Genomic DNA, 230,686 nt, shown 5'->3' with positions numbered 1-230,686 from the left:
GCGCGAGTCCGACGCGGTGATCTACACGCACGCCGGACCCGAGGTCGCGGTCGCGTCGACGAAGGCGTTCCTGGCGCAGGGCGTCGCGCTCTACCTGCTCGGGCTGCACCTCGCCACCCTCCGGGGCACGCTGACGGCCGAGCAGATCGCCGCACAGGTCGCCGAGCTCGAGGGACTGCCGGAGAAACTGCAGCAGACCATCGAGGACGCCTCGGGGGTCGCCGAGCTCGCCAAGTGGATGGCGGACACGCGCAGCGTGCTGTTCCTCGGCCGCCACGTCGGGTACCCGATCGCGCTCGAGGGCGCCCTCAAGCTCAAGGAGCTGGCGTACATCCACGCCGAGGGCTTCGCCGCCGGTGAGCTGAAGCACGGTCCGATCGCGCTCATCGAGCCCGGGCAGATCGTCTTCGTGATCGTCCCGTCGCCGCGGGACGCCCGGTCGCTGCACCCGAAGGTCGTCTCGAACATCCAGGAGATCCGCGCCCGCGGTGCCCGGGTGATCGCGATCGCGGAAGAGGGCGACGCCGCCGTGCTGCCGTTCGCCGACGAGGTCCTGCGGATCCCGCTCGCGACGCCGCTGTTCGAGCCGCTGCTCGCCGTGGCCCCGCTGCACATGTTCGGCATGGAGCTCGCCGCGGCCAAGGGCCTCGACGTGGACCAGCCGCGCAACCTCGCGAAGTCGGTCACCGTCGAGTAGTCGCGACGTGATCATCGGCATCGGCGTCGACGTGGTCGACCTGGAACGGTTCGAGCGGGTCCTGACACGGACCCCCGCGATGCGGTCGCGGCTGTTCACCGACGCCGAGCAACTGCGGGACGGCGAGCCGCGCCCGATCGCGTCGCTCGCCGCCCGGTTCGCAGCGAAGGAGGCCCTGATCAAGGCCTTCGGGTCGAGCGCCGGCCTGAGCTGGCGGGAGCTCGAGGTCGTCGCGGACGACCAGCGGAACCCGTCGCTCACCCTGCACGAGGGGGCGCAGCGGGTCGCGGACGACCGCGGGGTCACGCACGTGCACCTCTCGCTGTCGCACGACGGCGGGATCGCGACGGCGTTCGTCGTCATCGAGGGCCGGGACCGGCCCACTACGGAAGGACCGATCGCGTGAGCGCGTTCACGGGGGTGACCGTCGACCGGGAGGCGTTGATCGCCAACTACGCCACGGTCGCGGAACAGGTGGCTCCGTCCGGCGTCATCGCGGTGGTGAAGGCCGACGGGTACGGGCACGGCGCCGTCGAGGTGGCCCGGGCACTGGTGGACGCCGGTGCGGACTGGCTCGGGGTCGCGGACCTCGACGAGGCCGTGGCGCTCCGCGAGGCCGGCATCGACGAGGGTGTCCGGATCCTGGCGTGGTTGCACGCGCCGGACGAGGACTTCCGTCGCGCGGCCCGGTACGGCGTCACGCCGGCGGTGTCGAGCGTCGAACAGCTCTCCACCGCGGCCGACGCGGACGTCCCCGAGGTGCACCTCGTCGTCGACACGGGGCTGAGCCGCAACGGTGCGGTCGAGTCCGAGTGGCCCGAGCTGTTCGCGACGGCAGCGGCACTCGCCCGTGGTGGTGACCGCACGCGCATCGAGGGGCTGATGTCGCACCTGTCGAACGCCTCGCCCTCGGACGACCTCGACCAGGACGCCGCACTGCAGCGGGCGATCGACGGCCTGGCGGCGGTCGGCATCCGCCCGGACGTCGTGCACCTGGCGGCGAGCGCGGGCAGCCTGGCACTGCCGGAGACCCGACGCGACCTGGCCCGGGTCGGCCTGGCGCTGTACGGACTCAGCCCGTTCGCGGACCGGACGTCGGCGGACCTCGGGTTGCGGCCGGCGATGCGCGTGACGGCCGCGGTGCTGCGCACGGTCGCGGTGCCGGCCGGGGACGGTGTCTCGTACGGGTACACCTGGCGTGCCGAGCAGGACACCCGGCTCGCGGTGATCGGGCTCGGCTACGCCGACGGGTTCGACCGCGCGTTCGGCAACCACGTCTCGGTCCGGATCGGGGACCGGCGGTTCCCGGTCGTCGGGCGGGTGGCCATGAACGCGATGCACATCGACATCGGGGACGCGGACGTCGTGATCGGCGACGAGGTCGTGCTCTGGGGCGACCCGGCGAACGGGGACCCCGCGGTCGAGGAATGGGCCGACGCGATCGGCACCATCAACTACGAGGTGGTCGCACGCGTCGGCCGCAGCGTGGAACGGAGGACGACGTGAGCACCGGACTCCGCCGGGCGGTCATCGACCTGGACGCCTACCGTGCCAACCTCGAGCTGGTCCGGTCGTGGATGGACCCCGTCGAGGTGATGGCGATCATGAAGGCCGACGCCTACGGGCACGGCCTCGAACCGATCGCCCTGACCGCCGTCGACGCGGGGATCCGCTGGATCGGCGTGCTGACGGTGCCGGCGGCGTTGCGACTGCGCGCCATCGGTGTCGGCGAGGAAGTCCACCTGTTCACCTGGCAGCACGACCCGGGCCTGGACTTCCGCGACGCGATCGACTCCGCCGTGGACCTCGGCGTCTCGAACGTCGCCGAGCTGCACCGCATCGTCGACGCGGTGGACCAGCGTGCGGCACGGGTGCACCTGGGCGTCGACAGCGGGCTGCACCGCGACGGCGCGACGGCCGAGGACTGGACCGCGCTCGTCGAACTGGCGCGGGACGCCCAGCGCGACGGCCGCATCGAGGTCGTCGCCGCGTACACGCACCTGGCCGAGACCTCGGACGCCGACGACTCCGCTGCCGTGGCCCACTTCGACGCCATGGTCGAGCGGGCCGAGGACCTGGGCCTCGACATCCGGTGGGAGCACGTCGCCGCATCGCTCGCCGGCCTGGAGCGCAAGGAGTTCCGCAAGGACATGGTCCGGATGGGCGCGAACCTGTTCGGCATCCCCGGCGCCGACGGAGTGTCCGCCGCCGACCTCGGCCTGACGCCCGTGATGACCCTGACGGCGTCCGTGGCGAAGACGAAGCGTGTCCCGGTCGGGACCGGCGTCTCCTACGACTACACGTACCGGACCGACGCCGAGACGACCCTGGCGCTCGTGCCCGTCGGCTACGCAGACGGTGTGCCGCGGGCAGCGCAGGGACGCATCGAGGTCGCGATCAACGACCGGCGCTACCCGATCGCCGGCCGCGTCGCGATGGACCAGTTCCTGGTCGACGTCGGTGACGACGACGTCCGGGTCGGGGACACCGTGACGTTGTTCGGCACCGGGGAGGACGGCGAGTCCACGGTCCTCGAGTGGGGCCGTGCGCTCGACACCATCGGCGAGGAGATCGTCTGCCGGATCGGCAGCCGGGTCCAGCGGGTGCACGAAGGGCACTCCGGTGAGGGCCGCGTGGGGGAGTACCTGCGGGGCGAACGGTCGTGACCGTCCTGCTCGACACCACCGTCGCCACGACCGACGAGATGGGTGCGCTCGGTGCCCGGATCGCCGCGGTGCTCCGGGCCGGGGACCTCGTCGTCCTCACCGGACCGCTCGGCGCCGGCAAGACCACGATGACGCGCGGCCTCGGCACGGCGCTCGGTGCCCGCGGGCAGGTGTCGAGCCCCACCTTCGTGCTCGCACGCACGCACCCGACCACGGCCGGCCCGGACCTCGTGCACGTCGACGCCTACCGCCTGTCCGACCCGGTCGAGCTCGACGACCTGGACCTCGACTGGGACGGATCGATCGTCGTCGTCGAGTGGGGCCGGGGCATGGTCGACGGGGTCAGCGACAGTGTCCTGGACGTCGAGATCACCCGCCCGACCGGTGGCAGCGACGTCGACGACGACCTCGATCCGGACGACGTCCCGGACGAGCCGCGCCGGGTCGTCGTCACCGGGACCGGCCCGCGATGGCAGCACGCGACGCTCTGACCGACGTCGACCTCGCGGGGACGGGCGCGCCTGGCGTCCGGTTCCCGCGGAGATCGGACGATGATCTCGGAACGCTTGGGTATCGAGACCGGAACGCGTAGCGTCGCCCGCGCTACACCGCGGTCCCTAGCCGCGGGCGCCCGTCCCCCTTCACCGGGCCGGACCTCGTCGTGCACCACCGTCGTACCCGACGGCGTCGTAGCGTGAGGGCGTCTGTCGCGTGACCCGAACTCGAGACAGGCGCCCTCGACCTCCAGAGGCCAGCGCGGGACCGCAGCCGAGGGCAGGACGGCTCCGGAGCCGGCGCGGACGTCAGCGGCGGGAGCGTCCGAGCAGGAGCACGCCGAACAGCACGATGGCCGCCACGACGAGCACGACGGTGACGAACAGTCCGGTCGCGTCCATGCTGCTGCCGCCGCCGTCGTCGCAGGGCACGTTCTCGAGCGCACACGATGCTGCGGCCCACACCGTCCTCATGCGGTCGCTCCCCGGATCGCGTAGCGGGTGAGCGTGACCCCGTTGTGGAACGCGCGTTGTTCGAGCAGGTCGAGCAACAGGGGAACCGCGACCGGCTGGTCGAAGAGCGGGCGTCCGGTGCCGAGCACGGCCGGGTGTGTGTAGAGCAGCAGTTCGTCGAGCAGCCCGGCCGTGAGCAACTGCGTGGCGAGGGTCGCACCGCCGACCGCGATGTCCCCCTCGGCCTGCTGACGGAGGGTGGCGAGCTGTTCGATCGCGTCGTCGCCGCCGATCACGCGCGTGTGGTGATCGGCGCTGGTGCGCGTCCGGGACACCAGGACCTTCGGGATGTCGGTCCACACCTCGCCGAACTCGCGGAGCCACGCCGGCAGGGACTCGTCGTGCCGGGCGTCGGGCCAGAACGGGTCCATCATGTCGCGGACCACACGACCCTCGACGAACATCGACATGGCTCGTGCGCGGTCGTTGAACTCACGGTGCAGCGTCTCGTCGATGTGCAGCCAGTCCGGGCCGTCGAGACCGCTGTGGTCGTCGCTGGCGTGCTCGATGAGCAGGTCGAGCGACACGTTCATCCAGTACACGAACCGTGCGGGCACCAGGGACTCCTTCGTCGGGTGCTCGACGGTACCGCCGGGGGAGTGGGGCCGACAAGGACCCGGCGGTGACGGTTCGGCCACGAGCGGCCGAGTCGTGTGCTGCGCGCCCAGCCGCAGGTGCAGCCGCGCACTCAGTCGCGGCCCGCCCGGGTCCGGAGGCCGCAGCTGCGCCGTTCGAGGTCGGCCAGCGCCGCCACCGTCTGCGGGTCGCGCCCACGCCACCGGTCCACGACGCCGGGGCCGAGGGCGACGACGGCGTCCCGGCGGACGAGCGCCCGGAGAGCGAGCAGTTCCGCGCCGTCCGGCGACCGGTCGACGCGGCTGGTGGCGCTCGCGACCCGGACGAAGCGGCCACGGGTGCGGACCCACACCAGCAGCAGGAGGGCGATGACGACGACGGTCAGGCCACCGCCGACCAGGTGCGCCAGGTGCAGGGCGGTGTCGTGCTGCTGGGCGCCGGCGGCCGCGACGGCGCCGGCGTGCTCGCTGGCCTTCCGGAGCGGGCTGCTGACGGCGTCCCCGGCGAGCGGGATCTGCGACAGCGCCCGCGCGGTGGCGGACAACTGCTGCTGGAACGCCGTCCCCTCGGACTGCACGCGGGTGCCGATGGTGGCGAGCCGGGCGATCGAGCCGGCGGCGTCACGGCCGACGACCACCGCCAGGACGATGCCGACCAGGACGATCACGTCGGCGACGACCTGCCGGGCACGTCGGGTCGGGCGGCTGTCGTAGACGACCATCACGGGCCTCCTGTCCGGGACCCGTGTCGGGTCTCCTGTGGCGGGGACCGGTGCCGGGGTCGGCGGGACGGTCGACGTCCCAGTCTGCTGACGTTCCCTGTGCGCCATGCCGTCGTACTAGGCTCGCTCTCCGGCCTCGGACCAGCCGGCCGGCAGCGGTGCCGGACGACGACGATCGGAGGCCACGCGCATGCTCGTGACCATCACCACCCGCGGCGACGCTGCCCCGGACCTCTCCCACCTGCTGCACAAGCACCCCGGACGCGCGCAGTCGTTCGACCTGAGCGTCGGCACGGCGCACGTCTTCTACCCCGCGGACACCCCGGACACGTGCACCGCCGCGCTGCTGCTCGAGGTCGACGCGATCGCCCTCGCCCGCAGCAAGCGGTACGGCGCCGACGCGCAGGCGCTGTCCCGGTACGTCAACGACCGGCCGTACGCGTCGACCTCGATGCTCGCGCTCGCGATCGGACAGGTGTTCCGCAGTGCGATGGGCGGGCGCAGTGCCTCACGGCCGGAGCGTGCGGCGGAGGCACTCGACCTCGAGCTCGCCCTGACCAGTGTGCCGAGCGAGGTCGACGAGCACGGCATCGGTCTGGCCACCCGGCTCTTCGCGCCGCTCGGCTGGGACGTCGAGGAGACCCGTCGACCGCTCGACGACACCCGACCGGAGTGGGGCGACGCCGCCACCGTCGGGCTGCGGCTGCGCGGACGGGTCCGGCTCGCCGACGCGCTCCGCCAGCTGACCGTGCTGCTGCCGGTGCTCGACGACGCCAAGCACTACTGGGTCGGTGACGACGAGGTCGGCATGCTGCTCCGCCGCGGCGAGGGCTGGCTGGCCGCGCACCCGCTCCGGGAGCTCATCACGACCCGGTCGCTCGCGCACCAGCGGTCCCTCGTGGACGACGCGACCTCTCGGCTGCTCGGGCTCGACGGCGCCGCCGGGGACGGCGGTGCCGTGGACACGGCGGTCGACGAGGCACCGGCGGACGACGACGGCACGACGGCTCCGTCCGAGACGCCCTTGTACCGCCGCCGCGCCGAGGCCGTCCTGACGGCGCTCGCCGACGTGCAGGCGCACACCGTCGCCGACGTCGGTTGCGGTGAGGGCGCCCTCCTGCGACACCTGTTCGCGGACCGCTCGTTCACCACGATCATCGGCACGGACGTCGCACCCCGCGAACTCGCACGGGCCGAGCGGCGGCTCCGGCTCGACGACGTCAGCGACGAGCAGCGGGCCCGCGTGCGGCTCCTGCAGTCCTCGGTGACGTACTCCGACGACCGGATCGCCGGCCTCGACGCGGCGGTCCTCATGGAGGTCGTCGAGCACGTCGACCCCGAGCGGCTGCCGGCACTCGAGGCCTCGGTGTTCCAGGCCGCTCGGCCCGCGGCCGTCGTCGTGACCACCCCGAACGCCGAGCACAACGTCCGCTTCGCCTCGTTGGCGGCCGGGAGGTTCCGGCACCCGGACCACCGGTTCGAGTGGACCCGCGACGAGTTCCGCACGTGGGCGCAGGCCGTCGGGGACCGGCACGGCTACACGGTCGAGCACCGGCCCGTCGGTGACGACGACCCCGAGGTCGGCCCACCGACCCAGCTCGCCCTGTTCCGCCGCCACACGACCGCCAGCCCGACGACCGGAGGCACCGCCGCATGACCGCCCTGACCGTCCCCACCATGTCCCTGGTGCTGCTCGTCGGTACGAGCGGTTCCGGCAAGTCCACGTTCGCCGCGCAGCACTTCGGCCGCTTCGAGACCCTGTCGAGCGACTTCTTCCGGGGCCTCGTCTCGAACGACGAGGACGACCAGGCCGCGACGCCCGCCGCCTTCGAGGCCCTGAAGCACGTCGCCGCCCAGCGTCTGCGCGCCGGACTGCTCACCGTCGTCGACGCGACGAACGTGCAGGCCGAGGCCCGTCGCGACTTCGTGCAGCTGGCCCGCGAGCACGACGTCCTGCCGGTCGCGATCGTCCTCGACGTGCCCGAGTCGGTCTGCGTCGCCCGGAACGCCGGCCGCACCGGCCGCGACTTCGGGCCCGAGGTCATCCGACGCCAGCAGGGGCAACTCCGCCGCGGGCTCAAGGCCCTGGGCAAGGAGGGCTTCCGCCGCGTCCACGTGCTGCACGGCGTGGACGAGATCGCCGCCGCCACGATCGTCCGCGAACCCCTGCTCAACGACCGGACCGGCGAGCACGGGCCCTTCGACGTCATCGGGGACGTGCACGGCTGCCGATCCGAGCTCGAGACGCTCCTCGGCCGACTCGGCTGGGCGCTGGTCCGCGACGACCTCGGCCGTCCGGTCGACGCCGTGCACCCCGAGGACCGTCAGGCGCTGTTCCTCGGCGACCTGGTCGACCGTGGCCCGGACTCGCCGGGTGTCCTGCGGCTCGTGATGGGGATGGTGCGGAACGGCCACGCCCTCGCCGTCCCGGGCAACCACGAGGACAAGCTCGTCCGCGCGCTCGACGGCCGCAAGGTGCAGACGTCGCACGGGCTCGCCGAGACCCTCGCCCAGCTCGCCGCCGAGCCGGACGCCTTCCGCGACGAGGTCCGCGAGTTCTGCCGCGCCCTGGTCGGCCACCTGGTCCTCGACGACGGCCGGCTCGTCGTCGCGCACGCGGGGCTCAAGGAGCAGTACCAGGGCCGGGCCTCCGGTCGGGTGCGGTCCTTCGCGCTCTACGGTGACACCACGGGCGAGAGCGACGAGTACGGCCTGCCCGTCCGGCTGCCGTGGGCGGACGCGTACCGCGGGAAGGCGACGGTCCTCTACGGCCACACGCCGACGGTCGACACCGAGTGGATCAACGGCACGATGTGCCTCGACACCGGGTGCGTGTTCGGCGGCAAGCTCTCCGCGCTCCGCTACCCGGAGCGCGAGGTCGTCCAGGTCCCCGCCGAGCGGGTCCACTACGCAGCCGCCAAGCCACTCGAGCCGCTGCGCGGACCGGGCACGTCGACGACGGACGGCGACACTGCGGACGTCGGGCGTGCCTCCAGTCCGGCCGGGAGGCCCGTGGCCGGCCCCGCCGCACCACGTCGCGTCCCCGGGCTGCTCCCGATCGAGGACGTCACCGGCAAGCAGATCGTCGAGACCCGGCACCACGGCCGCATCGGCATCCGTGCCGAGAACGCCGCAGGTGCCCTCGAGGTGATGAGCCGCTTCGCCGTCGATCCGCGCTGGCTGCCGTACCTGCCGCCGACGATGAGCCCGGTCGCGACCTCGGCGCACCCCGACCACCTGGAGCACCCGGACGAGGCGTTCGCGTACTACCGGGGCCAGGGCGTCGAGCACGTGCGGATGGAGGAGAAGCACATGGGGTCCCGCGGCACGGTGCTGCTCGCCCGCGACCCGGACCGCTTCGGTGCGCCGGCCGACTGGAACGGCGTCGTGACGACCCGCACCGGCCGGGCGTTCTTCGGCGCCGTCGACACCCGGACCGTCCTCGGCCGCCTCGACGCCGCGGTGGACGCTGCCGGGCTCTGGGACGAGCTCGACACCGACTGGCTGCTGCTCGACGGCGAGGTGTTGCCGTGGGCGGTCAAGGCCGAGGGCATGATCCGCGACTGGTACGCCGAGGTCGGTGCCGCTGCCGGCGGGGCGTTCCCGGACGCCCTGGCCGCGCTCGCCGCAGCCCGTGACGCCGGCGTCGACGTCACCGACCTGCTGGCCCGGACCGAGCAGCGGGCAGCCGACGCGGCCGCGTACACCGAGTCCTACCGCAGGTACGCCGACCGCGCCACCGGCCTCGACGACGTGCGGTTCGCGCCGTTCCAGGTCCTGGCCGCCCGGGGGCGGACGTTCGCCGACCGGCCGCACGGCTGGCACATGGCGGTCGCCGACCGGCTGGCTGCCGCCGAACCCGACGTGGTGCGGCCGACCCGGTCACTGCTCGTCGACGTGCGGGACGAGGCGAGCCGTGCTGCCGGGGTCGAGTGGTGGCAGGACCTGACCGGCGCCGGGGGCGAGGGGGCCGTCGTCAAGCCCGAGTCGAACCTGACCCGGGGACCGAAGGGACTCGTGCAGCCGGGCGTGAAGGTCCGCGGCCGGGAGTACCTGCGGATCATCTACGGGCCGGAGTACACCGAGCCCGGCAACCTGGCGCGCCTGAAGGACCGGGACCTCGGCCACAAGCGGTCGATGGCACTCCGCGAGTACGCCCTCGGGCTGGAGTCGCTCGAGCGCTTCGTCGAGGGCGAACCGCTGTGGCGCGTGCACCAGGCCGTGTTCGGGGTGCTGGCGATGGAGTCCGAGGCGGTCGACCCGCGGTTGTGAGCGGTGCGCGGACTGAGGTTCGCGCTGAGCGACAGCCCTCGTGGCCGGCGGCCCGAGCACTGTCGCTCAGCGCGAACCACGCTGGCCGTCCGACCGCCGTGTCAGGGCCGGTCGTCCACCGGGGTGACCCGCACGGCCACCGAGTCGATCAGCGCCCCGGCCGGGATGCTGCCGTTCCGCTGCGTCTGCACGGTCCGCTCGCCGAGGTAGGCGCCGGACGTCCGGTCGATGATGACGTCCTGGCGTTCCCCGCCGGTGCGTGCCGGCAGCCCGATCGCCGTCCCGACCCGGCCGTCGAGGGACGCCTGCTCCTCGGTGACGACGATGCCCGGCAGGGTCGCCAGCGCCTGGTACATCGTGGCGCGGAGGTCCGCGGGCACCAGGCCGGTCCGGAGCAGCTGCTGCACCGTGTCGAACACGTGCTCGGCGTCCGTCGTGTCGACGGCCCGGGGTGCGTCCTCGATCCGTCGGACCAGGGCTGCCGGCTCGCGCGGCAGGTCCGGGAGGTCGGCCACCGTGAGCGTCCCCGGCTGCACCCCGCCGAGTTCGCCGACCGTGAAGTCCCCGCCCGCCGCGCGTTCCCACCGTGGGTCGTCGCGGTGCGCCTCGGTCGCGTAGTCGTCCGCCGCCGCCTTCCGCGCGGCCGCTCCGCCGTAGAAGGTGGTCGCCGGACCCGACCACGTCTCGCGGACCCAGGTACCGGACACGTCGGCGGGCACCCACGTGGTGCTCGTCGTCGGCGCCAGGTAGCCCTCGTCGTAGTGCTGCCCGTCCGAGGACGCGTACCCGAGCGCCCGCTCGGTCTCGACCACCTTCGTGAAGGCGCCGACGGGGGCCCGGTCGTCCGCGGCGGCACGGGCCGCCTCGCGCAACGTGGCCGCCGCAGCCGGCGCGGGTGACGACCAGTGCGTGATCCCGATGCCGGACGCGACGAGCCCGCCGGCCACCACGACCGCGGCGCCGGCGATCACGACGGGACGGAACCGACGGACGGGAGGGACGGTGCGGGCCGGACCCGCGCCTGACGTCCGTGGGGCGGTCGCGGCGTGCGCTGCGGCGTCGAACCGGACGCGCGCACGGTCGAGCGCCGCGTCGAGCACCTCGGGCGGCACGTCGTCCCGCCGCAGCAGACGGAGGGTGGAGAGGTCGTCGTCAGACATGGAGGGGTCCGTTCAGTGGGTCGGTGGCGCCCGGCACGGCGCGGAGGGCCGAGCGGGCGCGGTTCAGTCGGGAGCGGACGGTCCCGACGGGAACGCCGGTCGCCGCCGCGATCTGCTCGTAGGTGAGCTCGGCCCAGGCGTAGAGCAGCACGGTGTCCCGGACGGCGGGGCGCATCCGGTCGAGCTCCCGGACCACCACCTGCACGGCACGCTGCACGTCGAGCCGGTCGCCGGTCTCGTCCTCGACGTACTCGGGTGTCGCGGAACGGGACATCGCCCGGAGCGTCCGCCGCTGCGAGCGCCAGTGTCGGCTGAGCAGGTTCGTCGCGATGCCGAACAGCCACGGCAACGGCTCCTGCCGCTCGGGGTCGAACGAGTGCCACCGCACCAGGGCGGTGACGAACGTCTCACTGAGGATGTCCTCGGCGCTCTGCAGGTCGGTGCGGCGAACGAGGTAGCGCAGGATGCGGCGGCCGTGCAGGTCGAACTGGCGACCGAGCTCGGCGGCGGCGTCTGGTGGGGGATGGTTGCTGGGCACGATTGGTGTTGCCCGATCGGGGTGGGGGAGTTCCATCTTCGTCCCCGGACGGCCCGAGTGTGCCGGTCAGCGTTCGAGCGTCACGTGCCGATCCGTCGCGATGTGGTCGAGTGCAGCCTGCGCGCGCTCGTCCTCGAGGAGCGTGTCCACAGCATCCCAGCGGCGCACCCACCGACCGAGCTCAGGACTGACGGCGGTGGTGAGCGTTCTGGCATCCTCGAGGATCAGGGCCGGTGACCGCCGCAGCTGACGTCCCTCCGATCCGACGCCCGGTTGGGGGAACCCGAAGACGATCGGCTCGCAGTGGTTGATGCGGTTCCGCGCCCAATTGAGACGGAGCGCGAGGCGGTGGACTTCGCGGCGGGTCCGGCCCGGGAACGCAACGCCGAGAGCTGGTTCCCAGAAGGACTCGGAGTAGGACGCTTTCGTTCCGTCGGATTTCCGGCCACCGCGACCCGACACCGCCACCCAGGTCCCCAGCATGAGTTGCGCGACGACCTGACCTGGTTGCGCACCGACGCCGACGCGTGCGATCGCCGTCTCTACCTGCCCGAGGAGGTCTTCATCGAACGCATCCCGCTGGTTCTCGAACCAGCGAGGTCCGAACTTCGCTGCGAGAGACCGGTGCAGGTGCTCGCGCAGCGCGACCTCCACGAGTCGGAGGACTGCATGGAAGTGCGAGGCCAGCGACGCGTCGACGAGGGCCAGCTCGACGGCTGCGCGGTCTGCACCACCGACTGCGGCACGGAAGCGTCGCAGGCGAGCGGGTGCGAGACTCGCGATCAGAGCTCGCTGTTCGTCGTACGTCGGAGGCGGGATCACCCAGGCACGCTACTATTGATGCATAGTCCCGCAGTCGAAAGGCTGCTCGGGTTCTGGAAGCCGTCGTAGTCCCTCGGGACACGGCGGCTTCACCCGTCTCCGGGCGTGCGGACGTCCGGCCGTCGAACCCGCGAGCGGTACCGGATGTCTGCGGACTCCCGTGGGGCGAAACGCTCGGCGAAGTCGCGGTCGTTCGGGATCCAGACGTCGCGCCACAGGTCCTCGTGCGACCGTCCGAGTTCGCGGTCACGAGCGATCCCACGCCGAGCCGCCTCGTCGAGGTCGACGTCGCACCAGACCGCCACGTCCAGGAGCCCCCGGACCTCCGGATGGAAGAGCCCGATCAGGTCGACGACGAGCAGGTCGGTGGTCGGCAACGGCTCCGGCGCCCCGAGCGCGCGGGCAGACCAGTCGAACCGGCGGAACGTGCTCGCACGACCGGCGCGGTGGGGTTCGAGGACCTCGGCAGCGAGCCGCAGGCGTTCGACCCCGTCCCAGTCCGTCGACCGCCGGTGCGAACGGGTCGGGTCGAGGAAGTCGTCACCCCGGATCCGGACCGCCCCGGGCAGCGCGTCGACGAGCGCACGGGCAAGGGTCGACTTGCCTGACCCGCAGTGGCCGGACACCCCGACGACGAGCGGCGACCGTGCTGATCTGCGGAGCGTCCGGACGTGCTCGAGCAGGGCATCGCGGTCCATCCCGTCAGCGTAGGGCGGGCGCTGGTCCGCGCCTACGATGGACGGGTGCTGCTCGCGATCGACACCTCCGCCGGGACCTCGGTCGCCGTCGTCGACCCGTCGACCCGCCGGGTCCTCGCCGAGCGCGAGACCGAGGACACCCGCCGTCACGCCGAGGTGATCGGCCCGTTCCTCGCCGAGGTCCTGCGCGCGACCGGCATCACGCCCGCCGACGTCACGGGCGTCGTCGCCGGCATGGGCCCCGGACCCTTCACCGGCCTCCGTGTCGGCATCGCCGCCGCCCGCACCTTCGCCGCCGCCCGCGGTGTCCCGTTCCTCCCGCTCGTCAGCCACGACGCCGTGGCCACCGGCGAGCAGGGCCCCCTCGTCGTCCTCACCGACGCCCGGCGGCGGGAGGTCGCCTGGAGCGCCTACGACGCCGACGGCGTCCGCGTCGCCGGCCCGGGTCTCGCCCGGCCGGCGGACCTGGACGACGTGCTGCGCGCCTCCCGTCCCGACATCGTCGACTGGCCCCGGCTGACGGCGGTCACCATCCCGGCCGGGAGGCTCGGGGTGCTCGCCGCGGACCGGCTCGCCTCCGGCACGCCCCTGGCCGCGGACACGCCGGTGTACCTGCGGGAGCCCGACGTGACGGTGCCCGGCGCACCGAAGCGGGTGGACCGGTGACGCTCGCCCTGCCGGACGGCCTGCGCCTGCGTCGGGCGCACCCGGCGGACCTCGACGACGTCATGTGGCTGGAGCGCGCCTCGTTCCCCACCGACGCGTGGTCGGCGTCGCAGATGTCGGAGGAACTGCACTCGCCCTACGGCTACTACGTCGTCATCGAGACCACCGGCGAGGACGCCGCGCCCACGGTCGTCGGGTACGCGGGACTCTCGTCGCTGCCGGGCAACCCGGTCGCCGACGTGCAGACGATCGCCGTCGCCGCCGAGCAGCGGGGGAGCGGCCTCGGCCGGGTGCTCTTCACCGAGCTCCTCGACGAAGCCCGCCGCCGTGGCGCGCACGAGGTCTTCCTCGAGGTCCGCGCCGACAACCCCGTCGCCCAGACCATGTACGCCGGGTTCGGGTTCGCGCACATCGCCACCCGGCCGCGCTACTACCAGCCCGACGGGGTCGACGCGTGGGTGATGCGGGCAGCGCTCGACCCGGCAGACCGGACCGCCCCGGGCGCAGGTCGGGGCGTCGGTCCCGGCCCGATCGGACAGGAGGCCCTCGATGAGCGCGACTGAACCCCTGGTGCTCGGCATCGAGACGAGCTGCGACGAGACCGGCGTCGGCATCGTCCGCGGCACCACCCTGTTGGCGAACGTCATCGCCTCGAGCATGGACGAGCACGCCCGCTACGGCGGCGTCGTCCCCGAGGTCGCCGCGCGTGCGCACCTCGAAGCGATGACCCCGACCCTGCAGCAGGCACTCGAGCAGGCCGGCGTCACGCTCGACGAACTCGACGCCGTCGCCGTCACCGCCGGCCCCGGGCTCGCCGGCGCGCTCATGGTCGGCGTCGGCGCGGCGAAGGCGCTCGCCGTGGCGGCCGGCAAGCCGCTGTACGGCGTCAACCACCTGGTCGGCCACGTCGGCGCGGACGTCCTGCGGCCGGACGGGTCCGAGATCGACCTGCCGACCGTCGCCCTGCTGGTCTCGGGTGGTCACACGTCACTGCTCCTCGTGCGGGACCTGGTCGGGGACGTCGAGCTGCTCGGCGAGACCATCGACGACGCTGCGGGCGAGGCGTTCGACAAGGTCGCGCGGCTCCTCGGCCTGCCGTACCCCGGCGGGCCCCAGATCGATCGGGCCGCGGCTGACGGCGACCCCACCGCGATCCGGTTCCCGCGCGGGCTGACGCTGCCGAAGGACATGGCGGCGCACCGGTACGACTTCTCGTTCTCCGGGCTGAAGACCGCCGTCGCCCGCTGGGTCGAACGCTGCCGCAACGAGGGCCGCGAGGTCCCGGTCGCCGACGTCGCCGCGAGCTTCCGAGAGGCCGTGGTCGACGTCCTCCTCACCAAGGCACTCAACGCCTGCCGGGACACCGGTGTCGACCGGCTGCTCCTGGGCGGTGGGGTGGTCGCGAACGCCCGACTGCGACAGGTCGCCGAGGAACGCTGCGCCGCCGCCGGGGTCGCCCTGCGGATCCCGCCGTTCGACCTGTGCACGGACAACGGGGCGATGATCGCGGCAGTCGGGGCGCGACTCGTCGCCGAGGGGCACGCGCCGAGCGACCTCGGCATCGCGGCGGACTCCACCCTGCCGGTGACGACCGTCCAGGTCTGAGCCAGCCGTCGAGACCGCGCCGGTCTCCTGGTCCGCACGGCCTCCTGGACTGCTCGGGTCTCCTGGCCCGCTCGGGTCTCCTGAACCGCTCAGGTGTCCGTGTGGGAGGATCGGCGACGGCGGTCGAACGGCCGTCGGGAAGGGTGCGACGTGTCCGATCTGAACGACCGATCGAAGCCGGACGAGACGGCAGGCCAGGCGCCGGCGGGCGGCCAGGGCCCCGTCGCGCGAGACCCCTTCGCGAGCTCCGGCCAGGGCTCGGCGGCGCAGGGCGTGACCGACCCCGCGGGTGACCGCAGTGGGTCCGGCGCGGCCTCCGGGTACGGGGCCGGTTCCGGGCAGGCGGGTCGGGCGCAGCAGACCCCGTACGGCCAGCAGGCCCCGTACGGTCAGCAGACCCCGTACCCGCAGCAGAACGGCACCTGGCAGCAGCCGGCGCAGTCCGGGAAGCCGGGCCAGTACGGTGCCGGCCAGCCGGGCCAGTACGGCCAACAGAACCCGTACGCGCAGAACCCCTCCGCGCAGAACCCGTACGCGCAGACCCCGTACGGGCAGGCGCCGTCCGCGCAGCAGAACCCGTACGGCGCCCCGCAGTACGGCCAGCCCTCCGCGTACGACCCCTACGGCGCGAGCCCTCGGAACCCCTCCGGCGCCCAGAAGACGAGCACGCTCGCGATCCTGTCGATCGTCTTCGCTCTCGGCGGCGTCTTCATCTGGCCGATCATCATCCTCACCAGCCCGGCCGGTGCGGTCATGGGTCACCTCGCGCTCGGACGCATCAAGCAGACCGGGGAGCAGGGCCGCGGGCTGGCGCTCGCCGGGATCATCGGCGGCTGGGTCCTGACCGGGCTCTACATCCTGATCGCCATCGCGGTCATCGCGCTCCTCGCGGCCGCTCCCGGCTCGGGCAGCTCCGGATGGGACGGCTCGGGCGGCGGCACCGGCGCCCTCGTCGCCTGACCTGGAGATCGAGACCCGTCGGTCGAGACCCGTCGTTCGTAGCCCGTGGGAGCGGACCTGCGCGCCGGCCCGCCCCGCTCAGCCGACCACGTCGGTGAGCCGCTCGCACAGGACCGCGGTGTGCCGTCCCTCCAGTCGGGTGAGCACGAGCGTCACGCGACCACGACCCCGCAGACGCAACCGCTTGCGGAACTCGGCGGGGTCGACGTCGACGCCGCGCTTCTTGATCTCCACGGTGCCGATGTCGTCCGCGGCCAGGCGTGCAGCCAGGCGCTTGACGTCGAGCGGCATCGTGTCGAGCACCCGGAACCCCTGTGCGAACGGGGTGACGACGGCCTGGTCCGAGCTGATGTAGGCGATGCCCTCGGAGAGCATCCGGCCGTCGATCGAGCGGGCGAGGTCGCCGATCAGCCGCGCGCGGATCACGGCGCCGTCGGGCTCGTAGAGGTAGGCGCCCAGCGGGCCGACCGCGACGTCCTCGGCGTCGGCTGGGCCCGTCAACTCGGCGATGCCGTGCGGGCCGATGACGGTCGCGGCCCGGCGGATCCCGGGGCGGGCGAGGGGGCCGAACCACAGGGCGAGCTCGACGACCTCCCGGTCGACCGAGGTCCACTGCGCCTCGGCCGTGTCGGGGATCAGGTCGCGGTCGATGCCCGGGCCGAGCTTCACCCCGGTCGGGGTCGTCGTGGCGGCGGCGAACACGGTGTCGAGCGAGGGGGACCAGTCGTCGGGGTCTGCCAAGCGACGGGTGTCCGAGTGCCCGCTCGTCCGCCGGGCAGGGTCCATCCAGACCCCGTCGACGGTGGACAGGTCGAACGAGGCAGCGTCCCCGAGGGCGACCCGCGCGTTCGGCCAGGGCGCCAGGTTGTGCGTCGCGACGGCCGCCGTCACCTCGTCCCGGTCCACCGCGGTGACGTCGAGGTCGAGCGCCGCCATCGCGAGCGCGTCCCCGCCGATGCCGCAGCCGAGGTCCGCGACCCGCTGCAGTCCGGCGGCGGCGAAACGCCCGGCGTGCTGCGCGGCGACCTGCAGGCGCGTGGCCTGCTCCAGGCCCGCCTCGGTGAAGAGCATCCGCGCCGCGAAGTCGCCGAACTTGCCGCGGGCCTTCTGCCGTAGCTTCGCCTGGGTCAGGACGGCCGCCACGAGCGCCGGGTCATGGCCCTCGGCCCGGAGTCGCGAGACGACCCGGACGATCTCGCCGCCGTCCGAGACCGAGGGCGTACGGTCGAGCAGGTCCGTCCCGGCCGGGGTCAGCAGCTGGGTGAGTTCGGCGGCGTCCATGCCCCGATCCTCCCAGGCGGCGGACTCGGCCGCGGCGCACTGGCACTCGGATTGACCGAGTGCCAGTGACGTCCTACAGTTGGGGTTGGCACTCTCCCGAGGGAAGTGCCAACCCGGTTTTCGTCAGTACCGAACACGTACCGAGAAAGAAGAGGTCACCGTGGCCGTCAGCATCAAGCCGCTCGAAGATCGCATCGTCATCCGTCAGGTGGAGGCGGAGCAGACCACCGCGTCCGGTCTGGTCATCCCGGACACCGCGAAGGAGAAGCCCCAGGAGGGCGAGGTCGTCGCCGTGGGTCCGGGTCGCATCGACGACAACGGCAACCGCGTGCCGCTCGACGTCGCCGTCGGCGACAAGGTCATCTACTCGAAGTACGGCGGCACCGAGGTCAAGTACTCGGGCGAGGACCTGCTGGTCCTCTCCGCCCGCGACGTCCTCGCGGTCATCGAGCACTGACACCCGCTCCACGAACGCCCCGTCGGCCTGGCCGGCGGGGCGTTCGTCGTGCGCCGGGAGGCCCGCCACCCGCGCCGACGTCGGCCCGCCTTCCTAGGATGGTTCCGTGAGTGAACCGAGTCCCACGCGCCCGGCGCGCAGCGAGGCGTCCGTCGGCGTGGTGCAGGCGCTCGTCGCCTACGGACTCTGGGGTCTGATGCCCCTGCTCTTCGCGGCGATGGCCCCCGCGGGCGCGTTCGAGATCGTGTCGTGGCGGATCGTCTTCGGCCTGGTGTTCTGCGCCGTCGCGATCCTCGCCACCCGCTCCTGGCTCCGGACACGCGCCCTGCTCGTGCAGCCCCGTGTGATGGGCGTCATGGGCATCGCCGCCGGACTCATCCTGGTGAACTGGACCGTGTACGTCGCCGCGACGACCACCGGCCACACCGTCGAGGCCGCTCTCGGGTACTTCATCAACCCGCTCGTGACCATCGCCCTGGGCATCGTCGTGCTCCGCGAACGTCTGCGGCCGCTGCAGTGGATCGCGGTCGGCGTCAGCGTCGTCGCGGTCGTCGTCATCGCGGTCGGGTACGGCCGGATGCCGTGGATCTCCCTGGCGCTCGCGTTCTCCTTCGGCCTCTACGGCCTGGTGAAGAAGCGCGTCGGCGGCACGGTGGACGCCCTGAGCGGACTGACGATCGAGACCGTGTGGCTGCTGCCGATCGCCGTCGGGGCACTCGTGGTGCTCGGGGTGACCGGGCTCGCGGGCGGTCTGACGTTCGCGAGCGAGGGCGGCGTGCACGTCCTGGTCACGGTGCTGACCGGGCCGGCGACCGCGGTGCCGCTGCTGCTGTTCGCGTCCTCGGCCCGTCGGGTCAGCCTGTCGACGCTCGGGTTGACGCAGTACCTCGCACCGGTGATGCAGCTGCTCGTCGGGGTGCTCGTGCAGCACGAGGCGATGTCGCCCTCGCGGTGGGTCGGCTTCGGAGTGGTCTGGTTCGCGCTGGTGCTGCTCACCATCGACTCGTTCACCGCGGCGCGGCGGAGTGCCCGGCGCGTCCCCGTGCCGGAGCCGGCCTGACCTGACGGGGTGGGGCGGGCCTCCCGTCCGTCGCCTGCTCGCCCGGCCGACACCGCTCCGCGCGCACGCGAACGGCCCCCGGGAGCTTGGTGCTCCCGGGGGCCGTCGTGGTGCTGGTGCGGTTACTTCGAGACCGAGCCCTGGATGGCGCTCTGGTAGACCGGCTTGTTGTCCTTGTCGAACTTGTAGATGCCGATGTAGGCGCTCGACGGGTCGTTCTTCTTGTCGAACGGGCCGATGCCGGACGGGCCGGTGTAGTGGATGTCCTTGCCGTCGTCCAGCAGGGCCTTGCAGGCCTTGAACGTCGAGCACTCGGTCCCACCGTCGGCGCCGGACACCGCAGCCATGTTGGCCTGGATGGTGCCGGAGTCGGTGCCCTTGCCCTTCACCGCGGCGAGGGCGGCGAGGGTCGTGGCGTCGTAGGACTCAGCCGCGTACGAGAAGTCGGCGAGGGCCTTGCCGGAGGACTGCTTGTAGAAGTCGACCAGACGCTGCTTCAGCTCGTCCTTCGGGCTGGCACCGGGGATGGTGCCCTGGGCGCCGTCGAGGGTGCCCTTGTCGAAGTCCTTCGAGTAGTCCGCGGTGTTGCCGTCGGACATGTAGATCTTCGCCTTGTTCCCCTGCGAGACGAGCTCGGGGATGATCGACTTCGTCTCGTCGAAGGCCAGGACGACGATCGCGTCGGGCTTCGTGGCGAGTGCCGCGGTCACCTCGGACGAGAACGTGGTCTGTCCGGGCGGGAACTCCTGGCCCTTGCCCTTGCCGCCGTAGACGACCTGGCCGCCGGCCGACTCGACCGACTCCTGGACGGAGTTGCGGAGGCCGGTGCCGTACGTGTCGTTGAAGACCAGGAACGCGACCTTGGCGTTGCCGTCACCCGTGACGAGCTGGCCGAGCGCGGAGCCCTGCACCGAGTCCGGCGGAGCGGTGCGGTAGTAGTGCGAGGAGTAGCCGGACAGGTCGGTCGCGGTGTTGGCCGGCGAGATCTGCACCATGCAGTTGCTGGTGAGCTGGTCGATCACGTTGAGCGTGACGGACGAGGACTCGGCACCGATGACGACCGGGACCTTGGCGTTGACGAGCTTCGTCGCGGCCGAGCTCGACACGGTCATGTCGTTGCTGTCACCGGAGTCGGTGGCGGGGTCGATGGTGACGTCCTTGTCGAGCACGCCGCCGCCGGAGTTGATGTCCTCGACCGCGAGGCCGACGCCGGACTCGGCGGGCGGGTTCAGGTAGGCGAGCGATCCGGTCAGCGGCAGGATCGTGCCGATCTTCAGGGCGTCGGTGCTGGGCGACGAGGGGGCCTGGCAGCTCGCGGCCGGGTCCTTCTTCGCGCCGCCGGCCGAGGCCGACTCGGAGGAGCCGCCACCGGCGTTGCTCGAGGTGGAACAGGCGGCGAGGAGCACCGCTGCAGCTCCCGCCAGTGCCAGCGCCGTGGTGGCGCGGGTGGTTCTGATCATCCGTGGAACCCTTTCTCTGCGCGGAGGCCCTACCGCATCGGGTCGAGCGCGGCGTCTCCGCGTGGGATGTGGAGAAAACTAGGGTCGATGTGTTTCGCCCGTGTGACGGAAGTACACACCTGGGTGTTTCGTTACATACCCGTGACTCTTCTGAACAGGCTCACCGGAACCCCTGATGAGCAGTCCGTCTGGACGGTCTCCGCCGTTCCGGACGGCCGTCCTGGAGGCCCGGCGTACGGTCCCGAGGCATGAGCGAGACATCCACGACCACCGAGTTCCGGCCCTCCCGGGCCATCGTCACCGGTGCCGAGTCCGGCATCGGACGTGCCACCGCCGTCGCCCTCGCGGCGGCCGGGATGGACGTCGGCATCACCTACCTGTCCGAGCCCGACCGTGCCCAGGCCACCGCCGACGAGATCCGGGCGTCCGGCCGGCAGGCGTTCGTCGAGCAGATCGACGTCACCGACCTCGCCAGCGCCGGCGCGGTGATCGAGCGTCTCGCCGAGCAGCTCGGCGGGGTCGACGTCATCGTCGCCGACGCCGGCACGGGTGACAACGCGCCGTTCCTCGACCTGACGCTCGACCAGTGGCGGCACACCGTGTCCACGGACCTCGACGGTGCCTTCGTCACGATCCAGGCCGCCGCCCGACGCATGGTCGCGCAGGGCACCGGTGGGCGGATCATCGGCATCACGAGTGTCCACGAACACCAGCCCCGCTACGGCTCGAGCGCGTACGACGCCGCGAAGCACGGGCTCGGCGGGCTGCTCAAGACCATCGCGATCGAGCTGGCGGAGCACGGCATCACCGCGAACGCCGTCGCCCCGGGCGAGATCGCCACGCGCATGACCGGTGCCGAGGACGAGGACCCGCACACCATCGCGCGTCCGGGCGTCCCGCTCGGCCGTCCGGGCAACGCGTGGGAGATCGCGGCCGCGGTGGCGTTCCTGGCCTCGCCCGCGTCGTCGTACATCACCGGGGTCTCCCTGCCCGTCGACGGCGGCATGCTGCAGATGGGCCCCCACGGCGGCAGCCACATCACCTCGAACGACTGGCGGAGCGCTTAGCCCCTCGCGGAACGCAACCCCGGCGCCGCCACGCAACGGAGTTCCGCTGCGCACTGGCGCCGAGGTTGCGTTTCGCGGGTCGGGCTCGGGCTCAGGGACCGGTCGGGAGGCCCGCACCCCGCAGCAACGCCTGCAAGCGACCCGGGGTGCGGACCTCCACCCACCCCCACCGGACGACCGTCCGGACGTCGTGCCGGAGGAGCAGCGCCGACTGCCGGGCCTTCTCGTCCCGCACGACCCCGGGCTCGTCGTACTTCGTCATCCCGTCGAACTCCCCGACGACGCCGTACCGCGGCCACCAGAAGTCGACCCGGAACCGCCCGAAGGACTGCTGCAGGACCGGCGGTGCGAAGCCGTCCTCGTCGAGGCGGACGCGGCTCACGGACTCACCCGGGGACTCGGCCAGCGGATCGGCGAACCGGAGTGCTCGACGTGCCCGCGTGATGCCCCGAGGCGTGGGCCAGTCCGCGAAGGCGCGTCGCAGGGTGTCGACGTCGAGCAGGCCTTCGTGCAGGACGTGGTCGAGCACCGCGACGCCGTTCTCGTACGACGTGCTGCGTGCCAGGTCGACGACGGTACGGAGCAATGACGTGACACGGTGTCCGTCGACGGTCGACACGGCAGCGGAGTCCAGGGGCGCTGCGTGCCGGACGACTCGGCGCCCGGAGTGGGTCGTGCCGATGAATGGATCGGTCACGTGCACCCGCGGGTCGGGACGGTCGACGTCCGGCAGACCCCAGAGCAGGCCGGCGGAGCGGTGGGACAGCACACGCCACTCGCCCACGGTGGTGACCACGGCCTCCAGGACGAGCCGCTGGCGTCCCCGGAGGGACGCGCGCTCCCACGCGGTGGCGTCGACGGCGACACCGTGCGTGACGCGGACGAGTTCGCCGCGGCGGATGCGGTGTTGCGACTGCCGGTCGTCGGAGCGGAGCAGGAGCAGTTGTGGGGGTTCGTCCATCCCCCCACTGTGCGAGCGGGCCCGGCGGGGCGGAGCCCGTCGGCGAGATCTGTGGAGAGTGCTCTCGCGAAACGCAACGTGGGCGGCACCTCGCAGCGGGATACCGCTGCGGAGCACCGCCCACGTTGCGTTCCGCGGAACGGCTAGCCGCGGTAGTTCGGGGCCTCGACGACCATCTGGATGTCGTGCGGGTGGGACTCCTTCAGCCCGGCCGCGGTGATGCGGACGAACTTGCCGCGCGCCTTGAGCTCCGGGATCGTCCGACCGCCGACGTAGAACATCGACTGCCGCAGCCCGCCGACGAGCTGGTACACGACGTTGCCGACCGAGCCGCGGTACGGCACCTGACCCTCGATGCCCTCGGGGATGAGCTTCTCGTCCGAGGGGACGTCGGCCTGGAAGTAGCGGTCCTTCGAGTACGAGGTCTTCTTGCCACGGGTCTGCAGGGCACCGAGGGACCCCATGCCGCGGTACGCCTTGTACTGCTTGCCGCCGACGAACACGAGCTCGCCCGGTGACTCGTCGGTCCCGGCGAGGAGCGAGCCGAGCATCACGGTGTCCGCACCGGCGACCAGGGCCTTGGCGATGTCGCCCGAGTACTGCAGGCCACCGTCGGCGATGATCGGGACGCCGGCCTCACGCGCGGCGAGCGACGCCTCGTACACCGCGGTCACCTGCGGCACGCCGACGCCGGCGACGACGCGGGTGGTGCAGATCGAGCCCGGACCGACCCCGACCTTGACGGCGTCCACACCCGCGTCGATGAGCGCCTGCGCACCGGAACGAGTTGCGACGTTGCCGCCGATGACGTCGATGGCGTCGAAGGACCGGTCGGCCTTGAGGCGACGGACCATGTCGAGCACGCCTTCGCTCTCGCCGTTGGCGGTGTCGACGACGAGCACGTCGACCCCGGCGTCACGCAGTGCCTCGGCGCGCTGCCAGGCGTCGCCGAAGAACCCGATCGCGGCACCGACACGCAGGCGACCCTCGTCGTCCTTCGTGGCGTCCGGGTACTTCTCGCTCTTGTCGAAGTCCTTGACCGTGATGAGTCCGCGGAGCTTGCCCTCCGGGTCGACCAGGGGCAGCTTCTCGATCTTGTGCTGCGCGAAGATCGCGATCGCCTCTTCGGGGTCGATGCCCTCCGGAGCGGTGATGAGCGGCGCCTTGGTCATGACGTCGCGCACCGAGGTGCTGGCCATCTCGAACGGGGCGACGAAGCGCATGTCCCGGTTCGTGATGATGCCGACGAGCGTGCCGTCGGCCTCGACGACCGGCAGCCCGGAGACGCGGAACTGCCCGCAGAGCGCGTCGACCTCGGCCACGGTCGCGTCCGGGGTGGTGGTCACCGGGTTGGTGATCATGCCCGACTCGGAGCGCTTGACCTTGTCGACGTAGGCCGCCTGGTCCGCGATCGAGAGGTTGCGGTGCAGGATCCCGATGCCACCCTGTCGTGCCATGGCGATGGCCATGCGGGACTCGGTGACGGTGTCCATCGCAGCGGAGAGCAGCGGCACGTTGACCGAGATCCGCTTGGTGAGCCGGGACGCGGTGGACGCCTCGCTCGGGATGACGTCGGTGTGCCCCGGCAGGAGCATGACGTCGTCGTACGTGAGTCCGATGAATCCGAACGGATCCGGCTGGTCCATGGGTCCCCTTCGTGGGCGTGCGTGTGAAGTGGTCGAGACACCGGGAACGCTGCGGTGGGCTCCGGATAGGACATGGTAACGCGCGGGCTGCGCGCGCCATTCCGGCGGCCTCCGGCGCCCCCGGAAGGCGGTCCCATCACCTCTCGGGGGCAGTCCCGCCACCTCCCGGAGGGGGTTCCGACGCCGTCGGAAGTCGCTGTACCGGCCGGACGGGAGGCTCCGCTCCAGAACGCAAATCGACGCGCCTGTGGAACATCACGGTTCCGGCACGATTTGTGCAGGGAACGTGCCGGAAACACGGGGGACACAAAAAATCCCTATGGTCCTCGACTATCCGAACGAGAGGCTCATCCGTGGGTTCCATCACTCCGCCGGGGTCAGTGCTCGCGCACCGATTCCGCCGCGGGGCACCAGGCCGCCGTCGCCTGGTCCTCGCCGCCGTGCTCTTCCTCGCCTTCCTCGCCACCTTCGCGGTCGACTGGGCGCTCTCGCCCGTGGCCGACGCAGCGACCAGCAGCCCGACCTCCAGCAGCGCACCCGCGAGCACCGGGCCCTGTGTCGTCAGCACCTCGAACGGCTGCATCCAGGGCACCATCCTCGACTCCGAGCGGAAGCCCACCGAGGGTGTCGACGTGGCCGTCACCGGACCCGGCTCGTTCACCGGCTCCTCGACCACGAACGCCGACGGGCGCTGGTCCGTCAGCATCCCCGCCGCCGGGGCCTACACGGTGAAGGTCGACCAGGACTCCCTGCCGAAGGGGCAGTACCTGACCGACGCGAAGGACGCCGCACGCACCGTCCAGGGCAACCTGAACGCCAACGCCGGCACGATCTTCCAGCTCTCCGACCAGGAGGGTGCGACGACCGACACCGGCACGACCAGCGTCACGGCCGCCCGGTTCTGGCAGCAGTTCGCCTCCGGCATCCGCCTGGGCCTGCTCATCGCCCTCGCCTCGATCGGGCTCTCGCTGATCTACGGCACGACCGGCCTGTCGAGCTTCTCGCACGGCGAGCAGGTCACCCTCGGCGGGCTCCTGGCCTACGTCTTCGCGAACCAGCTCGGATGGAACATCTGGCTCGCCGGGATCGTGACCGTGCTGCTCTGCGCCGCCTCCGGGTACCTGCAGGACGCCGGCATCTGGAAGCCGCTCCGGAAGCGCCGGATCAGCCTCACCCAGCTGATGATCGTGACGATCGGCCTCTCGATCGCCGCCCAGTACGCCTTCCAGTACTTCTTCGGCGCCGCGACCGTCCGCATCCAGCAGGGCAACCCCGAGACGGTGACCTTCGTCGGCATCACGCTCACCGTGCAGTCCTACGTCGCGATGGGCATCGCGCTCGTGGTCCTCATCGGCACCGGGCTCTTCCTCGCGAAGACCCGGTTCGGCCGGGCCACCCGTGCGGTGTCGGACAACCCGGCGCTCGCCGCCGCCTCGGGCATCGACGTCGACCGCGTGATCCGGTTCGTGTGGACGCTGGCCGCGGGCCTGGCGGGTCTGTCCGGTGTGATGCTCGGCCTCGTGCTCAACGGCGTGAACTGGCAGACCGGCCTGCAGCTGCTGCTCCTGATGTTCGCCTCGGTGACCCTCGGTGGTCTCGGCACGGCGTACGGCGCCCTGGTCGGCTCGATGATCATCGGCATCGTCGTGGAGCTCACGAACCTGGTGCTGCCCGGTGACTTCAAGTACGCCACCGCACTCGTCATCCTCATCCTCATCCTGCTGTTCCGTCCGCAGGGCATCTTCGGCCGTGCCGAGCGGATCGGTTAAGGGAGCACCCGCATGGACTACATCCTCCAACTCCTCAGCTCCCTGACGCAGGAAGCACTCGCCCCGACGACCGCGGCGTTCGCCCTCGCCGCGATCGGCCTCAACGTCCACTTCGGCCTCACCGGCCTGGTCAACATGGGCCAGGCGGCGTTCCTGCTGCTCGGCGCCTACGGCTTCGCGATCTCGATCACGAACGGGCTGCCCTTCGGCATCGCGGTGCTCGTCGCCCTGGCCATCGCGATCGTCTTCGCGATCATCCTCGGCATCCCGACCCTCCGGCTCCGGGGGGACTACCTGGCGATCGTCACGATCTCCGGCGCCGAGATCATCCGCATGGTCGGCCGGTCCAGTCTGTTGACGGACACCACGGGCGGCTCGAACGGCATCACCGGCTCCAGCTACCGCGACCCGTTCAACGCGCTGAGCTTCCTGCCCGACGGCACCACGACGATCCTCTGGTTCACCTACTCGAACAACGGCGTCAACGGCTGGTGGATCCGCATCGTCGGCTGGGGTCTCGTCGCCCTGTTCACCCTCGTGCTGTTCCTGCTCATGCGCAGCCCCTGGGGCCGTGTCGTGAAGGCCATCCGCGAGGACGAGGACGCCGTCCGCTCCCTCGGCAAGAACGTCTACTCGTACAAGATGCAGTCGCTCGTCTTCGGTGGTGCCCTCGGTGCCCTCGGCGGCATCATCTACGTCCTGCCGAGTTCGGTGCAGCCGGACGCGATGGGCCGCTCGATGACGTTCTTCATCTGGACGGCGCTCATCCTCGGTGGAGCCGCGACCGTCTTCGGCCCGGTGGTCGGGTCGATCCTGTTCTTCGTCCTCCGGCTGTTCATCCGCACCATCGCGGGTGACTTCATCCCGAACTCGATCATGAACGCCCAGCAGGCCGAGCAGTTCTCCTACGTGCTCGTCGGCGTCGCGCTCATGCTCCTCATCGTCTTCCGCCCGCAGGGACTCCTCGGGAACAAGAAGGAGCTGACGTTCAGTGTCTGAACCGACCACCACCCCCGGCGTCCCCACCGCCCTCACCGCGGTGCAGCACGCCCCGGGCTCCCCGAAGCCCGACGCGATCCTGACGGTCGACAACATCACCCGGCGATTCGGCGGCATGACCGCTGTGGACGTCGGTCACCTCGAGGTGCAGCGCGGCGCCATCACGGCCCTCATCGGCCCGAACGGTGCCGGCAAGACCACGTTCTTCAACCTGCTCACCGGCTTCGACAAGCCGTCGAGCGGGAAGGAGGCGCGGTGGCAGTTCAACGGGAAGACGCTCGGCAACACCGGGGCCGCGAAGGTCGCCCGGGCCGGCATGGTCCGCACCTTCCAGCTGACCAAGGCGCTGTCCCGCCTGACCGTGATGCAGAACATGCTGCTCGGCGCGAAGGACCAGCCGGGGGAGAACTTCTTCGCCGCGCTGATCTCGCCCGTGTGGAAGAAGCGCGAGCAGGAGATCACGGCGAAGGCCGAGGACCTGCTCGACCGCTTCAAGCTCCTCGAGAAGAAGGACGACTACGCCGGGTCGCTCTCCGGCGGCCAGCGGAAGCTCCTCGAGATGGCCCGCGCGCTGATGTCCGACCCGACGATGATCATGCTCGACGAGCCGATGGCCGGCGTGAACCCGGCGCTGACCCAGTCGCTGCTCGGGCACATCCAGTCCCTCCGCGACGACGGCATGACCGTGCTGTTCGTCGAGCACGACATGCACATGGTCCGGCACATCTCGGACTGGGTGGTCGTGATGGCCGAGGGCAAGGTCGTCGCCGAGGGCCCGGCCGCCACCGTGATGGACGACCAGGCCGTCATCGACGCGTACCTGGGCGCCCACCACGACACCGACCTCGGTGACGACTCGCTCCTCAACGAGGAGACCTACGAGGAACTCGCCGACGAGGTCGCAGAAGAGGACGCGGCGGACACCGCCGACGAAGGGAAGGCGACCCGATGACGGACGCGACGAACGGCACCGGCGCGGACCGGGCCTCCAGTCCGGAGCCGGCGGCAGTGGCCGTCACCCCCGGCAGCACGACCCCCGGCAGCAGCACCCCGGCGACCGCGACCCCGCGTGGCGCGACCGCCGTGCAGGACCGCGAGCCGGTCATGCGCGCCGACAACGTCGTCGCCGGGTACCTGCCGGGCGTCAACATCCTCAACGGCTGCGACCTGGTCTGCTACCCGGGCGAGCTCATCGGCATCATCGGCCCGAACGGTGCCGGCAAGTCGACGCTCCTCAAGGCGCTGTTCGGGCTGGTCAACGTCCGCGAGGGCGCGGTGACCCTGCAGGGTGAGGACATCACGAACCTCAAGGCGAACAAGCTCGTGCAGGCCGGCGTCGGCTTCGTCCCCCAGACGAACAACGTCTTCCCCTCGCTCTCCATCGAGGAGAACCTGCAGATGGGGCTGTACCTGCGGCCGAAGAAGTTCAGCGAGCGGCTCGAGGTCATCTACGACCTGTTCCCCGTCCTCGGACAGCGCAAGGGCCAGCGTGCCGGGTCGCTCTCCGGTGGTGAGCGGCAGTCGGTCGCGATGGCCCGCGCGCTGATGATGGACCCGAAGGTGCTGCTGCTCGACGAGCCGAGCGCCGGTCTGTCGCCGGTGCGGCAGGACGAGACGTTCATCCGCACCCGCCGCATCAACAAGGCCGGCGTCTCCGTGATCATGGTCGAGCAGAACGCCCGCCGCTGCCTGCAGATCTGCGACCGCGGCTACGTCCTCGACCAGGGGCGGAACGCGTACTCGGGCACCGGGAAGGAGCTCGCCGACGACCCCAAGGTCATCGAGCTCTACCTCGGCACGCTCGCCAAGGACGTCGACGACGCTCGCTGAGCACGTCGACACCCGCGGGTGCCGCTGTGGGGGCAGCACCCGCGACGGACGGGGCCGTGCTGGCTGCGCTTGCGCGCCGCACGGCCCCGCTCTCGTCCCGCCATGCGCCGGCGGGGGCGTCCTGCGTGACGCGCAGGCGTGCCTCCCGTCCGGCCGGGAGGCCCGCCCCACCCCCGCCGGTCGGGTACCGTTCCACCGTGCAACGCTTCGCGGACCGCGCGATGGACGCCCTGGTGTGGGTGGTGTTCGTCGTCCTCTTCATCGGTGCGGCCCTGCTCGTGAAGGTCGCCGCCGCCCTGCTCGTCGTGCTGATCGTCCTGGCGCTGCTGCTCGGGCTGACGCTCCGGGTGCTCCGCCGCACCCGGACGACCCGTGGTGCGCGGCCGCCCCGCGCCGCTCGAGGTCCCCGCACCGCCCGCACGCCTCGGCGCCGCGATCCGCGCTGAGCCGCGCCGCCGCGCGCACGGACCGTCCGGCCGTGCCACCCGAACAGCCCGCCCGGTAGGGTTGCCGGGTGAGCGAAGTCGAGATCGGTGCAGGCAAGCGCGGACGTCGGGCGTACGCGTTCGACGACATCGCGGTGGTCCCCTCCAGGCGGACGCGTGACCCGCGCGACGTCAGCGTCCAGTGGTCGATCGACGCGTTCACCTTCGAGTCGCCGATCCTGTCGGCACCGATGGACTCCGTCGCCTCGCCGGCGACCGTCATCGAGATGGGCCGTCTCGGCGTCCTCGGGGTCCTCGACCTCGAAGGCCTCTGGACCCGCTACGAGGACCCGGAGCCCTACCTGGCCGAGATCCGCTCGCTCACCGACGGCAACGTCACGAAGCGGATGCAGGAGATCTACGCCGAGCCGGTCAAGGCCGAGCTGATCACCCGTCGCCTGGCCGAGATCCGTGCCGCCGGGGTCCCGGTCGCCGGCTCGCTCAGCCCGCAGCGCACGGCCGAGTTCTCGCAGACCGTCGTCGACGCCGGCGTCGACCTCTTCGTCATCCGCGGCACCACGGTCAGCGCCGAGCACGTCTCGCAGAACCAGGCGCCCCTCAACCTCAAGAAGTTCATCTACGAGCTCGACGTCCCCGTGATCGTCGGCGGTGCCTCCACGTACACGGCGGCGCTGCACCTCATGCGCACCGGTGCCGCGGGCGTGCTCGTCGGCTTCGGCGGTGGCGCGGCGTCGACGACCCGCGCGGCGCTCGGCATCCACGCCCCGATGGCGACCGCCGTCGCGGACGTCGCCGGTGCCCGCCGCGACTACATGGACGAGTCCGGTGGCCGCTACGTGCACGTCATCGCGGACGGCGGTCTCGACACCGCCGGCGACGTCGTCAAGGCCATCGCCATGGGTGCCGACGCGGTCATGCTCGGCACCGCCCTGGCCCGTGCGCAGGAAGCGCCCGGCGGCGGCTTCCACTGGGGCGCCGAGGCACACCACCCGGAGCTGCCCCGCGGCCGTCGGGTCGAGGTCGGCACGATCGGTTCGCTCGAGAGCATCCTGTTCGGTCCGACCCCGTCGTGGGACGGCCGCGCCAACCTGGTCGGTGCCCTCCGCCGCTCGATGGCGACGACCGGATACTCCGACGTCAAGGAGTTCCAGCGAGTAGAAGTGGTCGTGGCGCCGTACCACCGCTGACGGCGGTGCGCCCGCGGAGGTCCTGCGGGCGTCGCTCCGGTGCCGATCGGCGACGGAGGCGAGCATGACAAGCACGGTCACGGGCGAGAAGGCATCCCGCGGAGCATCCACCACGGCGGGGTTCGACCCCGCGACGAAGCTCGGCCCCGACGAACGCGTCGCAGCGATCGAGACCCTGAAGTCCACGGAGCTCGACGTCCTGGTCGTCGGCGGTGGCATCGTCGGCGGTGGCGCAGCACTCGACGCGGTGACGCGTGGTCTGTCGGTCGGGATCGTGGAGGCGCGCGACTGGGGCTCGGGCACGTCCAGCCGGTCGTCGAAGCTCGTCCACGGCGGCATCCGGTACCTCGAGCAGCTCAACTTCACGCTGGTCCGCGAAGCCCTCATCGAACGCGGTCTGCTGCTGCAGCGCATCGCTCCGCACCTGGTGAAGCCGGTTCGGTTCCTCTACCCGCTCAACCACCGGGTGTGGGAGCGGTTCTACATCGGCATCGGGATGGCGATGTACGACGTGTTCAGCTGGTCCGGCGGTCGCCCGCCCGGTGTGCCGCACCACCGCCACCTCACCCGCACGCAGGTGCTCCGCTCGATGCCGTCCCTGAAGAAGGACGCGTTCGTCGGCGGCATGACCTACTACGACGCCCAGGTCGACGACGCGCGCTACGTCGCCTCGCTGGTCCGCACCGCCGCCTCGTACGGGGCGCACGCGGCCTCCCGGATCCGGATCGAGGGCTTCATCAAGGTCGGCGAGCGGGTCGTCGGTGCCCACGCGCACGACATCCAGACCGGTGAGCACTTCGACATCAGGGCGAAGCAGGTCGTCAACGCGACGGGTGTCTGGACCGACGACACCCAGGCGATGGTCGGTACCCGTGGGCAGTTCAAGGTCCGCGCGTCGAAGGGCGTGCACCTCGTCGTCCCCCGCGACCGCTTCCAGTCGAACTCGGGCATGATCCTCCGCACCGAGAAGAGCGTCCTGTTCGTGATCCCGTGGGGCCGCCACTGGCTGATCGGCACGACGGACACCGACTGGTACCTCGACAAGGCACACCCGGCGGCGACCGCAGCGGACATCGACTACATCCTCGAGCACGTCAACAAGGTGCTCGCCGTGCCGCTCACCCGCGAGGACGTCGAGGGCGTCTACGCCGGACTCCGGCCGCTGCTGGCCGGGGAGTCCGAGGCGACCTCGAAGCTGAGCCGCGAGCACGTCGTCGCGCACACCGCTCCGGGCCTGGTCGTCGTCGCCGGCGGCAAGTGGACCACCTACCGGGTCATGGGCAAGGACGCCATCGACGAGGCCGTCGCGGCGATGGACGGCAAGATCCCGGAGTCGACCACGCAGGACATCCCGCTGCTCGGCGCCGAGGGGTACCCCGCCGCCTGGAACAAGCGTGCCCGCACCGCGAAGTCGTCGGGCGTGCACAAGGTCCGCATCGAGCACCTGCTGAACCGCTACGGCACGCTCGCCACCGAGGTCCTGCAGCTCGTCGAGGACGACCCCTCGCTCGCGGACCCGCTGCCCGGCGCCGACGACTACATCGGTGCCGAGGTCGTCTACGCCGCCTCGCACGAGGGCGCCCTGCACCTGGAGGACGTCCTGGCCCGCCGCACACGCATCTCGATCGAGGCGTGGGACCGCGGCGAGTCGGCCGCTCCCGTCGCAGCGCGCCTGATGGGCGGCGTGCTCGGATGGGACCAGGAGGCGACCGAGAACGAGGTCTCGAACTACCTCAAGCGCGTGGCCGCCGAGCGGGAGTCGCAGCTGCAGCCCGACGACGAGTCCGCCGACCGCGTCCGGCTCGAGGCGCCGGACATCGCGTTCGGGTTCGAGGAGGACGACGTGGTCGTCGGTGGCGGCCGGTCGAGCGGCGCCGAGGGTGCCACGGCCGACGACGAGCAGGTCGTTGGCGAGAAGACGACCGAGCCCAGCTGACCCCCCCCCAAAACGCAACCCCGGCGGCAGGACGCAACGCGATCGCGTTGCGTCACGCCGCCGGGGTTGCGTTTTGCGGGCTCGACCCGCCGCGCAGCGTCCGCACCATCTCGCCGAACAGGACCGCCGGGATCGCGACGAGCGCGAGCAGACTCGTCAGCCAGAGCACGTGCATCCACGGCGAGTGGTCCTCCGTCGTCCGGAACGAGTCCAGGACGTCCATGACGAACAGGAACGACGCCGGGAAGGTCGCGAGCGCCCCGAGGACGAGCACGCCGAGGTGCAGCACCGCGACGACGTGCGTCGGCAGGGCGCCCCGCAGCCCGGCGACGGCGACCGCGATGCCGAGTGCGACGCCGACGGCAGCGATGACGAGCACACCGACGAGATCCAGGACCACCGCGTTGCCGTGTGCCGCGACCTCGGCGGCGATCGCCGTCAGCGGCCTGCCCGGTACCAGGGTGAGCGGGTCGAGGACGATCTGGTCGAGGGCGAGGAGCGCTGCGTAGGCCGCCACCACGATCCCTCCGGTGACGGCGACGACGGTACGGGTGGTGCTGGTGCTGGTGGTCGTGCTGGTGGCGGTGGCGCGCATGCCGTCATCCTCGCGACCGCGGTGGAACGGCGCGTCCACCGCCCGGATGACCTGTGGAGAACGGAATGGACCGGCCCTCCCGGTGGTTAGCATGGGAGTCCTGGGAAAGGGAGCCATCATGGTCGACGTCCATCGCGTCAAACTCCCCGGCGTCGGCGTGCTGCACAGCTTCTACACCGACGACGGTGGCAAGTGTGGTGTCATCACGCACCGGTCGGGTCATTCCGACCTCATCTCGTTCGCGGACGTCGCTGACGGCGCGGACAAGTCCGAGAAGGTCTCGCTCCGTCTCAGTGAAGACGAAGCGCACACCCTCGCCGAACTCCTCGGCGGCACCCGGATCACCGAGGGCCTCGACAAGCTCGACGAGATCCCCGGGCTCTCCATCGACTGGTTCAGCGTCGACTACGACGACGCCATCGCGGGCAAGCCCCTCGGCGACCTGCACGACTCCGGCTTCATCGGCCTGACCGTCGTCGCGGTCGTCCGTGGCGACAGCGCCAACCCGGCCCCCTCGTCGGACTTCGTCGTGTTCCCCGGGGACACGATCGTCGTCGCGGGTTCGCCGGAGAAGGTCGCGAAGGCGTTCTCCTTCTACCGCAGCGGTCAGTTGGCAGCGGCCGCTGCCGAGGCACCGCCCCGGAGCTAGGGCATGCACCTGGGTGGTGAGCTGCTGACCATCGGCGGCCTGTTCCTCATCGCCTACGTCCTCGGGCGGCTCGGCAAGACCATCGGTCTGCCGGCGATCCCGGTCTACATGGTGGTCGGGCTCATCGCGAGCCCGCACACCCCGTGGATCGGCCTGAGCGTCGAGTCGCACACGATCGAACTGATCGCGACGTTCGGCCTCATCCTGCTGCTGTTCAACCTCGGGTTGGAGTTCGACCAAGAGGAGTTCTACGGCAACGCCGGCAAACTCCTGGTCTCCGGTGGCACCTACGTCGCGATCAACATGGGCGTCGGCTTCGCCTTCGGGTTCTCGCTCGGCTGGGGCACACGAGAAGCCCTGATCATCGCGGGCATGACGGCGACATCGTCCAGCGCGATCGTGACGAAGCTGCTCATCGAGCTCCGGCGGCTGGCGAACGACGAGACCCCGATGATCCTCGGCGTCACCGTCATCGAGGACGTCTTCATCGCCGTCTACCTGGCGATCGTCTCCGTGGTGCTCTCCGGCGACACGAACCTGTGGGCGGTGATCGGCAAGCTCGGGCTGGCGTTCGGGTTCCTCATCGTCATGTTCAGCCTGGCGCGCTGGGGCGGCAAGCAGGTCTCGAAGATCTTCGCGACGCGCGACGACGAGCTCTTCACGATCCTGTTCTTCGGCCTCGCGGTCATGTTCGGCGGCATCGGCGACCTGCTCGGCGTGACCGACGCGATCGGCGCGTTCGTCATCGGCCTGCTCTGCGGGGCCACCCGCTACCGGGACCGCATCGAGCAGCTGGCGCTCCCGATGCGGGACGTGTTCGCGGCGTTCTTCTTCGTCAACTTCGGACTCGGTCTCGACGTCTCGACGTTCGGCGAGGTCCTCTGGCCGGTCGCCGGCGCGATCGGCATGACGGTCGTGCTCAACGCCGTCGCCGGGCAGCTCGTGGCCCGGATGAACGGGTTCAGCATCCAGCAGGGCATCAACACCGCGGTCATCCTGGTGAACCGGGGCGAGTTCGCGCTCATCCTCGCGACCCTGTCGGCGGCCGCCGGGCTCGAGGCACGGATCACCGCGTTCGCCGGGCTCTACGTCCTGGTGATGGCCGTGCTGGGTCCGCTGCTCGCCGTGAACTCCGACCGCATCGGCCGACTCGTGCTGCGCCCCGGGCGGGTGCGCAAGCTGCGCGGCCGCGAACTCGCCGCTGCCCAGGCGGCCGCCGCGCGCAAGGCCGAACGCGACGCGAAGTTCGCCGAGGAGATCGCCCTCGTGGAGGCTGCGGGCAGGGAAGAGCGCGACAATGGTGCACCGGAGACGACGCCGTCGCGCGACGAACCGGCCACGCCGGAACCCGTGAGTGCGAGCACGTCGTCGATCGAGGTCCCCGCCGAGCGTCCCGAGCGCCCGGCCCGCGTACGTGATCCGGAGTACTGATTCAGATGTGGGCCGTTGCCCGACGACCGAAGTGGATCGCACTGCTGCTGCTGGCGATCGTCCTCGCTGGTGTGTTCGCCGCACTCGGCAAGTGGCAGCTCGAGCGCAGCATCGAGAACGGCAAGCCGCTGCCGGCGTCGACCGAGACGCGGAAGACCCTCGACGACGTCACGACGCCGGAGAAGCCGGTCGGGTCCTCGCTCGCCGGGCAGAAGGTCACGGTGTCCGGGCGCTTCGTCGCCGGTGACACCACGGTCCTCACCGGACGCAGCGGGGGTGGGAAGTACCAGACCGTCGGGCACCTGGTCGACGACGCGACGGGGGCGAGCCTCCCGGTCGTGATCGGCTGGTCCGACCAGCGGTCCGCCGCCGTCGCCGGTGGTGACCGCCTGGTCGACGACGCGTCGATGACGATCCGCGGCCGGTACTACCCGGCGGAGTCGCCGGACCAGGACACCTTCGAACAGCACGAGTACTCGGCCGTCGCCCCGGCCCGGTTCGTGAACACGTGGAAGGCCTTCGACGACCGGATGTACGGCGGCTACGTCGTCGCCGACCGGACCACCGCGGACGCCGCCGACCTCGGTACCATCGCCGACCGGGCCCCCACGCGGGAGGTCCAGTTCGACTGGCTGAACCTCTTCTACGCGGTCGAGTGGGTCGTGTTCGCCGGGTTCGCCGTCTTCCTCTGGTACCGCTTCGTCAAGGACGCGTGGGAGCGCGAACAGGACGAGGCGCGCGAGGCTGCCGAGGCCGCAGCCGCCGATCCTGTGGACGACGACGTCGAGCCTGTGGACGAGCCCGTGGTCCCTGTGGACGACGCCCGGGCCGAGCCGGGTCGCCGGTAGGATCGACCACATGGCTCTGACCGTCCGGACCCGCGACATCCCCAAGATCCCGGGGGCCGTGCGGTTCTACCGCATCTCCGCGTACGTCACCGGCGTGCTCCTGCTCGCCCTGGTCGTCGAGGTCGTCATCAAGTACACCCCGATCCAGCGCGAGATGCAGCTCGGCGGCGGCGCCTTCTTCGTCCCCAACGGCACCGCGGGCGAAGCGCCCGGCACGTTCAACCTGTCGATCGCGATCCTCATCGCGCACGGCTGGCTGTACGTCGTCTACCTGTTCGCGGACTTCCGCCTCTGGAGCATCATGCGCTGGCGGCCGACGCGCTTCCTGCTCATCGCTCTCGGCGGCGTGATCCCGTTCATGTCCTTCGTGGTCGAGCACCGCATGCAGCAGACCGCCATGACCACCTACCACGAGCTGACCGCGCAGCAGTCGCGGGAGAAGGAGAGCGCTCGGTGAGCGAGACCGAACAGCGTCCCGTCCTCGTCGTCGACTTCGGCGCGCAGTACGCGCAGTTGATCGCACGACGCGTCCGCGAGGCAAACGTCTACAGCGAGATCGTCCCCCACTCGGTCACCGCGGCGGAGATCCGCGAGAAGAACCCGGCGGCGATCGTCCTGTCGGGAGGCCCGTCCTCCGTCTACGAGGACGGCGCACCGTCCCTGGACGGCGAGATCCTGGACCTCGGCGTCCCGGTGCTCGGCATCTGCTACGGCTTCCAGGCCATGGCGAAGTCGCTCGGTGGCGAGGTCGCGAACACCGGCCTCCGCGAGTACGGCGCCACCGCCGTCACCGTCAGCGGGACCGACAGCGTCCTGCTCGGCGGTCAGCCCGCCGCGCAGACCACGTGGATGTCGCACGGCGACGCGGTGTCGAAGGCTCCCGCGGGCTTCGAGGTCCTGGCGTCGAGCGAGTCGACGCCGGTCGCCGCGTTCGCGTCCGACGAGCGCAAGCTGTACGGAGTCCAGTGGCACCCCGAGGTCAAGCACTCCGCGTTCGGCCAGGCCGTGCTCGAGAACTTCCTGCACCGAGCCGCTGGGCTGCCCGGTGACTGGAACTCCGCGAACGTGATCGAGGAGCAGGTCGAGCGCATCCGCACCCAGATCGGGTCGTCCCGCGTCATCGCCGGGCTCTCCGGTGGTGTCGACTCCGCCGTCGCCGCAGCCCTCGTGCACAAGGCCGTCGGAGACCAGCTCACCTGCGTCTTCGTCGACCACGGGCTCCTCCGCGCCGACGAGCGCAAGCAGGTCGAAGAGGACTACGTCGCCTCGACCGGTGTGCGCCTCGTCACGGTGGACGCCCGCGAGCAGTTCCTGGACGCCCTCGCCGGCGTCAGCGACCCCGAGCAGAAGCGCAAGATCATCGGGCGCGAGTTCATCCGCACGTTCGAGGCGGCAGCAGAGGCCCTCGTGCTCGAGGCCCGTGCGTCGGACGGTGACGCCGAGGTCAAGTTCCTCGTGCAGGGCACCCTGTACCCGGACGTCGTCGAGTCCGGCGGCGGATCAGGCACCGCGAACATCAAGTCGCATCACAACGTCGGCGGGTTGCCCGACGACATGACGTTCGAACTCGTCGAGCCGCTGCGCACCCTGTTCAAGGACGAGGTCCGAGCGGTCGGCCGCGAGCTCGGGCTGCCCGAGGTCATCGTCGGACGCCAGCCGTTCCCCGGCCCGGGTCTCGGCATCCGCATCGTCGGCGAAGTGACCGCCGAGCGCCTCGAGATCCTGCGTGCCGCCGACGCCATCGCCCGCGCCGAGCTCACCGCAGCCGGCCTCGACGACGAGATCTGGCAGTGCCCGGTCGTCCTGCTCGCCGACGTCCGGTCGGTCGGGGTCCAGGGCGACGGCCGCACCTACGGGCACCCGATCGTGCTCCGTCCGGTCTCGTCCGAGGACGCCATGACCGCCGACTGGACGCGCCTGCCGTACGACGTGCTCGCGAAGATCTCGAACCGCATCACGAACGAGGTGCGGGACGTCAACCGGGTCGTACTCGACGTGACGTCGAAGCCGCCGGGGACGATCGAGTGGGAGTGACGCTCCCCTGACGCCCGAGGGCCCGGTACGCGACTGCGTACCGGGCCCTCGCTCGTCCTGCCGGGCCAGCCCGGGCCTCCCGGCCGCTGCGTGCCTGCCGGCCTGCCGCCCGCGGTCGCCGCGGTTGCGAAACAGCGGCATCTCGGGGCCCGAGGTCGCGCGATCGCGGCATCTCGGCGAACGCGAGCGGCGAGTACCGCGACCACGAAGTCGCGACGTCGCCGCGTCGCCGCGTCGCCGCTCCGCAGCCCGCGCACGACGACGGGCCCCGGCCGAAGCCGGGGCCCGTCGTGTCGAACAGGAACGCTAGTTGCGGGAGCTGCTCGCGACGATCGCCAGGATGCGCAGGATCTCGAGGTAGAGCCAGACCAGCGTGACGATGAGGCCGAAGGCCGCCGTCCATGCGTAGACGCGGGGAGCACCACGCTCGACGCCGGTCTTGATCTGGTCGAAGTCGAGGATCAGCGAGTACGCCGCCATCAGCACCACGAAGATGCCGATCAGGACGCCCAGCGGGATGCCGAACAGCGTGACGCCGAGCAGGCCGAACGCGCTCTGGGTCACACCGGTGAGCATCAGCACGATGTTGACGAGCGAGAAGGCCATGTAGCCGACCATCGCGACCAGGAAGAACCGGGTCAGCTTCGGGGTGGCGCGGACCTTGCCGGACGAGAACAGTAGCAGCGTGACGGCGAAGACACCGAGCGTGCCGAACACCGCCTGTGTGACGATGCCGTCCCACATCGTGTTGTACATGCCCGAGATGCCACCGACGAACAGGCCCTCGAAGAAGGCGTACGCCAGCACGAGTGCCGGCGACGGCTTCTTCTTGAACGTGTTCACCAGGGCGAGGACGAACCCGACGATCGCACCGACGATCCAGACGACCGGCGGCAGGTTCCAGCCGGCGACCGAACCGACGATGAGCACGCCGAACGCCAGGAGCGTCTTGACGATGGTGTCCTCGTACGACATGCGACCGGTGTCGACCTTGTCGGCCGAAGGGCGGTCGTACATGTCGCGGAGCTGGTCCGGCGACATGCCGGGCTGCTGCGGCGCCTGACCCCAGCCGGTCTGGCCGTACGGGGCCTGCGGGTAGCCGCCCTGCTGCGGGTACCCCTGCTGCGGGTAGGCGCCCTGCGGTGCGTTCGAGCCGGCGCCCCATGCGTTCCGGCCCGCGTCGTTGAAGGCGGGGGACTGGTCGAAACCGGGCTTGAAGGCCATGGTGTCCTCTGATTTCCTCTGGTGTGGAGTCGTGGATCCGGTACCCGGATGGCATCGGGTCGTGGGCTCGTGACGGAGTGCGGCGGTGCCGTTCCTTCGTGTCCTCACAGCCTACGGGCCGTCAGGGTCGGATGGCTGTGGATCCGCGGGAAGCGGAACCGGCGACCGTGCTCCTGCGCGGGAGCCTATTGACGCTCGCTGTCGGTCCACCGAGGGAACTCCGCACGCTCGCTGAACGTCCGTGACGATGCCGAGCGCTCGACGGGCGTCGGGCCCCGGCGACCCCGCGTTCACCCGCGCTCCGTATCGTCGCCTGCATGCAGCCGCTCGTCATCGCCCACCGCGGAGCCTCCGGGTACCGTCCCGAGCACTCCCGGAGCGCCTACGACCTCGCGATCGAGCTCGGCGCGGACGCCATCGAGCCGGACCTGGTACCGACGAAGGACGGGGTCCTGGTCCTCCGGCACGAGAACGAGGTGTCCGGCACGACCGACGTCGCCGACCGCCCGGAGTTCCGCGACCGCCGCACCACGAAGACGATCGACGGGCACCGGCTCACGGGGTGGTTCACCGAGGACTTCACCTGGGACGAGGTGCGCACCCTGCGGACCCGCGAGCGTCTGCCGGAGCTGCGCCCGGCCTCCCGCCAGCACGACGGCGAGGACACGGTGCTGCGCCTGGAGGACCTGCTCGCGATCCTGGACGCCGCCCCGCGGCGGGTGGGGCTCGTCGCCGAGGTGAAGCACGCCAGTGCGTTCGCGGCGGCCGGGTTCTCGATGGCCTCGCTCCTCGACGGTGTCCTCGGCGACGCCGGGTGGCGGGGCGACGACCGGTTGACGGTCGAGTCGTTCGAGAAGGGTGTCCTGCGGCAGGTCGCGGAGCACGGCACGGGTGGCCGGTTGGTGTACCTCCAGGAGGCACGTGGTGCGGCCGCGGACGAGGTCGCCGCCGCCGGTTCCGCCGCCCCGACCTACGCCGCCGAGCGGACCGACGCCGCGCTCACACGCCTCGCGTCCGAGTTCGACGGCATCAGCGTCGACCTGCCGACACTCATGGCCGGCGTCGACACCCGCGCCGTCGACGATCCCCGCCCCGTCCGGAGCGACGTGGTCGACCGGGCGCACGCGGCCGGGCTCGCGGTCTACACGTGGACCCTGCGGCCGGAGAACCGGTTCCTGCCCGCGGCGCTTCGACGCGGGGGTGACCTGGCGGCGACGGGCGACTGGGAACGGTGGTTCACGTCGGTCCTCCGCACGGGTGTCGACGGGGTCTTCGCGGACCACGCGGACCTGGCTGTCCGGGCCCGGTCGCTCGTCGCGGGACAGCCCGGACCGGCCTGATCGGGGGTCCGGGCCGGCCTGATCGGACGTCGGGGGTCGCGCCTAGACTGTCTCGGACATGACGATCGTGCTCGACCCCTCCGACCCGACGCCCAGCCGCTCCGGTGGCCCGGGTGCGGGTGACCGTGCCTACGACGACCCGTTCACCGCGGGCCTGAACCCCCAGCAGAAGGAAGCCGTCGAGTACCGCGGCGAGTCCCTGCTCATCGTGGCCGGTGCCGGCTCGGGCAAGACGAGCGTGCTCACCCGCCGCATCGCGCTGCTCCTGGCGAACCGTGAAGCCTGGCCGTCGCAGGTCCTCGCGATCACGTTCACGAACAAGGCCGCGGCCGAGATGCGCGAGCGGGTCCAGGCGCTGGTCGGGCAGGCGGCCGAGGGCATGTGGATCTCGACGTTCCACTCGGCGTGCGTGCGCATCCTCCGTCGCGAAGCCGAACGGTTCGGGTTCCCGCAGTCGTTCACGATCTACGACTCCGCGGACTCCCGGGCGCTGCTCAAGCGGATCATCAAGGACCTCGAGGCGGACACCCTCGGGCTGACCGTCGGCGCTGCGGCCTCGAAGATCTCCAAGCTCAAGAACGAGCTGCAGGACATCGACACCTACGCCCGCAACATCAACGCGAGCGACCCGCAAGAGGTCATGTTCACCGAGGTGTTCCGTCGGTACACGAACGACCTGCGCCGGGCCAACGCCTTCGACTTCGACGACCTGATCGGCCAGACGGTCTTCCTGTTCCGTGCCTTCCCGGAGGTCGCGGCGCTGTACCAGCGTCGGTTCCGGTACGTGCTGGTCGACGAGTACCAGGACACCAACCACGCGCAGTACGCCCTGATCCGCGAGCTCACCCGTCCGGTGCCGGTCGAGCAGGTCGACAAGCTCGAGGACTCCGGGCAGCACGTCGAGCGGATGCGCGAGTCCGACGGCACCATCGCGCCGGCGTCCCTGACGGTCGTGGGTGACTCCGACCAGTCGATCTACGCGTTCCGCGGCGCGGACATCCGCAACATCGTCGAGTTCGAGCGGGACTTCCCGAACTCGAAGGTGATCCTGCTCGAGCAGAACTACCGCTCGACGCAGAACATCCTCGACGCTGCGAACGCCGTCATCGCGAACAACTTCGACCGGCAGGCGAAGAGCCTGTTCACGGACGTCGGCGCGGGCGAGAAGATCGTCGGCTTCACCGGGTACACCGGGCACGACGAAGCCCAGTTCGTCGCCGACGAGATCCAGCGTCTGCACGAGGACGGCATGGACTACCGCGACATGGCGGTCTTCTACCGGACGAACTCGCAGACCCGTGCGCTCGAGGAGATCTTCATCCGCGCGGCGATCCCGTACCGGGTGCTCGGCGGCACGAAGTTCTACGAGCGCGCCGAGATCAAGGACGCGATGGCGTACCTCATCACGGTCGCGAACCCCGCCGATCCCCTGTCGCTCCGCCGCATCCTCAACGTGCCGAAGCGCGGCATCGGTGCCGTCACCGAGACCTCGCTGCAGCGGTACGCCGACGACCACGAGGTCTCGATGCGTGAAGCCCTGCGGCACGCTGACGAGCTCGGCTTCGGCCCGAAGGTCCGGACGGCGATCACCTCGTTCGCGGCGCTGCTCGACGACGTCTCCGCCAAGGCAGCGGACCAGCCCGTCGTGGACACCCTGACGCAGCTGCTCGACGGGTCGGGGCTGCTCGAACAGCTCCGGAAGTCGCCGGACGCGCAGGACGCCGCCCGTGCGGACAACATCGACGAGCTCGTGGCCGTGACGCGGGAGTTCCAGAAGAACAACCCCGAGGGCACGCTGTCCGACTTCCTCACCGAGGTCTCGCTCGTGGCCGCGGCCGACGAGCTCGACGACTCCTCGGGCACGGTGTCCCTGATGACGCTGCACACCGCGAAGGGCCTGGAGTACGACGCGGTGTTCCTGACCGGTGTCGAAGAGGACCTGCTGCCGCACCGGATGTCCGCGAACGAGCCGGGTGGCCCGTCGGAAGAGCGTCGACTGTTCTACGTCGGCATCACCCGCGCGAAGAAGGTCCTGTTCCTGTCGCTCGCGATGACCCGGGCGCAGTTCGGGGACGTCAACGTGGCGATGCCCTCCCGCTTCCTGCAGGAGATCCCCGAGGGGCTCATCGAGTGGAAGCAGTCACCCGGCATGGCGAACAGCCGCGGTGGCACGCAGCCTCGCGCGATCAACGCCCGACGTGACGGCGGCAGCGCCGGCGGGTTCGGCGGCGCAGGCGGTGGCGCCGGCGGCGGCGGGTACCGCGGTGGTGGCGGCTGGGGCGGTGGTTCCTACGACCGTGCGGCCGCGGCGGCGAAGACGCGTCCGAAGACCGAGTGGGCGAACCGTGTGTCCGGGCAGGTCCGCGACAACGGCGACATGGAACTCGCGGCCGGCGACCGGATCTCGCACGTCGACTTCGGGCAGGGGACCGTAGCGGCGGTGACCGGTCAGGGTGCGAAGCGGATCGCCGAGATCGCCTTCGACACCGCGGGCCGGAAGAAGCTCCTCATCAAGATCGCGCCGATCGAGAAGCTCTAGGCGGACGGCTGTCCGCTACGGCTGCAGCCGCGTCGCCGTCCAGGTGCCGTCGGCGTGCACGTACTGCAGGCGGCGGTGCATCCGGTCGCGGCTGCCGTGCCAGAACTCGACGGTGTCCGGCTCCAGGCGCCACGCGTCCCACAGCGCCGGTCGGGGCACGTCGTCGTCGGAATCGGCGAGCAGTTCGTTGGCGTCGTCGATGAGGTCCTGCAGCGTCCGCGGCTCGAGCACGGCGGACTGGTCGGCGATCGCGGTGGCGGCGCGTGACTTCGGCGAGCGGTCGGCGAACAGGGCGTCGGACTCCTCGTCGGACAGCTGCACGACCCGGCCCTCGAACCGGAGCTGCTGCATCGTCTCGCGCCAGTAGACCTGCAGGGCGGCGTGCGGGTTCTCGGCGAGCTGTCGACCCTTCGGGCTCTCGGCGGAGGTGCCGAACACCAGGCCGCGGTCCTCGATCCGCTTGACGTCGACGGTCCGGGCGCTGACCCGGCCGTCGGCGCCGGCGGTGGCGAGCGTCATCGACATCGGTTCGGACACCTCGTGGTCACCGGCCTGGTCGAGCCAGAGTCGCGCGAGGTCCAGCGGCGATGCCGGAGGCGCGTCGAACTCGGGCAGGTGCAGGGACTCGTCCCCGGACAGCGAAGCAGACATGTCCCCACTCAACCGCGCTCAGTCCGTCCACGTCCAGGCTGCCGGGGGACGACCGGCCCGCCCGGCACCGGCACGCCCGGCACCGGCCCGCGCCGCCGGTGCCGTCGCGGGGTCCAGCCGGGTCAGCGCCGGGTTCGTCCGGAGCGCCCGGTTGAGGTTGCCGGCGTCGGGCGTCACCCCGGTCAGGGCGACGACGAGCCGTGCGGCGTCCGGGGTGGTGAACCGCTCGCCGAGCAGCGCCCGGGTCAGCGGGGCGTCGGACCAGAGCCGGGTCCGGGCATGGTCGAGCGCCGCCTGGATGATCCGGTCGTGGTCGAACGGCAGCCCGAGCGGCAGGTCCGCCGCGTCGTGCCACCGCACGGCGTCGCCCACCCGGGTCGCCCCGGCGGTGACGGCGAGGAACGCGATGCTGATCGCGGCGCTCCGCGGGTCACGCTCCGGCCCGTCGAACGCGCCGATCTGGGCGAGGTGTCGGACCGCCGCCGCGTCCACCCCGGTCTTGGTCCGCAGGGCGCGTCGCGCACCGTCGGCGAGGAGTTCCGGACCGTCGAGGAGCACGCCGGGCAGCGCCTCCCGTCCGACGAACGGTTCGTACCGGCGCCGGGCGGTGGCGACCCGGAGGCCGTCCGGACCGGTTCCCTCACCTGCGTCGTCGAACGCGCCGTCGAACGCGACGAGGACGACGTCCACGGCGATGAGCGGCTGGTCGCGGACGGCCGCCGGGGCGGCCCCGCTCACGCGATCGCCGCCACCGTGGTGTCGGCAGCCGACCGACGGGCGGCACGGTCGGCCCGTTCGCGACGGAGGGTCGCGCGGACGTCGGCGAAGGACTGGAGGACCGTGAACCGTCCGTCGACCCACACCGGCTGGAGCAGGCTGGTCGCCTCGTCCTCCGGCGTGGCCTGGTCGGTCTGCCGGATCTCGCCGGTCGCGTCGCGGTGCAGGGCGATGCGGCCCTTCGCGCTCTTCTTGCCGCTGCCGGTCTTCGGGTCCTTCTGGATGTCGACCGGTTCGCCGTCCACCAGCGCCCAGGTCGCCTTGACGGCGCTGCCGAGGTTGTCGCGGGTCATGAACTGGTACGTGTACGACCCGATGCCGAGCACCACGTTGTCGCTGGCGTAGCCCTTCGCGGCGAGGCGCTCGTAGATGCGACGGGCACGGTCGAGGGTGATGCTGTCGCCGTAGATGACGCCGATGTGCTGGTCGAGGACCTTGTAGCCGCGCTCGTTGACGGTGTGGCCGAACAGCTCGTCGAGGAGTTCCACGACGCCCTTCTGCTCGTGGCTGCGGTCGGCGGCGAAGAGCTCGGCCTCGTCGACGCCGTGCACGGTGCCGGTGACGATGTCGACCGGGTCGCCGGAGTCGGGGCGGATGACGAGCTTGCCGTCCCGGGCGGTGATGCGGTCCTCGAGCTGCGGGAGCACCTCGGTGATGACCTTGAACAGGTCGAAGCCGTCGCTGACCGCCGAGACGATGCCGGTCGGGTACACGTCGAGGATCTGCCGGAAGGTCTCGAGTTCGCCGTCGGCGCCACGGACGCACATCACGCTGTGCTCGGTCGCCGGCACGCTCGCTGCCACCCAGCCGTTGTCGCCGGGGTAGTAGCGGGCGATGTGGTCGAGCGTCGGCATCGAGTCGGTGCCGAGGAACGACAGCAGGTGTCCGGCGCCGGACGCTGCCGCGGACTCGATGCTGGTCTGCCCGCGGAACGAGAAGTCGTGGGCGGCGAAGTCGATGCTCGCCGGGTCCGCGCCGGTGCGCTCGGCCCAGTCCTCCATGAGGTCGCGGTACTCCAGCGCCTTCGTGGCGACGGTGGACGGGTGCCAGATCGAGGCCGACAGCGCCGTCTCGATGTAGTTCGGCAGCCAGGAGAACGCGTCGACGGTGTTCTCGACGGTCAGGGTCGCGACGCCGATCGGAGCGAGGGTGCCCTCGGGCAGGGCGCGGATCTCGAGCGGCAGGTACCCGAGCCGGTGCAGGGCGCGGACGTGGTCGACGCCGATGGAGTTCGGGCCGAAGTAGCCCTCGAGCGCCTGCTCGAAGAGGTCGCAGACCAGGTCCTCGTCGGCGGCGAAGAACGGCGCCCACGCTTCGACGAGGTACCGCTGCACGAACGCCTGCAGCCCGAAGACGACGGCGTGCGTCGAGTCCGGCATGTGTGCGTTCGAGCGGTTCGTCCAGTTGATGAGGATCCGCGTGGTGCCCTCGGGGTAGAGCTGTCGGTGCGAGTGCTTGTAGCCGTCGACGGCCAGGAGCGGGGCGATCGGGCTGGCGGTGGTGATGCGCGGCTCGAGCCCGACGGTCGTGGCTGCGGGAGTTGTCGTGCTCGTCGTGTTCGTCATCGGATCTCCTCGGTGAGGTACGGGGTCAGGGGGACGGTGCGCAGGCCCTCGATGGCGTTCTGCGCGGGGTACGAGTCGGTGGTGACGATCTCGCCGAAGTGGTCGCCGAGCTGTGCGGCCCGGCCCGAGAACACGCCGTGCGAGACCCAGAGGCCCAGGCGCTCCTTCGGCAGTCCGGTGCTGCCCGCGAGGCCCATGAACGTGCCGCCGCCGTCGCAGATGTCGTCGACGACGAGGAACCGACCGGTCTCCGGCAGCGGTTCGCAGCTGAACCCGTCGAGCTTGCCGGTGTCCGGGTCGCGGTGCTTCTCGGCGCGGTACACCGGCAGGCCGCACGCGTCGGCGGCCGCGGTGGCCCGGGCGACCGCGCCGGCGTCCGGGGCGATGATGCCCTGGTAGCGCTGCTCGGTGCCGGGGGCGCCGACGACCTCGTCGCGGACGACGCGGGCGCTCGCCACGACGGTCAGGTGGTCGACGAGGCCGACGATGACCGGCGAGTGCGGGTCGAACGCGATGACCTGGTCGATGTGGAACCCGTTGAGGACGTCCGCGTAGACCTTCGCGCCGAACGGCAGGCCGCGGTCCTGACGGGCTCCGGGCAGGTAGGGGACGAGGGCGACGGAGTGCGATCCGCGCTGGCGGACGGCGTCCGCCCACATGCCGAGCATGACGAGGTCGTCACCGCTCGTCCCGCGCAGGGTCGCGATCTCGACGAGGTCCGTCGCCGGGGTGTCCGTCGCCGGGGTGTCCGCCGACTCGTCGGGACCGGCTGCGACCTTGACGTGTGCTTCACCGGCGGGGAACCGCATGGTGGTGAACGTCGTGGTCGTCGGCTGGCCGGAGCGGGTCCGGGTGCTGAGTTCGACTGCCATGACCCGACCGTAGCACGGTTCTTGTCGCTATGACAAGAAATGCACGCCGTCGGTTCAGGCGGCCGGGTACCGGCGCGCGGTCCGGTGCATCGCGCGGAGGAGCAGCGGCCCGGGCAGCCGCAGCAGCGCGCTCGGCACCACCGCACGGAACAGCCGGAGGCCCGCCACCGTCCGGCGGAAGCGCCGTACCTCGCGGGGGCCCCAGGCGAAGCCGTACTGTGCCCGGACGGTCGCCGGCAGCATCCCGACCGTCACGATCCGGACGACCGGCATCGCGGCACGCACCCACCCGGGCGCGTGTCGCGGGTGCAGCAGGTCGCGGACGACACCGCGGGCCTCGTCGGTGACGCGGAGCTGCGCGAGCGTCGACACCCAGTACCGCTCGAACGCGGCCATCGAGTCCGGCCAGCGCTCGGCGGGGACCCGCAGGGCGGTCGCGATCGGCCGGTACGCACGGAGCAGGTCCTCGGCCCGCTCGTCGTCGACCGGGCTCCCGAGCAGACGGTGCGTCCGGATCGCGGAGTCGACGAGCGTCGCCGCCACCCAGAGCTGCCGGTCCGGGTCGTCGGCCCCGGCCACGGGACGGTGCGCGTGTGACACGAACGACGCCGCGACGGCAGCGTCCTCCGGGGTGCCGACCACCACGGCGACGACGTACATCAGGGTGTGCGCCAGGCGCTGCTGCGGTCGGCGCGCGAAGTCCGAGTGGCGCCGGACACCGGCCGCCACCACGGGGTCGGCGATCTGCAGCAGGATCGCGCGGCCGCCCGCCACGACGGGCGTGCTGTCGGCGAGGAACCGGCGGAACGCCGGGTTGCGGCCGCCCTGGTCGTGACCAGGGGACGGACGGGAGGCCCGGCGCACGTCGCGCACCGGGCCTCCCGTCCGTCGTCCTGTCACGGTCAGAGCGGCTTCGTGCCCAGGTCGCCACCGAGGTCGGGACGCTCGTCGCCGTGCTCCCACATGTCCGGGGAACCCTCGTTCGGGGCGCCGCCGGTCGGCCCGTCGTCGGTGCCGTCGCCGAGCTGCGGCTCGACGGTCTCGCCGGCGACGGCGTCGTTCGTCACGGTCTCGAGCGCCTCTTCGGCGTCGTCCGTCTCGAAGCCGCCGACGTACTCGCGGTCGACGTCGTCGGATCGGCCCTCGTCGTCGGAGTCGCTGACGCCGTCGCTGAACTCGTCGCCTGGGGTGATGCCGGGGTCGGACATGGGTCGCTCCTGTCGGTCGTCGTGGTGGTGCGTGGTGGGACCCGGCGGTGCGTCCGCCGCACCGCGCGTCGGGTACCCACCGGTCCTTGGTACCCGGGTGCCGGTGGGAGTGTCCGCGGTGCCCGGGGGACGTGCCGGCCCGGTGCGTGCACCGCCGGTCCTGCAGCGCGGCGGATGGTGGCCGGTTCGCGCGCCGTTCACCCGGTGGTCACCGGCGGGTCACACTCCCGGTGTCTACTGCACGTGCTCGGGGGAGTGGAGCGCGGTCGCCGACGGGTGGTCGAGCGACCGCGCCTTCCCCCGGCGGACCCGAGTCGGCCCGGTCAGACCCGTTCCAGCAGGTGCCGTTCGGTGACGTCCTGCAGGGCGAGCGTGCGGTACCCCGCGGACTCGAAGAACACCGTGAGTCGGTCGTCCTCGGTGCTCATCACGGTGCCGCGGCCCCACTCGGGGTGCTCGACCGGTGCGTCCGGCGGCCACTCCGCGTCGTGCGAACCGTCGGCGCCGTGCGCATCGGCGTCGGTCGCGGTGCCGGCGGAGCAGGTGTCGCAGTTGCCGCACGGCTCGGGCAGTTCGTCGCCGAAGTAGCCGAGCAGGAACTGCCGACGGCAGCCGTTCGTCTCGGCGAAGCGCCGCATCATCTCGATGCGGGACTCCTCGACGCGCTCACGCTCCCGCGCATGCCGCTTGGCGAGCTCGGCCGCTGCTTCGGCGTCGTCGGGTCCGTGCGGTGCGCGGCGGAGCCCGTCCCGGTCGTCGACGAGGGCGCCGGAGTCCACCAGGGCGTTCACCACCCGGCCCGCGGTGCGAGCGGCGAGTCCGGCCCGTTCGGCGACCTCGGACCGTGGGACGGCCCGGTCGGCCGGGACGGCGTCGAACACCGCGCGGAGCGAGGCCGGACGGGGCGAGCCCGACGCGAAGAACCGTCGGAGCCCGAGGTCCTCGGACCGGTAGTGCAGGGTGGCCAGTCCGACGTCGCCGTCCCGTCCGGCCCGACCGACCTCCTGGTAGTAGGCGTCGACGGACTCGGGGACGTCGGCGTGCACGACGAAGCGGACGTCGGGCTTGTCGATGCCCATGCCGAACGCACTCGTGGCGACGACGACGTCGAGCTCGCCGTCGAGGAACTCGTGGTGCACGTGCTCGCGGTCCCGCACCCGGAGACCCGCGTGGTACGCCTTCGCGCGGCGGCCGCTCTCGACGAGTTCGTCGGCGTAGACCAGGGTCTCGGCGCGGGTGGCGACGTAGACGATGCCGGCACCCTCGAGCCCGGCGACCTGTGCGATGACCGCCTCGCGCTTCCCGTCCTCGTCCGTGTGCCGCTGCACCTCGAACCGCAGGTTCGGGCGGTCGAACCCGGTGGCGAGGACGAGCGGGTCACGCATGCCCAGTCGTTCGACGATCTCCTTCCGGACCGGGGTCGATCCGGTGGCGGTCATCGCGAGCACCGGCGGGCGGCCGAGGCGCTCGATGACCTCGCCGAGGACCAGGTAGTCCGGGCGGAAGTCGTGGCCCCAGCTCGAGACGCAGTGTGCCTCGTCGACCGTGACGAGCGCGACCCCGGCCTCGCGCAGCCGGTCGACGACCTCGTCCTTGGCGAGCTGCTCCGGGGCGAGGAACACGTAGCGTGCCGCTCCGGAGGCGACGGCCTCCCAGGCCTCGTCGAGTTCGCGGTGCGCGCGGGTGGCGTTGATGGTGACGGCACGGGGTGCGTCCGGGTGGTCCTCGATGCCGACGACCTGGTCCTCCTGCAGGGCGACCAGTGGCGAGACCACGACGACGGGTCCGTCGAGGGCCAGGGCGGCGACCTGGTAGATCGCGGACTTGCCCGATCCGGTCGGCATCAGGGCCAGCGCGTCGCGCCCGGCGAGGACCGCGTCGACCACGGTCTCCTGGGCGTCGCGGAGTTCCCAACCGAAGACGTCGGCGGCACGGGTACGGAGTTCGTTCTGCACTCGATCGACCGTGCACGAGCAGCGCTGGCGGACCGTTCGGGGACTGCGCACGGTGGACGAGCGGGGTCCCGAGCCCCGTCGCCGCGCGGGTTCTCCACGGGTTCCCGACGGCGGAACCGTCCGTCCACCTGCCGGCGCTAGGCTCGGTCTCGGCCGTTGTCTCGACATCGAGCGACCCTCGATGAGGAGGACGCGACCGGATGACCGATGCCGATCGCACGAACCGTGCGGGAAGAAGAACAGCGTGGATCTTTTCGAGTACCAGGCCAGGGACCTCTTCGAGTCCTACGGCGTCCCTGTGCTGCAGGGCATCATCGCCGACACCCCGGAACAGGCGAAGGCGGCGGCCGAGCAGATCGGCGGCGTCGTGGTCGTCAAGGCGCAGGTGAAGGTCGGCGGGCGTGGCAAGGCCGGCGGCGTGAAGGTGGCGAAGACCCCGGACGAGGCCTTCGAGCACGCGCAGGCGATCCTCGGCCTCGACATCAAGGGCCACACCGTGCAGCGCGTCATGGTCGCCCAGGGTGCCGACATCGCCGAGGAGTTCTACTTCTCGGTGCTGCTCGACCGCGCGAACCGCTCGTACCTGTCGCTCGTCAGCGTCGAGGGCGGCATGGAGATCGAGCAGCTCGCGGTGGAGAAGCCCGAGGCGCTCGCCCGCGTCGAGGTCAACCCGCTGACCGGCATCAACCAGGAAGCGGGTGAGGCCATCGCGCGCCAGGCCGGCTTCCCCGACGAACTCGTCACGCAGGTCGCGAGCGTCTTCGTGAAGCTCTACGACGTCTTCGCCGGCGAGGACGCCACCCTGGTCGAGGTCAACCCCCTCGTCCGCACGGGTGACGGTCAGATCGTCGCACTCGACGGCAAGGTCACCCTCGACGAGAACGCCGACTTCCGGCACGCGAACCACGAGGCACTCGAGGACACCGCCAGCGAGGACCCGCTCGAGGCCAAGGCGAAGGCCCACGGCCTCAACTACGTCAAGCTCGACGGCCAGGTCGGCGTCATCGGCAACGGCGCGGGGCTCGTCATGTCGACGCTCGACGTCGTCGCCTACGCCGGTGAGCGCCACGGCGGCGTGAAGCCCGCGAACTTCCTCGACATCGGTGGCGGCGCCTCGGCAGAGGTGATGGCCAACGGTCTCGACGTCATCCTGGGCGACCCGCAGGTGAAGAGCGTCTTCGTGAACGTCTTCGGCGGCATCACCGCCTGCGACGCCGTCGCGAACGGCATCGTCGCCGCGCTCGGCATCCTCGGCGACGCGGCCACCAAGCCGCTCGTCGTCCGCCTGGACGGCAACAACGTGGAAGAAGGCCGACGGATCCTGGCGGAGGCAGCGCACCCGCTCGTCACCGTCGCCGCGACCATGGACGACGCGGCCGAGAAGGCCGCCGAACTCGCCGCCGCTGCGGCCTGAAGGGACTGACCATGTCGATCTTCCTCAACAAGGACTCCAAGGTCATCGTCCAGGGCATCACGGGCGGCGAGGGCACGAAGCACACCGCCCTGATGCTCAAGGCGGGGACGGACATCGTCGGCGGCGTCAACGCGCGCAAGGCCGGCACGACCGTCACCCACGGCGACGTCGAGCTGCCCGTCTTCGGGTCGGTGCGCGAAGCCATCGACACCACCGGTGCCGACGTCTCCATCGTCTTCGTGCCGCCGGCGTTCGCGAAGGACGCCGTGATGGAGGCCATCGACGCCGAGATCCCCCTGGTCGTCGTCATCACCGAGGGCATCCCCGTGCAGGACTCCGCGGAGTTCTGGGCGCACGCCAAGGCCCTCGGCGCGAAGACCCGGATCATCGGACCGAACTGCCCCGGCATCATCACCCCGGGGGAGTCGCTCGTCGGCATCACCCCGGCGACGATCACCGGCAAGGGCCCGATCGGCCTCGTCTCGAAGTCGGGCACCCTGACCTACCAGATGATGTACGAACTGCGTGACCTGGGCTTCTCGACCGCGATCGGCATCGGCGGCGACCCGGTCATCGGGACGACGCACATCGACGCGCTCGCCGCGTTCGAGGCCGACCCCGAGACCGAAGCGATCGTCATGATCGGCGAGATCGGTGGCGACGCCGAGGAGCGCGCCGCCGACTACATCAAGGCGCACGTCACCAAGCCGGTCGTCGGGTACGTCGCCGGCTTCACCGCGCCGGAGGGCAAGACGATGGGCCACGCCGGTGCGATCGTGTCCGGCTCCGCCGGCACGGCCGAGGCGAAGAAGCAGGCGCTCGAGGCCGCCGGCGTCAAGGTCGGCAAGACGCCGTCCGAGACCGCTGCGCTGCTGCGCGAGGTCATCGCGGCGAAGTAGTCGCAGGTGCAAGACACCGGTGTTCGTCGATCGCGCCGCGTCCGGACGCGATGTGATCGACGAACACCGGTGTTCCGCCGGAGCCGCGCGGCACCGCCGGCTCGCGCGGGTCGGCACGTATCCTCGCTGCGATGAACCGCCTGGGAACCGCTCTGCTCGCCGTGATCGAAGCGATCGTGACGGTCGGCGTCGGCGTGGGCATCGCGCTCGTCCCGCTCACCCTGCTGTGGGCGTTCGAGTACGGGCTGCAGGTCGACTGGGACGTGTTCTGGACCGCGGCCGGCAACGTCTGGCTGATCGGGCACGGCGTCGACGTGACGTTCGCCCTCGGGTCCGCCGCGGCGAAGGCCACCGGGCTCTCCGGTGCCTCCGCGCCCATCGGCGTGACGCTCGCCGCCCTCGGGTTCGCCGTCGTCACCGCGTGGCTCGGCGGCCGCGCCGGACGACGCTTCGCGGAGACCGAGCACCGGGTGACCGGCATCCTCGTCGGCACCGCGGCGGTCGCCGTCCTCGGGCTCCTGGTCGCGCTGAGCTCCACCACGGCCGCCACCCACCCCACCACGTGGCAGGCCGTCGTCTCGCCGGCGCTCTGGTTCGGGATCCCCGCGGTCGTCTCCGCCGAGGTCTGCCGCCGACGCCGGGGCATGGCCGCCGACCCGCTCACCCGGCGCATCGTCGGCCTGGTCGGACGGATCCCCACCGTGTGGCGGGCCGTCGTCGGGTTCGGGCTCCGCGCCGGGACGGTCGCGACCGCGTGCGTCGTGGCGGTGGCCGCGGTGCTCGTCGGTCTCGTGCTCCTGGTGTCCTTCGCCGAGGTCATCACCCTCTACGAACGCTCGCACGCCGGACTCGTCGGCGGCATCGCACTCACCGTCGGACAGCTCGCGTTCATCCCCGACTTCGTCGCCTGGGCCACCGCCTGGCTCGTCGGACCCGGCTTCGCCATCGGCACCGGTTCGGCCGTGTCGCCGATCGGGACGACGCTCGGCCCCGTCCCGGCGATCCCCGTCCTCGGGGCGCTCCCGACCTCGGGGCACACGTTCGGCCTGGTCTGGATCCTGGTCCCCGTCGTCGCCGGCTTCGCGGTCGGTGGGCTGATGCGTCCCCGCCTGGTCCGGATGCTCGGCGCGGCCGACGCGGCGCTGTACCGGGCCCTCGGCGGCGTCGCGACCGGACTGGTCGCCGGCATCGTCATCGGCGGTCTCGCCTGGCTGTCCTCGGGTGCGCTCGGCCCCGGTCGACTCGGTGACGTCGGCCCGCACGCACTGGCCGTCGGGGGCTTCGCCGCGCTCGAGATCGGCCTGCCTGCCGTCGTCGCTCTCGCCATCGGCAGCGACCTGGTGCGCCTGCCCGAACGCTCGTGGATCGGGGAGCGCTGGCACGAGACCGAGGACGACCTCGCGGCGGCGGACGCGACCGAGGAGGGTGGCTCGCTCATCGCCGCACTCGAGTCGGCCGGAGCCGGGCGGACCACCGGCGTGCACCGGTTCTCGGTCGACGAGAAGCACGACGCCGGGACGACGGCGCACGCGAGCACGGCGGGGCCCGCCGCCACGACGGCACCCGCCGGGACGGCCCGCGATCACCGCGACCCCGAGCCGGTCATCCGAGACGCTGACCACCGCGCAGCAGAGTCGGTCGCCGAAGACCGCACCGACCCCGGCGCACCCGCCGCACCCGCCGCACGCACTGCAGCCACTGCACCTGCCGCCACCGATGTCGACCTGCCCGACTGGGCACGGACCGACGCGGTCGCGGCCGAGCGCCTCGACGACCGGACGGCAGCAGCGCCGGCCGCCGGCAGCGTCCGGGCACGCCTCCGAGCTGCCGCGTCCGGCGCCCGCGACCGCGCCGGCGACCTCCGTGACCGTGCCAGTGGCCTCCGCGACCGCGCGGACGACCTCCGGCACCGTGCGGGCGGTGCCGCTCGTCTGACGGACCGGTCGTCCACGGATGCCGCGGCCGGTCCCGCGGAGCGGCGGGAGGCGCCTCCCGTCCCGCGGACCGACGAGCAGCCGGCGTTCCCGTGGAGCACCGAGGAGTTCGTCGCCGGACGCGATGACGTCGACCCGGAACCGGCGGCACGACCCGCGCCCCGGGCGACGACCTGGGACACGACGGACCAGATCCCCGAGGACGAGCTGCCCTGGTGGCGGAAGCCGAAGGGCGACGACGCCTGACGCAGCGCGGCACGCAGGCCGGGGCCCGTCCCCGCTAGGGTTGTCCCCGTGCTCGAACTGGTCGTCCTGATCTCCGGTACCGGGTCGAACCTCCGAGCCCTGCTCGAGGCGACCCGCGATGCCGAGTACCCCGCCCGCGTCGTCGCGATCGGGGCGGACCGTGACGCCGAGGGCCTGCAGCTCGGCGAGGAGTACTCGATCCCGACCTTCACGGTGCCGTTCACGCGGTACGCCACCCGTGCCGAGTGGGGTGCCGCGCTCGCCGAGCAGATCCGCCCGTGGACGCCGGACCTCCTGGTCCTCTCCGGGCTCATGCGTCTCCTGCCGCCCGCGGTGGTCGCCGAGTTCGGCCCCTCGGTCATCAACACGCATCCCGCGTACCTGCCGGAGTTCCCCGGGGCGCACGGCGTCCGGGATGCCCTGGCCGCCGGCGTCACCGAGACCGGTGCGAGCGTCATCGCGGTGGACGACGGCGTCGACAGCGGACCGATCCTGGCGCAGGAGCGCATCCCGGTCCTGCCCGGCGACACCGAGTCGACGCTGCACGACCGCATCAAGCCCGTCGAACGTCGGCTGCTCATCCAGACCGTCCTCGACATCGCCAACGGACACATCGACCTGAAGGGCACCACCCCCGCATGAGCGTGCACGCCGCCGACCCCAGCCTGTACCGCGACCGGGACGTCGTGCCCGTGCGTCGAGCCCTCGTCTCGGTGAGCGACAAGTCGGGGCTGCTCGAGCTCGCCGGCGCGCTCGCCGACGCCGGTGTCGAACTCGTCTCGACGGGCTCCACCGCGCAGACCATCCGCGACGCCGGGTACGCCGTCACGGACGTCGCGAGCGTCACGGGCTTCCCGGAGTCGCTCGACGGGCGGGTGAAGACGCTGCACCCGGCGGTGCACGCGGGCCTCCTCGCGGACCTGCGCCTGGAGTCGCACGAGCAGCAGCTCGCGGACCTCGGCATCGCGGCGTTCGAACTCGTCGTCGTGAACCTGTACCCGTTCGTCGAGACGGTCGCGTCCGGAGCGGACACCGCGACGGTGGTCGAGAACGTCGACATCGGTGGCCCGGCGATGGTCCGCGCGTCGGCGAAGAACCACCCGAACGTCGCGATCGTGGTGTCGCCGTCGTCCTACGCCGAGGTCGTCGAAGCCGTCCGCGCGGGCGGCACGACCCTCGAGCTCCGCAAGCGTCTCGCGGCGCAGGCCTTCGGCCACACCGCGGCCTACGACACCGCGGTCGCCAGCTACTTCGCGTCCGAGGTCGTCGCCCCGTCCGGAACGTCCGACACGTCCGGTCCGTCCGCTGCCGCCGGCCAGGAGGCCCCGAGCGCGTTCCCGGAGCACCTCTCGTTCTCCGCCGACCACGCCACGACGCTCCGCTACGGCGAGAACGCCCACCAGTCCGCCGCGCTCTACACGAGCACGGACGGCACCGGGATCGCCCAGGCGACGCAGCTGCACGGCAAGGAGATGTCGTACAACAACTACGTCGACGCCGACGCCGCCGTCCGTGCCGCGTACGACTTCACGGAGCCGGCCGTCGCGATCATCAAGCACGCCAACCCCTGCGGCATCGCGGTCGCAGCACCCGACGCCGGCGACCCGATCGCCTCGGCGCACGCGGCCGCCCACGCGTGCGACCCGCTGTCGGCCTTCGGCGGGGTCATCGCGGCGAACCGGACGGTGACCCGCGGGATGGCCGAGACGATCGCCGACATCTTCACCGAGGTCGTCGTCGCCCCCGCCTTCGACCCGGAGGCGCTCGAGGTCCTGTCCCGCAAGAAGAACATCCGTCTGCTCACGCTGCCGGCGGACTTCGCGCTCGCCGAGCAGGAGGTCAAGCAGATCTCCGGTGGGTTCCTCGTGCAGGACGCCGACCGCTTCACGACGTTCGACCAGTCGAGCTGGACCCTGGTCTCCGGCGAGCCCGCCGACGAGCAGACCCTGGCGGACCTGGCGTTCGCGTGGAAGGCCAGCCGTGCGGTGAAGTCGAACGCGATCCTCCTGGCGAACCAGGGTGCGAGCGTCGGCGTCGGCATGGGGCAGGTCAACCGGGTGGACTCGTGCCACCTCGCGGTGAACCGGGCCGGGGACCGCGCCGCCGGTTCGGTCGCGGCATCGGACGCGTTCTTCCCGTTCGCCGACGGCCTGCAGGTGCTGCTCGACGCCGGGGTCCGAGCCGTCGCCCAGCCCGGCGGCAGCGTCCGCGACGACGAGGTCATCCAGGCCGCGACGGCCGCCGGCGTGACGATGTACTTCACCGGGGAACGCCACTTCTTCCACTGAGTCCAGTCCGGCCTCGTGTCGCCCGGGGTGCAACCAGCACGCGATCCTGGTTGCGTCCTGGGAGTGCGTGCCGATAGTCTGCAAGGCTCCGCGACCTCATCGCTGACGACTTCTCAGGTCGGCAGCACCGCGGGCACGACGGTGACGACGACGAGACTGGAGTGACGATGGACACGACGACCGGCACCACCGCAACGGCTGCCCGGACGCGATCGACGTCCATCGGCACGGCCGCTCCCGGCGTCCCGACACCGCCGTCCGCCTAGGCGGCACGACCGGCCCCACCCGCCCCACGGGCGACGCCGTACCAGCGGCGTCGACGCAACCCGAGGACCCCGTGACACCGTCGCGGTGGACCCGAGCGGGCGCTCGGCCGACCAGACCACGCAACGCACCCCGGGCCTCCCGTCCGGTCAGACGCAACCTGACCGCACCGGTGCCCGTACGAAGCACGAGGACGCACACGCATGTCCCAGGTACCCCACCGGGAACCGGCGCCGACACCGGCGCGCCCATCCACCGCTCGCGCCATCGCGCGCATCTGGCCCTACGTCAAGCCGTACCGATGGCGGCTGCTCGGCGGGATGTTGGCGGCGCTCGGCGCCTCCGTCGTCGCGCTCGTCATCCCGTACGTGCTGCAGGCACTCGTCGACGGACCGCTCGCGTCCGGTGACGGCAGCCGCATCTGGCCCGCCGGCCTCGGCGTGCTGGCGCTCGGCGTCCTCGAGGCGTTCTTCATCGCCTCCCGCCGGAAGATGGTCATGCGACCGTCGACCCGGATCGAGGCGAGCATGCGCAACGCGCTGTACGCCAAGCTGCAGGACCTGCCCGTCGCGTTCCACGACCGGTGGGAGTCCGGGCAGCTGCTGTCCCGCTCGGTGTCCGACCTGTCCCTGATCCGTCGCTGGCTCGCCTTCGGGATCGTGCTGCTCGTCGTCAACGTCGTCACGATCGTCATCGGGTTCGGGGTCCTGTTCACCTTCGGGTGGCAGCTCGGCCTGATCTTCCTGGTGGCGTCGATCCCGGTCTGGGTGAACAGCGTCCTGTTCGAGCGGAAGTACTCGGTCGTCGCCCGACGCAGCCAGGACCAGGTCGGCGACCTCGCCACGAGCGTCGAGCAGTCGGTGCACGGGATCCGCGTGCTCAAGGCGTTCGGTCGGGGCCGGTACAAGCTCGACGAGTTCGCCGAGCAGGCCGAACAGCTGCGCGGCACCGAGATCGAGAAGGCCAAGGCGATCGCCGCGATCTGGTTCTGGCTGCTGCTCGTGCCGGACGTCGCGTTCGCGCTCTGCCTGCTCGCCGGCATCTGGCTCGCCAGCCAGGGGGAGCTGAGCGTCGGCCAGCTGTTCGCGTTCTTCGCGACGGCGACCGTGCTGCGCTTCCCGATCGAGTCGATCGGCTTCTTCCTGTCGATGACGTTCGACACCCGCACCGCCGTCGACCGGTTCTTCGAGGTCATGGACTCCGAGAACACGATCACCGACCCGGCAGCGCCGAAGACCATCGCCGAGCCGCACGGAGCGCTGTCGTTCAACGCGACGCACTTCCGCTACCAGGACTCCCCGCCGCAGTTCCCCGACCTGGTGAACGGCGTCGAGCTGCAGCTGCGACCGGGCGAGACGATGGCGCTCGTCGGGCTCACCGGGTCCGGCAAGACGACGCTGCTCTCGCTCGTCCCGCGGCTGTACGACGTGACCGGGGGATCGGTCACGATCGACGGCGTCGACGTCCGCGACCTCACCCGCGCCGAACTCCGCCGCCACGTCGGGGTCGCGTTCGAGGACGCCACGCTCTTCTCGTCCAGCGTCCGCGACAACGTCCTGCTCGGTCGGCCCGACCTGTCCGGTGCCGAGGCCGACCGGGTGATGCGTGAGGCGCTCGACATCGCGCAGGCGTCCTTCGTCGACGACCTGCCCGAAGGCGTCGACACCCGTGTCGGCGAAGAGGGACTGTCCCTCTCCGGCGGCCAGCGGCAGCGTCTGGCACTCGCCCGGGCGATCGCGGCACGGCCGAGCGTGCTCGTCCTCGACGACCCGCTGTCCGCGCTCGACGTCGACACCGAGGCACGCGTCGAGGCCGGGCTCCGCCGGGTCCTCGCCGAGACGACCTCGCTCATCGTCGCCCACCGTCCGTCCACCGTGACCCTCGCCGACCGCGTGGCCCTCATGGAGAACGGGCGCGTCACCGCTGTCGGCACCCACTCGGAGCTGATGGCCACCAACGAGCACTACCGCTTCGTCATCTCGTCGCTCGACGACGACGACGCCGAGGACCGAGAGGAGGCGATGGCATGAGCAACGAGACCGACCAGGACCGGCCCGTGACCGTCGATCAGGAGCCGGGAGGGGCGGTGCCGATCGCGCAGGTCGGCACCGGCACGCAGGCGGCCGAGGCGGCAGCGCCCGTCACCGCGTCGATCACCGTGCACGGCACGCGCGGCGAGGAGCGCGAGGACTTCACGAAGGCCGAGAGCCGTCGGCTACGCCGCCGGTCGCTGACGCTGCTCAGCTCCCTCGCGTCGCCGCTCAAGGCCCGACTCTGGGGCATCGCGGTCGTCGTGGTGCTCTCCACCGGTGGACAGGTCGCCGGCCCGACGCTCATCGCGTGGGGCATCGACAACGCCCTGCCCGCCGTGCTCGACCGGGACGACTGGATGCCGGCGTTCCTCGTCGTCGGGCTGTACATCACGATCGCGATCGTCGGTGCGGTCCTCACCGCCTGGTACACGGTGCTCGCGGCGCGGATCAGTCAGGCGATCCTGTTCGACCTCCGCAAGCGCGTGTTCCTGCACACGCAGCGGCTGTCGCTCGAGTTCCACGAGACCTACACGTCCGGGCGCATCATCTCGCGGCAGACGAGTGACCTGGACTCCATCCGCGAGCTGCTCGACTCCGGGCTGAACCAGCTCATCCAGGGCGTGCTGTACATGGTGTTCACCGCGGTGGCGCTCGTGTTCCTCGACCCGACCTCGGGCCTGGTGCTCGCGATCGCCCTGGTGCCGCTGTGGTTCCTGACCCGGTGGTTCCAGCAGCGCTCGCAGCAGCTGTTCCGCTCCACCCGGACGACCAGCGCCCGCGTGATCGTGCACTTCGTCGAGACGATGACGGGCATCCGGGCGGTGCAGGCCTTCCGCAAGGAGTCCCGCAACGAGACCGAGTACGGCACCCAGGTCGAGCTGAACCGGCAGGCGAACGCCCGCGTGTTCAACCTGTTCGGGATCTTCGACCCGGGCCTGGTGCTCATCGGCAACGCCACCCTGGCCGCCGTCGTCATCGTCGGCGGCTTCCGGGTCGTCGGCGGATCGCTGGAGATCGGCGCGCTGCTCGCGGTCGCGCTGTACGCCAAGCGGTTCTTCGACCCGGCGCAGGAACTCGCGATGTTCTACAACAGCTACCAGTCGGCCTCCGCGGCGATGGAGAAGATCTCCGGCGTCCTCGAGGAGCGGCCGAGCGTGCCGGACCCCGCGAAGCCGACGAAGCTGCCGGACGCCCGGGGTCGGATCGACTTCGACCACGTGGAGTTCGCGTACACGGCCGACCGGGTGGTCCTGCCCGAGTTCGATCTGCACATCCCGTCCGGGCAGACGATCGCCCTGGTCGGGTCGACCGGTGCCGGCAAGTCGACGCTGGCTAAGCTGATGGCCCGGTTCTACGACCCGACCTCCGGCACCGTGACGCTCGACGGCGTCGACCTGCGGGACCTCGACCCGAAGGACATGCGCCGCGCCATCGTCATGGTGACGCAGGAGGCGTACCTGTTCTCCGGTTCGGTCGCCGACAACATCGAGCTCGGCCGACCGGGGGCATCGCGTGCGGACATCGAGTCGGCGGCGAAGGCCGTCGGCGCGCACGAGTTCATCATGGCGCTGCCGGACGGGTACGACACCGACGTGAACAAGCGGGGCGGCCGCGTGTCGGCCGGGCAGCGTCAGCTGCTGTCGTTCGCCCGGGCGTTCCTCGCCGACCCGAAGGTGCTCATCCTCGACGAGGCCACGGCGTCGCTCGACATCCCGTCGGAGCGCCTGGTGCAGGAGGGCCTCGAGACCCTGCTCGCCGACCGCACCGCCGTGATCATCGCGCACCGCCTGTCGACCGTCGCGATCGCCCACCGGGTGCTCGTGATGGAGTACGGCCGGATCGTGGAGGACGGCACGCCCGCCGACCTCATCGCGGGTACCGGCCGGTTCGCCCAGCTACACGCCGCCTGGCGGGACTCGCTGGTCTAGTCCGTCCTCGCCGCCGCACACACATCGCGCCCCGTCCGGACGGGGCGCGATGTGCGTTCCGGGATGGGATGCTTGGGGGATGAGCCACAACGACGGACAGTCGGACGACGTGCAGCCGGGCGGTGTCGCCCTGCGCGATCCGTTCGTCGGGGCACCCTTCACGGAGGCCGTCCGACGGTTCTGGCGGAAGTACACCGTGTTCACCGGCCGGGCGTCGCGCTCCGAGTTCTGGTGGTGGTGGCTGACCTCCTTCGCGATCGGCCTGGTGCTGCAGCTCGTGCCGCAGGCGTTCACCCCGGACGCCCCGCTGCTCGAGAACCCGGTCGGCTCGTACCTGTTCGTGCTGTGGGCGGTCGTCACCCTGGTCGGCGGGCTCGCCCTCGGCGCACGACGACTGCACGACGCGAACCGGTCCGGCTTCTGGCAGTTCCTGCACGTGCTGCCGGGCATCGGGTCACTCGTGCTGTTCGTGCTGTTCCTGCTGCCGTCGAACCCGAAGGGCACCCGGTTCGACCTGCTGCCCGGCGCGGCGGCGACCACGCGGAAGCGCTAGCCCTCCGGCAGTCCGTCGTCCTCGCGCCAGTCGTCCTCGGGCCAGCCGTCCTCGGGCGGTGACCAGCGCGCCCGGGGCATGTCGAGCCTCCAGGACGCACCGTCCCGCGACCACCGCAGCGGCGTCCCCTCGACGCGGTACTGCTCGAGGGCGCGCGCCTCGTGGCGCGCCGGCGGCAGCCCGCCGGCGCGGACGACGCGCCACCACGGCAGGTCGGAGCCCTCGTGCGCCATCACCTTGCCGACCGCGCGGGACGCACGCGAGCCGAGCACCGCGGCGACGTCGCCGTAGGTCATGACGTGCGCGGGCGGGATCGAGCGGACGACCGCGGCGACCTCGGCCCCGAAGTCGACCGGGTCCGGCACTACAGCGTCAGGGCTGCGAAGTGGTCGCCGTACTGCGTCTCGCCGACGACCGTGAAGCCGATGGCCTCGAAGAACGCCTCAGGGCTGCCGGTGCCCGGTTCGTAGACGACGGTGAGGCGCTCGAACCCGCGCTTGCGGGCTTCCTCCGCCAGTCCGTGGACGGCGAAGCGACCGACGCCGCGGCCCTGCGCGGTCGCCGAGACGTTGACGCGCCAGATGCAGCTGCGGAGCTCTTCCTGCGCGTTCTCGGCGTCGAAGCTGCCGATGATGAGGCCCACGACCTCGTCCCCGTCGAGGACGACGCGGGGCCAAGAGGCGCTCGGCTTGACGTCCGACTCGGCCTGCGCGTACGAGGTCGGCTGGACGAACTGCTCCTGCCCCGGCTTCAGCGTCAGCGAGTTGGCCGCGGCGGCGGTCGCTGCGGAGAGTTCTTCGAGGCGGAGGTCCGTCATGTCGGTCAGGCTAACGGTGCAGGCGGGTGAGAAGCCAGCGCGGACCGGGTGGAGGTCACACGGACGCCGTCGCACCGCGCATGTCACCGGCGGTATGGTCGCCAGATGGCGGAGCATCGGCGGGGGGCGAACCTGCCGTCGTTGGGCGGGTTCAACCGCACGGTCGTGCTCGACGCCGTCCGCCGGTCGCGCGACGGCCTGAGTCGCGTCGAGCTCGCCGCCCGGACCGGCCTCAGCCCGCAGACCGTCTCCAACGTCACCCGCTTCCTCATCGACGCCGGCATGATCGTCGAGTCCGGCACGGTCGTGTCGGGTCGTGGCAAGCCGCGGACGATCCTCCGACTGGAGGCACGCAGCCGCTTCGCCGTCGGGGTGCACGTCGACCCCGCGGTCGTCACCTACGTGCTGCTCGACCTGGCGGGCGCGGTCGTCGCCGAGGCCACCACCTCCACCCCGAACGCCGAGGACCCGGACCAGGTGGTCCGGACGATGGCCGCCGCCGTGGACGGGCTGGTCCGCCGCTCCGGGGTCGCCCCGGACAGCGTGCTCGGGGTCGGCATCGCCTCGCCGGGGCCGATCGACGCGGCGGCCGGCATCGTGCTCGACCCGCCGTTCCTGCCCCGGTGGCGGGACGTCGCGCTCCGGGACGCCCTGGGCGACGCCACCGGCTACCCGGTGCTCCTCGAGAAGGACGTCACCGCGGCGGCCGTCGGCGAGATGTTCCTCGAACGGGGAGCGGCGGCCCGGGACTTCGCGTTCGTCTACTTCGGCACCGGGTTCGGCGTCGGGCTCGTCATCGACCACGAGCCCGTCCGCGGCTCCGGAGCGAACGCGGGCGACGCCGGGCACATCATGGTCGACCAGGGGCCCCTCGCCGGGACCGCGGACGGCGACGGCACGCGTGGCGAAGTCGGGGCGACGGTGATGCCCGACCGGCTGGTGCGGATCGCCCTCGAGCGCGGGATCGCCCTGGGCGACGGACTCCCCGCGGGTGGTCCGGCCGTCGCGGCGGACGGCGACGGCATCGCGGTGGACCTGGCGGCCGTCGACCGGGCCTGGGACACCCTCGGTACCGCCATCGCCGCGGGGGACCCGGCCGCGACGACCCTCGCGGCGGAGATCGGCACCGTGATGGGCCGGGCCGTCGTCGTCATCGTGAACCTGCTCGACCTCGACCGGGTGGTGTTCGGCGGACCGTTCTGGTCGCGGATCAGCACCGCGGCCCTCCCGGCTGCGACGGCGGCGATCACCGGCTCGCCGATCCTCGTGCCGAAGCACCCGGTGACCGTGGTCGAGAGCCGGCGGGGGACCGACGTCGCCGCGGTCGGGGCGGCGTGCCTGGTGCTCGACGCGGCCCTGTCGCCCCGGGCGAGCACGATGCTCATCGCGCACTGAGCCGTCGTCGTCGCGTCGTCGCGTCGTCGCGTCGTCGCGTCGCCGAGGCTCGCGCTGGCGGACATCCTGCGGCGCTTCGAGCGCGAAAGGTGTCCGCGGGGCCGAGGCTCGGCCAGCGCCGCCCCCGCTGACCCCGTCCGTTCACCCGGGCGTCACCGGGCGGTTCCGTGGATGCTGAACAGTCGTGCAGGTTCCCCGACACCGAAGGACCTCCATGCGCTCTCCCGCCCTGCGTCTCGGCGCCACGATCGCGACCGGCCTGGCCGTCGCGGCCGGCGTCCTCGCGGTCGCACCGGCTTCCGCCGCCCCGGCACCGACCGCCACCCCGGTCGCACCCGCAGTGCCGGTCGCACCCGTTGCCGCGAACGGCATCGTCATCAACGAGGTCGAGTCGAACGGCGACGACACCGACTGGGTCGAGCTCCGCAACACCGCGACCGTCGCCGCCGACGTCAGCGGCTGGTCGATGCTCGACGACAGCGACAAGCACACCCGGTACGTCCTGCCGGCCGGCAGCGTCGTCGCACCCGGCGGGTACCTCGTGGTCGACCAGGAGTCGGCCACCGCGGACGGCTTCGACTTCGGCCTGGGCAACCCCGACGAGGTCCGCTTCTTCGACACCACCGGCGCCCCTGTCCTGTCGTACGCGTACACGACCCACGCCGACGTGACGTACGGCCGCTGCCCGGACGGCACCGGCCCACTCGTCGACACGACCAGCTCGACGAAGGGTGCGGCGAACGACTGCTCCTCGCCGATCCGCATCAACGAGGTCGAGTCGAAGGACGGCACCCCGGGTGACTGGGTCGAGCTGACCAACACCGGTACGACGGCGGTCGACCTCGGCGGGTACGTGTTCCAGGACGACGACGACACCCACGCGTACACGATCCCGGCCGGCACGACCATCGCCCCGGGCGGGTTCACGGTCCTCGACGAGGCCGACTTCGGTTTCGGGCTCGGCGGCGCGGACTCCGCACGCCTCTCGACCCCGGCCGGTGTCCTCGTCGACTCGACGAGCTGGACGAAGCACGCCGACGTGACGTACGGCCGCAACCCGGACGGCATCGGCGACTTCGCCCAGACGTCCACGGCGACGAAGGGCACCGCGAACGCCTTCGCCGGCGTCGTCACCGCCGAGCCCTGGCCCGGCGGCCCCGACGAGCGGGTGCTCGACGACGCGGACACCTTCTCGGGTGACCTCAGCGGCCTCGACTGGCAGTCGTCCCGCACAGCCGTCGGCGGCGGCGTGCTGTGGGGCGTGCAGAACGGCGACGGGCTGCTCTACCGCATGGTCTCCGACGGCTCGGGCGGCTGGGCACCGTCGAACGCGGCGGGCACGACGCTGCGCTACGCCGACGGTTCCGGCACCCCCGACGCCGAGGGCGTGACCGTCACCGCGGACGACCCCGGCGCGGTCTACGTGTCGACCGAGCGGGACAACGACCGGTCCTCGACCAGCCGTCCCGCGGTCCTGCGCTTCGCCACCGACGACGGCTCGGAGCGCACGCTGAACGCCACGGACGAGTGGAACCTCGCCGGCGACTTCCCGGGGCTCGGTGCGAACGCCGGACTCGAGGGCGTCACCTGGGTGCCGGACTCCTGGCTCACCGAGCAGGGCTTCGTCGACGAGAGCACCGGCGCGGCCTACGCGCCGACGCGGTACTCCGGGCACGGCGACGGGCTGTTCTTCGTCGGCGTCGAGGGCACCGCGAGCGTGTACGCCTACGCCCTGATGGACGACGGGTCGTCGAAGCGGATCGCGACGATCGCCACCCCGTTCGCCGTCGTCGCCGAGGTCCAGTTCGACCCGACGCTCGACGCGCTCTGGGTGGTCTGCGACGACGCCTGCGCCGGCCGCAGCGCCCTGTTCGACCTGCAGGACGGTGCGTTCACCGCGGCGACCGTGTACGACGCACCCTCCGGCGCGGCGCGTGACCTGGCCAACGAGGGCTTCGCGATCTCGGACGTCTGCACCGACGGCGAGCGGGCCACGTTCTACGCCGACGACAACGACACCGACGGCTCCTCCCTCCGCACCGGCACGTTCCCGTGCACCGAGGAGACCGCTCCGACCCCGACCCCCGGTGACGGCGGTGTGACTCCGGCTCCGGTCCCCGGCGGCGGTGAGCCCACCCCGGCACCGACCACGCCGGCTCCGTCGCCGAGCCCGTCGGCCCCGAGCCCGTCGACGCCGGCCACGCCCGGTGCGCCGGACGAGTCGTCCCTGACGGGCGCGAACCGCGGTGGCATCAGCGCCCCGGCCTCGGCCCGGGCCGGCCAGACGATCACGGTCACGATGGGCCGCGAGCACGCCGGTGAACGCGTCGCCGTGTACCTGTACTCGGCCCCGGTCCTGCTCGGCACCCCGGTCGTCGCCGCGGACGGCTCGGTCCAGGTCACCATCCCCGCCGGCACCACGGTCGGCGCGCACCGGATCGCCGTCGTCGGAGCGGACGGTGCCCTGATCGGATGGGCGCCGATCACGATCACGGCCGCGGGGGCCGGGCAGCTGGCGTTCACGGGTGCCGAGCTCGCCTCGGGCACCGCGGCGGCGCTCCTGCTCCTCGCGCTCGGCGCCGGCCTGCTGGTCGCCCGCCGCCGTCGGCGGACCGCCGAGTAGCCGCACCACCGGGAGCCGCACCACCCACTGACGGGAGGCGCCCCACCAGCCGGTGGGGCGCCTCCCGTCCGTCGCCCGCGCACCGAGCCTCGCCCTGGCGGACGCACCGCGGCCTCCGCGCCGCGAGTCCTGTCCGCACAGGCGAGCCTCGGCGCGCGCCCCCGCCCGCCGCGCAGCAGGTCACGAACCGGACGCACTTTCCGCCCATGTCTTGACAACGTTCAAATCCATACGATGGACTAAACCAGCAACGCGGGCAACGGAGTCCGCGACCTTCACCCGTGCAAAGGAGCACCGATGAAACGCACCCGCATCATCGCCGGACTCGCAGCCGTGGCCGTCGCCGCGGTCGGCCTCGCCGGCTGCTCGAGCTCGGGGTCCGCCTCGAGTGACACCATCAAGATCGCGTACCAGAAGTACGGTGCCTTCCAGCAGCTCGACGCCCAGATGAAGGTCGTCAAGAAGGAGTACGAGAAGGACAACCCGGGCAAGACGGTCACGCTCGTCCCGATCCAGGCCCAGGGCAACGACTACTACACGAAGCTCGCGCTCATGAACAAGGCGCCCGCCACCGCGCCGGACGTCATGTACGAGGACACGTTCCTCGTCAAGGCGGACGCCGAGGCCGGGTACCTGTTGCCGCTCGACGAGTACACGGCGAAGTGGAAGGACTGGGACCAGTTCTTCGACAACGCGAAGCAGGCCGGGCAGGGTGACGACGGCAAGGTCTACGGCGTCCCGATGGGCACCGACACCCGGGCCCTCTGGTACAACAAGGACATCTTCAAGGAGGTCGGCCTGCCCGTTCCGTGGCAGCCCAAGACCTGGGACGACGTGCTCGCCGCCGCGAAGACCATCAAGGACAAGTCGCCGGACACCATCCCGTTCAACATGTACTCGGGCAAGGCGCAGGGCGAAGCGTCCACCATGCAGGGCTTCGAGATGCTCCTGTACGGCGCGGACGGCTCCGGCAACACGCTCTACAAGGACAAGAAGTGGGTCACGGGCTCGAAGCAGTTCCAGGACTCGCTGCAGTTCGTGAAGGACGTCTACCAGGGCGGACTCGGCCCGACACCGCAGCAGGCACTCGACACCAACGTCGGCACGACCATCGCCCAGACGTGGCTGCCGAAGGGCAAGCTCGCGATCGACCTCGACGGCTCGTGGCAGTCCGGCACCTGGCTGAAGTCCGGCACCGCGCCGTGGGCTGAGTGGAACGACGTGATGGGCCAGGCCGCGATGCCGACCCAGAACGGTCAGGAGCCCGGCTACAACAGCATGTCCGGCGGCTGGACCCTGGCGGTGGGCGCCAAGTCGAAGAACCCGCAGGCGGCGTTCGACTTCATCACCACCTTCCTCAGCAAGGACGGCTCGCTGAAGTACGACACCGAGAACAGCCAGATCGCGGTCCGCAAGGACGTCGCCGACGACACCGCGTACACGGATGCCAACCCGACGTTCAAGTTCTTCTCGGGCCTGGTGGAGCACACCAACTTCCGCCCCGCCACGAGTGACTACTCGCAGATCTCGAACGCCATCCAGGTCGCCATGGAGTCGGTGATGACCGGACAGCAGTCGCCGAAGGAAGCCGCTGCCGCCTACGACGACGCCGTGGTCGGTGTGGTCGGCAAGGAGAACACGGTCGCCGCGCGCTGACGCGACCGGCCCTGATCCGACCACCGTCGGACGGGAGGCGCGGTGCCAGCCCGCACCGCGCCTCCCGTCCGTCCCCTCATCACCGTGAGCTGTTCTGGAAGGCACCCAGCATGACCAGCACTCCCCTCGCGCCGGTGGTCCCGGCGCCCGGTGCGCCGAGACGCACCGACCCACCCGTCCCGCGGAAGCGCAAGCCGCTCCGCAACGTCGGCCGGGCCGTCCCGCTCCTGCCGGCGCTCGTCCTGCTCGTCGTCTTCCTGCTCGGCCCCGTCATCTCCTCGTTCTACGGGTCGTTCACGAACTCCGCCCTGACCGGCGCCGGCGCTGCCGACCAGCAGTTCGTCGGCATGAAGAACTACATCGAGCTCTTCCAGGACAAGGACTTCCCGAAGTCCGTCATCCTGACCGTGGTGTTCCTGCTCGCCTCGGCGGTCGTGGGGCAGAACGTGCTCGGACTCGGTCTGGCGCTCCTCATGCGCTCGGCCAACAGGGTCGTCCGCTCGGTCGTCGGCACCTTCGTCGTCGCGGCGTGGGTCCTGCCCGAGATCGTGGCGTCGTTCGCGGCGTACGCGTTCTTCAACGACGAGGGGACGCTCAACTCGTTCCTGTCGGTGTTCGGCATCACCGGTGCGAACTGGCTCTACACGTACCCGATGGTGGCGATCATCCTGGCGAACATCTGGCGCGGGACCGCGTTCTCGATGCTCGTGTACTCGGCCGCCGTGCAGGAGGTCCCCGAGGAGATCACCGAGTCCGCCGAGGTCGACGGCGCCACCGGCTGGCAGCGACTCGTCTTCATCACGCTGCCGGTGATCCGCCGGAGCATCTCCACGAACCTCATGCTGACGACGCTGCAGACGCTGTCCGTCTTCACCCTCATCTTCGTGATGACCGGTGGCGGCCCGGGCACCAACTCGTCGACCCTGCCGATCCTGGCGTACCAGGAGGCGTTCAAGTTCTCGCAGCTCGGCTTCGGGACGGCGATCGCGACCATCCTGCTCGTGGTGGGGGCGGTCTTCTCGATCATCTACATCCGCGCGCTCAAGCCGGAGGTGGACTGATGGCCATCACAGCCCCGACCCTCGACCAGACCACGACCCGCTCGGTGACCGCACCGGGGTCCCTCCACATGACCTCCCCGCGCGGCCGCACCATGCGCTGGGTGGCGAACACCGTCCTGCTCGTCATCGCGGTGTGCTTCGCGGTGCCGCTGCTCTGGCTCGTGTTCGCCTCCTTCGACGCCCAGGCCTCGCTGTCGGTGAAGCTGCCGTCGCAGTTCACCCTCGACAACTTCACGAAGGTGCTCACCCCGGAGCTGTCGTTCATCCCGCTCGCCAACAGCCTGCTGCTCTCCGGCGGGACGGCGGTCGTCACGGTGGTCGTCGCGATCCTCGCCGCGTACCCGCTGTCCCGGTACAAGATGCGCGTCAACAAGCCGTTCCTGTACAGCATCCTGTTCGGCACCGGCCTGCCGATCACCGCGATGATGGTGCCCGTCTACGCGCTGTTCGTGTCGCTCAACCTCATCGACAACATCTACGGCTGCATCTTCTTCCTCGCCGCGACCAGCCTGCCGATGGCGATCTGGATGGCGAAGAACTTCATGGACGCGGTCCCGATCTCCCTCGAGGAAGCGGCCTGGACCGACGGGGCGTCGATGTTCACGACGCTGTGGCGGATCGTCATCCCGCTGATGCGCCCGGGCATCGCCGTCGTCTTCATCTTCGTGTTCATCCAGGCGTGGGGGAACTTCTTCGTCCCCTTCGTCCTGCTGCTCTCGCCCGACAAGGTGCCCGCCGCGGTGAGCATCTTCAACTTCTTCGGGCAGAACGGGGCGGTGGCCTACGGGCAGCTCGCCGCGTTCTCGATCGTCTACTCGGTGCCCGTCATCGCGCTCTACGTGCTCGTGTCCCGGGGCCTCGGCGGCGGCAACGCCCTCGCCGGCGGCATCAAGGGCTGACGGTCCGCACCACCCACCTCCGCACGCCACGCGCGCGGGCGCACCGCAGCGCCCGCGCTCTGAAAGGAACCGCTCCATGCACCAGGACGAACCCCTCGTCGAGGCCCGGATCGCACGACTCGTGCGGGACCGCGTCGACCCGAACGTCCACCGCCGCGCCTCGCCGGTCACGATCGAGGCCTGGCAGGTCCCCGACGAACCCGTGCCGTTCGCCGAGGCGGTCACCCAGCAGTACGAACCCTTCTCCGTCGGCTCCCCGTGGGGCGGCCGGCCGTGGGGCACCACCTGGTTCAAGGTGACCGGCACCGTCCCCGCCGACTTCGGCACCACCGAGGGCACCACCGCCGAACTCCACGTCGACCTGGGGTTCACGAAGCGGCAGGCCGGGTTCCAGGCCGAGGGGCTCGCCTGGCGTCCGGACGGCTCCACGATCAAGGCCATCGAGCCGCTCAACGACAGCGTGCCGCTGCAGGTCGGCCCGGGGGAGTCGTTCACGCTGTACATCGAGGCCGGCGCGAACCCGGACATCGGCGGTGACTCGTTCCAGGGCGCCACCCCGCTCGGCTCGAAGCACACCGCGGGCGACGTCCCGATCTACCGGCTCCGCGCACTCGAGGTCGTCGAACGCGACGACACCGTCTGGGAGCTGCAGCAGGACCTCTGGGTGCTCCGCGGCCTGATGGCGGAGCTGCCGACCGACGGCACCCGCGGCGCCGACGTCCTCCGGGTGCTCGAACGGGCCGCGGACGCACTCGACCCCGACGACGTGGCCGGCACCGCCGCCGACGCCCGGGCCGTCCTGGCCGACGCGCTCGCCGTCCCCGCCAGCGGTTCGGCCCACCGGGCGATCGCCGTGGGGCACGCCCACATCGACTCCGCCTGGCTGTGGCCGGTGCGGGAGACGAAGCGAAAGTGCGCCCGCACCTTCTCGAACGTGCTCGACCTGATGGACCGGGACCCCGACTTCACGTTCGCCTGCTCCTCCGCGCAGCAGTACGCCTGGATCCGCGACGAGTACCCCGAGGTGTTCGCCCGCATCAAGCAGCGCGTCGCCGAGGGCCGGTGGATCCCGGTCGGCGGCATGTGGGTCGAGTCCGACACGAACCTGCCCGGTGGCGAGGCCCTGGCGCGTCAGTTCGTCGCCGGCAAGCGGTTCTTCCTCGAGGAGTTCGGCATCTACACCCCCGAGGCGTGGCTCCCCGACTCGTTCGGCTACACCGGCGCCCTGCCGCAGATCGTCCGCGCCGCGGGGTCGAAGTGGTTCGTCACGCAGAAGCCGTCGTGGAACGAGACGAACGTCATCCCGCACACCTCGTTCCTCTGGGAGGGCATCGACGGCTCCCGGGTCCTCACCCACCTGCCGCCGGCGGACACCTACAACTCGGACGTCTCGCCCGCCGACCTGCACCGCGGGGAGCGGAACAACAAGGAGCGCGGTGTCGCGAACACCTCGATGCTGCTCTACGGCTTCGGTGACGGCGGTGGCGGCCCCACCCGCGAGATGGTCGCCGCCGCCCGCCGGCAGCACGACCTCGACGGTTCACCCCGCGTCGAGCTCGGGACACCGGCGCAGGTGTTCGGGGAGCTCGAGCGCCAGCTGCCCACCCCCGGCGTGTGGTCCGGCGAGATGTACCTCGAGTTCCACCGCGGCACGTACACGTCCCAGATCCGCACGAAGCAGGGCAACCGCCGCTCCGAGCACCTGCTCCGCGAGGCCGAGCTCTGGGCGTCGACGGCGGCCGTCCGCCTCGGGCAGGAGTACCCGTACGACGCACTCGAGTCCGCCTGGCACACCGTGCTGCTGCAGCAGTTCCACGACATCCTGCCCGGCTCGTCGATCGCCTGGGTCTACGAGAACGCCGAGGCCGAGTACGCCCGCGTCGCCAGGGTCCTCGAGGAACTGATCGGCACCGCGACGACCGCCCTCGCCAGCGGTGGTCCGGACTCCGACACCGCTGACCGGCCTGGAGGCACGCCCGCCGCCGCCACGCAGGTCCGGTTCAACGCGTCCCCGGTCGCGGCCGACGGCGTCCGCGCGCTGGGCGCCGAGCCGGTGGACGCGGCGCGACCCGTGCCTCCCGTCCGGGTCGGCGACCGCTTCGTCTTCGACACCGGCGTCGTCACCGCGACCGTCGACGCCGACGGGCACGTCGTCTCGCTCGTCGACCGTGCCAGCGGCCGCGACGCCGTCGCGCCGGGCGAGGCCGCAGCGGAGTACACCGTGTTCCGGGACACCCCGAACCAGTGGGAGGCGTGGGACATCGACCGCGCCTACCAGCGACACGGGTCGGTGCTGCAGGCGACGAGCGTCACCGTCGAGGGGGACGCCCTCGTGGTGGTCCGCCCGTTCGGCCGCTCCACCGTCACCACCCGGTACACCGCGACCCACGGGCAGCCGGAACTCGGCGTCGAGACCGAGGCCGACTGGCACGAACAGCAGAAGCTCCTCAAGCTGTCGTTCCCGCTCGACCTCAAGGCCGACCAGGCGTCGAGCGAGATCCAGTTCGGGCACATCGACCGGCCGACGCACCAGAACACCTCGTGGGACTTCGCCCGGTTCGAGACCAGTGCCCACCGCTGGGTGCACGTCGCCGAGCCGGGGTTCGGCGTCGCGGTCGCGAACGACTCCACCTACGGGCACGACGTCACGCGACGGACCCGCGCCGACGGCGGCACCACCACCCAGGTGCGGGAGTCGCTGGTGCGCGGGCCGAAGTTCCCCGACCCCGAGGCCGACCAGGGCCACCACGTGTTCCGCACCGTGCTGCGGGTCGGCGCCTCGGTGCTCGACGCGGCGGACTCCGGGTACCGGCTCAACCTGCCGGTGCGCGCCGTGCCGGGCGACAGCGTCGTGGAGCCGCTCGTGACGGTGTCGTCGCCGCAGGTGTTCGTCGAGGCCGTGAAGCTCGCCGAGGACCGCTCGGGCGACGTCGTCGTGCGGCTCTACGAAGCACTCGGCGGCCGGGCGACCGGCGTCGGCGTCGACTTCGGGTTCGACGTCGCCGGGGTGACCCGGGTCGACCTGCTCGAACGCCCGCTCGACGACGGTGCCGGAGCTGCCGTGCGGTGGGACGACGGGGCGCCGGTGGTGCTGACCATGCGGCCCTTCGAGCTCGTCACCCTGCGGGTCCGGCGAGCGTAGGCCGGACGCGAGACCGCGGCGCCGGACGGGGCTCTGGGTGCACCCGTCCGGCGCCGCTCGCGCGTGCCGACCCGCGGAACGACCGTCGGCGTCGGGTGTCCCCACGATTGGGGGCACGCTTGCACCCCGATCGGGCGTGAACGGTCCCACAGCCTGGGAGTGTGTCCGTCGGGCCCCGCGTTTTCCGGCTTCTTCCCTGATCAGGGCGCATCGAGCGCATACTGCCGAGACGGAGATCATGCGGACGTCGTCGACGGTCGCACTGTGCCTCTCCCTCGCAGTCAGGTGCCCTCCATGGCCACGTCCCCGTTCCTCCGCAGAGTCCTGACGGGTGGCGCCGCGCTCGGCATCTCGGCGTCGCTCGTCCTCATGGCGTCGTCCGGTGCCTCCGCCGCCACCGAGATCGACGGGCCTGTCAAGCTCGGGACCGCTGCGACCTACGCCGTGCTGGGGACCAGCGCCATCTCGAACACCGGGACGTCCGTGGTCAACGGTGACGTCGGAGGCCCACCGGCTGCATCCATCACCGGGTTCGACCAAGCGGTCGTCACGGGCACCGTCCGGACCGAGTCAGACGCCGCCCCCGCCGTGCGGGACGCCCGCACGGCGTACAACACCGCTGCGTCCCTGACGCCGAACGGCGTCGATGTGACCGACCTCGACAACCGCGCACCGCTCGTCCCAGGGGTCTACTCCGGTGGCGCGCTGAACCTGTCGGACAACAGCACCCTGACGCTGAACGGCGACGCGAAGTCGACCTGGGTGTTCCAGGCGGCGTCGACGTTGAAGGTCGGGACGAACAGCAAGATCCTCATCACCGGTGGCGCGAGCTCGTGCAACGTCTTCTGGCAGGTCGGCAGTTCCGCGACCATCCAGACCAGTTCGCAGTTCCAGGGCACCGTCCTCGCGAACACCTCCGTGACGGCGGTCACCGGAGCGACGGTCCAGGGACGGCTGCTCGCACTGAACGGCGCCGTGACGCTCGACACGAACACGATCACCCCGGCGCAGAGCTGCCCGCCGCCCACGACGCCCCCGACGCCCGTCGCTCCGACGATCACCTCCGGGACCCCCACCGACGCGACCACCGGCCAGCCGTACAGCTACACGGTGACCGCGACCGGGACGCCGACACCGACCTTCACCGCCACGGGCCTGCCGGACGGGCTGACGATCGACAGCACCACCGGGGTCATCTCCGGTACCCCGACCGCCCCGGGTTCCTCGACCGTGACGATCACCGCCTCGAACGGCACCGGACCGGCCGACACCCAGGTCGTCACGGTCAGTGTCGTGACACCCACGCCGACCCCCACGCCGACACCGACGCCGACGCCGACACCGACGCCGACCGTGCCGGCTCCCTCGCCGACGCCCACCACCCCGGCACCCCGCCCGACGCCGACCACCCCGGCCGGCACGACCCCGACCGACAGCCCGACCGCCGTCGGCATCGGCACGGGCAACGGCCGGACCCCCACCGGGACGCTGGCCTTCACCGGCAGTGACCCGACGGTCCCGCTCGGCATCGCCGGCGTGCTGCTGGCAGCCGGTATCGTCCTGACCGTCGTCGCCCGCCGTCGTCGCGCAGCCCGCGTCTGACACCGGGTCACACCACCCGCACCACACACGGCACCGCTCGTCTCCGGACGGGCGGTGTCGTGTGCTGCGTGCCCTGGCCGTGAGTGGCTGCCCGGCGATGCCTGCCCGGCGGCGCCCGCCCGTGAACCGGTCCAGCGCCTCCCGGCTAGCGTCACGACCATGGCCGTCACCGAGATCTGGCTCGTCCGTCACGGCGAGTCCACCGCGAACGTCGCAGCAGCCGAGGCCGAAGCCGCAGGCGCCGACGTCATCGAGGTCGACCACCGGGACGCCGACGTCCCGCTGAGCCCCCTCGGCGAGGAGCAGTCCCGGGCGCTCGGCGCCGAACTCGCCGAACGCGGAGTCGACGACGTGCCCGTCGCGCTCTGGGTCTCGCCCTACCGCCGAGCACAGCAGACCATCGGCATCGCGCTCGAGGCCGGCGGCCTCACCGAACCCCCGCGCCGCGTCGACGAACGTCTGCGCGACCGGGAACTCGGCGTCCTCGACCGACTCACCCGCACCGGGTCCGCGAACCTGCACCCCGACGAGGAGCAGCGGCGCCAGTGGCTCGGCAAGTACTACCACCGGCCGGCCGGCGGTGAGTCCTGGGTCGACGTCATGCTCCGACTGCGCACGCTCTTCGCCGACGTCGACCGCATCGAGGACACCGACCGTCTGGTGATCGCCGCCCACGACGCCGTCGTCATGCTCGCCATCGCCGTGTGCCTGGACCTCGACGAGCCCGAACTCATGGCCTTCGCCGAGGACCACACGGTCGCGAACGCCTCGCTCACCCGACTCCGCCGCGACGCCCTCGGCGGTCCGTGGACGCTCGAGGAGTTCTCCGGCACCGGACACCTCGACGAGGACCCCGGCGCCACGGTCACCGAACACGAAGGCCGGAAGGACGACGCCCGTGTCTGAACCCACCCCCGTCACCCCGAACCTGCTCCGCGAGTGGCCCCTGCCCGAGGTCGGCGGCAGCAAGTACGGCCGCGGTCAGGTGCTCGTCGTCGGCGGCGCCGCGAAGACGCCGGGCGCCGCGATGCTCTCCGCCACCGCAGCCCTCCGTGTCGGCGGGGGACGTCTGACGCTCGCCGTCGCCGAGAGCGTGGCCCTGCACGTCGCGGTCGCCCTGCCCGAGTCCGGCGTGCAGCCGCTCGCCCAGGACGACGGCGGCCACGTCGCGGTCGGTGCGATCCAGAGCCTGACGGACGACCTCGGGTCCGCGGACGCCGTGCTCGTCGGGCCCGGGCTCGACGAACCCGAGGGCAGCCGCGACCTCGTCGCCGGCCTCGCCGCCGCGGTCGGCGACGAGACGGTCGTCGTCCTCGACGCCTTCGCGCTCGGGGTGGCCGCCGACCTGGTCGACGAACTCGCACCGCTCCGCGGCCGACTGGTGATGACGCCGAACTCCGGCGAGGCCGAACGGCTGCTCGGCCGGGACTGCTCCGACGACCACACCGACGCGGCCGAGATCGCCGGACGCTTCGGGGCGGTCGTCTCCCTCGGCGGGATCATCGCCGCTCCGGACGGTCGCGCCTGGGCGAAGGGCACCGGCGCCGGGGGCCTCGGCACCAGCGGTAGCGGCGACGTCCTCTCCGGCGCCATCACCGGACTGCTCGCCCGCGGCGCGGACGTCGCGCAGGCGAGCGTGTGGGCGACCCAGGTGCATGCCGCCGCAGGGGACCGACTGGCGGTGCAGGTCGGGCCGATGGGCTACCTGGCCAGCGAACTGCTCGGCGAGATCCCGCGCGTCCTGGTCGAGTTCGGCGCCTAGACCCCCGTCCTCAGCGTTGGCAGGTGGCGACGATGCTGGTACCGTTTCGAGCAGGAGATCGGTGCAGGCCGCTTCCGGATCACGACCGGAATCCCCACAGAAACGCGGAGACCCAGGTGCAAGTCCTGGCACGTAGCTCAACGAGTAGAGCCCCGTTTTGCCTTCAGCACTCGCGGCGACGAGCGAGTTCGGATTCGACTTCGGCGCGGGCGAGCCTCAGTGGCCCGTAGTGATGACGAGCGAACCCATGGCACTTCCGCAGCACCGTGGCAGCATGCCCCGCTTGCGGGTGCTCGGTCAATGCGTCGTCGACCGCCTCGCGGATCCAGTGGTCTCGCGGAAGCCCGATCTGCAGCAGACCGTTGCACGCTCGATCGATCGCCTTGGTGACGGCGAGCGCCAGCAGCATCTCACCGTGGCCCAGCCGGAGGACGTCGCCCTTCTCCAGTCGTGTGGGATCGCTCCCCGAGGCCTTCGTCCAGGCCGACACCGCGGCCGGGGACAGGGCGGACACGGCGTCCACGAGACCCTGGTCCATCCGACCGCCGTCGTGGATGACCGCGTTCCGCATCCTGCGCAGGACCGCCAACTGCTCGAGGGGCAAGCCGTCGATACGCGACCCGCACGCCAGCTGCAGCGCCTCGTGCTGCCCGGCTGACGGCGTCTCTCGAGCTCGTCGGCGTGAGATGAGTCCGGCGTCCGCAGCCATGCCCAGACAGGTCTTCAGGGAGTCCTCGTGGAGCGCGAGGACGTAGGCGATGCTCATCGCGCCGAGGTGGACGTCCGCCTCGGCGAGGATGTCGCTCGCTGCCTCGGCCGTGAGGTTGAAGCGGCGGATGTGCGGCACGTTCGGGTACACCTCGGGCAGGAGCCGGTCGGAACCGCGGTTCAGCTGGAGGAGGTGGTTCGAGAGCTGCGCGCCCGCGAGGAGCCCCATGAGGGCGTTGCTGGCTTCGACTCGGAGGGCTTCGTAGCGGCGGTAGGCGCGGAAGCGGACCACCCCGAGCGGTACTGGCATGTGGTACATCATGCCAGTCGACACGGTCACCCGCGGAGCGACTCGACCGCCTTCTCGACCCGCCGCGCGCGGGTCTCCGGCGCCTTCGCCTGCTCCACCGGGTCCACGAGTGCCCGCTGCCGTGAGGCCGACAGCGCGTCGAACGCGGCGCGGACCCCGGCGTCACCGAACGCCTGCGCCAGGTCCGCGGGCACGTCGACCGTGCGGGGGAGCGCGTCCACCTCGAGCGACACCGTCACGGTCTGCCCGGCGACGATGCCGGAGGCGGTCCGGTGCTCGGCGGACAGCGGCACGAGGAACTGTCCACCCATCACGCCGACCGTCGAGCGGTAGGTGTAGCCACCGTCGATGGTGACCACCACGGCCGGGCGCTTGCCGGAGCCCAGCGCCTCGATCACCTCGGGCGGGACGGGCAGCCCGGTGGCGTTGACCCGCGCCTGCAGGACGGTCGTCGTGAACTCCATGCGGGCCTCCCGGCTGCTCGATCACCCGGCTGGTGGCGATCACGCAGAACCGTACAGGCGCACGCGCTGTTCTGCCACCGTTCACCGTTCGAGCACGGACCGGAAACCGGCCGCGTCCACGATCGTCCCGACCGGCGCTCCCAGCCGGACCGGCCCGACGGGCCGGACCCGAAGACGGAAGGCACCCCGTGCACCACAAGCGCATCGTCACCGGACTGGCCCTCGCCGCAGCGGCCGTCGTCACCCTCGCCGGCTGCTCGGCCACGAGCTCCGCCTCGACGAGCAGCGGCGACGCGGACTGGAAGACCGCCACAAGCGCGCAGGGCGCCGGCGGGATGGACGCCCTGGTGAAGGCCGCGAAGGCGGAGGGGCAGCTCAACGTCATCGCGCTGCCGCCGACCTGGGCGAACTACGGCAAGATCATCGACGGCTTCACGAAGAAGTACGGCATCACGATCAACTCCGCCAACCCGAACGGGTCGAGCGCCGAGGAGGTCGCCGCCGCGAAGTCGCAGAAGGGCCAGGACACCGCCCCGGACGTGTTCGACCTCGGCAACGCGGTGCTGCAGCAGAACCTCGGTCTCCTGACGGACTACAAGGTCGCGAACTGGAGCGACATCCCCACGGACCTGAAGGAGAAGGACGGCGCCTGGACCCGTGACTACACGGGACTGATGTCGATCGGCTACGACTCGTCGAAGATCTCGGACGCCCCGAAGGACCTGAGCGACCTGCTCGGCTCCGAGTACAAGGGCAAGGTCTCGATCGCCGGTGACCCCACCCAGGCGAACCAGGCCGCCAGCGCGGTCTACCTCGCGGCGCTCGAGAACGGCGGCTCGGCCGACGACATCACGAAGGGCGTCGACTACTTCGGCAAGCTCAAGCAGGCCGGCAACTTCCAGAACGTGCTGCCGTCGCAGGCCACGGTCGCCTCGGGTGAGACCCCCGTCGTCGTGCAGTGGTCCTACAACAACCTGGCCTGGGGCCCGGCAGCCGGTGCGTCGGGCAACAAGAACTGGAAGACGGTCGTCCCCGAGGGGCAGGCGCTCAGCTCGTACTACTCGCAGGCGATCAACAAGGACGCCCCGCACCCCGCGGCCGCCCGCCTGTGGCAGGAGTACATCGCCAGCCCAGACGCCCAGAACCTGTACCTGCAGGCCGGCGCCTTCCCGTCGACCCTCGCCGCGCTCGAGAAGTCGGGCAAGGTCGACGAGGACGCGCTGCAGGCCGCCGGTGGTGCGCCGAAGGACTCCGTCGAGCTGACCGACGCCCAGGTGACCGCGGCCGCGAAGGTCCTGGCGGCCAAGTGGTCGTCCACGATGGGCTCCTGAGCAGCATGACCACCGCATCGGCGCCCGGCACCGCCGGAGTCCCGGCCGCCGGAGTCCCGGTCGCCGGGGTCCCGACCGCCGGGGTGCCCGCCGCCACGCTCGTCACGAGCGAGCAGGCGACCGCGACCCGCGCGAGCGTGCCAGCCGATGCCACCGCCAGCCGCGGCGCCGGACCCCGCGTCCGGCGCCGCGGCGGCATCGCGTGGCTCGGCCTCACCCCGTTCGCCGCGTACGTCCTGCTCTTCCTCGCCGTCCCGGCGGTCATCGCCGTCGGATCCGGGTTCTTCGACGCGTCGGGCCACCTGACGCTCGCGAACCTGACCGCGTTCCGCGACCCCAGCGTGCTGCGGGCCTTCGGTGGCTCGTTCGGGCTGTCCGCGGCCTCCGCCGTGATCGGTGCCGTGGTCGGTGCGCTCGTGTGCTGGGCGCTCGCCGCGCTCCGGCCGGACGGCATCGTCCGTTCGATGATCGACTCCGCCGCCAGCGTGCTGGCCCAGTTCGGCGGCGTGATGCTCGCGTTCGCGTTCATCGCGACGATCGGTACCCAGGGACTCGTCACGGCCTGGCTCGTGTCCACGTTCCACTGGGACCTCAACGCCGACGGAGCCTTCCTGTACACGGTGCCCGGCCTGGTGATCCCCTACGTCTACTTCCAGGTACCGCTCATGGTCCTGACGTTCATGCCCGCACTCGAGGGCGTCAAGACCCAGTGGGGCGAGGCCGCCGCCACGCTCGGGGCCTCGCGCCTCACCTACTGGCGCCGTGTGGCCCTGCCCGTGCTCGCGCCGGCGTTCTGGGGATCGCTCCTGCTGCTGTTCGCGAACGGGTTCTCGTCGTTCGCGACCGCCGCGGCGCTCATCTCGCAGGGCGGCATCGTCCCGTTGACGATCCGCGCGCAGCTCACCAGCGAGACGATCATCGGCCTGCAGAACGTGGCCGGGGTCCTGGCCCTCGGCATGGTCGTCGTGATGGCGGTCGTGATGGGTGCGTACTCGCTGCTGCAGCGCCGCGCGGCCCGGTGGCAGCGATGAGCGCGGACGCGCCGGCTCGTCCGCCCCGTCCAGCCCGTCCGGCCCGTCCGGCTCGTCCGCCTCGTTCCGTCCGGACGGGAGGCCCGGCCCGCGTCCCGCAGTTCGGTGCGGCCCCGTCACGGGTCACCGCCGCGATCGTCCTGGTCGTCGTCGGACTCCTCTTCGCCGTGCCGCTGGTCGCGCTGGCCCAGTTCACGTTCCGCCAGGGCACCGACGGCAGCCTGACGACGGCGCACTACGCGGCCCTGGCGGACCCGGCGAACGCGGGCGCCTACCAGCCGGTGTTCGACGGCCTCGGGGCGTCGCTCCTCATCGCGGTCATCGCCGTCGCGATCGTCCTGCTCGTGCTCCTGCCCGCACAGGTCATCACCGCCCTGCACCATCCGCGGCTCCGACGCATCCTGGAGTTCGTCTGCCTGGTGCCGATCACCGTGCCGGTCGTCGTGCTCGTCGTCGGGTTCGTCCCGGTGTACCAGGTCGTCGCCCGGGTCTTCGGGTCCGGCGCCTGGACGCTGTCCTTCGCCATCGGCATCATCGCGCTGCCGTTCGCCTTCCGGCCGATCTCCGCCGCGATCACGGCGATGGACCTCATCACGCTGACCGAGGCCGCACGCTCCCTCGGCGCCTCGTGGTGGACGGTGACCTGGCGCGTGCTCCTGCCGAACCTGCGGCGGGGGATCCTCGCCGCGTGCTTCCTCACGATCACGGTCGTCCTGGGCGAGTACACCCTGGCGTCGTTCCTCTCCCGCACCACCTTCCAGACGGCACTGCTCCTCGTGCAGGGGACCGACCCGTACGTCGCAGCGATCTTCTCGCTCGGCGCCCTGGTCTTCGGCTTCGTGCTGCTCGTCGCCATCGGCCGGATCGGGCAGCGCCGCACGCGCGTCCGTCGACCCCACCCGAAGGACCCCGCATGACCACCACCGCACCCGCGGCCCCCGCGTCCCTCTCCGGCACCGGCGCGGTCGTCGAGCTCGACGCCGTCGAGAAGCGCTACGGCACCCACCGGGCACTCGCCGGCTTGTCCCTGCGCGTCGAGCCGGGTGAGTTCCTGTCGCTCCTCGGTCCCTCGGGCTGCGGGAAGACGACCGCGCTCCGGGCGCTCGCGGGGCTCGAGGCGATCGACGCCGGCGCGATCCGCATCGACGGCGAGGACGTGGCGAACACCCCCGCGAACAAGCGTGACATGGGGATGGTCTTCCAGCAGTACTCGCTGTTCCCGCACATGACGGTGCGACAGAACGTGGCGTTCGGCCTCGAGATGCGCAGGGTGCCGTCGACCGAGCGGAAGTCCCGGGTCATCGACGCGCTCGACATGGTGCACCTGGGCGACTTCGCCGACCGCTTCCCGCACCAGCTCTCCGGCGGGCAGCAGCAGCGCGTGGCCCTGGCTCGTGCCCTCGTCACCCGCCCCCGGGTGCTGCTGCTGGACGAGCCGCTCTCCGCCCTCGACGCCAAGGTCCGGGTGTCGCTGCGCGAGGAGATCCGCCGCATCCAGACCGACCTCGGCATCACGACGGTGTTCGTCACGCACGACCAAGAGGAGGCGCTCGCCGTCTCCGACCGGATCGCGGTGATGAACGCGGGCGACATCGAGCAGATCGGCACACCGGAGGAGCTCTACCGCTCGCCGAGGTCGGCGTTCACGGCGGACTTCGTCGGGCAGTCGAACCGACTCGGCGGGGACCTGCGCGGCGAGGACGTGTTCGTGTACGGGTTCCGGGTCCCCGCACTCGACCCCACCGTGGCGGACGGCCCGGTGCTCGCGTACGTCCGACCGGAGGACATCGCCTTCGCTCCCGAGGGCGTCACCGGCACCGTCGTCTCCTCGAGCTTCCTCGGGTCGATCCGGCGCACCACCGTCCGACTCGACGACGACACGATCGTCACCGTCCAGCACGAGGTCGGCGACCGGCGCACGTCGGGCGACCCCGTGGCGGTCCGGTTGCTCGGTGCCCCCGTGGCGGTCGCACCGCTCGTGTAGCCGCGACGGAGTTCCGCGCTGAGCGACGGTCCACGCGCGACCAGACGCGTGGACTGTCGCTGCGCCCGGAACGTCGGGGGACGCGGACGGGAGGCCCGTGGCGGCCTGGCACCGCGCCTCCCGGCCGGTCAGCGCTGGAAGCGCGCCGCGACCTCGTCCGCCAGGACCGCGTCGACCCGCCGGCGCATGTTCTCGGGCATGTCCGGGAGGCTCGTGACCGGCGCCCAGAACGCCTCGGTGTTCTCGCCGTCGGCCGGGTACGGGGCGCCGGAGACCCAGCGACAGGCGAAGACGAGGTCCATGTACTGGGCGCGGTCGCCGTTCGGGTAGGTCATCGGTTCGAGTGTCTGCACCCATGCGAGGCGTTCGGCGACGGCGACGACGTCGGCTTCTTCGAGGACCTCGCGCTCGGCGGCGACGGCCGGTTCCTCGCCCGGGTCGACGATGCCGGTGACCGGGGTCAGCGCACCGTTGTCGGCACGGCGGACCACGAGGAGTTCCCGGTCGTCGCCCTCGCCGCGGGTGACGACCGCGGTGACGCCGGTCAGCCAGAGCAGCTCGGTGCCGACCTTCTCGCGCAGGGACAGGACGAAGTCGGGGGTGGGCATGCCGCCACGCTACCGGGCGCTCCCGCTGCCGACGCCCCTGTCGCGCACTGGTCATGACCAGTAGGCTGACGGCGTGGAGATCATCATCCTGCCCACTCCGGCGGAGGTCGGTCGCGTCGCCGCGGCCAAGATCGCGTCGGTCGTCACGGAGAAGCCGTCCGCGGTCGTCGGACTCGCCACGGGGTCGAGCCCCGAGGGCATCTACGCCGACCTGCGGCGTCGCGTCGAGGCCGGCGAGCTGTCGTTCGCGCAGGCCCGCGGGTTCGCGCTCGACGAGTACGTCGGCATCCCGCTCGAGCACCCGGAGTCGTACGCCAGCGTCATCGCCCGCGACGTCGTCGGCCCGCTCGGCTTCGACCCCAGCCGGGTCCGCGTGCCGGACGGACGCGCCGGGGACCTGGCGTTCGCCGCGAAGGAGTACGACGCCGCGATCCGGGCGGCCGGCGGGGTCGACGTGCAGATCCTCGGCATCGGGGCGAACGGGCACATCGGGTTCAACGAGCCGACGTCGTCGTTCGCGTCCCGCACCCGCATCAAGACCCTCGCGCCGTCCACACGAGAGGCGAACGCCCGCTTCTTCGACTCGCCCGACCAGGTGCCGACGCACTGCATGACGCAGGGGCTCGGCACGATCCTCGAGGCCCGCGAGCTCGTCCTCGTCGCCCAGGGCTCGGCGAAGGCGGACGCGATCGCCGCCGCGGTCGAGGGGCCGCTGTCGTCGTTCGTGCCGGGTTCCGCGCTGCAGCTGCACGAGCACGCCACGGTCGTCGTCGACGAGGAAGCCGCCGCCGGCCTCCGTCTCGCCGACTACTACCGCTACACGTACGCCAACAAGCCTTCGTGGCAGCGCTTCGAGTAGCCCCCCGCAAAACGCAACGTCGGCGGTTCCTCGCAGCGGTACTCCGTTGCGTGTAGCCGCCGACGTTGCGTTTTGCGGGGGTCAGCGGGCGGCAGCCAGGCGCGTGAGCCCCTCGCGGAGGGTGTCCTCGGAGCAGCCGAAGTTGAGCCGGGCGTGCCCGATGCCCTGCCGCCCGAAGTCCCGCCCGTTCGACAGCGCCACCTTCGCCTCGTCCACCAGCCGGAGCGCCGGGTCGTCACCCCACGGCAGGGCACGGAGGTCGAGCCACGCCAGGTACGACGCCTGCGGCTGCCGGTACCCCGCCCCCGGCAACGCCGCCCCGAGCTCCTCGGCCAGGATCCGTCGGTTCGCCGCGAGTTCGGCGAGCAGCGACGCCAGCCACGGCCCGCCCTCGGAGAACGCGGCGACGCTCGCGGTGTACCCGAGGATCCCGGTGCGCTCGACGACCTCGGTCGGCATCCCGTCGAACCACGCCCGAGCCCGGTCCGAGGCACCGACCATCAGGGCGCACTTCGTCCCGGCCGTGTTCCACGCCTTGCTCGCGCTGGTCAGCGCGACCCCGAGTGCGGCGGCCTCCGGGCAGCAGTCGAGGAACGGCGTGAAGGTCGCGTCGGCGTGCACGAGCGGCGCGTGGATCTCGTCCGACACCACGACCGCGTCCCACTCCGCTGCGAGCCGGGCGAGTGCCACCAGCGACTCCCGGTCGTGCACCAGGCCGAGGGGGTTGTGCGGGTTGCAGAGCAGCACCGTCCGGGCGCCCTCGGCGAACGCCTGCCGGACGCCGTCGAGGTCCATCCGCCACCCGGCCGTCGTGTCGTAGGGGTCGGCGGTGCCGGCCGGGGCCAGGAGCGGCACCTCGGTGACGGACCCGCCCGCCTCGGTCACGTAGTCCCAGAACGGCGCGTACACGGGCGGCATGATGACGACCTGGTCGCCGGGCTCGATCACCCGGCGGAGTGTCTCGACCGCCGCGACGGAGACGTCGGTCGTGGTGCGCACCAGGTCCGGGTCGACCGCCCAGCCCCACCGGTCGGCGGCGAAGTCGGCGAACGCCTCGGGCAGCGCCCGGCCGTGCCCGACGTACCCGGTGGCCCCGTCGGTGACCGCTCGGACCAGGGCGTCCCGCACCGGTTCGGCGAGGGCACAGTCCATCTCCGCGACGAACATCGGCAGCACGTCCGCGTCGTACACGGTGTACTTCTCGCTCGTGCGGGTCCGGCGGGCATCGAACACGGAGACCATGACGCTCATGTGGGTCATCCTCGCAGGACGCACCGCAGCCGACCAGGGCCAGGCAACGACCAGCGCCAGCAACCGGCCAGGGCCGGCACCGACCAGGGCGGGCCGCCGACCAAGGCGGGCAGCCGACCAGGGCCGGCCCAGGCGACCACCACGTGAACACGACCCGACCGCTCCGTGACACCGCGTGCGTCCCCCGACCGAGGGGTCTACCGTCGCCCTCGTGAACCGCTCCCGCGTGCACCGTCGCCCGCCCTTCCGTCCGGTCCCGCTCGCCGCAGCGGCCACGATCGCCGCGCTGCTCGGCACCGGGCTGGTGACCGCCCCCGCAGCCCCCGCGACCGCAGCCCCCGCGTCCGCAGCCTCTACGACCGAGGCGAGCACGGCCTCCCGGCTCGTCAGGGACCCCGCCGCCTCGGTCGACCCGTTCATCGGGACCAGCCACGACGGCAACACCTGGCCGGGCGCGACCGCGCCCTTCGGGATGATGCAGTGGAGCCCGACCGGCACGACGGGCGACCAGACCTCGACCCCGGTCGCGAACGGCTACTCGTACGACGTCAACCGCCTGCGCGGGTTCAGCCTCACCCACCTCAACGGGGCCGGCTGCGCTCCCGGAGCCGCGGGCGACGTGCCGATCATGCCGATCACCACGCCGGTGACCGGCTCGCCGTCCGCCGACACGACCGACGCGGTCTACGCCGCCGGCTACTCCCACGACCAGGAGTCCGCGAGCCCCGGCCGCTACGCCGTCCAGCTCGACAACGGCGTCCGCACCGACCTGGCGGTCAGCACCCGCGCCGGCATCGGCGAGTTCCGGTTCCCGGCCGGGCAGGCCGCGAACCTGCTGTTCCGCACCTCGAACTCGATCAACGGCAGCGAGGCCGCCGACACCCGCGTCGACGCCCGCACCCGGACCGTCAGTGGCAGCGTCCTGACCGGCGGTTTCTGCAGCCGCCGCGGCAACGGAGGCGGCGCCACCAACCCCGACCGCCGCAGCTACTACCGCCTGTTCTTCACCGCCACCTTCGACCGCGACTTCACGACGACCGGCACCTGGAAGGACGGGACCGTCCAGCCGGGAGGCACGCACGCCTCCGGTGGGGAGGGCTACCTGACCGGCGCCGACCGTGCCGGACGCGGCTCCGGCGCATGGGTCGGCTTCGACGCGCGTCGCGGCGCCACCGTGCACGCCCGGATCGGCATCTCGTACGTCAGCGCCGCGGGCGCCGTCGCGAACCGCGACGCCGAGGTGCGGAAGCACGCGAGCGTCAGCAGTGTGGCGGCGGCGACCCGGGCCTCCTGGAACCGCGAACTGTCACGCATCCGGGTCGGCGGCGGCACCGCGGACCGGACCGCCCAGCTGTACACGTCCGTGTACCACGCGCTCATGCAGCCGAACACGTTGAACGACCGCGACGGACGGTACCTCGGGCCGGACATGCGGGTGCACCGCCTCGACCGCGGGCACGCGGCCGTCTACGGCACCTACTCCGGCTGGGACCAGTACCGGGCGCAGATCCAGCTGCTCGCGCTGCTGCGGCCGGACGTCGCCGGGGACATGGCGCAGTCGATGCTGCGGTTCGCCCAGCAGAACGGCGGGATCTGGGACCGGTGGTTGCACCTCGGAGCGCCGACGCACGTGATGACCGGCGACCCCTCGGCCGCGACCCTGGCCACCTGGTACGCCATGGGTGTCCGGAACTTCGACGTCCGTGCCGCCTACCAGTCGCTGCGGCACCAGGCCACGGTCCAGAACGCCGACGCGCTCAGCGACATCGGGTGCCCGGGGCAGTGCCTCGCGCAGCGACCCGCGCTCGACCAGTACCTGCAGCGGCAGTACGCGGCGAACGACGACTGCCACTGCTGGGGTGGTGCGGCCGAGACGCTCGAGGACTCGATCTCGGACAGCGCCCTCGGCTCCTGGGCCGCCGCACTCGGACTCCGCTCCGACGCCCGGATGTTCGCCGCGCGAGGTGCGTACTGGAAGAACACGTTCAACCCGGCCGTCGGGTACCAGGCCGCACGCCAGGCCGACGGGTCGTGGACGCCTGGGTGGACGCCGTCGACCGGCACCGGCTTCGCGCAGGGCACCAGCGCGCAGTACACGTGGCTCGTGCCGCAGGACGTCAGCGGCCTGTCCGCCGCCCTCGGCGGTGACGAGGCCGCGGTCGCCCGACTCGACGCCTTCTTCCACGACGCTTCCGGCGCCTTCGCAGTGACCGGCGGCGACGCGACGAAGTTCGACCCGACCAACGAGCCGGACATCCACACGCCGTGGATGTACAACGCGCTCGGCCAGCCGTGGAAGACGCAGGAGACCGTCCGCCGGGTCGTCGACGACGCGTACGGCACCGGGCCCGGTGGGTTGCCCGGCAACGACGACCTCGGCACGATGAGCGCCTGGTACGTCTTCGCTTCGATCGGCCTGTTCCCGCAGGCGCCGGGCCGCGCCGAGATGCTCATCGGCAGTCCGACGTTCAGCACGGTCGACATCCGTCGGGCGAGCGGGCAGCGGATCGTCATCCGGTCCTCGGGCACCGACCAGTACGTGCAGGGTGCCCGACTCGACGGTCGCACGCTGACGAAGTCGTGGGTGCCGGCCTCGTTCGTGAACCGCGGTGGCACGCTGTCGCTCCGGGTCGGATCGACGCCGGACACCGAGTGGGCGACCGCGCCTCGGGATCGGCCGCAGGACCGGTAGGCCGCGGGACCGGTAGGTCGCGGGCGGTCGGCCCGCGGCCCGGTCCGGGTCTCGGTCGTCCGCCGCTGCCGCTGCCGCCGCAGCTGCCGCTACCCGGCGACGCGCGTGATCGCGGCGAGGATCTCCGGCACCTCGGTCCGCGTCGTGTAGTCGACGTGCACGTCGGCGAAGCGCACGACCCGGTCCCCGTCGACCAGGAACACGGAGGGGAACGGGATCCCTGCGGTGTCGTCGGCGTTGCTGTCCGCGACGTCGAAGCCGAGCGCGGTGTGCGCCTCCCGGGCCGGGGAACTGGGCGCGGTGACGATGCCGAGCGCGGCCGCGAGCGCGTTGCCCGGGTCCGAGAGCACCGGGAACGCGAGCTCCCCGTTGGCGATCGCGAGCTCCGAGCCCTCCGGCGTCTGCGGCGAGATCGCGAGCAGTCGCACCCCGCGGGCCTCGAGTTCCGGCAGCAGGTCCTGCTGGTACGTCCGCAGCGTCAGGTTGCAGTACGGGCACCAGGCGCCGCGGTAGAAGACGATGACCGCCGGCTCGCCGCCGACTTCGGTGGCCAACGAGGTCGACGCGCCACTCGGGGTCAGGAGTGCTGCGTCCGGCACCTGGGTCCCGACGTCGGCGGCCCCGGTCGGCACCCCGGCCTCGCGCAGGTCAGCCTGCTCCTGGTCGAAGACGGCGCTGAGCTCGGGGCCGATCTGCGCGGTGAACCCGTCGTTGAACGTGGCGACCTGCTCGGCGAGGGACTGCTGGGGCATGGGGATCCTCCGGAGGGTCCGGCAGCGGGTCCACCGGTGTCCGGAGCCTATGCAGCGCGGTCGGAGTGGGGTCGCGGGGGCGTCATGCAGTGTCACGCAGCGGCCGAGGCGATCCGCTGCTCCGACCCGCGCTACTGTTCGTGCCATGCAGCGTCGTCGCCCCGTCACCCTCGTCGGCATGGTCGTCGTCGCCTGGGGGGTCGTGATGGTCGTGGTCGGCTGGTGCCGCAACGCGACCACCCCGGCGGGGGACATCGGAGCCGGTGCGCTGGTCCTCGGCGGGATGCTCGTCGTCCTGGTCGGACTCGTCGTGTGGGCGGTGCAGGGCGTCATCGCACAGCGCCGCGCCACCCGCAGCCAGGGTCGCTAGCGCCGCGCCACCCGCAGCCAGGGTCGCTAGCGCCGCGCCACCCGCCGCCAGGGCCGCTGGCGCCGGGTCAGGCGATCGGCTCGCGCGGGGCAGTGCTGCCGCTGTGTCGACGCCGGACGACCGCCCGGACCAGTGCCCACACCGTCGCGACGGCGAGCACGGTCGTCGCGACCGCGGCGATCTGTCCGACGAGCCGCGCCGTGGTCAGCGTCTCGTACTGGGACATGGTCAGGACCAGCTCGTCCGGGTACCGACCGGACCACGGGACGACCGGCAAGGGGTTGGCGGCCGCGGCGGCGACCGCGGTCACCACGGCAGCGAGGACGGTGGCGACCAGGGGCACCAGGATCACGAGTCGGGGTCGGGGCACGGCTCGACCATACCGACGTGCGGTCTCCTCGCCGACCCGTCGAGGAGCCGGGACGACCGGCAGGGCAAGGGCTACTGATCGAGCGGCTGTCCGCCGCCCCACACCCGCAGCACCTGGAGCGCCGGTGACAGCGCGACGAGGTCCGCCGCGTACCCCGGTGCGAGCCGACCGAACCGGTCCCCGAGTCCGAGGGCCCGGGCCGGCACGCTCGTCAGGGCCGCCACGGCGTCGGGGAGCGACTGCCCCGCGAGCTGGACCGCGTTCCGCAGGGCGACGTCCTGCGTGAGGGTCGAACCGGCGATCGTGTCCGTCCCGGCGACGCGGGCGACGCCGTCCGTCACGGTGACGTCGAGCGAGCCGAGCCGGTAGGGGCCGTCCGCCGCGCCCGCAGCACCCATCGCGTCCGTGATGAGCGCGACCCGACCCGGGGCGGCGCGCATCAGCATCCGCGCGGCAGCCGGGTGCACGTGCACCCCGTCGAGGATGAGTTCGAGGGTCACCCGCTCGTCCTCCACCGCGGCGCCGATCGGCCCGGGGCGACGGTGGTGCAGCCCCGGCATCGCGTTGAACGCGTGCGTCAGGACGGTCGCGCCGGCGTCGAACGCGGCACGTGCCTGCTCGTACGTCCCGACGGTGTGCCCGACGGCGACGGTCACCCCGGCGGTGACGAACCGGCGGACCGCGTCGAGCGCACCGGGCAGCTCGGGGGCGATCGTCACCTGGCGGAGGACACCCTCGCCGGCGGCGAGCAGCGCGTCGACGGCCGCGGGCGTCGGGGCGACGAGGAAGTCCTCGTTGTGGGCGCCCTTGTTGTCCGGCGACAGGAACGGCCCCTCGAGGTGCGCACCGAGCACGAGGGGGTCGGTCGCCATCACGTCGCGGATCCGACCGAGCGACCGCGCGAGTTCCGGCAGCGGGTTCGCGACGAGGCTCACCACCGACCGGGTGGTGCCGTGCGCGCGGTGTGCCGCCAGGGCTGCGCTGAAGTCGTCGTCCTCGTAGGCCTGGGTCGCGCCGCCGTGGCCGTGCAGGTCGATGGACCCGGGCACCAGGGTCGCGTCGCCGAGGTCCACGACGGCGTCGGCGTCCGGAGCGGCTCCCGTCCCGGCCTGGAGGATCGTGTCGCCGCCCACGAGCAGCCACGCGTCCGTCACGGGGCCGGCCACGTCGACCAGGCGGGCGGCACGGACCAGGGTGGTGCGTGCCTCCTGTGCGGTGTCGCTCATGCGGTCTCCCGGCGGAACGTGACGATCCCGCTCACCGCGGCGACGACGACGAACACGAGCCCGACGGCCGGGTGCCCGAGGGAGATCCAGGTGGCGCCGGCCGCGACGACGAGGGCGACCTCGACGATGGTCTTGCCGACGACGTCGGTCTCGATCGGCGAGTGCGGGGAGCGGAAGAAGTACCAGACCAGGGCGGCGAACAGCGGGGCGCCGACGATGAAGAACAGCGCCGGGAACGGGTACGGCCAGGTCAGGTACCCCCAGTAGGCCAGGGACAGCAGGCCGAAGGCGCAGACCAGGAAGCGGAGGACACCCCACGCGTCGACCCGTCGCTGCGGGGTCGCCGGGGTCGTCGGGACGTGGTCGTCGCCGGGGTCGACCGGGCTGCGGGGTGCGTCGCGCATGACGGGACCTACTTGAAGATGATCGTGCGGGCGCCGTCGAGGAGCACGCGGTCCTCGGCGATCCAGCGCACGGCCTGGGTGAGGGTGCGGGACTCCTCGTCCTGGCCGATGGACACGAGTTCGGCCGGTTCCTTCGTGTGGTCCACGCGGACGACGTTCTGCTCGATGATCGGGCCCTCGTCCAGGTCGCTCGTGACGAAGTGGGCGGTCGCGCCGATGAGCTTGACGCCGCGGGCGTGCGCTTGCCGGTAGGGGTTGGCGCCCTTGAACCCGGGCAGGAACGAGTGGTGGATGTTGACGGCTCGACCACGGAGTGCTGCGCAGAGCTCGGGGGAGAGGATCTGCATGTACCGCGCGAGGACGACGAGCTCGATGTCGTGCTCGTCGACCGCGTCGAGGATCCGCTGCTCCATCGCGGCCTTGCTGTCGGCGTCGGTGACGGGCCGGTGTTCGAACGGCACCGAGTAGAACGATGCGAGTTCGGCGAGGTCGGGGTGGTTGGCCAGCACGAGGGGCACGTCGATCGGCAGCTGACCGCCGCGCTGTCGGTAGAGCAGGTCGTTGAGGCAGTGCCCGGCCTTCGACACCAGCACGAGCGTGCGCATCGGGCGGCCGACGACGTCGAGCTGGACGCGCATGCCGTAGCGCTCGACGACCGGGGCCAGGGCCTCCTGGAAGGTCTGGCGGTCGACGGGCGCCATGACCTGCAGCCGCATGAAGAACGTGTTCGTGTCGGCGCTCGAGAACTGCTGCGACTCGGTGATGTTGCCCTCGGCGGCCACGACGGCCCCGGACACGGCGTGCACGATCCCCGGCTGGTCGTCGCAGACCAGCGTGAGGGTCCAGTGCGTGGGGTTCTCGGGCAGCGGGTCGGTCACCGGTTCAGGGTACCGGGGCGTCGACCGGGTCGCTGGCGTCACCGAGCAGGGGGCGGAGCGTCGTGACCAGGGCGCTGGTGTCCGCGTCGTCGCCGAACCACCGGTTGCTCGCGCGCACGACCGGGTACGCCCGGCCCAGCAGGTCGCGGCCCGCGGCTGTGAGTCGGATCCGGGAGAGCCGGCCGCGCCCGCGTTCGGCGCCGCGGTCGAGCAGCCCGCGGTCGTCGAGCCCGCTGACGAGCGGTGTCATGCTCTGCGGCCGGACGCCGACGGCCCGTGCGAGGTCGGCCTGACTGAGCCCGTCGGCCGCGGCGAGCTGGACGAGGACGCCGAACTCGACCGGGGTGAGGCCGAGCGGGTCCAGCTCCGTCGCCAGACGACGGGCGAGTTCGCGCGCGGCCCGGATCACGGTCCACGCGGCGATGGCGTCGACGTCGTCTCGCGTCGCTGAGAACTCCCGGGGCACCCGTCGATCGTACGGCGTACCGTTCAGTATCAGAAAGCTGATACCGAATGCCACGCGCCCAGACCCCGCGTGCACACCGCACGACCAGGAGGAACCATGAGCGACACCATCGCAGTCACCGGCGCGACCGGCGACGTCGGCGGCAAGTCCATCGAGATGCTGCACGCCGCCGGTGCCGACGTCCGCGCCGTCGTCCGCCGCCCCGACCAGGTCCGGACCTTCCGCGACCGCGGCATCGACGCCCGCCTCGCCGACATGGACGACGGCGAGGCCCTCACCACCGCCCTCGAGGGCGTCGACCAGCTGTTCCTCGTCACCGCGGCCACCGAACGCCAGGCGGAGCACGGCATCACCGCGGTCCACGCAGCCCGGGCCGCCGGGGTCCGCGCGGTCGTGCAGCTCTCCGGCGGGGACGCGGCCGAACACTCGTCGATGCCCTGGGCCAGCGCCATCTGGCGGATCGACCGCGCCGTCCGGGCCAGCGGCCTGGAACGGACGATCCTGCACCCGTCCGGCTTCATGACGAACCTGGTGCCCTCCGGACCCGCGATCCGCCGCGGGGTGTTCCCGCAGACCATGGGCGACGGTGTCATCGGGTGGATCGACACGCTCGACATCGCCCGCGTCGCCAGCACCGTCCTGCTGGCCGGCGTCCACCACGGCGACGAACCCGTCCTGACCGGGCCGGCACTGCTCGACGGTCGCGGCGTCGCCCGGGAACTCGCCACCGGATTGAGGCGTCCCGTGCACTACCTGCACCTGCCGAGCCGGGTCTTCGGCGGCATGCTCCGTCTGACCGGGATGCCCGGGTGGCAGGCCGAGGGACTCCGGCAGCAGTTCGGCGTGGTCGCGCGGCGCGGTCTCGACGGGGTCGACGTGCTCACCCACGAGGTCGAGCGGATCACCGGCACCCCGGCGACGCCGCTGTCCGGGTGGGCGCGGGCGCACCGGCGGGAGCTGCTGGGGCGCTGACGCGCGGGGTGCTGAACCGGGAGGCGACGGACGGGAGGCGCGGGACGGCCGTGTGGCGCGCCTCCCGTCCGTCAGACGCGCCCGTGGGGGACCCCGTCAGCGTGCGGAGATCGTGACGACCAGGTGCTCCTGCACGTAGCCGAGCCAGTCGTAGACGTCCCGCAGCCCGACGCTGCCGTCGTCCCCGTCCAGCCCGTTGTCGGCCGTCGCCCGGTCGACGATGCCGAGCCGGTCCGCGATCGTCAGCCGCAGGTCCGTCAGCGACCGGAGCCACGCCTGCTCGTCCGACCGGGTCAGCGCACCGTCGCGAGCACCCGTCAGCCACTCGTGGACGACGGCGGCGTTCGCGGACTTGGCGCTCCGCAGGTCCTCCTGCGTGTAGCGGCGGAACTCGGCGCTGGCCTCGTCGTCCTCCGGGTACGCGTCCGGGAACATCCGGACCGCCACCGGGTCCGTCGCCAGGTCGTGGTCGAGGACCTGGCGCAGTTGCTCGACCAGTGAGGTGAGGACGGCGCGCTCGCCGGAGGCCAGGCCGAGGTGCACGCCGTCGGCGCGGCGGACGAACGGGATCACGCGGCCGGGGCCCGGTCAACGGTCGCCTGCAGGCCGTACCCGTGCATGGCCTCCACGTGGCGTTCCATCTCCTCGCGGTGCCCGGTCGCGACGATCGCCCGGCCGTCGGAGTCGACCTGGTGCATCAGACGCTCGGCCTTCGCGCGGGGGAAGCCGAAGTAGGACTCGAAGACGTAGGTGACGTACGACATCAGGTTGACCGGGTCGTCCCACACCACGGTCGTCCACGGGACGTCCGCACGCACCGAGGTCCGCTCGTCGACGTCCGGACTCAGCATGGTCATGGAGTCAAGGGTGACACGAACCGGTGGCCTCGGTACGATCGAGGGGTCGCGACTGGCGTTGGATGGGTCACCATCGGGGAGCGACACCTGACACGGTGCGCGGCCGTACGCCTGGGCCGCAACCAATCGTCCACCCCGTCGTGCGTCTGCTCGGCGGTGTCGCGCTCCGGCGCGCCAGACAACGAGGAGTCCCGTGTCCATCACCGACCTGTCGCCCGCAGCGACGCAGTCTTCCTTCAACGCCCCCCTGTCCGAGGTCGACCCGGAGATCGCCGCCGTCCTGCAGCAGGAGCTCGGCCGTCAGCGTGACTTCCTCGAGATGATCGCGTCCGAGAACTTCGTGCCGCGCGCGATCCTCGAGTCCCAGGGCTCCGTCCTGACGAACAAGTACGCCGAGGGCTACCCCGGCAAGCGCTACTACGGCGGCTGCGAGTTCGTCGACGTCGCCGAGCAGCTCGCCATCGACCGTGCCAAGGCCCTGTTCGGTGCCGCGTACGCCAACGTCCAGCCGCACTCCGGCGCGACCGCGAACGCCGCCGTCCTGCACGCCATCGCCTCCGCCGGGGACACCATCCTCGGCCTCGAGCTCGCCCACGGTGGCCACCTCACCCACGGCATGAAGCTCAACTTCTCCGGCCGGATCTACAACGCCGTCTCGTACGGCGTCGACCCGGAGACCTTCGAGGTCGACTACGACGACATCCGCGCCAAGGCCATCGAGCACCAGCCGAAGGTCCTCATCGCCGGGTGGTCGGCGTACCCGCGTCAGCTGGACTTCGCGAAGTTCCGCGAGATCGCGGACGAGGTCGGCGCGAAGCTCTGGGTCGACATGGCCCACTTCGCCGGGCTGGTCGCTGCGGGCCTGCACCCGTCGCCGGTCCCGCACGCGCACGTCGTCTCCTCGACCGTGCACAAGACCCTCGCCGGCCCCCGCTCGGGCATCATCCTGTCCAACGACGAGACGCTGTTCAAGAAGCTGAACTCGGCCGTGTTCCCGGGGCAGCAGGGTGGCCCGCTCATGCACGTCATCGCAGCGAAGGCCACCGCGTTCCTCCTCGCCGGCACCCCGGAGTTCAAGGACCGCCAGGAGCGCACCATCCGCGGTGCCCAGGCCCTCGCAGCACGTCTGACGCAGCCGGACGCGAAGGCCGCGGGCATCGACGTCCTCACCGGCGGCACCGACGTGCACCTGGTGCTCGTCGACCTGCGCACGTCCGAGGTGGACGGCAAGCAGGCCGAGGACCTCCTGCACGAGGTCGGCATCACCGTGAACCGCAACTCCGTGCCGTTCGACCCGCGTCCGCCGATGGTCACCTCGGGTGTCCGCATCGGCACGTCGGCGCTGGCCACCCGCGGGTTCGGCGACGCCGAGTTCGCCGAGGTCGCGGACATCATCGCGCTGACGCTGATGCCGAACCCCGACGTCGCGGCGCTCTCGGCCCGGGTGAAGACCCTGACCGACGCCTTCCCGCTGTACGCGTGAGCACCCCCGCCCCGCTCCCGACCGAGCGCTGGGCGGGTGAGGGCAGTGCCGTCCGCATCGACGGCACCGCCCTCGCCGCTCGCACCCTCGAGGAGCTGCGCCTCCGCGTCGACCGCCTGCACGAGCACGACATCCACCCGGGCCTCGGCACGATCCTGGTCGGCGAGAACGCCGGCTCGCTGTCCTACGTGGCCGGCAAGCACCGGGACTCCGCGCAGATCGGCATCGAGTCGATCCGCCTGGACCTGCCCGCGACCGCATCGGCCGCCGACATCCGCGCCGCGATCCTGCAGATGAACGACGACCCCCGGGTCACGGCGTTCATCGTGCAGCTCCCGCTGCCGGAGGGCATCGACCCCACCCCGATGCTCGAGCTGATGGACCCGTCGAAGGACGCCGACGGTCTGCACCCGACGAACCTCGGGGAGCTCGTGCTCGCCGTTCCGGGAGGCGCGGGCACCATCGACGCGCCTCTCCCGTGCACCCCGCGCGGCATCGTCGAGATGTTGCGTGCGTACGACATCCCGATCCGCGGGAAGCACGTGACGATCATCGGCCAGGGCCTCACGGTCGGACGTCCCCTCGGGCTGCTCCTGACCCGACTCGAGGCGACCGCCACGCTCACGCACTCCCTGACCGCGGACGTCGCGGCCGAGTGCCGCCGTGCCGACATCGTCATCGCGGCCGCCGGGGTCGCCGGACTCGTCAAGCCGGACTGGGTGCAGCCCGGTGCGGCCGTGATCGACGTCGGCATCACCCGGGTCGTCAACGAGGAGACCGGCAAGGCGCGCCTCCGCGGCGACGTCGACCCGGCCGTGGCGGAGGTCGCCGGGTTCCTGTCGCCGGTCCCCGGCGGCGTCGGCCCGATGACGCGCGCCATGCTCATGAAGAACGTGGTCGAGGCGGCCGAGCGCCGCCTGCGCTAGCCGGGGCTGCCGCCGCTGCTGCTGCGCCGAGCCTCGGCCCTGCGGACAGGATGTGGCGCACGCGCGCCGAGTTGTGTCCGCCAGGCCGAGGCTCGGCGTGCGCGGCGCAGCCGCGGGGTGCGGCGCGCGGCCGGGGCAGCCGGGAGGTGCGGGGTGCGCCGCCGACGGCGCCACCGGCCCGGCCCGTGGTGCCGTCCGCACCCGCACAACGGCAACCGCCTCGCACCAGGGACTCCCGTGGTGCGAGGCGGTTGCTGTTGTGCGTAAGCGCCGCAGCTGGGGCCGCGGCCGCGCGCTACGCGTCGCGCCGCGCGCCCTGCGCCGCATGCACGGTGAACACGTTCGGCTCGTGGTACCCGGCCGCAGCGAAGGCGGCGGTGACGGCCGCGGCGATCCGGTCACGGGCCTCCCGGTCGACGAGCGCGATGGCAGCACCACCGAAGCCACCGCCGGTCATGCGTGCGCCGACGGCACCGTTCGCCATGGCCGTCTCCACCGCCAGGTCGAGTTCCGGCACCGAGATCTCGAAGTCGTCGCGCATCGACGCGTGCGACGCCAGCAGCAGCTCGCCGATCGCGCGGGGTCCCTGCTCGCGCAGGGTCCGGACGGTGTCGAGGACGCGCTGGTCCTCGGTCACGATGTGGCGCACCCGGCGGAACGTCTCGTCGTCCAGCAGCTCCTGGGCGCGCGGCAGGTCGTCGACCGCCACGTCGCGGAGGGCCGGCACACCGAGCACCTGCGCACCCTTCTCACACGAGTCGCGTCGGGCCTTGTAGCCGCCGGTCGCGTGGGCGTGCTCGACGCGGGTGTCGACGACCAGGACCTCGAGGCCGTTCGCCTCGAGCGCCAGGTCCACCACGGCGGTGTCCAGCGTGCGGCAGTCGAGGAACACGACGGCGTCCTGCTCGCCGAGGAGCGAGGCGGACTGGTCCATGATCCCGGTCGGAGCGCCGACGGCGTGGTTCTCGGAGTACTGGCCGACGCGGGCCAGGGTCTTCCGGTCGAGACCGAGTTCCCACAGGTCGGTGAAGGCCAGGGCGACGCCGCACTCGATGGCGGCACTCGAGGACAGACCGGCCCCGACCGGCACGTCCGAGTCGATGAAGACGTCGAAGCCGGTGCGCTCGGACAGGTCTGCGCCGGCCTGCTCGCGGAGCGCCCACGCGATGCCGAAGACGTACGCCGACCACCCGTCCATGCGGGCCGGGTCGAGGTCGTCGAGGGACAGCGACACGGGGCCGCCCTCCGGATCGAAGGACGACGCGACGCGGATGACCCGGTCCTCGCGCGGCGCGATGTCCGACGTGGTGCGCCGGTCGATGGCGAAGGGCAGCACATACCCGTCGTTGTAGTCGGTGTGCTCGCCGATCAGGTTGACGCGGCCGGGGGCGGAGTACCGCACCGCCGGCTCGTACCCGAACACCTGCTGGAACGTCATGCTCGTTCGATCCCTCCTCGGATGAACTCGGCTGCCTTCTCCGGGACGAGGTCCCCGATCCAGGCGCCCATCGCGGCCTCACTGCCGGCCAGGAACTTCAACTTGTCCGCCGATCGACGCGGGGACGTGATCTGCAGCATCAGTCGGACGGTGTCGCGGCCCGTGTGCACCGGTGCCTGGTGCCAGGCCGCGATGTACGGGGTCGGGTCGCCGTAGAGCGCGTCGAGCCCGCGGGTGAGTCGCAGGTGCATGTGCGCGAGTTCGTCCTTCTCGGCGTCGGTCAGCCCGGCGAAGTCCGGGACGTGGCGGTGCGGCAGCATGTGGATCTCGATGGGCCAGCGCGCCGCGAACGGCACGAAGGCGGTGAAGTGCTCACCGGCGAGGACGACCCGCTCGGAGCCGCGCTCGTTCGCCAGGTGCTGCTCGAACAGGTCGGGTCCGAAGCGCTCGATCGACGCCAGCAGCCGCTGCGTGCGCGGGGTGACGTAGGGGTAGGCGTAGATCTGCCCGTGCGGGTGGTGCAGCGTGACGCCGATGGCCTCGCCCCGGTTCTCGAACGGGAAGACCTGCTGGATGCCGGGCATCGAGGACAGCGCCGCGGTGCGGTCTGCCCATGCCTCGACGACCGTGCGGGCACGGGACTCCGAGATTGACGCGAACGAACCGCTGGTCTCGGGGGAGAAGCAGACGACCTCGCAGCGACCGACCGACCGGAGCTGGCGGTTGAGGCCGACGTCCGACAGCGAGTCGAGTGACGACGGGGCGTCGTCACCGACCAGGTCCGGCCCGAAGGACGGAGACCGGTTCTCGAACACCGCGACGTCGTAGCGGCTCGGGATCTCGGACGGGTTCGCCGCGGTCTGCGGCGCCAGCGGGTCCTGGTCGGCGGGCGGCAGGAACACCCGGTTCTGGCGTGCACTCGCGATCGACACCCACTCGCCGGTCAGGACGTCCTGGCGCATCCGGGCCGTCGCCGGACGCGGGTCCAGGACACGCTCGTCGATGCTGCGCTCAGCGGGCAGCGTCGAGTCGGCGTCGTCGAAGTAGAAGAGGTCGCGGCCGTCCGCGAGCGTCGTCGCACGTTTCGTGATCACCGGAGCACTCTACCCGCGGACGAAGGGTTGCGAAAGCAAGTGGAAGCAGACGAAACTCGTGGGGTGACGTCCGACGAGCCTCCCGTCCTGCCGGCGCTGCTGCGCCAGGACCGCATCGTCGCGCTCCTCGACGGTGCGCCCGGGATGGTCCGGACCGCAGCGCTCGCCGCCGCCGTCGGAACGAGCGAGGTGACGGTCCGCCAGGACCTGGCCACGCTGGACCGGGAGGCCCGGATCCGCCGGGTGCACGGCGGTGCCGTCCGCCTCGGGGCCGGGTCGCGCGAGCGACCGCTCGAGGAGACCGCCGTCGAGAACAGCACCGCCAAGGCCGCGATCGGCCGGGCGGCGGCCGATCTGGTGCGCTCCGGCCAGTGCATCGTCCTCGACGTCGGCACGACCCCCGCAGCCGTCGCCGAGGCACTCGTCGCCCGCGAGGACCTGGTCGACGTCACCGTCGTCACGAACTCGCTGACGACCGCACTCGCACTCGAACGAGCCGTCCCGCGGTTCACGGTCGTCGTCACCGGCGGGACGCTCCGTCCCCTGCAGCACTCGCTCGTCGCGCCGTTCAACGCGACCGTGCTGCCGATGCTGTCCGCGGACCTGGTCTTCCTGGGCGGGACCGGACTGGACGTCGAGCACGGTCTGACCAACGTGAACCTGCCCGAGACCGAGGCGAAGCGGGTCCTCGCGGCGGCGGGCAGGCGTACCGTCGTGGTCGCGGACGGCTCGAAGTTCGGCCGTGCCGACATCGGCGTGGTGAGCACGCTGCAGGACGTCGACGTCGTCGTCACCGCGGGAGTCAGCGCGGACGCGGTCGACCCGATCCGGGCGGCCGGGGTCCACGTGGTCGTCGCGGACGCACCAGCGGGCACGCCCCGCCCACCGGAGAGGAAGCAGACACCATGAGCACAGTGGCCAGCACAGCGGCACCCACCGGCGGTCAGTACCACCTGCGGCACGCCGGACCCGACGGTGTCGTCGAGGCCGTCGTCACCGAGGTCGCGGCCGGCATCCGGGAACTGCGGGTCGCGGGCTTCGACCTCACCGAGCCGTTCCCGGCCGACCAGGCTCCGGCCGGTGCGAACGGCATCGTGCTCGCGCCCTGGCCGAACCGCGTCGCCGGTGGCGCCTGGCAGCTCGACGGGAAGACCCAGCAGCTGGACATCTCGGAGCCGAAGTACGGCAATGCCTCGCACGGGCTGCTCCGGTTCGCGCCGTACCGCGTCGTCGACCAGACCGAGTCGTCGATCGAGCAGCAGGCCACGATCCACCCGCAGCACGGCTGGCCGTTCACACTCGAGACCCGCGTGCACCACGAGCTCGTCGAGGACGGCATCCGGATCACGCACACCGTCACGAACCGCTCCGGTCGCCCGGCGCCCTTCGCCATCGGCTCGCACCCGTACCTGCGCGCCGGTGACACCCCGGCCGAGGACCTGGTCGTCCGGCTCGACGCCGCGACGGCCTTCACGGTCGACGAGCGGAAGATCCCGAACGGCACCCGGCCCGTCGAGGGCACGGACGTCGACCTGCGACAGGGTCGCCGTGCGGGGGATTCCGACCTGGACACCGCGTACACGGACGTGACGCCCGACGCCGAGGGGATCCGACGAACGACGTTGCACGGTCCGGAGGGTGACGGGGTCGAACTGTGGCAGGACGCCTCGTTCCCCTACGTGCAGGTCTTCACGTCGCGGGAGTTCCCCCGGGGCGACGGCAAGGGGCTGGCGGTCGCCGTCGAGCCGATGACGGCACCCGCCGACGCGCTGAACTCGGGCGAGGGGCTGCGGTGGCTGGAGCCCGACGAGTCCTGGACGGGCTCGTGGGGGATCCGCCGCGTCTGGTCCTGACGTCGGCATGGTCGGTCTCTTCGTCGGAACGGGGCCGTCGCGGCACCCGGGCCGTCAGGCCCGGCGCATCCGCAGTGCCTCGACCGCGAGCGACTCGCTGGGGTAGCGACCGATCTCCTGCGCCCACGCCGGGTCGTCGCCACGCAGCGCGAGGAAGTCCTTGCGCTGGCGGACCACGTACCCGAGCACCGTGGTACCCGTCGCGACCTCGGTGAAGTCCTTGCGGATGTGGCGGACGCTGACCGCGGCTCCGCGGCGGAGCGCGTCGAGCAGGAGCTCGTCGCTCATGGTCGTCCCGGTGGCGGCGGCGAGCTCGACGAGGCGGCGCGCGTCACCGGTGGAGCTGGTCTGCGTGGCGTCGATGGGCTCGATCACGATGTACCCCGTTCGGTGTGGTTCGTTCAGTGCTGGTGTCCCGCGGTGAGCGGAACCAGGAACGACCATACCGAGGGGAATCCAACAGCCCGCTGAGCGGTGCACGCATGTGGACAGAGCACCGGCCATGGATGGGCTGGGGACGACTTGTACCCCGGTGAGGTCAGCTGGCGCGGCTGAGGTCCCACACCGGCGGCACGTACTCGCGGGACCAGCCCTCGCGCAGACGCGTGACCGCGCGGTCGAAGGACTCGAGGAGGTCCATCTCCGGCCGGACCATCGACTGCAGCTGCAGACCCTCGTAGGTGGCGAGGAGCTGCTCGGCGCCGCGGGACGGCTCCATCGTGTGCGGCTCGCGACCGGCGGCGATGTCCTGCATGAGGCTTTGCTGCACGAAGCCGTGGAACCGACGCCAGCGGGCGTGCAGCATCGGCGCGAGCGGGTGCCTCGGGGCTGCGGCGATGTTCAGCGTCGAGGTGAGGAAGCGCATCAGCGACGGGTCCTCGATGTTGGCGGTCACGATCGCGCGGAGGAACCGGATCGTCCCCAGTTCGGCGGCGAGCGGCGTGAGCGGGGTCGTCCGGCGGTCGTTCCACCGGTCGATCGTCGCCAGGAGCAGGCCGTCCCAGCTGGGGAAGGAGGCGTCGAGGGTCGCGGTGGTGGCGTTCGCCTCGTCGGCGACGCGGGCGGGGGTGACTTCGTGCAGAGGCAGTTCGTGGAGCACCCGGATCATCGCGTCGACGATCTGCGTACGGGTGAAGACGTCGTCGTGCGGTGCGGAGTCCATGTCGGGGCTGGGCATGTCAGCACCACACCACATCGGCGCCTCGGCGGGGTACCCCCACAACGAGCATCCTGTCCGGTGTGCGAGACGAGCCGGTACCCCCAGAGGTGGGCCCCGTGGGGCTCGAACCCACGACCCTCGGATTAAAAGTCCGGTGCTCTACCAACTGAGCTAGAGGCCCTCGCCCACAAGGGTATCGGCAGAGCAGCGCCTACACTGTCGCGGTGCCTCGCGAACACCACCGCCCCGTCCAGTTCACCGATGCCGAGTTCGCTGCCATCCAGGGCGGTGAGGACCCGGCCCTGGTGAACCGTGTCGCCCACGACACCGCCAACGCGTTGCTGCACCGGGTGCGCGAGGACCCGGATCCGGCCGTGGTCGAGCGCCTGGTCACCTACACGGACGTGCACGGCATCGACGCGATCGCCGAGCTCTGGGCACGTGTCGGGCCACACACCCTGCCGGGGGCGCTCTGGCGCATCTACCTGGTCCGCACGGTGATCCGGCAGAACCCGGAGGAGATCGCGTACCTGTTCGAGCGCGGGACCCAGCTCATCGGGACGATCGACCAGGCGGTCGCGGGCGCTGAGGAGCCGACGGGTCCGGCGGAGATCCTGACCCTCTCCGACCGGATCCTGCACGGCCTCTACACGGGCGACTTCGCGGTGGCGCTCGAGCGCGGTGCCGCGTTCGCACGGTTGACGGCTGCCGGTGCGACCTCGGTGGCGGACGACTCGGACGTCTCGGCGGAGGAGCGTGCGTCAGCGCTGACGACCCGTGCCTTCCGCCTGGCGGAGCTGGCCGAGGACCTGTCGGCCGCGGCAGCACTCTGGCGCCGCGAGAGCCTCGACTGACGCCGACCAGCTGACGCCGGCAGGCCGCCGCTGCCCATCTGGCGCCGGCAGCCGCCGCTGCCCAGCTGACGCCGGCAGGCCGCCGCCGACCGCCTGACACCGACGCACCCGGCCACGCGCACCGGTGCGCTGACGGCGGGATCGCTGACGCGCCTCCCGGCCGTGGTCCGGAGCGCATCCGGACATGAGAAGACCGGGCCGCAGAAGCGCCTCTCGGCGCGAGGCCGCTCGGAGCGGCGAATATTGGAGCCCGGGGCTTGCTGCGGCCCGGCAACACCAATAGTACGAGACGCCGGCTCCGTCGTACCCAGGTGTTCACTCTCGGTGGACAGATCCGGTACCGGGCGCGCCGCCGGCCACCCGCGATCCGAAGCGATCCTCACGCGTTTCCGCCCCGACCCAATCCGACCGGGCGGCGGCGCCGAATCATCAACGTGAGAGTCGCAAGACGTCTCACACGAGGTCCCCGGACGACCCGGGCCCGCTCGCGGGTCAATTCCCTGTGGGTCGTCCGGGGCCTCGTCACACGTACCGGCACCACCCGCGCAGCGACCGCTGCCGCGACCCGATCCGAACGGGACCCAGCTGATGACCACCGCGACCGCAGTCGCCGAGCGCTCTGTCCAGAGCGCGCGGTGGACGCCGTACACACGGGAAGGAGGAAAACCTGCAATGCTCACTCTCGTGGAAGGCGACATGGATGGTTGGACTCCCGCCGCGCCGGAACCGGTGTCGGCGGACGACCTGCTCAGTCGGGTCGCGACCGGCGACCAGGCTGCCTTCGCTGACCTGTACGACGAACTGTCCGGCCGGGTCCTCGGACTCGTGACGCGGCTCCTCAAGGACCGTGCCCAGTCGGAAGAGGTGGCGCAGGAGGTCTTCCTCGAGGTCTGGCAGCAGGCCACCCGCTTCGACCAGACCCGTGGCAGTGCAGCCAGCTGGGTCCTGACGATGGCCCACCGCCGTGCGGTCGACCGGGTCCGGGCCTCGCAGTCCTCCCGTGACCGCGACACCAAGATCGGCATCCGCGACTTCGAGACGGACTTCGACTCCGTCTCCGAGTCGGTCGAGATCCGACTCGAACACGAACGCGTCAGCCGGGCACTGTCCCGACTCACCGAGTTCCAGCGCCAGGCCGTGCAGCTCGCCTACTACGGCGGGTTCTCGCACAGCGAGATGGCCGAGAAGCTCGGAGTGCCGATCGGCACCGTCAAGACCCGTCTCCGCGACGGGATGATCCGACTCCGCGACGAGATGGGGGTGACGTCATGACCGACCGTCACGACGACCCCGAGCTGATGACCGGCTCGCACGCGTTGAACGCGCTGACCGACGACGAGCGCGCCGCGGTCGAGCGGGCACTGGCCGACTCCCCGGAGCTGCGCCTGGAGTCCGACTCCCTCCGCGAGACCGCCCTGGCCCTCGCCTTCGCGGTGTCCCCGGTCGAACCGTCCGCGTCGCTCAAGACGTCGCTGATGGCGAAGATCCAGACGACCCCCCAGCTCCCCGCCCTGGACGACTCCGGCGCCACGCAGGAGCCCGTCCGGGAGGCACGCCACGCGTCCGCCCCGGACGTCACGCCCGCCGCGACGGTCACCGACCTGCAGTCGGCCCCTGGTCGTGCTGCGTCGACCGCCCGGGCTCGCTGGTTCCAGCGGCCCGCCGCGATGATCAGCGTCGCCGCAGCTGCTGGCGTCGTCCTCCTGAGCGTCGGGCTCGGCGTCGGCGGCTCGCTGCTCCAGGACGACGGTGGGGCGCCGGCGACCACGCAGGCGGCCTCCGGCCTCGACCAGATCTACGCCGCTCCGGACTTCCAGCGGAGCACCGCCAAGGTCAAGGGTGGCGGCACGGCCACGGTCGTCTGGTCCGGGCAGCTCCAGCGGTCCGCGGTCATCCTCGACGGCGTCGACGCGGCGCCGAAGGACAAGACGTACGAGCTCTGGTACATCGGTTCGCAGGAGTCCGGCGGCAGCATCACCGCGGCCGGCCTGATGGACGACGTCGACGGCGGTGTCCGTTCGGCGGTCCTCCGCGGCACGATGGGCAACGGAGACACGATCGGCATCACCGTGGAGCCGGCCGGGGGCTCGAAGCAGCCCACCTCCGCCCCGGTGGTCGCCGTGCCCACGTCCGAGGCGTGACCGGCCCCTGACGGTTCAGGACGACGCCCCCGTGACCGACGGTCGCGGGGGCGTCGTCGTGTGGGCACGGTCGTGGCTGCACCGTCGTGTCGGGACCGTCGTGTCGGCACTGGCGGGCGGGCGGGCCCGGTCGTACGGCGTGACGCGGAGAGGCCCGGTGCCGTCCGTGGCGGACGTGCACCGGGCCTCCCGGCTGGACCGTCAGCAGACGGTCGTGACGCTGATCACCCGAATCGACCCGAGACGTAGTCCTCGGTCGACTTGACGGACGGGTTCGAGAAGATCGTCGCGGTGTCGTCGTACTCGATGAGGTGACCCGGCTGGCCGGTGCCGGCGATGTTGAAGAACGCCGTCTTGTCGCTGACGCGCGAGGCCTGCTGCATGTTGTGGGTCACGATCACGATCGTGAACTCCTTCTTCAGCTCCTCGATGAGGTCCTCGATCGCGAGGGTCGAGATCGGGTCGAGCGCGGAGCACGGCTCGTCCATGAGCAGCACGTCCGGCTGCACCGCGATCGCGCGTGCGATGCAGAGGCGCTGCTGCTGCCCACCGGAGAGGCCCATGCCGGGCTTCTCGAGGCGGTCCTTGACCTCGTTCCAGAGGTTCGCGCCCCGCAGCGACCGCTCGACGACGTCCTCGGCCTCCGAGCGCGAGATGCGCTTGTTGTTGAGCTTCACGCCGGCCAGCACGTTGTCCTTGATCGACATCGTCGGGAACGGGTTCGGACGCTGGAACACCATGCCGACCTGGCGACGGACGATGACCGGGTCGACACCCGGGGCGTACAGGTCGTCGCCGTCGATCTTGACGGAACCCTCGACGTAGGCACCGGGGATGACCTCGTGCATGCGGTTGAGCGTGCGGAGGAACGTCGACTTGCCGCAGCCGGACGGGCCGATGAAGGCGGTGACGGTGCGGGGCTCGATCGTCATGTCGACGCCCTCGACCGCCTTGAACTTCGAGTAGAAGACGTTGAGGCCGTCGACCTCGATGCGCTTGGACACGTGGTTCCTTCTGGGTTGGGTGGTCTGCGGGTCTGCGGGTCTGCAGCGCGTCAGCGGGGGAGGCAGCGCCCTCCCTAGCGGGGGAGCTTGGGCGCGAAGAGGCGGGTGATGAAGCGGGCCAGCAGGTTCAGCAGCATCACGATGAGGATCAGGAGCAGCGCCGCGGTCCAGGCCCGGTCGACGAACGGCACCGGGTTGGCGCCCTGCTGCGAGTACTGCGTGTACGCGAACACCGGCAGCGTCATCATCGGGTCCTTGAACAGGTCGTAGTTCATGCTCGAGGTGAACCCGGCGGTGACCAGCAGCGGAGCGGTCTCGCCGATGACGCGGGCGATCGAGAGCATGACACCCGTCGTGATGCCGGCGAGGCTCGTCGGCAGCACGACCTTGACGATCGTCAGCCACTTCGGGACACCCAGCGCGTACGAGGCCTCGCGGAGCTCCATCGGCACGATCTTCAGGACCTCTTCGGTGGAGCGCACGACGATCGGGATCATCAGCACCGCCAGGGCCACCGAGCCGACCAGGCCGAACCGGGCACCCGGGCCCAGGAACAGGGCGAACAGCGAGTAGGCGAACAGCCCGGCGACGATCGAGGGGATGCCCGTCATCACGTCGACGAAGAAGGTGATGCCGCGGGCGAGCGCGCCCTTGCCGTACTCGACCAGGTAGATCGAGGTGAGCAGCCCGATCGGGACGCTGATGAGCGCCGCGAAGAGCGTGATCTCGAGCGTGCCGATCAGCGCGTGCACCGCGCCGCCGCCCTCGGAGATGACACCGCGCATCGAGTACGAGAAGAACTGTGCGTCGAACCGGGCGAGGCCGTCGGCCAGGACCGTCCAGAGCAGCGACACCAGCGGCAGCACCGCGATGACGAAGGCGGTGATGACCAGCGAGGTGATCAGGCGGTCAACCGCCTTGCGGCCACCCTCGACGATGCGGGAGACGACGACGATGAGCACGTCGAACAGGACGGTGCCGAGGAACACCGCGGCGACGACGTTGAAGTCCTTGGTGGCACCGCCTGCGTTGAGCAGGGCGAAGACCAGGCCGAGTGCGACCCAGCTGCCGACGAGCAGCAGCCACGGGACGGACTTGTGGAGCTTGCCGTTGGCGAAGACGTTGCCGGCGGGCTGACGGAGTGCGAGGGACATCGGGGTGCGACCTTTCCCGTCAGGAGACTCGGTTGCGGACGATGTACCGCGCGAGCATGTTGATGACCAGGGTGATGACGAAGAGGATCAGGCCCGACGCGATGAGCGCGTTCAGTGCCGTTCCCGAAGCCTCGGCGAACTGCAGCGCGATGTTCGCCGCGATGGTCGACGGGTTCAGCGGGGTGAGGAGCTGGAACGTGATGTTCGTCGACACCGACAGCACCAGGGCGATCGCCATCGTCTCACCGAGCGCCCGGCCGAGGCCGAGCATGATCGCGGACACGATGCCGGACTTGGCGAACGGCAGGACCGACATCCGGATCATCTCCCAGCGCGTCGCACCGAGGGCCAGGGCCGCTTCCTCGTTGAGGGTCGGCGCCTGCAGGAAGATCTCGCGCATGACGGCCGTCATGATCGGGATGGCCATCACCGCCAGGACGATCGACGCGGTGAGGATCGTGCGGCCGGTGCCGGACAGCGGGCCGGAGAACAGCGGGATCCAGCCGAAGTGGTCGTGCAGGAACGCATAGAACGGCTTCACCAGGCGGGCCAGGACGACGATGCCCCAGAGGCCGTACACGACCGACGGCACCGCGGCGAGCAGGTCGATGACGTAGCCCAGGACCGGCGCGAGGCGGCGCGGTGCGTAGTGCGAGATGAAGAGCGCGATCCCGATCGCCAGCGGCACCGCCATGATCAGTGCGAGGAACGCCGACCAGACCGTGCCGAAGACCAGCGGTCCGACGTAGCTCCAGAAGTTCGAGGCGTCGTTCGGCAGCGAACCGGCTTCGGCGTTGAAGGCCGGGATGCTCTGCCAGACGAGGAACGCCGCGACGAGGACGAGGGCGAAGAGGATCAGGCTGCCGGCCGTGACCGACGCGGCGGAGAACACCCGGTCGCCGACGCGGACGACGGCCTTGGGCTTCGACGGGGTGGCGGTGTCCTGGTCTCGGACCGGTGCGGTCGTCATGGGGCTCCTGTCGGAGGATCGCGCCGGGGTGAGCGCGAGGGGTTCGGGGGGAGAGGTGGAGCGTCGGGGCCGTGACGGGCGCGGGAGGCAGCTCGCGTCAGGACGGGCGAGAGCCCGGACGCCGGTCAGGTGGGTGGGACCGGCGTCCGGGCGCTTGCGGGTGTTACTTGATGGTCTTGACCGCCGCGGCGGCCTTGTCAGCGAGGTCGGACGACAGGGCGGCCGACTTGGCCTCCGTCGCTGCGGCCTTCTGCGCGTCCGCCGAGACGACGTACCCGAGGAACGCCTTCACGAGGTCGGCCTTGGCGCTGTCCTTGTACTCCTGGCACGCGATGGCGTAGGAGACGAGCACCAGCGGCCAGGCGCCGTCTGCCGTGTCCTTGCGGTCGATCTGGATGGCGAGGTCGTTGTCCTCGCGACCCGACGCGACGTCGGAGTCGGCGACGACCTTGGCCGCACCCTCAGCCGAGATCTCGGTGGCCTTGTCGCCGACCATGAGCTTGGCCTTGTCGAGGTCACCGGCGCCGGAGTCGTCGATGTAGGTGATGGCGTTCGACGCGCCCTGCATGGCCGAGGCCACACCGGAGGTCTTCGCTGCCGCGTCACCGACCTGGAACGGGAAGGTCTGGCTCGGCTCCTTGCCCCAGGCGTCACCGGCGTTCTCCGACAGGTACTCGGAGAAGTTCTGGGTGGTGCCGGAGTCGTCGGAGCGGTGCACGACGGTGATGTCCGCGTCGGGCAGCTTGACGCCGTCGTTGAGCGACGCGATCTCCGAGTCGTTCCACTTCTTGATCTTGCCGGAGAAGATGCCCGCGATCGACTTGGCGTCGAGCGTCAGGTCCGAGACGCCGTCGACCTTGTACGCGATGGCGATCGGGGAGATGTAGACCGGGATGTCGATGGCCTTCGAGTCCGCTGCGCAGCCCTTGAAGGTGCCGCCGAGCTCGTCCTCGGAGAGGGCGGCGTCGGAGCCGGCGAAGTCCGCGGCACCCGAGATGAAGTTCTCGCGGCCAGCACCCGAGCCGTCGGGCGAGTAGTTCACGGTGACGCCGGAGGCCTGACCCTGGAAGCCGGCGGCCCAGGTCGCCTCAGCGGTCTGCTGAGCGGAGGAGCCGGAGCCGGTGAGCGTGCCGGAGAGGCTCGAGTAGTCGACACCCGAGGAGGCGGCGGGCGACGACGAGTTGCCGCCGTTGCCAGCGTCCTCGTTCGCCGCGCAGGAGGAGAGCACGACGGCGCCGGCGATCGCGATTGCCGCGACCGAGCCGATTCGCTTGATGTTCACAGGGGTCCCTTCGGGAATTAAGTGCAGTGGGACCGCTGTGTGGTCCCCGGGCCGGTGCTGACCCGGGAGTGACTGTAGGGACGAGAGGTGACCGGGATGACGCTCCCCGGTGAACGGGAGGTGAACGCGGGGTTCACCCGGTGCGGGTCGCCGGACACCGGGGCGGGCTCGGGAGCAGGATCGGGGCATGCTGCCCACGGGGCGGTGCTGGCCGGGACCCGGCCGTGCCGGCTCAGGCGCTGACGGTGTTCCGGTGCGTCTCGACGGCGACGAGCTTGCGTCCGGCGATGTGCATCACGGCGAACTCGCCGACGGAGAGCATGGCCGCACGGCGGAGGTCGAACCGCGCCGCGTCGTCCGCGGTGTCCGTGGCGATCCGCGCCACGATGTCGGGCAGGACGGGGCCGTGCGAGCAGAGCACCGCCGTCTTCGCCTTGTCGAGGCGCTTCCGCACGACGCCCTTGACGTCGGCCGTCCCGCGCTCGTGGGCGTCCTGGCTGATGTCCGGGGTGTCGGAGACGCCGACCTTCGTGCGCGCCGACAGGGGTTCGACGGTCGCCAGGCAGCGTGCTGCCGTGCTGCTGACGATCTTCTTCGGGCCGAACGCCGCCACCGGTGCGGCGGCCGCCTTCGCCTGTGCGCGGCCGAGGGGGAGGAGCGGCCGGGTCGCATCCGGACCGTCCCAGTCCGAACCCGGGACGGTCTTCGCGTGCCGCAGGGCGATCAGCGCGAACGTGTCGTGCTCGTGCGCGGCGGCCCGGTCGGCGAAGCGGTCGAGGATCGCGACGTCCCGTTCGTAGGTCAGTCGCCCGCGGGCGTCGTCGATGGAGACCCACTCGACCGCGGCGACCTCGTCGTTCGGTCGGAACTTGCCCGCACGCTCGGCTTCCTTCCGGGAGACCCGGGCCGACCAGTAGTGCACGACCTTGTCGCGACCGCCCGGCAGCACGTACTCGGCCTGACCGAGGGGCGCGCCGAGGTGCACGCGGTACCCGGTCTCTTCGTCGATCTCGCGGACGGCTGCCCCGGGGATGCTCTCGCCGGGGTCCACCTTGCCCTTGGGGAAGGAGACGTCCTTGTGGTGCTCCCGGTGGATCAGGAGGACGAGCGGCTCGCCGTCCTGGTCTCGCCAGACAACGGCACCGGCCGCGAGGACCGGGCCCGGTTGCCCACCGCTCACCGAGTGGAACGCTTCCGTGCCGAGATGGTCCGCATGATGACATTCTGCACGTCGTCGAGCGGGCGGCCGTCATCGTCCGTCGAGTGGCGGCTCCACTCGCCGTCGGATTCGAGGTGCCAGGAACTCGTCGTCTCGGCCATCGCCAGGTCGAACATCTCCTGGACCTCGGTGATGTGCGCCGGGGTGGTGAGCCGGACGAGGGCCTCGACGCGGCGGTCGAGGTTGCGGTGCATCATGTCGGCGCTGCCGATGAACACCGCGGGGTCGCCGTCGTTGTGGAACGCGAACGCGCGGGAGTGCTCGAGGTAGCGTCCGACCACGCTCCGGACCCGGATGGTCTCGCTGACGCCCTCGAGGCCTGGCTTCAGCGAGCAGATGCCACGGACCCAGACGTCGACCGGCACGCCGGCCTGGCTCGCCAGGTAGAGCGCGTCGATGATCTGCTCGTCGACCATCGAGTTGACCTTGATGCGGATGCCCGAGGGCTTGCCGGCGCGGGCGTTCTCCGCCTCGGTCTGGATGCGCTTCACCAGGCCCTTGCGGAGGTGGAGCGGTGCGACGAGGAGACGCTTGAACTTCTTCTCGATCGCGTACCCGGACAGCTCGTTGAACAGTCGCGTCAGGTCCTTGCCGACGGTGTCGTCGGCGGTGAACAGGCCCATGTCCTCGTAGATGCGCGAGGTCTTCGGGTTGTAGTTGCCCGTCCCGATGTGGCTGTAGTGCTTGAGCGTCCCGCCCTCCTGCCGGATGACGAGCACCAGCTTCGAGTGCGTCTTCAAGCCCACCAGGCCGTACACGACGTGCACGCCGGCCTTCTCGAGCTTGCGCGCCCAGGTGATGTTGTTCTGCTCGTCGAACCGCGCCTTGATCTCGACGAGCGCGAGCACCTGCTTGCCCGCGGCGGCGGCGTCGATCAGGGCCTCCACGATGGGGGAGTCGCCCGAGGTGCGGTACAGCGTCTGCTTGATCGCCAGGACGTTCGGGTCGGCCGCGGCCTGCTCGAGGAAGGCCTGCACGCTCGTCGCGAAGGACTCGTACGGGTGGTGCACCAGGACGTCCCGGGCGGCGATCGCGCGGAACAGGTCGGGCTTCGTGTTCGGTTCACCCGGCTGGAACTGCACCGGGGTCGTCGGCACGTGGCGCGGGTAGTGCAGGTCCGGGCGGGGGAGCTTCGCCAGTTCGAACAGGCCGCCGAGGTCGAGCGGCGACGGCAGACGGTAGACCTCCTGCTCGGTGATGTCGAGCTCGCGCACCAGCAGGTCGAGGGTCACCGGGTCCATGTCCTCGGTGATCTCGAGACGGATCGGCGGACCGAACCGACGACGGAGGAGCTCCCGTTCCAGCGCCTGGATGAGGTTCTCGGCCTCGTCCTCTTCGATCTCGACGTCCTCGTTGCGGGTGATCCGGAACACGTGGTGCTCGATCACCTCCATCCCCGGGAACAGGTCCGGGAGGTGGTTCGCGATCAGGTCCTCGAGCGGGATGAAGCGCAGCCGCCCGGAGTTGTCGTCCGGCAGCTTGATGAAGCGCGGGTAGTTCTGCGGCACCTTCAGGCGCGCGAACTCCTGGCGCTGGGACTTCGGGTTCCGCACCCGGACGGCCAGGTTGAGCGACAGGCCGGAGATGTAGGGGAACGGGTGTGCCGGGTCGACCGCGAGGGGCATGAGCACCGGGAAGATCTGCTCGGAGAAGTACTCGCGCATCCGGAGCCGGTCGTCCTCACCGAGGTCGGACCAGTGCTCCACGTGGATGCCCGCGGCGTCGAGGTCGGGCTTCAGCGACCCGATGAACGCGTTGGCGTGGCGTTCCTGCAGCTCGTGGGCCTTCATCGCGATGTCGCGCAGGACGTCGCTGGGTGCGCGGCCGACGTTCGTGGGGACCGCGATGCCGGTGTCGATGCGGCGCTTCAGCCCGGCGACCCGCACCATGAAGAACTCGTCGAGGTTCGACGCGAAGATCGCCAGGAAGTTCGCGCGCTCGAGCAGCGGCTGCGTCCGGTCCTCGCCGAGCTCGAGCACGCGCTGGTTGAAGCGGAGCCAGCTGAGCTCGCGGTCGAAGTACCGGTCGGAGGGCAGCGACTCGTGCTCGATCTCCACGACCTCGTCGAAGTCGTCGAGGTCGTTCGCGACGGAGTCGCCGTCGAGCTGCGGTTCGGTGTCCATGGCCACATCCTGCCACCAGCACCCTGCGCCGGGGGCTGCCCGGGTGGCCCCTGTGGAGACAGCCGGTGAACGGGGAGTGGAGCGGGTCGCCCGCCACGTGGCCCGAACGGGGGACTCCCGGCCCTGTGGAGAACGGAACCCGGCTTCCGGCTGCCCGGCTAGGATCGACACGCTTGTCGGTTCTTGAGGGGGACGATCGCCAATGTCGTTGCGCATGCTGCATCCAGGGGTACGAACGAAGAACGGCCGCGCGCTGGCCGTGGTCGCGATGGCGGGTGCTGCCGCGCTCGTGCTCGCGGGGTGCACCACGTCGGACCGGGCGGTCGAGAAGCCCTCGCGCGTCCTGCAGACGGTCGACACGCAGTTGGCGGCGGACGGGTCGATCACCACGATCTCCGACACCGCGATCTCCGTCGGGAAGGACCGCTCGTCGTCGGCCGTCACCGAGCACGACGCAGCGAAGGCCGCCGCCGACCTGCCGCTCCGCGTCACGACGCAGTACACGACCGCGAAGAAGAGCGGTACCGACCTCGCTGACCTGGCGGGCTACTCCGGGCGGGTCGAGATCGACCTCACCGTCGAGAACCTGACCGTCCGGTCGCGCAACCTGACGTACGACGTCGCGGGGGCCTCCCGGACGACCCCGGCGCTCGTCGGTGCGCCGTTCAGCATCGCGGCGTCCACGGTGTTGCCGGGGACCAAACCGAACAGCGTCGTCACCGACACCTCGGACGACGCCACCTCGACCGACGGCGTCGTCAGTGCGAACGGTGACGGCGACGCGGTCGTGCAGTGGGGGCGCCTCCTCGCCCCGCCGACCTCGGGCGCCAGCACGACCCTGCACCTCGTGGCGGACGTCGACGACTTCGCCGCACCCTCCTTCGACCTGGCCGCGCAGCCGGGGATCTCGACCGACCTCTCCTCGACCGGCGTGGTGAACGCGGCCTTCGGGTCCGACACGGACTCCGAGCTGGCGCTGCAGCGGCGGACCATCGACCTCATCTCGCAGGTGAACGAGGTCCTGGCACGTGCCGGCGGCACGATCACCGAGGTCCGGTCGAACCTCGAGACCACCTCCGCGACGCTCGGCGTGCGCACGGCGGAGCGACTGAAGGAGAGCAGCACCGCCCTCGCCAGCACCATGCAGTCCCTCTCGGGGCAGCTCAGCTCGCTGAAGGGCGACCTCGGCTCGACCGTCAGCGCGACCCAGTCCACGGTGCTGCAGCAGCTGCAGGAGACCACGTCGAGTCTCGATGCGCTGCTCGGCGACACCTCCGCCACCGCGCCGGCTCCGGCCATCGACGGGCAGGGCTGCGCAGCCGAGCCGGAGCAGTCCGCCGGCGGTGCGAGCGTCTACGGCAACCTGCTCCGGGTCTCCGCGCAGCTCGAGGGCTACGCCGCCGCGAGCGAGGCGTGCAAGCAGCAGGTCAGCGTGCAGCTGGCGTCGTCCGTCGGGCCGAGCGAGCCCACGGCCGAGAAGTGCGCCGCCGAGGACGCCCGGTTCTCGCTCACCTGCGCGCTGTTCGCCTCGTCGACGACCATCACGGCCGCACTCACCGGCCTGGTGCAGACCGGCGACGACCTCGCCGCCACCCTCCAGCCGGAGCTCGCGCAGTCCGCGATCGACAGCTACGGCACGGTCGACGCGCGGCTCGACGACGTCCAGAAGACGCTCGACGCCCTGCAGGCGCGCTCCGGGGACGGCACCGCGTCGGTCAACCAGCAGTTGGACGCCCTGGAAGAGGCAGTCCGGGTCGCCGGGGTCGGCATCAAGGAGCTCAACGACAAGGTCGCCGCCTTGCACGGGCGGGCGCAAGCTGCACGTGCGGCCATCGGGAACATCGGCGACTCCCGCTTCAGCGGGACGATGCAGGCGCAGAACGCGGCGCTGGCCCAGCGCATCTGCGAGCTGGTCGCGCCGACCAGTGACGGCGGAGTGCTCCCGCCACTGCCCACCGGACCCGGACTGACCGAGCAGCAGGCCGACGAACTCCGCTCCTACCTGACGGCCACGCCCTGCGTGGACGAGGGTGACGGTGCGACGCTCGACACCCCCGTCCCGTTCGACAAGCCGATGGACGCCCGTCTGGCCGACGACTCGGTCGCATGGGACGACCTGATCCAGGCGACGGACGTGCAGGACGAGACCGGCGGGCTCGGCGCGGCGACGCGTTCGTTGCGCGATCGGTTCGCGGGGATCGAGAGCGCCCGGGCTGCGGTGGACCAGAGCATCAACACGAGCGGCGGTGACGTCTCCTCGTCCGTCGAGCAGATGCAGTCCGCGGTCCGTGACGCGAACCAGGCTGGCGATGCGCTCGCGACGGCCCTGAACTCGGTCCGCGACGAGCAGGACGCGCTGGGCCAGAAGGTGAAGGACGCTTTCGCCCAGGCGAACGATGCGACCGCGAAGAAGATCGACGCCCTCATCGACCAGCAGGTGCGCGACGTCTCCAAGCAGGCCGAGAGCAGCAACGCGGCAGTGCTGAAGGCCTTCGACCAGTCGATCGCGGGCCTCCGGTCCACCTCGAAGGACGTCACGGTCGGCGCCAAGGGCACGATCGACGAGCAGCGGGGCAAGCTCGAGCGCGAGAACGGTGCGCTCGCCGGTGCGATCGACAGCCAGACGAAGCAGAGCCTCGCCCGCATCGACGCCAGCACGACGGCCTCGACGCGGGACGTCGAGGGCGCGAGCACGCTGCTGACCGGTGACCTCAACCGCGTGATGCTCGACCTCGGTGACCGCAAGGTGAACGGCTCCGGCATCCTCGGCGCGATGGCCACGAGCGCGGCGAAGTCGGACTCCGCCGACTACCAGCTCGCGCTGGCCTCGCAGAACGCCGCCGGGTACGCCAATGTCCGGGCCGAGGACGTGTCGGGCATCCTGCTGCAGCAGGAGCAGTTCCGCGCCTCCCTCGACGCCGCGACCGCGTTGCCCGCGTTCCGGATGGACGTGCCGAAGGGCGCGACCTCGACGACGCTGTACGCCTTCACGATCGGAGCCGCACGATGACGCACCAGGCCGTCGACGACGCGCGGGGCACACGCGGTCCGCGACAGCCCCTGGCCATCGTCGCCCTCGCGGTGCTCGTCATCGCCGTGGTCCTGGCCGTGGTGGTGTTCGTCGTCGACCGCAACACCCCGGCAGCCGAAGCCGTGCCGGCCACGGTCCCGGTACCGATCCGCGTCGCGCACGTCCCGGACGGCACGAAGATCGGTGTCGTCGTCACGCTCGGCGACGGCGAGGGGTCCGAGTGGGACGAAGCCGCGCAGGGCGCCCTCGTCGCCGCGAAGCGACTCACCCTCGGCGGGACCGACGTCGAACTCGTGACCCGCAACGACGGCGGCAGCACGAGCGGCGCGAAGCGTGCCGTCCAGCAGCTCGCCGACGCCGGCGTGGCCGGCATCGTCGTCGCCTCCTCCGGAGCGCACGTCTCGGCCGCGCTCGACGCCGCGTCCGAGGCAGGCGTCCCCGTGGTGCTGCCGTACGCCAGCGGCGGTGACGGCTCCTGGTCCACGGCTCCGTCCCCGAGCTCGGTCAGTGCGGCGATGCAGCGAGCCATCCGTGGGGCGGACGCTCCCCTCCTCGTCGACCTCGGTGGCGGCGCGCCCTCCGGGATCCGGTTCGCCCACGTGGTGACCGCCGACACGGCAGCCGACGACAGCGCGCTCGCGACGACCGTGGCCGAGCGGACCGGCGCCACGTCGACTTCGACGGACCCGTCGGCCGACGCGACCGCTGCCCCGACCGACGGTGCGCCGGCCGAGCCGGACTCCGACGCCGTCGTGGTCAGCGGGTCTGCTGCACGTCAGGGTGCGTTCGTCGCCGCGTTGCAGTCCGCCGACGTGACCGTCCCGGTCGTGCTGACCCCGCAGGCGACCAGCCCGGCCTTCGGGACCGCCCTGGCCGCAGCCGACGGCAGCCTCTCCGGCACCTTCGTCTCGGCGGGCGTCGCGACCGACGACGCCCGTGCCCTCACCTCCGACGCCCAGGGACGGGCGATGTCCGCCTTCCTCGGCGGTGTCCGGGTGCTCGCCGACGACGCCGACGCGCAGAACCTGACCGCCGACCAGCCGTTCTCCGCGGTCGCGTGGGCCGCCGACTCCCGCAGCCACGATGCCGTCGTCGCGCTCGTCCGGGCCGTCGGCGCCGCGCGCAGCGACGAGCCGTCCGCCGTGGCGGACTCGCTGTCGGCGCTGCGACTCGACGCCGGTGACGGCATCGCCGGACCGGCGCTCGACTTCCGGCAGCAGCAGGCACTCCGCACCGACGCAACCGTGCTCGCAGCGTCGTCGCAGACGCTGGGGCTCCGCCCGACCACCACCGAGCCCACTTCGGCGCTCGTGTGGTTCCAGGACTCGACGGCACGCTGACCGCGTCCACGGCACCCCCACCACCCGACGGACCAGGAGGAGCGCGCGCATGCGGCTGTTGATCGAGCTCGACGACCGGCGTGACGCGGTGGAGGTCGACGGCTGGGCGAGCACCAGCTGCCTCGGCGAACTGGTGGAGTCGGCGACGGGCCTGGCGCTCGAGCCGGGGACGACGCTCGCCGTCGACGGGCACCGGACGAGTGTCGACACCCCGCTGCGGGACCTGGTCCTGCTCGAGGGCTCCCGCATCGCCCGCGCACCGGAGGAACGCCCGCAGCTCGTCGACGGTTGGTCCGTCACCCTCGCCGGCGGACTCGTCACCGGCGCGGTGGTCCCGGTCCCGCGGTCCAGGAGGCTCGTGGTCGGCCGCGCCCCGCAGGCGGACCTGGTCCTGCCCACCGAGAGCGCCTCGTGGGAACACTGCACGATCGAGCGCGAGGACGACGGGGTCCGCATCCGCGACGCCGGGTCCACGAACGGCACCGTCGTGGCCGGCGAGCGGCTCGACGAGGACGGCGTGCTCGTCACGGTCGGCACGAGTGTCATCGTCGGTGGGGCGGTCCTGCTCGTCCGTCCCGAGCTGCACGAGACGCCGGTGCCCGCGCCCGGTTCCCTGCCGAACCTGACACCGGCCGCGACCGCTCCCTTCAACCGACCGCCGCGGCCCGGCCGCAACACGGCGGTGGAGCCGGTCTCGCCCCCGACGAAGCGTGACGTCCCGCCCGCGTCGAAGTTCAGCTGGATCACGGTCGCCGCACCACTGGTCCTGGCGGGGGCGATGGTGCTGCTGCTCGGCGACGCCCGGTTCGCCCTCTTCGCGCTCCTCAGCCCGGTGACGGCGATCGGCATGTGGTTCGAGCAGAAGCACCGGCGGGCGCGGAACCTCAAGGAAGAGGACGAGCGTTTCCTCGAGGCGGTCCGCGGGTTCAGCGGTGAGATCACCGCCGCCGCGGCGATCGAGGCGGCTCGGCGGCAGGAACTCGTACCGGACCCGGCGACCGTCGTGCGCCGGGCGCTGCTGCCGGCGACGACGCTCTGGCAGCGTCGCGCGGACGACGTCGACTTCCTCAGCCTGCACGCCGGCACGGGTGACGCACCGTGGCGGCCGGAGCTCGACTCCCGTGCCACACAGTCCAAGCTCGAGGACAACGCGAAGGCGGCGATCGAGTCGAGCAAGCTCACCGCCGCCCCGGTCGTCGCGGACCTCAGCGACGCCGGCGTCGTCGGGATCGTCGGCGACCGCGAGGGCGCGCTCGCACTGGCGCGCAGCCTCCTGGTGCAGGCGACCGTGCACTGCGGTCCCGCCGACCTGACCGTCGGCGTGTTCTGCGACCGCGGCCGGGAGGACGACTGGTCCTGGGCCTCCTGGCTGCCGCACGCCCGGGTGGCGGGGAGCAGTACCGGTCAGCGGTGGATGTCGGCGCAGCGCGACCAGGGTGCCGCGGTCCTCCGTGGTCTCCGCGAGTCGATCGACGAACTGCCCACGCCGGAACTCCTGGTGCTCATCGACTCCGAGGTGCTCACCGAGGGCCGTGACGCGCCGGCCCGCAGCCTGCTCGGGCACGGCCGGAGTGCGCCGGGGCAGATCCGGCGACCGGGGGAGCGTCCGCGCCGGGTGAGCGGCATCGTCATCGCGACGAACGAGCAGCAGCTCCCTGCGGCCTGCACCACGATCATCACGGTCGGTGCCGACGCCGCGGCGACCGTCTACCGTCCGGCGGACCGGACCCGCGTCGAGGACGTGGTGCTCGCCGGGCTGACCTCGGGCGACGCCGAGCGGTGCGCCCGACACGTCGCGCACTTCGACGACCCCGAGCTGCTGGTGCCGGGTGCGTCGCTGCCGGCCCTGGTGCGCCTGCCCGACCTGCTCACCGGCTCCGCTCCGGCCACCGGAGCGACCGGTGCGGCCGCGATCCGTGCCGCCTGGGACGCCCGCACCGGCTTCTCCACCCCGATCGGTTCGTCCGAGGGCGGGGTCCTCGAGATCGACCTGGTCCGCGACGGTCCGCACGGCCTGGTGGGCGGGACGACCGGTTCCGGCAAGAGCGAGTTCCTGCGGTCCTTCGTCGCCGGACTCGCTGCCCGCAACGACCCGACGCGCCTCAACTTCCTGCTCGTGGACTTCAAGGGCGGGGCTGCGTTCGCCGCCTGCGAGCGTCTGCCGCACACGATCGGCACGATCAGCAACCTCGACGAGCAGCTCGCCGACCGCGCGATCCGTGCCCTCGAGGCCGAGCTCGGTCGCCGCCAGCGGGTGTTCGCGGCGGCGGGTGCGGACATCGACAACCTCGACGCCTACCTGGCGACGAAGCCGGCGGAGCCGATGCCGCGGCTGCTCTTCGTGGTCGACGAGTTCGCGATGCTGGCGAAGGACTTCCCGGACGTCCTCACCTCGCTGGTGGCGATCGCCGCGGTCGGTCGCACGCTCGGTGTCCACATGGTCCTCGCGACGCAGCGTCCTGCGGGCGTCGTCAGCGAGGACATCCTCGCGAACACGAACATGCGCGTCGCACTGCGGGTGCAGAGCCGCGAGGACTCCATGAACGTCATCGGCGTCCCGTCAGCCGCCGGCATCGGACGGCAGCAGACCGGCCGCGCCTACGTGAAGCTCGGGCAGGACGACATCACCCCAGTGCAGACCGCGCTCGTCACCGGCCGTGCCCGGGACCTCCGGGCCGAGCAGCCGGTCACCGTCCGTCCCACGGACGTCTTCGGCGTGCCGGCACCGATCGCCTCCACGGCACCGGCGGCCTCCGACCTGACGGACCTCGACGTCCTCATCGACGCGATCTCGGCGGCGAACGACGAGGCCGGCTACGCCCCGCCCCGTCCGATCTGGCCGGAGGCCCTCACCGCCTCCGTCCCGCTCGACGCGTTGGCGCCGGCCGACGGCACGACGGGCGCCACAGGCACGACGGGCACGACGGTCCCGGTCGCCCTGGCCGACGACCCGGACAACCAGCGACAGGTCACGAGCGGGTGGGACCGGGCCGAGGGCAACCTCATGCTCATGGGCATCCCCGGCAGCGGGACGAGCACCGCACTGGCGTCCATCGCGCTGCAGCTCGCCCGGACCACGAGCCCCGAGGACCTCGACCTCCTGGTGCTCGACATGGGTGCCGGTGACCTCGCCCCCCTCGCCGACCTGCCGCACACCAGCGCCTACGTCGGGTCCGGCGCGGGGGCCGGCGAGCTGCAGGCCCGCATGCTCCGCTACCTCCGGACCGAACTCGACCGCCGCCGCGCTGCCCCGGGTGGCCGCCGGGCGGTCGTCCTGGTGGACGGCCTCGCCGCACTCCGCGACGAGTACCAGGACTTCGAGGGTCAGCAGCTCCTCGACGCCCTCTACCGCGTCTACGCCGAGGGTCCGGCGCTCGGTATCTCCTTCGCGGTGTCGACGACCCGCGCGAAGGCCGTCCCGTCCGCCATGGACGAGGTCACGACCCAGAAGTGGCTGTTCCGGCTCGCCGACCCGTACGACTACGCCACGATCGGGGTCCGGCCGAAGGACGTCCCGCCGCCGGTCCCGGGTCGGTTCATCGACTCGATCACGAAGCTGCAGTCGCACATCGGCACGCCGGACGGGACGCTGACCGAGGCCGTCCGTGCCGTTGCCGAGCGCTGGCCCGGCACCGCGCCGAAGGCCAGCGCGGTCGGCCGGCTCCCCGGCGCCGTCTCGGTGGCGGACCTCAGCGTGTCCGCTCGCTTCGACACCGAGCCGTGGCAGCTGCCCGTCGGCATCGCGGAGGACGACCTCGGAACGGCCGTCCTCGAGGTGTACGACGGCGAACACGTCCTGGTCGCCGGCCCGGCCCGTTCCGGCAAGTCCTCGGTGCTCCTCGCCCTGGCTGAGTCGGCGCGGGACACGGACGGCGTCCGACCCGCGGTCTGGGCGATCTGCGACCGCCGCTCGCCGCTGGCCACCGGCTCGTTCGACCGCATCGCCGTCGGGGCGGACGAGGTCCCGGCGCTCCTGGCGGGCATCCGTCTCGAGCGCGGCCCGGTCCTGCTGCTCATCGACGACGCCGAGCGGTTCGACGACGGCGACCAGAGCATCGCCTCGCTCCTCTCCACCGAACGTCCCGGTCTGTGCGTCGTCGCATCCGGCCGGTCGGCCGACCTCCGCTCGATGTACAACCACTGGACGCGAGCGGTCCGGAAGTCCCGGTGCGGGGTGCTGCTGCAGCCCGACGTCGACTACGACGGCGAGCTCCTCGGCGTGACGCTGCCCCGCCGCTCACCGGTGGCGTTGACGGTCGGTCGTGGGTACGCCGCGTCGGGAGGCGCGGTGCGTCTCGTGCAGACCGCCTCCGCCGCCAGCTGACCCAGCCGACCAGCGTCCGCGGCCGCGCCGGCCGCGCGGGCCGCGGCCGCGGACGCGCTGACGCGGACGCGCTGACGCGGACGCGCTGACGCAGACCCGCAGACGCAGACGCAGACGCAGACGCGCAGACGCCCAGGCGCAGGCGCACGGCCGACGGCACACCGCACACCGCACACGGCCGACGGGAGGCGCACGCCGGCGCCACCCCGCGCCTCCCGTCCGGCGGCCCGCCGGCAGCACCACCCGCACCGACCTCAGTCGCGCGTGGTGATCCCGAAGGGGTCGCTCTCGAGGTTCGTGAAGTTCCCGACGGTCGCTCGCACCGTGCAGGTCGGCGCCACCGACAGTGCGGTCACGACGAGCCCGTCAGACGACACCGCCAACGCTCCGGAGCAGCCGTCGGCGAACCGGACACCGGACTCACCGCCGGCGACGTCGACGAGCATCTCCGACGGCCGACCGGTGCTCGGGCTGCGGTAGAGCGGGTTGAGTTCGTCCGCGCCGCTCGGCCACACCGGCACGAGGGTGACGGGCAGGGTGGTCTGACTGACGCTGCGGTCCGGGGTGCGGACGTCGATGCCCTGCAGCCGCTGCACCGGGTACGCGGTCCCGTTCACGGACTGGTCGCTGACGGCGGCGGTGGTGGCGGCGCCGACCCCGTCGAGCCACTCCTGCAGGGCCGAACCACCCGACCCGGAGCCGGCAGCCCCGGACGAGCCGGACCCGGACGAGCCGGACCCGGACGAGCCGGACCCGGACGAGCCGGACCCGGACGAGCCGGACCCGGACGAGCCGGACCCGGACGGCCCACCCTCGATCGCGTCCGCCGGCACGGTCGCCTGCACGGTGACGGACCCGCCGGCTTCGATGTCCAGACCCGACAGGCTCCACGCACAGGGTGTGTCGACGCCGGTCAACGACGGTTGGTTCCGTTTCGCCATGACACCCTCGCCGTCCCAGGTGACGGCCGGGCAGTCGGCGCCCTCCGCGGCGGCCGGCAGGACCTCGAGCAGGGGTCCGGTCAGCGGAGCGGTCTGCGCGGCGTAGGTGATCGAGAGCTCGACGGTCCCGGCGGACGCGTCCACCACCGCCTTGCGCGTGGTGGTCAGTCCGGTGGGCAGCGGTCGGTCCTGCTCGTAGGCGCTGGCGCTCTGCGCGGTGGTCGCGCCGCCCGCGGGCTGCTTCTTCCCACTGCCGGGCAGCCACACCACGGCCGCGATGACGAGCACGACGACCAGGACGATCCCGAGCAGGCCGAGCAGGAGCATGCGGTTCGTCAGCCAGTCGGGGCGGGAGACGCGGCGCCGCGGGGTCTCGACGTCGGCCGGGGTGGCGGGGAGCACGGGGCGTGCCAACGGTCGGATGACGGTCTGGGACCCGGCGGGGCCGAGCTCGGGCTCCGGTTCGACGGGGCCGTCCCCCGTGGACTCGAGCGCGCCCCCGGCGGGACCGGGACGGGCACCGGCGTCGGCGCTGCCGGATCCACCACCGGCGAGGCCGCCGGCGAGGCCGCCGCGCACGACCGTCGCCGGCCGCTCGACCTCGTCGAACGTGTCCGGGTCCTCGACCCTGGCCAGCGCCGGAGCGTCCCGCAGTGCGCGGGCGAGTCTCCGGAGGGTCGCGGCGGCGTCGACCGCTGACGGACGCGCGGCGGGGTCCTTCGCCAGCATCGACGACAGCGCGGCCCAGAGGGCGTCGGGCACGTCGAGCCGCGGCGGGGTGGAGGTCACGTGCCGGTACGCGACCGCGAAGTCGGTGCCCGGCCCGGCGAACGGCGTCCGTCCGGCGAGCAACTCGTAGAGCATGACGCCGGCACCGTAGACGTCGGCAGCAGGACCGGAGCGACCCTGGCTGATCGACTCCGGCGCCATGTACTGCGGCGTGCCGAGGAGTCCGGTGGTCTTCCGGTCGCGTTCGGCCACGACCGAGGCGATGCCGAAGTCCGACACCCGGACGTCACCCGTGCTGCCCGGGGTCCACCGGTGGTCGAGCAGGACGTTGTCGGGCTTCACGTCCCGGTGGCTGACGTCCCGCTCGTGTGCGGCGGCGAGGGCGTCGAGCGTCTCGGCGGTGATGGTCAGGGCGTCGCGTGGCGCCAGCGTGCCGACGTCGAGCAGCAGGTCGCGTGCCGATCCGCCGCTGACCAGGTCCATGACGATCGCCAGCCGGTCGCCCTCGACGACGAGGTCCCGGACGCGGACGACGGAGGGGTGGTCGAGCGCCAGCAGCACCGAGCGTTCCCGGACGAAGCGTTCGACGACGTCGGGTTCGGCGGCGAGCTCGGCCCGCAACAGCTTGGCGGCGAACTGCTCACCGGTCGCGGTGTGCTCGGTGCGCCAGACCTCGCCGGACGCACCCGTCCCGAGGAGCTCCACCAGGCGGTAGGACGCGCCGAGTGGCTCCCCCTTGCCGTACTGCGAGTGCTGGCCGTCCTGCGCCACAGATCCCCCGAACCCACGAACGTCGGTGCGTCACCGACGCTCCATGTTACCGGCCGGTCGTCGGCGCCGCGTACTGGACGTCGATGCTGTGGTCGACGAACCCCTGGCGGCGGTACAGCGCCAGTGCGGGAGCGTTGTCGCCCTCGACGTAGAGCGCCACGGCATGCAGACCGCGGTCGACGAGCCGTGCTGCTCCGGCGCGCATGAGCACGCCGCCGAGGCCCGTCCCCTGCAGGTCCGGCCGGACGGCCACGGCGTAGTACTCGCCGACGCCGTCCTCGACCTTGAGCCAGCAGGATCCCGCCAGCCGGCCGTCGGCGTCACGCAGCAGGACGAGGTCGTCGCCGGAGAACCAGGCGTCGGACTCGCGTGCCCGCAGGTCGTCGAGCGTCATCCGTCCCTGCTCGGGGTGCGACGCGAATGCCGCCGCGTTCAGGGCGAGCCAGTCGGTCTCGTCCTCGGTCGACCCGGCCCGGAACGCGTCGAGACGGTAGCCGGCCGGGAGGCCCGGGTCGGCCGCCGTCGTCGGCACCGGTGCGCGCAGCTGCAGCAGCGTCCGCTCCGCGGACCAGCCCGAGCGGGCCGCGAGGGCACGGGCGGCGGGGTGGTCGCCGTGTGCCCAGGCACGCGTCGGGGGGTCCGCGAGGGCGAGCACCTGCTCGACGAGACGGGTCCCGATGCCGCGCCCCCGTGCCTCCCGGTGGACGAGGACCTCGACCTCACCGTCGCGGACGACCGCGACGCCGGTGTCGTCACCGAGGACGTGGGCACGGCCGGTGCGCAGGTCGACGAGGGTCTGGTCGGAGAACGGGGGAGCCTCGCCGTCCGCGACCGCGGCGTCGGCGAGCTGTTCGACGATCGCGAGCACTACTGACCCTGCGCGCGGTCGTCGTCGTCGTGCACGTTGAAGCGGTAGCCGACGTTGCGGACGGTGCCGATGAGGGACTCGAGGTCGCCGAGCTTCGCGCGCAGTCGTCGGACGTGGACGTCGACGGTCCGGGTGCCACCGAAGTAGTCGTAGCCCCAGACCTCGCTGAGCAGCTGCTCGCGGGTGAACACCCGGGCGGGGTGCGTGGCGAAGAAGCGGAGGAGCTCGAACTCCTTGAAGGTCAGGTCGAGCGGCCGCCCGCGGACCTTCGCGGAGTAGCTCGCCTCGTCGATGACCACGCCGGAGGCCTGGATCTTCGACCCGGTCTGGTTCTTCGAGGCGCGACCGGCGTTCAGACGGATGCGGGCGTCGACCTCGGCGGGACCGGCGGACTCGAGCACGACGTCGTCGATGCTCCACTCGGTCGTCACGGCCGTGAGGCCGCCCTCGGTCACGACGAGCACGACGGGTGTCGTCGAACCGCTGGTGGCGAGGATCTTGCAGAGGGCCTTCGCACTGACCAGGTCGGTGCGGGCGTCGACGAACATCAGGTCGCTCTGCGGTGCGTTGACGAGCTGTGCTGCCTCGGCGGGCACGTGCCGGATCCGGTGGCTCAGCAGGCCGAGGCTCGGCAGGACGTCGCCGGGCGCGGCCGAGGTGAGTACCAGGAGCTGTGCCACAGGACCTCCAGAGGGAGAAGACGTCGTTGCGCCATCCTAGTGAGCCCGGGGAACCCACCCGGACGGACGGTGCAGCAGGCGACTGTCATGATGGGGAGGTGAGCGAGACGACGGACCCCGTGGGCCCCGACCCGGAAGTCGTGCCGAGCCAGCGCCGGCTGCGGCTGACGTCGGTCGTGCCGGTGTGGTTGCTCGCGGTCGTCGGGTCGGTGCTCGTGCTCACCCTGACGCAGAAGGACTCCTTCGCCTGGCTGCTGCTCGTCTTCGTCGCGGCCGTGTTCGTCAGCTTCGTCCTGCAACTGGCCACGCAGACGAAGGACGGCCTGGTGGAGCGGATCAGCATCGCGTCGTCGGGGTCGTTCGTGGTCGTCTTCGTGACCGCGCTGATCCTGCTCGTGCGCTGATCCTGCCGGTGCGCTGAGCCTCCTGGCTTCCCGGCCCGGTCCGCGTAGACTTCCGGCATGGATTCGCTGCTTGCGCTCGAGCTCTTCTACGTGGGCCTGCTGGGCCTGGCGTCGCTCGCGATCGCCTTCATCTCGGTGACCGTCGTCGTCAAGCTCTTCAAGGGCCAGCGGTGATCGAACTCCCCGAGGGCCTGTCCGCCGAACTCGTCCCACTGTCGTGGCTGGTCGGCGTCTGGGAGGGCACCGGCGTCGTCGAGTACCCCGTGGGCGAGGACGACGAGGTGCGGACGTACGAGTTCGGTCAGCGCGTGAGCTTCAGCCACGACGGACTGCCGTACCTCAACTACTCCTCGACGACGTGGTTGCTCGACGACGGCCACACGCCGCTCGCCGCCGAGATGGGCTACTGGAGGCTCGACCGGCCGTCCGAACCGGGCGACCGTGGCCCCGCGCTGCTGCTCGGCGACGGCCCGGTGCCGTTCTCGACCACGCAGAGCGTCGAGACCCTGCGCAACCAGGCGAACGGCTTCGACGTCGAAGCGGCGATCATCCACCCGACCGGCGTCAACGAGCTCTACGTGGGGCGGGTCAAGCAGGGTCGCATCGACCTGGCCACCGACGCCGTGATGCGCTCCGCCAACGCGAAGGAGTACTCGGCCGCCACCCGCATGTACGGACTGGTCGAGGGCAAGCTCTTCTGGGCGTGGGACATCGCCGCCCTCGGACGGGAACTCACCTCGCACGCCTCGGGGCAGCTCGCGAAGGTCGACTGATGACCTCGCCGTTCGCTGTCCGTGACGGGTTCGTCGCCTCCGCCGCCGGGCCGGCCGCCCACTTCGGCAACCCCCTCGGCGAGCAGCGTCTGCTCGCCCGCGGGCGCGCGGTCGTGGAACTCGGACTGGGCGTCGTCACGGTGTCCGGCCCGGACCGGCTGTCCTGGCTGAACTCGATCACCTCGCAGCTGCTGCTCGGCCTGGCTCCGGGGGTGAGCACCGAGACTCTGGTGCTGGACGCCTCCGGTCGGGTGGAGCACGCGGCCCGTGTGGTCGACGACGGCGAGACCGTGTGGCTGCTCACCGAGCCGGCCGACGCCGAGCCCCTCGCCGCCTGGCTGTCCTCGATGCGGTTCATGCTGCGGGTCGAGGTCACCGACCGCTCGGACGCGCTCGCGACCCTCGGCTGGTTCGACGGCGCCGACCCGCTGCGGGGCACCGAGCCGCTGGCGACCTGGACCGACCCGTGGGCGTCCGTCACGCCCGGCGGGTGGGGCTACGCCGACCAGGAGGCCCACCCCGGCTCCGACTGGACCCTCCGCATCGCCGTGGTCACGCCCGACACCGCTGCCCAGGTCGCCGCGTCGGACGTCCCCGCCGCCGGCCTCCTCGCGCTCGAGGCCCTGCGGATCGCCGCCTGGCGTCCCTCGCTGTCCGACGTGGACGAGCGGACGATCCCGCACGAGCTCGACTGGCTCCGTTCCGCCGTGCACCTGTCGAAGGGCTGCTACCGCGGGCAGGAGACCGTCGCGAAGGTCCACAACCTCGGACGCCCGCCGCGACGCCTGGTGATGCTGCACCTCGACGGCTCGGACGGTGTCGTGCCGTCGCCCGGCACCCCGGTGATGCTCGACGACACCGAGGTCGGGCGGCTCGTCGCGTCGGCCACGCACCACGAACTCGGTCCGGTCGGGCTCGCGGTCGTCAAGCGGTCCCTCGACCCGGCGGCCGTGCTCACCCTCGCCACCGACGACGTCGTCGTGACCGCGGCGCAGCAGGTCATCGTCCCGCCAGGTGCCGGTGCGACGGCGGACGTCCCGCGGTTGCCGCGCCTCGGAGCGGTCCGCCGCCCCTGACCCGCCCCGCCCCGCGCGGCCGGCGACCTCGGCAAGACACCGGTGTTCGTCCGTCGCGCCGCGACCATCCGCGGCGCGTTCGACGAACACCGGTGTCCAGCGTGCCTCCCGGCCGCGACGCGGACCGCGGGAGACGGGCGCGTCAGGCGGGAGTCACCGCGGACCAGGGGACGCTGAGCTCCCCGAGCCGCCAGCGCGTCGTGCCGTGCAGGACCGGCCAGCCGCGGTCGCGCATTCCCCGCGCCGTCGCGATCCACCGCTGCCGCGGACCGTACGTGCCGAGCGGTGCCGCGACGGCCCACGCCAGGTCGAGGTCGCGGAGGAACCCGTGCACCCGTTCGCCCGGGACGTTGCGGTGGATGAGCGCCTTCGGCAGTCGCTCGGCGACGATGCTCGGCACGTCGAGGCCGGCCAGGCGCAGGGCGAGGGTGAACGTGTGCGGCCCGTCGACGTCGAGCGTCACCCAGGACGCGACCCGGCCGACCTCGTTGCAGGTGCCCTCGACGAGCTGCCCGCCGGGCTGCAGTCGGTCCTGCATGATCCGCCACGCGCCGACCACCGCCGACTCGTCGTACTGCCGGAGCACGTTGAAGGCGCGGATCACCGCCGGCTGCCGGCCGCCCGGAGTCGGCGTCTCGAAGCCGCCGAGGCGGAACGTCACGCCGTCGCGGGTCCCGGCGTTCGCGAGGGCCACACGGGAGGGTTCGATCTCGATGCCGGTGACCTCGACGTCGGGTCGGACCCGGGCCAGACGGTCGCGGAGTTCGAGCGTCGTCGTCGGGCTCGCCCCGTACCCGACGTCCGCGACGAGCGGGTCGTCCGTCCGGCGCAGGACGGGGAGCGTCGCGATCCAGCGGTCGACCCGGCGGAGGCGGTTGTGCCCGGTCGTCCCGCGGGTGACGGTGCCGATCGGCGAGGACTTCCCGGGCATGGGACCAGGGTACGGGTGGAGCACCGCTCGGTAGACTCGGACGCATGACCTCCACGCTCGTCCTGCTCCGTCACGGCAACAGTGACTGGAACCAGAAGAACCTGTTCACCGGTTGGGTCGACGTCCGGCTCTCGGAGCTCGGCGAGAAGGAGGCGAAGCGGGCCGGCAGTCTCATCGCCGAGTCCGGCATCGTCCCCGACGTCCTCTACACGTCGCTGCTGACCCGGGCGATCCAGACGGCCGACATCGCCCTGCTCGAGGCGGACCTGGCCTGGCTGCCCGTGAAGCGTGACTGGCGCCTCAACGAGCGGCACTACGGCGACCTGCAGGGCAAGGACAAGGCGCAGACGCTCGAGCAGTACGGCGAGCAGCAGTTCATGGAGTGGCGCCGTTCGTTCGACGTCCCGCCGCCCCCCATCGCGGACGACGCCGAGTGGTCGCAGGCCCACGACCGCCGGTACGCGGACCTCGGCGACCAGCTGCCCCGCACCGAGTCCCTGAAGCTCGTCATCGACCGACTGCTGCCCTACTGGGAGTCCGACATCACGGCGGACCTCGGCGCGGGCAAGACGGTCCTCGTCACGGCGCACGGCAACTCGCTGCGGGCGCTGGTGAAGCACCTCGACGGCATCTCGGACGACGACATCGCCGGGCTCAACATCCCCACGGGCATCCCGCTCGTCTACGAGCTCGACGACGAGTTCCGTCCGACGAAGCCCGCGTACTACCTCGACCCCGAGGCCGCTGCCGCCGGTGCCGCGGCGGTCGCCGCCCAGGGCGCGAAGAAGTAGTCCGGACGTACCTTCGGGAGCGGAGACGGCTGTGGCGCGGGGTGCCGAGACGCCCCGCGCCACAGCCGTCTCCAGCGTCAGCCGTCTCCGGCGTCAGCTGTCTCGGGCGTCGGCCGTCTCGGGCGTCAGCCGAAGTGCGCGGCGATCTCCTGCACGAGGGCTCCGACGTCGTAGGGCTGCGCGGTCTGCACGCGGACGACCGGCCCCACGCCGACCGGTCCGGCTGCGGTCCCGTGCTCGTCCCAGAACGCCAGCACGTCGGCGAGGTCACCGTGCACCTCGTGGCGGATCGGCATCGTGCCCGGCTCGTAGCGGTCCCGCAGTCGGGCCTCGGCGGTCGCCCGGTCGACGTCGCACCACACCTCGACGACGCGCGGCGAACCGGCGGTGGCGAGCCCGGCCTCCAGGAAGTCCCGATCCCGTGACGGCAGCAGGACGGCGTCGACGACGACCCCGTTCTCGACCGCTCCGGCCATGGACCACAGCGTGTCCATCGCGATCCCGCCGAGCGTGCGCGAGGGGATCGTCGGGCCGGCGATGTCGGCCAGTGGCTCCTTCACCCGGTCCTTCGACAGGAAGGGGCAGCCGAGCACCTCGGCGAGGGCGGCACCCACCGTGCTCTTGCCGGAGCCGGGCATGCCGTTGACGATGATCGCGACCTGGGCCATGCCTCGATCCTCCCACCTCCGCGAAACGCAAGGTGGGCGGCTCCCCGCAACGGAGTACCGCTGCGAGCAACCGCCCACCTTGCGTGTTGCGGGACCGACCCTGGGGGCAGCCCGCCGGCCTCAGGCCGGGGACGTCGTGACGTTGGCGGCGCCGGCCCAATCGCCGGTCGCGAGGTACTCGACCTTCTTCGCGATCGAGACCGCGTGGTCGGCGAACCGCTCGTGGTACCGGGAGGCCAGGGTGGCGTCGACCGTGTCGACCGGCCCGCCCTTCCACGCCTCGCCGAGCACGAAGTCGAAGACGCTGGCGTGCAGCTCGTCGACGGCGTCGTCCTCGTCGCGGATCTCGGCGGCCAGGGCGATGTCCTCGGTGGCGAGCAGGCGCGTGAGCTTCTGCGACATCGCGACGTCGTGCTTGCCCATCTCCTTGAAGGTGCCGCGCAGGCCCTTCGGGACGACCTTCTCGGGGAACCGCTGGCGAGCGAGCTGCGCGATGTGCTCGGCCATGTCACCCATGCGCTCGAGCGAGGAGCTGACGCGCAGCGCGGTGACGACGACCCGGAGGTCACGGGCGACGGGCGCCTGACGGGCGAGGATGTCGATCGCGACCTCGTCCAGCGCGGACGCGGCGGCGTCGATCTTCGCGTCGTCGGCGATGACCTCTTCGGCGAGGGCGACGTCCGACTCGCTGAACGCCTCGGTTGCTCGGGTGATGGCGGACTCGACGAGCCCGGCGATCTCGGTCAGACGCTCTTGGACGTCCTGGAGCTCCTGCTGGAACACTTCGCGCATGGGGGAGGGCCTCTCTCTGCGTACCGGACGAGTGTCGTCAGCCCAGGTGAACGGTCGGTGACCTGCGGCTGAACGGTTCGCGATCCGGCCTGCATCCAGGGGTGAACGGCGTCCGAACCGCGTGTGACCACTCCTACACTGGCGGCATGGACAACGCGTGGCTCGTGCCACTGTCGATGCTCCTCGGCGGTGTGTTCGGCGCGGGCGTCGTGGTGCTGATCATCACCGCCGAGCGCACGGCACGTGCAGCCGACGTGGCGGAGCGGAGCCTCCCCGACGGGGTCGCCGCGGTGATCGCCACCATGCACAACCCGGCCGTGGTCGTGGACCCGTCGAACACCGTCGTCGCCGCGTCGCCCCAGGCGCTGGCGGTCGGTCTGGTCGTCCGACGGAAGCTCGTGCACGACGAACTGGCAGCCCTGGTCGACCGGGTCCGACGGAGCGGTGAGATGGGTGCCGAGGACCTCGAGCTGCCGCGCGGCGGACGTGGTGACGTGATCGGCTACCTCAGCTTCCGGGCTGCGCAGCTCGGCAACCGGTACGTGCTCGTCACCGCGGACGACCTGACCGAGAGCCGGCGCATCGACGAGGTCCGGCGTGACTTCGTCGCCAACATCTCGCACGAACTCAAGACCCCGATCGGCGCGATCGGCCTGCTGTCCGAGACGCTGGTCATCGCCGCCGACGACCCCGTCCACGTCCGGAAGTTCGCCGCACAGCTCGTCACCGAGTCCGAACGGCTCGGCGCCCTGACGAAGGACATCATCGAACTGTCGCGGCTGCAGTCCGTCGACGCGCTCGAGGCCAGCGAGGAGACCGCGATCGACAAGGTCGTGCAGGCCGCGATCGACGGCAACGAGGTCGTCGCCCGCGCCCGGGGCATCGAGCTCATCCGCGCGAAGAAGTCGAAGCTCCGCGTGATGGGGGACCCCGGGCTGCTGCAGGTGGCGGTGTCGAACCTCATCGCGAACGCCGTGAAGTACTCCCCGGACAACACCCGGGTCGGCGTCGGTGTCCGCGGCACCAAGGGCTTCGTCGAGATCGCGATCACCGACCAGGGCGTCGGGATCCCCGAAGCCGATCTCGACCGGGTGTTCGAGCGCTTCTACCGCGTCGACCCGGCCCGCTCCCGTGCCACCGGCGGCACCGGCCTCGGTCTGGCGATCGTCAAGCACATCGTCAACAACCACGGCGGTGACGTCCGCGTCTGGTCGCAGCCCGGCAAGGGCTCGACCTTCACGATCCGCCTCCCCGAAGCCGACCCCGAACTGACCACAGCACTCGAAGAGCAAATGGAAGAGCAGCCATCGTGACCAAGATCCTCATCGTCGACGACGAGCCGGCCCTGAGCGAGCCCCTGGAGTTCCTGCTGCAGCGGGAGGGCTACGAGACCGCGGTCGCGGCAGACGGTGTCACCGCCCTGTCGAAGTTCGACTCGGAGAACCCGGACCTCGTCCTGCTGGACCTCATGCTGCCCGGCCTGTCCGGCACCGAGGTCTGCCGACAGATCCGCACCCGCTCGAACGTCCCGATCATCATGCTCACCGCCAAGGACTCCGAGGTGGACATCGTCGTGGGGCTCGAGCTGGGCGCCGACGACTACGTGACCAAGCCGTACTCGACGCGCGAGCTGCTCGCCCGCATCCGCGCGGTGCTCCGCCGTCGGACCGAGGACGACCCGGGGGACATCGGCATCCTGCAGGTCGGCGGGATCCGGATGGACGTCGAGCGTCACACCGTGAGCGTCGACGGCTCCGAGACCCCGATGCCGCTCAAGGAGTTCGAACTCCTGGAACTGCTGCTCCGCAACGCCGGCCGCGTGCTCACCCGAGGGCAGCTCATCGACCGCGTCTGGGGCTCGGACTACTTCGGCGACACCAAGACGCTCGACGTGCACATCAAGCGGATCCGCTCGAAGATCGAGCGCGTGCCGAGCACGCCGGAGGTCCTGGTCACCGTCCGCGGGCTCGGGTACCGCATCGAGGCCTGACGGCCTGACGGCCTGGCGGCCTGGCGGCCTGACGGCCTGACGGCCTGACGGCCTGTTCGCTCCGGCGGACAGGCCGGTCCGGCGGACAGGCCGGTCCGGCGGACAGGCCGGTCCGGCGGACGCCGCTCCGGCGGACGCCGCTCCGGCGGACGCCGCTCCAACGGACGCACAGGAGGCCCGGGCCGGTTCATCGGAACCGGCCCGGGCCTCCCGTCCGTCGCTGGTGCAGCGCGCGCTGCCCTGCGGTCAGTTGGTGCCGTTGTCGCCTTCGGAGGAGTCCGTCTGCGAGCCGTCCTGCGTCCCCGGAGCGGTGGCGTCACCGGTCGGCTGGGTGCCGCTGTTCGACGGCGCGGTCTCGGTCGGCGTCGGGGTGGGCGTCGGCGCGAGGGTCTGGTACTGCTCCTGCGAGCTCGTCAGCACCGGCACCGTGGCCGATGCGCCCTCGGCGCCGTCGTACGAGAAGTACATCTTGACGAGCGAGCCCGGCACCGCCGTGACGTCGTCGAAGTCGACCGTGTCGTGCTGGCCGTCGTCGGCGAGGACGGTCGTGGAGTCGCCCGGGACGACGACGGTCTGGTCGTCACCGTCCACCTCGAGCGTGACGGTGCGGTCGTCGGTGCCGGTGTTGACCAGGGTGCCGACGAACCGGGCGTCCTTCCCGCTGTCGGAGATGAGCAGGGCGTTCCGCACGTCGATCGTGCCCGTGGACACGTCGACACCGTCGGTGATCTGTCGGATCTCCTGGGTGCGCGACGGCGACAAGAACTCGCAGCCGGTCGCACCGAAGGCGATGGTCGCGGCGACGGCGACGGACACGAGTACCCGAGCTCGCAAGAGGTTCCTCCGGAAGTTCACGATGGCGGACCGAGCGGTCCTGCCGATCATCCTACCCAGGCGCCGGTGGGGCAGGACGTCAGGGTCCGCGGCCCCCGGACGGTCGGCGGCGGTCAGGCTCCCCTTACCCGAACGCCCCTTGTGGTAAACTGGAGGTCTGGGAACGGAGCCTGATACATGCAATTCGAGGTCGGCGAGACCGTCGTCTACCCCCATCACGGGGCGGCAACCATCTCTGAAGTCAAGACTCGCGTCATCAAGGGCGAGGAAAAGGTCTACCTGAAGCTTCGGGTCACGCAGGGTGACCTGACGATCGAGGTCCCGGCGGACAACGTCGACCTGGTCGGCGTCCGCGACGTGATCGGCAAGGAAGGGCTCGACAAGGTGTTCGAGGTCCTCCGGGCGCCGTTCACCGAAGAGCCCACGAACTGGTCGCGTCGCTACAAGGCGAACCTCGAGAAGCTCGCTTCGGGTGACGTCATCAAGGTGTCCGAGGTCGTCCGCGACCTCTGGCGCCGCGATCAGGACCGCGGCCTCTCCGCGGGTGAGAAGCGGATGCTGGCCAAGGCGCGCCAGATCCTCATCTCCGAGTTGGCCCTGGCCGAGAAGACCGACGAGGACAAGGCATCGACCGTCCTCGACGAGGTCCTCGCGTCCTGACGCCCGCTTGCGCACCACGAACGACACGACGACCGCACCGGCGCAGAGCCCAGCTCTGGCAGCCCGTGCGGTCGTCGTCGTTGCGGCAGGGTCCGGCACGCGCCTCGGCATCGGCACGGCGAAGGCGTTCGTCCCGGTCGCCGGGGAACGCATGCTGGTCCGCGCGTTGCGGACCATCCTGACGCTCCCCGAGCCGACGATCGTGGTCGTCGTCGCACCGGCCGACCGGATGGACGAGTGCCGCGCGCTCGTCACGGAAGTAGCCGGTGCGGCTGGGGAGTACACGACGATCGTGCCGGGAGGCGCGGATCGCCACGCGTCGGTCCAGGCCGGCCTGGCCGCCCTGCCGGACTCCGTCGAGACGGTGCTCGTGCACGACGCGGCGCGCTGTCTCACGCCGGCGGCGCAGTTCGAGCGGGTGTTCGACGCGGTGGCCGCAGGGCTCACCGTCGAGGCGGACGCGCACGCGATCGGTGTCGGCGTCGTGCCGGCGCTGCCCGTGACCGACACCGTGAAGCGTGTCACCGGTGACGTCGTCGTCGAGACCGTCGACCGTTCGGCGCTCGTCGGCGTGCAGACGCCGCAGGGCTTCCCGCTCGCGGCGCTCCGTCGTGCGTACGCGGTGGCGGAGCGGGCCGAGACCGACGACGCCGGGGTGTTCCAGGCGGCGGGTGGGGTCGTCCGCACCGTCCCCGGTGACGCCGACGCGTTCAAGATCACCACGCGGTGGGACCTCGGTCGTGCCGAGGCCGTCGTCGCGGAACGAGCCGCGGGTCCCCTCGACCTCCGCGTCGGGCTCGGGGTGGACGTGCACGCCTTCGACCCCGCGGTCCCGTGTCGTGTCGGCATGCTCGACTTCCCCGGCGAGCCCGGGCTCTCCGGCCACAGCGACGGGGATGCGGTCGCCCACGCCGTCTGCGACGCGCTGCTGTCGGCGGGCGGGCTCGGGGACATCGGCGGCCGCTTCGGGACGGCGGACCCGCGGTTCGCCGGCGCATCCGGTGACGTGTTCGTCCGCGGCGCCGTCGCGCTCCTGCAGGACGCCGGCCTCGAGCCCGTCCGCGTCACGGTGCAGGTGATCGGCAACCGCCCGCGCATCGGTGCCCGACGCGACGAGATGCAGGACGCCCTGGCCGCTGCCGTCGGTGCTCCCGTGGCGGTCTCCGGCACGACGACGGACGGTCTCGGCTTCACCGGGCGCGGCGAGGGGCTCACGGCGATCGCCACGGCACTCGTCCGGTCCCGCTGACGCCGTTCTCCACAGGCCCCGTGAGGCCCCGCGTCACCGCACGGCACTCCCTCTAGGCTTGTCCCGTGACCGTTCGCCTGTACGACTCCCGCGCCGCCGACGTCGTCGACCTCGTGCCACTGGTCGACGGACAGGTCAGCATCTACGTCTGTGGCCCCACGGTGCAGTCGTCGCCGCACATCGGGCACCTCCGGTCCGCGCTGGTCTACGACATCTGGCGCCGCTGGCTGAGCCACCGCGGGTACCACGTCACCCTGGTCCGGAACGTCACGGACATCGACGACAAGGTCCTCGACCTGGCCGCGGGCACCGGAGAGCCCTGGTGGGCGCGGGCGTACCGCGTCGAACTCGAGTTCACCGCCGCGTACACCGCACTCGGCATCCTGCCGCCCACCTACGAGCCCCGGGCGACCGCGAGCATCCCGCAGATGCAGGACATCATCACGCGACTCGTCGAGCGCGGTCACGCCTACCCTGCCGCCGACGGCAGCGGGGACGTCTACTTCGACACCGCGAGCTGGCCCGAGTACGGCGCGCTCACCCGGCAGCGCCGCGACGACATGGTCGACGCCACCGACGCGGATCCCCGCGGCAAGCGGGACGCCCGCGACTTCGCGCTCTGGAAGGGCAGCAAGTCGGGGGAGCCGTCGACGGCGAGCTGGGACTCCCCGTGGGGTGTGGGACGCCCCGGGTGGCACATCGAGTGCTCGGCGATGTCCCGGCGCTACCTCGGCCCGGCGTTCGACATCCACGGCGGCGGACTCGACCTGCGCTTCCCGCACCACGAGAACGAACTCGCGCAGTCGACCGCGGCCGGGGACGCCTTCGCCTCGTACTGGTTGCACAACGGGCTCGTCACCGTCGGCGGGCAGAAGATGTCGAAGTCGCTCGGCAACTCGATCTTCGCCGCGGACTTCCTCGCCGCCGCGCGCCCGGTCGTGGTCCGCTACTTCCTCGGCGCCGCCCACTACCGGTCCACGATCGACCACCACGACGGTTCCCTGGCCGAGGCCGAAGCCGCGCTCGACCGTGTCGAGGGCTTCCTGGTCCGGGCCGCGGAACGCCTCGAAGGGGTCCGGCTGGCCGATGCCCCCGCGGTGCCGCAGGGCTTCGCCGATGCCATGGACGACGACCTCGCGGTACCCCAGGCGCTGGCGGTGCTGCACGAGACCGTCCGGTCAGGCAACGCCGCGCTCGACGCCGACGATGCGGAAGCGCTCGGGGTCGCGTACCATCAGGTGGCTGCGATGGTCGAGGTGCTCGGCATCGACCCGCGTGCACCGCACTGGTCGGGTGGGGCGCACGACACCTCCGCAGCACCGCTCGCCGCCCTCGTCGAACGCCTCGTACAGGAGCGCGCCGACGCCAGGGCCGCACGGGACTTCGCCACGGCCGACCGCGTCCGGGACGATCTCGCAGGCGCGGGCATCACGATCGAGGACACACCGTCCGGAACACGCTGGAGCATCGCCTGAACACGGCAGTGCCGAACAGGAGAACTGCATGAAGAACGTCTCGGGGAGCAAGAAGGGTCGTCCGGGCGCTGTCCGCGCCGGCCGCAAGGGCAACAAGCAGGTCGGCTCCGGTGGCCAGGGCGCCCAGGCGCTCGAGGGTCGCAAGCCGACCCCGAAGGCCGAGGACCGCCCGTACCACCCGGCCGGCAAGCGCAAGGCCGCCAAGGAACGCTTCGAGGCGGCCCGCACCCGTCGTGGTGGCAGCAGTGCCTCGGCGCCGCAGACCCGCACCGGCGGTCGTCCGCCGGCACGCAAGACCGACGACAGCGAACTCGTGACCGGGCGCAACTCCGTGCTCGAGGCACTGCGCACGAAGACGCCGTCGACGACGCTCTACGTCGCCGCCCGCATCGAGGTCGACGACCGCGTCAAGGAGATCCTGACGCTCGCCAACCATCGCGGCGTGCCGATCATGGAGATCATGCGGCCGGAGCTCGATCGCATCACGGGGCACGACAGCGTGCACCAGGGCGTCGCGCTCAAGGTCCCGGCGTACGAGTACGCCGTGTCCGAGGACCTGGTCGAGCGGGCGTTCTCCCGCGACCAGGTGCCGCTGCTCGTCGCCCTCGACGGCATCACCGACCCGCGCAACCTCGGTGCGATCATCCGCTCCACCGCGGCGTTCGGCGGACACGGCGTCATCGTGCCGCAGCGTCGTTCGGTCGGTGTGACCGCATCGGCCTGGAAGACCTCCGCCGGTGCCGCCGCCCGCACGCCCGTCGCGATGGCCCCGAACCTGACGCAGACCCTGAAGTCGCTGAAGTCGATGGGCCTGTTCGTGCTCGGACTCGACGGGGACGGCGACGTCGAGCTCGACGCCCTGGCACTCGCCGACCGGCCGATCGTCATCGTCGTCGGCTCCGAGGGCAAGGGGCTGTCCCGCCTGGTCACCGAGACGTGCGATGCGATCGTGTCGATCCCGATCTCCAGTGCGACGGAGTCGCTCAACGCCGGCATCGCCGCGAGCGTCACCCTGTGGGAGGTCGCACGCCGCCGCCGTTCGGCGTAGCGCGCACCAGACGACACCCGGGAGGCCCGGTGCCGGTCCACGAGACCGGCACCGGGCCTCCCGTCCGTCCACCCGGCGCCGCTGCGTGCCCGCCGGGCGTGCCGGCCGGGCCTGCCGACATGCCGAGATGCCGCAACTCGCCGGACGTCCTCCGCCGAGATGCCGCAATGTCGGCATCTCGACCGTCGAGATGCCGACATTGCGGCATCTCGAAGAGGGGCGGGCGGGGCGGGAGTGCGGCGCAGCCGCCGCGCCCAGCGCCTCAGACGGACGCGCGCCAGTCGTCGACGTCGTCGTCCTCGTCGTCGAGGGGCAGCGCGATCGACGACGTCGGCGGGTTGATGAGCGTGCGCTCGTCCCGGCGATGCCGCAGCACGTCGTTGATGTACGCGGTCGTGGCCTCGGGAAGTGAGACGGAGCGCTCCTCTTGCTGCGACATGAACCAGCGGTGCTCGAGCAGCTCGTGGAACACCTCGGCCGGCTCGAGTCGCCCACGGAGGTCGCGCGGGATCGCCCGGACGACGGGCTCGAACACCCGTGAGACCCACTCGTGCGCGACCATCTCCTCGTCGAGCTCCTCGCGGCCGTTCCGCGCACGGTAGGCGTCCAGGTCGTTGAGCAGTCGTCGGGCCTGGTTCTCCTCGGCGTCGAGTCCGGTCAGGCGCAGCAGACGGCGCTGGTGGTGGCCGGCGTCCACGACCTTCGGCTGGATCCGGACCTGCGCGCCCGCCTCGGCCGTACGGATGGACAGTTCCTCGATGTCGAAGCCGAGGGCGTTGAGCCGCTCGACCCGGTCGTTGATGCGCCACCGCTCGGTCGCGTCGAACTGCTCGGTACCGGTCAGCTCGGTCCAGAGGGTGCGGTACTGCGCCACGATCCGGTTCGACACGTCCACGGGGTCCGCGTTCTCGTCGAGGCGTCCGCCGGCCTCGAGGTCCAGGAGCTCGCCGGCGATGTTGACGCGGGCGACCTCGAGGTCGTTCTCCCGCTGCCCGTTCGACAGGCCGCCGGGGTAGAGCTTGCCGGTCTCGGCGTCGACCAGGTAGGCCGCGAACGAACCGGCGTCACGCCGGAACAGCGTGTTCGACAGCGAGACGTCACCCCAGTAGAAGCCGATGACGTGCAGCCGGACGAGCAGGAGCGCGAGGGCGTCCACGAGCCGGGTGGCGGTGTCGGGGCGCAGCGTCTGCGAGTACAGCGCACGGTAGGGGAGCGAGAAGCGCAGGTGGCGGGTGACCAGGACGGGCTGGAGTTCCTCGCCCTCGCGGCCGACGCGGTTGGTGATGACCGCGACCGGGTCGACGCACGGCACGTCCATGCGCTGCAGGGTGCGCAGCATGTCGTACTCGGACCGGGCCAGCTCGGCGCTGGTCTCCTTCACCGCGACGACGTACCCGCTCAGGTGCACGAACCGCACGAGGTGCCGCGAGATGCCCTTCGGCAGCGCGACGATCGTCTCCTCGGGCCAGGCGTCGAGCGGCAGGTCCCATGGCAGGTCGAGGAGGCCGGGATCGACGGTGGCGGCGGTGATGGTCATGGAGTCGGGCACGGCGGGTTCCTCTGGGTACTGGGACGAGAACGGACGGGAGGCGCGGTGCCAGCTGGCACCGCGCCTCCTGTGAGTGACTTCCAGCGTTACGCGCTGATGACGGCCTTGTCGTCGAGGCGTTCGCCCGACTCGGAGTCGAACATGTGCACGTGGCCCTGCTTCGGGCTGATGACGATCGTGTCGCCGATCGACGGGTGGTTGCGGCCGTCGACGCGGGTGACGATGTCGGTGCGCGTGCCGTTGACGTCAGCGTGACCGTAGAGGTAGCCGTCGGCGCCGAGCTCTTCGATGACGTCGACCGTGACCGGGAGGCCTTCGCCACTGTGCGAGACGACGACGTCTTCGGGACGGACACCCACGGTGATCTGCTTCGAGCGCGCGTTGCCGAGCGTGTCGCGGTCGACCGGGTGGTTGAGCGTACCGAAGCTGATGCCGCCTTCGAGCACGGTGGCGGGCAGCAGGTTCATCGCGGGCGAGCCGATGAAGCCGGCGACGAACACGTTGTTCGGCTTCTCGTACAGGTCGCGGGGGGTGCCGACCTGCTGCAGGATGCCGTCCTTGAGGACCGCGATGCGGTCACCCATGGTCAGGGCCTCGGTCTGGTCGTGCGTGACGTAGACGGTCGTGACGCCGAGACGACGCTGCAGCGACGCGATCTGCGTACGGGTCTGGACGCGGAGCTTGGCGTCGAGGTTCGACAGCGGCTCGTCCATGAGGAACACCTGCGGCTGACGGACGATCGCACGGCCCATCGCGACGCGCTGACGCTGACCACCGGAGAGCGCCTTCGGCTTGCGGCCGAGGTACTGCTCGAGGTCGAGGAGCTTGGCGGCCTCCTGCACGCGGGTGGCGCGCTCTTCCTTGCCGACGCCGGCGATCTTGAGCGCGAAGCCCATGTTCTCGGCGACGGTCATGTGCGGGTACAGCGCGTAGTTCTGGAACACCATCGCGATGTCGCGGTCCTTCGGCGGGACGTCGGTGACGTCGCGGTCGCCGATGCGGATCGCGCCGGAGTTGACCTCTTCGAGGCCGGCGAGCATGCGCAGGGACGTGGACTTGCCACAGCCCGAGGGGCCCACGAGGACGAGGAACTCGCCGTCGGCGACGTCCAGGTCGAGGGAGTCGACCGCGGGGCGGTTGCCTCCGGGGTACAGACGGGTTGCCTTGTCATAGGTGACGGACGCCATGAGCGTTCGGTCCTCTCCACCGGCAGGTACGTGCCGGACGATCCGTAGTGAAGCGACGACCCGCGAGGGCCGGCGGACGGTCGCCGTCGACCATCGCTGCTCATACAACACGAGTTCTCCGACCGGCGCCAGTGCACCGCTGCCGGTACCCGGGGCGTTCCCTGCTGGTTGGCTGGTTCCCATCGGCCGCCAGTACAATCGCCGGGTCCGTCCGCCGACCGGGGGGAGGCCGAGCGGACACCGACCAGGAGGACAGCCGCACGATGACCAACCGCCCCGAAGGTGACGCCCGCGCTCAGCGGAACGCGCGTCGCGCCGCCGCCCGCGAGCGAGCCCAGCGCACCCGTGCCCAGCAGAAGCGTCGCCAGCGCGGAGCCCGGATCGGACTGCAGGTCGGACTCGGCGTGGTGCTCGTCGCCGCCGCGACGATCGTGACGCTCGTGCTGGTGAACTCCTCACGTCCCGCCGGACCCGGCCCCGACACGATGGCCGACGGCGGCATCACGATCAGCACGGGCCTCAAGGCCGTCGACCCGGACACCGCGTCGAGCACCCCGTCCGCCGGAGCCACCGCCTCCGCCGACCCGGTCCGCATCACCCTGTACGTCGACTACCTCTGCCCGATCTGCGGCGCGTTCGAGTCGACGAACAGCGAGTACATCGAGGGTCTGGTCGACTCAGGCGCCGCGACGATCGACATCCACCCGGTCGCGATCCTGTCCAACCGCTCGCAGGGCACGAAGTACTCGCTCCGTGCGGCGAACGCGGCAGCCTGCGTGGCACAGGAGTCGCCCGACTCGTTCTTCGCCGTGAACAAGGCCCTGTTCGCGAAGCAGCCGGAAGAGGGCACGCCCGGTCTGACGGACGCGCAGCTCGCCTCGGTGATCACGAGCGTCCCGGGTGTCCGGCACGGGTCCACCATCGAGTCCTGCATCGACGACCAGCGCTACGGCAAGTGGGTCGACGAGCGGACCACCGCGGTGACCGGCGGGGACATCCCCGGCTCGGACCTGACGACCTTCCCGGGGACGCCGCTCGTGCTCGTCAACGGCCAGCAGTACCAGTACACGACCGCGTCGACGAACGACGAGTTCCGGACGTTCGTGGTCGGTGCTGCCGGCAGCGCCGAAGCGACGCCGACCCCCACACCGACGCCGAGCAGCTCGTCCTCTCAGACCCCGTCCGCGTCCGCCACCGCGGGCTGATCCCGGCGGCCGGCCCGCTTCCGAGCTCCCGGCGGCCGACCCGCCTCCGAGCTGCCGGCGGCCGACCCGCTTCCGAGCTCCCGGGCGGCCAGGCGTCACGGCGCAGGGAGGCTCAGAGCGAGGACCCGGGGACGCTCAGCGTGTCGCAGCTGGTCGCCCCGCGCTCGTAGCCGCGCTCGAACCACCGCTGCCGCTGCGCACTGGACCCGTGCGTGAACGAGTCGGGGTCGACCTGACCGGTCGCCTTCTCCTGGATGCTGTCGTCACCGACGGCGCTCGCCGCTGACAGGGCGTCGGCGATCTGGGCCCGGGTCACCGGCTCGAAGAACGTCGAGCCGTCGGCTGCCTTCGTGGTGGCCGCGTCGCCGACCCAGGCCCCGGCGTAGCAGTCCGCCTGCAGCTCGACGCGGACACTGCCCGACGAGGCGCCGGTGCCGCTCCGGTCCGTGTCGGCGAAGGTGCCCTGCAGCTGCTGCACGTGGTGGCCCCACTCGTGCGCGACGACGTACATCTGCGCGAGCGGCCCACCCGAGGATCCGTAGGTCGACTTCAGGTCGTCGTAGAACGCGGTGTCCAGGTAGATCGCGCGGTCCGGCGGGCAGTAGAACGGGCCGGTCGCCGCGGACGCCGTGCCGCACCCGGTGTCGGTCGAGCCGTCGAAGAGGAAGAAGTCGGGCGTCGAGTACGACGCGCCGAGCGCCCGCGACTCGGTGCTCCAGTACGCGTCGAGCGACTCGGCGGCACCCTCCATGCGGCACTCGACGTCGGCGTTCGCGTCACGGCCGGTCTGGCACTCGGCGATCGGCGTCGCCTCGGCGCCGTCCTGCTGGATCGGGGTGAGCCCGCTGCCGCCGCCGACGACCCCGCTGAGGTCGACACCGGTGAACTGCGCGATGAGGAACACCACGATGGCGGTGACACCGACCGCGCCGCCGCCGATGGCCGTGTTGCGCCCGCGGCGCTTGACCTTGCCGCCCTGCAGCCGGGTGTCGTCGTTGAACGTCATGCACCGAACCTACGGACCCGCGACCGACCACGCCCGGAACCGGACCACCGGGGAGCGCCGACGGAGTAGACCGGGTCGATGCCGATCCTCGACGAGACCCACCCCCTGTTCCTCTTCGCGATGGACCAGCGGTCCTCGCTGCTCGAGCACACGTACGACGAGGACTCCGGCGAGCCCGCCGACGAGGCCGAGGCCGAACGGGTCCGCGCCGGCAAGCAGCTCGTCTACCGCGGGGTCCTCACCGCGCTCGCCGCCGGGGCCGCCCGTGAGCACACCGGCGTCCTGGTCGACGAGCGCTACGGCGCCGACGTCGCCCGGCTCGCCAAGGACGCCGGGCTGCAGCTCGCGATGCCGGTCGAGCGGTCGGGCCGGGAGTGGTTCGAGCTCGAGTACGGCGACGACTGGGTCGCTCACGTCGACGCCTTCGACCCGGACTGGGTGAAGGTCCTGGTGCGCGACAACCCCGCCTTCGACGCCGAGCGCCGCGAGCAGCAGGCAGCGGCACTCGCCGACGTCGCAGCGACCCTGCACGACGCCGGACGCGCGTTCCTGGTCGAACTGCTCGTGCCGGGCACCGACGAGCAGAAGTCCGCCGTCGACGACTACGACCGGGACCTCCGGCCCGACCTGGTCGTGCAGGTGCTCGAGTTCCTGCAGGACCACGGCGTCGAGGCGGACGTCTGGAAGCTCGAGGGCCTCGACCGCCGCGAGGACGCCGAACGCGTCGTCGCGACCGCTCGCCGCGGCGGACGGGACACCGTGCAGTGCATCGTCCTCGGCCGGGACGCCCCCGAGGAGCAGCTCGACGCGTGGCTCCGCATCGCGGCACCGGTGGACGGCTTCGTCGGGTTCGCGATCGGCCGGAGCAACTGGCAGGAGCCGCTCGAGGACGTCGTCCGCGAACACCTGGACACCGAGGCGGCCGAGCAGCTCATCGCGGCCAACTACCGCCACTTCGTCGACACCTGGCTGGAGGCACGGGGCGACGTCGAGCACGGCGTCGACGCCGGCGCGATCTGACGCCGGCGGGTCAGGTGCGGACCAGCGGCTCCATCGTCGCCAGGTCCGCACCGATGCCGACGTCGACGAGTTCGATCCGACCGGCCAGCGTCGCCGCGGGTCCGCGGAGCAACCCCGCCTTCACGCCGCCGAACGTCACGGTGACGTCCGCGTGCAGGACGTGGTCGTCCGCGATGCCACCGGTGTCCACGTCGATGCCGCTCGGCACGTCCACCGCCACCACGAACGGCGCACGCTGCTCCCGCGCCAGTTCCCGGAGTCCCCCCACGACCTCCCGCGCCGGTGACCGCAGCGGCCCGCCACCGCCGATCCCGAGGACCCCGTCCAGCACCAGGTCCACCTCGAGCGCTGCCTCCCGCGCGATCCGGGCCAGCCGTTCGCCGACCGGGGCCGTCGCGGCGTGCAGGATGTCCGCCGCGCCCGCCGCCGACCCGGCCGAGCCGTCGGCCACCGGGTCCTCCAGGAGGCGCGCCCCGGCGTCCCGAGCCGCGGCCAGGCCCGCCTCGTGGACGCGTGAGCCGACTCGCAGGACCGTGACGAGCCTCCCGGCCGAGGCCAGCCGCGCACCCGCGAACAGGGCGTCCCCGCCGTTGTCGCCGCTGCCGGCGAGGACCAGCACCGAACCCGGCCCGTCACCGGGTCGGACCGCCGGGTCGTCGAGCAGGCCGCCCACGATCGCCGCCAGGCCGTCCGCAGCCCGCTGCATCAGGGGCTCGCCCGCGTCGAGGTGCGGTCGTTCCGCCGCACGGATCTGGTCGCCGCCGTAACCGTCCATGCGAGCCACTGTGCCCCCACTACCCTGGGCAGGCCATGTCTCTCGTCCCCGAAGCGCCCCGCCCCCGGGTGGTCATGTCCCCGGACGGCCTCCCGCTCGCCACCTACGACTTCGGTGACCCCGACGCGCCGGCGGTCGTCGCGGTGCACGGGTTCGCGTCCGGCGCACTGCTCAACTGGCACGCGTCTGGATGGACCCGTGACCTCGTCCGCGCCGGACGCCGGGTCATCGCGTTCGACCAGCGCGGCCACGGCGCCAGTGGGAAGCCGCACGAGCCGCACAGCTACTCGATGGACCTGCTCGTCGACGACGTCACCGCGGTCATCGACACGTACCTGCTCGACGACGTCGCGTTCCTCGGCTACTCGCTGGGCGCGCGCGTCGGCTGGCACGCCGCCGAACGGATGAGCGACCGGATCTCCCGCGCCGTCCTCGGCGGGACCCCGGACGCCGATCCGATGCGGCGCGTCCGTGTCGACCAGGCGCGGGCGTTCATCACCGACGGCACACCGGTGGAGGACCGCGTCACGAACGGGTACCTGACCATGGCGGCCGGGGTGGAGGGCAACGACCTCCGCGCACTCGTCGCGATGGTGGAGGGGATGCGGGACAGCATCGAACCGACCCCGGAGAACGCGCCGACGCAACCGCTGCTGCTCGCCGCGGGCAGCGAGGACGGCATCAAGGACAGCGCGCTGCGGCTCGCCGAGACGGCGCCGCACGCCACCTTCGTCGAGATCCCGGGGCGCAACCACTTCAACGCGCCCACGTCGCGGCACTTCCGGGAGGCGGCGATCGCGTTCCTGGGGCAGCCGGACTGACGCGGGCGGTCCCGTTCCGCGGGACGTCCTGTCCGACGACCGCTGACGGGTACTCGTGGGCCCTCCCGCCGCGGAGGACGCGCGGCGTAGCGTCCGCGCCATGGACTACAGACTCCTCGGCAACAGCGGGACAGCGGTGTCCTCGCTGACCCTCGGCACCATGACGTTCGGCAGCGAAGCCGACGAACCCACCTCCCACGCCATCATCGACGCCTTCGTGGCCGCCGGCGGAACGCTCGTCGACACCGCGGACGTGTACTCGGGCAACGAGTCCGAGCGGATCATCGGCCGCTGGCTGCAGGCCCACCCCACCGAGGCGCAGCAGGTCGTCCTCGCCACCAAGGGCCGCTTCCCGCAGGGTGACGGTCCGAACGACGTCGGGCTGTCGCGGCGGCACCTCCGTGTCGCGCTCGACGCCTCGCTGGAGCGGCTCGGCGTCGACCACATCGACCTCTACCAGATGCACGCGTGGGACGCCCTCACCCCGATCGAGGAGACCCTGCGCTTCCTCGACGACGCGGTCTCGGCCGGCAAGATCGGCTCCTACGGGTTCTCGAACTACCTCGGGTACCAGGTCACGAAGGCCGTGTACGAGGCGAAGGCGCACGGTTGGGCACCGCCTGTCACCCTGCAGCCGCAGTACAACCTGCTGGTCCGCGACATCGAGCACGAGGTCGTGCCCGCCTGCCTCGACGCCGGCATCGGACTGCTGCCGTGGTCGCCGCTCGCCGGCGGGTGGCTGTCCGGCAAGTACCAGCGCGACGAGGCCCCGACCGGTTCGACGCGCCTGGGCGAGGACCCGAAGCGCGGCATGGAGGCGTGGGAGGCCCGCAACGCCGACGAGCGCACGTGGCAGGTGCTCGACGTCGTGTCGAGCGTCGCCGACGCGCACGGCGCCTCGCGCTCCCAGGTGTCCCTCGCCTGGCTGCTCGCCCGCCCGGCCGTCACGAGCGTCATCCTCGGCGCCCGCACGGTCGAGCAGCTGCAGGACAACCTCGGCGCCACCGACCTGGTGCTCGACGACGCGGAGCTCACCGCCCTCACCGACGCCAGCGCGCCGCGGGTCGACGACTACCCGTACGGCACCGCCGGGGTGGCGCAGCGCGAGCGGAAGATCGCCGGCGGTCGCTGAACCACCGACGGGTCCGCCGCGCCGGATGATGCGGGAAACCGCCGATGTGGCCCGGAGGCGTGGACCCGGCCGTCGTGCCGATGTCAGGATCGGTGCACGGCCGGCTGGTTACCGAGTCGAGCGCCCCCGGAGCACCCCTGATCCGTGCTCCTGCGCCGGAGCCCCGAGCCACCCGCTCGGGGCTCCGCCCTCTCGGGGGCGGTGCCGACGGCGTGGGGCGCGGGCGGCGTCGGCGGCACGGCACAGGCGATGCGGCACAGGCGGTCCGGCCCAGGCAATGCGGCACAGGCGGTCCGGCACTGCGGGTGGTGCAGAGGGCCGGCAGCGGGACTTGAACCCGCAACCCCCGTATTACAAGTACGGTGCGCTACCAATTGCGCCATGCCGGCTGACCCGCCCATCGTACCGGGCGGACACGACGACGGCGCCCGAGCCGCAGCCCGAGCGCCGTCACCGATCGCTACTGCTCGGCCGAGAAGTTGAGCGAGATCGAGTTCATGCAGTACCGGTCACCCGTGGGCGTCCCGAAGCCGTCCGGGAACACGTGGCCGAGGTGGCCGCCGCAGTTCGCACACCGGACCTCGGTGCGCGCCATGCCGAGGGACGTGTCCTCGATGAGCTGCACCGCCGCCGGGTCGACCGACTCGTAGAACGACGGCCAGCCGCAGCCGGAGTCGAACTTCGTGCCGCTCTTGAACAGCTCCGCGCCGCACGCCGCACACGTGTAGACGCCGGCGCGCTCCTCGTCGAGGAGTTCACCGGTCCACGGGCGCTCCGTGCCGGCCTGGCGGAGCACGGCGTACTGGTCCGGCGAGAGCTCCTCGCGCCACTGGGCGTCGGACTTGTCGACGTTGTATGCCATGTGCGTACCTCCTGGTTCCGACCGGGACGGGTGGCCACCGGTCATCGTGCGTCACTCCGGTAAACTCCGCGGGATGTCCGGTCATTCCGTCCACCGCGCCCGCTGGGACCAGTTGATGACCGACGAACTGTACGACATCGTCCGGCTGCGGAACCGGGTGTTCGCCCTCGAACAGCGCGTCACGGCCGAGGACTTCGACGGCCGCGACCGCGAACCCGACACCGAGCACTGGTGGTCCGGCACACCTGACGGCCCGGTCACCGGCTACCTCCGTCTGGTCCGACCGTCCGCCGTCGAACCGCACCCCGTCGGCAGCGCCGCGCCGACCCGCGTGATCGGCCGGGTCGCCACGCACCCGGACCACCGCGGCCAGGGCATCGCCGGACGACTCGTCGCCGCCGTCGTCGCCGACCACGGACACGAGGCGTTCGTCCTGCACGCCCAGCAGTACGTCGCCGCGCTCTACGAACGGCACGGGTTCGTCCGCTTCGGCGCCCCCTACGACGAGGCCGGCATCACCCACGTCGGCATGTACCGCCCGGCGTCCTGATGGACACACGGCAGCGCTACCGCGCCTACGCCGACCGGATCGCGCCCGTCTCACCGACCTACGCCGCCTGGGCCCGCTCCGTCAACGACGCGCTCGTCGCGCTGCTGGACGAGGTCCCGGCGACACAGCGGCAGCCCGAGCTCCTCTTCGCGGTCGCACGACGACTCGGTGCCGACCCCGCCGACGCCGGGTCGCTCCGAGCGCTCGTCCGGGAGGCTCGTCCCGCCCTGGTCCGAGCGCTCACCACCGCCACGGTGCAGGCCAACGACCCGCGACGCCTCGCCCCCGTCGTCCCGGTGCTCGCGGCGCTCGCCGCGGCCGCCGACCGCCCGCTCGGGCTGCTCGACGTCGGCGCGGCCGCCGGGCTCTGCTCGATCCCGGACCGCGTGACGCTCGACCACCGCATCCGCCGGACCGGGGCACTCGTCCGGATGCACACCGCCGTCGCCGGCCCGGCCGTGCACCTCGTCGCCGAGGTCACCGGGACGCCTCCGGCGCCGGCCGCAGAGCCGATCCGGATCGGGGCGCGCGTCGCCCTCGACCCGAACCCGATCGACCCCGCGGCCCCGGGAGCGTCCGACCGGCTCGTCGAGGCCGTCCCGCCCGAGGCGACGGACCGGACCGCCCTCATGGCGGAGGCGTTGCGGGCGACGCTGGTGGAGCCTCCCGTCCGGATCCGGGGACGCGTGCCGGAGGACCTGGACCGGGCACTCGACGCGCTGCCCGGAGGCTGCGAGCCGGTCGTCATGACCACGGGGACCCTGGTCTACGTGCCGGGTGCCGGTCGACAGCGGTTCGCCGACCGCCTCCGCGAGCGAGGGGTGCGATGGGTGGCGCTCGAGCGGACCGGCATCCTCGCCGGGGTCGCCGCGACACTGCCGGAGGACGTCGACGCCGGTGACCCGGACGCGTTCGCGACGCTGTCCTTCGACGGCCGGGCGCTCGCCGTGTCCGACGCCTTCGGCACCCGGGTCCGGTGGTTCGGCCGCACGCTGGGCTGAGCGGGTTCCGCGACAGTCCAGCGCCGTGCCAGGGTCGACCTGCCGAGCGCCCCTACGATGTGCGAGACCTGCAACCCGCCCGCGATCGGAACCAGCGTGACCGCCCTCCCCACCGACGAGCTCACCGAGCTCGCCAAGCACGTGCTCGCGTTCGAGCACGAGCGGGCGCGACACGACCGGACGAAAGAGGCGGAGATCCGTGTCGAGTTCGACATGTCGCCGACCCGGTACTACCAGGTGCTGAACCGGGTGATCGACTCACCGGCGGCGCTGGCGTACGACCCGCAGCTCGTGACACGGCTGCAGCGTCTCCGCCGGGCCCGGACGAGTGCCCGCGCTGCCCGCAGCTTCGTCGCGCCCCCGGCCGACCACGAAGGACGTGAAGAGGAACGATGACGAGATTCCCGCGAGACCGGTTCGACGACGTCGCCGACGGCCCCCGGGTCGGTGCGCACCGCGGTGCCGCCCGTCGCGGTGGCGGGTGGATCGTGTTCGCCTGGGCGGCCCTCGCCACGGGCGTCCTCGTCGGCGTCGGCGTGCTCGTGCTCGCACTCGTCAACGGCAGCGTGCAGTTCAACGAGGGCAGCGGTGGCGCGACCTCGGCGCCGTCCTCCTCGGCGACCTCGACGCCGTCCGGCAGCGCGTCGGCCGGTTCCGATGCGTCCGAGCAGCCCGGCGGGACGGCCACCGAGACCCCCGCACCGGCCGCGGGTGCGTCCCCGTCCGACCAGGGGGCGACGACGCTCGTCGTGCTCAACGGGACGTCGACGACGGGTCTGGCCGCGAACGCCGCGACGAAGCTCGGGACGGCCGGCTGGACGGTGACGTCGACGGGCGACGCCGGGACGACCGGGTCGACGCAGACCGTCGTGTACTACCAGCAGGAGTCGCAGGCGGCCCTCGCGCAGGGCATCGCGCAGTCGCTCGGGACGTCCGCCGTGCAGCAGTCGGCGGCGTTCCCGAACGCGGACGTCTCGGTCGTCCTCGGGTCGGACTACGCCGGCTGAGACGACCGTTCCGGGCTGCTGTGTTTCCGGCACGTTGCGGATCGGGGATCGCTGCGTGAAATACGTGTCACACCCCTTGCCGAAATCGTGACACTCGGTCAGAGTCACCAGTGGTCACCCCGTGATCGCGACAGGTCCTCACTTCGGTGCTGACATCGAGCGGCCGGGAGAGGCGACACGGCCTCGGACCCGACGGACACCACGTGCGATGGTGCCGTCGTTCGCACCAGCAGTACCGCAGGGAGCAAGGAACATGGCCAACGGAACCGTGAAGTGGTTCAACGCCGAGAAGGGCTTCGGCTTCATCACCGTGGATGGAGGGGGCCAGGACGTGTTCGTGCACTACTCGGCCATCGACATGAACGGCTACAAGGTCCTCGAGGAGGGCCAGGCAGTGACGTTCGACGTCGGCACCGGGTCGAAGGGCCCGCAGGCCGAGTCGGTCCGTCCCGCCTGAGTCGCAGAACCGCTGGCGAACGCGTCGTCCCCCCCGGGGGCGGCGCGTTCGTCGTGTCGGCACTGCCGTCGTGTCGGCACTGCCGTCGTGTGGGCGCTGCTGTCGCGTGGGGCGCTGCTGTCGCGATGGTGATGGCATCGGGGGCACGCATCGGACGGGGTCGACCTGTGGAAGCGGGGCGAGCCTCCAGACTGTGTTGCACTCTCGGGTGGCGAGTGCCAGAATCGGGCTTGGCACTCGGTCACGCTGAGTGCCAGAACGACCCCGATGACGACGTCCGGGAGGGACGAAGAACTCACATGGCAAAGATCATTGCTTTCAACGAAGAGGCCCGACGCGGCCTCGAGCGCGGCCTCAACCAGCTGGCCGACGCCGTGAAGGTGACGCTCGGCCCGCGCGGCCGCAACGTCGTCCTCGAGAAGAAGTGGGGCGCCCCCACGATCACGAACGACGGTGTCTCCATCGCCAAGGAGATCGAGCTCGACGACCCGTACGAGAAGATCGGTGCGGAGCTCGTCAAGGAGGTCGCCAAGAAGACCGACGACGTCGCCGGTGACGGCACGACCACCGCAACGGTGCTCGCCCAGGCGCTCGTCCGTGAAGGCCTGCGCAACGTCGCGGCCGGCGCCGACCCCATCTCCCTCAAGCGCGGCATCGAGAAGGCCGTCGCGGCCGTCTCCGAGCAGCTGCTCGCCGACGCCAAGGAGATCGAGACCAAGGACCAGATCGCCGCCACCGCGTCGATCTCGGCCGCTGACCCGACCATCGGCGCGCTCATCGCCGAGGCCATCGACAAGGTCGGCAAGGAAGGTGTCGTCACCGTCGAGGAGTCGAACACCTTCGGCACCGAGCTCGAGCTGACCGAGGGCATGCGCTTCGACAAGGGCTACCTGTCGCAGTACTTCGTGACCGACCCCGAGCGTCAGGAAGCCGTCTTCGAAGACGCCTACATCCTGATCGTCAACTCGAAGATCTCCAACATCAAGGACCTCCTGCCGGTCGTCGACAAGGTGATCCAGGCGGGCAAGCAGCTCCTGATCATCGCCGAGGACGTCGACGGCGAGGCCCTGGCCACGCTCGTCGTGAACAAGATCCGCGGCATCTTCAAGTCCGTCGCCGTCAAGGCCCCGGGCTTCGGCGACCGTCGCAAGGCCATGCTGCAGGACATCGCGATCCTCACCGGCGGCCAGGTCATCTCGGAAGAGGTCGGCCTCAAGCTCGAGAACGCGACGCTCGACCTGCTCGGTCGTGCCCGCAAGGTCGTCATCACCAAGGACGAGACCACGATCGTCGAAGGTGCCGGCGACGCCGAGCAGATCGCCGGCCGCGTCCGTCAGATCCGCTCCGAGATCGAGGCGACCGACTCCGACTACGACCGCGAGAAGCTCCAGGAGCGCCTCGCGAAGCTCGCCGGTGGCGTCGCCGTCATCAAGGCGGGTGCCGCGACCGAGGTCGAGCTCAAGGAGCGCAAGCACCGCATCGAGGACGCCGTCCGCAACGCCAAGGCAGCCGTCGAAGAGGGCATCGTCGCCGGTGGTGGCGTCGCCCTCATCCAGGCCGGCAAGGTCGCGCTCGACTCGCTCACCCTCGAGGGTGACGAGGCGACCGGTGCGAACATCGTCCGCGTCGCCATCGACGCCCCGCTCAAGCAGATCGCGCTCAACGCCGGTCTCGAGCCGGGTGTCGTGGCCGCCAAGGTCCGCGAGCTCGAGTCCGGTTGGGGCCTCAACGCCGCCACCGGCGAGTACGTCGACCTGATCGCCACGGGCATCATCGACCCCGCCAAGGTCACGCGTTCGGCACTGCAGAACGCCGCGTCGATCGCCGGTCTGTTCCTCACGACCGAGGCCGTCGTCGCCGACAAGCCGGAGAAGAACCCGGCCATGCCGGCCGGCGACCCCACGGGCGGCATGGACTTCTAGTCCGCACCTGCTCGGCAAGGGCCCTCGTACGCTTCGCGTGCGGGGGCCCTTCCGCGTGCGCGGTGCGTGCGCGGGCGCGCGCGGCCGGTGCGCGGGCGGTGCGCGGCCGGTGCGCGGCCCGAGGTCCCACAATTCCGGCACCTCGCGCGCTGGGATGCCCGAATTCGGGCACCTCGGCGGGGTGGCGGCGGCGAGTCGTGGCACCTCGCGCGGCTTCGCTCCCACCAGCCGCCGCTCCGGCACAGGAGGCTCAGCCCACCTCGTCCTCCACAGGTCCAGCGGGCACGTGCCTGGTTCCGGTGACGGCGTCAGACACTCGCGGCATGCCCAGATCTCCTGCTCGTCCCAGTCCGTTCCGTCGTCCGTTCCGCGTCAGTGAAGCCGTCGCCGCCGGTGTCCCGCGCGCGCGGCTCATGCGCACAGATCTCGCCGCTCCGATCCACGGCGTCTGCGCCCCGGCGGAGCAACACGTCAGCCGTGTCGAGGCCGTGAGCCTCGTCATGCGCCCGAACCAGTTCTTCAGCCACGTCACAGCCGCGCGGCTGTGGGGAGCGCCGGTGCCTGGCCCAGAAGCCGAGGAACCCGTGCACGTCACCTCGGAGAGCGGCTCACCGATCATGCGACGGCCCCAGGTCACCCCGCACCGAAGCCGATCAGCGTGCGATGTGCGGACGCGACGTGGGGTTCGGATCAGCGCCCCCGGGAGGACCTGGTACGAATGCGCGGGGATCGTGACCCTCGAGGACCTCGTCGTCATCGGCGACTACTTCGTCGGGCCCTCGGGGTTGGCCACCGTCGATGACCTCGCGGACGCCGTCCCGTCGGGCGGACGGAATGCGCGGCGCGCTCGGGAGGCCCTCGAGCTGATCCGCTCCGGCGTCGAGTCACCGATGGAGAGCCGGATGCGCCTCCGACTCGTCCACGCGGGATTCCCCGAACCGGCGGTGAACGTGGACGTCTTCGCCTCCAACGGGACGTTCCTCGGCCGCGTCGACTTGGCCTGGCCAGAACTCCGGATCGCGTTCGAGTACGACGGAGACCACCACCGGGATCCGGGCACCTTCCGCCATGACCAGCGGCGGTCGACCGCGTTCAACGTCGAGGGGTGGATGGTGGTCCACGCGACGGCGCTCGACGCTGCCCGTCCGGCTCTCGTGTTCGAGCGACTGCGCCAGGCCTTCGAGCAGCGGCGGATGGAGAGCCGAGCCGCCCGCCACGAGGGAGCGCGACTCACCGCATGAGCGACGCCGTGGTGCCAGAACTTCGCCGCCTCGGTGCTCGAGGTTCCGGAATTACGGCATCTCGAGCGCGGGCCTCGGGCGCGGGCGCGAGCGCGGGCCCGGGCGGCGGGCCCCGGGGCCCGGGCCGGCGTCAGGACAAGGCGGGAGTGCTGGGAGCGCCCTCGCGCGGCAGCAGGGGCAACCACACGCGGAAGGTCGCACCGCCGCCCGGGGTGTCGAACACCTCGACCGACCCGTGGTGCGCGTGCACGATGCCGGACACGATCGCGAGCCCGAGGCCCGAACCACCGGTGTCCCGCGCGCGGCTCGTGTCGGCACGCCAGAACCGCTGGAAGATCTTCTCGCGCAGCTGCGGCGGAATGCCCTCGCCGTGGTCGATCACGTCGATGTGGGCCATCTCGCGCTCGTCGTCCACGCCGATGCCGATCTCGATCGGGTCGTCGTGCTCGGTGAACCGCATGGCGTTGCCCATCAGGTTCGTGACGATCTGCCGGACCTTGTTCTCCTCGGCCAGGACGATGGGTGGCCGCTTCGGCAGCACGATCGTCGGCAGCGGAGTGGTCTCGTCGGTCGGGTTCTTCGTGTCCAGGCTCATCGCGCGCGTGCGTCGAGCCCGGAGGCGCGCGATGGTCTGGCGCGAGAAGGCGATCGGACCGGTGGTGTTGAGCGACGGTGACGCGGGGGCGGCCGGGCTGCCGGAACCCTCGGCCGCGGCGCCGAAGGAGCTCATCGGCCGGACTGCCTGTGGGACGTTCTCGCCGGTCAGAGCGTCCTCGACCAGGACCTGGATCTCGCGGTCGGGGTTGGAGGCCATCGTGTCGAGGGCGGAGTCACGGGCGATCGTGACGAGGTCGACCGGCCCGAGCTCGAGCGGCTTGGACTCGTCGATGCGGGCCAACTGCAGCAGGTCCTGCACCAGCAGGCCCATCCGCTTGGCTTCCTTCTCGATACGGTCCATCGCCTGCGCGACGTCCTCTTCCTTGCGGAGTGCACCCATCCGGTAGAGCTCGGCGTAGCCCCGCAGCGAGACCAACGGCGTCCGGAGCTCGTGCGAGGCGTCACCGACGAAACGGCGCATCTGGTCGATCGTGCGCTCGCGGTCCTCGAACGCGTCGTCGATCCGCTCGAGCATGGCGTTGAGGGAGCGGTTGAGACGCCCGACCTCGGTGTTCGGTGTGTCCGCGTCGAGGCGCTGGTTGAAGTCCCCGGCGGCGAAGCGCGCAGCCGTGTCCTCGACGTTCCGCAGCGGGTCGAACGTGGCGGTGACGAGGAGGCGCGTGAGCATCGCCCCGAGCAGGATCACGGAGATGCCGAACAGCAGGAAGATGACGGTGAACTGCGCGATGGTCTGGTCGGTGCCGGCGCTGGAGACCGCGACGAGGACGTAGCCCGTCTCGGTCGCTCCGGTGGACAGGTTCTGCAGGTTCGCGGGGATGACCTGCGCGCGCCACTCGTGGTTGTGCTGCTTGTCGTACAGGCTGAAGGGGACCGCGGTCGAGGCCGCCGACGAGAAGCGGACGCGCGAGACGTCGGGCTGCGACGGTGACTGTGTGTCGCAGATCTGCTCGCCGCCGCCGTCGTACGCGGCCACGTACGAGCTCTTCTCGAGCACCATCGACAGCTTGCAGTACTGCTCGCCGTCGCTGACGTTCTGGCCTTCGAGCTGCGAGCTCGTGGTCGTCACCTGGGTGTCGAGCTGCCGCATCAGGTACGTGCTCAGCACCGTCATCGTGCCGAGCCCGGCGACGAGCAGGCCGAGCGCGACCAGGAGGACGGTGATCCCGGTGATCTTGGTGCGGAGGGAGATCGCGTCCCACCAGTGACTCATTCGCGCGTGCATGCTTCCCCAACACTAAGCGGCGGCCGCCGGGGAGAACCCGACGACCGCCGACAGTCAGCTGTGACTGCTCAGGAAGCCTTGGAGGCCTTGAGCATGTAGCCGAACCCGCGCTTGGTCTGGATGATCGGCTCGGCCGAGTACTGGTCGAGCTTCCGACGGAGGTACGAGATGTAGGACTCCACGATGCCGGCGTCGCCGTTGAAGTCGTACTCCCAGACGTGGTCGAGGATCTGGGCCTTCGAGAGCACGCGGTTCGGGTTGAGCATGAGGTAGCGGAGCAGCTTGAACTCGGTGGGGGAGAGTTCGATCTGCGCGTCCCCGATGGTGACCTCGTGCGTGTCCTGGTCCATCGTGAGTTCGCCGGCGCGGATGATCGCGTCTTCCTCGTCGTTCATGGTGCGACGGAGGATCGCCTTGATGCGGGCGACGATCTCGTCGAGGGAGAACGGCTTCGTCACGTAGTCGTCGCCGCCGACCGTGAGGCCGGTGATCTTGTCCTCGGTGTCGTCCTTCGCCGTGAGGAAGAGGATCGGCGAGGTGTAGCCCGAGGAACGGAGGCGCTTGGTGACGCCGAAGCCGTTCATGTCGGGGAGCATGACGTCGAGGATGATGAGGTCCGGCTCCTCTTCGAGCACGGCGGAGATCGCCTGTGCCCCGTTCCCGACCGCCCGCACCGCGAAACCGGCGAAGCGAAGCGAGGTCGTGAGGAGATCGCGGATGTTCGGCTCGTCGTCGACGATGAGGATCTTGGGTCCGTCGGTCATGTGACCATCATCTGGCTGTTCCCTGGCCGCTTGCTGTGAGCAGTTCGTGTGTCGGCTAGGCGTGCTCGTCCGGCTACGCGACGGGCGCGGCCACCTGGTCGGCGTCGAGGATCGTGTACGAGTACCCCTGCTCGGCGAGGAAGCGCTGCCGGTTCTGCGCGAAGTCCTGGTCGACGGTGTCGCGGGTGACGAGCGTGTAGAACGACGCCGGCACACCGTCCTTGTTCGGTCGCAGCAGTCGGCCGAGTCGCTGGGCTTCTTCTTGCCGGGACCCGAACGAGCCCGACACCTGGATCGCCACGGTCGCGTCGGGCAGGTCGACCGAGAAGTTCGCGACCTTCGAGACGACGAGCACGTCGATGCGGCCCTCGCGGAACGCCTGGTACAGCCGCTCGCGCTCCTCGACCGGCGTCGCACCGGTGATCTCGGCGGCGTCGAGGGACGCGGCGAGTTCGTCGAGCTGGTCGATGTACTGCCCGATCACCAGGATCTGTTCACCGCGGTGCTTCTCGATGAGGTCGCGCACGACGGGCGTCTTCGCCGGCGAGGTGGCCGCCAGCCGGTACCGCTCGTCGTCGCTCGACGCCGCGTACTCCAGGCGGTCCTCGTGCGACAGGTCGATCCGGACCTCGTAGCACTCGGCCGGGGAGATGTAGCCCTGCGCCTCGATCTCCTTCCACGGAGCGTCGTAGCGCTTCGGCCCGATCAGGGAGAAGACGTCGCCTTCGCGCCCGTCCTCGCGCACGAGGGTCGCCGTCAGTCCGAGGCGGCGCCGGGCCTGGAGGTCCGCCGTCAGCTTGAAGACGGGTGCCGGCAGCAGGTGCACCTCGTCGTAGACCACGAGGCCCCAGTCGAGCGCGTCGAGGAGCGAGAGGTGCGTGTACACGCCCTTCCGGCGGGCCGTGAGGATCTGGTAGGTCGCGATCGTGACCGGCCGGATCTCCTTGACACTGCCGGAGTACTCGCCGATCTCGTCCTCGGTCAGGGTCGTCCGGCGGAGGAGCTCCGTCCGCCACTGCCGCGCCGACACCGTGTTGGTGACGAGGATGAGCGTGGTCGCCTTGACGGTCGCCATCGCCCCGGCGCCGACGAGCGTCTTGCCGGCGCCACAGGGCAGCACGACGACGCCGGAACCCTGCTGGAAGAAGCTGTCGACCGCTTCGTGCTGGTACGGCCGGAGGTCCCAGTCGGCGGTGTCGAGGTCGATCGGGTGCGGCTGCCCGGGCGTGTAGCCGGCGAGGTCCTCGGCCGGCCAGCCGATCTTCACGAGTTCCTGCTTCACCTGGCCGCGGGCCCACGCCTGCAGCTCGACGGCGTTCTCGGAGCGTCGCTCGCCGAGCAGTGGCTGGATCCGCTTGGACCGGACGACCTCGGCGAGGACAGCCGGGTCGGACGCGGTGAGCACGAGTGCGGGCTGCTGCTCGAGTTCTTCCCCCGGGGAGTTCGCGATGACGGGGGCGTCCTCGCGCTCCTCACGCCGGATCACGAGCCGGCCGTACCGCGAGACGGTGTCCTCGATGTCCACCGTCACGCTCTGCGGCACCGGGAACTTCGCGAACCGCTCGAGCGTGTCGATCATCGAGGCCGCGTCGTGTCCGGCAGCGCGCGCGTTCCACAGCCCGAGCCGCGTGATGCGGTAGGTGTGCACGTGTTCCGGTGCGCGCTCGAGCTCGGCGAACACCGCCAGCGCGTGTCGGGCGTCCTCTGCCTGAGGGTGCGCGACCTCGAGCAGCACGGTGCGGTCACTCTGCACGATCAGCGGTCCGTTCATGACGGATCAGCCTAGGCGGCGCAGCTGGTGCGTGACCCGGTTGTCCACAGCACGACCGTCAGGCGTCGCTCTCGATGCCGACGACGAGCGACAGCGGCAGGGTCCGTTCGACGTCGACCGCCGTGTCCTTGCCGCGGACGCGTCCGGCGGCGACCGAGGTCGGCACGATCGAGAACGGCCGCTCCGATCCGTCCGGCATCCGCACGGTGACGCGGATCGGGGTCCGTCCGCGCACCGCCATGTCGATCTGCCGGGCCAGCCACTCCTGCTCCGGTTCCGCGTCGCCGCGTTCCGTCGTCAGGCGCAGGCGCTCGACGAGCGCCCGTGCCGCCTGCTCCGGGGACCGGCTCGGTGCGCGTCGTCGGACGGGAGGCCCGGATCGCGTCTCCGGGCGCGCCCCGGCTGCGAGCACGGCCGGGTACCGCTGGTCCTCGAGCGCGCTCGCCACCACGTGGGGCGGGTACTTCGTCACGAGGGTGGTCAGGTCGGGCCGCTCCCACGCCAGCTGGCGCAGCTCGGCGTCGACCCCGATGAGGTCGAGTTGTTCGGGGGTGCCGTGCAGCACCGATCCGAGGTCGCCCTCGCCACGGTCCACCACGACGCTGCCGTCACGGGTCGCGACCTGGTCGATGAGGTACGTGAGCGGCTGCGGGACCTCGGTGGCGCCGATCCGGGTGAACAGGGCCACCACGTCGTCGCGGGTGCGGCCGTCGCGGAGCGCCCGACGGATCGAGTCCTCCGAGACGCGGTAGCGCGCGGCCAGCCCCGGCGCCTCGAGGTCGGCCACGGCGCGGAGGTCGTCGTCGTCCTGAGGGGCGAGCGGGCCCGGAGCGATGACCGTGAGGTCGGGCTGCAGGTACACCCCGTCGACGGTGCGGGGCAGGTCGGCGCTGGCGGCGGAGCGTGCGGCGTCCGGGTCGTCGCCGAGGAGCACCCGGCCCGTCGTGGTCAGCCGACCGTCGACCGCGAGCCCGAGGACCCGTGCCGTGCCGGCGGCGTCGAGCAGTGCCGCGTCGAGCCAGCGCGAACCGGCCGGGTAGGCCCAGCGTCCGAGCGACACGAGGTCGCCGAGGTCGTCGTCGGCCAGGTCCAGGACCTCGGCGACGGCCGGGTCGAGTGCGGCGCGCCAGTCGTGGACGACGGCCACCCACCGTTCCGGCCACGAGGACCGGAGCCAGGTGTGGCCGCTGTCCGAGACCTTCCACGACCCGTCCTCGGGATGCGCTGCCCCGACCCGGTCGAGCAGGGCCAGACGGTCCGGCACCGCGGTGGCGTCAGCGCCCGTCCGTTCACCGAGCTGTCGGGCGAGGGGCGCGCCGATGCCGCCCTTCGCGAGTTCCCGGACGGCGCCGGCGTCGGCGGCGCGGAGGAGCTCGGCCAGCACCGTGAGCGTCTCGAAGGCGTGCTCGGCACCGGCAGCGCGGGACCGGTCGTCATCCGCGACCGACTGGCGGTCGGAGGTGTCGGGGCGGGCGGGTGCCGCGCCTCCCGGAGCGTCCGTGACGAGTTCCGGTCGGGCGGCCAGGCGGGCGGCGACCGCGTCGTCCACCGCGCCGGCGTCGTCGGCGAGCCCGAGGGCGACCGCGGGCGCGAGGTCCTCCGGTGAGCCGCCGTCGCGGAGGGCGACGAGCGCACGGCGGGGGAGTCGCTCGATCGCGGCGTCCACCGCGTCGTCGGTGCGCAGTGCCTCGGCCAGGTCGAAGAAGTCCGCGATGTGCTGCGGACCGGACTCGCCGAGTGCGGCGGTCGGGAGAGCGCGTGCCAGAACGAGTCGTTCCAGCGCGTCGTCGGGGAGCTCGCGCAGTCGTGCGGCGAGGTCCGTCGTGGTCGTCATCGTCCTTCGCCAGCGTCCGGGGCGGACGTCAGCGCGCCTCTGCGCGGTGCTGCCGGGCCTTGCGCGTCCAGGTGATCACCAGGAGCGTCAGCATGAGCACGAACGCGATCGGCGGACCGAAGTAGACCACCCCGAGTGCGACCGGCCAGATGCCGTCGCCGGGGATCTGCTTCATCGTCAACCACCCGATGATCATGACGACGAAGCACGCCAGGATGAGGCAGACGATCCCTCCGACCATGAACGCGAGCGTGCGTTCGGTACGATTGAACGTCGCCGGGGGTTCCGCAGCAGTGCGGGGGTCCCCGGTGGATCGGGTCGGCTTGGCCATCCACCCAGGATATCCGAAGCACCGCGGCCGTTCATGTGACGAGGAGTCCCAGCATGCCCACCGGCAAGGTCAAGTTCTACGACGACCAGAAGGGCTTCGGTTTCATCTCCGGAGACGACGGCGACCAGGTCTTCCTGCACGCCTCCTCCCTGCCCGATGGTGTGACGACGGTCAAGGCCGGCACCAAGCTCGAGTACGGGGTCGTGCAGGGCAAGAAGGGGACCCAGGCGCTGACCGTCCGGATCCTCGAAGCCCCGCAGTCCCTGGCGAAGATGACCCGGCGCTCCGCCGACGACATGGCGGTGATCGTCGAGGACCTCGTGAAGGAGCTCGACCGGATCAGCGGCGACCTGAAGCGCGGTCGCTACCCGAAGAACGGTGAGCGCATCGCCACCATCCTGCGACACGTCGCCGACCAGTTGGACGCGTGAACATGACCACTGACCTCACCGAGCTCGCCCGCGGCGCACTGCTCGAGATCACTCCCGAAGCGACGGTCGGCAGCGCCGTCGGCACCGTGGACGAGGGCGACGGCGTCGTCTCCGTCCTCTTCGCGAACCGCATGCCCGGCTACCCGGGATGGCGCTGGACCGTCAGCATCGCCCAGGTCGAGGGCGACGACCCCACCGTGCTCGAGGTCGAGCTGATGCCGGGTGACGGCTCGCTGCTCGCCCCGGAGTGGGTGCCGTGGTCCGAGCGCCTGGCCGACTACCGGGCGGCGCAGGACGACGAGGACGAGTCGGACGACGACGAGGACGACTCGGACGACGACTTCGACGATGACGACGAGTCGGACGACGATGAGTCAGACGACGACGAGTCGGACGACGATGACGACGAGGACGACGAGTCGGACGACGACGTCCCGCCCCCGCCCACCCGTGGCCGCCGACGGACCCGGCGCGTCCGCCCGGTGGACCCGGACGACGACCTGGACCTCGAGCAGCTCGACGTCGGCGAGGTCGACCCCGGCTTCCACCGGTCCTGACCCCGCAAGACGCGCTGACCCCGCAAAACGCGCTGACCCCGCAAGACGCAACGTGGGCGGCAACACGCAACGGAATACCGCTGCGAGTTGCCGCCCACGTTGCGTTTTGCGGGAGGGCTAGCTCGCGAGCGCGGCGACCACGTGGTCGATCGCCCGGGTCAGCTGCCGCACGTCGTCCGGGTCGATCGCGGTGAACGTGGCGACGCGGAGCTGGTTGCGACCGAGCTTCCGGTACGGCTCCGTGTCGACGATGCCGTTCGCGCGGAGCGTCGCGGCCACGGCCTTGGCGTCGATGGAGTCGTCGAGGTCGATCGTGACGACGACCTGCGAACGGTGCGCCGGGTCGGTGACGAACGGCGTCGCGTAGTCGGACTCCTCGGCCCAGTCGTACAGCGTCGAGGACGACGTCTTCGTGCGGAGGTCGGCCCACGCCAGCCCGCCGGACTGGTTCATCCAGCGGACCTGGTCGTCGAGGAGCAGCAGCGTCGTGATCGCCGGGGTGTTCAGCGTCTGGTCCAGCCGGCTGTTGTCGACGGCGTTCTGCAGCGACAGGAACTCCGGGATGTACCGACCCGAGGCGGCGATCCGCTCGACCCGCTCGATCGCGGCGGGGGAGAACAGCGCGAGCCAGAGCCCACCGTCCGAGGCGAAGTTCTTCTGCGGGGCGAAGTAGTAGACGTCGGTCTGGTCCACGTCGAACGCGGCACCACCGGCAGCGCTCGTGGCGTCGACGACGGTCAGCGCGCCCGGGTCCCCGGCGGCGCGGACGACGGGGGCCATGACGCCGGTCGAGGTCTCGTTGTGCGGGTAGGCGTAGACGTCCACACCCTCGACGATCTCGAGTTCGGCGCGGGAACCACCCGGGGCCTCGACGACGTGCGGCGCCTCGAGCCAGGGGGCGGCGGCGGCCTTCGCGAACTTCGACCCGAACTCGCCGAAGGACAGGTTCTCGGCCCGACGTTCGATGAGCCCGAAGGCCGCGGCGTCCCAGAACGCGGTCGAGCCGCCGTTGCCGAGGACGACCTCGTAGCCGTCCGGCACCTGGAAGAGGTCGGCGAGCCCCTGGCGGACGGACCCGACCAGGTCCTTGACGGGCTTCTGGCGGTGCGAGGTGCCGAGGACCGTGGCGCCGCGGGTGACGAGGGTCTCGAGCTGCGCTCCGCGGATCTTCGACGGACCACATCCGAAGCGGCCGTCGGTGGGGAGGAGGTCGGCTGGGATGACGATGTCTGCCATGGACCGATCCTAGCGACGAGGCGGGTACCGCCCCCGTGGACCGACCGGACGGGACGGCGGGGCCGGGCCTGCGTGGCGGGGGTGCGGTGTGCCTCCCGTCCGGCGTCCGCGCACAGCGCACGGTGTCGGTGCCGTCTGGTCGGTCCCAGCAAGTAGTGTGGGTCGGGCTGGGCCAGGACCATGAGAGGCGGACCGTGACCGATCTCGTCGACACCACGGAGATGTACCTCCGCACCATCCTCGACCTCGAAGAAGAGGGGATCGTGCCGCTGCGCGCCCGGATCTCGGAGCGCCTCGGGCACTCCGGGCCGACGGTGTCGCAGACGATCGCCCGCATGGAGCGCGACGGGCTCGTCGTCGTCTCCGGGGACCGGCACCTCGAACTGACCGACACCGGTCGCTCCCGTGCCACGCACGTCATGCGCAAGCACCGTCTGGCGGAGCGCCTGCTCGCCGACGTCATCGGGCTCGACTGGGCGTTCGTCCACGACGAGGCCTGCCGCTGGGAGCACGTGATGAGCGAGCAGGTGGAAGTGCGCCTGCTCGAGATGCTCGGCAACCCGACGGAGTCGCCCTACGGCAACCCGATCCCGGGTCTGGCGGAGATCGGCGGACCCACGGCGGCCGGGTTCCTCGACGGCGTGCACAACATCGTCGCCGCGACCGACGACACCGACGCCGTGGCGACCGGCGTCATCCGTCGCCTGGGCGAGCCGGTGCAGTTCGAGCCGGAGCTGCTGCACCAGCTGCGGTCGGCGGGCGTGATGCCCGGTCGGACCGCGAGCGTGCAGCGCGCCGGTGCCTACGTGTCGGTGCGTGTGGACGGTGAGGACTCGGGCATCGAGTTGCCGACCGAGGTCGCGCAGCACGTCTACATCAGCAATGACTGAGCTGGACGGGCTCTGACCGCCGTCTGGGCAGCGGTCGTAGGGGTCCTGAGCGCGTTGAGCAGCGCGAACCATACGGGGTACGTGCAGGGGGTACAAGCCCCGGATCGTTGCGGACCGGTCTGCCGTACGGCGTGCGGAGATTCGTGAAGCAGCTCTGACCGGGGGTTCTTGACCGGATCGTTACCAGATCACGGTTTCATCTCGACATGGCGACAGCGCACCCGTACACTCGACGAGTCCCCGAGAGCAGCGATCGCGGGGGCCCGTGGCAGGACGTCTCGAAACCCGTCTCCTGCCTGAGTCGGAAACGATGACGAACGGATGGGGTTGCACACGCCGGGCTGATCGCCCAGCGGGTGATGACGAGGCGCCGGAGACTCCCCTTTGACCCACACCGGAACCGCCGCGGACGACTCGACGACCGCGAACCCGACGAACACCGGTGACGCCACCGCAGCTCCCCTGACCCGCAGGGCAGCACGCGAAGCAGCGGAGCGGGCATCACGCCGCCCGCTCGCCCGCACGGCGTCCACCCCCGCCCGCACCCACGCCACCCGCACGGCGTCCACCCCGGTCCGTGCCGGCAGCGCCCTCGGTGTCGCGCGCACCGCCACGACGGCGGCCCCGAAGCCGACCGCCGCCTCGCGCAAACGCAAGTTCATGGCCCCCGTGGTCCTCGCCGTCGCCGCGGGCATGTTCGGCACGATGGCCGTCCCCGCCGCCTTCGCGAGCACGCAGCCGAGCACCACCGCCGAGACGGCCCAGCAGTCCCTCGTCGCCGCCCAGTCGCAGGAGTTCGACGTGTCGGCCGCCGCCGGTGTCGCGGACACCTCGCGTGACGGCTTCGGCGCCACGTCGACCGCGACGCTCACCGCCCGGAAGGACGCTGCGCAGGCGAAGGCCGACGAGCACGCGAAGGAGGTCGAGGCCGCCCGCGCCGCGGCCGCCGAGCAGTACGCGTACGACGGCAAGACGGCGAAGGACTACCTCGCCGCCTCGACGACCAGCAGCGCGAACGCCGCGACGACCTCGACCGCCGCCGCCCCCGCGACGACCGTCGCCCCGGTCGCCGCCGGCACCCCGTTCTCGCTGCCCGCCGTCGTGGCCACCGCCAAGCAGTACATCGGCACGCCCTACGTCTTCGGCGGGGCCACTCCGGCCGGCTTCGACTGCTCCGGGTACGTCATGTACGTGTACGCGCAGTACGGCATCAACCTGGCGCACTCGGTCCCGCTGCAGGACCAGGCCGGCACGACGATCCCGACGTCCGAGGCCCAGCCCGGCGACGTCGTCATCTTCAACAACGAGGCGCACGACGGCTTCTACATGGGCAACGGCATGATCATGGACGCCCCGAAGCCCGGCGGCGCCATCTCGATCCGTCCCATCTGGACGAGCGACTACCACATCGTCCGCTTCGGGATCTGACGACCAGACCCCACCCCACCGGTGACACCGTCTGACGCGCTGCCGTCGACCATGTGAACACCGTCAGAACCGGCCCCGCACCTCTCGTGCGGGGCCGGTTTCTGGGTTAGCCTGCACGCATCGGTTCGACTCGACCCGAATGGGAGCCCACATGTCGACGTCACGCACGACCCGCACCATGGGTCGGCGCGCGCATGTCGACATACGGACGACCACAGCCTGCATGCCTCGGCACGCGCGCGACTGACCAGAGCACTGCCCTGACGGGTGGTGCTCTTCGTGTTTGCGGACCTCCCCGCCCGGCGGAGCGGTCCGGCCGACCCCCTGCTCCGGGAGTCGGTGGTTGTGATCACCCGCTCGATGCCGACCGGCCCGGTGCCCGTACCGCCTGGAAGCCGTCCAGGCACGTCGGAAGGGAACCCATGCGCACTCTCGTCCTCAACGCCGGTTACGAGCCCCTCGCGGTGATCTCGTTCCGTCGAGCCCTGGTCCTCGTCATGAACCAGAAGGCCTCCGTCGTGGCCGCCGACACCCTGCACCCGGTCACGGGTTCAGCCGTCAGCTTCGACCGTCCGTCCGTGATCATCCTCACCCGGTACGTGCGGATCCCGCAGTCCCGGCTCATCCCGGTGTCGCGACGCGGAGTCCTCCGCCGCGACGCCAACCGGTGCGCCTACTGCGGCCGGAACGCCACCACGATCGACCACGTGCAGCCGAAGTCGCGCGGCGGCCGGGACTCGTGGGAGAACCTCGTCGCATGCTGCCTGGCGTGCAACAACGTCAAGGGGGACCGTACCCCGCGGGAGATGGGCTGGGCGCTGCGCTTCCCGCCGAAGGCCCCGCACGGCTCGGCCTGGGTGGTGCGCGGCATCGAGCGTCCGCAGCCGGACTGGGACGAGTACCTGGTCGCCGCGTAGACGCGTCGCGCCGGACGGGAGGCACGGGTGCGGTGACCACGTGCCTCCCGTCCGGCGCGTCAGCGGTCGCCGGTAGCGTTCGCGCATGAGCGAGAGCGCACGGTTCGACGACGGCACCATCGAGGACCTCCGAGCACGCCTCCGGGCGACCCGTTGGCCGGACGCGCCCGCCGGCACCGGATGGTCGCTCGGGGCCGACGTCGACGAACTCCGGGACCTCGTGACCTGGTGGGCGGACGACTTCGACTTCGCGGCGCACCGGGCGGCACTCGACGCACTGCCGGGACGCCGGGCGACGGTCGGCGGCATCGACGTGCACCTCCTGCACCAGCAGGCCGACGGCGCCGGGGCCCTCCCACTGCTGTTGGCGCACGGCTGGCCGGACTCCGGCTGGCGGTACCGCCGCGTGCTGCCCGACCTGGTCGCAGCCGGCATCGACGTCGTCGTGCCGGACATGCCCGGGTACGGGTTCTCAGCCGCACCGTCCGTGCCCCTCGACTCCCGCGACGTCGCCGGGCTCTGGGCGGAGCTCATGACCCAGCTCGGGTACGACCGGTTCGCCGTGGCGGGTGGGGACATCGGCAGCGGTGTCGCCCGCTGGCTCGCGGTCGACCACCCCGACCGGGTCGTCGCCGTGCACCGGATGGACGCCGGCATGCCCGTGTACGACGGGGACCCGGCAGCGCTGTCCGCGGCCGAGCGGGAGTTCCTGGCGACCGCCGAGCAGTGGCGCGCGGACGAGGGCGCCTACGCGGCCATGCACCGGACGAAGCCGCAGACCGCCGCGGTCGGGCTGACCGACTCCCCGGCCGGACTGGCGGCGTGGATCGTCGAGAAGCTGCGGTCCTGGAGCGACTGCGACGGGGACCTGTGGTCGGTCTGGTCACGCGACGACGTGTGCGCCCTGCTCACCGAGTACTGGGTGACCGGCACGATCGGTTCGTCGATGCGGATGTACCACGCCAACGCCGAAGTCCCCCGGAGTGAGCAGGCCCGGCGGGTGGAGGTGCCCTCCGGGTTCACGCTGTTCCCGGTGGACCTGGTGCGGCCGCCGCGGGAGTGGCTCGAGCGGACGACGAACCTGGTGTCGCTCTCCGAAGCGTCCCGGGGCGGGCACTTCGCGCCGGTCGAGCAGCCGGAGCGGTACGTCGCCGAGCTGGTCGGGTTCCTCGCACCGTTCCAGCGGGCGTTCGTCCGCCCCGCGGGCGTCTGACCCAGCACCGGGACGAACGGGAGGCCCGTGGCGGTGTCGCCACGGGCCTCCCGTTCCGTCGTCCGCCCGGTCGGGCAGGGCTCTGCCTGCTCCGGCAGGGCTCTGCCTGCTCCGGCAGGGCTCTGCCTGCTAGGGCAGGGCTCTGCCTGCTAGGGCAGGGCTCTGCCTGCTACGGCAGGTAGTACGTCGGGTTCGGCAGCTTCACGGACCGGTCGGCGGAACCACCGATCAGGTCGCTGTACTGGTCACCGACGTTCGCGACGACGTCGTAGCCGCCGCCAGCTCGCGACTCGATGTACGCGCGCGTCTGCGACTTGTACTCGATCGTCGTGCACTTGGCGGTCACACAGTGCACGTACGACGGCTGCTGCGAGGTGCCGGTGCCGGTCCACTTCGTGAAGTAGGTGCGGTTGCCGTCCTGCTCGGCGGCGAACTGCGGGAAGCCGACCCGGTGCAGGTTCTCGATCGTGGCGGTCTGCTGCGCCTCGTTGCGACCGGTCAGGCCGATGACCGTGCATCCGGAGCGCTCGGCGACGGACACCAGGTTCGTCATCGCGGGCGTGGCCGGGAACCGCTCGTCCTGCACCCATTCGTCCTGCTCGGTCGGGTCGAACACGAAGTGCATGTCGGCGACCTCCATGTCGTACGTCCACAGTGTCGTGTCGTCGGCGTCCAGGACGATCGCCGGGTTGCGGTGACGACGGTCGGCCGCGGTGCACGCGGCGGCGACGGTGGGGATCTGCCGGGCGACGATCGACCGCATCTCGCGGATGTACGGGCTGTCGGTCTTGTCCGCGATGCCGGTGCCGGGGTCGCCGTAGTACGTGGCGATCGTCGCCTTCACCGAGTCGATGTTCGGGATGCGTTCGCCGCCCTGCGTGCGGCCGGATGAACCGTCGGCAGCCATCCGGAACGAGGTGCGCGGAGCCAGCTCGGGCTCACGGACACCGGGCAGGTCGGCCGAGGGGAGGTAGTAGGTCGGGTTCGGCAGCTTCAGGGTGTCGTCGGCGAAGCCGCCCTGCAGGTCGGACCACTGGTCGCCGACGTTGAGGGTGATGTCGTAGCCCAGGTCCTGCTCGATGTGCTTGCGCGTGAGGGCCTTGTACTCGACGGTCGTGCACTTCGCCGTGGCGCACGTGACGTAGCTCGGCTGCTGCGAGGCGCCCTTGCCGGTCCACTTCGTGAAGAAGCGGTCGTCCGTGAAGCCCGAGTAGCCGACCTTCGCCAGGTTGGCGAGCGACGCGGCCTTCTGGTCGTCGTTCCGACCCGTCAGGCCGAAGACCGTGAAGCCGACCTCCTGCGCGGCGGCGACGAAGCCCACCATGGACGGAGTCGCCGGGAATCGCTGGTCCTGCACCCAGACGTCCTGCTCGGCCGGGTCGAACACGAAGTGCATGTCCGCGACCTCCATGTCGTAGGTCTCGAGCGTGGTGTCGTCGGCGTCGAACACGATCGCCGGCTTCTCACCGTGCCGGACCGCACGGTCGTAGGTCTTCTGCAGGGAGCGGGTCTGCTTCTCGATGATCGAGTGCATCTCGCGGATGTACGGGCTGTCCGTCTTGTCCGCGATGCCGGTGCCGGGGTCGCCGTAGTACGTCGCGATCGTCTTCTTGACGGAATCGATGTTCGGGATGCCCTCGCCGCCCTCGGTCTTCCCCGACGAGCCGTCCGGCGCCATCGTGAAGTGGGTGCGGGGCGTGAGGTGGCGGTCGGCGCGGCTGCTCGCGCTGCTGCTGGCCGTCGTCGTGTGGGCGGTCGTGGTGGCGTTCGCCGACGTCCCGCTGAGCAGTGCGCCGGCGAGTGCGGCCGCGGTGACGGCGGCGACCGCGGCGGAACGGCGCGCGGTGGAGGAGAGGGGCATGCGGGTCCTTCGGTCCGGGACTGCCCCCGACCGGGGGCCATGGCTGACGCTAGCTGTGAGCGTGCCGTGCGTCCAGGGTCCGTTGTCAACGGCACCAGAGGGAGCGTTCCGCGGCTCCCGCTAGAGTGGTCGGGCCGGCCTCTGTAGCTCAATGGAAGAGCAGTTCCGTCCTAAGGAAAGGGTTGGGGGTTCGAGTCCCTCCAGGGGCACTTCCGGTGGTGCGTCCCGTCCCGTCCTCAGGAAAGGGTTGGGGGTTCGAGTCCCTCCAGGGGCACTTCCAGCAACCAGGACGTGCTCGTGTCGACTCCGAGTGGCCGCGGTTGACCCCCGTTCTGGGGTCCGGTGGACCGGGGAGGGCATGACAGTGTGCCCTCAGGGTGCGAGGGGCGTGCCCTGAGGGGGAAACACGATGAGTAGTTCATTCCAGCGGTCCGACGCGGAGGATCCTTCGTCACGGCCGAGTTCGATGAGTCGACGATCCGTCCTGCTGTTCGCAGGCGCAGCCGCGTTCAGCGTCGCCATGCTCCGGGGTACCACAGGTGCCGTCGCGGCAGAGGCCTCGAACCTGACCCTGCCCTCGTACCCCGATGCGAGCTCGACCGAGCGCGACCGGTCGTTCGCGGTACGCGCCGCTGCCGACTACCCGAACGGTCAGATCCCGGACTCCGCACTCGCGTTCGTCGCGGTCTCGACGACGGGTCTCGGGGACCAGTACCTCGTCGACACCGCCGCTGCCGCGTTCAGCGCGTTGAGCGCCGCGTTCGAGAACGCTCTGGGCAAGTCGTTGACGGTCGCCGAGGCATACCGGGACCTGGCCCGTCAGCAGTACCTCTACGACGGATGGATCGCGAAGGAACCGGGTTTCAACCTGGCGGCCGAGCCGGGGACCTCCGTCCACGGTCTCGGGCGAGCGGTGGACTTCAGTGGCGGAGTGAACTCCTACGGGACGCCCGAGAAGACCTGGATGAACGCCAACGCTCCGAAGTACGGCTGGCAGCCCAAGGGTGACGGGTTCAGTCCACAGGAGCCGTGGCACTTCGAGTACGACGGCAGCTACAACGCCGTTCCGGCAGTGGCGTCGAGCGTCGCGGTCCCGGGCGACAACGGGACCCTGTGGATCTGGAACGGCACCGCCTCGAAGACCGGCCTCGCCGTCAACACCGGAGTGCCGATCGCTGCCGGCACGTCGCCGGCCATCGCGTTCAACGGGTCGGACCTGGCGGTCGCGCTCGTCACGACGGGGAACGTGTTCGCCACCTGGGTCGGACGAGCCGGTCAGAAGGGGCAGTCTCGAGCGACCACCGTGGGGATCATGCCGGGTACGAGCCCGGCGATCGTGCCGCTCAGTGACGGACGCTACGCTGCGGCGTTCCAGGGCACGACGGGGGAACTGTGGACGTGGCGTGGCATCGCCGGTACGAGTGGTGTCGCGACGAGCACCGGGCGCACGATGGCCGCGGGGACCAGCCCCTCGATCACGACGGTCGGTTCCGGGATCTCCGTGGCGTACCAGGGCACTGATCGCTCACTGGTGACGTGGTACGGCCAGCCCACGGAGACGGGCCAGGTCCGGAGCACCGGAGTCGGCATGAAAGCCGGCACGAGCCCGTCGATCACCCGGGTGAACGGGTCGACGGTGTCCGTGGCGGTGCAGGCCAACACCGGAGGGCTGTGGATCTGGACCGGCCGGCCTGGAGCATCGGGAACCGGCGTCGAGGCCGGGATGGGCATGAAGGCGGGCACGAGCCCGTCGATCACGCTCATCGGTGACGAGCTCGCCGTGGCGGCTCAGGCGAACACTGGTGACCTGTGGACCTGGCACGGAGCGCCCGGCGATCGTGGCGTCGCGCGGAAGATCGACGTCGGGATGGCAGCGGGGACGAGCCCGTCCATCGCCGTCACGGGCACGCAGCTCGCCGTGTCGCTCCGGGCGAACTCGGGTTCGCTCTGGACGTGGGCCGGCGGTTCGGGTGAAGCCGGCAAGGCTGCAGCCGGAGGGATCGGGATCTCGGCGAGCCCGTCGACCGTCTAGCGGATGACCCGCGCCGGGAGTGCCGGTGCTCACGACGAGCACCAGCACTCCCGGCGACACGTCGTCCGAGCGTGGTGCACCCACACGACGACCTGTCCTCGCCCGGGAGGGTGCACACTTGCTGCACCCGAACGAGGAGGCCCCCGTGTTCCAGCCCACCAGCGCCTACAGCGGATTCAGCGTGGACGACGTCGACGCCGCCGTGGCCTTCTACGCCGGGGTGCTCGGCATCGACGTCCGTGTCCTGGTCGCCGGCCAGATGATGCAGCTCCGGTTGCCGGGTTCGGACGTCGCGGTGCTGGTGTACGGCAAACCGGATCACACCCCGGCGACCTTCACGGTGCTCAACTTCGTCGTGGACGACATCGACACGGCCCTCGACGACCTGGCTGCGCTCGGTGTCCACCCGACCGACGGCGGGCAGTGGGCGGACGAGCGGCAGGTCCTCCGCGGTCGGGCCCGGGACATGGGGCCGGACATCGCCTGGTTCGCCGACCCGGCTGGCAACGTGTTCTCCGTCCAGCAGCAGTGACCGGGGCCCGCCGCGCAGGCTGATCCGATCCGAGCAGGTGCCGAGAACCCGTGCGGATGACGGTGGTGCAGGCGGATACTGGGGGAGTGCGAGAACTCCAAGCCGCCATCGCCGCGGACCTCAACGTCCAGCCGACCATCGACCCCGAGCAGGAGGTCGCCCGGCGCGTGGGCTTCCTGCGCGACTACCTGCTGACCACCGGCGCGAAGGGGTACGTCCTCGCCGTCAGTGGCGGGCAGGACTCCACCCTGGCCGGCCGTCTCACGCAGCTGGCGATCGAGTCGCTCCGCGCTGACGGTCATGCGGCCGAGTTCACCACCGTGCGGATGCCGTACCGCGTGCAGGCCGACGAGGACGACGCGCAACTCGCGTTGCAGTTCATCGCCGCCGACCCGGGCATCGTCGTCAACATCGAGCACGGGGTCGACGGGGTCGTCCAGGACACGGCGGACGCCGGTGTCGCCCTGAGCGACTTCGTCAAGGGCAACGTCAAGGCCCGGATGCGGATGGTCGCGCAGTACGCCGTGGCCGGCCAGCGCGGCTACCTGGTCGTCGGCACGGACCACGCGGCCGAGGCCGTGACCGGGTTCTTCACGAAGTACGGCGACGGCGGTGTCGACCTCACCCCGCTGACCGGTCTGACGAAGAGCCAGGGGCGCCAGCTGCTCGAGCACCTCGGCGCTCCGGCCCGCCTGTACGAGAAGGCACCGACCGCGGACCTGCTCGACGACCTGCCCGGACAGACGGACGAGGCGAACCTCGGCCTGACGTACGCCGAGCTCGACGCGTACCTGCAGGGCCACGACGTGCCGGTCGAGGTCGCCGAGGCGATCGAAGCCCGCTACCGCGCGACCGAGCACAAGCGTCAGGTCCCGGCGTCGCCGTTCGACGAGTGGTGGCACGCGACGGCGTGACCGCCGGCAGGCGGACAGACAGGAGGCTCCCCACCGGTCCGGTGGCGAGCCTCCTGTCTGTCCGTGGTGGCGTCAGGCCTGGTCGCGGTCGCCGCGTCCGTCACGGTCGGAGTCCGGGTGCCCGGCGTCCTGCCGGTCGTCGTCCTGGTGCCCGAGGTCCTCGTTCGCGAGACGTTCCTGCCAGAGGATGCTGCGTGCCGCTCCCTCGAGGACGTCCTCGACCGGGTGGCCGGTCTGCGCCGCGAGCGCTCCGCTGAGGCCGGCGGTCAGCGTGCCGCCGGCCTGCGCGAGCCGCTCCACGACCTCTTCCTGGCGCGGGGTGAGCGGGACGTCGACCAGTTCGTCGACGGCGTCGCGGATGTTCGCCTCGCTCGCGTCCAGCGCTTCTTCGTCACCGGACTGCAGGGCCGCGGCCTCACCGACCACGACCAGCCCGAGTCGGGCTGCGTCCTGCTCCGGGCGACGGGTGTCGTTCTCGTCAGTCATGACGTGGACCGTACGCGCCGCGCCTGCGCGCGTTCCGGACACGGGGGACGTGCTCCGCACCGCACCCGCCACGTGACGGACGGGAGGCCCGGTACCAGCTGGTACCGGGCCTCCCGTGGGTGGTCAGCGCGTCAGGCGCCGACGCGAGGTCGCTGGTCAGCGACGGTTCGTGCCACGACCCGCGAAGCGCGTGTAGAGGAACAGCACGATGACCGCGCCGATGACCGACCCGATGATGCCGGCCGGCTGGAAGAAGCCGTCCGTCGGGTCGTGCTGGAAGATGAGGAAACCGAGCAGGCCACCCACGAACGAGCCGACGATGCCGAGGACGATGGTCATCAGGATCGACATGTTCTGCTTGCCGGGGATGATCAGTCGGGCGAGTGCACCGGCGATGAGGCCGATGACGATCAAGCTGATGATGAGGCCGAGTACGCCCATGGTGTTCTCCTTGTTCTACGGCCGGTCCGAGGCTGCGGCGGATCACCGAGCTCAGGGCCGAGGTCCGAGTGAACACCAGATCGGCTCAGCGTGTCACCAGGAACGCCGGACTCCGGCCCGGACGGTGCGCCCGGTCGGGGTCAGAGAGCGCCCGAGGACTCCAGCTCGCTCTGCAGCTCGGCGTCGGACGGCTCGACGAAGTGCTTGCCGTTCGGCAGCACGACGACGGGGATGTTCTTGCGCCCGCTGATCGCCTCGGCGCGGTCGGCCGCCGACAGGTCCGCCTCGACGTCGACGTACTCGTAGTCCACGCCCAGTCGGTCGAGCAGCGCCTTGGAACGGCGGCAGTCGCGGCACCAGTCCGCGCCGAACATGGTCACCTTGTCGAACGTCTCGTCAGTCATGTCGGTCACTACGTCCGCCGCGCCTTCCGTATTCCCGGTGACCGGCTCGGTGTGCGCGGGAGCACGATGGGCCGCATGACGCTCGAGACCGAGGCGCAGGTCAGCGCCCACCCGCACCACCGGCACGGCTGGTGGTGGAAGACCCTGCTCGGCGGGTTCCTGCTGTGGGTCGTGACGATCATCGTGACGATCGCCACGCAGAACACGAACCTGGTGCCGACGATCATCCTCATCGGCAGCTTCCTGGTGCCGTTCACCGTGGTGCTGTTCGTCATCGAACGCGTGACCGGCACGGTCAGCACCATGCAGCTCGTCACCGCGTTCTTCGTCGGCGGGGTGCTCGGTGTCCTCGGGGCGTCGCTGCTCGAGTCCGACCTGCGTCCGGGTGCCGGGCTGTACCTGCTCGTCGGCTTCGTCGAGGAACTGGTCAAGGGCATCCTGCTCGTCGTCGTGGGGTGGCGGGTCCGACCGAAGACCGCACGGCAGGGGGCGCTCCTCGGCGCGACCGTCGGGGCCGGGTTCTCGGCGTTCGAGTCCGCCGGGTACGCCTTCAACGCCGCGATCACCACGCGCGGCATCGACCTGTCCTCGCTGCTGCAGACCGAGGTCGCCCGCGCCGTGCTGTCCCCGGTCGGCCACGTGCTCTGGACGGCGATCCTCGGGGCGGTGCTGTTCGGGGTGGCGCACGGGCGGCCGACGTTCCGGTGGGCGTGGCAGATCCTCGTCGCGTACGTCGTCGTCGCGGTGTTGCACGGGCTCTGGGACTCGAACTCGACGATCTCGACCCTGCTGGCGTTCGTGCTGACCGGCACGCCGTTCTCCGCCGCGCAGAACGGGTACGTGCCCTCGTCCCTGGCCGGCGTCGTCACGTCGCTGTACATCGCGGGGCTCGCCGTCGTGTCGGTGATCGGTGTCGCCGTCCTGGTCGGCGTGCTGCTGCACTACCGTCGTCAGGCCCGGCGCCTCGATGCCCGACGTGACCTGGCGCTCGGCGCCTGGGCCGGATCGCCGCCGCCGCACCCGCTCCGCTGACGGCTGCCGGAGCGCCCTACGATGGGCGCATGCCGAGCGCCGACCCGACAGCCCGCGCCGATCCGGCGCTGCTGGCCTGGGCCTCCGCCGCCGTGCGGCACACCGCCCGGGTGACGAACATGCTCGTCGCCGCCCGGCGCTTCCGCATCGTCGGCGGTGACGCCCGCGATGCGGCGGTCCTCCGCGACCTGCTGACGGGCCTCGGTGCCCGCCATGCCGAGGACGGCGCGCACGTCGACCAGCTCTGGTGCCTCGGCACGCCGGACGAGTCCGTCGCCGCCGTCGAGCAGGCCACCGCCGACCGGCCGCGCGGATCGACGTTGCTCGTCGTCGACGCCGGCCGCCACGTCCCCGCCGTCGACGAGGACGCCTTCGGGCCGACGACGCTCGCGCGGCCCGGGGTGCTCGGCGTGCCGATGACCTCCGACGACGTGTTCCTCGTCTCGACCGGCCGGGACGCCGAGGACGACCCCGCCGCCGAGGCCCGGATCCGCTGGGCGCGGCGCTCGATGCCGGTCTCCCGTGCCCTCGCCGACGAGCTCCGGCAGGGCGGCCTGCTCCGCGGCACCCGGATCGGCGTCAGCCTGTTCCTCGAGCCGAAGACCGCGGTGCTCGCCCTGCTGCTGCGGGACGCCGGCGCCGACGTCGTCGTCTACGCCCACGCGGACGAGACCGACGACGCCGTGGCGGACGTCCTCCGCCGCGCGGGCCTCCCGGTGCACGCGAGCAGCACGGCCACCGTGTCGGAACAGCGGGACCTGGCGCTCGCGATGCTCGACACCCGGCCGCACGTGCTCGTCGACGACGGGTCGCACGTCATCCGACTCGTGCACCAGGAACGGCCGGACCTGCTGCCGACGATGCTCGGCGCCGCGGAGGAGACCACGAGCGGCCTCCGCCCGCTGCGCGTCATGGTGTCGCGCGGCCAGCTCGGGATCCCGGTCGTCGCGGTGAACGACGCCCGCACCAAGACGTTCTTCGACAACCGGTACGGGACCGGACAGTCGACGGTGTTCGCCACGCTCGACCTGCTCGAGGGCCTCGACGACCCGTCGCCGGTGCTCGTGCCGGCAGGGGGAGGCTCGGCCGTCGTCGCCGGGTTCGGTCACGTCGGTGAGGGGGTCGCCCTGGTGCTCCGCGCGCTCGGGTTCCGGGTCACCGTCGCGGACCCCGACCCGGTCCGCGCGTTGCAGGCCCTGTTCGCCGGGTACGCAGTCGCCCCGCTCACCGAGGCCGTCCGCACCGCCGACCTGGTGATGAGCGCCTCCGGCGTGCCCGACACGATCAGCCTCGCCGTGCTGCGGGCCTGCGCCCCCGGAGCGGTCGTCTCGGTGGCGGGTGGGGTGGACCAGGAGGTCGCCGTGGACGACGCGCTCGCCGCCGGAGCGGTCCGCACGACGATCGGGCGGAAGGTCGAACGCGTGGCCATCCCGGACGGGCCCGACGTGCTCCTGCTCGACGGCGGCGGCTGCATCAACATCACCGCTGCCGAGGGCAACCCGATCGAGATCATGGACCTGTCCTTCGCCGCGCAGCTCGGGGCGGTGCGGATGCTCGTCGAGCACGGCGACGAACTCGACCGCGCGGTCGTGCCGATCGACCCCGAGGTGGACGCGGTGACCGCCCGCGCGGCGCTCGCCGCGTTCGGGACGGTGGTCGCGCCTCCCGGCGGTCCCGGAACCGCCGGACCGACCGCAGCCCAGCCCGCCGACCGTGGTCCGGACGTCCGGACCCGACGGTTCGGGGACCCGGCGTGACCGACCAGCGGGCGGCTCTGCCGGTCGTGGCCGGGCAGGCACCGACCGGCTCGACGACGACCGTGCACTCGGCGCGGATCGTCGTGCCGATGACCGCGCCGCCGATCGCCGACGGTGCCGTGGCGGTGCGTGACGGACGGATCCTGCACGTCGGCGAACGCTCCTGGGTGGTGGACCAACTCGACGGCAGCCCGTTCACCGAGCGACGGTGGCGCGGCGCCCTGCTGCCCGGGCTCGTCAACGCACACACGCACCTCCAGTACACCGGCATGGCCAGTGTCGGGCGCGACCAGTACGACGGATTCGAGGACTGGGCGTCCGCGTTCAACACCGTCTACGCCGAGCCGCACGACTGGCGGGCCGAGGCTGCCGCCGGCGCCGTGCAGTCGATCGCCGCCGGGGTGACGAGCATCGCCGACGTCGTCACCGACCTGGACGCGGCCACCGCGCTGCAGGACGCCGGCCTCGGTGGGATCGCCTACTGGGAGGTGATGGACTGGGAGAACGCGGCCTGGCAGCAGCACGGGCGCGACCAGGTCCTCGACGAACTCGCACGCGTCCCGACCACCCCCGGTGCCGGACTCTCACCGCACGCGCCCTACTCGCTCGACGTGGCACCGCTGCTCGAACTGCCCGACATCGTGCGGCAGCGGGGGCTGCGGCTGCACCTGCACCTCGGCGAGGCCGCCTTCGAGGGGGAGCGGACCGCCGTCGAGCCGGTCCCCGGGTTGGAGGGCGTCGCCGGCGTCGGCCACGGCGCGGACTGGCACCTGGCGAACGTGCCGTCGTTCCGGGCGATGCGGGCCCTCGGGTTCGGGGCGAGCGCGACGTCGTTCGTCGACCGGCTCGGTGTCCTCGGCCCGGACTGCCACATCGCGCACGGCGTCTACATGACCGCCGCCGACCGGGCACTGCTCCGGGCCCGCGGCACCGCCGTCGCGCTCTGCCCCCGCTCGAACGCCGTCATCGGCCTCGATCCGCCGCCCGTCGCCGACTACCTGCGGGAGGGCAGCCCGATCGCCGTCGGCACCGACTCGCTGTCGTCGTCGCCGTCCCTCGACCCGATGGCCGACGTCACCGCATTGCACCGGATCGCCCGCGCCCAGGGGTACACCGGGCGTGACCTGCACGAACGGCTGCTCGCCGCGGCGACGCTCGGCGGGGCGCACGCGATGGGGCTGGCCGTCGGCCCCGACCGCATCGGACACCTGGCCGTCGGTGCCCGCGCGGACCTCGCCGTGTTCGACGTCGACTCGCGGACGGTGCCCGACGCGCTCGCCGAACTCGTCGAGGACGGCGGTGGGCGTGCCGCTGCGACCGTCATCCGCGGGGTCGTCCGGACCGCCGACGCCGCCCGGGTGCCACCGGGCACCTCCACCAGCACGACCTCTGCCACCGCACCGCTCGTCACCCCCAGCAAGGAGTCCCGATGACCGACACCGCCCCCCGACCCGGCATGGCCGCACGACGGACCGTCTCCGGCGAACTCGTCGAGTGGCTCGACGTCCCGACCCGGGCTCGCGCGCTCGGGATGGAGCCGCACCCCGAGGGCGGCTGGTACGTCCGGACCTGGACGTCGTCCGCGGCGGTGCAGACGCCGGCGGGGGAGCGTCCCGCCGCGACCCTCATCCACTTCCTGCTGCCCCCGGGCGAGGCCTCGGCCTGGCACCGGGTCACGAGCGACGAGATCTGGATGTGGCACGGCCCGGACGCCGTCGAGCTCGAACTCGGTGGGTCGGGCGACCAGCCGGAGCCGGGCGCGCGGATCACCCTGGGCCCGGACGCCGGCCGTGACCGGGTCAACGACGCGCAGGCGTTCGTCCGCGGTGGCGTCTGGCAGCGGACGATCCCGCACGAGGGCGAGGTGCTCCTCAGCTGCCTGGTGTCGCCCGGGTTCTCGTTCGAGGACTTCACCCTCGCCGACTGAGCCGGCGCCGGCCGTCGTACCGCGTCATCCGCTTCGCGCTGGTATCCCACATCGAAGTACACTTCGACCTGCCCTGTTCCCCTCTGACGAAGGCCAGACCGTGACCCGTCCCCTCCGCCTGACCATCGCCATCGCCACGGCCCTCGTCGCCGCGACCGCCCTCGCCGGCTGCTCGTCCGGCGGTGGTGACAACGCCGCCGGCACCGTGACCGACGGCAAGCTCACGATCGCCACCGGCCAGCCCGCGTACTCGCCCTGGGTCGAGGACGACCAGCCGCAGTCCGGCAAGGGCTTCGAGGCCGCCCTGGCGTACGCCGTCGCGAAGGAGATGGGCTACAGCAAGGATGACGTGGTCTGGAAGCGCAGTACCTTCGACAGTGCCATCGCGCCCGGTGCGAAGGACTGGGACCTCAACCTGCAGCAGTTCTCGATCGACGCCAAGCGCAAGAAGGCCGTGGACATGTCGTCCGCGTACTACACGACCACGCAGGCGGTCGTGACGAAGAAGTCGTCGGCCGCCGCCGATGACACCACCGTCGCCGCGCTCGCGAAGGACACCATCGGTGTCGCGGCCGGCTCCACGAGCATCCAGAGCGTCAAGGACGTGCTCGGCGTCACCCCGCAGGTGTTCAACTCCAACGACGACGCCGTCCTGGCGCTGCAGTCCGGCCAGATCGACGCGATCGTCACCGACCTGCCGACCGCCTTCTACATCTCCGCATCCCAGGTGGACGGCGGCACGGTGTCGGCGCAGTTCCCGGCCGACGGCCAGGGCGACCAGTTCGGCATCGTCCTGCCGAAGGACTCGAAGCTCACGCCGGAGGTCGACAAGGCACTCAAGTCGCTCGACGACGACGGCACGCTGCAGGACCTGCAGACGAAGTGGCTGTCCTCCGAGACGAACACCCCGGTCCTGAAGTGACGCGGGCATGACCTCTCCCGCAGGGGCCGGCACACCGCTGGTCATGCCGGCGCCGAGCCAGGTCGAGCGCGAACGCCAGCTCTACCGCCGACAGCGCGGTCGTCGGTCGGTCACCGTCTCCGTCGTCTCGACCCTGGTGGTCGTCGCGCTGGTCTGGATCGGCATCGTCAACACCCCCGGGTGGGCGGCCGTCCAACGGTCGTTCTTCGACCCGCAGGTCGCCTGGGAGACCCTGCCGGACATCCTGCTCGGCCTCTGGCTGAACGTGCGGATCCTGTTCTTCGCCAGCATCGGTGTCGCCGTGCTCGGCACCCTGCTGGCCGTCGTCCGGGGCCTCCGCAACCCCGTCTTCTTCCCGCTCCGGATGCTCGCGACCGGCTACACGGACCTGTTCCGCGGCCTACCGCTCATCATCGTGCTGTACCTGGTCGGCTTCGGCCTGCCCGGCCTCGGCGTCTTCCCGCGGCTCGCGCCCGAGTTCTGGGGCACGATCGCGATCGTGCTGACGTACTCGTCCTACGTCGCCGAGGTGCTCCGGGCCGGGATGGAGGCCGTGCACCCGTCCCAGCGCCTGGCCGCCCGGTCGCTCGGCCTGTCCCACGCGCAGACGCTCCGGTTGGTCGTGCTGCCGCAGGCGATCCGCAAGGTCACGCCCGCGCTCATGAACGACTTCGTCTCGATGCAGAAGGACGTCGGGCTCGTCTCGATCCTCGGTGCCGTCGACGCCGTCCGCAGCGCCCAGATCGCCCAGGCGGAGCAGACGAACTTCACCCCGTACCTGGTCGCCGGCCTGCTCTTCGTCCTCATCAGCCTGCCGCTCATCCGGGTCACCGACGCGATCGCCCGGAAGCAGCAGCAGCGCGAACAGATCGGAGGCGCGGTGTGACCGACACGACCGCTCCCGTCCTCGAACTGCGGGGCCTCCGCAAGTCCTTCGGTGACCAGGAGGTCCTGCGCGGCATCGACCTGGCCGTGCACCGCCACGAGGTGATCTGCGTCATCGGGGCATCCGGTTCGGGCAAGTCGACGCTGCTGAAGACCGTGAACCTGCTCGAGGGGATCAACGACGGGCAGGTGCTGCTCCAGGGCGAGGACATCTCGGACCCCCGCGTCGACGTGGACGCGACCCGCGCCCGGATCGGCGTCGTCTTCCAGCAGTTCAACCTGTTCCCGCACATGAGCGTCCTCGACAACGTGACCCTGGCCTCCCGGAAGGTGCACCGCGCCCCCCGTGCCGGAGCCGAGACGACCGCGCGCCGCCTGCTCGACCGGATCGGGCTCGGCGACTTCGCCGGCGCGTTCCCCGACCGGTTGTCCGGCGGACAGCAGCAACGTGTCGCGATCGTCCGCGCCATCGCGTCCGACCCGGAGCTGCTCCTGCTCGACGAGGTGACCAGCGCGCTCGACCCGCAGCTCGTCGGCGAGGTCCTCGACCTGGTGACCGAACTCAAGCAGCAGGGCTCGACGATCCTCATGACGACGCACGAGATGCAGTTCGCGCGGAACGTCGCCGACCGGATCGTGTTCCTGCACCGCGGTGAGGTCGTCGAGCAGGGCGCTCCCGCGGCCGTCCTCGACGACCCGCAGCACCCCGCCCTCCAGGCGTTCCTGGCCCGGGTGCACGCCTAGCGGCAGCGGGACTACAGCGCCAGCAGCAGCTTCCCGACGACGTCGCCGGATGCCAGACGTCGGTGTGCCTCGGCCGCCTCCGTGATCGGCAGCACGGCGTCGATCACCGGACGCACCCGGCCGTCCACGACGAACGGCCAGACGTCACGCCGGACGGCCGCCACGATCTCGGCCTTCTCGGCAGCGGGGCGTGCCCGGAGCGTCGTCCCGCTCACGGTCGCGCGCTTCCGCATCAGCTGCCCGATCGGCAGGGTCGCGTCCGGTCCGGCACCCGCGGCGATGATCGCCAGGTGGCCGTTCGGCGCGAGGACCTCGAGGTTGCGGTGCAGGTACGCGGGGCCGACCACGTCGAGGACCACGTCCACGCCGACGCCGTCCGTGAACGCCAGCGCCCGCTCGACGAAGTCCTCTTCCCGGTGGTCAACGACGAGGTCCGCTCCGAGTTCGCGGGAGGCCCGGACCTTCCGGTCGCCGCCGGAGGTCGCGATCACCCGGGCGCCGAGAGCCTTCGCCCAGAGCACCGCGTGCGAGCCCATGCCGCCGGTCCCACCGTGCACGAGCAGGGTCTGCCCCGGTCGGAGCCCGGCGAGCATCCCGATGTTCGAGTACACCGTGCACGCGGCCTCCGGGAGCGCGGCGGCCGACACCAGGTCCAGGTCGTCCGGCACCGGCAGCAGCTGTGCCTCGGGGACGACGGCGAGCGAGGCGTACCCACCACCGCTGAGGAGTGCGCAGACCCGATCGCCCACGGACCAGTCGGTGACGCCCTCGCCGAGGCTCCGGATCGTGCCGGACACCTCGAGCCCGAGGACGTCCGACGCGCCGGGCGGCGGCGGGTAGTTCCCCTGCCGCTGCTGCAGGTCGGCGTTGTTGACGCCGGCGGCCGCGACCTCGACGAGGACCTCGCCCGCGCCGGGGACCGGGTCGGGGAGCTCGCCGAGGGTCAGGACGTCGACGTCGCCGGGCTGGGAGAAGGTGATGGCACGCATCCCTCGATCGTACGCGCCCGTGGACAGCCACCCGGCCGCCCGGACGGCGTCGTCGGTACTGTCGGCCGCGAACGTGTCCGATCAGGGACGCGTCGCGAACCCAGGGGGATCCCATGTCCACGAAGCACCTCACCGTCCTCGCGACCGCCGCGCTCGCCGCGGTCCTGCTCACCGGCTGTTCCGCGGGTGGCACCTCGACGGGGACGGACACGGCGTCGCAGGGGGCGACGACGGGTGCGGGCTCGAACGGTTCCTCGAGCGCGCCGACGAAGGCCGCCGAGGCGTCCGGTACCCAGTCGAAGGCGGACGCGTGCCAGGCCTTCGAGACCAAGGTCCGCTCCGCTGCCGAGGGGCTGCAGTCCCAGGCCGCGAAGCTGCAGTCCGACCCCGCCGCCGCGGTCGCGAAGCTCAAGGAACTCGACTCGAGCATCGACGACGGTGTCGCGGCGGTGTCGAACACCGAGGTGAAGGGGAAGGCCGAAGCGTTCCAGAGCGCCTACGGCGACATGGTCACCCGCCTCGAGGCGATCACGAAGGACCCGAAGTCCGCCGACCTCTCCGCGTTCCAGGACTCCGCCTCGGCGGTCCAGAAGGCCGGCACCGACTTCGACTCGACCTGCGCCTCCTGACGCGCGGCGGGCGCCCCTGACGGGCCGCCGGCCGGACACCGAACGCACCACGGGCCTCCCGGCCGGAACAGCCGGGAGGCCCGTGGTGCGTGGTCCCGCCGGCCGACTAGGCCGCCTGGTCCGGTCGCGACGCGTCGAGTCGGTCGACCTCTTCGGGCCGCAGCTTCACCGTGGCCGCCGTGACGGAGTCGAGGATCGACTGCGGACGCGACGCCCCGGGGATCGGGACGACGACGTCGCTCTTCGCGAGCTCCCACGCCAGCGCGATGACCTGCGGGGTGACATCGCGCTCCCGGGCGAGGATCGCGAACTCCTCCGCGGTGGTGCCGAGGTCCGCTGCACCTCCGATGCCGCCGAGGGGACTCCACGGCAGGAACGCGATGCCCATCTCGTCGCAGAGCTCGAGTTCCGCCTCGCTCGAGCGGAACACCGGCGAGAACCGGTTCTGCACCGAGGCGAGTCGGCCACCGAGGACCTCGTTGGCCTCGCGGATCTGGTCGACCGTGGCGTTCGAGATGCCGGCCATCCGGATGACGCCCTCGTCGAGCAGCTCGGCGAGTGCGCCGACCGAGTCCGCGTACGGCACGGCCGGGTCCGGGCGGTGGAACTGGTAGAGGCCGATCGCGTCGACGCCGAGGCGCTGCGCCGAGGCCTTGGCCGCCTCCTTGAGGTACGCCGGGTCGCCGTTCTGCGCCCAGGCACCGGCCTCGGGACGGAGGTGCCCGCCCTTGGTCGCGATGAGGACCGCGGAGGTGTCGCCCGAGTACTGCCGGACGGCCTTCGCGATGAGCTCCTCGTTGTGCCCCACCTCGTCGTGCGCGGCCAGGTGGTAGGCGTCGGCGGTGTCGATGAGGGTCACGCCGGCCTCGAGGGCGGCGTGGATGGTGGCGACGGAGCGCCGTTCGTCCGGCCGCCCCTCGATGGACATCGGCATGCCGCCGAGTCCGATGGCGCTGACGGACGTGTCTCCGATGACTCGTTGCTTCATCCGCCCAGCATGCGCCCGCCGATGCGTCCGACGTCCAGGGGAGCAGGCCACGGAACGCACTCGGCGGCACGCTTCGATCACCGCCGCCACCACCGACCATGCCCGGGACTAGCGTCGCGCTCGTGTCCGGGTCCCCGATCTCTCGCCGCTCGTTGCTCGTCGGAGCGTTCGGTGTCGCGGCCGCCGGCGCCCTGAGCTCGTGCGTGGCGAACAACGGTCCGCGGCCGGACCCCGCTGCGGCCGGGTCGAAGGCCGACATCGGTGCGGTCGCCGGTACGCTGCGCTTCGCGTTCTGGGGCGGCAGCGACGGTGAGAACGCCGGGTTCGCGGCGGCGAAGAAGGGCTTCGAGGCCCGACACCCGGAGGCCACGATCGAGCTGCAGACCCTGCCGTACGACGGGTTCTTCTCCGGGATCGACCGGGGCATCCTGTCACGCACCGCTCCGGACGTCTTCCGCGTGGACTACACGAGCATCGGCAAGTACACCTCGCACGGGGTGCTGCTCGACCTGTCGCCGTACCTGACCGACGCCGACACGGACGCGTTCCTGCCGGCCCTGCGGGACGCGGTCCGGTTCGAGGGGCGGACGTACGGCGTGCCACACCAGACGGACACCTCGGCCATCGCGTTCAGCCGCGCCGCCCTCGACGAAGCGGGCATCGGCGCGGTGCCGGACCGACTCGACGACGCGTGGACGTGGCAGGAGTTCGCGGACGTCGCGACGAAGCTCCGCCGCACCCTGCCGGACGACAAGTACCCGTTCGCCTACGACTGGACCGCCGCCGGCGCCTACCGGTGGGGCAGCTTCGTGTACCAGGCCGGTGGGTCACTGCTCAGCGAGGACCTGCGGCACGCGGCTGTGGACTCCGACCCGGGGCGCAAGGCGATGGCGTTCACGCAGCGGTTCTTCGACGAGCGCTGGGTCCCGGCGAACAACACGATCAAGACGACCGTGTACTCGGACAACTTCTTCCTCAACCAGACCGTCGCGATGACCTTCGTCGGGGACTTCCTGGTACCGGAGCTCGCCGACGGGACGAACGGGTACCAGGGCGGCGACTGGACCACCACGTACATGCCCCGCGACGTCGCGGCGGCGTCGGACCTCGGCGGGAACGCGGTCGTCGCGACGCGGGACACCGAGAACCCGGAGCTCGCCGCCGCGTTCCTGAAGTTCCTGGTCGAGGAGGAGCAGATGCGTGACTTCTGTCAGCGCGCCAACGAACTGCCGACCCTGCGGAGCCTGGCCGACGTGCAGCTCGACTACGCCGTCCGCCCCGACGTGATGGACGTCTTCACGCAGCAGGCGACGACCATCACCGAGACCGCGGTGCGCGAGACCGTCGTGCCGGGGTTCGCCTCGGTGAACACGGCCCTGCAGGACCAGCTCGAGCTCGCCTTCCACGGCCGCGGCACCGACGCCGCAGTCCGGGCGACCAACGCGGCCGTCGACGCGGCGGTGGCCTCGTGACGAGCGCGACCGAGCGGATCGGCGGCGCGACCGCGAGTGCCGGCCCCCTGCCCGGCCGACGGCGGACCGCCGGCCGGTTCCGCGCCTCCAGCGGTGCCGCGGCGAGCGCGTTCCTGGTGCCGAACGTCGTGCTCATCGTCGTGTTCACGCTGCTGCCGCTGGTGTACGCGGCGGTCATCAGCCTCCAGGACCTCGACTCACTCGGCGGCTCGTCGTGGGCCGGGCTCGGCAACTACGCCCGGCTCGTCACCGACCCGGTCTTCTGGCAGTCCGTCGCGAACACCGGCGTCTTCACACTGTTCACGGTGCCGGTCGGGATGGCGATCGGCCTGGGTGTCGCGGTCCTGCTCAACGGCGTCCTGCCGGGGCGGGCGGTCTTCCGGACGATCGTCTTCCTGCCGCTCGTGGTCTCCGGTGTCGCGACCGGTGTGCTCGGCGCGTGGATGTTCGACCAGAACAACGGCTTCGTCGACGACCTGCTCACGGCCCTCGGGCTGCCGGCCGTGCAGTGGCAGTCGAGCGGCGGCTGGGCGATGACCGCCGTCATCCTCATGACGCTGTGGCAGCGCATCGGCTTCGACATGCTCATCTACCTCGCGGGGCTGCAGGGCGTCGACCCCGCTGTGCAGGAGGCCGCGACGACCGACGGCGCGAGCGGCTGGCAGCGCTTCCGGCTCATCACGTTCCCGCTGCTCGGCCCGTCGACGTTCTTCCTGCTCGTGATGAACCTGATCTACTCGTTCCAGGTGTTCGACACGGTCTGGGCGATGACCCGCGGCGGGCCCGGCTACGGCACGACGACCGTGGTGTCGTACGCGTACCGGGTCGCCTTCGACGAGCACGGTCCGCAGCTGCTCGGGTACGGCGCCGCGGTCGGCATCGTCATCTACCTCGTCACCCTGCTCATCACCGGAGTGCAGTGGCGGTTCACCGCCGGACGGGACCAGACCGACTGATGACCTCGACCTCATGGGACGCCGGTGTCGCCGGATCCGCGCCCGCTGCCGCCACCTCGACCGCCACGCGCTCGCCGCGACGCCGCCGGGGACGCCTGCTGTGGCTGCGCCTGACCGTCGCCGTCGTCGTCACCGTCGTGATGGCGTTCCCGCTGTACTGGATGCTGCTCACCGCGTTCTCCACCCGGGCCGACCTGTACGCCCCCGGCCTGCAGCTCTGGCCCCAGCACTTCACGGTGCAGAACTTCGTCCGGCCGTTCCAGGAGTTCCCGGTGTGGCGGTGGTTCGGCAACTCGCTGCTGGTGTCCGTCGTCGTCACCGCGATCACCGTCGTGTGCAACCTGCTCGCCGGGTACGCCTTCGCCAAGCTGCGGTTCCGTGGCCGGAACGCCCTGTTCCTGGTGCTGCTGTCGACGCTGATGATCCCGCCGCAGGCGATCATCGTGCCGCAGTTCTTCATCTCGATCGGCCTGCACCTGTACGGCGGGCTCTGGGCCGTGATCCTGCCCGAGGCCGCGGCGATCTTCGGGGTGTTCCTCGCCCGACAGTTCTTCCTGGCGGTGCCCGACGAGCTCATCGAGGCCGCCCAGCTCGACGGCGCCGGCCGCTTCCGCACGTTCGTGTCCGTCGTGCTGCCGCTCTGCCGGCCGTTGCTCGCCGTCCTCGTCCTGCTGACCTTCATGGGGGAGTGGAACGCCTTCGGCTGGCCGCTCGTGGCGCTCTCCGGCAACCAGGACCTGTTCACGGTGCCGATCGGCATCGTCGGCACCCTGCAGGGCCAGTACACGTCCGACTACGGCGCGATCATGGCCGTCAACCTGCTCATGATCCTGCCGATCGTGGCGCTGTTCCTCGGGTTCCAGCGGTACTTCGTCGAGGGGCTGTCCCGGAGCGGCCTGCGGTGAGCCGGCCCGACACCGTCGTGGCCGTCCGGCCGACGCCCGAGGACGCCCGACACTGGCTCGCCCGCGACTTCGGGATCACGGTCGCCGACCTGGCCGAGACCGAGGGCGGCGCCGACCCTGCGGCAGTCGTCTGGCGGGTCGTGGACGTCGACGGTGCCGTCTGGGCGGCGAAGTGGACCACCCGACGCACTCGGACGGGCACCCGGCTCGTCGCCGCGATCACCGCGACCGGCCTCGACGGGGTCCCCGCCGCCCGACTGACCACCGACGGCGACGCACGCAGTCGACGGCGGGGCGGACGGCTCAGCGTCACGCGCTGGTCCGACGGGCAGGACGCCGCGACCGTCGGACTCGACCTCGACGGGTGGCGCCGCTACGGCGAGCTGCTCGCGGCGGTGCATGCACACAGCGGGCAGGAGCCGGACCAGCGGCGCGGGGCACGACGGGGGATCCGTCGTCGGCGACGCCCCTACCGGGCGCAGCTGCGCGCGCTCGACGCGCAGGCCGCCGACCCGACTCCTCCCGACGACGACGTGCGTCGCGTCGTGCTGGACGCCTGGCGGGAGGCCCGTCCACGGATCGCGCTCCTGTCACGCGGGGCGCGCCTCCCGTCCGCACCGGGTGCGGCCCCGGTGCCGTGCCACGGCGACCCGCACCTCGGCAACGTGCTCGTCGGTCCGGACGGGGCGCTGCGGCTCATCGACTGGGACGAGGCGGTGGTCGCGCCCCGCGAACTCGACCTGCACCTCGTCGAGTTCAGCGTGCTGTTCCGCCCGACCGGTGCCGATGAGCTCGCGGCGTTCCGCACCGGGTACGGGCCCGTCGACCTCGACGAGACCCTCCTGGTGCGGTCGGCGAGCGTGCGTGCGCTCGAGGACCTGACCTCGTCGGCCGAGGCGGCGCTCACCGGGACGGCCGCCGACCGGGCCGAGGGGCTGCGGGTGTTCCTCGGCGTGCTGTCGCCCGTCGGGTCGGCGTCGCTCGTGGAACCGCGGCTCCGGGCGGTGCTCGGGGCCGCCGACGCCCGCTGAGGAACGGCGCACTCCCGCACTCCCGCCGAGCGCCGAGCGCCGAGCGCCGAGCGGTCAGTCGGTCGGCAGCTGCGCGGTCGCGACCCCGGCGTCCCGACCGACACCCTGCTCGTCGAGGGTGTGCACGAAGAGCACGGTCCCCCAGGTGACGGCGGCCACGGCCAGGACGAACCCGATCCCGGCGATCCACCACGACGTCCGCCGACGGATCCAGGCCCGCACCGCGAACACCAGCGTCACGACGCCGACCACGAACGCGCCGCCGACGGCCAGGACGGCGCCGCCGACCAGCCCGCCCGCCGTGCAGGACGCGCTCGTGCCGCAGGACGTCGCCGCGGACGCGACCGCGACGACGCCGGCGACGGCCGCGACCGCGGTGAGGACGGCGGTCGCCACCAGGAGCAGCACGGTGGACACCCGGTCCGCGATCCTGCCGGCCGGGAACAGCGAGGTCGCGCCCTGCTCCCACGCGGTGCGCTCGGCGTCGGTGAAGTGCGGTCCCGACGCCGTGTCGTGCAGCGCGGCACGCTCCTGGCGCGCGCGGTCGTGCTCGGGTCCGGATCCGGGGACGTTCGACCAGGTCATGGGACCGTCCTACCGGGCCTCCACCCCGAACGCCTGAGCGAGGCGCTGGATCTTCTGCGCGCGACCCAGGCGCGGCAGGTCGGAACCGTCGCGGATCACCCGTCCCCGGGCCTCGAAGTCGTCGAGGAAGTCCTGCGCCCAGGCGACGTCGGTCGGCGTGGGGGAGATGACCTCGTTGATGACGGGCAACTGCTCGGTGTCCAGGCACAGCTTGCCGGTCAGGCCGAGGGAGACCGCGACCTGCGACTGCTCGCGGAGGATCGGGTGCGACGACCCCACCGTCGGGCCGTCGATCGGGCCGGGCAGGTCACCGACGCGGGACGCCACGACCAGACGCGAGCGGGGGTAGGCCATCGCCAGGGTGTCCGCGCTCGTGCCGGTGTCACGGCGGTAGTCGCCGCTGCCGAACGCCAGGCGGAACGCGCCCTGGGCCTTCGCGATGCTCGTCGCCTCCTCGATCCCGACGGCGGACTCGACCAACGCGATCACCGGTGTGTGGCCGCCGAGACGGTGCCAGGTGTCGGTGACCTGGGCGGGGCTCTCGGTCTTCGCGAGCATCACGCCCTGCAGGCCCGGCAGGCCGCGGAGTTCCTCGAGGTCGTCCTCCCAGAAGTCCGTCGTCACGTCGTTGACCCGGACCCAGGCCTCGCCGGAGCCCGCGAGCCAGGCGGCGACGGTGGACCGGGCGGCGGGCTTCGCGGCCGGGTCGACGGCGTCCTCGATGTCCAGGATCACCTGGTCGGCACGCGAGCGGGTGGCGCCGTCGAACCGGTCCTCGGCGGTGCCGGCGACCAGCAGCCACGAGCGCGAGATCTCGGCGGGGACCGATCGACGCCGGGAGACGGCAGGGGTGGACGGAGCGGGTCGGTCGTCGATGGCCATGCACCGTTGGTACCACACGCACGCGTCCGGGCCCGGCGCGGCGGTCGGCCCGATCGGGCGAAAACCCGGAACCGCGCGCTCATTGCCGGGGTGCCACGACGCTTCCGCCTACAGTGGGCGTGTGTGGCGAGTGGACAGGACGACCGGCGATGAGGACGACGTGACGAACGACGACGCCTCGGTCGACGGCGACGCGGCGGAGGGCACCGACCTGCCCGACGAACGGTCCGCGCTGCGCCCCGAACTCCAGGTCACCAGCCCGCACGCGATCAGCCTCGGCGACCCGCGGCTCACCGCGGGCAACGCCGCCGAGCCCGCGTGGGACGCCTGGCGCGAGCAGCTCGCCGGCGTGGGCGGCACCAGCCCGCTCGTGCACTTCGCCGACCACCCGCGTGGGCGCATCGAGCTCTCGACGACGCACCCCGGTGGCCTCGCACAGTTCATCACCGGCAAGACGACGCTGCTCTCCAGCCTGATCCGTGACGAGGTCGCGCTGCGTGCCGCGCGCGTCGCCGCCGGACACGTCGAGGCGAAGGGCACCGAACTCGCGACGGTCCGCGGCATCGACGCCGTCAAGCTCGGCATCGGCATCGCCGACTGGCAGCACGGCGACGAGCACTTCCGCGGGCCCGTCCTGCTCCGCCCGCTGGCGATCCGCCGTCACGGCCGCGACTTCGAGGTCCGCCTGCTCGGCGAACCCGTCCTCAACCCCGGGCTGTCCGACGCCCTCCGTGAGCAGTTCGGCGTGACCCTCGACGCGCAGTCGTTCGTCGCCCTCGCCCAGCAGGACGGCTCGTTCACCCCGAACCCGGTCATCGACCGCCTCCGTGGCCTCACCGCGCACATCCCCGGCTTCGCGGTGCACGCCCGACTGGTGGTGTCGACCTTCGCCGAGGTCGCCACCGGGCTCGTCGAGGACACCGACGACCTCGCCCACCCCGTGCTCGACGCCCTCGCCGGCAACCCCAGCGCCAAGTGGCAGGTCGAGCAGTCGTACCACCCGGTCGAGCAGACCCCGTCGGACGAGCGCAGCCCGGAGACGGACACGCTGCTGCTCGACGCCGACGACGAGCAGGAGAACGTGATCGCGCAGATCACGGCCGGCAACTCCATCGTGGTGAAGACCCTGCCCGGCACCGGTGGCACGCAGACGATCGTGAACGCCCTCGGCGGACTGGTCGCCGCGAACAAGCGCGTCCTCGTGGTCAGCCCGCGACGCGCGACCCTCCGGGGCATCGCGGCCCGCTTCGGCGAGGTGCACCTTCCGGGCGTCGCCGTCACGCCGGGCACCCTCCGCCGCGACGTCGTCCGGGCCATCGCCCGCAACGAGAAGGCCAGCCGCCCGAACCTCCGGGAGGTCGACGACGCGCTGGTCCGGCTCCGCAAGGTCCTCACCGACTACCGCGGTGCCCTCACCCGCACCGATCCCGACTTCGGCGTCAGCGTCCTCGACTGCCTGGTCGAGCTCTCGCGGCTGTCCCTGCTGCCCGTCGCCCCCTCCACCACGGCCCGGCTCTCGAAGCAGTCCGTCGTCTCGATGGTGTCCGGCCGCGCCCGGGTCGCCGAGACGATGGTCAGCGCCGCCAACCTCGGCGAGTTCCGCTACGGCCCGGACGACTCGCCCTGGTACGGCGCGAAGTTCCACTCGAGCGACGGTGCCCAGCGCGCCCACGCGACGGCGCAGGAGCTCGACGGCGGATCGCTGCCGGCCCTCCTGCAGCGTGCGCACGAGCTCATCGGGTCGACGCACATGCGGCAGTTCACGACGATCAACGAGCTCGGCATCTACCTGCGCCTGCTGACCGAGATCCGTGACACCCTCGACCGCTTCCTGCCGATCGTCTTCGACCGGTCGGTGTCCGAACTCGTCGCCGCCACCGCGCCCCGGGGCGAGGGCGCTCCGATGTCCAGCACCAACCGCCGTCGACTGAAGAAGCTCGCGCGGGAGTACGTCCGCCCGGGCGTCCACGTCTCCGACCTGCACGAGGCGCTCACCCGCGTCCAGCAGCAGCGCGTCCTCTGGCAGCGCTACGTCGCCGCCGGCGTGAACCCCGAGGTCCCGACCGGCATCGCCGACGTCCAGGTGCTGTTCTCGAACGTCGTCGAGGACCTCGCGCGCCTCGACGAGCCGCTCGGTCGCGCCAGCCGTGACCAGCAGCTCGCGAACCTGCCGATCGAGCGCCTCGTGCCGACGATCGCCGAGCTGGCGGCCGAGTCCGACGTCCTGCACAACCTGCAGGAGCGCACCGAGCTCATGCAGACGCTCCGCGACCTGCAGCTCGAGCCGCTCCTCACCGACCTGGCGAACCGGCACGTCCCCGACGTGCAGGTGCCCGCCGAGCTCGAACTCGCCTGGTGGCAGTCCGCGCTCGAGACGATGCTCGAGTCCGACCGGGCACTGCTCGGCGCGAACACCGACATGCTCGACCGCGTCGAGGCCGACTTCCGACTCGTCGACGACGCGCACGCGGCCGGGGTGTCCCAGGGCCTCGCGTGGCAGCTCGCCGAGAACTGGAAGGTCGGCCTCGTCGACTGGCCGGAGGAGTCCGCCGCGCTGAAGAGCCAGCTCAAGGACGGCGCGATCACCTCGCGTCTGCTGCACGACTCGGCGCCGCACCTGTCCCGCGCCATCGCCCCGGTCTGGCTCGCCTCGCCGTACGAGGTCGCCCAGATCGCCGACACGATGCCGTTCGACACGGTGATCCTCGTCGACGCCGGAGCCGTCACCATCGCCGAGACCGTCGGCGCCGTCCGCCGCGCCCGCCAGACGGTCGTGTTCGGCGACCCGGTCACCCAGACACCGTCGCCGTTCCGCATCGCCGTCGACCCGGAGCACCGCGCCCTGCAGGTCGACGAGGAGACGCTCGACGCCCTGCACGCCGACTCCGCCCTGGCGAAGCTGTCCACCCTGCTGCCGACCCTGTCGCTCACCCGCTCGTACCGGGCCGGCGGCGAGGACCTGGCGGAGCTGGTCAACCGTCGTTTCTACGGCGGTCGGATCGAGTCGCTGCCGTGGGCCGGGTCGTTCCTCGGCCACGGGTCGATCGCGCTCGACTACGTCAGCGAGGGCAAGGCCGTCCCGGACCCCGAGTCCGGCGCCGTCGAGAGCGTGGACGCCGAGGTGGACCGCGTCGTCCGCCACGTGATCGAGCACGCCCGCACCCGGCCGACCGAGTCGCTCATGGTCATCACGGCCTCGGCGAAGCACGCGGTCCGGGTCGAGCAGGCCGTCCTCGCCGCCGCGCAGGGCCACAAGGACCTCACCGAGTTCGTCATCGGCGACCGTCCGGAGCCGTTCATCGTCGCGACGCTCGAGCAGTCCGTGGCGCAGAGCCGCGACCGTGTGGTGTTCTCGATCGGCTACGGCCGCACCCCGCACGGCCGGGTCCTCCGCGACTTCGGTCCGCTCGGCAAGCCCGGTGGTGAGCGTCTGCTCGCCGTCGCCATGACCCGCGCGCGCCGGTCGATGGTCATCGTCACGTGCTTCCAGCCGTCCGACATCGAGGCCGAGCGCATGGGCCACGGCACCGTCGCACTCGCCGAGATCCTGGCCGAGGTCCGCGCCCGCACCACCGCCGAGTACGTACCCGACGACTCCGACCCGCTGCTCGTCGACCTGGCCCGCCGACTCGAGATGCGCGGCATCCCGGTCGCGCTCGGCCACCGCGGCAAGCTCGGTCTGGTCGCCGCACACGGCGGGGTCTGCGTCACGATCGAGACCGACGCCTCGCTGGTGAAGGGCTCGCTGCGCGAGTCGCTGCGCCTCCGGCCGGAGGTCCTTCGCCGCCTCGGATGGCACTACGTCCGCGTGCACGCGTTCCAGCTGTTCTCCGACCCGGACCGGGTCGCGAACACGGTCGCGCAGGTGCTCGGGGTCGACCGCGGCGCCACCCAGGAGATCTCGATCCCCCCGGTCCCCGCACGCCGATGACGTCCGCGTCTCCCCGCTCGTGACCGGTCGACCCTCCCGTCGGGCTGCGCGCCCGGCTGGTCCGGTCACGCCGACGACGGAGCAGCTCACCGGGGCGTGGACGCCCGAGGCGACCACCCCACAAACGGGAGGCGCGCATCCGACCGGCGCCGAGCCTCCCGTCCCGGAGACGGTCGCGGACACGGCGCCCGCCCCGTCCGTCGGCGTCGTCCGGTCCGGCCGTCGCGTCACCACGAGCCCCGTCCCGGGGAGCGACCCCACCCCGGCCCCCGAACCGCCGCGGCACGGGACGGGCGAGAACGACGACCGGCTCCTCCGCGACCGTCCGCCGCACTGGGGCTGACCGGTACGCTGAGGGTCCCGAACCCCGAACGGAAGCGTGTGATGACGGAGCCCTCCCGGCGGACCCGGCCCGACTGGCAGACGTGGCCGAACCTCATCACGATGGTGCGGTTCGTCCTCATCCCGGTCTACGTGGCGCTCGTCGTCGCCGGACACCCCGGCTGGGCGTTGGCGTCGCTGGTCGTCCTCGGGGTCAGCGACTGGGCGGACGGGTTCCTGGCGCGTCGGCTGCACCAGGAGTCCGCGCTCGGCAAGGCCCTCGACCCGATCGCCGACCGGCTGGCGATCGTCGCGATCGTGTTGTCGCTCGTGCTCGTCGGGCTGCTGCCGTGGATCGTCGTCGCGATCGTGGTGGCCGTCGACCTGGCGCTGCTCGCCCTGTCGAGTGCGTGGTTCCGCGGCAACCCGGACCTGCGCGTGACGTGGACCGGCAAGGTCCGGTCGGCGCTGTTGTTCGTCGGGTTGCCGGTGCTGCTGTTCTCGTCGACCTCGGTCGCGGCGGACCACCACTGGATCCGGAACGTCGCGCTCGTGTTCGTCTGGCTCGGGACGATCGGGCACGTCCTGGCGGGGCTGCAGTACGCGGCCGAGATGTCCCGGAAGCACCGGACGCAGCGCGCCCCGGCGTAGGCGTCCCGCTCGCGCCGCCCACGCCGCCCACGCCGCTCGGCAGCCTGCGTCGCCCGGCGGACGGCCGGCGGGGTGTCACGCCCGCTCGGCGTCCGCGTGCCGGACTACAGCTTGGTCGTGCCCGCGATCCCGGGGCCCTCGGGAGCGGTCGACGGTGCGACGTGTGCGCCACCACCCGTCGACACGATCCCGTCGTCGCCACCCTGCCGACGGAGCAGGTCGCGGATCTCGAGCAGCACCTCGACGTCGGTCGGCGGGACGTCCTGCGGCGTCTGCTCGTCGTTGTTCTTCACCCGGTCGAAGGCGACCTTCTTGAGGTGGTTCACCGGCACCACGAGCGCGAAGTACACCACGGCGGCGACGATGACGAAGTTCAGGACCGCGCCGATGATCGCGCCGAACAGGATCCGCGCGCTGCCCCCGGACACGGTCGGGATGGCCCAGACCAGCGCCTTGTCGAGGCTCGACGCGTTGAACACGGCACCGATGAGCGGGTTGATGAGCGAGTTCACGATCGTCGTGACGATGGCGGTGAACGCGGCACCGATGACGACGGCGACCGCGAGGTCGATGACGTTGCCGCGGAGCAGGAACTCCCTGAAGCCCTTCACGTGAGCCCCCCTTCTGTCGTGGACGGCCACCGTGCGGTGGCCCGCTCCAACCTATCCAGGAGGCGCGGCGTCGGTCAGGATCCGGAGGCCGACGATCCCGAGCCCGAGGAGCCCGTGGAGGAACCGGAGCCCGACGACCCGGAGCCCGACGATCCCGACCCGGAGGAGCCGGAGCCCGACGATCCGGACCCGGACGACCCGGAGCCCGACGTTCCGGACCCGGAGGAGCCGGAGCCGGAGCTCGACGACCCGGAGCCGCTGCTGCCCTCGCTCTTCGGCGCCGGCCGCGAGTCCGTCCGGTAGAAGCCACCCCCGTTGAAGGTCACGCCGACCGGCGAGAAGACCTTCCGCAGGACGCCGCCGCACACCGGGCACTCGGTGAGGGCGTCGTCGGAGAAGGACTGCTTGATGTCGAACGCGTTGCCGCACTCGGTGCAGCGGTACGAGTAGGTGGGCACGTCAACTCCGGAACGTGATGATGCGTGACGGCGTGATGATGCCGTCGACGGGTTCGTCGTGGGGCTCGCGCGGGACCTCCTCGAGGTACTCCGCATCGAACACCACAGCATAGACGGGCGGGCGACGCGCCATGGACCCGAGGGTCTTGTCGTAGTAGCCGCGGCCCCAGCCCATCCGGACGCCGTCGTGGCCGACCGCCGCCGCGGGGGTGAGGATCGCGTCGACGTCGTTGATCGCCAGGGGGGAGAGGACCTCGCCGACGACCTCGGGCATGCCGAACAGCCCCTCGCGCTCGGAGGCGCCGTCGCCGACCGCCCAGTCGAGCAGCCCGTCCTCGCGGGTGACCGGCAGGAGCACGCGGATGCCCTGCTCGAACGCCCAGTTGAGGAAGGGACGGACGTCGGGCTCGTCGGGCGCCGAGAGGTACACGGCGACCGAGGTGATCTGCCGCTCCTCGACGAACCGCTGCAACGTCGCCGTCAAGGACGACGAGTCGGCGTCACGTTCGGTCGAGGTCCGGCTGCGCCGCCGCTGCCGGAGGTCGGCTCGCAGGGCACGCTTCTCGTTCCCGAGATCGGCGGTCATGGCGACGAGTGTAGCGACGCCGGGCGATGCGGCTTCCCGCCGATCTCGGTGTCCCCCTATCCGTTGACATGCCCCGGAAAAGGGGATCGGATACGGTCGCTCCATGGGCTTCCAGATTTCGAAGGCCGTGATCCCCGCCGCAGGGCTGGGCACGCGCTTCCTCCCCGCGACCAAGGCGATGCCGAAGGAGATGCTCCCCGTCGTCGACAAGCCGGCCATCCAGTACGTCGTGGAAGAGGCCGTCGACGCGGGCCTCACCGACGTCCTCATGATCACCGGGCGCAACAAGAACGCACTCGAGAACCACTTCGACCACGTGTCGGAGCTCGAGGAGACCCTCCGCAAGAAGGGCGACCACGAGAAGCTGCAGAAGGTCAACCAGTCGACGGACCTCGCGGACATGCACTACGTCCGTCAGGGTGACCCGCTCGGCCTCGGCCACGCGGTGCTCCGCGCCAAGATGCACGTCGGCCGCGAGCCGTTCGCCGTGCTCCTCGGTGACGACATCATCGACGCCCGCGACCCGCTGCTCAAGCGCATGATCGAGGTCCAGGGCGAGAAGAACGCGACGATCGTCGCGCTCCTCGAGGTCCCGGAGTCGCAGACCCACCTCTACGGCATCGCCACGGTCGAGCCGACCGACACCGACGACGTCGTGAAGATCACCGGCCTGGTCGAGAAGCCGGCGCAGGGCGAAGCCCCCTCGAACCTCGCCATCATCGGCCGCTACGTGATCCGCCCCGAGGTCTTCGACGTCCTCGAGAAGCAGGAGCCGGGCAAGGGCGGCGAGATCCAGCTCACCGACGCGCTCATGAAGATGGCGAGCGCCGAGGAATGGACAGGGGGCGTGTACGGCGTCGTCTTCCGTGGACGCCGCTACGACACCGGTGACAAACTCGACTACATCAAGGCGATCGTGCAGCTCGCCTCGGACCGTGAGGACCTCGGGCCGGACCTCAAGTCCTGGCTCAAGGAGTTCAACGCGGGCGAATGAGTCGACCCATCCCGTACGGGTCCGGTGAACCCGGGCCCGTGCGGGACACCCGTCCCGACCACATCGGGACACCGGAGGAACCAGAAGCGATGACGACGATCCCGACCCTCACCCACGGGCGGGTCACCATCCGCCCCCTCCGGGTCCGTGACTCCCGCGACCTCGACCTCGCACTCGCGGGCAACCGCTCCTGGCTCCGCACCTGGGAGGCGACGAACCCCTCCGGCATGGCGTCCTCCGACGTGCGGGGGAGCATCCGCGCACTGCAGGCGAACGCCCGGGCCGGGTTGGGCCTCCCGTTCGCGATGGAACTCGACGGCCGGTTCGTCGGCCAGCTGAACGTGTCCGGGATCACGTACGGCTCGCTCGCGAGCGCGTCGATCGGGTACTGGGTCGTGCAGGACGCGGCCGGTCACAACGTGACCCCGACCGCGGTCGCCCTGGCGACCGACCACTGCTTCCGGGTCGTCGGCATCCACCGCCTCGAGATCTGCATCCGTCCGGAGAACGCCCCGAGCCTCCGGGTCGTGGAGAAGCTCGGCTTCCGCTACGAGGGCCTGCGGCGCCGGTACATCCACATCAACGGCGACTGGCGTGACCACTTCTGTTTCGGCCTGGTCGCCGAAGAGGTGCGCGACGGCGTCCTGGACCGCTGGGTCCGCGGGCCGGTCCCGCTCGGTGCCGGCCGTGTGCCGGACGAGGCCTGGGACGAAGCGGCCGTGCCGCTGCCCATCTCGCCGCGCGGCTGAGCGACGACGCACCCGCCAGCCCCGTCGACGCCGTCGACGCCGCCGCCGGACGGGAGGAACGCCCCCCGTCCGGCGGATCCGTCGCGACTCGCTCGACACGCTCCCGGCAATGGGCGTCCCGGCGGTGCGCTCCCCCTACCGTTGCCCCATGGGATTCGGGACCTGGGGCGGCGGCGTCGTGCTGCTCGTGGCGGCAGTGCTCTGGGTCGTGTACCTGATGCCGGCGTGGGCGGCGAGACGTGAGTACCTGGCGACCGAGCGGAACGCCATCCGACTGCAGCAGACCCTCCGGATCCTGGCGCAGACCGCTGAGCTGCCGGACGAGGTGCGCATCGAGATGAACGCGAAGTCCCTCGCCGAGGCGCAGCGAGTCGCCCGGTCGGAAGAGGCCAAGCGCGCCGCCATCGTCCGCGCCCACGAAGCCGCACGGCAGCGCGAGATCACCCGTCGTCTGGCCGCGCAGGCCCCTGTCCTCGAGCAGGTGTCGTCCGTGCCCGCACTCACCGCGATGCGCATGCGTCGCTCCCGCCTCGGTGCCACGACGCTCGGTGCCCTCGGGCTCCTCACGGCGGTCGTCGTCCTCGTCGTCGCACCGGGCGCCTGGATCGTCGCGGTCGCCGGACTCGTCGCGGCCGGCGGGTCCGCTGCCGTGCTCGCACAGCTGCACCAGGTCGCGACCGCTCGCCGTCGACGGGCCGCAGCCGGTGCGCCGGAGCAGCGCCGCGCCTCCCGTCCGACGACCACCTGGACCGATCCGGCGCCGCCACTGTCGATCGAACAGCCCGACGTCGCACCCGCTGAGCGGACCTGGACGCCCGGCGCCGTCCCGAAGCCCCTGTACGTCCAGGCGCCCGCGGCCCCCGAGCCCTCGCCGGAGTCGTCCGCGGTGTTGGCCGCCCGGTTGCGGGAGCGGGTCGCACAGGCGAAGGCCGAGGCGGAGGCCGAGGCCGCGGCGATCCGGGCTGCCGAGTCCGACCCGTCGCTCGCCCGGGTGTCGCGGATGCGGGCCGACGTCGAGGAGGCCGCGGCGGCGCTGTCGTCGCACGACCAGGGGCGCCTGGCCGAACGGCTCGGGCTGCGGGCGGCGCCTGCTCCCACTCGTGCCGGTGCTGTTGCCGGTGTCGACGCTCCTGCCGCGGACGCCGACGAGACCCCGTCGACGCCGAGCCGCTGGGCCGGCATGGGGGTCATCGGCGACGACGTGTACGGCCAGACCGACCTCGACGCGATCATGCGTCGGCGTCGCGCGGTCTGATCCGCGGCGTCGCGCGGTCCCACCGACGGCGGCGCGCCCGAGGGCTGCGGGCCGATTTCGGATCACTGCGACCCGGTGCTATCGTGGTCGAGCACTTGGGGCTATGGCGCAGTTGGTAGCGCGTCTCGTTCGCAATGAGAAGGTCAGGGGTTCGAATCCCCTTAGCTCCACCACGTGACAGAACGGCTCGGAACCACATGGTTCCGGGCCGTTCTGCTGTCTGCCCACCGGGCTGGCCGCCCATCAGGCTGGCTGCGCACCAGGCGGTCCGCCGCCGATCGTCGGCTGGGCCTGTGTTCGTCGGAGGCTGTCTCCTAGACTCCTGGTGCGCCATCGGCGCGGTCGACCCGCACCGGGGTCCTGTCAGGGGGAGAACATGGTCCGTCTCAATCGTCTCGTCGCCACCGTCGCGGCAGCCGTCGTCGTCGCCGCGGGGCTCGCCGTCGCCGGCCCGACCGGAGCGGCCTCCGCTGCCGTGACCCCGACCGGCGTGGACATCTCGTGGCCGCAGTGCGGCAAGGCGGTGCCGACCGGGCAGGCCTTCGCCATCGTCGGCGTCAACGCCGACCTCGGCAACACGACGAACCCGTGCCTCGCCGAGCAGCTGTCGTGGGCCGGCCAGTCCGTCGGTGGCTCCGCGCAGCCGAAGACCCAGCTGTACGTCCTCTTCGCGAACCCGGGCCTGCAGGCCTCGGTCTGGCCGAAGTCGAACACCTACAAGGGCACGGCGCCCGCGAACCGCTTCGGGAAGTGCGGGACGAAGGGCGGCGCGAAGCAGCTGACCCTCGCGTGCTCGTTCATGTACGGCTACGCGCGCGGCTACGACGACGTGACGGCTCGTGGCATCGCCCGCCCGTCGGCGTACCGGTGGTGGCTCGACGTCGAGACCGGGCTGTCGTACCAGTCCAGCACCGCCCAGAACCGCGCGGCGATGGAGGGCATGGTCTCCGGGCTGAAGGCCGGCGGCGTCCGGACGATCGGCATCTACTCGACCGCGTCGCAGTGGAAGACCATCGCGGGCACCGTCTCGTCGAGCAGCACGCTCCACGGCCGGTCGAACTGGATCGCCCTCGGCAAGAGCACCATCACGAAGGCCCGGCAGGCCTGCTCCGGTACGCCGCTGTCCGGCGGCACGATCGCCATGACGCAGATCGAGACCGCCTTCGGGTCGTCGACCATCGACCGCGACGTCTCCTGCACCTGATCCGACCTTGCGGCGGTCTCCGGCCGCTGGCACCATGAGCGGCGGACGAAGGAGCCCACCATGACCTCACGGCTGAACCCCTACCTCGGCTTCCGCGACGACGCCCGGCAGGCGCTCGAGTTCTACCGGTCGGTGTTCGGCGGTGACCTGCGCATCGGGACGTTCGCCGAGATGGGTGCCGTCCAGGACCCGGCCGACGCGGAGAAGGTCATGCACGGGCAGCTCGAGACCGACCGGGGCTACGTGCTCATGGCGTCGGACACCCCGGCGTCGATGGGACGCTCCGACACCAACAACATCTCGATGTCGCTCTCCGGTGACGGTGACGGTGACGACGCCGACGACCTCCGTGGCTACTTCGCCGCGCTCTCCGACGGCGGCACGGTGCTCGAGCCGCTGACCCGGGCGCCGTGGGGCGACGAGTTCGGCATGGTGACCGACCGGTTCGGCATCACCTGGCTCGTCAACATCACGGTCGCGCAGCCGCAGGCCTGATCCCCGGCCGGCGCACCGCGTCGGACGGGCCGTCTCCCGACCGCGTCGCCTAGCCTGGACACGTCATGACTGCCCCGATCACGCGCCGTACCCTCCTGTCCCTCGCCGGCATCACCGGTGTCGGCTTCGTCGCCGCTGCCTGCTCCTCCGACGGCTCCGGCCCCGGATCGGCCTCGACGCCCCGCGGCTCGGGCGCCGGCGGCTCGGGTGCCACGGGCACCGGCGCTGCCGGGTCCGGAACGGCCAGCCCGAGGTCGGGGTCCGGGGCGAAGCCGACCGCCACGTCGGTCGCTCCCGCCGAGATCCCGCTCGCCGGCGGGGTCACCGTGACGGTGACCGGCACGGGCCTCGCGTCGGTGGCGGGCGTCACGGTCGGCGGCGTCGCTGCGCGGGACGTCGCGGCCAGTGCGACGCGGGTCACCTTCACCGCGCCGCACCAGGCGATGTACACCGCCGGATCGGCCGACGTCGCGCTGTTCACCACCGCGGTCCGGCCGGTGGCGTCCGCGAACCAGACCTCCGACGGCAACGGCAGCGCCGCGAACGACGGCCAGGTCGGTGCGACGCAGGACTCCGACGCGCCGACGCCGACCTCGACCGCTGCCGCGGTCCCCGACGCGGGCACCGCCGTCGCCACGACGACGGTGGCGTACGCGGCGAAGACCGACGTCGACCGGCAGCTCGAGTACGCGATGCGGCACTGGTCGGACTACAACACCGCCGAGTACGGGACGATGAACCCGATCGGCGGCGACTGCGCGAACTACGTGAACCAGACGCTCCAGGCGCGCGGCTGGCAGCAGCGGGACGACTGGTACAACCGGGCCGGCGGCGCCGAGCACTCGGCCACGTGGACCTACTGCCCCGCGATGGACCCCTGGCTGGACCAGAACGCGTCGACGTTCGGTCTGACCCGGAGGACCTCGGACGAGCGCCAGCACGTCAAGGTCGGCGACATCGTCATGTTCGACTGGAACGCGAACGGCTCACCGGACCACACCACGATCGTGTCCGAGGTCTTCACCGAGTCCGACGGCGCGATCCGCATCAAGTCGGCGAGCCACAACCAGGACGGCCCCTACCGGGACCTCGACGAGATGATCACCGTGCAGCACCCGGGCGGCACCGCCTGGTTCCACACGTTCGACGCGTAGTCCGTCAGGGGAACCCGAGGAACCAGAGCAGCACGACCGCGACGGCCTGCAGGCACACCCCCGTGACGAGCCAGCCGACCGCCCGTCGGCGCGTCGCCAGGAACACGTCCGACCCCAGCAGTGGTGCGGCCGGCATGAGCAGCCGCGGCAGGCTCTGCTGCGGCAGGAACACCGCGACGAGGTACGCCACGTAGGCGACCACGAACCCGAGCACCTCGGGCCCGAGCGACCGGACGTCGCGCCGGCCGAGGAACCACGCGGTGGCGACCAGGACGACGACCACCAGGACGAGTCCCGCCGGCCCGAGCCACCGTCCGGCCATCAGGAACCACGGCGTCAGCGGTGTGAAGTCCACCCGACCGACGAACCCCACCCACCACGACAGCTCGGTGTCGAGGTACGCGCCCGGCCGCCCGGTCACGGTCGACGCCACCACCGGCCAGGCGAGTCCGGACGCGGCCACGACGAGACCGGTGACGACGACCGCCACCCGCTCCCGCCACGGGAACGGCTCCCCGTCGACGGCGGCCGCTCCGGCAGCACGCCGGGCCGCGACCCACCGCACGACGAGGTGCACCGCCACCGCCACCGCGAGCGCCAGCACCCCGGGCCGGGTGAACGCGGCGACCACGCCGAGGACCGCGACGAGCCCGTACCGCCGCCGGACCAGCGCGAGCAGCGCCCCGAACAGCAGCAGCAGGAACATGCTCTCGGCGTACGCGACCTGCAGCAGGTAGCCCGTCGCACCGAACGCGAAGAGCGCCGTCGCCCATCGGGCACGGCGGGCATCGGCGACCGCGAGCACAAGTCGGAACAGCACGACGCACGCCCCGGCCCCGCAGAGCGTCGCCACCAGGACCCCGGCCACCCAGAACGAGGCACCGGTCAGGGACATGACGGCGCGGACGACCCCGGGGAACAGCGGCAGGAACGCCCACGGGTTCGGCACGACGTGCCCCGCAGCGTCCGTCGGCAGGACCCGCGGGTAGCCGTGCTCCGCGATGGTCCGGTAGAAGGACGCGTCCCACGAGCCGGAGAACGTGGCGAACGACGGCTCGCGCCGGTACGAGGCGAAGTGCCAGCCGTTCGCGGTCGCGAGCAGGTACACGGTGCCGAGCAGGAGCGTGCTGACCACACGCGATGCCAGCCACAGCAGCAGGGGAGTGGTCCACCTGCTGGAGCGTGCCTCCAGGACGGCGGTCACCGTCCGGCGGAGGCGGGTCGGCTCGGAGGTCCGGGTCGTCTCCAGCAGGTCCGTCACGCGCCCGATCCTCCCAGACGTGCGCGTGTCCGCTCGCCGCACGACCAACAGGCCGCGCTCAGCGGCCGGGCGTTGCATCGCGAGCGTTCCCTGGAGACCAACCACCTGGAGGCACCATGCCGTTCATCACCGTCGGAGCCGAGAACGGGCACGACATCGACCTGCACTACGACGACTTCGGCACCGGCGCACCGGTCGTCCTCATCCACGGGTGGCCGCTGTCCGGCCGGTCGTGGGAGGGGCAGGTCCCCGCGCTCGTCGCGGCCGGCCACCGCGTCATCGCCTACGACCGCCGCGGGTTCGGGCAGTCCTCGCAGCCGTGGGGCGGGTACGACTACGACACCTTCGCGGCGGACCTCGACAAGCTGATCACCGAGCTCGGGCTGACCGACGTGACCCTCATCGGCTTCTCGATGGGCGGCGGTGAACTCGCCCGCTACGTCTCCACCTACGGCACCGGCAAGGTCGCCAAGCTCGTCTTCGCCAGCGCCGTTCCGCCGTACCTGTGGAAGTCGGACGAGAACCCGGACGGCGGCGTCGACCAGGGCCTGGCGGACTGGTTCGCGAACGGCATCACCGGTGACCGTCCGGCCTTCCTGCACGAGTTCGTCGACATGTTCTACACGGCCGGCGGCAAGCCCACGCTGACCCACAAGCCGCTCGTCAGCGACGACCAGCGCGCCTACGACCTGGCGATCGCGGAACTCGCGTCCCCGAAGGGCACGCTCGACTGCACCGTCGCGTTCGCCACCACAGACTTCCGCGACGACCTGACGACGGTGGACGTCCCGACGCTCGTCATCCACGGTGACGCCGACGGGATCGTGCCGTTCGAGGTCTCCGGCAAGCGGACCGCCGAGAAGATCCCGAACGCGCAGGTCCACGTCATCGAGGGCGGCCCGCACGGCGTCCTCGCGTCGCACCGCGACGAGTGGAACGAGGCGGTGCTCCGCTTCCTGGCGCAGTAGCCGGACCACCGGCGGCGGTACCGACGACGGACGGGAGGCGCGTGACCAGCAGGTCACGCGCCTCCCGTCCCGTCGTCTCCGGGGCCGTCGTCGTGGCGGTCCGGGGTCCGTCAGCGTCCCGGGCCCGTCAGCATCCGGGGTCCGTCAGCGTCCGAGGACCGCGCGGCGGATGCGCTCGATCGGTTCCTTGGGGGTGCGGTCCGCGTTGAGGAGCCCGTTCGTCTCCTGCATCGTGTCGGTGAGCTGCGTCCAGCAGCTGCCGGCCAGGAACGAGCTGGCGCGCACGGCGTCGTACAGCGCGGTGATGCGGGCGATCCAGTCGTCGCCGTCCGCGGCCGTCGTGTACCCCCACGCGTCGTCGCGCTGGGCACCCGGCTGGTGGTTCACGCCGCCGAACTCGGTCAGCATCACGGGCTGCCCCCGGTCGACCGCGCCGCCCACCAGGATCAGCCGGTCCGCCGGCCCGAGACCCGCGAGGAGCCGCGTGCGTGCGGCGTCGTCGGCGTAGGTCCGCGCCAGGCGGTCGCCCTCGCCCTCGTAGTCGTGCACCGAGAGGATGTCGGAGTCCGGGTGCTCCCAGCCGTCGTTCGAGATGACGGGCCGGGTCGGGTCGAGCGCCCGGGTGACGTCGGCCAGGGCCCGGGCGTAGGCCTGCTGCGCCGGGTCGGTCGCGATGTGCTGCACGCCCCAGCTCTCGTTCGCGGGCACCCACGTCACGATCGACGGGTGCGAGGCGTCGCGCTCCACGGCGTCCATCCACTCGCGCATGAGCCGCTGCACCGCGGTGGGGGAGAACGCGTAGGCGCCCGGGGCCTCGCCCCAGACCATCAGGCCGAGCCGGTCCGCCCAGTACAGGAACCGCGGGTCCTCGATCTTCTGGTGGTTCCGGGCGGCGTTGAACCCGAGCTCCTTGATGAGTTCGACCTCGCGTCGGAGGGCCTGCCGTGACGGAGCCGTCAGGTGGGAGTCCGGCCAGTAGCCCTGGTTGAGCACGCTCCGGACGTCGATGCTGCGGTCGTTGAGCAGGAACCGACCGCCGCCGATGCGCGTCGTGCGGATCCCGAAGTAGGAGCTGACCGCATCGACCGCGGCCCCTTCCGGCGCCACCAGCGTCACGACCGCGTCGACGAGGTGCGGTGCGTCCGGGCTCCACTGCAGCTCCTGCTCGGCCTGGCCGTTCGCCTGCCGGGCGATCGGCACGACGAGTTCGCACTCGTGGGCGGTCGGGCCGACGGTGGTCTCGACCGTCGCCAGGTGCTCGTCGTGTTCCGACCACGTCGCCTCGACCCGGAGGCGCGTCCCCGCCGGGTGCTCGCCGGTCAGCCGGACCGTGAGGCGCATCGTCTCGTGGTCGAGGTTCGTCCAGCGGAGGGCCCGGATCGCGGTGGTCGGGACGGCCTCGAGCCAGACGGTCTGCCAGATCCCGGTCGTGCGGCGGTACCAGATGTCGTGCGCCTGCTCGTGCCAGTCCTGCTTGCCGCGGGGCTGGGTGAGGTCGTGGGGGTCGTCCTCGGCGCGGACCACGAGGGTGTGCGAGCCGGCGCCGGGACTCGTGTCGGTCGCGGCGGGGCTGTCGGTGCTCGGCTCGGTGCCGAGTGCCTCGGTCACGTCGAGGGTGAAGGGGGTGTGGCCGCCCTCGTGCTCACCGATGAACCGGCCGTCGACCCAGACGCGGGCTCGGTGGTCGACCGCGCCGAAGTGCAGCAGCACGCGGGGTGCGTCCGTGCCGTGCCCCGCGGCCGCCAGGTCCGCCGCGGTGATCAGCCGTGAGTACCAGACGACCGGGTGGAAGTCCGGCTCGTCGATGCCCGAGGCGACCGACTCCGGCGGGAACGGCACGACGATGTCGCGGGGGTCCGGGAAGCCGTCCCGCCAGGCGGGGTCGTCTCCGGTGTTGCGGAAGGACCAGGTGCCGTCGAGGTCCGCCCAGTGGGACCGCATCATCTGCGGGCGCGGGTACTCGCCGTCCTGACGACTGGCGAGCGGGAGGGCCGGTGCGGCGTCGTTGCCGAGGTGCGCGTTCATGACCCCATGCTGGTGGACGCGGTACATCGTTGTACAGCCGCCGGGCCCGGACGGACGAGCGGTCCTCGGGACCCGCAGGACGCACAGGTCCGGAAAGCGCGTGACCCGCACATCCGCAGCCCCTTGCGCGAACGCGCAAGAGTGCCCCGCAGCCCCTTGTCGCACGGTCGACGCTCCACCTAGCGTCCTCACCACGACGCCGTACCGACCGTCGCGCGAGCCACCCACTCGCCGACCGGTCCGCGCCCGGCCACCCACCGAGCGCCCCGGATCATCCACCCTGCCAGTCCGAAGGACCCGAACCCATGGACACCCTGGCCGCGCTCGCCGCATCCCAGACATCGACCCAGGTCGTCATCGACCAGCTCGTCGCCTTCGGCCACGAAGCCCTCAAGTACGTGCCCGTCGGCATCGCCGGTGTGATCGTGTGGGCCCTGTGGCTCTACCGCGTCGTGCTGTCGGCGCGGGCGAAGCCGGTGGTCAACGGCTTCCGCACGACGACCTCCGTCGTCGTGCCGAGCTACCACGAAGACCCCGACATCCTGCTCCGCTGCCTCGACTCCTGGCGCTCGCAGAACCCCGACGAGATCATCATCGTGCTCGACGTCGCCGACACCGAGGCGTACCAGCGCATCGTCGCCGTCGGGGACCCGACCGTGAAGCCGATCCTGTTCCACCACGTCGGCAAGCGCAGCGCCCTCGGTCAGGGCATCCGGCTCGCACGGTACGACGTCGTCGTCCTCGTCGACTCCGACACCAGCTGGGAGCCGGGCCTGCTCGAGAACGTGCAGATGCCGTTCGTCGACACGACCGTCGGCGGGGTCGGGACGCAGCAGAACGTCTACCAGCGCAACTCGAGCATCTGGCGCATCATCGCCGACTGGCTCGTCAACCTCCGGTACTTCAACTACGTGCCCGCCATGGGCGCCGCCGGTGCCGTGCCGTGCCTGTCCGGTCGCACTGCCGCGTACCGTCGCTCGGCCGTGCTGCCCGTGCTCGACAACCTGGAGAACGAGTTCTTCCTCGGTCGCCGCTGCGTCGCCGGTGACGACGGCCGCCTGACCTGGCTCGTGCTGGCCTCGGGCTTCAAGACCGTGCACCAGGAGAGCGCGAAGGCCCTCTCGATGTTCCCGGCCACCGGCAAGGCGTTCTTCAAGCAGCGCATCCGCTGGAGCCGCAACTCGTACCGGACCTACCTGACGGCCATCGCCAAGGGCTGGATCTGGCGCGTGCCCTTCGTCACGAAGATCACCGTCCTGCAGATCATCCTGACCCCCGTCACCATGGGCATCACCATGTGGTACCTGCTGTTCAGCCGCCTGGAGCTCAGCGTCATCGGTGCCGCGTTCACCATCGCCTGGCTGCTCGCCGGTCGTGCCGTCCGCGGGTTCTCGAACCTGCGCCGTCACCCGCTCGACCTCTTCGTCCTGCCGATCCTGGCCATCGTGGTGATCGTCATCGCGCTGCCGATCAAGGTGTTCTCGTTCGTCACGATGAACAAGCAGGGCTGGCTGACCCGGCACGCCGACCAGATGGGCGGCGACGGACAGACTGCGGCGACCCTCGACGGCCCGGCGAGCCGTCCGGCCGTGCAGACCGTCCCGGCACCGGCACCGGCACCGGCATCGGCACCGGCGGCGGCTCCGGCCTTCGCGATGGCAGGAGCACCGGCGATGGCGGGAGCACCGGCGATGGCTGGAGCGTCCGCGATGGCGGGAGCGTCTGCGATGACGGCACCGCCTGCGGGCGCAGCCACCACGGCTGCGCCGACCACGGACCAGTCCGCTCCGGCGGCCGCGTCCCACGCGGCCGAGCCGGCAACGGCCACCACGTCGGGGACGCAACGTGCGTCGCAGCCGGCAGCGGGCCTCCAGGGCGGAGAGGTGGCGGCAGCATGAGCACCGACCCGACCCGCACCACGTCCACCCGCCGTCGCCGCATCGCGACCGCGTCCGCGCTCGTCCTGACGCTCGCCGGCGCCGGCGTCCTGTCGCTGCCCACCGCAGCCCAGGCCGCGACGACGGCACCGGCAGCCGGGCAGCCCACCGTCGTCACGGGCAAGGCCTACCCCGGCAGCCCGAACAAGGAGGCCAAGCTCGTCGCCGCCGAGAACGAACGCATCTACAACGTGCGGGCGCTGGCCTCGGCTGCCCGGTGGAGCGGCCTCGTGACCACGAAGCCGTACCGACTCGCCACGGGCAGCTCCTACACCCTGGTGCTCGTCGCACGCGGCTCGGCCTACACCGTCAACGACCTGAAGCAGCTCGCACCGTCGACGTTCGTGAAGCAGCCCGACGGGTCGTACCTGCTCAGCGAGAACATCGTCGTGGAGAACGGCGCGACCCTGCAGCTCGCGAGCCCCGACGGCCTGCACATCCACATGGAGAGCGACGACCGCGGCTTCGTGTCGATCGTCACACAGGCCGGAGCGCTGCAGATCGCCGGTTCCGGCAAGGCCCCCGTCATCATCGACTCGTGGGACCCGCAGGCCGGCAAGGTCGACACGGACACCACCGACGGCCGCGCGTACGTCCGCGTCCAGGGCGGGACCGCCACCCTGAACTACGCGTCGTTCCGCGACCTGGGCTTCTGGAGCGGCACGACCGGCGGCGTGTCCCTGACCGGCACCGACCTGTCCACGCTCGACGCAGCCTCCGGCACCCAGGCGGCGAAGACCCTGCGCACGACCAAGGACGTCTTCGGCACCACGCTGCTGCCGACCGGTGCCGTCGACGGGACCACCCCGGGTGAGAGCACGGCGGCCGGGTCCTACAGCTTCGTCTCGGCGAAGATCCAGCACACCGAGTTCGACGGCAACGCGTACGGCCTGTTCCTCACGAGCGCCGACGGCGTCGTGATGTCGGACTCCACCATCGAGAACTCGCTCATCGACGGTCTCGTCCTGCACCGCTACGTGACCAACAGCACGCTGTCCTCGGTCGACTCGCACGACAACGGGGTGGACGGGATCAAGATGACCCGGGCCTCCACCGGCATCGTGCTCAGCCAGGTGACCGCGAACCGCAACGGCCGCAACGGCATCACCCTCAACGGCGGAGCGCTCGCCGACGGTCCGAACGCCGTCGGCATGCCGACGGGTGACTACGGCAACAACTCGCTGACCGACAGCACCGCGTCCGACAACGGGCGGTACGGTGTCGAGGTGCTCGGTGGCGAGAACGTCAAGGTGAGCGGCTCCACGATGGACGGCAACCGGATGGGCATCGTCGTCGGTCAGGACGCCGTGAAGACCACCGTGCGCAACAACGTCATCAAGGGCTCGCTGCAGAACGGCATCTCGGTGCTGGACGGTGTCCGGTCCTCCGAGGTCAGCGACAACACGATCGCGGGCGCCGACATCGGGATCTACAGCCGTGCGTCGGACGCCGACGTCGACGGCAACGAGATCTCCGGCGCGCGGACCCACGGCGTCACGGTGGTCGGAGCATCGAAGGGCACGACCGTGACGGACAACTCCGTCTCCGGGCGCGGACCGAGTGCGATCGACCTGGCACGCTCCGACGATGCCGTTCAACACGGCAACACCACGACCGGCTGGCACTCCACCAAGCCGCTGCTCGTGACGCTCCGCGGCATCTTCCAGCCCCTCACCGTGCTGTGGCTGATCCTGCTGCTGATCGTCGTGGTCGCGGCCATCGGTGGCGTCATCCGCGGTCGCCGCGGCGATGCCCGTGAGCACCCGTACGCCAAGCTCGCGCCGTTGTCCTCCTTCACCCGCGGTGTCATCGACCCGACCACGCTGGGCCTGCCGGCCTCGCCGGTGTCGTCGCCGATGGCCGAGGCCGGACAGCTCCAGGCCGACCAGGACGGCAGCCGGCGCGCAGCCCACGCCGCCCGGTCCGACGGCACCGACGTCGACGCGGCGCTCGCCGCGACGGGCCGGTGACGCGGATGACGAACCTGTTCGAACGACATCGCGTGCAGATCCTGTCCGGCGCCGTGGGGCTCGTGGCCGGAGCCGTGCTCGTCGGCGGGATCTGGGGTGTCAGTGCCGCCGTGCGCGGCCCCGAGACCCTCGCAGCCCCCCAGACACCGAGCTCCTCGGCGACGGCCGACCCCGGCCGGGCACCGAGTGCCAGTCGCACCCCGGAGCTCGGCACCCTGGGTGGCGACGGCGGATCCGACGGCAAGGGCGGTGACGAGGGCAGCGGGACGTCGAGCGGCACGGCAGCCGGCTCCACCGGGACGGCCACGGCTGCCCCGGCAGCCGCGTGCTCCTCGCCGACCCGACGGGTCAGCACCGCTGACGCGCTCACGTCCGCGCTCGAGGACGCCGCGCCCGGTGACGTCATCGCCCTCGCTGACGGCACCTACGACGGGAACTTCGAGGGAACGGCGACGGGCACGGCGAGCAAGCCCATCGCCCTGTGCGGTGGGAGCGGTGCCGTCCTCGACGGCGGCGACCCGACCGACGGGTACGTCATGCACCTCGACGGCGGCGCGTACTGGACGCTGTCCGGCTTCACCGTGCAGAACGGGCAGAAGGGCGTGATGCTCGACGACACCCAGCACTCGGTGCTGCAGGGTCTCACGGTCCGGAAGATCGGCGACGAGGCCATGCACGTCCGCGGCAACAGCAGCGACAACACCGTGCGCGGCAACCACGTCTCCGACACCGGTCTCCGGAAGCCGAAGTTCGGCGAGGGCATCTACATCGGCTCGTCGAAGAACAACTGGTGCGACGTCTCCGACTGCAAGCCGGACCGCAGCGACCGGAACGTGGTGACGGAGAACACGATCACCGACACCGCGGCCGAGAACGTCGACATCAAGGAGGGGACCACCGGCGGCGTGCTGTCGGACAACTCCTTCGACGGCGCAGGCATGCAGGGTCAGAACCACGCGGACTCCTGGGTGGACGTGAAGGGCAACGGCTGGAGCGTCACGGGGAACCGCGGGGTGCACTCGATCCTCGACGGGTTCCAGACACACGAACTGCTCGACGGGTGGGGAACGGACAACACGTTCTCCGGCAACACCGTGGACCTGGGCAACAGCGACGGGGTGGCATTCGCCTTCCGCCCGGTCCTCGGCAACACGGTGTCCTGCGACAACGACGTGGTCGGCTCGAACGAGTTCTCGACCACGAAGTGCACGTCCTGATCAGAGGCGGGTGAGCACCGTCCGTCCCGGTCCGGACCGACGGTCGGCGAGTTGACGGCCGACCGTCGTCCGGAGCGTCGCAAGTTGTCTGGTTCGTGCATGCGGACCAGTGTCGACCGGACGTCCCCGGGACCGGACCGGTCCCGGGGACGTGTGGACAGCCTCCCGTCCGCCGCCGTCCTGTGCAGGAGGAGGACCGCCCGTGTGCGCGATCCCGCGGACCGGCGCAGCAGTGACGGGTAGCGTCCCCGACATGACCGACGCTGTGCACGCCGACCCCTTCGAGACCGCCGTCGCCGGCTGGATGGCCGACCAACGGTGGTACGCCGCCAAGGGCGGGACCCCCAGCATCCGGGTCGTCGCCGAACAGACCGACACCACCCCGGACGCGACGATCCGCACCCTCTTCGTCCTCGACGACGCCCCCACCGGTCCCGTCCTCTACCAGGTGCCGCTCACCGTCCGTCCGGCGGCGGTCCCCGAGCTCGCGCACGCCCTGGTCACCGAACTCGACGGCGCAGCGGTCTACGACGCTCCGCACGACGTCGCCTACGCGCGGTGGCTGCTCGGCCGGATCGAGGCCGACGGCGAGCACATCGGGCCGGTCACCGACGCCCGCGTCCTCAGCGGTGAGCAGTCGAACACGTCCGTGATCTGCGGCACCGCCGAGAACGGCCAGGTCATCACCAAGGTCTTCCGCGTCCTGCACGACGGCGAGAACCCGGACGTCACCACCCAGCGGGCGCTGTCGAGCGCCGGCTCGGTCCGTGTCCCGCGCACCTTCGGTGCCCTCACCGGCGAGTGGCCGGACGCCGGCCAGCCCGGCGGCACCGCACACGGCCACCTCGCCTTCGCGCAGGAGTTCCTGCCCGGTCTCGAGGACGCCTGGCGCGTCGCCGTGACCGCCGCGCGGAACGGTGAGTCCTTCGCCAGCGCCGCCGACCGGCTCGGTGCGGCGCTCGCCGAGGTGCACACGGTCCTCGCCGGTGCGATGCCCACGGCGACGTCCGGTCCGGACCAGGTGGACGAGGCGATCGCGACGATGCGTCGCCGGCTGGACACCGCGGCTGCCGAGGTGCCGCAGGTCGCCGAGCACGCCGCCGCCGTGGGTCGCGTGTACGACCGGGCCGCCACGGTGCCGTGGCCGACCATGCAGCGCATCCACGGCGACCTGCACCTGGGTCAGGTCCTGTCGGCGCCCGAGCCCCGCGGATGGGTCTTCCTCGACTTCGAGGGCGAACCGCTCCGCCCGATGCCGGAGCGGTCGCGGCCGGACGTCGCACTCCGGGACGTCGCCGGGATGCTCCGGTCCTTCGACTACGTCGCCGGTGCACTCGCGCACGAGGACGATCCCGTGGAGACGGGCGACTGGGCGCACGAGGCGCGCAACGCGTTCCTCGACGGGTACGAGCGGGGCAGCGGGTCCGACCTGCGCGTGCACCGCGCGTTGCTCGACGCGTTCGAGCTCGACAAGGCGGTCTACGAGGTCGTCTACGAAGCGCGGAACCGACCCACCTGGGTGGGCATCCCGGTCGCGGCGGTCGACCGCCTGGTCGCGCGCTCGGCGGGCTGACCGCCGTCGGCTGCGGACGCAGCGCGACCCGATGACGGACGGGAGGCCCGTGGCGACTCCGCCACGGGCCTCCCGTCCGATCGTGCGGACCGCTAGTTGACGGGTCCGGTGTACTTCTCGCCCGGACCCTTGCCCGGTGCGTCCGGGATCGCCGACGCCTCGCGGAACGCCAGCTGTACCGACCGCAGCCCGTCACGGAGCGGACGCGCGTGCTGGTCGCCGATCTCGGTCGCGGCGGCGGTGACGAGACCGGCGAGCGAGGTGATGAGCTTCCGCGCCTCGTCGAGGTCGGTCTGCTGCTCGGGGTCGTCCGCCAGGCCGACCTTCACGGCGGCGGCGCTGAGCAGGTGGACGGCCACGGTGTTGATGAGTTCGATCGCGGGGACCTCGGCGATGTCGCGCGCGGCCTCGTCGGATCCCGATCCGTCGACGCCCAGGTCGTCGAACGTGGGGGCCGGGTTGCTCGGGGTGTCGGTCACGGTGCTCCTCTGCTAGACTCGCCGACGGCAGACACTGTCCGCGCGCCCGGATCCTTCCGGTCGCACACGGATCGTTCCGGTTGCACCCGGGATGGCCCGGATCAGGACAGCGTCACGAAAGAGGAGTTCCTCCCACCCGCGGCTGCACCAAGGCTACCGGGTCACCACCGCTCCGCCGGGGTCCACCACGTGGGCAACGGCAGGCCGGACCACGAAGACCGGCGCAAGCCGGATCGAGCGGGTCGGCGTCGGGCGGCTGCCGAACGGGTCCCGATCCGTGCGTCAGATCTCCTCTCTCGTGCCGTCGTCCCGGGCAAACGCCCCGGACGGCCACCACCTGATTGAAGGAGCTCCGCATCACCGATCCCCGTACCAACGACCGAATCCGCGTCCCCGAGGTCCGACTGGTCGGACCCCAGGGCGAGCAGGTCGGCGTTGTCCCCATCGCCGTTGCACTGCGCCTCGCGCAGGAAGCCGAGCTGGATCTGGTCGAGGTCGCGCCGAACTCGAAGCCGCCCGTGGCCAAGATCATGGACTACGGCAAGTTCAAGTACGAAGCCGCTCAGAAGGCCAAGGAAGCCCGCCGCAACCAGGTCAACACCGACCTGAAAGAGGTCCGCTTCCGCCTGAAGATCGACGTGCACGACTACGAGACGAAGCGCAAGCGTGCCGAGGGGTTCCTCCTCGGTGGCGACAAGGTGAAGGCGATGATCCTCTTCCGCGGTCGCGAGCAGTCGCGTCCCGAGCAGGGTGTCCGACTCCTCCAGAAGTTCGCCGAGGAGATCGCCGAGTTCGGCGTCGTCGAGTCGCGTCCGACCCAGGACGGCCGCAACATGACGATGATCATCGCGCCGCTGAAGAACAAGTCGGACGTCAAGGGCGAGCAGAACGCCAAGCGTGCCGCTGAGAAGGCCGAGCGGAAGGCCACCGAGCACTCCGCCAAGGCCAAGCCGGAGGACGAGCCCGCGTCGGGCCCCGCCGCAGCAGCAGCCCCGGTCGACTCCTCGGCCGAATAGGTCCTCCCAGGCCGATCCGCGCTCGACGCGGTCCCCATCCACCCCACGGAAAGGCACCACGATGCCCAAGCAGAAGACCCACTCCGGGTCGAAGAAGCGCTTCAAGATCACCGGCAGCGGCAAGATCATGAAGCAGCAGGCCGGTATGCGCCACAACCTCGAGGTGAAGTCCTCCAAGCGCAAGGCCCGCCTCAACGAGGACCAGGTCCTCGCGAAGGCCGACGTCAAGGCCGTCAAGAAGCTCCTCGGCCACTGAGTCGACCCGGATCGTAAAGGAACAGATCAATGGCAAGAGTCAAGAGAGCGGTCAACGCCGCCAAGAAGCGTCGCGTCATCCTCGAGCGCGCAGAGGGCTACCGCGGCCAGCGGTCGCGCCTCTACCGCAAGGCGAAGGAGCAGGTCACCCACTCCCTCGTCTACGCGTACCGTGACCGTCACGCGAAGAAGGGCGAGTTCCGTCGCCTCTGGATCCAGCGCATCAACGCTGCGTCGCGTGCGAACGGCCTGACCTACAACCGCCTCATCCAGGGTCTCGCCCTGGCCGGCGTCGAGGTCGACCGTCGCATCCTCGCGGACCTCGCGATCAACAACGCCGAGACGTTCGCCGCGCTCGTCGAGACCGCCAAGAAGGCCCTGCCGGCCGACACCTCGGCGCCGAAGGCAGCCTGAGCCACGTCACCCGTGCACCGGAACCCCCGCTCCCTGTGGAGTGGGGGTTCCGTCGTTCCCGGCGTCGGGCATCTGCCCTCCGGTCGTGCCGGGCAGCCGGTGGTTCCTAGACTGGGCCCGTGAGCGAACTCCTCGAGAACCCCCGTGCCGGTCGAGTCAAGGCCGTGGCCGCCCTGGCCAAGAAGGACGTCCGTGCCGAGACCGGGCTGTTCCTGCTCGAGGGCCCGCAGGCCGTCCGCGAGGCGATCGAGTACCGCCCGGAGCTCCTCCGCGAGCTCTACGTCACCCCGACCGCGGCGGCGCGCCACGGTCTCGACGACGCCCCGGTGGACACCTGGTTCGTCACCGAGCAGGTGCTCGACGCGATGGCCGACACGGTGACGCCGCAGGGCGTGGTCGCGGTCTGCCAGCAGTTCCCGACGTCCGTCAAGGACGTCTTCCCGGACGCCCGTCTGGAGGCGCGTGTCGACACCGCCGAGCCCGGCGTCCTCCCCGGACTGGTCGCCATCCTCGAAGAGGTCCGTGACCCGGGCAACGCCGGCACCATCATCCGCGCCGCTGACGCCGCGGGTGCTGACGCCGTCGTGCTCACCGGACGCAGCGTCGACCCGTACAACCCGAAGGTCGTCCGCTCCACCACCGGTTCGCTGTTCCACGTGCCGGTCTCGGTCGGCGTGACCCTGGTCGACTCCATCGAGCGGGCACGCGGGCTCGGCTACACGATCCTCGCGGCGGACGTGTCGGGCGACGACCTGCCGGACGTCCGCGCCGACGGCATGCTCGACGGCCCGACCGTCTGGGTGTTCGGCAACGAAGCCCGCGGGCTGACGGCCGAGGACCTCGCGCTGGTCGACCGTGCGGTGAAGGTCCCGATCTACGGCCGTGCCGAGTCGATGAACCTCGCGACCGCGGCGTCGGTGTGCCTCTACGAGAGCGCGTTCGCCCAGCGGACCCGTTCCTCCACAGCCACCGACTGACGCGTTCCCCTTCCACAGTCCGACCGGTGCAGGGCGGCGGTATCCCGTCGGCCGGTAGGCTTGGCTCTCGTGTCAGAACCTCTCGAGATCAGCGAATCGGCGGTCGCCGGCGCCGTGGAAGCGGCCCTTGCCGCCGTCCGCGCCACGACGACCGTCGCCGAGCTGAAGCAGGCCCGTGCCGAGCACACCGGCGAGCAGTCGACGCTCGCCCGGATGAACGCGTCGATGCGCAGCGTCCCGCCCGAGCAGAAGGCCGCCGCGGGCAAGCTCGTGGGTCAGGCGCGCGGCCAGGTGAACCAGGCGATCGCCGCGCAGGAATCGGTGCTCGCCGAGTCCGAGGAACGCGCACGCCTCGACGCCGAGCGTGTGGACGTCACCGCGCTGCCGTCGCGTCGCACACCCGGTTCCCGGCACCCGCTGTCGGTGCTCAACGAGACCGTTGCGGACATCTTCGTGGGCATGGGGTGGGAAGTCGCGGAAGGTCCCGAGCTCGAGCACGAGTGGTTCAACTTCGACGCGCTCAACTTCGACCAGGACCACCCGGCGCGGGCCATGGCGGACACGGTGTTCGTCGAGCCCGTGGACCGGCACCTGCTGATGCGCACGCACACCTCACCCGTCCAGGTGCGGTCGCTGCTGTCCCGCGACCTGCCCCTCTACGTCATCGCCCCGGGCCGCGTGTACCGCGCCGACGAACTCGACGCCACGCACCTGCCGGTCTTCACCCAGGTCGAGGGCATCGCGATCGACAAGGGCCTGACCATGGCGCACCTCCGTGGCACGCTGGAGCACTTCGCACGCCAGGTCTTCGGCGCCGAGGCGCAGATCCGGCTCCGCCCGAACTACTTCCCGTTCACCGAGCCGAGCGCCGAGATGGACGTCTGGCAGCCGAATGCCAAGGGCGGCGCACGCTGGGTCGAGTGGGGTGGCTGCGGCATGGTCAACCCGAACGTGCTGCGCGCCGCCGGCATCGACCCGGACGAGTACCAGGGCTTCGCCTTCGGCATGGGCATCGAGCGGACGCTGCAGTTCCGCAACGGCCTGAACGACATGCGTGACTTCCTCGAGGGCGACCTCCGCTTCTCGCAGCAGTTCGGAACGGTGGTCTGATGCGCGTCCCACTCCGCTGGCTCGGCGAATCCGTCGACCTGCCCGACGACGTCTCGCTCGAGCACGTCCACGCCGCACTGGTGTCGGTCGGGTTCGAAGAAGAAGCCGTGCACGCCCCCGACCTGACCGGACCCGTCGTGGTCGGCCGGGTGCTCGAGCGCGTCCCGGAGCCGCAGAAGAACGGCAAGACGATCAACTGGTGCCAGGTGGACGTCGGCGACGCCGAACCCCGCGGCATCGTCTGCGGCGCGCACAACTTCGACGTCGGTGACCTCGTCGTCGTCACGCTCCCCGGCGCCGTGCTGCCCGGGCCGTTCCCGATCGCCGCGCGCAAGACCTACGGCCACGTCTCCGACGGCATGATCGCCTCCGCGCGCGAACTCGGACTCGGCGACGAGCACGACGGCATCCTCCGCTTCGCCGACCTCGGCATGGAACCAGCGGTCGGTGCGGACGCCATCGCGCTGCTCGGCCTGGACGACGCCGCCGTCGAGATCAACGTGACGCCGGACCGCGGCTACGCGATGAGCATGCGCGGGGTCGCTCGTGAGTACGCGCACGCCACCGGTGCGACCTTCTCGGACCCGGTCGACCGCGTCCTGCCGCGCGCCGGCGAGGGCTTCCCGGTCACGATCGCCGACGACGCCCCGATCCGTGGCCGCGTCGGCGCCAGCACCTTCGTGACCCGGGTCGTCCGCGGCGTCGACGCGAGCCGCCCCACACCGGCGTGGATGGTCGCGCGTCTGTCGCTCGCCGGCGTCCGGTCGATCTCGCTGCCCGTCGACATCACCAACTACGTGATGTTCGAACTCGGCCAGCCGTTGCACGGGTACGACCTCGGCAAGCTGCAGGGCGGGCTCACCGTCCGACGGGCCACCGTGGGGGAGCGTCTCACCACCCTCGACGACGTCGAACGAACCCTCGACACCGAGGACCTGGTCATCGCGGACGATGCGGGGCCGGTCGGTCTCGCGGGTGTCATGGGCGGTGCCCGGACCGAGATCACCGCGGAGACGACCGACGTGCTGATCGAGGCCGCCGGCTTCGACCAGGTGTCCATCGCGCGGACCGCGCGCCGGCACAAGCTGCCGAGCGAGGCATCGCGCCGGTTCGAGCGTGGTGTCGACCCGCTCGTCGCCGAGGCCGCGGCGAACCGCGCTGTCGAGCTGCTCGTCGACCTGGCCGGTGGCGCGCCGGACGCACTCGGCTCGACCCTGGTCGACGCAGCACCTCGTCCCACCGTGACCATGCGCCTCGGCCGGGCCGCCGCACTGATCGGTGTCGAGTACACCGACGCGGAGGTGCTCGACACGCTCCGCGCGATCGGGGCGACCGTGGACGTCGACGGTGACCTGCTCTCCGTGACCCCGCCGAGCTGGCGCCCCGACCTGGTGGACGACGTCTCCCTGGTCGAGGAGATCGCCCGCGTCGTCGGGTACGACCGGATCCCGAGCGTGCTGCCGGTCGCGCCTCCCGGCCGTGGGCTCACGCGGCACCAGCAGGCCCGCCGTCGGGTGTCCGCCGCCCTCGCCGCGGCCGGACTGACCGAGGTCGTCACGGCGCCGTTCGTGTCCGCTGCCACGGCTGCCGCGTACCCGGGCATCGACGCCGCGGGTGGTCCGAGCGTCGTCCTCGCGAACGCACTCGACAGCGCGCAGGACCACCTGCGACGCAGCGGTCTGCCGGCCCTCGTCGACGTGGCCCGTCGGAACGTGTCCCGCGGCCTGGTCGACGTCGCCGTGTACGAGACGTCCCGGGTGTTCCTGCCCGAGCCCGGCATCGAGCTCGGCACGGTCGACGTCCCCGCGGGTGCCCGGCGTCCGACGTCCGAGGCCCTCGCGGCCCTCGACGCCGCCCTGCCGCCGCAGCCCTTCCACGTCAGCGCGCTGCTCCTCGGCAACGCCGTGCTCAAGCAGCCCGGCACCGCGGTCGAGCCGTTCGGCATCGCCGACGCCCTCGACGTCGCCCGGACCGTGGCGTGGGCCGTCGGCGTCGAGTTGACCGTCGCGCAGACGAGCCACCCGTCGCTGCACCCCGGACGTGCGGCCTCGCTGCTCGTCGGTGACGTCGTCGTCGGCGTCGCGGGGGAGCTGCTGCCGGAGCGCACCGCGGACGCCGACCTGCCGCGGGTGGTCGCCGTCGTCGAGCTCGACCTCGACGCGATGGTCGCCGCGGCTCCCGAGCTCGTCGACGTCTCGGCGATCGTGTCCTACCCGGCCGCGACCCAGGACCTGTCGCTGGTGGTGGACGTCACGGTGCCCGCGGGCGACGTCCTGACCGAGGTGCGCGCTGGTGCCGGAGACCTGTTGGAGTATGCTCGGCTCGTGGATGACTACCGCGGTGCCGGCGTGGACGAGGGACAGAAGTCCCTGACGTTCGCCCTGCGCTTCCGCGCCACGGACCGCACGCTGACCGCTGCCGAGGCCTCCGAGGCCCGTGACGGCGCTGTCCGACGTGCCGGCGAGCGATTCGGGGCGACCCTGCGCGACTGATCCACGACGGATCACCGCCCGGGGTCGCCGCCTCCGACTCTCTCGACGACCAGTCCGACCAAAGGTGGAACCCATGTCCGTATCCGTCGCCGTGGCGGGAGCCAGCGGTTACGCGGGTGGCGAGTTGCTGCGCATCCTCTCCGCTCATCCCGAGTTCGACGTCAGGACGGTGACGGCGTACTCGAACGCCGGACAGCCGCTCGTCGCGACGCAGCCGCACCTGCGGTCGCTCGCCCACCTGACCCTGGTGGAGACGACGGCCGAGAACCTCCGTGGTCACGACGTGGTGTTCCTCGCGCTGCCGCACGGTCAGTCCGGTGCGATCACCGCCGAACTCGACGCGGAGACCCTCGTGGTGGACTGCGGCGCGGACCACCGTCTGACCGACGAGAGCGCCTGGGCGGCCTTCTACGGCGGTGAGTACCACGGCGCGTGGACCTACGGTCTGCCGGAACTCCTGCACGCGCCGCCCACACCCGGTGCGGCGGACGAGTGGCGGGACGTCGACGACATCGTCGCCCAGGGCCGACAGCGCACCGAGCTGGCGGCGACGAAGCGCATCGCCGTCCCCGGCTGCAACGTCACCGCGGTCACGCTCGGCATCCAGCCCGGTGTCCAGGCGGGCCTCGTCGAGTCCGACGACATCGTCGCCGTGCTGAGCGTCGGCCCGAGCGGTGCCGGCAAGAAGCTCGAGCCGACCTACCTCGCCGCCGAGATCATGGGTTCCGCCAGCGCGTACGCCGTCGGCGGCTCGCACCGGCACGTGCCGGAGATCCAGCAGAACCTCCGCGTCGCCGGGGCCGCTGACGTCCGCATCTCGTTCACCCCCGTGCTCGTGCCGATGTCCCGCGGCATCCTGGCGACGACCACCGCACGCCTCGCCCCCGGGGTGACCGCGCACGACGTCCGGTTCGCCTGGGAGCAGGCCTATGCGGACGAACCGTTCGTGCACCTGCTGCCCGAGGGGGTCTTCCCGCGGGTCGCCGACACCATCGGCGCCAACACTGCCCTCGTCGGCATCGCGGTCGACGAAGCGGCCGGTCGGGTCGTCGCCGTCTCCGCCCTCGACAACCTCGCCAAGGGGACGGGCGGTGCCGCCGTGCAGTCCGCGAACATCGCGCTCGGCTTCCCCGAGACCCTCGGCCTCAGCGTGGACGGAGTCGCCCCGTGACCGACAGCACCAGTGACGGGCCCGGTCCGGACGACGCGACCACGAACCTCCTGTCCGACAGCGGAGCACTGCAGGGCGTCACCGCCGCTCGGGGCTTCCGCGCCGCCGGCGTCACCGCGGGCCTCAAGACCAGCGGCAGGCCGGACGTGGCGCTCGTCGTCAACGACGGCCCGTCCGACGCCGTGGCCGCCGTCTTCACCTCGAACCGCGCCCAGGCGCACCCGGTGATCTGGTCCCGCCAGGTCGTGGGGGACGGGGTGGCGCGAGCCGTCCTGCTCAACTCGGGAGGCGCGAACTGCTTCACGGGGGCGTTCGGCTTCCAGACGACGCACCTGACCGCCGAAGCGGTCGGCGACGCCCTCGGGATCGGCGCCGGTGACGTGGTCGTCTGCTCCACCGGCCTCATCGGGGTCGGCGACCAGACCTTCCGGGACGGCGTGCTCCGCGGGGTGACGCTCGCCGCCGACGCCCTCACCGACGGCGGCGGACCGGACGCCGCGACCGCGATCATGACGACCGACACGAAGCCGAAGCAGTCCGTCGTGACCGTCGACGGCTGGACGGTCGGGGGCATGGCGAAGGGTGCGGGGATGCTCGCACCCGGGCTGGCGACGATGCTCGTCGTCATCACGACCGACGCGGCGCTGACCTCGGACGAACTCGACCAGGCACTGCGCGCCGCGACCCGGGTGACCTTCGACCGTGTCGACTCGGACGGCTGCATGTCGACGAACGACACCGTCGTGCTGATGTCGTCCGGTGCGTCTGGCACGACTCCCGAGGTCGGTGACTTCCAGGAGGCCCTGACCGCCGTCTGCGCCGACCTCGCCCGGCAGCTCCAGCAGGACGCCGAGGGTGCCGCGCACGACATCGCGATCGAGGTGATCGGTGCCGTGAGCGAAGACGACGCGGTCACGGTCGGCCGGAGCGTGGCGCGGAACAACCTCTTCAAGGCGGCCGTCTTCGGCAACGACCCCAACTGGGGCCGCGTCCTCGCCGCGATCGGGACGACCGAGGCAGAGTTCGACCCGTACGCGGTCGACGTCTCGATGAACGGGATCCGCGTCTGCCACGCCGGCGCCCCGGACCAGCCGAGCGACAGCGTCGACCTCACCCCGCGGGACACCCACGTGCTCATCGACCTCGGCGTCGGACCGTACGCGGCCACGATCCTGACGAACGACCTGACGCACGACTACGTCCACGAGAACAGCGCGTACTCCAGCTGATGAACGATCCGGACCTCTCGAAGGAAGAAGAGCACGAGCTCGCGACCGTCAAGGCCGCGACCCTCATCGAGTCCCTGCCGTGGTTGAAGCGGTTCTCGGGCAAGATCGTCGTCGTCAAGTTCGGCGGCAACGCGATGGTGAACGACGACCTCAAGCGGGCGTTCGCCGAGGACATGGTCTACCTCCGGTACGCCGGCCTGCACCCCGTCGTCGTGCACGGCGGCGGACCGCAGATCTCGGCGGCGCTGAAGGAACAGGGCATCGAGTCCGAGTTCCGCGGCGGCTACCGCGTCACGACCACCGAGGCGATCACCGTCGTCCGCGACGTGCTGGCCGGCGAGGTGAACCGCGAGATCGTGGACCTCATCGACGAGCACGGGCCCGGCCTCGGCGTCGGCGTGTTCGGTGACGGCGGGTCGCTGTTCACCGGCGAGAAGAAGGGCGTCGTCGTGGACGGCGAGCACTTCGACCTCGGCCACGTCGGCGACATCACGCACGTCGACCCGTCCGGGGTCCTCGCGGCGATCCGCGCCGACCGGATCCCGGTGGTGTCGAGCATCGCGATCGACGACGCACACCCGGACCAGGCGCTCAACGTGAACGCCGACGCCGCTGCGGCCGCGCTGGCGATCGCCCTGAACGCGTCGAAGCTGATGATGTTGACCGACGTCCCGGGGCTGTACCGCAACTGGCCCGACCGCGACTCGATCATCGACCTCATCGCGGTCGAGGAACTGCGGCAGCTGCTGCCCTCGCTCGAGTCGGGGATGATCCCGAAGATGACCGCGTGCCTCGACGCCGTGGTCGGCGGGGTCGGCGGTGCGACCATCATCGACGGTCGCATCCCGCACTCGATCCTGCTCGAGGTCTTCACCCTGCGGGGTGCGGGCACCGAGGTGATCCCGGACCCCAGCCGTCGGACCGAGAACCAGAACACCCACGCCGAGATCGGCCGTCGCGCCGCCGGCGACCACGCGACCCCGCACCACGACACCCCGCACCACGACGAGAAGGGCACACCACGGTGAGCACCGAGACGCAGACCGAGACCTGGAACGACCGGTTCGGGGCGTCGCTCATGCGATCCCTGACCCCGCCGAAGATCATGCTCGAGCGTGGCCAGGGCTGCCGCGTCTGGGACGTCGACGGCAACGAGTACCTCGACTTCCTGGCGGGCATCGCCGTGAACTCGCTCGGCCACGCCCACCCGGCACTGGTCGAGGCGATCAGCGACCAGGCCGCGAAGCTCGTGCACGTGTCGAACTACTTCGCCACCCCGCCGCAGCTCGAGCTGGCCGAGCGCCTCAAGCGCATCTCCGGTGCGGGCGACGCGGGCCGCGTGTACTTCGGCAACTCCGGAGCCGAAGCGAACGAGGCGGCCTTCAAGCTCGCGCGCCTCAACCGCGGCGCGGACGGTCGCAAGACCCGCATCCTCGCGCTGCAGCAGGCGTTCCACGGCCGGACGATGGGGGCGCTCGCGCTCACCGGCAAGCCCGCACTGCAGGAGGACTTCCTGCCGATGATCCCGGGCGTCGAACACATCGAGACCTCCATCGAGGCGCTCGAGCGCTCGATCGACGACACCGTCGCGGCACTCATCCTCGAGCCGATCAAGGGCGAGGCCGGCGTGGTCGACCTGCCCGAGGGCTTCCTGCAGGCCGCTCGGACGCTGACCGAAACCCACGGCGCCCTGCTGATCCTCGACGAGATCCAGACCGGCATCGGCCGGACCGGAGCCTGGTTCGCGTTCCAGAACACCGGCGTGACCCCCGATGCCATCACGGTGGCGAAGGGCATCGCCGGCGGGTTCCCGATCGGCGCCCTCGTGACCTTCGGTGCGGCGTCCGACCTGTTCTCGGCCGGCCAGCACGGCTCGACCTTCGGCGGCAACCCGCTGGGCACGCGGGTCGCCAACGCGGTCCTGGCCGAGATCGAACGGGCCGGGCTCGTCGAGAACGCCGTCGTCAAGGGCGAGCGTATCCGCGCGGGCATCACCGCCCTCGGCTCCGACCTGGTGGAAGAGGTGCGCGGGAGCGGCCTGCTCGTCGGCGTCGGTCTCCGGCTGCCGGTCGCGGCGGCCGTGTCCGCCGCGGCACTCGACCGCGGCCTCATCATCAACGCCCCGAACGAGTCGAGCCTGCGCATCGCGCCGCCGCTCATCGTGTCCGACGACGAGATCGACGAGTTCCTCGCGATCCTCGCCCAGAGCATGGCGGCCGTCGCGGGCGCCGATCAGGAGACCACCGCATGACCCGCCACTTCCTCCGGGACGACGACCTCAGCCAGGCGGAGCAGTCCGCGATCCTCGACCTCGCCGTCGAGATGAAGCGCGACCGCTGGGCCGCGAAGCCGCTCGCCGGTCCGCAGAGCGTCGCCGTGATCTTCGACAAGTCGTCGACCCGGACCCGGGTGTCCTTCCACGTCGGCATCAGCGACCTCGGTGGCAGCCCGCTGATCATCTCGACCGCCAACAGCCAGCTCGGCGGCAAGGAGACCCCGACCGACACCGCCCGCGTGCTCGAGCGCATGGTGTCGGCGATCGTCTGGCGCACCTACGGCCAGGCCGGGCTCGAGGAGATGGCGGCCAGCACCACCGTGCCCGTGGTCAACGCCCTCTCCGACGACTTCCACCCCTGCCAACTGCTCGCCGACCTGCTGACCATCCGCGAGCACCGCGGTGCACTCGCCGGCCAGACCATCGCCTTCGTCGGTGACGGGGCCAGCAACATGGCGCACTCGTACCTGCTGGCCTGCGCGACCGCCGGCATGCACGTCCGCGTCGGCGCCCCGGCCGAGTTCGCCCCGGCCGCACAGGTCGTCACGGACGCCGAAGCCCGGGCCGCGGAGACCGGCGGCTCGGTGCTCGTCGTGACCGACCCGGTCGCAGCGGTCGCCGGCGCCGACGTCGTCGTCACCGACACCTGGGTGTCGATGGGCAAGGAAGAAGAGAAGCAGCAGCGCCTCGAGGTCTTCCACGGCTACCGCGTCGACGACGAGCTGCTCGCGCACGCGGCCGACGACGCGGTGTTCATGCACTGCCTGCCCGCTGACCGCGGCTACGAGGTCACGGCCGAGGTCATCGACGGCCCCCGCAGCATCATCTGGGACGAGGCGGAGAACCGCCTGCACGCCCAGAAGGCCCTGCTCGCCTGGCTCCTCGCCGCCAACACGACGGCCGCCGCATCCGCGACGACCGACGCGGCGACCACCGGCAACTGACAACCACCCCAGCAAGGAGAACACTCATGGCAGACCGCGTCGTACTGGCCTACTCAGGTGGCCTCGACACCTCCGTCGGCATCGGCTGGCTCAAGGACGCCACCGGCAAAGAGGTCGTCGCCCTGGCGGTGGACGTCGGGCAGGGGGGCGAGGACATGGACGCCATCCGCCAGCGCGCGCTCGACTGCGGCGCTGTCGAGTCCGTCGTCATCGACGCCAAGGACGAGTTCGCGGACGACTACCTCGTCCCGGCGCTCAAGGCGAACGCGCTGTACCAGAAGCGCTACCCGCTCGTCTCCGCGCTGAGCCGTCCGCTCATCGCGAAGCACCTCGCCCTGACGGCGAAGCAGCTCGGCGCCGACAGCGTCGCGCACGGCTGCACCGGCAAGGGCAACGACCAGGTCCGCTTCGAGGCCGCCGTCGCCGCGATCGCCCCGGACCTGACGAGCGTCGCCCCGGTCCGCGACCTCGCGCTGACCCGCGACAAGGCGATCGTCTACGCGCAGGAGCACAACCTGCCGATCCTGCAGAGCAAGAAGTCCCCGTACTCGATCGACCAGAACGTCTGGGGTCGTGCGGTGGAGACCGGGTTCCTCGAGGACCCGTGGAACGCCCCGATCGAAGACCTGTACGCGTACACGCAGGATCCCTCGGTGGACCGTGAGGCCGACGAGGTCACCATCACGTTCGAGCAGGGTGTCCCGGTCGCGATCGACGGCCAGCGCTTCAGTGTCCTGCGCATCGTGCAGGAGCTCAACGCCCTGGCCGGCAAGCACGGCGTCGGCCGCATCGACGTCGTCGAGGACCGTCTCGTCGGCATCAAGTCGCGCGAGGTCTACGAGGCCCCGGCCGCGATGGCGCTCATCGCCGCGCACGAGGAGCTCGAGAGCCTGACCCTCGAGCGTGACGTCAACCGCTACAAGCGCGGTGTCGAGTCGGAGTGGGCCGACCTCGTCTACGACGGTCTCTGGTTCGGTGGTCTCAAGCGCAGCCTCGACGCCTTCATCGACTCCACGCAGGAGTACGTCTCCGGCGACATCCGGATGCAGCTGCACGGTGGTCGTGCCACGGTGACGGGCCGTCGTTCGGAGCAGAGCCTCTACGACTTCGACCTCGCCACGTACGACACCGGCGACACGTTCGACCAGTCGCTGTCGAAGGGCTTCATCGAGCTGTGGTCGCTGCCGAGCAAGATCTCGGCCCGCCGCGACCTCGCGAACTAGCCGAAGCGCAGCACCAGCACAGCACCCGCACCACCCTGCTGCACGGGCCGGGGCTTCCCGCCCCGGCCCGTGCGGCACCACCCAGCCACCTCTCACGACGCAGGACGACATGACGGACGTGCCCCGGGCCTCCCGGCCGGAAGATGCCAGCAGCAAGACCGACGCGACGAACACGGGTGCCCTGTGGGGTGGCCGTTTCGCGGACGGTCCGAGTGCCGAGCTCGCCGCGCTGTCGAAGTCGACGCACTTCGACTGGCAGCTGGCGCCGTACGATCTCGCCGGCTCCCGCGCCCACGCTCGGGCACTGCAGACGGCCGGGTACCTGACGGCCGACGAGCTGGAGCGGATGCTCGCCGGGCTGGACCGCCTCGAGGAGTCGTTCCTCGACGGGTCCCTCCAGCCGGCGGACTCCGACGAGGACGTGCACGGCGCCCTGGAACGCCTGCTCATCGCCGACGTCGGGTCGGAACTCGGCGGGAAGCTGCGCGCCGGTCGCAGCCGCAACGACCAGATCGCGACCCTCGGCCGCATGCACATGCTCGACCACGGGCGACGGATCGGTCGGATGGTGATCGACCTCGTCGACGCGATCAGCCAGCAGGCGTCCGAGCACGCGGACGCGATCATGCCGGGGCGGACGCACCTGCAGCACGCGCAGCCCGTCCTGCTCGCCCACCACCTGCTCGCGCATGCGTGGCCGCTCGTGCGGGACCTCGAGCGCCTCCGCGACTGGTCCGGTCGTGCGAGCGTGAGCCCCTACGGTGCCGGCGCGTTGGCCGGGAGCTCCCTGGGCCTCGACCCGACGGCGATCGCCCACGAGCTGGGCTTCGCCCGTCCGGCCGACAACTCGATCGACGCGACCGCGGCCCGCGACGTCGTGGCGGAGTTCGCCTTCGTCCTGGCGCAGATCGGCATCGACATCTCGCGTCTGGCCGAGGAGATCATCCTCTGGAACACGAAGGAGTTCGGCTTCGTCCGGCTCCACGATGCCTTCTCGACCGGCTCGAGCATCATGCCGCAGAAGAAGAACCCCGACATCGCCGAGCTCGCGCGCGGCAAGTCCGGTCGGCTGATCGGCAACCTCACGGGGCTCCTCGCGACCCTGAAGGGCCTGCCGCTCGCGTACAACCGGGACCTGCAGGAGGACAAGGAGCCGGTGTTCGACTCGGTCGCCCAGCTCGAGGTGCTGTTGCCCGCCTTCACCGGCATGGTCGCGACGCTGTCGTTCGACACCGCACGGATGGCGGAGCTGGCACCGCAGGGCTTCTCACTCGCGACCGACGTCGCCGAGTGGCTGGTCCGGCAGGGTGTTCCGTTCCGCGACGCGCACGAGGTCTCCGGTGCCCTCGTCCGGTACTGCGAGGAACGCGACATCGACCTCGACGACCCGACCGACGAGCAGTACGCATCCGTCTCACCGCACCTCACCCCGGACGTGCGCGCCGTGCTCACCATCGAGGGCAGCGTCGCGTCGCGTCGTGGCGCGGGCGGCACCGCGCCGGAGCGGGTCGCCGAGCAGCTCGCCGCCGTCACGCGGTCCGTAGCCGAGATCGCCGCGGGGACGCCCTTCGTGCGATGACCAGGTTGGTCGGATCGTGGCGGTGGTGGTGACGGAGCGATGACGGCGTCCGCGTTGCTCACCCTGCTGGCCGAGCCGGCCCCGGTCGCCGCGCCGGCGCTCCTCGGTGCGACGATCACCGGCAAGGGCGTCACCCTCCGCATCACCGAAGTCGAGGCGTACTCGGGCCTCATCGACCCCGGGTCGCACGGGCACCGCGGGATGACCGCACGCAACCGGCACCTCTTCGGTCCGCCCGGCACCCTGTACGCGTACCGGTCGTACGGCATCCACACCTGCGTCAACATCGTGAGCGGACCCGATGGCGTGTCGTCGGGGTCCCTGCTCCGCGGAGCCGAGGTCATCGCCGGGCTGGAGACCGCACGGCAGCGGCGTGGCCCGTCGGTCGCCGACGTCGCGCTCGCGCGTGGGCCGGGGAACCTCGGTGTCGCGCTGGGCGCGGTCCTCGGCGAGGACGACGGGACGTCGGTCCTCGACGGTTCCGGACCGTACCGACTCACGTTGGCACCCGATCTGGAGGCCCGGCTCACCGCCGCCACACCGGCTGCGGTCGTCGACGCCCTCCTGGCCGACGGTTCCGTCGCCCGCGGACCACGGACCGGTGTCGGTGGCGTCGCTGGTGGCGCCTCCTTCCCCTGGCGGTTCTGGCTGCGGGACGACCCGACCGTGTCGTCGTACCGCCGGCACAAGGGCGCCGTCGACTGATGCGTCGGGTGCTGCGCCGGTACGATGGCGGAGTGTCCAGTGATACCGCTCCCGATGTCCTGACGCGCCAGCAGAACGACCCCACCTTCGCCTCGGTGTGGGACGAGCTGCGCTGGCGTGGTCTGGTGCACGTCTCGACCGACGAGACCGCACTCAAAGCGGCCCTCGATGCCGGACCGGTGACGTACTACTGCGGATTCGACCCGACGGCTCCGTCGCTGCACTGCGGCAACCTGCTGCAACTCCTCACCATGCGCCGGTTGCAGCTCGCCGGGCACATGCCGCTCGCGCTCGTCGGTGGGTCGACCGGCCTGATCGGTGACCCGCGCCCGACGGCCGAACGCACGCTGAACACCCGCGAGACCGTGGTCGAGTGGGTCGGCCGTCTGCAGGCCCAGGTCTCCCGCTTCCTCAGCGCGGACGGTGAGAACGGGGTCCGGCTGGTCAACAACCTCGACTGGACCGCACCGCTGTCCGCCATCGACTTCCTGCGCGACATCGGCAAGTACTTCCGCGTGAACTCGATGCTCAAGAAGGACGCCGTCGCAGCACGACTGAACTCCGACGCGGGCATCAGCTACACCGAGTTCAGCTACCAGATCCTGCAGGGGCTGGACTTCCGCGAGCTGTACCGGCAGTACGGGTGCACGCTGCAGACCGGTGGTTCCGACCAGTGGGGCAACCTGACCTCGGGCACGGAACTGATCCGTCGCACCGAGGGTGTGGCCGCCCATGCGCTCGGCACGCCGCTCATCACGAACTCCGACGGCACCAAGTTCGGCAAGAGCGAGGGCAACGCGATCTGGCTCGACGCGACGATGACGTCGCCTTACGCCTTCTACCAGTTCTGGCTCAACACGGCGGATGCCGACGTGATCGCGCGCCTGCGCGAGTTCACGTTCCTGTCGCGCGCCGAGATCGAGCGTCTCGAGCGGGCGGTGGCCGACGAGCCGTTCCGACGGGAGGCCCAGCGCACCCTGGCAGTGGAGGTCACCACCCTGGTCCACGGCGCTGACGCGACGCAGGCGACGATCGATGCGTCGGCGGCGCTGTTCGGCAACGGTGACCTGGCGGCGCTCGACGCGGAGACCCTCCGGTCCGCGATCGCCGAGTTGCCCGGGTCCGTCGCGATCGAGGGGACGGCGGATCTCGCCCGTGCCCTCGTCGAGACGGAACTCGTCAAGTCCCTCGGTGAAGCGCGGCGCGCGATCACCCAGGGCGGTGTCTACGTGAACAACGAGCGAGCCGAGGACCCGGCGGCGACGTTGGCGTCCCTCGCACTGCCGGCCGGCGTGCTGGTCCTCCGTCGGGGGAAGAAGACCCTCGCCGGAGTGACGGTGTCCTGACGCCGCACTGCCCCCGGTGAACGCCCGGTCCTGGTGGAGGACCGGGCGTTCGTCGTTCCCCGGCGTGTGTTGCAGTGTGCGACACGCCCGGGATGTGGGGTGGGTTGGTGGTGGGGGTGGGGGCTGCGTAAAGTAATCCCTCGTCACCCCAAAGGTGCGGCGGAGCGGCTGGAGCGAAAGCCCAGAGCACGTCGGCCCTCAAGCGGGACCATCCTCCACTGGAGTTCAGATCTGGCCTTGTGCTGGTTCGCTTCGACGCTTAGGATGACTACTCCACCGGTTCTCTCCTTCGGGATGAGCCACTGGGTCTGGTTGCACGGTTGTGTGGTTGGGTCCGACGACATCGGTGGGTTCGAGAACGACAGCCTCTCTGGCGGATCATCTTCGTGGTGTGATGTGGGGAGTGCGTCTGGTCCTTGAGAACTCAACAGCGTGCACATTGTCAATGCCAATTTTATTGACCTCGTGCCCGGTCGGCTTTGGCTGGTCGG

The 230,686-nt window shown here is 71.5% G+C and carries 209 protein-coding genes, 4 tRNA genes, 1 pseudogene and 1 riboswitch (1 of these 215 cut by a window edge); of the genes and pseudogenes, 136 read left to right on the top strand and 78 right to left on the bottom strand.

Annotated features, from left to right (window positions below):
* The 5 genes in view from glmS to tsaE are tightly spaced (at most 38 nt apart) and all read left to right on the top strand, a layout consistent with a single transcriptional unit that may run on beyond the window.
* A protein-coding gene (gene glmS, locus E9228_RS09580; protein ID WP_166780362.1) for a glutamine--fructose-6-phosphate transaminase (isomerizing) crosses the window boundary here: on the top strand, positions 1–697 show its final stretch. Its footprint begins 1,151 nt before the window's first position; only the last 697 of its 1,848 coding nucleotides appear in the window; its start codon lies off the left edge, out of view; the stop codon is at positions 695–697.
* Positions 698–704: 7 nt separating this feature from the next.
* Positions 705–1,103 carry a holo-ACP synthase gene (locus E9228_RS09575; RefSeq protein ID WP_166780361.1) on the top strand — a complete coding sequence of 133 codons (399 nt, stop codon included), beginning with the start codon at positions 705–707 and terminating at the stop codon, positions 1,101–1,103.
* The gene (alr, locus tag E9228_RS09570; RefSeq protein ID WP_166780360.1) at positions 1,100–2,203 is read left to right on the top strand and encodes an alanine racemase; all 1,104 of its coding nucleotides are present in this window, start codon (positions 1,100–1,102) and stop codon (positions 2,201–2,203) included. The genes E9228_RS09575 and alr (E9228_RS09570) overlap by 4 nt, the downstream gene beginning before the upstream one ends.
* Positions 2,200–3,363 carry an alanine racemase gene (gene alr, locus E9228_RS09565; RefSeq protein WP_166780359.1) on the top strand — a complete coding sequence of 388 codons (1,164 nt, stop codon included), beginning with the start codon at positions 2,200–2,202 and terminating at the stop codon, positions 3,361–3,363. Before alr (E9228_RS09570) ends, alr (E9228_RS09565) begins: the two co-directional genes overlap by 4 nt.
* A gap of 38 nt (positions 3,364–3,401) precedes the next feature.
* Positions 3,402–3,854, top strand: coding sequence for a tRNA (adenosine(37)-N6)-threonylcarbamoyltransferase complex ATPase subunit type 1 TsaE (gene tsaE / locus E9228_RS09560; RefSeq protein ID WP_166780818.1), 453 nt, complete (start codon positions 3,402–3,404; stop codon positions 3,852–3,854).
* A 312-nt stretch (positions 3,855–4,166) separates the two neighbouring features.
* On the opposite strand, the gene E9228_RS09555 is transcribed toward tsaE, so the two are convergent.
* From E9228_RS09555 to E9228_RS09545, 3 genes are all read right to left on the bottom strand, one after another.
* Positions 4,167–4,331: a hypothetical protein gene (locus tag E9228_RS09555; RefSeq protein WP_166780358.1), complete on the bottom strand. Its 165-nt coding sequence runs from the start codon at positions 4,329–4,331 to the stop codon at positions 4,167–4,169.
* Positions 4,328–4,927, bottom strand: a complete 600-nt coding sequence (locus E9228_RS09550) for a dihydrofolate reductase family protein (RefSeq protein ID WP_166780357.1) — start codon at positions 4,925–4,927, stop codon at positions 4,328–4,330. Before E9228_RS09550 ends, E9228_RS09555 begins: the two co-directional genes overlap by 4 nt.
* 131 nt (positions 4,928–5,058) lie before the next feature.
* Positions 5,059–5,667 carry a hypothetical protein gene (locus E9228_RS09545; protein WP_166780356.1) on the bottom strand — a complete coding sequence of 203 codons (609 nt, stop codon included), beginning with the start codon at positions 5,665–5,667 and terminating at the stop codon, positions 5,059–5,061.
* Between the two features lie 190 nt (positions 5,668–5,857).
* Here E9228_RS09545 and E9228_RS09540 point away from each other — a divergent pair, with 190 nt between their 5' ends.
* Positions 5,858–7,324, top strand: coding sequence for a 3' terminal RNA ribose 2'-O-methyltransferase Hen1 (locus E9228_RS09540; RefSeq protein ID WP_166780355.1), 1,467 nt, complete (start codon positions 5,858–5,860; stop codon positions 7,322–7,324).
* Positions 7,321–9,939, top strand: a complete 2,619-nt coding sequence (locus E9228_RS09535) for a polynucleotide kinase-phosphatase (protein WP_166780354.1) — start codon at positions 7,321–7,323, stop codon at positions 9,937–9,939. The genes E9228_RS09540 and E9228_RS09535 overlap by 4 nt, the downstream gene beginning before the upstream one ends.
* A gap of 101 nt (positions 9,940–10,040) precedes the next feature.
* Here the strand turns inward: E9228_RS09535 and E9228_RS09530 are convergent, their stop codons facing one another.
* From E9228_RS09530 to E9228_RS09515, 4 genes are all read right to left on the bottom strand, one after another.
* The gene (locus E9228_RS09530) at positions 10,041–11,099 is read right to left on the bottom strand and encodes a CU044_5270 family protein (RefSeq protein WP_166780353.1); all 1,059 of its coding nucleotides are present in this window, start codon (positions 11,097–11,099) and stop codon (positions 10,041–10,043) included.
* Complete coding sequence (locus E9228_RS09525) at positions 11,092–11,637, bottom strand: sigma-70 family RNA polymerase sigma factor (RefSeq protein ID WP_166780352.1); 546 nt, start codon at positions 11,635–11,637, stop codon at positions 11,092–11,094. The genes E9228_RS09530 and E9228_RS09525 overlap by 8 nt, the downstream gene beginning before the upstream one ends.
* A gap of 66 nt (positions 11,638–11,703) precedes the next feature.
* Positions 11,704–12,291, bottom strand: a complete 588-nt coding sequence (locus E9228_RS09520) for a hypothetical protein (RefSeq protein WP_166780351.1) — start codon at positions 12,289–12,291, stop codon at positions 11,704–11,706.
* Between the two features lie 257 nt (positions 12,292–12,548).
* Complete coding sequence (locus E9228_RS09515) at positions 12,549–13,157, bottom strand: uridine kinase family protein (protein ID WP_166780350.1); 609 nt, start codon at positions 13,155–13,157, stop codon at positions 12,549–12,551.
* A 45-nt stretch (positions 13,158–13,202) separates the two neighbouring features.
* Between E9228_RS09515 and tsaB the strand changes: the two genes are divergently transcribed.
* The 4 genes from tsaB (at position 13,203) to E9228_RS09495 (ending at position 16,388) form a co-directional block, all read left to right on the top strand.
* Positions 13,203–13,823, top strand: a complete 621-nt coding sequence (gene tsaB, locus E9228_RS09510; protein ID WP_166780349.1) for a tRNA (adenosine(37)-N6)-threonylcarbamoyltransferase complex dimerization subunit type 1 TsaB — start codon at positions 13,203–13,205, stop codon at positions 13,821–13,823.
* Positions 13,820–14,386, top strand: a complete 567-nt coding sequence (gene rimI, locus E9228_RS09505) for a ribosomal protein S18-alanine N-acetyltransferase (protein ID WP_341849854.1) — start codon at positions 13,820–13,822, stop codon at positions 14,384–14,386. The genes tsaB and rimI overlap by 4 nt, the downstream gene beginning before the upstream one ends.
* On the top strand, positions 14,373–15,428 hold the full coding sequence (gene tsaD, locus E9228_RS09500) for a tRNA (adenosine(37)-N6)-threonylcarbamoyltransferase complex transferase subunit TsaD (protein WP_166780348.1): 1,056 nt from the start codon (positions 14,373–14,375) through the stop codon (positions 15,426–15,428). The genes rimI and tsaD overlap by 14 nt, the downstream gene beginning before the upstream one ends.
* 150 nt (positions 15,429–15,578) lie before the next feature.
* A complete protein-coding gene (locus E9228_RS09495; RefSeq protein ID WP_166780347.1) occupies positions 15,579–16,388 on the top strand; it encodes a DUF4190 domain-containing protein in 810 nt (269 codons plus the stop codon).
* 78 nt (positions 16,389–16,466) lie between these two features.
* Here the strand turns inward: E9228_RS09495 and E9228_RS09490 are convergent, their stop codons facing one another.
* Positions 16,467–17,669, bottom strand: coding sequence for a class I SAM-dependent methyltransferase (locus E9228_RS09490; protein ID WP_166780346.1), 1,203 nt, complete (start codon positions 17,667–17,669; stop codon positions 16,467–16,469).
* A 160-nt stretch (positions 17,670–17,829) separates the two neighbouring features.
* On the opposite strand from E9228_RS09490, the gene groES reads away from it, so the two are divergent.
* Entirely contained in the window at positions 17,830–18,126 is a 297-nt protein-coding gene (gene groES / locus E9228_RS09485) for a co-chaperone GroES (RefSeq protein WP_071292506.1), read from the top strand.
* A gap of 106 nt (positions 18,127–18,232) precedes the next feature.
* Positions 18,233–19,186 (top strand): EamA family transporter RarD, encoded by a 954-nt coding sequence (gene rarD, locus E9228_RS09480; RefSeq protein WP_166780345.1) that lies wholly within the window; start codon positions 18,233–18,235, stop codon positions 19,184–19,186.
* Between the two features lie 122 nt (positions 19,187–19,308).
* On the opposite strand, the gene E9228_RS09475 is transcribed toward rarD, so the two are convergent.
* A complete protein-coding gene (locus E9228_RS09475; protein WP_166780344.1) occupies positions 19,309–20,646 on the bottom strand; it encodes an ABC transporter substrate-binding protein in 1,338 nt (445 codons plus the stop codon).
* 248 nt (positions 20,647–20,894) lie between these two features.
* On the opposite strand from E9228_RS09475, the gene E9228_RS09470 reads away from it, so the two are divergent.
* Positions 20,895–21,713, top strand: coding sequence for an SDR family oxidoreductase (locus E9228_RS09470; protein ID WP_166780343.1), 819 nt, complete (start codon positions 20,895–20,897; stop codon positions 21,711–21,713).
* A 91-nt stretch (positions 21,714–21,804) separates the two neighbouring features.
* Here E9228_RS09470 and E9228_RS09465 read toward each other — a convergent pair whose 3' ends face one another.
* Positions 21,805–22,674, bottom strand: coding sequence for a hypothetical protein (locus tag E9228_RS09465; RefSeq protein WP_166780342.1), 870 nt, complete (start codon positions 22,672–22,674; stop codon positions 21,805–21,807).
* A gap of 143 nt (positions 22,675–22,817) precedes the next feature.
* Positions 22,818–24,320 (bottom strand): IMP dehydrogenase, encoded by a 1,503-nt coding sequence (gene guaB, locus E9228_RS09460; RefSeq protein WP_166780341.1) that lies wholly within the window; start codon positions 24,318–24,320, stop codon positions 22,818–22,820.
* Positions 24,321–24,760: 440 nt separating this feature from the next.
* Here guaB and E9228_RS09455 point away from each other — a divergent pair, with 440 nt between their 5' ends.
* From E9228_RS09455 to E9228_RS09425, 7 genes are all read left to right on the top strand, one after another.
* On the top strand, positions 24,761–26,089 hold the full coding sequence (locus E9228_RS09455) for a branched-chain amino acid ABC transporter permease (RefSeq protein WP_166780816.1): 1,329 nt from the start codon (positions 24,761–24,763) through the stop codon (positions 26,087–26,089).
* A 12-nt stretch (positions 26,090–26,101) separates the two neighbouring features.
* The gene (locus tag E9228_RS09450; protein WP_166780340.1) at positions 26,102–27,088 is read left to right on the top strand and encodes a branched-chain amino acid ABC transporter permease; all 987 of its coding nucleotides are present in this window, start codon (positions 26,102–26,104) and stop codon (positions 27,086–27,088) included.
* Positions 27,081–28,040: an ABC transporter ATP-binding protein gene (locus tag E9228_RS09445; RefSeq protein WP_166780339.1), complete on the top strand. Its 960-nt coding sequence runs from the start codon at positions 27,081–27,083 to the stop codon at positions 28,038–28,040. Before E9228_RS09450 ends, E9228_RS09445 begins: the two co-directional genes overlap by 8 nt.
* 152 nt (positions 28,041–28,192) lie before the next feature.
* Positions 28,193–28,918 (top strand): ABC transporter ATP-binding protein, encoded by a 726-nt coding sequence (locus tag E9228_RS09440; protein WP_166780815.1) that lies wholly within the window; start codon positions 28,193–28,195, stop codon positions 28,916–28,918.
* Positions 28,919–29,115: 197 nt separating this feature from the next.
* Entirely contained in the window at positions 29,116–29,364 is a 249-nt protein-coding gene (locus E9228_RS09435; protein ID WP_166780338.1) for a hypothetical protein, read from the top strand.
* 68 nt (positions 29,365–29,432) lie between these two features.
* Positions 29,433–30,551 carry a GuaB3 family IMP dehydrogenase-related protein gene (locus E9228_RS09430; RefSeq protein ID WP_166780337.1) on the top strand — a complete coding sequence of 373 codons (1,119 nt, stop codon included), beginning with the start codon at positions 29,433–29,435 and terminating at the stop codon, positions 30,549–30,551.
* Between the two features lie 64 nt (positions 30,552–30,615).
* Positions 30,616–32,487, top strand: a complete 1,872-nt coding sequence (locus E9228_RS09425) for a glycerol-3-phosphate dehydrogenase/oxidase (protein ID WP_252727974.1) — start codon at positions 30,616–30,618, stop codon at positions 32,485–32,487.
* A 52-nt stretch (positions 32,488–32,539) separates the two neighbouring features.
* Here the strand turns inward: E9228_RS09425 and E9228_RS09420 are convergent, their stop codons facing one another.
* Entirely contained in the window at positions 32,540–33,082 is a 543-nt protein-coding gene (locus E9228_RS09420) for a hypothetical protein (protein ID WP_166780336.1), read from the bottom strand.
* A gap of 118 nt (positions 33,083–33,200) precedes the next feature.
* On the opposite strand from E9228_RS09420, the gene E9228_RS09415 reads away from it, so the two are divergent.
* From E9228_RS09415 to guaA, 5 genes are read left to right on the top strand one after another with little or no spacing between them, the layout of a single operon-like run.
* A complete protein-coding gene (locus E9228_RS09415) occupies positions 33,201–33,731 on the top strand; it encodes a cation:proton antiporter regulatory subunit (RefSeq protein ID WP_166780335.1) in 531 nt (176 codons plus the stop codon).
* 3 nt (positions 33,732–33,734) lie between these two features.
* A complete protein-coding gene (locus E9228_RS09410; protein WP_166780334.1) occupies positions 33,735–35,162 on the top strand; it encodes a cation:proton antiporter in 1,428 nt (475 codons plus the stop codon).
* Between the two features lie 5 nt (positions 35,163–35,167).
* Positions 35,168–36,010 carry an SURF1 family cytochrome oxidase biogenesis protein gene (locus E9228_RS09405; protein ID WP_166780333.1) on the top strand — a complete coding sequence of 281 codons (843 nt, stop codon included), beginning with the start codon at positions 35,168–35,170 and terminating at the stop codon, positions 36,008–36,010.
* 10 nt (positions 36,011–36,020) lie between these two features.
* Positions 36,021–36,467: a DUF3817 domain-containing protein gene (locus E9228_RS09400; RefSeq protein ID WP_166780332.1), complete on the top strand. Its 447-nt coding sequence runs from the start codon at positions 36,021–36,023 to the stop codon at positions 36,465–36,467.
* Positions 36,464–38,044, top strand: coding sequence for a glutamine-hydrolyzing GMP synthase (guaA, locus tag E9228_RS09395; RefSeq protein WP_166780331.1), 1,581 nt, complete (start codon positions 36,464–36,466; stop codon positions 38,042–38,044). Before E9228_RS09400 ends, guaA begins: the two co-directional genes overlap by 4 nt.
* A 306-nt stretch (positions 38,045–38,350) precedes the next feature.
* Here the strand turns inward: guaA and E9228_RS09390 are convergent, their stop codons facing one another.
* Positions 38,351–39,268, bottom strand: coding sequence for a Bax inhibitor-1/YccA family protein (locus tag E9228_RS09390; RefSeq protein ID WP_166780330.1), 918 nt, complete (start codon positions 39,266–39,268; stop codon positions 38,351–38,353).
* Positions 39,269–39,585: 317 nt separating this feature from the next.
* Between E9228_RS09390 and E9228_RS09385 the strand changes: the two genes are divergently transcribed.
* Positions 39,586–40,608 carry a glycerophosphodiester phosphodiesterase family protein gene (locus E9228_RS09385; RefSeq protein WP_166780329.1) on the top strand — a complete coding sequence of 341 codons (1,023 nt, stop codon included), beginning with the start codon at positions 39,586–39,588 and terminating at the stop codon, positions 40,606–40,608.
* Between the two features lie 58 nt (positions 40,609–40,666).
* A complete protein-coding gene (locus E9228_RS09380) occupies positions 40,667–43,147 on the top strand; it encodes an ATP-dependent helicase (RefSeq protein ID WP_166780328.1) in 2,481 nt (826 codons plus the stop codon).
* Positions 43,148–43,162: 15 nt separating this feature from the next.
* On the opposite strand, the gene E9228_RS09375 is transcribed toward E9228_RS09380, so the two are convergent.
* From E9228_RS09375 to E9228_RS09345, 7 genes are all read right to left on the bottom strand, one after another.
* Positions 43,163–43,798: a pyridoxine/pyridoxamine 5'-phosphate oxidase gene (locus E9228_RS09375; RefSeq protein WP_166780327.1), complete on the bottom strand. Its 636-nt coding sequence runs from the start codon at positions 43,796–43,798 to the stop codon at positions 43,163–43,165.
* An 18-nt stretch (positions 43,799–43,816) separates the two neighbouring features.
* On the bottom strand, positions 43,817–44,536 hold the full coding sequence (locus tag E9228_RS09370) for an NUDIX hydrolase (protein ID WP_166780326.1): 720 nt from the start codon (positions 44,534–44,536) through the stop codon (positions 43,817–43,819).
* Entirely contained in the window at positions 44,533–46,140 is a 1,608-nt protein-coding gene (locus E9228_RS09365) for a nicotinate phosphoribosyltransferase (protein WP_166780325.1), read from the bottom strand. The genes E9228_RS09370 and E9228_RS09365 overlap by 4 nt, the downstream gene beginning before the upstream one ends.
* On the bottom strand, positions 46,137–47,012 hold the full coding sequence (locus E9228_RS09360) for a ribose-phosphate pyrophosphokinase (RefSeq protein WP_166780324.1): 876 nt from the start codon (positions 47,010–47,012) through the stop codon (positions 46,137–46,139). Before E9228_RS09360 ends, E9228_RS09365 begins: the two co-directional genes overlap by 4 nt.
* A 54-nt stretch (positions 47,013–47,066) precedes the next feature.
* Positions 47,067–47,885, bottom strand: coding sequence for an oxygenase MpaB family protein (locus tag E9228_RS09355; protein ID WP_166780323.1), 819 nt, complete (start codon positions 47,883–47,885; stop codon positions 47,067–47,069).
* Between the two features lie 29 nt (positions 47,886–47,914).
* Positions 47,915–48,220: a hypothetical protein gene (locus E9228_RS09350; RefSeq protein ID WP_166780322.1), complete on the bottom strand. Its 306-nt coding sequence runs from the start codon at positions 48,218–48,220 to the stop codon at positions 47,915–47,917.
* 323 nt (positions 48,221–48,543) lie between these two features.
* Entirely contained in the window at positions 48,544–50,175 is a 1,632-nt protein-coding gene (locus E9228_RS09345; RefSeq protein ID WP_341849852.1) for a RecQ family ATP-dependent DNA helicase, read from the bottom strand.
* A 244-nt stretch (positions 50,176–50,419) separates the two neighbouring features.
* Between E9228_RS09345 and sucC the strand changes: the two genes are divergently transcribed.
* The 8 genes from sucC to E9228_RS09305 all read left to right on the top strand — a co-directional run bounded on the left by sucC (position 50,420) and on the right by E9228_RS09305 (position 61,734).
* Positions 50,420–51,589: an ADP-forming succinate--CoA ligase subunit beta gene (gene sucC, locus E9228_RS09340; RefSeq protein WP_166780320.1), complete on the top strand. Its 1,170-nt coding sequence runs from the start codon at positions 50,420–50,422 to the stop codon at positions 51,587–51,589.
* 11 nt (positions 51,590–51,600) lie between these two features.
* On the top strand, positions 51,601–52,488 hold the full coding sequence (sucD, locus tag E9228_RS09335) for a succinate--CoA ligase subunit alpha (protein WP_166780319.1): 888 nt from the start codon (positions 51,601–51,603) through the stop codon (positions 52,486–52,488).
* A 131-nt stretch (positions 52,489–52,619) separates the two neighbouring features.
* The gene (locus tag E9228_RS09330; RefSeq protein WP_166780318.1) at positions 52,620–54,668 is read left to right on the top strand and encodes a cell division protein PerM; all 2,049 of its coding nucleotides are present in this window, start codon (positions 52,620–52,622) and stop codon (positions 54,666–54,668) included.
* A 48-nt stretch (positions 54,669–54,716) separates the two neighbouring features.
* Complete coding sequence (gene purN, locus E9228_RS09325) at positions 54,717–55,310, top strand: phosphoribosylglycinamide formyltransferase (protein WP_166780317.1); 594 nt, start codon at positions 54,717–54,719, stop codon at positions 55,308–55,310.
* A complete protein-coding gene (purH, locus tag E9228_RS09320; RefSeq protein ID WP_166780316.1) occupies positions 55,307–56,956 on the top strand; it encodes a bifunctional phosphoribosylaminoimidazolecarboxamide formyltransferase/IMP cyclohydrolase in 1,650 nt (549 codons plus the stop codon). The genes purN and purH overlap by 4 nt, the downstream gene beginning before the upstream one ends.
* Positions 56,957–57,423: 467 nt before the next feature.
* The gene (locus tag E9228_RS09315) at positions 57,424–59,250 is read left to right on the top strand and encodes an ABC transporter ATP-binding protein (protein ID WP_166780315.1); all 1,827 of its coding nucleotides are present in this window, start codon (positions 57,424–57,426) and stop codon (positions 59,248–59,250) included.
* Between the two features lie 122 nt (positions 59,251–59,372).
* Positions 59,373–61,181: an ABC transporter transmembrane domain-containing protein gene (locus E9228_RS09310; protein ID WP_166780813.1), complete on the top strand. Its 1,809-nt coding sequence runs from the start codon at positions 59,373–59,375 to the stop codon at positions 61,179–61,181.
* Between the two features lie 79 nt (positions 61,182–61,260).
* Complete coding sequence (locus E9228_RS09305) at positions 61,261–61,734, top strand: DUF805 domain-containing protein (RefSeq protein ID WP_166780314.1); 474 nt, start codon at positions 61,261–61,263, stop codon at positions 61,732–61,734.
* On the opposite strand, the gene E9228_RS09300 is transcribed toward E9228_RS09305, so the two are convergent.
* A complete protein-coding gene (locus E9228_RS09300; protein ID WP_166780313.1) occupies positions 61,731–62,099 on the bottom strand; it encodes an MGMT family protein in 369 nt (122 codons plus the stop codon). The two genes, E9228_RS09305 and E9228_RS09300, sit on opposite strands and share 4 nt — an antisense overlap.
* Positions 62,099–62,551: a GNAT family N-acetyltransferase gene (locus E9228_RS09295; RefSeq protein WP_166780312.1), complete on the bottom strand. Its 453-nt coding sequence runs from the start codon at positions 62,549–62,551 to the stop codon at positions 62,099–62,101. The genes E9228_RS09300 and E9228_RS09295 overlap by 1 nt, the downstream gene beginning before the upstream one ends.
* 105 nt (positions 62,552–62,656) lie before the next feature.
* Here E9228_RS09295 and E9228_RS09290 point away from each other — a divergent pair, with 105 nt between their 5' ends.
* The 9 genes from E9228_RS09290 (at position 62,657) to E9228_RS09250 (ending at position 76,691) form a co-directional block, all read left to right on the top strand.
* Positions 62,657–63,946: an ROK family transcriptional regulator gene (locus E9228_RS09290; protein WP_166780311.1), complete on the top strand. Its 1,290-nt coding sequence runs from the start codon at positions 62,657–62,659 to the stop codon at positions 63,944–63,946.
* Positions 63,947–64,160: 214 nt separating this feature from the next.
* Positions 64,161–66,569, top strand: a complete 2,409-nt coding sequence (locus E9228_RS17330) for a lamin tail domain-containing protein (protein ID WP_166780310.1) — start codon at positions 64,161–64,163, stop codon at positions 66,567–66,569.
* 297 nt (positions 66,570–66,866) lie between these two features.
* Positions 66,867–68,225 (top strand): extracellular solute-binding protein, encoded by a 1,359-nt coding sequence (locus tag E9228_RS09280; RefSeq protein WP_166780309.1) that lies wholly within the window; start codon positions 66,867–66,869, stop codon positions 68,223–68,225.
* A 110-nt stretch (positions 68,226–68,335) separates the two neighbouring features.
* The gene (locus E9228_RS09275) at positions 68,336–69,286 is read left to right on the top strand and encodes a carbohydrate ABC transporter permease (protein ID WP_166780308.1); all 951 of its coding nucleotides are present in this window, start codon (positions 68,336–68,338) and stop codon (positions 69,284–69,286) included.
* Positions 69,287–69,354: 68 nt separating this feature from the next.
* Positions 69,355–70,185, top strand: coding sequence for a carbohydrate ABC transporter permease (locus E9228_RS09270; protein ID WP_166780812.1), 831 nt, complete (start codon positions 69,355–69,357; stop codon positions 70,183–70,185).
* Between the two features lie 76 nt (positions 70,186–70,261).
* Positions 70,262–73,327 (top strand): alpha-mannosidase, encoded by a 3,066-nt coding sequence (locus tag E9228_RS09265; protein ID WP_166780307.1) that lies wholly within the window; start codon positions 70,262–70,264, stop codon positions 73,325–73,327.
* A gap of 294 nt (positions 73,328–73,621) precedes the next feature.
* Positions 73,622–74,929: an ice-binding family protein gene (locus E9228_RS09260; RefSeq protein ID WP_166780306.1), complete on the top strand. Its 1,308-nt coding sequence runs from the start codon at positions 73,622–73,624 to the stop codon at positions 74,927–74,929.
* Positions 74,930–75,088: 159 nt separating this feature from the next.
* Positions 75,089–75,835: a histidine phosphatase family protein gene (locus tag E9228_RS09255; protein ID WP_166780305.1), complete on the top strand. Its 747-nt coding sequence runs from the start codon at positions 75,089–75,091 to the stop codon at positions 75,833–75,835.
* Entirely contained in the window at positions 75,828–76,691 is an 864-nt protein-coding gene (locus tag E9228_RS09250) for an NAD(P)H-hydrate dehydratase (protein ID WP_166780304.1), read from the top strand. Before E9228_RS09255 ends, E9228_RS09250 begins: the two co-directional genes overlap by 8 nt.
* A 163-nt stretch (positions 76,692–76,854) precedes the next feature.
* Here the strand turns inward: E9228_RS09250 and E9228_RS09245 are convergent, their stop codons facing one another.
* Together E9228_RS09245 and E9228_RS09240 are read right to left on the bottom strand one after the other, a co-directional pair.
* Positions 76,855–77,709: a hypothetical protein gene (locus tag E9228_RS09245; protein WP_166780303.1), complete on the bottom strand. Its 855-nt coding sequence runs from the start codon at positions 77,707–77,709 to the stop codon at positions 76,855–76,857.
* 26 nt (positions 77,710–77,735) lie between these two features.
* Positions 77,736–78,173 carry a YdeI/OmpD-associated family protein gene (locus E9228_RS09240; RefSeq protein WP_166780302.1) on the bottom strand — a complete coding sequence of 146 codons (438 nt, stop codon included), beginning with the start codon at positions 78,171–78,173 and terminating at the stop codon, positions 77,736–77,738.
* A 188-nt stretch (positions 78,174–78,361) separates the two neighbouring features.
* Here E9228_RS09240 and E9228_RS09235 point away from each other — a divergent pair, with 188 nt between their 5' ends.
* Genes E9228_RS09235 through E9228_RS09220 form a run of 4 tightly spaced genes read left to right on the top strand, consistent with a single transcriptional unit; the run spans position 78,362 to position 82,519 of the window.
* On the top strand, positions 78,362–79,504 hold the full coding sequence (locus E9228_RS09235) for an ABC transporter substrate-binding protein (protein ID WP_166780301.1): 1,143 nt from the start codon (positions 78,362–78,364) through the stop codon (positions 79,502–79,504).
* A gap of 5 nt (positions 79,505–79,509) precedes the next feature.
* Positions 79,510–80,535: an ABC transporter permease gene (locus tag E9228_RS09230; protein WP_166780300.1), complete on the top strand. Its 1,026-nt coding sequence runs from the start codon at positions 79,510–79,512 to the stop codon at positions 80,533–80,535.
* A complete protein-coding gene (locus E9228_RS09225) occupies positions 80,532–81,452 on the top strand; it encodes an ABC transporter permease (protein ID WP_166780299.1) in 921 nt (306 codons plus the stop codon). The genes E9228_RS09230 and E9228_RS09225 overlap by 4 nt, the downstream gene beginning before the upstream one ends.
* A complete protein-coding gene (locus E9228_RS09220; protein WP_166780298.1) occupies positions 81,449–82,519 on the top strand; it encodes an ABC transporter ATP-binding protein in 1,071 nt (356 codons plus the stop codon). The genes E9228_RS09225 and E9228_RS09220 overlap by 4 nt, the downstream gene beginning before the upstream one ends.
* Before the next feature lie 128 nt (positions 82,520–82,647).
* Here E9228_RS09220 and E9228_RS09215 read toward each other — a convergent pair whose 3' ends face one another.
* Positions 82,648–83,127, bottom strand: coding sequence for an NUDIX hydrolase (locus tag E9228_RS09215; protein ID WP_166780297.1), 480 nt, complete (start codon positions 83,125–83,127; stop codon positions 82,648–82,650).
* A 73-nt stretch (positions 83,128–83,200) separates the two neighbouring features.
* Here E9228_RS09215 and nagB point away from each other — a divergent pair, with 73 nt between their 5' ends.
* Complete coding sequence (gene nagB / locus E9228_RS09210) at positions 83,201–83,986, top strand: glucosamine-6-phosphate deaminase (protein WP_166780296.1); 786 nt, start codon at positions 83,201–83,203, stop codon at positions 83,984–83,986.
* 81 nt (positions 83,987–84,067) lie between these two features.
* On the opposite strand, the gene E9228_RS09205 is transcribed toward nagB, so the two are convergent.
* Positions 84,068–85,237 carry a MalY/PatB family protein gene (locus E9228_RS09205; protein WP_166780295.1) on the bottom strand — a complete coding sequence of 390 codons (1,170 nt, stop codon included), beginning with the start codon at positions 85,235–85,237 and terminating at the stop codon, positions 84,068–84,070.
* 211 nt (positions 85,238–85,448) lie between these two features.
* Here E9228_RS09205 and E9228_RS09200 point away from each other — a divergent pair, with 211 nt between their 5' ends.
* Positions 85,449–87,929, top strand: coding sequence for a GH92 family glycosyl hydrolase (locus tag E9228_RS09200; protein WP_341849851.1), 2,481 nt, complete (start codon positions 85,449–85,451; stop codon positions 87,927–87,929).
* Positions 87,930–88,018: 89 nt separating this feature from the next.
* Here the strand turns inward: E9228_RS09200 and E9228_RS09195 are convergent, their stop codons facing one another.
* Positions 88,019–88,681 carry a peroxiredoxin-like family protein gene (locus tag E9228_RS09195; RefSeq protein ID WP_166780294.1) on the bottom strand — a complete coding sequence of 221 codons (663 nt, stop codon included), beginning with the start codon at positions 88,679–88,681 and terminating at the stop codon, positions 88,019–88,021.
* Positions 88,682–88,826: 145 nt separating this feature from the next.
* On the opposite strand from E9228_RS09195, the gene E9228_RS09190 reads away from it, so the two are divergent.
* On the top strand, positions 88,827–89,051 hold the full coding sequence (locus E9228_RS09190; RefSeq protein ID WP_166780293.1) for a hypothetical protein: 225 nt from the start codon (positions 88,827–88,829) through the stop codon (positions 89,049–89,051).
* 67 nt (positions 89,052–89,118) lie between these two features.
* Here the strand turns inward: E9228_RS09190 and E9228_RS09185 are convergent, their stop codons facing one another.
* The 5 genes from E9228_RS09185 to E9228_RS09165 form a co-directional block, all read right to left on the bottom strand.
* The gene (locus E9228_RS09185) at positions 89,119–89,421 is read right to left on the bottom strand and encodes a hypothetical protein (protein ID WP_166780292.1); all 303 of its coding nucleotides are present in this window, start codon (positions 89,419–89,421) and stop codon (positions 89,119–89,121) included.
* Between the two features lie 71 nt (positions 89,422–89,492).
* A complete protein-coding gene (nagA, locus tag E9228_RS09180) occupies positions 89,493–90,647 on the bottom strand; it encodes an N-acetylglucosamine-6-phosphate deacetylase (protein ID WP_166780291.1) in 1,155 nt (384 codons plus the stop codon).
* Complete coding sequence (locus tag E9228_RS09175; protein ID WP_166780290.1) at positions 90,644–91,051, bottom strand: YrdB family protein; 408 nt, start codon at positions 91,049–91,051, stop codon at positions 90,644–90,646. Before E9228_RS09175 ends, nagA begins: the two co-directional genes overlap by 4 nt.
* An 8-nt stretch (positions 91,052–91,059) precedes the next feature.
* Positions 91,060–91,929: a formyltetrahydrofolate deformylase gene (gene purU, locus E9228_RS09170; protein WP_341849850.1), complete on the bottom strand. Its 870-nt coding sequence runs from the start codon at positions 91,927–91,929 to the stop codon at positions 91,060–91,062.
* A 4-nt stretch (positions 91,930–91,933) separates the two neighbouring features.
* Positions 91,934–92,395 (bottom strand): MarR family transcriptional regulator, encoded by a 462-nt coding sequence (locus E9228_RS09165; protein ID WP_166780289.1) that lies wholly within the window; start codon positions 92,393–92,395, stop codon positions 91,934–91,936.
* Positions 92,396–92,491: 96 nt separating this feature from the next.
* Between E9228_RS09165 and E9228_RS09160 the strand changes: the two genes are divergently transcribed.
* Positions 92,492–93,367: an NmrA family NAD(P)-binding protein gene (locus tag E9228_RS09160; protein ID WP_166780288.1), complete on the top strand. Its 876-nt coding sequence runs from the start codon at positions 92,492–92,494 to the stop codon at positions 93,365–93,367.
* A 96-nt stretch (positions 93,368–93,463) separates the two neighbouring features.
* On the opposite strand, the gene E9228_RS09155 is transcribed toward E9228_RS09160, so the two are convergent.
* Entirely contained in the window at positions 93,464–93,940 is a 477-nt protein-coding gene (locus tag E9228_RS09155; protein WP_166780287.1) for a DUF2017 family protein, read from the bottom strand.
* Complete coding sequence (gene clpS / locus E9228_RS09150; protein ID WP_110903463.1) at positions 93,937–94,224, bottom strand: ATP-dependent Clp protease adapter ClpS; 288 nt, start codon at positions 94,222–94,224, stop codon at positions 93,937–93,939. Before clpS ends, E9228_RS09155 begins: the two co-directional genes overlap by 4 nt.
* Positions 94,225–94,262: 38 nt before the next feature.
* Positions 94,263–94,348: riboswitch (ZMP/ZTP riboswitch) on the top strand.
* A 69-nt stretch (positions 94,349–94,417) separates the two neighbouring features.
* Between clpS and glyA the strand changes: the two genes are divergently transcribed.
* Both glyA and E9228_RS09140 read left to right on the top strand, forming a co-directional pair.
* Positions 94,418–95,707, top strand: a complete 1,290-nt coding sequence (gene glyA / locus E9228_RS09145; RefSeq protein WP_425248375.1) for a serine hydroxymethyltransferase — start codon at positions 94,418–94,420, stop codon at positions 95,705–95,707.
* Positions 95,704–96,633 (top strand): tetrahydrofolate dehydrogenase/cyclohydrolase catalytic domain-containing protein, encoded by a 930-nt coding sequence (locus E9228_RS09140; RefSeq protein WP_166780286.1) that lies wholly within the window; start codon positions 95,704–95,706, stop codon positions 96,631–96,633. The genes glyA and E9228_RS09140 overlap by 4 nt, the downstream gene beginning before the upstream one ends.
* Before the next feature lie 295 nt (positions 96,634–96,928).
* Here the strand turns inward: E9228_RS09140 and galK are convergent, their stop codons facing one another.
* Both galK and galT read right to left on the bottom strand, forming a co-directional pair.
* Positions 96,929–98,071 (bottom strand): galactokinase, encoded by a 1,143-nt coding sequence (gene galK / locus E9228_RS09135; protein WP_166780285.1) that lies wholly within the window; start codon positions 98,069–98,071, stop codon positions 96,929–96,931.
* Positions 98,068–99,165: a galactose-1-phosphate uridylyltransferase gene (gene galT / locus E9228_RS09130; protein ID WP_166780284.1), complete on the bottom strand. Its 1,098-nt coding sequence runs from the start codon at positions 99,163–99,165 to the stop codon at positions 98,068–98,070. The genes galK and galT overlap by 4 nt, the downstream gene beginning before the upstream one ends.
* A gap of 63 nt (positions 99,166–99,228) precedes the next feature.
* Between galT and E9228_RS09125 the strand changes: the two genes are divergently transcribed.
* Entirely contained in the window at positions 99,229–100,074 is an 846-nt protein-coding gene (locus E9228_RS09125; protein WP_341849849.1) for a DeoR/GlpR family DNA-binding transcription regulator, read from the top strand.
* Positions 100,071–101,018: an aldose 1-epimerase family protein gene (locus E9228_RS09120; protein WP_166780283.1), complete on the top strand. Its 948-nt coding sequence runs from the start codon at positions 100,071–100,073 to the stop codon at positions 101,016–101,018. The genes E9228_RS09125 and E9228_RS09120 overlap by 4 nt, the downstream gene beginning before the upstream one ends.
* Positions 101,019–101,072: 54 nt before the next feature.
* Here the strand turns inward: E9228_RS09120 and E9228_RS09115 are convergent, their stop codons facing one another.
* The 3 genes from E9228_RS09115 to E9228_RS09105 form a co-directional block, all read right to left on the bottom strand.
* Positions 101,073–101,393, bottom strand: a complete 321-nt coding sequence (locus E9228_RS09115; RefSeq protein WP_166780282.1) for a hypothetical protein — start codon at positions 101,391–101,393, stop codon at positions 101,073–101,075.
* A 163-nt stretch (positions 101,394–101,556) separates the two neighbouring features.
* Positions 101,557–102,195, bottom strand: coding sequence for a TetR/AcrR family transcriptional regulator (locus tag E9228_RS09110; RefSeq protein WP_166780281.1), 639 nt, complete (start codon positions 102,193–102,195; stop codon positions 101,557–101,559).
* A gap of 90 nt (positions 102,196–102,285) precedes the next feature.
* Positions 102,286–102,358, bottom strand: a tRNA-Lys gene (locus E9228_RS09105).
* 43 nt (positions 102,359–102,401) lie between these two features.
* Between E9228_RS09105 and E9228_RS09100 the strand changes: the two genes are divergently transcribed.
* The 3 genes from E9228_RS09100 (at position 102,402) to E9228_RS09090 (ending at position 105,172) form a co-directional block, all read left to right on the top strand.
* Entirely contained in the window at positions 102,402–103,031 is a 630-nt protein-coding gene (locus tag E9228_RS09100) for a DNA-directed RNA polymerase subunit beta (RefSeq protein WP_166780280.1), read from the top strand.
* Between the two features lie 672 nt (positions 103,032–103,703).
* A complete protein-coding gene (sigK, locus tag E9228_RS09095; RefSeq protein WP_166780279.1) occupies positions 103,704–104,303 on the top strand; it encodes an ECF RNA polymerase sigma factor SigK in 600 nt (199 codons plus the stop codon).
* Positions 104,300–105,172: an anti-sigma factor gene (locus E9228_RS09090; RefSeq protein ID WP_166780278.1), complete on the top strand. Its 873-nt coding sequence runs from the start codon at positions 104,300–104,302 to the stop codon at positions 105,170–105,172. Before sigK ends, E9228_RS09090 begins: the two co-directional genes overlap by 4 nt.
* 224 nt (positions 105,173–105,396) lie before the next feature.
* Here E9228_RS09090 and pstB read toward each other — a convergent pair whose 3' ends face one another.
* The 6 genes from pstB to E9228_RS09060 form a co-directional block, all read right to left on the bottom strand.
* Positions 105,397–106,176 carry a phosphate ABC transporter ATP-binding protein PstB gene (gene pstB, locus E9228_RS09085; RefSeq protein ID WP_166780277.1) on the bottom strand — a complete coding sequence of 260 codons (780 nt, stop codon included), beginning with the start codon at positions 106,174–106,176 and terminating at the stop codon, positions 105,397–105,399.
* A 74-nt stretch (positions 106,177–106,250) separates the two neighbouring features.
* A complete protein-coding gene (gene pstA / locus E9228_RS09080; protein ID WP_166780276.1) occupies positions 106,251–107,330 on the bottom strand; it encodes a phosphate ABC transporter permease PstA in 1,080 nt (359 codons plus the stop codon).
* 19 nt (positions 107,331–107,349) lie between these two features.
* Positions 107,350–108,300 (bottom strand): phosphate ABC transporter permease subunit PstC, encoded by a 951-nt coding sequence (pstC, locus tag E9228_RS09075; protein ID WP_166780275.1) that lies wholly within the window; start codon positions 108,298–108,300, stop codon positions 107,350–107,352.
* Positions 108,301–108,463: 163 nt separating this feature from the next.
* Positions 108,464–109,582, bottom strand: coding sequence for a phosphate ABC transporter substrate-binding protein PstS (pstS, locus tag E9228_RS09070; RefSeq protein WP_166780274.1), 1,119 nt, complete (start codon positions 109,580–109,582; stop codon positions 108,464–108,466).
* 232 nt (positions 109,583–109,814) lie between these two features.
* Entirely contained in the window at positions 109,815–110,762 is a 948-nt protein-coding gene (locus E9228_RS09065; RefSeq protein ID WP_166780273.1) for an NUDIX domain-containing protein, read from the bottom strand.
* Complete coding sequence (locus E9228_RS09060; protein WP_166780272.1) at positions 110,759–112,924, bottom strand: RNA degradosome polyphosphate kinase; 2,166 nt, start codon at positions 112,922–112,924, stop codon at positions 110,759–110,761. Before E9228_RS09060 ends, E9228_RS09065 begins: the two co-directional genes overlap by 4 nt.
* Before the next feature lie 214 nt (positions 112,925–113,138).
* On the opposite strand from E9228_RS09060, the gene E9228_RS09055 reads away from it, so the two are divergent.
* From E9228_RS09055 to E9228_RS09045, 3 genes are read left to right on the top strand one after another with little or no spacing between them, the layout of a single operon-like run.
* The gene (locus E9228_RS09055; RefSeq protein WP_166780271.1) at positions 113,139–115,934 is read left to right on the top strand and encodes a hypothetical protein; all 2,796 of its coding nucleotides are present in this window, start codon (positions 113,139–113,141) and stop codon (positions 115,932–115,934) included.
* Complete coding sequence (locus E9228_RS09050; protein ID WP_166780270.1) at positions 115,931–117,295, top strand: ABC transporter substrate-binding protein; 1,365 nt, start codon at positions 115,931–115,933, stop codon at positions 117,293–117,295. The genes E9228_RS09055 and E9228_RS09050 overlap by 4 nt, the downstream gene beginning before the upstream one ends.
* A 49-nt stretch (positions 117,296–117,344) precedes the next feature.
* A complete protein-coding gene (locus tag E9228_RS09045; protein WP_166780269.1) occupies positions 117,345–121,619 on the top strand; it encodes an FtsK/SpoIIIE domain-containing protein in 4,275 nt (1,424 codons plus the stop codon).
* Positions 121,620–121,873: 254 nt separating this feature from the next.
* Here E9228_RS09045 and E9228_RS17325 read toward each other — a convergent pair whose 3' ends face one another.
* The 3 genes from E9228_RS17325 to E9228_RS17055 are packed head-to-tail and all read right to left on the bottom strand — an operon-like array spanning position 121,874 to position 125,608.
* On the bottom strand, positions 121,874–124,060 hold the full coding sequence (locus E9228_RS17325) for a protein kinase domain-containing protein (protein ID WP_166780268.1): 2,187 nt from the start codon (positions 124,058–124,060) through the stop codon (positions 121,874–121,876).
* A gap of 46 nt (positions 124,061–124,106) precedes the next feature.
* The gene (gene mshD, locus E9228_RS17060; protein ID WP_166780267.1) at positions 124,107–124,928 is read right to left on the bottom strand and encodes a mycothiol synthase; all 822 of its coding nucleotides are present in this window, start codon (positions 124,926–124,928) and stop codon (positions 124,107–124,109) included.
* Entirely contained in the window at positions 124,928–125,608 is a 681-nt protein-coding gene (locus E9228_RS17055) for a winged helix-turn-helix domain-containing protein (RefSeq protein WP_166780266.1), read from the bottom strand. The genes mshD and E9228_RS17055 overlap by 1 nt, the downstream gene beginning before the upstream one ends.
* Before the next feature lie 98 nt (positions 125,609–125,706).
* Between E9228_RS17055 and E9228_RS09025 the strand changes: the two genes are divergently transcribed.
* The 3 genes from E9228_RS09025 (at position 125,707) to ygfZ (ending at position 127,861) form a co-directional block, all read left to right on the top strand.
* Positions 125,707–126,012, top strand: a complete 306-nt coding sequence (locus tag E9228_RS09025; protein ID WP_166780265.1) for a hypothetical protein — start codon at positions 125,707–125,709, stop codon at positions 126,010–126,012.
* Positions 126,013–126,182: 170 nt separating this feature from the next.
* The gene (locus E9228_RS09020; protein ID WP_166780264.1) at positions 126,183–126,785 is read left to right on the top strand and encodes a heme-binding beta-barrel domain-containing protein; all 603 of its coding nucleotides are present in this window, start codon (positions 126,183–126,185) and stop codon (positions 126,783–126,785) included.
* The gene (ygfZ, locus tag E9228_RS09015) at positions 126,785–127,861 is read left to right on the top strand and encodes a CAF17-like 4Fe-4S cluster assembly/insertion protein YgfZ (protein WP_166780263.1); all 1,077 of its coding nucleotides are present in this window, start codon (positions 126,785–126,787) and stop codon (positions 127,859–127,861) included. The genes E9228_RS09020 and ygfZ overlap by 1 nt, the downstream gene beginning before the upstream one ends.
* A 142-nt stretch (positions 127,862–128,003) precedes the next feature.
* On the opposite strand, the gene E9228_RS09010 is transcribed toward ygfZ, so the two are convergent.
* Positions 128,004–128,792, bottom strand: a complete 789-nt coding sequence (locus E9228_RS09010; protein WP_166780262.1) for a class I SAM-dependent methyltransferase — start codon at positions 128,790–128,792, stop codon at positions 128,004–128,006.
* A 44-nt stretch (positions 128,793–128,836) separates the two neighbouring features.
* On the opposite strand from E9228_RS09010, the gene E9228_RS09005 reads away from it, so the two are divergent.
* Complete coding sequence (locus E9228_RS09005; RefSeq protein ID WP_166780261.1) at positions 128,837–129,583, top strand: phosphoglyceromutase; 747 nt, start codon at positions 128,837–128,839, stop codon at positions 129,581–129,583.
* Positions 129,584–129,708: 125 nt separating this feature from the next.
* On the opposite strand, the gene E9228_RS09000 is transcribed toward E9228_RS09005, so the two are convergent.
* Together E9228_RS09000 and phoU are read right to left on the bottom strand one after the other, a co-directional pair.
* Positions 129,709–130,251, bottom strand: coding sequence for a P-loop nucleotide/nucleoside kinase family protein (locus tag E9228_RS09000; protein WP_166780260.1), 543 nt, complete (start codon positions 130,249–130,251; stop codon positions 129,709–129,711).
* Positions 130,252–130,371: 120 nt separating this feature from the next.
* Positions 130,372–131,043: a phosphate signaling complex protein PhoU gene (gene phoU / locus E9228_RS08995; RefSeq protein WP_166780259.1), complete on the bottom strand. Its 672-nt coding sequence runs from the start codon at positions 131,041–131,043 to the stop codon at positions 130,372–130,374.
* Positions 131,044–131,189: 146 nt separating this feature from the next.
* Between phoU and E9228_RS08990 the strand changes: the two genes are divergently transcribed.
* Together E9228_RS08990 and E9228_RS08985 are read left to right on the top strand one after the other, a co-directional pair.
* Positions 131,190–132,356 (top strand): sensor histidine kinase, encoded by a 1,167-nt coding sequence (locus E9228_RS08990; protein WP_166780258.1) that lies wholly within the window; start codon positions 131,190–131,192, stop codon positions 132,354–132,356.
* On the top strand, positions 132,353–133,033 hold the full coding sequence (locus E9228_RS08985) for a response regulator (RefSeq protein WP_166780257.1): 681 nt from the start codon (positions 132,353–132,355) through the stop codon (positions 133,031–133,033). Before E9228_RS08990 ends, E9228_RS08985 begins: the two co-directional genes overlap by 4 nt.
* 246 nt (positions 133,034–133,279) lie before the next feature.
* Here the strand turns inward: E9228_RS08985 and E9228_RS08980 are convergent, their stop codons facing one another.
* A complete protein-coding gene (locus tag E9228_RS08980; protein ID WP_166780256.1) occupies positions 133,280–133,867 on the bottom strand; it encodes a hypothetical protein in 588 nt (195 codons plus the stop codon).
* A 177-nt stretch (positions 133,868–134,044) separates the two neighbouring features.
* On the opposite strand from E9228_RS08980, the gene E9228_RS08975 reads away from it, so the two are divergent.
* The 4 genes from E9228_RS08975 to rlmB all read left to right on the top strand — a co-directional run bounded on the left by E9228_RS08975 (position 134,045) and on the right by rlmB (position 138,299).
* The gene (locus tag E9228_RS08975; RefSeq protein WP_017888066.1) at positions 134,045–134,527 is read left to right on the top strand and encodes a CarD family transcriptional regulator; all 483 of its coding nucleotides are present in this window, start codon (positions 134,045–134,047) and stop codon (positions 134,525–134,527) included.
* Between the two features lie 55 nt (positions 134,528–134,582).
* Complete coding sequence (ispF, locus tag E9228_RS08970) at positions 134,583–135,776, top strand: 2-C-methyl-D-erythritol 2,4-cyclodiphosphate synthase (RefSeq protein WP_166780807.1); 1,194 nt, start codon at positions 134,583–134,585, stop codon at positions 135,774–135,776.
* A 65-nt stretch (positions 135,777–135,841) separates the two neighbouring features.
* The gene (gene cysS, locus E9228_RS08965; RefSeq protein ID WP_166780255.1) at positions 135,842–137,251 is read left to right on the top strand and encodes a cysteine--tRNA ligase; all 1,410 of its coding nucleotides are present in this window, start codon (positions 135,842–135,844) and stop codon (positions 137,249–137,251) included.
* A 28-nt stretch (positions 137,252–137,279) separates the two neighbouring features.
* Positions 137,280–138,299, top strand: coding sequence for a 23S rRNA (guanosine(2251)-2'-O)-methyltransferase RlmB (gene rlmB / locus E9228_RS08960; RefSeq protein ID WP_111078114.1), 1,020 nt, complete (start codon positions 137,280–137,282; stop codon positions 138,297–138,299).
* A gap of 262 nt (positions 138,300–138,561) precedes the next feature.
* Here rlmB and E9228_RS08955 read toward each other — a convergent pair whose 3' ends face one another.
* Both E9228_RS08955 and E9228_RS08950 read right to left on the bottom strand, forming a co-directional pair.
* Entirely contained in the window at positions 138,562–139,848 is a 1,287-nt protein-coding gene (locus E9228_RS08955; RefSeq protein ID WP_166780254.1) for a DUF4032 domain-containing protein, read from the bottom strand.
* Positions 139,849–139,934: 86 nt separating this feature from the next.
* A complete protein-coding gene (locus tag E9228_RS08950) occupies positions 139,935–141,035 on the bottom strand; it encodes an ABC transporter ATP-binding protein (protein ID WP_166780253.1) in 1,101 nt (366 codons plus the stop codon).
* A 263-nt stretch (positions 141,036–141,298) separates the two neighbouring features.
* On the opposite strand from E9228_RS08950, the gene E9228_RS08945 reads away from it, so the two are divergent.
* A complete protein-coding gene (locus E9228_RS08945; protein ID WP_166780252.1) occupies positions 141,299–142,240 on the top strand; it encodes a DsbA family protein in 942 nt (313 codons plus the stop codon).
* Positions 142,241–142,352: 112 nt separating this feature from the next.
* Here the strand turns inward: E9228_RS08945 and ypfJ are convergent, their stop codons facing one another.
* On the bottom strand, positions 142,353–143,246 hold the full coding sequence (gene ypfJ, locus E9228_RS08940) for a KPN_02809 family neutral zinc metallopeptidase (protein WP_166780251.1): 894 nt from the start codon (positions 143,244–143,246) through the stop codon (positions 142,353–142,355).
* A 78-nt stretch (positions 143,247–143,324) separates the two neighbouring features.
* On the opposite strand from ypfJ, the gene E9228_RS08935 reads away from it, so the two are divergent.
* Positions 143,325–144,266, top strand: coding sequence for a 2-deoxy-5-keto-D-gluconate 6-phosphate aldolase domain-containing protein (locus E9228_RS08935; RefSeq protein ID WP_166780250.1), 942 nt, complete (start codon positions 143,325–143,327; stop codon positions 144,264–144,266).
* A 10-nt stretch (positions 144,267–144,276) separates the two neighbouring features.
* Here E9228_RS08935 and E9228_RS08930 read toward each other — a convergent pair whose 3' ends face one another.
* Positions 144,277–145,041 (bottom strand): NAD(P)H-hydrate epimerase, encoded by a 765-nt coding sequence (locus tag E9228_RS08930; RefSeq protein ID WP_166780249.1) that lies wholly within the window; start codon positions 145,039–145,041, stop codon positions 144,277–144,279.
* A 35-nt stretch (positions 145,042–145,076) separates the two neighbouring features.
* Here E9228_RS08930 and E9228_RS08925 point away from each other — a divergent pair, with 35 nt between their 5' ends.
* On the top strand, positions 145,077–145,862 hold the full coding sequence (locus E9228_RS08925; protein WP_166780248.1) for an alpha/beta fold hydrolase: 786 nt from the start codon (positions 145,077–145,079) through the stop codon (positions 145,860–145,862).
* Positions 145,863–145,962: 100 nt separating this feature from the next.
* Positions 145,963–146,994, top strand: a complete 1,032-nt coding sequence (locus tag E9228_RS08920) for an aldo/keto reductase (protein WP_166780247.1) — start codon at positions 145,963–145,965, stop codon at positions 146,992–146,994.
* 316 nt (positions 146,995–147,310) lie between these two features.
* Here E9228_RS08920 and E9228_RS08915 read toward each other — a convergent pair.
* A tRNA-Thr gene (locus E9228_RS08915) sits at positions 147,311–147,383 on the bottom strand.
* Positions 147,384–147,454: 71 nt separating this feature from the next.
* Positions 147,455–147,856 carry a peptide-methionine (R)-S-oxide reductase MsrB gene (msrB, locus tag E9228_RS08910; protein ID WP_166780246.1) on the bottom strand — a complete coding sequence of 134 codons (402 nt, stop codon included), beginning with the start codon at positions 147,854–147,856 and terminating at the stop codon, positions 147,455–147,457.
* Between the two features lie 115 nt (positions 147,857–147,971).
* Here msrB and E9228_RS08905 point away from each other — a divergent pair, with 115 nt between their 5' ends.
* The 7 genes from E9228_RS08905 to E9228_RS08875 all read left to right on the top strand — a co-directional run bounded on the left by E9228_RS08905 (position 147,972) and on the right by E9228_RS08875 (position 154,034).
* Positions 147,972–148,406 (top strand): GNAT family N-acetyltransferase, encoded by a 435-nt coding sequence (locus E9228_RS08905; RefSeq protein ID WP_208385802.1) that lies wholly within the window; start codon positions 147,972–147,974, stop codon positions 148,404–148,406.
* The gene (locus E9228_RS08900) at positions 148,406–149,407 is read left to right on the top strand and encodes a DUF2332 family protein (RefSeq protein ID WP_166780244.1); all 1,002 of its coding nucleotides are present in this window, start codon (positions 148,406–148,408) and stop codon (positions 149,405–149,407) included. The genes E9228_RS08905 and E9228_RS08900 overlap by 1 nt, the downstream gene beginning before the upstream one ends.
* A 96-nt stretch (positions 149,408–149,503) precedes the next feature.
* A complete protein-coding gene (locus E9228_RS08895; protein WP_258366198.1) occupies positions 149,504–149,803 on the top strand; it encodes a DUF3263 domain-containing protein in 300 nt (99 codons plus the stop codon).
* Positions 149,800–150,414 carry a LytR C-terminal domain-containing protein gene (locus tag E9228_RS08890; RefSeq protein ID WP_166780242.1) on the top strand — a complete coding sequence of 205 codons (615 nt, stop codon included), beginning with the start codon at positions 149,800–149,802 and terminating at the stop codon, positions 150,412–150,414. Before E9228_RS08895 ends, E9228_RS08890 begins: the two co-directional genes overlap by 4 nt.
* Positions 150,415–150,667: 253 nt before the next feature.
* Entirely contained in the window at positions 150,668–150,871 is a 204-nt protein-coding gene (locus E9228_RS08885; RefSeq protein WP_056120541.1) for a cold-shock protein, read from the top strand.
* A 299-nt stretch (positions 150,872–151,170) separates the two neighbouring features.
* A complete protein-coding gene (groL, locus tag E9228_RS08880) occupies positions 151,171–152,793 on the top strand; it encodes a chaperonin GroEL (protein WP_166780241.1) in 1,623 nt (540 codons plus the stop codon).
* Between the two features lie 731 nt (positions 152,794–153,524).
* Positions 153,525–154,034, top strand: a complete 510-nt coding sequence (locus E9228_RS08875; protein WP_166780240.1) for an endonuclease domain-containing protein — start codon at positions 153,525–153,527, stop codon at positions 154,032–154,034.
* Between the two features lie 130 nt (positions 154,035–154,164).
* On the opposite strand, the gene E9228_RS08870 is transcribed toward E9228_RS08875, so the two are convergent.
* From E9228_RS08870 to E9228_RS08850, 5 genes are all read right to left on the bottom strand, one after another.
* On the bottom strand, positions 154,165–155,862 hold the full coding sequence (locus E9228_RS08870) for a sensor histidine kinase (RefSeq protein ID WP_252727973.1): 1,698 nt from the start codon (positions 155,860–155,862) through the stop codon (positions 154,165–154,167).
* An 80-nt stretch (positions 155,863–155,942) separates the two neighbouring features.
* Positions 155,943–156,638, bottom strand: a complete 696-nt coding sequence (locus tag E9228_RS08865) for a response regulator transcription factor (RefSeq protein ID WP_123656292.1) — start codon at positions 156,636–156,638, stop codon at positions 155,943–155,945.
* Between the two features lie 73 nt (positions 156,639–156,711).
* A complete protein-coding gene (locus E9228_RS08860; RefSeq protein ID WP_166780238.1) occupies positions 156,712–158,409 on the bottom strand; it encodes a DNA repair helicase XPB in 1,698 nt (565 codons plus the stop codon).
* Between the two features lie 58 nt (positions 158,410–158,467).
* A complete protein-coding gene (locus tag E9228_RS08855; RefSeq protein WP_166780237.1) occupies positions 158,468–160,243 on the bottom strand; it encodes a helicase-associated domain-containing protein in 1,776 nt (591 codons plus the stop codon).
* Between the two features lie 28 nt (positions 160,244–160,271).
* The gene (locus tag E9228_RS08850) at positions 160,272–160,574 is read right to left on the bottom strand and encodes a multidrug ABC transporter ATPase (RefSeq protein WP_166780236.1); all 303 of its coding nucleotides are present in this window, start codon (positions 160,572–160,574) and stop codon (positions 160,272–160,274) included.
* A 53-nt stretch (positions 160,575–160,627) separates the two neighbouring features.
* Between E9228_RS08850 and E9228_RS08845 the strand changes: the two genes are divergently transcribed.
* Together E9228_RS08845 and E9228_RS08840 are read left to right on the top strand one after the other, a co-directional pair.
* Positions 160,628–161,005, top strand: a complete 378-nt coding sequence (locus E9228_RS08845; protein WP_110905101.1) for a cold-shock protein — start codon at positions 160,628–160,630, stop codon at positions 161,003–161,005.
* A 2-nt stretch (positions 161,006–161,007) separates the two neighbouring features.
* Complete coding sequence (locus tag E9228_RS08840; RefSeq protein WP_166780235.1) at positions 161,008–161,562, top strand: DUF3027 domain-containing protein; 555 nt, start codon at positions 161,008–161,010, stop codon at positions 161,560–161,562.
* Between the two features lie 117 nt (positions 161,563–161,679).
* Here E9228_RS08840 and serC read toward each other — a convergent pair whose 3' ends face one another.
* The gene (gene serC, locus E9228_RS08835; protein ID WP_166780234.1) at positions 161,680–162,798 is read right to left on the bottom strand and encodes a phosphoserine transaminase; all 1,119 of its coding nucleotides are present in this window, start codon (positions 162,796–162,798) and stop codon (positions 161,680–161,682) included.
* A 194-nt stretch (positions 162,799–162,992) separates the two neighbouring features.
* Here serC and E9228_RS08830 point away from each other — a divergent pair, with 194 nt between their 5' ends.
* The 4 genes from E9228_RS08830 to E9228_RS08815 all read left to right on the top strand — a co-directional run bounded on the left by E9228_RS08830 (position 162,993) and on the right by E9228_RS08815 (position 167,246).
* On the top strand, positions 162,993–163,688 hold the full coding sequence (locus E9228_RS08830) for an iron-dependent transcriptional repressor DtxR (RefSeq protein WP_166780233.1): 696 nt from the start codon (positions 162,993–162,995) through the stop codon (positions 163,686–163,688).
* Positions 163,689–164,072: 384 nt separating this feature from the next.
* Positions 164,073–165,116 carry a C40 family peptidase gene (locus E9228_RS17320; RefSeq protein ID WP_166780232.1) on the top strand — a complete coding sequence of 348 codons (1,044 nt, stop codon included), beginning with the start codon at positions 164,073–164,075 and terminating at the stop codon, positions 165,114–165,116.
* 422 nt (positions 165,117–165,538) lie between these two features.
* Positions 165,539–166,033, top strand: coding sequence for an HNH endonuclease (locus E9228_RS08820; protein ID WP_166780231.1), 495 nt, complete (start codon positions 165,539–165,541; stop codon positions 166,031–166,033).
* An 85-nt stretch (positions 166,034–166,118) separates the two neighbouring features.
* The gene (locus E9228_RS08815; RefSeq protein WP_166780230.1) at positions 166,119–167,246 is read left to right on the top strand and encodes an epoxide hydrolase family protein; all 1,128 of its coding nucleotides are present in this window, start codon (positions 166,119–166,121) and stop codon (positions 167,244–167,246) included.
* 169 nt (positions 167,247–167,415) lie between these two features.
* Here the strand turns inward: E9228_RS08815 and E9228_RS08810 are convergent, their stop codons facing one another.
* Positions 167,416–169,107 carry an HAD family acid phosphatase gene (locus E9228_RS08810; protein WP_166780229.1) on the bottom strand — a complete coding sequence of 564 codons (1,692 nt, stop codon included), beginning with the start codon at positions 169,105–169,107 and terminating at the stop codon, positions 167,416–167,418.
* Between the two features lie 137 nt (positions 169,108–169,244).
* On the opposite strand from E9228_RS08810, the gene E9228_RS08805 reads away from it, so the two are divergent.
* The 4 genes from E9228_RS08805 to nadE all read left to right on the top strand — a co-directional run bounded on the left by E9228_RS08805 (position 169,245) and on the right by nadE (position 172,585).
* Positions 169,245–169,316: transfer RNA gene (locus tag E9228_RS08805), tRNA-Arg, on the top strand.
* A 257-nt stretch (positions 169,317–169,573) separates the two neighbouring features.
* Positions 169,574–171,139, top strand: a complete 1,566-nt coding sequence (locus tag E9228_RS08800) for a M15 family metallopeptidase (RefSeq protein WP_208385800.1) — start codon at positions 169,574–169,576, stop codon at positions 171,137–171,139.
* 145 nt (positions 171,140–171,284) lie between these two features.
* Entirely contained in the window at positions 171,285–171,671 is a 387-nt protein-coding gene (locus E9228_RS08795) for a VOC family protein (RefSeq protein WP_166780227.1), read from the top strand.
* Positions 171,672–171,757: 86 nt separating this feature from the next.
* A complete protein-coding gene (gene nadE / locus E9228_RS08790) occupies positions 171,758–172,585 on the top strand; it encodes an ammonia-dependent NAD(+) synthetase (protein WP_166780226.1) in 828 nt (275 codons plus the stop codon).
* Positions 172,586–172,657: 72 nt separating this feature from the next.
* Here nadE and E9228_RS08785 read toward each other — a convergent pair whose 3' ends face one another.
* The 3 genes from E9228_RS08785 to E9228_RS08775 all read right to left on the bottom strand — a co-directional run bounded on the left by E9228_RS08785 (position 172,658) and on the right by E9228_RS08775 (position 173,916).
* The gene (locus tag E9228_RS08785; RefSeq protein WP_166780225.1) at positions 172,658–173,071 is read right to left on the bottom strand and encodes a hypothetical protein; all 414 of its coding nucleotides are present in this window, start codon (positions 173,069–173,071) and stop codon (positions 172,658–172,660) included.
* A 156-nt stretch (positions 173,072–173,227) separates the two neighbouring features.
* Entirely contained in the window at positions 173,228–173,512 is a 285-nt protein-coding gene (locus tag E9228_RS08780; RefSeq protein ID WP_166780224.1) for a GlsB/YeaQ/YmgE family stress response membrane protein, read from the bottom strand.
* A 140-nt stretch (positions 173,513–173,652) separates the two neighbouring features.
* Complete coding sequence (locus tag E9228_RS08775; protein WP_166780806.1) at positions 173,653–173,916, bottom strand: glutaredoxin family protein; 264 nt, start codon at positions 173,914–173,916, stop codon at positions 173,653–173,655.
* Between the two features lie 75 nt (positions 173,917–173,991).
* Between E9228_RS08775 and E9228_RS08770 the strand changes: the two genes are divergently transcribed.
* The 7 genes from E9228_RS08770 to E9228_RS08740 all read left to right on the top strand — a co-directional run bounded on the left by E9228_RS08770 (position 173,992) and on the right by E9228_RS08740 (position 181,183).
* Positions 173,992–174,948 (top strand): PrsW family intramembrane metalloprotease, encoded by a 957-nt coding sequence (locus tag E9228_RS08770; RefSeq protein WP_252727972.1) that lies wholly within the window; start codon positions 173,992–173,994, stop codon positions 174,946–174,948.
* A gap of 29 nt (positions 174,949–174,977) precedes the next feature.
* Positions 174,978–176,705 (top strand): adenosylhomocysteinase, encoded by a 1,728-nt coding sequence (locus E9228_RS08765; RefSeq protein ID WP_166780222.1) that lies wholly within the window; start codon positions 174,978–174,980, stop codon positions 176,703–176,705.
* Positions 176,702–178,138 carry an amidohydrolase family protein gene (locus tag E9228_RS08760; RefSeq protein ID WP_425248374.1) on the top strand — a complete coding sequence of 479 codons (1,437 nt, stop codon included), beginning with the start codon at positions 176,702–176,704 and terminating at the stop codon, positions 178,136–178,138. Before E9228_RS08765 ends, E9228_RS08760 begins: the two co-directional genes overlap by 4 nt.
* Complete coding sequence (locus tag E9228_RS08755; protein WP_252727971.1) at positions 178,135–178,632, top strand: cupin domain-containing protein; 498 nt, start codon at positions 178,135–178,137, stop codon at positions 178,630–178,632. Before E9228_RS08760 ends, E9228_RS08755 begins: the two co-directional genes overlap by 4 nt.
* A 100-nt stretch (positions 178,633–178,732) precedes the next feature.
* Entirely contained in the window at positions 178,733–179,554 is an 822-nt protein-coding gene (locus E9228_RS08750; protein WP_166780221.1) for a transporter substrate-binding domain-containing protein, read from the top strand.
* Between the two features lie 7 nt (positions 179,555–179,561).
* Positions 179,562–180,440, top strand: a complete 879-nt coding sequence (locus E9228_RS08745; RefSeq protein WP_166780220.1) for an amino acid ABC transporter permease — start codon at positions 179,562–179,564, stop codon at positions 180,438–180,440.
* On the top strand, positions 180,437–181,183 hold the full coding sequence (locus tag E9228_RS08740) for an ATP-binding cassette domain-containing protein (protein ID WP_166780219.1): 747 nt from the start codon (positions 180,437–180,439) through the stop codon (positions 181,181–181,183). The genes E9228_RS08745 and E9228_RS08740 overlap by 4 nt, the downstream gene beginning before the upstream one ends.
* Before the next feature lie 11 nt (positions 181,184–181,194).
* Here the strand turns inward: E9228_RS08740 and E9228_RS08735 are convergent, their stop codons facing one another.
* Positions 181,195–182,172, bottom strand: coding sequence for an NAD(P)H-quinone oxidoreductase (locus E9228_RS08735; protein WP_166780218.1), 978 nt, complete (start codon positions 182,170–182,172; stop codon positions 181,195–181,197).
* 113 nt (positions 182,173–182,285) lie between these two features.
* Here E9228_RS08735 and E9228_RS08730 point away from each other — a divergent pair, with 113 nt between their 5' ends.
* Entirely contained in the window at positions 182,286–182,801 is a 516-nt protein-coding gene (locus E9228_RS08730) for a hypothetical protein (RefSeq protein WP_166780217.1), read from the top strand.
* A 106-nt stretch (positions 182,802–182,907) separates the two neighbouring features.
* Here E9228_RS08730 and E9228_RS08725 read toward each other — a convergent pair whose 3' ends face one another.
* On the bottom strand, positions 182,908–183,789 hold the full coding sequence (locus E9228_RS08725) for an aldo/keto reductase (RefSeq protein ID WP_166780216.1): 882 nt from the start codon (positions 183,787–183,789) through the stop codon (positions 182,908–182,910).
* A 122-nt stretch (positions 183,790–183,911) separates the two neighbouring features.
* On the opposite strand from E9228_RS08725, the gene E9228_RS08720 reads away from it, so the two are divergent.
* The 4 genes from E9228_RS08720 to E9228_RS08705 are packed head-to-tail and all read left to right on the top strand — an operon-like array spanning position 183,912 to position 188,153.
* The gene (locus tag E9228_RS08720; RefSeq protein ID WP_166780215.1) at positions 183,912–185,261 is read left to right on the top strand and encodes an extracellular solute-binding protein; all 1,350 of its coding nucleotides are present in this window, start codon (positions 183,912–183,914) and stop codon (positions 185,259–185,261) included.
* The gene (locus E9228_RS08715; protein ID WP_166780214.1) at positions 185,258–186,217 is read left to right on the top strand and encodes an ABC transporter permease subunit; all 960 of its coding nucleotides are present in this window, start codon (positions 185,258–185,260) and stop codon (positions 186,215–186,217) included. The genes E9228_RS08720 and E9228_RS08715 overlap by 4 nt, the downstream gene beginning before the upstream one ends.
* Complete coding sequence (locus E9228_RS08710; protein ID WP_166780213.1) at positions 186,217–187,122, top strand: carbohydrate ABC transporter permease; 906 nt, start codon at positions 186,217–186,219, stop codon at positions 187,120–187,122. The genes E9228_RS08715 and E9228_RS08710 overlap by 1 nt, the downstream gene beginning before the upstream one ends.
* A complete protein-coding gene (locus tag E9228_RS08705; RefSeq protein ID WP_166780212.1) occupies positions 187,119–188,153 on the top strand; it encodes a phosphotransferase in 1,035 nt (344 codons plus the stop codon). The genes E9228_RS08710 and E9228_RS08705 overlap by 4 nt, the downstream gene beginning before the upstream one ends.
* Positions 188,154–188,207: 54 nt before the next feature.
* On the opposite strand, the gene E9228_RS08700 is transcribed toward E9228_RS08705, so the two are convergent.
* Together E9228_RS08700 and E9228_RS08695 are read right to left on the bottom strand one after the other, a co-directional pair.
* Entirely contained in the window at positions 188,208–188,738 is a 531-nt protein-coding gene (locus E9228_RS08700) for a DUF6264 family protein (RefSeq protein ID WP_166780211.1), read from the bottom strand.
* Positions 188,739–188,747: 9 nt separating this feature from the next.
* Positions 188,748–189,620, bottom strand: a complete 873-nt coding sequence (locus E9228_RS08695) for an HpcH/HpaI aldolase/citrate lyase family protein (protein WP_166780210.1) — start codon at positions 189,618–189,620, stop codon at positions 188,748–188,750.
* A gap of 121 nt (positions 189,621–189,741) precedes the next feature.
* Between E9228_RS08695 and E9228_RS08690 the strand changes: the two genes are divergently transcribed.
* Together E9228_RS08690 and E9228_RS08685 are read left to right on the top strand one after the other, a co-directional pair.
* Positions 189,742–193,551 (top strand): AAA family ATPase, encoded by a 3,810-nt coding sequence (locus E9228_RS08690; protein WP_425248373.1) that lies wholly within the window; start codon positions 189,742–189,744, stop codon positions 193,549–193,551.
* Positions 193,552–193,935: 384 nt separating this feature from the next.
* Positions 193,936–194,523: a CDP-alcohol phosphatidyltransferase family protein gene (locus E9228_RS08685; protein WP_166780209.1), complete on the top strand. Its 588-nt coding sequence runs from the start codon at positions 193,936–193,938 to the stop codon at positions 194,521–194,523.
* Between the two features lie 104 nt (positions 194,524–194,627).
* On the opposite strand, the gene mscL is transcribed toward E9228_RS08685, so the two are convergent.
* Entirely contained in the window at positions 194,628–195,134 is a 507-nt protein-coding gene (gene mscL, locus E9228_RS08680) for a large conductance mechanosensitive channel protein MscL (protein WP_166780208.1), read from the bottom strand.
* A gap of 114 nt (positions 195,135–195,248) precedes the next feature.
* Here mscL and E9228_RS17565 point away from each other — a divergent pair, with 114 nt between their 5' ends.
* Positions 195,249–195,437, top strand: coding sequence for a hypothetical protein (locus tag E9228_RS17565; protein ID WP_341849876.1), 189 nt, complete (start codon positions 195,249–195,251; stop codon positions 195,435–195,437).
* A 14-nt stretch (positions 195,438–195,451) separates the two neighbouring features.
* On the opposite strand, the pseudogene E9228_RS17560 reads toward E9228_RS17565, so the two are convergent.
* Together E9228_RS17560 and E9228_RS08670 are read right to left on the bottom strand one after the other, a co-directional pair.
* Positions 195,452–195,688: pseudogene (locus tag E9228_RS17560) on the bottom strand (FmdB family zinc ribbon protein); the annotation flags it as partial.
* Positions 195,594–196,178, bottom strand: coding sequence for a 5-formyltetrahydrofolate cyclo-ligase (locus E9228_RS08670; protein ID WP_166780206.1), 585 nt, complete (start codon positions 196,176–196,178; stop codon positions 195,594–195,596). The gene E9228_RS08670 and the pseudogene E9228_RS17560, both read right to left, overlap by 95 nt.
* 103 nt (positions 196,179–196,281) lie before the next feature.
* On the opposite strand from E9228_RS08670, the gene galU reads away from it, so the two are divergent.
* The 7 genes from galU to E9228_RS08635 all read left to right on the top strand — a co-directional run bounded on the left by galU (position 196,282) and on the right by E9228_RS08635 (position 202,029).
* Complete coding sequence (gene galU, locus E9228_RS08665) at positions 196,282–197,172, top strand: UTP--glucose-1-phosphate uridylyltransferase GalU (RefSeq protein WP_110904961.1); 891 nt, start codon at positions 196,282–196,284, stop codon at positions 197,170–197,172.
* Between the two features lie 89 nt (positions 197,173–197,261).
* Positions 197,262–197,921 (top strand): GNAT family N-acetyltransferase, encoded by a 660-nt coding sequence (locus E9228_RS08660; protein WP_166780205.1) that lies wholly within the window; start codon positions 197,262–197,264, stop codon positions 197,919–197,921.
* 148 nt (positions 197,922–198,069) lie between these two features.
* Positions 198,070–199,176 (top strand): hypothetical protein, encoded by a 1,107-nt coding sequence (locus E9228_RS08655; protein WP_166780204.1) that lies wholly within the window; start codon positions 198,070–198,072, stop codon positions 199,174–199,176.
* Between the two features lie 97 nt (positions 199,177–199,273).
* Positions 199,274–199,349 (top strand) — tRNA-Ala (locus tag E9228_RS08650).
* A gap of 203 nt (positions 199,350–199,552) precedes the next feature.
* Positions 199,553–200,380 (top strand): glycoside hydrolase family 25 domain-containing protein, encoded by an 828-nt coding sequence (locus E9228_RS08645; protein WP_166780203.1) that lies wholly within the window; start codon positions 199,553–199,555, stop codon positions 200,378–200,380.
* A gap of 60 nt (positions 200,381–200,440) precedes the next feature.
* A complete protein-coding gene (locus E9228_RS08640) occupies positions 200,441–200,875 on the top strand; it encodes a VOC family protein (RefSeq protein ID WP_166780202.1) in 435 nt (144 codons plus the stop codon).
* A gap of 65 nt (positions 200,876–200,940) precedes the next feature.
* Complete coding sequence (locus tag E9228_RS08635; protein ID WP_166780201.1) at positions 200,941–202,029, top strand: amidase domain-containing protein; 1,089 nt, start codon at positions 200,941–200,943, stop codon at positions 202,027–202,029.
* 4 nt (positions 202,030–202,033) lie between these two features.
* Here E9228_RS08635 and E9228_RS08630 read toward each other — a convergent pair whose 3' ends face one another.
* Positions 202,034–203,290 (bottom strand): hypothetical protein, encoded by a 1,257-nt coding sequence (locus tag E9228_RS08630; protein ID WP_341849848.1) that lies wholly within the window; start codon positions 203,288–203,290, stop codon positions 202,034–202,036.
* Positions 203,291–203,406: 116 nt separating this feature from the next.
* On the opposite strand from E9228_RS08630, the gene E9228_RS08625 reads away from it, so the two are divergent.
* Positions 203,407–204,258 carry an alpha/beta fold hydrolase gene (locus E9228_RS08625; RefSeq protein ID WP_166780200.1) on the top strand — a complete coding sequence of 284 codons (852 nt, stop codon included), beginning with the start codon at positions 203,407–203,409 and terminating at the stop codon, positions 204,256–204,258.
* Between the two features lie 144 nt (positions 204,259–204,402).
* Here E9228_RS08625 and E9228_RS08620 read toward each other — a convergent pair whose 3' ends face one another.
* Complete coding sequence (locus tag E9228_RS08620) at positions 204,403–206,283, bottom strand: glycoside hydrolase family 2 protein (RefSeq protein WP_166780199.1); 1,881 nt, start codon at positions 206,281–206,283, stop codon at positions 204,403–204,405.
* Between the two features lie 305 nt (positions 206,284–206,588).
* Between E9228_RS08620 and E9228_RS08615 the strand changes: the two genes are divergently transcribed.
* The 4 genes from E9228_RS08615 (at position 206,589) to E9228_RS08600 (ending at position 212,980) form a co-directional block, all read left to right on the top strand.
* Complete coding sequence (locus E9228_RS08615) at positions 206,589–208,181, top strand: glycosyltransferase (protein ID WP_166780198.1); 1,593 nt, start codon at positions 206,589–206,591, stop codon at positions 208,179–208,181.
* Positions 208,178–210,190, top strand: a complete 2,013-nt coding sequence (locus E9228_RS08610) for a right-handed parallel beta-helix repeat-containing protein (RefSeq protein WP_166780197.1) — start codon at positions 208,178–208,180, stop codon at positions 210,188–210,190. Before E9228_RS08615 ends, E9228_RS08610 begins: the two co-directional genes overlap by 4 nt.
* Before the next feature lie 5 nt (positions 210,191–210,195).
* Entirely contained in the window at positions 210,196–211,407 is a 1,212-nt protein-coding gene (locus tag E9228_RS08605; protein WP_166780196.1) for a right-handed parallel beta-helix repeat-containing protein, read from the top strand.
* 253 nt (positions 211,408–211,660) lie between these two features.
* Positions 211,661–212,980 carry a maltokinase N-terminal cap-like domain-containing protein gene (locus E9228_RS08600; protein WP_166780195.1) on the top strand — a complete coding sequence of 440 codons (1,320 nt, stop codon included), beginning with the start codon at positions 211,661–211,663 and terminating at the stop codon, positions 212,978–212,980.
* A gap of 92 nt (positions 212,981–213,072) precedes the next feature.
* Here E9228_RS08600 and E9228_RS08595 read toward each other — a convergent pair whose 3' ends face one another.
* The gene (locus tag E9228_RS08595; RefSeq protein WP_204610714.1) at positions 213,073–213,417 is read right to left on the bottom strand and encodes a DUF1844 domain-containing protein; all 345 of its coding nucleotides are present in this window, start codon (positions 213,415–213,417) and stop codon (positions 213,073–213,075) included.
* Between the two features lie 383 nt (positions 213,418–213,800).
* On the opposite strand from E9228_RS08595, the gene infC reads away from it, so the two are divergent.
* From infC to tyrS, 15 genes are all read left to right on the top strand, one after another.
* Positions 213,801–214,475: a translation initiation factor IF-3 gene (gene infC, locus E9228_RS08590; RefSeq protein ID WP_166780193.1), complete on the top strand. Its 675-nt coding sequence runs from the start codon at positions 213,801–213,803 to the stop codon at positions 214,473–214,475.
* 61 nt (positions 214,476–214,536) lie between these two features.
* Complete coding sequence (gene rpmI, locus E9228_RS08585) at positions 214,537–214,731, top strand: 50S ribosomal protein L35 (RefSeq protein WP_111073736.1); 195 nt, start codon at positions 214,537–214,539, stop codon at positions 214,729–214,731.
* Between the two features lie 29 nt (positions 214,732–214,760).
* Positions 214,761–215,144 carry a 50S ribosomal protein L20 gene (gene rplT, locus E9228_RS08580; protein WP_111073735.1) on the top strand — a complete coding sequence of 128 codons (384 nt, stop codon included), beginning with the start codon at positions 214,761–214,763 and terminating at the stop codon, positions 215,142–215,144.
* Between the two features lie 119 nt (positions 215,145–215,263).
* Positions 215,264–216,121, top strand: a complete 858-nt coding sequence (locus E9228_RS08575) for a TrmH family RNA methyltransferase (protein WP_166780192.1) — start codon at positions 215,264–215,266, stop codon at positions 216,119–216,121.
* A gap of 69 nt (positions 216,122–216,190) precedes the next feature.
* Positions 216,191–217,231, top strand: a complete 1,041-nt coding sequence (pheS, locus tag E9228_RS08570) for a phenylalanine--tRNA ligase subunit alpha (protein ID WP_166780191.1) — start codon at positions 216,191–216,193, stop codon at positions 217,229–217,231.
* Positions 217,231–219,723, top strand: a complete 2,493-nt coding sequence (gene pheT, locus E9228_RS08565) for a phenylalanine--tRNA ligase subunit beta (RefSeq protein WP_166780190.1) — start codon at positions 217,231–217,233, stop codon at positions 219,721–219,723. The genes pheS and pheT overlap by 1 nt, the downstream gene beginning before the upstream one ends.
* A gap of 73 nt (positions 219,724–219,796) precedes the next feature.
* Positions 219,797–220,894, top strand: a complete 1,098-nt coding sequence (locus E9228_RS08560; RefSeq protein ID WP_166780189.1) for an N-acetyl-gamma-glutamyl-phosphate reductase — start codon at positions 219,797–219,799, stop codon at positions 220,892–220,894.
* A gap of 68 nt (positions 220,895–220,962) precedes the next feature.
* On the top strand, positions 220,963–222,123 hold the full coding sequence (gene argJ / locus E9228_RS08555) for a bifunctional glutamate N-acetyltransferase/amino-acid acetyltransferase ArgJ (RefSeq protein WP_166780802.1): 1,161 nt from the start codon (positions 220,963–220,965) through the stop codon (positions 222,121–222,123).
* Positions 222,123–223,151 (top strand): acetylglutamate kinase, encoded by a 1,029-nt coding sequence (argB, locus tag E9228_RS08550; RefSeq protein WP_252727969.1) that lies wholly within the window; start codon positions 222,123–222,125, stop codon positions 223,149–223,151. Before argJ ends, argB begins: the two co-directional genes overlap by 1 nt.
* The gene (locus tag E9228_RS08545) at positions 223,148–224,374 is read left to right on the top strand and encodes an acetylornithine transaminase (RefSeq protein WP_166780188.1); all 1,227 of its coding nucleotides are present in this window, start codon (positions 223,148–223,150) and stop codon (positions 224,372–224,374) included. Before argB ends, E9228_RS08545 begins: the two co-directional genes overlap by 4 nt.
* Positions 224,371–225,342, top strand: coding sequence for an ornithine carbamoyltransferase (gene argF, locus E9228_RS08540; RefSeq protein ID WP_166780187.1), 972 nt, complete (start codon positions 224,371–224,373; stop codon positions 225,340–225,342). The genes E9228_RS08545 and argF overlap by 4 nt, the downstream gene beginning before the upstream one ends.
* 26 nt (positions 225,343–225,368) lie before the next feature.
* Positions 225,369–226,565, top strand: coding sequence for an argininosuccinate synthase (locus E9228_RS08535; RefSeq protein ID WP_166780186.1), 1,197 nt, complete (start codon positions 225,369–225,371; stop codon positions 226,563–226,565).
* Between the two features lie 109 nt (positions 226,566–226,674).
* Positions 226,675–228,144: an argininosuccinate lyase gene (argH, locus tag E9228_RS08530; RefSeq protein WP_208385789.1), complete on the top strand. Its 1,470-nt coding sequence runs from the start codon at positions 226,675–226,677 to the stop codon at positions 228,142–228,144.
* A gap of 39 nt (positions 228,145–228,183) precedes the next feature.
* Positions 228,184–228,849, top strand: coding sequence for a DNA-3-methyladenine glycosylase (locus tag E9228_RS08525; RefSeq protein ID WP_166780185.1), 666 nt, complete (start codon positions 228,184–228,186; stop codon positions 228,847–228,849).
* A gap of 32 nt (positions 228,850–228,881) precedes the next feature.
* Entirely contained in the window at positions 228,882–230,195 is a 1,314-nt protein-coding gene (gene tyrS / locus E9228_RS08520) for a tyrosine--tRNA ligase (RefSeq protein WP_341849847.1), read from the top strand.
* The last annotated feature ends 491 nt before the right edge of the window (positions 230,196–230,686 follow it).

It is taken from the genome of Curtobacterium salicis (assembly GCF_011759505.1).
Lineage (GTDB): Bacteria > Actinomycetota > Actinomycetes > Actinomycetales > Microbacteriaceae > Curtobacterium > Curtobacterium salicis.
This window is presented reverse-complemented; position numbering and strand designations above follow the sequence as displayed.

Coding starts and splice junctions, on each gene's coding strand:
- E9228_RS09535 (WP_166780354.1), top strand. CDS start 7,321: ATGACCGCCCTGACCGTCCCCACCATGTCCCTGGTGCTGCTCGTCGGT.
- rpmI (WP_111073736.1), top strand. CDS start 214,537: ATGCCCAAGCAGAAGACCCACTCCGGGTCGAAGAAGCGCTTCAAGATC.
- rlmB (WP_111078114.1), top strand. CDS start 137,280: ATGAAGAACGTCTCGGGGAGCAAGAAGGGTCGTCCGGGCGCTGTCCGC.
- E9228_RS08860 (WP_166780238.1), bottom strand. CDS start 158,409: ATGAACGGACCGCTGATCGTGCAGAGTGACCGCACCGTGCTGCTCGAG.
- E9228_RS09220 (WP_166780298.1), top strand. CDS start 81,449: ATGACCACCACCGCACCCGCGGCCCCCGCGTCCCTCTCCGGCACCGGC.
- guaB (WP_166780341.1), bottom strand. CDS start 24,320: ATGGACCAGCCGGATCCGTTCGGATTCATCGGACTCACGTACGACGAC.
- E9228_RS09330 (WP_166780318.1), top strand. CDS start 52,620: ATGAACCGCCTGGGAACCGCTCTGCTCGCCGTGATCGAAGCGATCGTG.
- sucD (WP_166780319.1), top strand. CDS start 51,601: ATGTCGATCTTCCTCAACAAGGACTCCAAGGTCATCGTCCAGGGCATC.
- E9228_RS08930 (WP_166780249.1), bottom strand. CDS start 145,041: ATGGACGGTTACGGCGGCGACCAGATCCGTGCGGCGGAACGACCGCAC.
- E9228_RS09305 (WP_166780314.1), top strand. CDS start 61,261: ATGAGCCACAACGACGGACAGTCGGACGACGTGCAGCCGGGCGGTGTC.
- E9228_RS09440 (WP_166780815.1), top strand. CDS start 28,193: ATGCGCGCCGACAACGTCGTCGCCGGGTACCTGCCGGGCGTCAACATC.
- E9228_RS09410 (WP_166780334.1), top strand. CDS start 33,735: ATGCACCTGGGTGGTGAGCTGCTGACCATCGGCGGCCTGTTCCTCATC.
- E9228_RS08605 (WP_166780196.1), top strand. CDS start 210,196: ATGACGAACCTGTTCGAACGACATCGCGTGCAGATCCTGTCCGGCGCC.
- E9228_RS09470 (WP_166780343.1), top strand. CDS start 20,895: ATGAGCGAGACATCCACGACCACCGAGTTCCGGCCCTCCCGGGCCATC.
- E9228_RS08850 (WP_166780236.1), bottom strand. CDS start 160,574: ATGGCCAAGCCGACCCGATCCACCGGGGACCCCCGCACTGCTGCGGAA.
- tsaD (WP_166780348.1), top strand. CDS start 14,373: ATGAGCGCGACTGAACCCCTGGTGCTCGGCATCGAGACGAGCTGCGAC.
- E9228_RS09050 (WP_166780270.1), top strand. CDS start 115,931: ATGACGCACCAGGCCGTCGACGACGCGCGGGGCACACGCGGTCCGCGA.
- E9228_RS08770 (WP_252727972.1), top strand. CDS start 173,992: ATGACGCTCGAGACCGAGGCGCAGGTCAGCGCCCACCCGCACCACCGG.
- ygfZ (WP_166780263.1), top strand. CDS start 126,785: ATGACCTCGCCGTTCGCTGTCCGTGACGGGTTCGTCGCCTCCGCCGCC.
- E9228_RS09450 (WP_166780340.1), top strand. CDS start 26,102: ATGGACTACATCCTCCAACTCCTCAGCTCCCTGACGCAGGAAGCACTC.
- E9228_RS08990 (WP_166780258.1), top strand. CDS start 131,190: ATGGACAACGCGTGGCTCGTGCCACTGTCGATGCTCCTCGGCGGTGTG.
- E9228_RS09360 (WP_166780324.1), bottom strand. CDS start 47,012: ATGGCAGTCGAACTCAGCACCCGGACCCGCTCCGGCCAGCCGACGACC.
- pheT (WP_166780190.1), top strand. CDS start 217,231: ATGCGCGTCCCACTCCGCTGGCTCGGCGAATCCGTCGACCTGCCCGAC.
- E9228_RS09490 (WP_166780346.1), bottom strand. CDS start 17,669: ATGGACGCCGCCGAACTCACCCAGCTGCTGACCCCGGCCGGGACGGAC.
- E9228_RS08900 (WP_166780244.1), top strand. CDS start 148,406: ATGGACACACGGCAGCGCTACCGCGCCTACGCCGACCGGATCGCGCCC.
- argH (WP_208385789.1), top strand. CDS start 226,675: ATGACGGACGTGCCCCGGGCCTCCCGGCCGGAAGATGCCAGCAGCAAG.
- E9228_RS09290 (WP_166780311.1), top strand. CDS start 62,657: ATGGCGGAGCATCGGCGGGGGGCGAACCTGCCGTCGTTGGGCGGGTTC.
- E9228_RS09205 (WP_166780295.1), bottom strand. CDS start 85,237: ATGAGCGTCATGGTCTCCGTGTTCGATGCCCGCCGGACCCGCACGAGC.
- E9228_RS09530 (WP_166780353.1), bottom strand. CDS start 11,099: ATGTCTGACGACGACCTCTCCACCCTCCGTCTGCTGCGGCGGGACGAC.
- E9228_RS09400 (WP_166780332.1), top strand. CDS start 36,021: ATGGCTCTGACCGTCCGGACCCGCGACATCCCCAAGATCCCGGGGGCC.
- E9228_RS09090 (WP_166780278.1), top strand. CDS start 104,300: ATGACCGACCGTCACGACGACCCCGAGCTGATGACCGGCTCGCACGCG.
- E9228_RS08935 (WP_166780250.1), top strand. CDS start 143,325: ATGCCGATCCTCGACGAGACCCACCCCCTGTTCCTCTTCGCGATGGAC.
- E9228_RS09045 (WP_166780269.1), top strand. CDS start 117,345: ATGCGGCTGTTGATCGAGCTCGACGACCGGCGTGACGCGGTGGAGGTC.
- msrB (WP_166780246.1), bottom strand. CDS start 147,856: ATGGCATACAACGTCGACAAGTCCGACGCCCAGTGGCGCGAGGAGCTC.
- E9228_RS09390 (WP_166780330.1), bottom strand. CDS start 39,268: ATGGCCTTCAAGCCCGGTTTCGACCAGTCCCCCGCCTTCAACGACGCG.
- E9228_RS09275 (WP_166780308.1), top strand. CDS start 68,336: ATGACCAGCACTCCCCTCGCGCCGGTGGTCCCGGCGCCCGGTGCGCCG.
- E9228_RS17330 (WP_166780310.1), top strand. CDS start 64,161: ATGCGCTCTCCCGCCCTGCGTCTCGGCGCCACGATCGCGACCGGCCTG.
- E9228_RS08685 (WP_166780209.1), top strand. CDS start 193,936: ATGACGGAGCCCTCCCGGCGGACCCGGCCCGACTGGCAGACGTGGCCG.
- E9228_RS09060 (WP_166780272.1), bottom strand. CDS start 112,924: ATGGACACCGAACCGCAGCTCGACGGCGACTCCGTCGCGAACGACCTC.
- ypfJ (WP_166780251.1), bottom strand. CDS start 143,246: ATGACGTTCAACGACGACACCCGGCTGCAGGGCGGCAAGGTCAAGCGC.
- E9228_RS09240 (WP_166780302.1), bottom strand. CDS start 78,173: ATGGAGTTCACGACGACCGTCCTGCAGGCGCGGGTCAACGCCACCGGG.
- E9228_RS08735 (WP_166780218.1), bottom strand. CDS start 182,172: ATGCGTGCCATCACCTTCTCCCAGCCCGGCGACGTCGACGTCCTGACC.
- E9228_RS08765 (WP_166780222.1), top strand. CDS start 174,978: ATGCCGAGCGCCGACCCGACAGCCCGCGCCGATCCGGCGCTGCTGGCC.
- E9228_RS08745 (WP_166780220.1), top strand. CDS start 179,562: ATGACCTCTCCCGCAGGGGCCGGCACACCGCTGGTCATGCCGGCGCCG.
- E9228_RS09295 (WP_166780312.1), bottom strand. CDS start 62,551: ATGACGGACCTCCGCCTCGAAGAACTCTCCGCAGCGACCGCCGCCGCG.
- E9228_RS08700 (WP_166780211.1), bottom strand. CDS start 188,738: ATGACCTGGTCGAACGTCCCCGGATCCGGACCCGAGCACGACCGCGCG.
- E9228_RS08945 (WP_166780252.1), top strand. CDS start 141,299: ATGACCAACCGCCCCGAAGGTGACGCCCGCGCTCAGCGGAACGCGCGT.
- E9228_RS08660 (WP_166780205.1), top strand. CDS start 197,262: ATGACGACGATCCCGACCCTCACCCACGGGCGGGTCACCATCCGCCCC.
- E9228_RS08625 (WP_166780200.1), top strand. CDS start 203,407: ATGCCGTTCATCACCGTCGGAGCCGAGAACGGGCACGACATCGACCTG.
- E9228_RS09465 (WP_166780342.1), bottom strand. CDS start 22,674: ATGGACGAACCCCCACAACTGCTCCTGCTCCGCTCCGACGACCGGCAG.
- E9228_RS08640 (WP_166780202.1), top strand. CDS start 200,441: ATGACCTCACGGCTGAACCCCTACCTCGGCTTCCGCGACGACGCCCGG.
- E9228_RS08815 (WP_166780230.1), top strand. CDS start 166,119: ATGAGCGAGAGCGCACGGTTCGACGACGGCACCATCGAGGACCTCCGA.
- E9228_RS08905 (WP_208385802.1), top strand. CDS start 147,972: ATGACCGACGAACTGTACGACATCGTCCGGCTGCGGAACCGGGTGTTC.
- E9228_RS09555 (WP_166780358.1), bottom strand. CDS start 4,331: ATGAGGACGGTGTGGGCCGCAGCATCGTGTGCGCTCGAGAACGTGCCC.
- E9228_RS08635 (WP_166780201.1), top strand. CDS start 200,941: ATGACTGCCCCGATCACGCGCCGTACCCTCCTGTCCCTCGCCGGCATC.
- E9228_RS08670 (WP_166780206.1), bottom strand. CDS start 196,178: ATGACCGCCGATCTCGGGAACGAGAAGCGTGCCCTGCGAGCCGACCTC.
- E9228_RS08755 (WP_252727971.1), top strand. CDS start 178,135: ATGACCGACACCGCCCCCCGACCCGGCATGGCCGCACGACGGACCGTC.
- E9228_RS08615 (WP_166780198.1), top strand. CDS start 206,589: ATGGACACCCTGGCCGCGCTCGCCGCATCCCAGACATCGACCCAGGTC.
- sigK (WP_166780279.1), top strand. CDS start 103,704: ATGCTCACTCTCGTGGAAGGCGACATGGATGGTTGGACTCCCGCCGCG.
- E9228_RS09380 (WP_166780328.1), top strand. CDS start 40,667: ATGACGATCGTGCTCGACCCCTCCGACCCGACGCCCAGCCGCTCCGGT.
- E9228_RS09190 (WP_166780293.1), top strand. CDS start 88,827: ATGCAGCGTCGTCGCCCCGTCACCCTCGTCGGCATGGTCGTCGTCGCC.
- E9228_RS08775 (WP_166780806.1), bottom strand. CDS start 173,916: ATGACTGACGAGACGTTCGACAAGGTGACCATGTTCGGCGCGGACTGG.
- E9228_RS08810 (WP_166780229.1), bottom strand. CDS start 169,107: ATGCCCCTCTCCTCCACCGCGCGCCGTTCCGCCGCGGTCGCCGCCGTC.
- E9228_RS08695 (WP_166780210.1), bottom strand. CDS start 189,620: ATGGCCATCGACGACCGACCCGCTCCGTCCACCCCTGCCGTCTCCCGG.
- serC (WP_166780234.1), bottom strand. CDS start 162,798: ATGGCAGACATCGTCATCCCAGCCGACCTCCTCCCCACCGACGGCCGC.
- E9228_RS08845 (WP_110905101.1), top strand. CDS start 160,628: ATGCCCACCGGCAAGGTCAAGTTCTACGACGACCAGAAGGGCTTCGGT.
- E9228_RS08785 (WP_166780225.1), bottom strand. CDS start 173,071: ATGACTGACGAGAACGACACCCGTCGCCCGGAGCAGGACGCAGCCCGA.
- phoU (WP_166780259.1), bottom strand. CDS start 131,043: ATGCGCGAAGTGTTCCAGCAGGAGCTCCAGGACGTCCAAGAGCGTCTG.
- E9228_RS08840 (WP_166780235.1), top strand. CDS start 161,008: ATGACCACTGACCTCACCGAGCTCGCCCGCGGCGCACTGCTCGAGATC.
- nagA (WP_166780291.1), bottom strand. CDS start 90,647: ATGAGCGACACCGCACAGGAGGCACGCACCACCCTGGTCCGTGCCGCC.
- E9228_RS09420 (WP_166780336.1), bottom strand. CDS start 33,082: ATGCGCGCCACCGCCACCAGCACGACCACCAGCACCAGCACCACCCGT.
- groL (WP_166780241.1), top strand. CDS start 151,171: ATGGCAAAGATCATTGCTTTCAACGAAGAGGCCCGACGCGGCCTCGAG.
- E9228_RS09000 (WP_166780260.1), bottom strand. CDS start 130,251: ATGGCCCAGGTCGCGATCATCGTCAACGGCATGCCCGGCTCCGGCAAG.
- E9228_RS08525 (WP_166780185.1), top strand. CDS start 228,184: ATGACGGCGTCCGCGTTGCTCACCCTGCTGGCCGAGCCGGCCCCGGTC.
- E9228_RS08535 (WP_166780186.1), top strand. CDS start 225,369: ATGGCAGACCGCGTCGTACTGGCCTACTCAGGTGGCCTCGACACCTCC.
- E9228_RS09265 (WP_166780307.1), top strand. CDS start 70,262: ATGCACCAGGACGAACCCCTCGTCGAGGCCCGGATCGCACGACTCGTG.
- E9228_RS09245 (WP_166780303.1), bottom strand. CDS start 77,709: ATGCCAGTACCGCTCGGGGTGGTCCGCTTCCGCGCCTACCGCCGCTAC.
- E9228_RS09365 (WP_166780325.1), bottom strand. CDS start 46,140: ATGACGAACACGACGAGCACGACAACTCCCGCAGCCACGACCGTCGGG.
- purH (WP_166780316.1), top strand. CDS start 55,307: ATGAGCGTGCACGCCGCCGACCCCAGCCTGTACCGCGACCGGGACGTC.
- E9228_RS08925 (WP_166780248.1), top strand. CDS start 145,077: ATGTCTCTCGTCCCCGAAGCGCCCCGCCCCCGGGTGGTCATGTCCCCG.
- E9228_RS08865 (WP_123656292.1), bottom strand. CDS start 156,638: ATGACCGACGGACCCAAGATCCTCATCGTCGACGACGAGCCGAACATC.
- clpS (WP_110903463.1), bottom strand. CDS start 94,224: ATGACCATGCTGAGTCCGGACGTCGACGAGCGGACCTCGGTGCGTGCG.
- E9228_RS08610 (WP_166780197.1), top strand. CDS start 208,178: ATGAGCACCGACCCGACCCGCACCACGTCCACCCGCCGTCGCCGCATC.
- galU (WP_110904961.1), top strand. CDS start 196,282: ATGGGCTTCCAGATTTCGAAGGCCGTGATCCCCGCCGCAGGGCTGGGC.
- E9228_RS09545 (WP_166780356.1), bottom strand. CDS start 5,667: ATGGTCGTCTACGACAGCCGCCCGACCCGACGTGCCCGGCAGGTCGTC.
- E9228_RS08730 (WP_166780217.1), top strand. CDS start 182,286: ATGTCCACGAAGCACCTCACCGTCCTCGCGACCGCCGCGCTCGCCGCG.
- E9228_RS08725 (WP_166780216.1), bottom strand. CDS start 183,789: ATGAAGCAACGAGTCATCGGAGACACGTCCGTCAGCGCCATCGGACTC.
- E9228_RS09055 (WP_166780271.1), top strand. CDS start 113,139: ATGCTGCATCCAGGGGTACGAACGAAGAACGGCCGCGCGCTGGCCGTG.
- E9228_RS09270 (WP_166780812.1), top strand. CDS start 69,355: ATGACCTCCCCGCGCGGCCGCACCATGCGCTGGGTGGCGAACACCGTC.
- E9228_RS08870 (WP_252727973.1), bottom strand. CDS start 155,862: ATGAGTCACTGGTGGGACGCGATCTCCCTCCGCACCAAGATCACCGGG.
- E9228_RS09425 (WP_252727974.1), top strand. CDS start 30,616: ATGACAAGCACGGTCACGGGCGAGAAGGCATCCCGCGGAGCATCCACC.
- E9228_RS08560 (WP_166780189.1), top strand. CDS start 219,797: ATGTCCGTATCCGTCGCCGTGGCGGGAGCCAGCGGTTACGCGGGTGGC.
- E9228_RS09515 (WP_166780350.1), bottom strand. CDS start 13,157: ATGGACCGCGATGCCCTGCTCGAGCACGTCCGGACGCTCCGCAGATCA.
- E9228_RS09385 (WP_166780329.1), top strand. CDS start 39,586: ATGCAGCCGCTCGTCATCGCCCACCGCGGAGCCTCCGGGTACCGTCCC.
- argB (WP_252727969.1), top strand. CDS start 222,123: ATGAACGATCCGGACCTCTCGAAGGAAGAAGAGCACGAGCTCGCGACC.
- E9228_RS08620 (WP_166780199.1), bottom strand. CDS start 206,283: ATGAACGCGCACCTCGGCAACGACGCCGCACCGGCCCTCCCGCTCGCC.
- tsaE (WP_166780818.1), top strand. CDS start 3,402: ATGGGTGCGCTCGGTGCCCGGATCGCCGCGGTGCTCCGGGCCGGGGAC.
- E9228_RS09215 (WP_166780297.1), bottom strand. CDS start 83,127: ATGCCCACCCCCGACTTCGTCCTGTCCCTGCGCGAGAAGGTCGGCACC.
- E9228_RS09005 (WP_166780261.1), top strand. CDS start 128,837: ATGACCTCCACGCTCGTCCTGCTCCGTCACGGCAACAGTGACTGGAAC.
- E9228_RS08920 (WP_166780247.1), top strand. CDS start 145,963: ATGGACTACAGACTCCTCGGCAACAGCGGGACAGCGGTGTCCTCGCTG.
- E9228_RS08655 (WP_166780204.1), top strand. CDS start 198,070: ATGGGATTCGGGACCTGGGGCGGCGGCGTCGTGCTGCTCGTGGCGGCA.
- E9228_RS09415 (WP_166780335.1), top strand. CDS start 33,201: ATGGTCGACGTCCATCGCGTCAAACTCCCCGGCGTCGGCGTGCTGCAC.
- E9228_RS09255 (WP_166780305.1), top strand. CDS start 75,089: ATGGCCGTCACCGAGATCTGGCTCGTCCGTCACGGCGAGTCCACCGCG.
- E9228_RS08820 (WP_166780231.1), top strand. CDS start 165,539: ATGCGCACTCTCGTCCTCAACGCCGGTTACGAGCCCCTCGCGGTGATC.
- E9228_RS09260 (WP_166780306.1), top strand. CDS start 73,622: ATGGCCACGTCCCCGTTCCTCCGCAGAGTCCTGACGGGTGGCGCCGCG.
- E9228_RS09475 (WP_166780344.1), bottom strand. CDS start 20,646: ATGATCAGAACCACCCGCGCCACCACGGCGCTGGCACTGGCGGGAGCT.
- E9228_RS09230 (WP_166780300.1), top strand. CDS start 79,510: ATGACCACCGCATCGGCGCCCGGCACCGCCGGAGTCCCGGCCGCCGGA.
- E9228_RS09350 (WP_166780322.1), bottom strand. CDS start 48,220: ATGTCCGACCCCGGCATCACCCCAGGCGACGAGTTCAGCGACGGCGTC.
- E9228_RS09110 (WP_166780281.1), bottom strand. CDS start 102,195: ATGCCCAGCCCCGACATGGACTCCGCACCGCACGACGACGTCTTCACC.
- E9228_RS08885 (WP_056120541.1), top strand. CDS start 150,668: ATGGCCAACGGAACCGTGAAGTGGTTCAACGCCGAGAAGGGCTTCGGC.
- argF (WP_166780187.1), top strand. CDS start 224,371: ATGACCCGCCACTTCCTCCGGGACGACGACCTCAGCCAGGCGGAGCAG.
- E9228_RS09280 (WP_166780309.1), top strand. CDS start 66,867: ATGAAACGCACCCGCATCATCGCCGGACTCGCAGCCGTGGCCGTCGCC.
- E9228_RS08645 (WP_166780203.1), top strand. CDS start 199,553: ATGGTCCGTCTCAATCGTCTCGTCGCCACCGTCGCGGCAGCCGTCGTC.
- rplT (WP_111073735.1), top strand. CDS start 214,761: ATGGCAAGAGTCAAGAGAGCGGTCAACGCCGCCAAGAAGCGTCGCGTC.
- E9228_RS09375 (WP_166780327.1), bottom strand. CDS start 43,798: ATGTCTGCTTCGCTGTCCGGGGACGAGTCCCTGCACCTGCCCGAGTTC.
- galK (WP_166780285.1), bottom strand. CDS start 98,071: ATGACGTTCCAGCAGGTGTTCGGGTACGAGCCGGCGGTGCGGTACTCC.
- E9228_RS09405 (WP_166780333.1), top strand. CDS start 35,168: ATGTGGGCCGTTGCCCGACGACCGAAGTGGATCGCACTGCTGCTGCTG.
- pstA (WP_166780276.1), bottom strand. CDS start 107,330: ATGTCCCTCGCACTCCGTCAGCCCGCCGGCAACGTCTTCGCCAACGGC.
- E9228_RS08780 (WP_166780224.1), bottom strand. CDS start 173,512: ATGGGCGTACTCGGCCTCATCATCAGCTTGATCGTCATCGGCCTCATC.
- pstC (WP_166780275.1), bottom strand. CDS start 108,300: ATGACGACCGCACCGGTCCGAGACCAGGACACCGCCACCCCGTCGAAG.
- E9228_RS08855 (WP_166780237.1), bottom strand. CDS start 160,243: ATGACGACCACGACGGACCTCGCCGCACGACTGCGCGAGCTCCCCGAC.
- E9228_RS09195 (WP_166780294.1), bottom strand. CDS start 88,681: ATGCCCCAGCAGTCCCTCGCCGAGCAGGTCGCCACGTTCAACGACGGG.
- E9228_RS08800 (WP_208385800.1), top strand. CDS start 169,574: ATGAGTCGACGATCCGTCCTGCTGTTCGCAGGCGCAGCCGCGTTCAGC.
- E9228_RS08890 (WP_166780242.1), top strand. CDS start 149,800: ATGACGAGATTCCCGCGAGACCGGTTCGACGACGTCGCCGACGGCCCC.
- E9228_RS09175 (WP_166780290.1), bottom strand. CDS start 91,051: ATGCGCGACGCACCCCGCAGCCCGGTCGACCCCGGCGACGACCACGTC.
- E9228_RS08975 (WP_017888066.1), top strand. CDS start 134,045: ATGCAATTCGAGGTCGGCGAGACCGTCGTCTACCCCCATCACGGGGCG.
- E9228_RS09540 (WP_166780355.1), top strand. CDS start 5,858: ATGCTCGTGACCATCACCACCCGCGGCGACGCTGCCCCGGACCTCTCC.
- E9228_RS09120 (WP_166780283.1), top strand. CDS start 100,071: ATGAGCACAGTGGCCAGCACAGCGGCACCCACCGGCGGTCAGTACCAC.
- E9228_RS08950 (WP_166780253.1), bottom strand. CDS start 141,035: ATGGCGTCCGTCACCTATGACAAGGCAACCCGTCTGTACCCCGGAGGC.
- E9228_RS08710 (WP_166780213.1), top strand. CDS start 186,217: ATGACCTCGACCTCATGGGACGCCGGTGTCGCCGGATCCGCGCCCGCT.
- E9228_RS09160 (WP_166780288.1), top strand. CDS start 92,492: ATGAGCGACACCATCGCAGTCACCGGCGCGACCGGCGACGTCGGCGGC.
- E9228_RS08600 (WP_166780195.1), top strand. CDS start 211,661: ATGACCGACGCTGTGCACGCCGACCCCTTCGAGACCGCCGTCGCCGGC.
- E9228_RS09225 (WP_166780299.1), top strand. CDS start 80,532: ATGAGCGCGGACGCGCCGGCTCGTCCGCCCCGTCCAGCCCGTCCGGCC.
- E9228_RS09315 (WP_166780315.1), top strand. CDS start 57,424: ATGTCCCAGGTACCCCACCGGGAACCGGCGCCGACACCGGCGCGCCCA.
- E9228_RS09010 (WP_166780262.1), bottom strand. CDS start 128,792: ATGCCCGGGAAGTCCTCGCCGATCGGCACCGTCACCCGCGGGACGACC.